Source organism: Rhodococcus tukisamuensis NBRC 100609 (genome assembly GCF_001894985.1).
In the GTDB taxonomy this organism is placed as follows: Bacteria; Actinomycetota; Actinomycetes; order Mycobacteriales; family Mycobacteriaceae; genus Rhodococcus_G; species Rhodococcus_G tukisamuensis.
On sequence record NZ_BCXG01000002.1, the window covers coordinates 1 to 225,824 of the forward strand.

The window sequence follows — 225,824 nt, forward strand, 5'->3', positions numbered from 1 at the left end:
TGGTCGAGTGCCACCGCTCGGTCGCTCTGCAGCATCGCCACGATCGACGAACTCCAGTACGCCCGCGACCGTCCGGCGTCGTCGATCGCACCGGACTCGAGCGCCGCGGACAGCCACCGCCGCGCCTCCGAGAGGCTGCAACTTGCCAGCCAGTAGAAGTGCAGGGACGTCACGATCTCGATCGCCGGCGCGGTGAGCTCCCCGTCGCTCCTCCCGTACGCGAGCGCCGCCCGGATGTTCTCCCGCTCGGCGTGGACGGCGTCGTACACCGCCTGCTGGCGTGGGCCGAACCAGCCCTGCCGGAACTCGACGGCGAGCCGTCGGCTCCGCTGCACGAACCGTTCCACACATTCCGCCCCCAGGTCCGACTCGGCCAGCCGCTCGCGCCCGAAGTCACGCAGCGTCACCAGCATTCGGTAGCGGCGGGTTCCGGACACGGTGTCGGACAACAGCATCGACTTGTCGACCAGGGAGGCGAGGATCAGCCGCACGTCCAGTTCGTGGTACGCCGGACCCGCGCAGACCTCGGCGGCTGCCGCCGCGGTGAAATCGCCCGAGAACAGCGACACCATCGCCCACACGTCCCGTTCCGGCCCGGTGAGCAGGTCGTAGCTCCATTCGACCAGTGCACGCAGGGAACGGTGCCGCGGATCTGCCGCACGGTTGCCCGTGGCGAACAACCGAAACCGGTCGGCAAGCATCTGCAGCATCTCGTCCACGCCGTACGCGCGGATCCGGGCTGCCGCCAGTTCGATGGCCAGTGGCACGCCGTCCAACTCCCGGCACAGCCGGTCGACGGCGGCCCGGTTGGCGGCCGTGACGGCGAATTCCGGAGACACCGCGTGCGCCCGCGCGGCAAAGAGTTCGACCGCCTCGGAGTCGCTCTCCCCCGCGCCCTCGGCTGCGTCGTCGGCAGGAGCGGGCAGCGTCAGCGGCGGCACCGGGTAGACGTGTTCGCCGCCCACCCCGAGGACCCGTTGGCTGGTCACCAGCACCCGCAGGCCACCGACGGTGTGCAGGAGCTCCTCCACGAGCGGGCCGCACTCCTCGACCAGGTGCTCGCAGTTGTCCAGCACGATCAGTGCCTCGCGATCGCCCCACGAGTCGGCGAGGCGGTCGGCGAGGGCGCGTGCCGGGTCACGTGAGGGAACCGGCTCGTCCCCGAGACCCACCGCGTCCGCGATCGTGCCGACGAGTTGCTCCGGCGCGAGCACGGCGCCGAGCTCGATCAGCCACACGGCGTCGCGCCAAGCCGAGTCCGACGCCGCCGCCAACGCCAGACGGGTCTTGCCCACACCGCCCGGACCGGTCAGCGTCACCAGCCGCGCGGCGGCCAAGAGCTCGCCGATCTCGGCAAGCGCGGCGCCCCGCCCGACGAAACTGGTCAGCGGCAACGGCAGCCGACGGGGGCGGGTCTGGCGGGAGGCCAACCCGGTGCGGTCGGCGGTGGCGCCCCCGCGCACGCTCCAACCCGACGGTGAGCCGTCCCATGCGGTCGCTGCGGCTGCGTCCGACGCCACGTCCGGCCCGGACGCCGGGCCGACGGGTAGGGCCATCTCGTCGATCGCCAACCCGCACTGCAGCTCGGCCTCACGCAGGGCGTTGCCGAATTCGGCGGCCGTGCGGGGGCGGGCGGACGGGCGACGCGACATCGCCGCTTCGAGGAGGGCGCACACGACGTCCGGGACCCCCTGCGTGCGCAGGTCCGGTATCCGATTCGCGGCGATCCGCAGAAACTGGGCGAGCGGCTCTTCGCCCGGCCTGCGTTCGAAGGCGGCGTGCCCCGTCACGAGGCAGAACAGCGTTGCACCGAGCGCGTAGACGTCCGACGCCACAGACGGGGCACCGCCCTCGAGTACCTCGGGCGCGGTGAAGGCCAACGTCCCGGTGACCGCACCCGCCGTGGTCTCGTACCCGCCGGCGATGCGGGCAACACCGAAGTCGGCGAGTTGCGGCTCGCCGTAGTCGGTGAGCAGGACGTTCGCGGGTTTCACATCGCGGTGCAGGATTCCCGCGCCGTGTGCGGTCTCGAGGGCGCCCGCCAACTTCACGCCGACCCGCAGCGCCGCACCCCAGTCCAGCGGCCCTTCCCGACGGGTCCTCGCCTCGAGCGAGCCGGCCGCGCAGAAGGGCATCACGATGAACGGTCGGCCGCTCGCTGTGACCTCGACCTGGTAGACCGCGACGATGTTCGGGTGGCCCGAGAGCCTCCCCATCGCGTACTCCTCGCGCAGGAAGCGTTCCCGATTCTCACGGTCGAGCGACGCCGAGAGCACCTTGACCGCGACCGTCCGTCCGAGGGCACTCTGTCGGCAGCGGTAGACGACGCCGAAGCCGCCGCGCCCGACCTCCTCGGAACCCTCGAATCCGGACGCGCTCAGCTCCGCGGCGATGTCCCCGGCCGAATCGAAACCGGGAAGGTCGTCCTGCGTCGCCGGTGGATCCGCGTCGGCCACGGCACGCTCTTTTCCTCGAACACCCGTGTCGCTGTCTGCTCAGCGTCTCCAGATTACCCGCGGCGGGCGCCCCGGAGACGTGAGCGAACGCTGCTGCCCCAGCGGCAGGTCGGGTCAGCGCCTGCTGGGGTCGTACCGGCCGAGTTGCACCGCCCGCACCAGCCGGCGCGGCACCCTGTGCACCACTGCGCCGACGGTCACCTCGACCAGGTCGGGGACCGTGGCCTTCCACTGGGACCGCCTGCTGCGGGTGTTCGAGCGGGACATCCTGCGCTTGGGGACTGCCATTGGTCGTTCTCCTTCACTTCTCTGGGCAGGGCTTTTCTCAGGTCAGGGCTTTTCTCAGGTCAGGGCCGACGTCGCCCGTAGCGGCGCTCGAACTTCTCCACGCGACCAGCGGTGTCCATCACCCGCGCCGCGCCGGTCCAGAAGGGATGCGACTCGCTGGTCACGTCGACCACGACGAGGGGGTAGCTGTTGCCGTCCTCCCACTCGGTGGTGCGGTCGCTGGTCACGGTGGACCGGGTGAGGAACCTCGTCCCGGTGCCCGCGTCCTGGAAGACCACCGGGTGGTAGTCGGGGTGGATGCCGTTCTTCATGATCGGGCCTCTCTGTCGGTGTCGTTGGTGTTGCTGTACTCGGCGTCCCGCGGCGCCCCGTCGACTGTCTCGCAGGGGTCCTCGTGCCACTGCCCGAACGGGTCGGGCCAGCGCGCCCAGTCGGCCTCGCGACGCAGTTCGTCGTCGGTGACCAGCGCGCCCCGCAGGGCGCGCTCGACTTCGGCGGGCTCGGCGGCGTGCACCAGCACCACCACCGACGTGTCCCGGTCGCCGAAGCGCTCGTCCCAGCGCAGCGCGGCCATCGCCCGCCGCGCAGTCGGCATCCGCTCCTGCTCCTGGGGCGTCATCGCGGCGAGCCAGCGGCCGGCGGACGCCACCCGCAGTCCGCCACCCGCGGACTCCAGCCACATCACGTGGTCCGGCTGCGTGGCCAGCCACAGCCGCCCGCGCGCGGTCACGACGCCGTCGAGCAGCAGGTCCACCGCGTCGTGCAGTCGCCCGGGGTGGAAGGGCCGGTCCGCGGCGAACTCGACGAGCGCGAGGCCGCAGTCCGCGGCCAGCGGAGGCTGCCCGCGCAGCAGCGGCGAGTGCGCGTCGCGTCCCTCCCCCCGCCGGGCGTGCGGCGGGACTCGGCGCAACAGCTGCTCGGCTTCGACCTCGCCGGCGTCGTCGACCCAGTCGATCGGCGCCGACGGGGCGAGGCGCACCAGGGCGGCGTGCAGCTTCGCCTGCTGCCAGCCGTCGGCGCCGCGGGCGGACACCACGACCGCGTCGGCGTAGTCCACCTGGCCGACCACCACCTGCGCGACGGTCCGCTCGTCGTCCGGGCTCGCGTTCAGTCCGCGGTCCGCGAGGTCGTCATCGCCGGTGGCGTCGTCGAACCAGCTCTCGGCGTCGACGCAGGTGAGCACCGCCTCGACCCGAACGTCCCGCGAGGCCGGGCCGTCGATCTGGCCCACCACCCCGACCACCGGCACGTGCTCGACGGCCCAGCACACCGCCTCCGGCTCGAGCGTCCGGTCCAGGTGCAGCACGATCCGCCGCACCGAACTGCGGGCGTGCAGCCGGCGCAGCATCGGCAGCAGGTCCTCCCGGAGGGTGCAGGACACGCAGGCGTGGGCCAGCTCCAGGATCTGAGTGTCGGTGACGCCGTCGGCGCCGGTCACCGCCCGGCGCACCACGCCCTCCCGCACCTGGCTCAGGTCGTGGTGCACCACCACCGTGCCCTCACCGGCCAGGGACCCGACCGCGGCCTGCACCGCCTCCGACCATCCCGCCACCACCACGAGCGGTGTCCGCTGGTCGCCCACCACATCACCTCTTTCGACAACGATTGTCATTACGTAGAGGGGACGTTACAGTGCCATCCTGTCGTTGTCGAAAATGATTGTCATCTCAATGTGAGGTGACGAAGGAGGTCACCATGTCGGCGCACTGCCAGGTCACCGGACGCAGGCCAGGGTTCGGCAAGTCCGTCTCGCATTCGCACACCCGGACCAACCGGCGCTGGGACCCGAACATCCAGAAGAAGACCTACTACCTGGCGAGCGCGGGCCGGCGGATCACCCTCACCGTCTCCGCCAAGGGCATCAAGACCATCGACCGGGACGGCATCGAGACCGTCGTCGCCCGGCTGCGCGCCCGCGGGGTCAAGCTCTGATGGCGCGAAACGAGATCCGGCCGATCGTCAAACTCAGGTCCACCGCGGGCACCGGGTTCACCTACGTCACCCGCAAGAACCGCCGCAACAACCCCGACCGCATGGTGATCCGCAAGTACGACCCCGTCGTGCGCAGGCACGTCGACTTCCGCGAGGAACGCTGATGGCCAAGAAGTCGAAGATCGCCAGGAACGAGCAACGACGGGTGGTCGTCGCCCGGTTCGCCGAACGCCGGGCCGAACTGAAGGACATCGTCCGGCGGCCGTCGAGCACCCCCGAGGAGCGGGCGGAAGCCCAGTCCGCACTGCAGCGTCAGCCGCGCGACGCCAGTCCGGTACGATTGCGAAATCGTGACGCTGCGGACGGACGTCCGCGAGGTCACCTGCGAAAGTTCGGGCTCTCCCGCGTGCGCGTACGCGAGTTGGCCCATCGCGGGGAACTGCCAGGCGTCCGCAAGTCCAGCTGGTAACACTCGATCGGTAAGGGAAGCAATGGCAGTCAAGAGAGCCCCGTCCAAGAAGCCCCGCGGCGCTGACGCGGGTCGCAAGCCCAAGAAGAACCCGCTCTTCGCGGCGAAGATCGAGCACGTCGACTACAAGGACGTGAACCTGCTCCGCACGTTCATCTCCGACCGCGGCAAGATCCGCAGCCGTCGCGTCACGGGCCTGACCCCGCAGCAGCAGCGTCAGGTTGCCGTCGCGGTGAAGAACGCCCGCGAGATGGCTCTGCTGCCCTTCACCAGCCGGTAGTCAGCCAAGTTTCCAGGCCAAGGCCGCGCAGTCCTCACGGACCGCGCGGCCTTTGTCGTTTCCCCGGCACCGAAATCCTTCGCCCGGCTACCGACTAGACTCGGCACGGTTTCGTTCTAGGAGGTCCCGCGGTGTCCGGTGTGTTCGCGGGCTTTCTGGTCATCTTCGTCATCATCGCCATCGGCTACGTCCTCGGCCGGACCCGGGTGCTCGGCGAGCACGGCGAGTTCGTGCTCAGCCGGCTGGTGTTCTTCGTCGCAACCCCCGCGCTGCTCTTCGACACCCTCGCCCGGGCAGACCTGTCGGTGGTGTTCTCCCCCACCCTGGCCGTCGCCGCCGCGACCGCATTCGCCGTCGGCGGCATCTACCTGGCGCTCGCGCTCGGCGTCATGCGCAAGGCCGTGCCGGAGGCGACCATCGGCGCACTGGCGGCCTCGTACGTCAACTCGGCGAACCTCGGCATCCCGATCTCCGTCTTCGTGCTCGGCGACGCGTCGTTCGTGGCGCCGCTGCTGCTCTTCCAGATCCTGGTGTACTCGCCGATCGCGTTGACCGCGCTGGACCTGACGACCGCCCGCAGCGGCGCCTCCCTGCGGGAGACGCTGACCACGCCCTTCAAGAACCCGATCGTCGTCGCCGGCGTCGCCGGACTGGCGGTCGCGCTGTCCGGATGGACACCCCCCGAGGCGCTCATCCAGCCGTTCCAATTGATCGGGGGCGCCTCGGTGCCGGGCGCGCTGCTGACCTTCGGACTCTCGCTGTACGGGGTGCGGGTGCTCCAGCGCGGCGTCAGTCCGCGCCGCGAGATCGCGCTCGCGTCCGTGCTCAAGATCCTGGTCCAGCCCGCACTGGCGTACCTGATGGGACGGTTCCTGCTCGGCCTGGACGGCCACGAACTGTTCGCGGTGGTCGTGGTGTCGACGCTGCCGACCGCACAGAACGTGTTCGTCTACGCCAGCCGGTACCAGCGCGGCACGGTACTGGCACGCGACGCCGCGCTGGTCACCACGCTGGCGTCGATCCCCGCCATCGGGTTCGTCGCCTGGGCGCTGGCCTGACGCCGCAACCCACGAAGCCGTAACCTACGTAGCCGTAGGTTACGGTACCGTAGGTCCGGCAGATCGACGGCACGAAATGGGGACGACATGCTCAGGCCCGACGTTTCACTCGACGACCAGCAGGGCGTCTACGACTTCTACCTGGACCATCAGCAGAATCCGCTGCTCGCAAGGCTGGCCTACGCGGCACTGAGCGCCCGGTACCGCCCGCGGGTCAGCTTCGCCCCCGGGGCGGAGGAGTCGATCCGGGCACTGCTCTCCGACGGCACCAGCCTGATCATCGCGGCCAACCATCTCACCGACAGCGACCAGTACATCCTGGCGGCGACCGCCTGGCAGACCCCGCTGCGGTCCGCGATCGGCCGGACCCGGGTGCTGGCGAAGGACGAACTGTTCCGGGAGCCGAAGCTGCGCAAGCGCATCGACATGATGGGCGGCATCCCCGTCTTCCGGAGCAAGAACCACGGGCTGCGCGCGGTCTCCGACGCGGGCCGACGCATGATGGAGATCTCCGCCGAACGGGTCCGCCGCGGTGACAGCCTGGCGATCTTCCCGGAGGGCACCTGCAACACGGAGGATCCCGCCCGCGTCCAGCACGTCAACAGCGGGATCGGACACATCGCCTCGCGGGCGGGGAAACTCGGCGCGACGCCGGCGCTCCTGCATCTGGGCATCAGCTACGGTCCCGCCACCGCAACCGTGAAGTCCGCGAGCGTCCACGTCGGGCACCCGGTGACCGAGATCCCGGCCAAGCCGATGGAGATCGCCCGGACCGTCCAGCAGCACCTGCAGGAAACGGTGGACGAGGCCCGGCGGCGGTACTGACTTCCCTACCTGCGCCGCAGTCGCATGTAGTCGCTGACGACCGCCGCACCGAGACCGTCCAGGTCCGGCGCGACCACCCGGCCGCCGACGCGGTGCGCCATCCGGTCCACCACCCGGGCCAGGCCGGGGTCGTCACCGAGCCGGAAGATCGTCACCTGGGCGCCGAGCCGGGCCACGTTGTCGAGTTCCCGGACGGTCAGGCCCAGCGTCTTGGGGTGCGGCGGGTAGTCGAAGAAGGCGTGGCCGTCCGGCTCGAGGTGCGCGGTCGGCTCCCCGTCGGTGACGATCAGCACCACCGGCTGGGCGTTCGGGTTGCGACGCAGGTGCCGGCCGGCAAGCAGCAGCGCGTGATGAAGGTTGGTGCCCTGGTCCCACGCCCCGTCCAGGCCGGCCAACTCGGACGGGGTGAGCTGGCGGGCCAGCCGCCCGAACCCGATCAGCTGCAGGTCGTCGCCGCGGAACCGGGTGGTGATCAGGTGGTTGAGGGCCAGGGCGGTGCGCTTCATCGGCACCCACCGGCCGTCCATCACCATCGAGAAGGACGTGTCCACGAGCAGCGCGACCGCCGCGTGCACCCGCTGCTCGGTCTCGGCGACCTCCACGTCGGACACCTGCAGGCGGACGGGCAGCCGGGGCCGCCCCGACGCCGACTCGCGCAGCACGGCATTGGTGACGGTCCTGGTGACGTCCCACGGCTCGGTGTCCCCGAACTCCCACTCCCGGCTCGCCCCCGTCGGTTCCCCCGTCGCGCCGGCCCGTTGGGTGTCGCGCTCGCCGCGGCGGCCCGAGAGGCGCCCGGCGACGTCACGCAACGCCGACTGCCCCAGCTGCCGCATCGCCTTCGGGGACAGCCGCCACTGGCCGTCGGCGCCGCGGTCGAGGAAGCCCTGCTGCTGCAGGGCCCGCTCTAGGTCGGCGAGGGTCCGGGTGTCGGCGGCGGCCTCCTCGCCGAGCTGACGCAGCAACGCCTCTGGGTCGATGTCGTCGAGCTGGGCACCCGCATATTCCTGCGAGAGTTGTTGTGCCAGTTGCTCGAGTTCGGCGATGTCCGCCAGTGCGCCGGTACCCTCACCGAGACCCATGCCGTCGTCCCCGCGGAAGCGTTGCCCGCCGCCCCAGTCCTCGCCGGGCCGCGCCGCCCGCAGGTTCGCGTCCAGCCGGTCCAGCTGACCGATCAGGCTCGGGCTGCCGAAGGCCTGCTGCGCCAACACATCCAACTCGGCGCGCTGCTCGTCGGTCAGCGAGTTCCGCAGTCGCTGCGCGGCCGCCGCCCGCCGGGCCAGCGAGTCCAGGAGTTCCTCGGTGTTGCGGGGGTTCTCGGGAAAGAAGTCGCCGTGCCGCTTCATGAACTCGTCGAAGTCCTGCTGACTGTCCTCTCCGCGAGAGTGCTTGTCCAGCAGGTCGTTCAGGTCCGAGAGCATCTCGTCGACGCGCCTGCGGTCCTCGTCGGTGGCGTTCTCGAGAGCCTCTTTCATGCCGGCGAAACGCTGGTCGAGCAGCTCCCGGCCCAGCAGGTCCCGGATCTTCTCGTAGTCCGCCTCGGCCTCGGGGCTGCGCCAGGTGTACTCCGACAGCTCGCGGACTGCCTGCGCGATGGACGGCGACAACTCGTCGAGCTGCAGCTCGGAGAACCTGGCGTCGTCGTCGAGCGCGCGAGCCAGTTCCTTGCGTTCGGCCAGGACCGCGCGGTCGAGCAGCTCGCGCACCTCCGCCAGGGTGCCGCCGAGATTGTTGCGTTCCAACAGCTCCCGCCGACGCCGATGCGCCTGCGCGGCGAGCTCGTCGAGGCCACGCATGTTCTTGCTGCCGCGGCGCAGCAGTTCGCGCAGCGCCCGGCGCGGGGACGACCCCTCCAGCACGTCGTTGCCGATCGCGTCCAGCGCCTCGCGCAGGTCCACCGGCGGCGCCAGCGGATCCGGGCCGCCGTGGTACGGGCCGTAACGCTGGTTCATCAGCTGTACACCAGCTGCCCGTCGTCGTCCGGGTCCTTGGCGATCCGCCGCGCCAGGTACAGGCCCTCGAGCGCCAGTTCCACGGCGGCCGCCCGGGCACCGGCGGTCTGCGCGCCGAGCCGGGTGGCCAGCTGGTCGAACACCTCGAGCTCGGGCAGCTCGCCGAGCAGGTCCTTGGCGGTGACCCGGGCGCCGGTGACCACCGGGCCGCCCGACTCCACCGCCGCCACCAACGGGCCCAGGTCCAGGCCGCCGAGCCGCTCGCGCACCGTGTCCGCGGTGGCCCGGCGCAACAGGTGCTCGAGCACCTCGAGCTCGCGGCCCTCCTCCCCCGACTCGAACTCGATCTTGCCGCGCAGCACCTCGATCAGGGTGCCCAGGTCCACCGGTCGCGCGGTCGGGTCGGCCTCGCCGAGCACCGCCCCCCGGTGCACCGCCGCCGCGCTGACGGTCTCCGCCGCGGCCACCGCGAACCGCGCCGACACCCCGGACCGCTGGTCCACCGACGGCGACTCCCGCAGCAGCCGGGTGAAGCGCGCAAGTATCTCGAGCAGGTGCCCGGGGACCTCCGCCCGCAACTGGGCCTCCTGCCCGACGACCGCGATCTCGTCGTCGAGTGCGTTCGGGTAGTGGGTGCGGATCTCGGCGCCGAAGCGGTCCTTGAGCGGGGTGATGATCCGCCCGCGGTTCGTGTAGTCCTCGGGATTCGCACTCGCCACCAGCAGCACGTCCAGCGGCAGCCGCAGCGTGTATCCGCGGACCTGGATGTCGCGTTCCTCCATCACGTTCAGCAGTGACACCTGGATCCGCTCGGCCAGGTCGGGCAGCTCGTTGACCGCGACGATGCCGCGGTGCGCGCGCGGCACCAGTCCGAAGTGGATGGTCTCGGGGTCGCCGAGGCTGCGGCCCTCCGCGACCTTCACCGGGTCGACGTCGCCGACCAGGTCCGCCACCGACGTGTCCGGGGTGGCGAGCTTCTCCGAGTACCGCTCGTCGCGATGCCGCCACACGACCGGCAGCTCGTCGCCCATCTCGGCAGCTCGCCGGATCGACGCGGGGGTGATCGGCTCGTACGGGTGCTCGCCGAGCTCGGAGCCGGCGATCACCGGCGTCCACTCGTCGAGCAGCAGCGGCAGCGTCCGCAGCAGCCGGGTCTTGCCCTGCCCGCGTTCGCCGAGCAGCACGACGTCGTGGCCGGCGATCAGCGCCCGTTCCAGCTGCGGCAGCACCGTGTCACCGAAGCCGACGATCCCCGGCCAGGGGTCGCGGCCGTCGCGCAAAGCCGCCAGCAGGTTCTCCCGGATCTCGTCCTTGACCGGGCGGGTGACGTGCCCCGACGCGCGCAGCTCACCCAGGGTGCACGGGGCGGGCGGCGACGTGGGCGCGTCGGCGTTCGTGGTGCGAGAAGCGGGGCTCGAGGCAGTCACCCCACACACGCTACGAGCGTTCGCCGGATTCGGCACTGACAATCCCCGGACCGGGACGAGACGACGCGTTTCGGCGCGTCCTGCGCGACACTTCCGTGACCGTCGTTGCCCGATGCGGTCCCGCGATCCGGAGTAACTTCCCGCATGTGCGGGCCATGCCACGCCCGCGTGAAGAGTGGGGAGAACGCCGTGACCGACGAACCCGACGACAACACCGCACCCCCGGCCGACAAGGCGCTGCTGGCAGTGGCCGCCGTCCTGCTCGCGCTGCCCCTCGTCGCGATCCTGTGGGTGCCGTTCTACGCCCGCAAGGATCCCGAACTGGGCGGGGTGCCGTTCTTCTTCTGGTACCAGTTCGCCTGGGTGTTCCTCTGCGCGGCCGCGACCTGGGCCGCGTACCGGCTGGTGCTCAAGGCCCGGCCGCACCGGCCGATGCGCGGGTCCGCCGACGACGGCGACGCCCGGTGAGCACGCTGACCGTGCTCGCCGACGCGGACAACAAGACCGGCGTCGACACGGTGGCCCTGGCCGTGCTGATCGCACTGTTCGCCCTGGTGACGGTCCTGGGGTTCCTGGCGTCGCGGTGGCGCCGGGCGTCGAACCTGCAGAGCCTCGACGAGTGGGGCCTGGGCGGGCGCAGCTTCGGCACCTGGGTGACGTGGTTCCTGATCGGCGGCGACATCTACACCGCCTACACGTTCATCGCGGTGCCGGCCGCCATGTTCGCGCTCGGTTCGGTCAGTGGCTTCTTCGCGATCCCGTACACGATCATCCTGTACCCGATCATCTTCGTGTTCATGTCCCGCCTGTGGTCGGTGAGCCACCGGCACGGCTACGTCACCACGGCGGACTTCATCGGCGGCCGGTACGGCTCCAAGGGGCTCTCGCTGGCGATCGCGCTCACCGGCATCCTCGCGACCATGCCGTACATCGCCCTGCAACTCGTCGGCATCCAGGCGGTGCTGGAGGTGATCGGCATCGGCGGCTCGGACAACGTGATCGCCCGCGACCTGCCGCTGCTGATCGCCTTCGCCGTGCTGGCCGCGTACACCTACTCGTCGGGGCTTCGGGCGCCCGCGATCATCGCCTTCGTCAAGGACACCCTGATCTACCTGGTGATCATCGTCGCGGTGATCTACCTGCCGTCCCGGTACGGCGGGTGGGCGCACATCTTCGACGCCGCCGAGACCAAGATGTCGACCCCGAACCCCACGACGGGCAAGCCGACCGGGTCGTTCATCCCGAACAGCCAGCAGTACTGGGCGTACGCCACCCTCGCGCTCGGGTCCGCGCTGGCGCTGTTCATGTACCCGCACTCGGTCACCGCGACCCTGTCGTCGAAGTCGCGCAACACGATCCGGCGCAATGCCACCATCCTGCCCGCCTACAGCTTCCTGCTCGGCCTGCTCGCGCTGCTCGGCTGGGTCGCCATCGCCGCCGGCACCAAACCGGTCGGCCTGGACGGGAAACCCAACGCCCAGTTGGTGATCCCGCAGCTGTTCGAGGACTCCTTCCCGTCCTGGTTCGCGGGCGTCGCGTTCTCGGCGATCGCGATCGGCGCCCTGGTCCCGGCGGCGATCATGTCGATCGCGGCGGCAAACCTGTTCACCCGCAACGTGTACCGCGAGTGGTTCCGGCCGTCGGCGACGCCGGCGCAGGAGGCGAAGGTCAGCAAGGTCGTCTCGCTGTTCGTGAAGTTCGTGGCGCTGATCTTCGTGCTGACCATGGACAAGCAGAACGCCATCAACTTCCAGCTGCTCGGCGGAATCTGGATCCTGCAGACCTTCCCCGCCATCGTGTTCGGGCTCTACACCCGCTGGTTCCACCGGTGGGCGCTGCTGGCCGGCTGGGCGGTCGGGATGGTCTACGGCTCGGTGGCCGCCTACAACGTGTCCTCGCCCACCGCCGCGCACTTCGCCGGCTCGGTGGCCTCGATCCCCGGCATCGCGCAGATGGGCTACATCGCGCTCACCGCATTCGTGGTGAACATCGTCGTCGCTGCGGCGGGGACCCTGGCACTGCGGGCGGCCAAGGCGCCGTACGGGGTGGACACCACCATCAAGGGCGACTACTTCGCCGACACCGGCGACCCGAAGGTCCGGCCGTTGCCCGCCACGCCGGCCGAGGCCTCGCCGAGTCCCTGACCGACGCCGCACCGGCCCCTACACTCTGCCCATGGAGACCTGGCTGCTGCCCACGGTGCTCGGACTCGGCCTGGCGGCGGCCACCGGTCTGCGCACCTTCCTGCCGCTGCTGATGCTCAGTGCGGCAGTGCACTTCGGGCTGTTCGGCATCACACTCGGCGAGTCGTTCGCCTGGGTCGGGTCGACGGGCGCACTGGTCGCGCTGACCGTCGCGACCGCCGTCGAACTGGTCGCCGACCTGATCCCGGTGGTGGACAACGCCCTCGGCGTGTTCGGCACCTTCACCCGGCCGATCGCCGCGGCCATCGCCGCGGGCGCGGTGTTCACCGACCTCGGCCCCACCGGCGCGGTGATCGCCGGCATCATCGTCGGTGCGCCGACCGCCCTGGCGTTCAGCGCCGCCCAGACCGGCACCCGGGCGGCGAGCACGGCCGGCACCGCGGGGCTGGCGAACCCGGTGATCTCGGTGGTCGAGGACGTCCTGTCCTTCGTCCTGGTCCTGGTCGCCTTCCTGCTGCCCCTGCTGATCCCGGTGCTGCTGGCGTTCCTGCTGTGGTTCGCGTGGAAGGGCGTGCGCCGGGTGCAGGCGCTGCGGCGCGCGTAGGTCGCGCCGCCGTCGCCCCTGCGCCTGTCAGCCCGGGATCTGCCGGGCCAGGCCGTTGCGGCGGAAGTCGGAGAACTGGCTGCTGTCCGAGCAGAAACCGCAGTTCTGGCCGAAGAACTCGGCGCGCGCGTTCTGGTCGTCCATCAGCCAGTACCGCAGCCACGCCGTCGACGGGGCCCGCATGTCGCCGCCGGAGATCCCGGTGCCGAAGTGGGTGGCGCCGCGCAGTTCCGCGTACTCGGCGGGAACGTGGTCGGCGTCGTTGTACATGCCCTTCACCAGGATCGGCCACACGATCGCGTCGAACTGGCCGGCCAGGTACAGGACCGGTTCGTCGATCAGGTCGACGTCGTTGAGCGGTCCCGGCTGGATCGCGACCGCCGTGTCCACCCGGGGGTCGACGGCAGCGTTGACGGCCGCGGAACCGCCCTGCGAATGACCGGCGGATCCGATCCGGTCCAGGTCGACCTTGCCGAAGAAGACGCTGGACGGGTCGGCGTTGAGCTGCTCGGCGAGGTCGATGCCGCCGCGCATGGTGATCGCGAAGTTGGTCATGGGCGTGTTGGCGGCGACCACGATGAAGCCGTGGCTGGCGTAGTGGCGCAGCAGCACGGTGTAGGCACCCGGCACCACGCCGGTGCCGTTGCCCCAGATGACCACGGGGTGCTTCTCGCCGTGCGATCCCATGTTCTGCGGGTAGTACAGGGTGTGGACCAGGCCGACGCTCACCTCCGGGGTGTACGGCCCGGCAGCGCCCCAGTTCCGGCCGACGCTCGGGATGCCGTCCGCCTGAGCCGGGGTGGCGACGGCCGTCATGGCCAGCGCCGCAACCGTGGTCGCCATCGCGGCGGCGAGGATCCTGCGGACGAGGGCGGTGCGGGTGTCGTATCTGCGCATGCGCGAACATCTTCCCTTCGGCGGTCGCCTTCGACAGGCGAGGGTGGCAACCGGGTCAGCCGGCTTCGGTGGCGCTGACGCGGACCTGCCTGTCCGGCAGGTGAGGTGAAAGGTATTCCCCGCACCGCCGCCGCACAGCGGAAGACCGAACTGGGACGAACCTTGTGCCCGAGCACAATCCGGCGGTGCCGACACTGGCCCGCATGCCCAGGATCGGCGCTACCGGCGGGCGGCCTCGACGGCCAGCGCCAGCTCCACCATCTGCCGAGGATCGCCGATGGAGCGGCCGGTGAGTTCCTCGATCCGACGCAGACGGTTGAGGACGGTGTTGCGGTGACAGAACAGTGCGCCCGCCGCGACCTGCGCCGAGCCTCCCGCGTCGAACCAGGCGGTGAGGGTTGCGAGCAGCAGCTCCCGTTCGGCCCGTGGCAACCGGAGCACCGGGCCCAGGACGACCGTCCGCAGCCGCTCGGCGAGGTCCGACTGGGCTGCCACCAGCGCGGCGGGCAGCCGCTGGTCGAGCACCACCACCTCGTCGCCCGCGGCCACACAGGTCTGCAACGCGATCTCCGCCAGCCAACGCGCCCTGAACAATTCGGCGGGCGAGCCGACCACCGGGCTCACGCCGGCCCGCACCCCGGGCACCCCGAGCGCCCGGACCGCGTCGCCGAGATCGCCCGAGCCGAGCGTGATCAGGCCGACCTCGTGGTCGGCGCGGATCCGCCACATCACCTGGAAGCCGTCCGACCGCGGGCCTGCGTGTGCGGATCCCACCCCGCGTCCGTCCGACCGCACGACGGCCACCGCGTAGCGGCCGCGTTCGGCCAGGCCGAGGAAAGCCGACGCCTCCGCGACCAGGCCCGCGCCGCCGCCGGCCGGCAGGTCGGCACCCGGACCGCCGAGGAGGACGTCGAACAACGCGTTGCGGCGCTCGATGTCGCGGGCCAGTCGCTCCGACTCCGTCTTCTGGTAGGCGTCCGCGACCGCCCCGGTCATCAGGTCCACGATGTCCCAGAGGTCACCGACGCACGGCAGCAACTCGGGCAGCGAGGCCGGGTCCTCCTGCCGCACCGTCTCGACCATGGCCTGCCACAGCAACCGGCAACCGCGGCGATAGGCGTGCTGCAGCGAGGCGAGCGGCAGCCCCTGCTCGGCGCGGACCCGTCCGGTCCGGGCGGCGTCGGAGAGGTCCACCGGCCGGTCCGCCGACCGCGCGCGCATCGAGGCCGTCGCGTGTCGCAGGTTGTGCAGGATCGTCTCCCGCAGTTCCGCGGGTTCGATCAGTGCCGCGTAGGCCGCGTCCTCGGCCAAGATCTCCTCGGCCAGAACGCCTGCGATCGCGGGCAGCCGACGGGCGAGGGACTTGTCCACGGCGGTGAGGATGTGCGCTGCCGTGTCCCGGACGACCACCACCACGCCGCCTCTCCTCGCCCGACCGTGCCCGCACCACGGGGAAAGGGCGGGAGCAGCAGAATAGCCCGGCGGACAGTCCGTGCGGGTCGTTCCGCGGCCGAGCGGCCCTGACAGACTGGTCACCATGGCCGACACCGAGATCACCTTCACCAGCGGCGACGTCACCCTGCACGGCAGCTTCCTCCTGCCCGACGCGGTGACGGGACCGGTCCCCGCGGCGCTGCTGCTTGCCGGCAGCGGCCCGACCGACCGCAACGGCGACAGCGCGCTGCTGCCCGGCGACATCGGTACCCTGCGCTTCCTCTCCGAGACGCTGGCCGGGGCCGGCATCGCGAGCCTGCGCTACGACAAGCTCGGCAGCGGCGAGACCGGGCTCGGCCCGTACGAGGTCGAGGACGTCGCCGGGCTCGGCTTCTCAACCTTCGTCGACGCGGCCGCGAACGGCCTCGATTACCTTGCGGCGCAACCGAACATCGACGCCGACCGCCTGCTGGTGATCGGGCACAGCGAGGGCGCGCTGGTCGCCCTCGCGCTGGCCGTGGCCGACGACGCCCCCGCCGTCGCCGGCCTCGGTCTGCTCGAACCGCTCGCGGTCCGGCTGCTCGACCTGCTGACCCGGCAGATCAACGACCAGGTGGACGCCGCCGCCGGCGCGGGCGCCCTCCCTCTGGAACTCGCCGACGAACTGCGCACCGCGCTGACCGAGGCGGTGGAGTCGCTGCGCACCGACGGCACCCTGCCCGACGACCTGCCCGAGCCGCTGCGGATGGCCGGCTTCGTCCCGGTCAACGCCAAGGCCCTCGCCGAGGAGGACGCCCTCGACCCCCGCGAGCTGGCGGCCGCGCTGCCCGCCGGGCTGCCGGTGCTGACCAGTTGCTCGGCACGCGACACCCAGGTCTCGGACGCCGACGTGGACGCGCTGGACGCGGCACTGGCCGGGACGGCCCTGACGTCGGTGCGGATGACGACGGCGAACCACGTGCTCAAGGAGATCGGCGAGCGCGACTCCACCGGCGCCGACTACATCGAGGACCTGCCGTTCTCGGCCGAGTTCGCGGCCGGGTTCAAGGACTGGATCGCCCGCTTCTAGTTCCGCGCCGCCGTCCGCCGAGTGTGCACTTCTGTCCGTGCGCACTCGGCCGACGCACCCGCAAGTGCACTCTCGGCGGGCTGTGGACAAACGCCGACGTTGTCCACAATTGCGGAACCTGTCCGCCGACCGGGTGAGCCGTCCGCCAGTCTCGAGGGATGGGGGAATTCGATGAACCGTTTCCGGGAGGTGTCGCCGTCGCGACGGGCGCACTGACCGATCGCCAGTTGCGCCACGACACACCCGGCTGCATCGAGATGTCTACATCACCAAGGGAATTGGCCTCGGCGCCCTGATCCGGGCGCGGGCCGCCGAGACGCTCGACGCGCTCTGCAACGCCACCGGCACGACGCCCTCCCCGATCGCGGCCGTGCCCGAGAAGCACCGTGACACAAGGGGAATCGTGCAGCTCCGCCAGGTCCTCGAACTGGTCGACGACGGACTGCCGCGGCCGCAGACACAGGTCGAGATCCGGGACCGGCCCGGACGGATCTTCGCCCGCTCGGACGTGGGCTGGGCACGCGGAAGGTGCTCGTCGAGTACGACGGTGCCCGTACCTGCACACTCGGGCCGACGCGCCGCGGAACGATACCGAAGTGCGGATGTCGCTACCGTGCTGTAGCGTTCTCGCCTAACCACCGATGCCTAGAGGAAAGGGACGGCCCACAGTGAAGCAGTTTGCGCATTCTTGCGTTGCACATTTCTACGTTGCACGCAGCGGCGCCGTACCCATGTGGCTCTGCCACTCCCAGGCAATGCGTGGACCCCGAGAACACTCCTGACGTAACGGAACTGTTCTCGGCACCCGGGCAATCGCCCCGGGTGCCGTTCTTCTAGCTACCCCAAACTTCTCGAGATCGTCGCTACCGAAAGCACTCTCGAAACTGCACAACAAGGAGATCCACATGAAGCTTCGTATCCACACCCTGGCCGCGGTCCCGCCGCTGGCCGACCTGCCCGCCGACCTCTCCGGCCAGGTCATCACCCTCGACCTGTCGCACACCGACACCCACCAGCGGGCCGCGGCCACCGACCTGGCCCGCGAACTGCTCGACCGCGGCGCCGCCCGCATCGTGATCTCCGGGTCGGCCGCCTGACCTCAGTCCGCGCGAGTGTGCACCTTCCGGGGCGTCGGACCAGGAGAAACGCCGAGAGGCGCACACTCGACGGAATCGAGCGCGCACCTCTCGGCGAACGATTTGGACTGACGGTCAGGTCAGTGGGCGAAGTGCCGGGCCCCGGTCAGGTACATCGTGACGCCGGCCTCGCGGGCGGCCTCGATGACCTCGTTGTCACGAACCGAACCACCCGGCTGCACGACCGCCTTGACGCCCGCGGTCGCGAGCACCTGGAAGCCGTCCGGGAAGGGGAAGAACGCGTCCGAGGCGCCCACCGAACCGGCGACCCGGTCCCCCGCGCGCTGCACGGCCAGGTGCGCCGAGTCGACACGGTTGACCTGGCCCATGCCGACGCCCACCGAGGCGCCGTCGTGGGCGAGCAGGATCGCGTTGGACTTCACGGCACGGCATGCGCGCCAAGCGAATTCGAGATCCCTCAGGGTTGCGGCGTCGGCCGCGTCACCGGTGACGAGGGTCCAGTTGGCCGAGTCGTCGCCCTCGGCGTCGAGCACGTCCCGCTCCTGCAGCAGCGCGCCACCGGAGATCGGGCGCAGCTCCACGCCGGTCGCGTTCGGAACCGCGGCCTCGAGCACCCGCACGTTCTTCTTGCGGGCCAGCACCTCGACGGCGCCGGGGGCGTAGGACGGCGCGATGACAACCTCGGTGAAGATGTCGGCGACCTGCTCGGCCATCTCCACGGTCACCTCGCGGTTCGCCGCGATGACGCCACCGAACGCACTGACCGGATCGCAGGCGTGCGCCTTGCGGTGCGCCTCGGCGATGTCGGCGCCGACGGCGATGCCACAGGGGTTGGCGTGCTTGATGATCGCGACCGCGGGCTCGGCGTGGTCGAAGGCGGCGCGCCAGGCGGCGTCACCGTCGGTGTAGTTGTTGTACGACATCTCCTTGCCGTGCAACTGCTTCGCCTGCGCGAGTCCCGCGGCGGCCGCCGGGTCCTCGTACAGCGCGGCGGCCTGGTGCGGGTTCTCGCCGTAACGCAGGACCGCGGTGCGGTTCCAGCTCGCACCGGCCCACTCCGGGAACTGGGTGTCGGAGTCGGACGCGACGAGGGTCGAGGTCATCCAGCTGGCGACCGCGACGTCGTAGGACGCCGTGTGCTGGAACGCCTGCGCCGCAAGGGCGGTGCGCTCCTGCAGGGTGAATCCGCCGGCCGCGACCGCGGCGAGGACGTCCTCGTAGCGGGCCGGGTCGACGACGACGCCCACCGAGGGGTGGTTCTTCGCGGCGGCGCGCACCATCGACGGTCCGCCGATGTCGATCTGCTCGACGCACTCGTCGGGCGTCGCACCGGACGCGACGGTCGCGGTGAACGGGTAGAGGTTCACCACCACCAGCTGGAAGGCCTCGATGCCGAGGTCCGCGAGCTGCGCGAGGTGGTCTTCCTTGCGGGTGTCGGCGAGGATGCCGGCGTGCACGCGCGGGTGCAGGGTCTTGACCCGCCCCTCGAGGCACTCGGGGAACCCGGTGAGCGACTCGACCGGCGTGACGGGGATGCCCGCGTCGGCGATCTTCGCCGCGGTGGAGCCGGTCGAGACCAGTTCGACCCCGGCCTGGTGCAGCCCGGTGGCCAGTTCAACGAGGCCCGTCTTGTCGTAGACGCTGACAAGTGCGCGGCGCACAGCCTTACGTTCGGTCACTTCGGGATCACGGCCTTTCGTCCATCGGAAATAACACCTCGGGTGGCGACCGCGGCGAGCACCTCGACCAGCAGCCGGCGTTCCACAGTCTTGATTCGCTCGTGCAGCGAGGCCTCGTCGTCGTCGTCGAGGACCGGCACCGCTTCCTGCGCCAGCACGGGTCCGGTGTCGACGCCGGCGTCGACCAGGTGCACGGTCGACCCGGTGACCTTCACCCCGTACGCCAGGGCGTCGGGCACCGCGTGCGCGCCGGGAAACGACGGCAGCAGCGCGGGGTGGGTGTTGACGATCCGGCCACCGAAGCGAGCGAGGAACTCGGGCCCGAGGATCTTCATGAACCCGGCGGAGACGATCAGGTCCGGGGCGTGGGCATCTACGGCCTCGGTGAGCGCGTGGTCCCAGGCGGCACGGTCGGCGTGCTCGCGCAGCGCGACGCGGAAGTCGGCGATGCCGGCGGCGCGCGCGTGGAGCGCGGCGTCACAGTCCCGGTCGACGCCGACGGCCACGATGCGGGCTGGGTAGTCGTCGACCGCGGCCGCGACCAGCGACTGCAGCAGGCTTCCGGTACCGGAAGCGAGGACCACGACCCGGGCCGGCGTGGAAGCGCCGGGCCGGAAGTACTCACGCGAGGCTGTCAGCGCTCTACTCCTGTGTGCGGACCATCGGCCGGAAGTGACCGGCCGCAGTGAATGCTAGTCGCTGCCCGGCCGGGCACCTCCGGGCAGGTCCTGCTCGCCCTCGGGCGCCGTGACCTGCGCCACCTCGACGACCTCGCCCTCGAGCACCTCGCCGTCGAACAGCCCGGCCTCGACCACCTCCGCCTCGACCACGGCCGCGGCGGGGACGGACTTCGCCGCGGGCTCGGTCGCCACCGGCTCGCCGACCACCTCGGCCTCGATCACGGTGCCGGACGCCACCGGCGTCTCGGCCACCGACAGCGCGATCGGCTCGGGGGCCGGCCGTGCAGGCGCGCTTCTCGGCTGCGTCGCGGCCGGTTCCGGCCTGCGCCCGCGCAGCCGCGACAGCGCCGCGACCGCCCCGCCCAGCAGTCCGAGCCAGGCGAACACGAGGCCGACGAAGGCCGGCAGGTCCACCCCGACCGTCCCGAAGGAACCGAGGTCGCCGCCCCCGGCGAAGGCGAGCAGTCCCAGCCCGGTCGCCACCGCCACGGCAGCGACCGTCGCCCGTTGCGCCGCCTCGAGCGAGGAGGACACGCCACGCGCGCAGTCGCGGCCGAGCATCACCCCGATCGCCGCGGGGACCGTCAGCAGCGCGAGCGCCGCGCCCCCGCCACCCCCGGCCGGCAGCGCGCCCAGCAATGGCAACGCCGGCACCGGTCCCCCGCTCACCTCCAGCAGGCTGACGGCGGCGGTACCCACGTGTGCGGTCGCACCGACGAGCACCGCGACCGCGCCCAGCACGACATTCGGCAGGTACAGGATCGAGAGCACGGTCAGGCCGAGTCCTCCGACGAAGCCGTTGCCCGCCGCAACCAGCGCCCCGACGGTGTCCCAGGACGAGACCAGCGCGACGGCGGTGAGCGCGGCGCCGGAGGCGAGCAACGCCATCGCGGCCCGCAGCGCGGGCTGCGCGGCCGCGAACACCCACGCCGGCACCGGCAGCTGTGCGGTCAGCGGGCGCCACAACCGGCTGCCCATCCCGATCCCGGCGGCGGTCAGGTGCACCGCCAGCACCCAGCCGAACGCGGCCAGGACATTCGGCGAGGCCAGCGGGATCACCTCGGATGCGTCCTGCACCACGGCCAACGCGATCGCGGTGACCAGCAGGGGCCCGGACAGTGCCGCACCGAGCACCCACCAGCGTTCGTACGACGGACTGTCCTCGGTGACCGTCCGCACGCAGGCCTTGGCGCAGGCCCAGACCATCAGCAGGGTCGGCAGCAGCGGCAGCACCCCGAGGGAGACGCCGCTGACGGTCAGCTGGACCTGGTGCACGGCCAGCCAGCTCGCCGCGATCGCACCGCTGGTCCCGTTCAGCTCACTGTTCGACGCGACCAGCGTGACCAGCACGCAGGTCGCGATGATCACGAGCGCCAGCACGGTCGGCCGGAATGCGACCCCGAGCAGGGCCCGGACCTGTTCCGGGGTGGGGGTCGGCCGGGGTGCGGCCACCCTCCCCCGGGTCGGATTCCGGGCGGTGTCGCGGCTCAGCAAGGAACTCATCTCCTCGAGGGTGGCATCTGGGTCGGCGGCCGTCGGCCAGGCGCGCCGACGCTCCGGCGCCCGACACGACGGCGCCCCCCAGGTTCACCCGGGGGGCGCCCGACGTCGGGGTCAGTCGTCGGTGGGCTTGGTGGCGGCGCCGAACACCTGCGTCGGCGCCCCCGGTGCGCCGCCTGCCGGCTGGTCGGTGCCGGGAGTCTCGGCGGGCTTGTCGGCACCGGACTGCTCGGCGGGTGGGGCCTGCTGCGGCTGTCCGCCGGGCTGCTGCTGGCCGGCGGCCGGCGGGGAGGCCGGGGTGGGCGCGTAGGGGTTGGCCTGCTGGCCGTAGCCCGCACCGTAGGCCTGCGGCGCCTGGGCCTGCGGCTGTCCGTAACCCTGCGGCTGGCCGTAACCCTGCGGCGCCTGCGGCTGGCCGTAACCCTGGGGGGCGTAGCCGCCGGGGTACTGCTGCTGCGGGTATCCGGGCGGCTGCTGGCCGTACGCCTGCGGCTGGCCGTAGCCGGCCGGGTACTGCTGCTCGCCGTAACCCTGCGGCTGCCCGTAGCCCTGCGGGGCGTAGCCGACCGGTCGCGGCGCGGGCGCCTTGAGGAGGCCGAGCGCGAACAGCACCACCGTGACCGCCAGCACGAGCTGCACGAAGCCGAGGACCAGGATGACGATGCCGCCCCAGGCCAGCGACACACCTTCGGACAGCGAGAACAGGAAGCACAGCGAGACCGCGAAGCCCACCAGCGACGTGGCCGCGGCGAGCGCCTCGTAGGAGTGCTCGGGCAGCAGCGACAGGCCCGCGAGCAGCCCGCCGAGCAGCAGCATCGCGAGCCCGACCACCGGGTATCCGCCCTCGAAGGACGTCTGCGACAGGGTGGCGTCCGCGAAGGTGCTGACCTTCGCGAACGGGGCGAATCCGATCAGGAAGATCACGACTCCGAGCACCAGCACGCCGAGGGTCAGCAGGTGCGGCATTCCCTTCGAGCCCAGGCCGCCGGACGGCTGAGCGGGCGGGCCGTAACCCGGCCCGGGTGGGTTGAAACTCATGTCGGCTCCTTGGGGTGGGCGCACGCGGAATCGATTCCCCTTGAACGCTAGCGCATCCGGGCGCGACGCCTCGGTCACCGAGCACGCCGAAGGGCACCCGAATTCGCGAAACGCGAGTTCGGGTGCCCTTCGGTGGTGTTCAAGCCGCAGGCAGAGCCGGCGGCGGGCAGAGCAGCCTAGGCGGACAGGCTCTGCAGGATCTCGCGCGCGAGGGCGGCGGTGGCGGACGGCGTCTTGCCGACCTTCACGCCGGCGGCCTCGAGGGCCTCCTGCTTGGCCTGCGCGGTGCCCGAGGAGCCGGAGACGATGGCGCCGGCGTGGCCCATGGTCTTGCCCTCGGGAGCCGTGAAGCCCGCGACGTAGCCGACGACCGGCTTGGTCACGTTGGCCTTGATGTAGTCGGCCGCCCGCTCCTCGGCGTCGCCACCGATCTCACCGATCATCACGATGACCTTGGTGTCGGGGTCGTTCTCGAACGCCTCGATGGCGTCGATGTGCGTGGTGCCGATGACCGGGTCGCCGCCGATGCCGATGGCGGTGGAGAAGCCGAAGTCACGCAGCTCGTACATCATCTGGTAGGTCAGGGTGCCCGACTTGGAGACCAGGCCGATGGGGCCGGTGCCCGCGATGTTGGCGGGCGTGATGCCGACCAGGGCCTCGCCCGGCGTGATGATGCCGGGGCAGTTCGGGCCGATGATGCGGGTCTTCTTGCCCTTGGACTCGTTGTACGCCCATGCGTATGCGGAGTCCTGGACCGGGATGCCCTCGGTGATGACCACGAGGAGCGGGATCTCCGCGTCGATGGCCTCGACGATGGCGTCCTTCGAGAAGGCCGGGGGGACGAACGCGATGGAAACGTCCGCGCCGGTCTCCTTCATTGCCTCTTCGACGGTGGCGAAGACGGGCAGCTCGACGGCGTTGCCGTCCTTGTCCGTGTGCGAGACCGTGGTGCCGGCCTTGCGGGCGTTGACGCCGCCTACGACCTGGGTGCCGGCCTTGAGCATCAGTGCGGTGTGCTTGGTGCCCTCGCCGCCGGTGATGCCCTGGACGATGACCTTGGAGTCCTTGGTGAGGAAGATTGCCATTGTTCTGTGAGTCCCTTACTTCGCTGCGTGAGCGAGCTCGGCGGCCTTGTCGGCGGCCTCGTCCATGGTTGCGACGACCGTCACCAGCGGGTGGTTGGCCTCGGCGAGGATGCGGCGACCCTCTTCGACGTTGTTTCCGTCCAGGCGCACGACGAGCGGCTTGTTGGCCTCGTCACCCAGGGTCTGCAGGGCGCCGACGATGCCGTTGGCGACCGCGTCACAGGCGGTGATGCCGCCGAAGACGTTCACGAACACGCTCTTGACCTGCGCATCGTTCAGGATGACGTCCAGGCCGGCGGCCATGACCGCTGCCGAGGCGCCGCCGCCGATGTCGAGGAAGTTGGCGGGCTTGACGCCGCCGTGGTTCTCACCGGCGTACGCGACGACGTCGAGGGTCGACATGACCAGACCCGCGCCGTTGCCGATGATGCCGACCTCGCCGTCGAGCTTGACGTAGTTGAGGTCGTTCTCCTTGGCCTTGAGCTCGAGGGGATCGGTGGCGTCCCGGTCCTCGAAGGCCTCGTGGCCGGGCTGACGGAACGCGGCGTTCTCGTCCAGGGTGACCTTGCCGTCGAGGGCCAGGATCTGGTCGTCGGGCGTGCGGACGAGGGGGTTGACCTCGACGAGGAGGGCGTCTTCGTTGATGAAGACCTCCCACAGCTTCTGGATGGTGATCGCGGCGGCGTCGAGCACCTCGGCGGGCAGCTTGCCGGCCTCGGCGATCTGACGCGCGAACGCCAGGTCGACACCCTTGACGGCGTCGACGGCGATCTTGGCGAGGGCGTCGGGGTTCTCCTCGGCGGTGACCTCGATCTCGACGCCACCCTCCACCGAGCACATGGCCAGGTAGGTGCGGTTGGTGCGGTCGAGCAGGAAGGAGATGTAGTACTCCTCGGCGATGTCACTGGCCTCGGCGACCAGCAGCTTCTTGACGACGTGACCCTTGATGTCCAGGCCCAGGATTGCCTCGGCGTTGGCCACTGCGGCATCAACGTCGGGCGAGTACTTCACGCCGCCGGCCTTGCCGCGGCCGCCGACCTTGACCTGCGCCTTGACCATCACCGGCTTGCCGATTTCCTCGGCAATCTCGCGCGCCCCGGCGACCGTGTCGGTAACACGCCCGGCCGAAGTCGGTACACCGTGCTTGGCGAAGAGTTCCTTCGCCTGGTATTCGAAGAGATCCATCTGCTCACCGTCTCGTCTGCTTGACGCCCGCTCGAGGGGTAAGAGCGGGTCCGTTCGGACTTTATCTAGTTGAATCATTGGTCCAACCGCCGCGTCGGTGGTATGTGGCATATCTCACCAGATCAGCCCCGTGCGCGGCAGCTCACTACCGCCGGGGTCGAACCGCCACGACAGCGGCCGCGCCCAGCAGCACCACACCAAGGATCGCACCCACCGCCCCGAGACCTGCGACCGGCTCGGCTACCCGGGCACTGGTCAGTGGCCAACCGATCAGGTATATGCCCATACCCACTGCCGACCCGACCAGCAGCGACGCCGCCCGCGCCGGCCGCGACCGGGCCGCCACCCACACCGCGGTCGCGACCACCACGGCGAGCAGCGCCCGTCCCCACAGGTCCCACCCCCACGGCCACTGGGCGACGGAGGCGGGGCCGAAGTCGGTGCCGCGGTAGAGCGGCAGTGCCAACCCGGCGACGGACGCCAGCGCCGCGGGCACGCCGATCGCCAGCACCGCCGTCCGCGGCTCGGGGGGCGCGGAGGTGTCGATGCCATCGCGCTCCACCGAACCGGCAATCGCGACCGCGATCCCCGCCACCGTCGCGGCCACGGCGGACAGCCCGAGCACTACTGCGCCGAGCCCCGGGCCGGCGCCGGGCAGGTCCGACGCGACGACCACGGCCTGCAGCGCGGCGGCCACCGCCATCACCTGCGCCGCCCAGAGCACACCGACGGCGGGCCGCACCAGCGCTGCGAACTCCGAGAGCAGCAACCACGCGCCCGCCACCACCAAGGTGGCACCGGCGACCAGGGCGAGCCTGGTGACCAGCAGACGGGGCTCGGGCACGCCGGCAGGCAACGCGAGCAGCGGCAGCAGCGCGCCGACCACGGCGAGCACCCCGGCCGCCACGGTGGCGACGCCTGCGACCGCGTGCCGCCGGTCGAGCCGGGCCCGGGCGGCGCTCTCCGCGGCCTTCCGGCCGAGGACCGGATCGCCGGATCGCCGCGCCGGTCCCGAGAGCAGCCGGTCCAGGCCGCGCCGGGCGCGCGCGGGGGCGACCACGGGCACCGCCGCCGCGACGGCGACGAGCGCCAGGGCTGCGAGCGTCCCGGCCACCGGCCCCGGCCCGGCCGACACCCCGTCGGCCACCAGGCCCGCCACCAACCTCGACCCGACCAGCCCCAGCGCGGCGGTGGCGGCGCCGAGCAGCGCGCCCGACGCGACCGCGGGCGAGACGGACACCAGCGCTGCCGCGACCACCACCAGCACCGCGACCGCCACCAGCGCGGTGCCGATCGCGGTGGCGGCGGGCGAACCCAGCAGCGGGCGCATCAGCAGCACCGGGTCGGCGGAGTGCAGGGGCGCGGCGCAGAGCGCGGCCGCCAGGATCAGCGCGGCAGTCGCCGCGGCCGCAGAAAGCGGGGCCCCGATGCGACGGCCGACCGCGGCGCCGTCGTGATCCGGGAAGTCGCTGCGGCCGTAGCCGTCCGCCTCGGCGGCCCGCGCGACCGTCACCATGCCGAGCACGCCCGCGAGGACCGCGAGCCCGTGTCCCAGCAGCACCGCGACGGCGCCCGGGCCCGCATCGAGACGAGCGGCGGTGAGTGGGCGGAAGAGTTCGAGCCGGTTCGCGTCGATCGGCGACTCCCACAACTGCAGGTCCATGACGGCGAGCCCGAGGGCCACCGCTCCGGCACCGGCCAGCAGCGCGCCCGCGGCGGCGGGGCGTCGGCGGAGCAGCGCCAGCAGCGCCAGTACGGGCGCGGCGGCGGCGCATACCGCGGCCACGATCGCGGCGGCCGTCACCGCCTCCCCGGCGGACGGACCCGCCACCACGAGCACTGGGGCGACAGCGAGGAAGACGGCGCCGATCAGCCCGACGGCGACTGCAGCGGACGCCGTGGACCGCCGGGGAGCGACCGGGACGGAAGGCCTGGCCTGAAGTGAGGACGACACGGGGTCCGACGGTAGTGCCGGAGGGCGCCGAATCACGCCGATAGGCCACCGTGACCATTCTGTGACAGATGTCACATATGGGCCGGGAGGGGGCCGAAGAGTTGCGACCACTGCGACCGTTTCGTTACCGTCGCTTCGGTCAAAGTCACAGGCAGGTCACGAACGAGGAAGGTCGCAGGTTTTGTCTAAACACCGCACTTCCTCCACGAATCGGTTTGTCGCCCAGCCGGAGCCGGAAGACCTACCCGCTTACCCGTATTCGCAGAATTCGGCACAGCGTTACACCGGGCTCTCGAATGTCGAGATCGCCGCCGCGACGAGTCACCTCCCCACCCCGCCCGACCAGTTCGACGCCTTCTCCTCGGATCTCGCAGCTCCCGCTCGAAGCGGTGGAGCGCACCGGATCCCCACTCCCCCCTCCGCCCTCAAGGGCCGCGCCGCGGTGCTCGCAGTCGCCGCCGGCGCCGTCGCGGTCGCCGGCCAGTCCGCTCTCACCGACGCCCCGGGCCAGAACGCCCAGGTCGCGCTCGCCGCGGACAGCGAGTCGAACATCGGCGCCACCGCCGAGCCGCAGGCCGCCCAGTTCGGCGGCACCGCCGCCGCCGGCATCACCGACGCCGCCGCCCCGTCGCAGGCACCGCAGGTGCTCAACGTCGCCGACCCGGCAGACCTCGGCCAGTTCTCGAACCTGCTCGCCAAGGGCCAGCGGTTCACCGAGGAACGCGCCGCCCGCGAGGCAGCCGCCCGTCGCCCGCTCTTCGCCCTGCCCGCCGTCGGCTCCTTCACCTCGAACTTCGGTGCCCGCTGGGGCACGCTGCACGCCGGCGTCGACATCGCGAACGCCATCGGCACCCCGATCTACGCGGTCGCCGACGGCGAGGTCATCGACTCCGGCCCCGCACAGGGCTTCGGCATGTGGGTGCGCCTGCTGCACGCCGACGGAACCATCACCGTCTACGGCCACATCGACTCGTCCAACGTGTCGATCGGCCAGCACGTCATGGCCGGCGACCAGATCGCCCGGATGGGCAACCGCGGCTTCTCCACCGGCCCGCACCTGCACTTCGAGGTGCACCTGGCCGGCGAGAACAAGATCGACCCGCTGCCCTGGCTGGCCGCTCGCGGCATCAGCCTCGGCGTCGAGCGCGACTGACCGGGACTAGCGCAGCCCCGCGAACCAGCCGTCGGGTCTCAGTTCCTGACCAAGTCGTGGCAGGTACTCGGTGTGTACCAGGTGGGCGACCAGACTCCTGCGGCTGTGCACACCGGTCTTGGCGAAGATGCTCTTCAGGTGGTCCGCGGCGGTGTACGGACTGATGAACAGTCGTCGCCCGATCTCGTCGCGGGTACGTCCGGCGAGGACCTGCTCGAGAACCTCGGCCTCGCGCGGGGTCAGGCCGTACGCGGCAACGACGAGGGACACGATCTCGGGGAGCCGGGCCTGTTCGAGCGTCAGCACGATCCGGCCCTGTCCGATCCGGCCCGCCCGCAGCAGGACCCATTCTCCGGCGCCGGTGTGGGCCCGCAGGACCACCGACCCGCCGTCGGCGGTGCGGGCCCGCAGCGCCGCGGCCCGCACCGGCACCGGCACCCCCTGATCCGGTCGCCCCCAGCCGAGTCTCTCCACGTAGTCCGCGGCCGCGGGCGTCATCGTTTCCACCTCGTTGTCCGCCCCGATGACGACGACGGCCGGTCCGTCCGGGGTCTCGGGCGCCACTCGTGATGCCCCCCTCAGGAGGGACGTGCGGAGGCCGTCGCCGATCGTGCGGAGCACGCGGGCAAGCGATTCGACCTCCGCGTCGTCGAATCCCGGTGCCCCGGACCGGGCCAGGTCGCAGATGCCCCAGCACACACCGTCGCGGGCACGCAGAACCATCCGGACGTGATCGCGCATCCCGAGAGGCGCGAGCAGTTCGCGATAGGGCCGGCTCTCGCGGATCTTCCCGCCTGTCGCCTCACCGATCGTCCGGATTCCCCTGGTCCGCCTCAGCAGCGATGCGAAGCTGTTGACGGCGGGGACCTCCCCGTATTCGAGCGCCGTCGCGAGTTCGGCGCCACGCACTACCTCTACGTCGTCATAGCCGGCCGCGGCCACCGCAGTGGGCACCAGGACGGCCGGGTCCACCGAGCACAGGATGGCACCGTCGGAGGGGACACGGTCGCAGATCGCGTCCAGGACTACCTCGCGGAACTCGGAGTCGGACTCGGCGGCGGACGCCGCGTCGCGCACGACCGTCGAGAGCCGGGCCCCGGTCTGCACCGGGGTCATGAGTCGAGTATCCCCCTCGTTCGTGGGATTGAGAATCCGCGCGGCCGGACCCACGCTCGAAGTGCGAGGTTCGAGAAGTGAGGTGGCGACATGACGACCACGCAATCCACCGAGATGATGTCCGACACCGACATCGAGATCATGGGCATCCTGCACGACGCGTTCCGCCGGGACGCGGCCCGCCTCGCCCGCGCGGCGCAGCGCTACGGCAGCGAGGATCCGGCCGCGCACGCGGCCCTCCTGGTCGGCTGGCACGGGTTCAGCCACGAACTGCAACACCACCACACCGTCGAGGACACCTACGTCTGGCCGCTCATGCGCAGCAAGCTCGCCGGTCACCCGGACGCGGTCGCAGTGCTCGACGCGATGGAGGCGGAACACGCGCTGATCGACCCGGCGCTGGCGGAGGTCGAATCGGCGTTCGACGACCCGGACCACGGGCACGAGCGGCTGGCCGACCGCGTCGACGACCTGGTCGGGATCCTGCACGCACATCTGGCGCACGAGGAACGCGAGGCCGTGCCGATGATCCGGGCCACGATCACGGCACGGGAATGGCGCGGGGTGTCGAAGAATGCGCTGCATGACATGACGTACCGGGAGAAGGCCGACGGGGTGCCCTACCTGCTCGAGGAGGCGCCGGAGGCGCGGGTTCGCATCATGCTCGACGTGCTGCCCCCGCCGCTGCGGTTCATGTACCGGCACCGCTGGAACCCCCGGTACCGCCGGGTGCGGCGCTGGGAGTGACTACAGCTTGACCATCGGGACGCCACCGATGAGCATCAGCCGCACCTTGCCCGCGGACCCGAAGTCCACGGTCACCGTCGCGGTCGGCCCGGCGCCCTTGACCTCGAGCACCGTGCCCAGGCCGTACTTGTCGTGGCTGACCCGGTCCCCGACCGCCAGCACCAGGTGGTTGTTGCGCCCGCGGGGGGCACCGAAGCTGGGGGTGGCGTTCTCCGAGCGGCTGCCGCCGTACCCGGACCCGGACCCGTACCCGCCGCTTCCGTAGCTGCCGCCGTAGCCCTGGCCGCCACGCGGACGTCCGCCGCCGATGGCCCCGCCCCCGGGTCCCGGATCCTCGCGACGCCAGTGCAGCAGGTCCGTCGGGATCTCCTGCAGGAACCGTGACTCCGGGTTGGTGATCGGCTGGCCCCACGCCGACCGCATCACCGCGCGGGTCAGGTACAGCCGCTGGCGCGCCCGGGTGATGCCGACGTACGCCAGTCGGCGCTCCTCCGACAGCTCGGCGGGGTCGCCGAGGGCCCGCATGTGCGGGAACTGGCCGTCCTCCCAGCCGGTCACGAACACCACCGGGAACTCGAGGCCCTTGGCGGTGTGCAGGGTCATCAGGGTGACCACGCCGTCGCCGTTGTCCGGCAACTGGTCCGAGTCCGCGACCAGCGACACCCGCTCGAGGAACGCGGCCAGCGACCCCGGATCGGGTTCGCCCTCGCCGGGGTTGAGGTCGTCGACCTCGGCGGCCGCCGCGGCGCCCTCGAGCGACTCGTCGACCTCCGGCTCCGGCTCCAGCCCGGCAGCGTTGCGCGCGTCGGAACTGAATTCCCTTGCCACGCTGACCAGTTCGTTGAGGTTGTCTAGACGGGCACCGTCCTGAGGGTCGCTGCTGGCCTCGAGTTCGGCGCGGTAGCCGGTGCGGTCGAGCACCGCCTCGACCACCTCGCCGATGTCGATCAGGCCGTTCTCGTCCAGCGTCATGGACTCGCGGATGCCGTCCATCATCTCGGCGAACGCGGCAATGGCCTTCTGCGATCGGGTGTTCAGCAGCGGGACGGTGCCGTCGACCGCGTCCTGCAGGGCCCGGGCGAAACCGATGCCGCGCTGCTCCGAGTGCACCGCGACACAGGCCTCGGCGCGGTCGCCGATCCCGCGGCGCGGGGTGTTGAGGATGCGGCGCAGGCTGACGGTGTCGTCCGGGTTCGCCAGCACCCGCAGGTACGCGACGATGTCGCGGACCTCCTTGCGCTCGTAGAAGCGCACGCCGCCGACCACCTTGTACGGCAGCCCGAGCCGGATGAAGATCTCCTCCAAAGCCCGGGACGAGTTGTTGGTGCGGTAGAATACCGCGACGTCGCCGAACTTCGCCTCGCCGGCGTCGACCAGCCTGTCGATCTCCGACGCCACGAACGACGCCTCGTCGTGCTCGTTGTCGGCGACGTACCCGGTGATCAGCTCGCCCTCGCCGGAGTCGGTCCACAGCCGCTTGTCCCGGCGGCCGGTGTTGCGCGAGATCACCGCGTTGGCCGCGGACAGGATGTTCTGCGTCGACCGGTAGTTCTGCTCGAGCAGGATGGTCCGGGCGTCGGGGTAGTCCCGCTCGAACTCCTCGATGTTGCGGATGGTGGCGCCCCGGAAGGCGTAGATCGACTGGTCCGCGTCGCCCACCACGCACAGCTCGGCCGGCTCCACCGTCGGGTCCGCCGACTCCCCGGCCGCCCCGACCAGTTCGCGCACCAGCACGTACTGGGCGTGGTTGGTGTCCTGGTACTCGTCCACCAGCACGTGCCGGAACCGGCGCCGGTAGTACTCGGCGACCTGCGGGTAGTTCTGCAGCAGCGCGACCGCCTCGCCGATCAGGTCGTCGAAGTCCATGGCGTTGGCCGAGCGCAGCCGGGCCTGGTAGTGGCCGTACACCGTGGCGACCAGACGGACCAGCTCGTTGGGGTCCTTGTCCGCGTCGGCGGCCGCACGCTCCGGGCCGATCAGCTCGTTCTTGAGGTTCGAGATGTGGGTGGCCAGCAGCCGCGCCGAGTACCGCTTGGTGTCGATCTCCAGGTCCTTGGAGATCATCGTCAGCAGCCGGCGCGAGTCGTCCGCGTCGTAGATGGTGAAGTTCGAGTTGAGCCCGGGCAGCAACGCCGCCTGCATCCGCAGGATCCGCACGCAGCTGGAGTGGAAGGTGGAGACCCACATGTTCCGGGCCCGCGGCCCGACCAGCTGCGCCACCCGCTCACGCATCTCCGCGGCCGCCTTGTTGGTGAACGTGATCGCCAGCACCTGCCCGGGCGAGACGTCCCGTTCGGCCAGCAGGTAGGCGATCCGCCTGGTCAGCACCGCGGTCTTCCCCGAGCCGGCGCCGGCCACGATGAGCAGCGGGGAACCCGCGTGCACCACGGCCTCACGCTGCTGCGCGTTGAGCCCCTCGAGGAGCGCCGTCGTGGAGGTGCGGGTGTCCGCCTGACCTGCTGCAGAGAAAGTGTTCATCGCCTCTCAACGCTACCGGCGTGGACCGACAAGGAGGTGCCCGGATGGGGGCCGGTCGTGGCCACCGGCATCTCCGCGTGAGAAAATGTGGCCGACACGAGGAGAACATCACATGGGCACCCCAGTTTCCGCCGACGCGTCCGACGCCGACCTGCCCACCAGCGAGGCGGAGATCGACGAACTGCGCAAGGAGATCGACCGGCTCGACGCCGAGATCCTCGCGGCCATCAAGCGGCGCAGCGAGGTCTCCCAGATCATCGGTCGCACCCGGATGGCGTCCGGCGGCCCGCGGCTGGTGCACAGCCGCGAGATGAAGGTGCTCGAGCGGTTCAACGAACTCGGTCAGGAGGGTCACACCCTCGCGATGCTGCTGCTGCGCCTCGGTCGCGGGCGCCTCGGCCACTAGCCACAACGCCGCCGCGGGCCGTCCGGGCCCGCGGCGCGCTACTGCAGCGCGATGTACTTGGTCTCCAGGTACTCGTCGATCCCCTCGATGCCGCCCTCCCGGCCGAAGCCGGAGGACTTGACCCCGCCGAACGGCGCGGCGGCGTCGGAGATCACGCCCCGGTTCACCCCGACCATCCCGGCCTCGAGCGCCGACGCCACCCGCAGGGCCCGGTCCAGGTCCCGGGTGTAGATGTACGCGGCCAGGCCGTACTCGGTGTCGTTGGCAGCGGCGATGCCGTCGGCCTCGGTCTCGAAGCCGTGGATCGCGGCGACCGGGCCGAACACCTCCTCGCGCAGGATCCGGGCGTCGGCCGGCACCTCGGTGAGCACCGTCGCCGGGTAGAAGTAGCCGGGACCGGCGGGTTCGACCCCGCCGAGGCGCAGCACCGCGCCCCGGTCGACGGCGTCGCCGACCAGCTCGCGCACCGTCGCCACCTGGTCGGGGTTGATCAGCGGGCCGAGCTTGGCGTCCGGGTCGGTGCCCGGCCCGAGCGTCATCGCCCGCATCCGCTCGGTGAGCCGGGCACCGAACTCCTCACGCACCGAGTTCTGCACGTGGAAGCGGTTGGCCGCGGTGCAGGCCTCGCCCCCGTTGCGCAGCTTCGCGAGCATGGCGCCGTCCACCGCCGCGTCCAGGTCGGCGTCGTCGAACACCACGAACGGGGCGTTGCCGCCGAGTTCCATCGAGGTCCGCAGAAGCCCGGTCGCGGACTGCCCGAGCAGCGCCTTTCCGACGCCGGTCGACCCGGTGAAGGTGAGCTTGCGCAGCCTCGGGTCCGCGAGCAGCGGCGCGGTCAGCGCGCCCGCCCGGGAGGTCGGCAGCACCGCGAGCACGCCGTCGGGAACGCCGGCGTCGGCGCACAGCTGACCGAGCAGCAGCATCGTCAGCGGGGTCTCGGCGGCGGGCTTGACGATCATCGTGCAGCCGGCGGCCAGCGCCGGACCGATCTTGCGGGTGCCCATGGCCAGCGGGAAGTTCCACGGGGTGATCGCCAGGCACGGCCCGACCGGCATCTTGTCGACCAGGATCCGGCCGGTGCCGGCGGGTGCGGGCGTGTACCGGCCGCCGATGCGCACCGCCTCCTCGCTGAACCACCGGAAGAACTCGGCGCCGTACGCCACCTCGCCGCGGCTCTCGGCGAGCACCTTGCCCATCTCCAGGGTCATCAGGAGGGCGAGGTCGTCGGCGCGGGAGGTGACGGCCTCGAACAGCGCGCGCAGCACCTCGGCCCGCTGCCGCGCGGGGGTGGCGGCCCACGCCGCCTGGGCCTCGACCGCGGCGTCGAGCGCCCGCATCCCGTCGGCCGGGGAGGCGTCCGCGACGGTGGCCAGCGGCTCGCCGGTCGCGGGGTTGCGCACGGTGAACGTGGCACCGTCCTCCGCGTCGACCTGCTTGCCGCCGATCCAGAGCTTGGTGGGGACCGAATCGATCAGTGCTCGCTCGTCCATGGCCTCCATACTGCCCGCCCCGGGGCCGCCGCGTCAGGCCGTACGGCCCGCCGAGTGTGCACCTCCCGTCGCGGCTCCCGGACCGACGCCTCGGCAACTGCACACTCGGCGAAACCGAAGCGGCACTACGTCACACGATCGATCAAGGGGTCTCGACAGTCGGAAGTAGGTCGGCGTACCCTGCCCCGCCCCACTAGGCTCGCTGCATGAGCCTCGACATCACCGGTACGGCCGCCTGGCAGGAGTTGCGCGCGCACCACGACCTGGTCGCGTCCACCCACCTGCGCGAGTTCTTCGCCGAGGACCCGGTGCGCGGTCGCGAGCTCACCCTGACCGCGGGAGACCTCTACATCGACTACAGCAAGCACCGGGTCAACCGGGAGACGCTGCGGCTGTTGGTCGAACTGGCCCGCGCGGCCGGGGTCGAGGAACGCCGGGACGCGATGCTGCGCGGCGACCACGTCAACTCCTCCGAGGACCGGGCGGTGCTGCACACCGCCCTGCGACTGCCCGCGGACGCGACGCTGACGGTCGACGGCCAGGACGTGGTCGCCGACGTGCACGCGGTGCTCGTCCGGATGGGCGAGTTCACCGACCGGCTCCGGTCCGGCGAGTGGCGCGGCGCCACCGGCGAGCGGATCACCACCGTGGTCAACATCGGCATCGGCGGCTCCGACCTCGGCCCGGTGATGGCGTACCGCGCGCTGCGCCACTACGCGAACGCCGGCATCGCCGCCCGCTTCGTCTCCAACATCGACCCCGCCGACCTGGTCAGCAAGCTGGCCGGCCTCGACCCGGCGACGACGCTGTTCATCGTCGCCTCGAAGACCTTCTCCACCCTCGAGACGCTCACCAACGCGACCGCGGCCCGCCGCTGGCTGACCGCCGCCCTCGGCGACGACGCCGTCGCCAAGCACTTCGTCGCGGTGTCCACCCACGAGCAGCGGGTGGCCGACTTCGGCATCGACACCGCCAACATGTTCGGCTTCTGGGACTGGGTCGGCGGGCGGTACTCGGTGGACTCGGCGATCGGGCTCTCGCTGATGGCCGTCGTCGGCAAGGAGGCGTTCGGCGAGTTCCTCTCCGGCTTCCACACCATCGACCGGCACTTCGCCGAGACGCCGCTGGAGCGGAACGCACCGGCCCTGCTCGGCCTGATCGGCGTCTGGTACTCGAGCTTCTTCGACGCGGATTCCCGTGCGGTGCTGCCCTATTCGAACGACCTCGGCCGGTTCGCGGCGTACCTGCAGCAGCTCACCATGGAGTCGAACGGCAAGTCGGTCCGCTGCGACGGGTCCCCGGTGAGCACCCCGACGGGCGAGATCTTCTGGGGCGAGCCGGGCACCAACGGCCAGCACGCCTTCTACCAACTGCTGCACCAGGGCACCCGGCTCTCGCCCGCGGACTTCATCGGGTTCGCCGAGCCCACCGACGACCTGCCGACGCTCGACGGCACCGGCAGCATGCACGACATCCTGATGAGCAACCTCTTCGCGCAGACCAAGGTGCTGGCGTTCGGCAAGACCGCCGAGGAGATCGCGGCCGAGGGCACCGCACCGGAACTGGTGCCGCACAAGGTGATGCCCGGAAACCGGCCGTCGACCACCATTCTCGCGCCGAAGGTGACGCCGTCGGTGCTCGGTCAGCTGATCGCCCTCTACGAGCACCAGGTGTTCGTAGAGGGCGTCGTGTTCGGCATCGACTCCTTCGACCAGTGGGGCGTCGAGCTCGGCAAGACCCAGGCGCTCGAACTCGAGCCACTGCTCACCGACGCCGAAGCGCCTACCTCACAGGGCGATTCGTCGACCGACACGTTGATCAGCTGGTACCGGGGCCGGCGCGGCCGACTCGTCTGACGCCGCTCGGTCAGGCGACGTGGCCGTGCGGGGACAGGTGCGTCCAGGCCTCGGTGGTGCGCACGCTCCCCCGCCGGTACGCCACCCGGCCCGCGAGGTCGTTCTCGGCCAGCCACCTCAGTGCCGCCACGCCCCGGCCCAGCGCGGCCGCCGCGGCGGCGTAGGCCCACAGCCCGTCCTCCGCGATCACCGTGACCGTCTCGAGGCCGGCGTCCGCGACGTCCGGCCCCGGCACCGCCGCACGGGCGCGGGCCAGCGCGGTTCCGGTGAGTACCTCGACGCAGGTTCCGGCGGTGGTGAAATTCCCCGGCGCTGTGCTCGCCCCGATATCGACCTGCCAGCCCCCGATCGGACAGTGCCCGGCCGTGGCGACGACGTCGCCGACCCGGACCAGCACCCCGCACTCGAGCGAGGCGGCCGCCACCCGGGCGGCCTCGTGTGCCGTCCCGGCCTTGGCGGTGCCGGTGATGTCCAGGCAGACCCCGAACGGGGCGAAGACGGTGTCCCCGGTGACCCGGACGTCGGCGAAGGTCGGCTCCAGGTGAATGGACGGCACCCGAGCCGGGTCCACCGGCTCGCGCGAGAGTGGCGAGACCGCGCCGCCGGTCATCCTCGCAGCCCACAGCGCCGAGCGAATCAGTGCGAGCAGGCGCCTGCTGGCCTGGACCGGCACGCCCTGCGCCATGTTGACCGCGTGGATCTCGGCGTCGCCTCGCGTGAGGTCACAGGCCGCACGGACGTCCGCCAAGGCGGCGGACACGATGTCCGCGGCGCATCCGAGGGCCGCCCCCTCGGTGACGCGCACCTCGATCTCACTTCCCCAGGTACTCCACTGCGTGCTCGGAACCATGGCGTGCTCCACACGGAAAATTGGCGCTGCCCCGCGAGACAGCGGTACTGAACTTCCAGTATGCGCCAGTATCCTGAGATTCGACTGTGCAACTCCACGAGCGGGCGTAACGTCGGGACATGAGTGCGCTCAGTGAGCCTGCCGGAGTGCGCGTCGAGCGCCGCGGCGCCGTCACCACCGTCGTCCTGAACCGTCCCGCGGCCCGCAACGCAGTCGACGGCCCCACCGCCGCCGCACTGGTGGACGCCTTCACCGCCTTCGACACCGACACCGACACGTCGGTGGGGGTGCTGCACGGCGACGGCGGAACCTTCTGTGCCGGAGCCGACCTCAAGGCCCTCGGCACGCCGGACTCCAACCGGCTGGACCGGGAGGGCGACGGCCCGATGGGTCCGACCCGGATGCGACTGGGCAAGCCGGTGATCGCGGCGATCGCCGGGCACGCGGTGGCCGGCGGGCTCGAACTGGCGCTGTGGTGCGACCTGCGCATCGCCGAGGAGGACGCGGTCCTCGGGGTGTTCTGCCGGCGATGGGGCATCCCGTTGATCGACGGCGGCACCGTGCGCCTGCCGCGGTTGATCGGCGCCGGCCGGGCCATGGACCTGGTACTCACCGGCCGTCCGGTCGACGCGCAGGAGGCCCTGTCGATGGGCCTGGTGAACCGGGTGGTCCCGGTCGGCCAGGCCCGGGCCGAGGCGGAGAAACTGGCCGCCGAACTGGCCGCGTTCCCGCAGACCTGCCTGCGCCAGGACCGGTTGTCGCTGCTCGAGCAGGAGGGACTCGACGAGGACGCGGCCCTGCGCTCTGAGTTCGAGCGGGGGCTGGTCTCGCTGCAGGCCGACGCGCTCTCCGGCGCGGCCCGCTTCGCCTCCGGCGCGGGCCGGCACGGGAGCTTCGGCTGAGCCCACCCGCCGCTACATGAACCGCCCGGTCAGCCGGGCTGGCAGCACCCGCAGCAGTAGCTCGATCGGCCGCCACGGCCAACCGGGCACCACCGCGCGACGCGGTTCCCGCTCGATCGCGGCCACCATCGACCGCACCCCCGCGACGGTGTCCGCCATCAGCGGCGTCTTGGCGACCTTCTCGTTGATCGGCGTGCGGATGTAACCGGGCAGGATCGTGGTGACCACGATGTCGCTGCCCGCCAGTTCGGTCGCCAGGCCCTCGCCCATCGCGGCGACCGCCGCCTTGCTCGCCGAGTACGCGGTCTGCGCCTTGGGCATCCCGCGCACCGCGCTCATCGACGACACCAGCACCAGGTGCCCGGCGCCGCGGGCCCGCAGCAGTTCCATCGCCGACTCCGTCTGCGCCAGCGCGCCGAGGAAATTGGTCTGCGCGGTCTCGAGATTCGCCTCCGGCCGGCCCGAGCCGATCACCGCGCCCTTGCCGAGACCCGCGTTGACCACGAACCTGTCGATCCCGCCGAGCTCGTCGTCCAGTTCGCCGAAGACCCGGCGGACCGCGGCGTGGTCGTTGACGTCCAGGGCGCGGACCGCGACGGTGACCGACGGGTGCGCGGCCAGCAACTGCGCCCGCAGCGCCTCGAGCGCGTCCACCCGCCGGGCACAAAGCGCCAGGTCGCGGCCCTGCGCGGCGAACTGCCGGGCCATCTCGGCGCCGAGCCCCGAGCTCGCGCCACTGATCAGGATGCGGGTGCGGGTCTGCCGCGTTGCGCTCACGGGTGCCCACCCTGCCATTACGGTGGAACCCATGACCACCACGACAGACGAATACGACGTCATCGTGATCGGCGGGGGGCCCGCCGGGGAGAACGCGGCCGCCTACGCCATCGCCGGATCATCTCGCACCGCGGCAATCGTCGAGCACGAACTGGTCGGCGGCGAGTGCTCGTACTGGGCGTGCATGCCCAGCAAGGCACTGCTCCGGCCCGCGGAGGTGCTCGGCTCCGCCCGCGCCATGCCGGGGGTCCGCGGCCTGGTCGGCATCGGCCGGCTCGACGTGCCCGCGGTGCTGCGCAGGCGCGACGCCGTCACCAACAATCACGACGACTCCGGCCAGGTGTCCTGGGCTGAGTCCGCGGGAATCGACGTGATCCGCGGGGCGGGCTCGCTCACCGGCGAGCGGACCGTGCTCGTCTCGCGGCCGGACCGGCCTACCCGCACGTTGCGGGCCCGCTCCGCGGTGGTGCTGGCCACCGGGACCACGGCCGCGGTGCCGCCGGTCCCCGGCCTCGCGGAGGCGCTACCGTGGACCTCCCGCGACGCCACCAACCTGCGGGAGGTGCCCGCCCGGGTCGCGATCATCGGCGGCGGCGTGGTGGCCACCGAGTGCGCGAACTGGATGCTCGCCCTCGGGGTGCGCGAACTGACGCTCCTCGTCCGCGGCGACACGCTGCTCGCATCCGCGGAACCCTTTGCCGGCGAACTGGTCACGCGGTCGTTGCGAGAGGCCGGGGCCAGCGTGCGGTTCGGGGCACGGCTGCAGTCAGTCGAGCGCGAGGACCCGGAGGACACCGGCATCGGACGCATCCATGGCGGCCCGGTCACCCTGGTCGCCAACGGCGAGCCGCTGGTCGTGGACGAGGTGATCGTCGCGGCCGGCCGTGTTCCCGCGACCGCGTCGTTGGGGCTCTCCGAGGCGGGTGTGGTGGCCACCGGCGCCGGACATGTCACCACCGACGAGCATCTGACCGTGGAAGGCGCTGCGGGAGCGTGGCTCTACGCGGTCGGCGACGTCAACGGCCGGGCGCCGCTCACCCACATGGGCAAGTATCAGGCCCGCGTGTGCGGGGACGTGATCGCGGCCCGCGCGGACGGCCGCAGCCTGGACGGCCCGCGCTTCACCGCGCACGCCGACCACGACCAGGTTCCGCAGGTGGTCTTCACCGACCCCGAGGTGGCCTCCGTCGGACGCACCGAACGCCGTGCCCGCGCCGACGGACTCGACGTGGAGACCGTCGAGGTGCCGATCGCGGTGGCCGGATCATCTTTGGCCCGAGACGATTTCACGGGTCGCGCCAAGTTGGTCATCGACCGGGCCACCGACACCCTGGTGGGCGCCACCTTCGCCGGCACCGAGGTCGCGGAGTTGGTGCACGCGGCGACCGTGGCCGTGGTGGGCGCCGTGCCGATGGACACGCTCTGGCATGCCGTCCCGTCCTACCCGACCGTCAGCGAGGTGTGGCTCCGGCTGCTCGAGGCCAGGCGTGACTGACCCGCTGCTGGTCCGGACGGACGCCGGCGACGTCCTCGGACGCGAGCAGGGCGGGCTCCGCTCCTGGCGCGCGATCCCCTACGCCGCGCCGCCGGTCGGCGCGCTGCGACTGCGGGCACCGCAACCGGTGACACCCTGGCCGGAGGCACTGGAGGCGTTCGAGTTCGGTTCCGCCGCACCGCAGTCGGGTCGGTTCGGCCGTCACGACGGTGGCACCGACGAGGACTGCCTGACCCTGAACGTGCTGGCGCCGTCCGCCCGCAGCATCAACCCCAGGCCGGTGATGGTGTTCATCCACGGCGGCGCGTACAGCGGCGGGTCGGCCTCCTCCCGGCTGTACCGCGGCGAGCGCCTGGTCCGCAACGGGCACGTCGTGTACGTGTCCCTGAACTACCGGCTCGGCGCGCTGGGCTACCTCGACTTCGGCGAGTACTCCACGCCGGAGCGCACTTTCGACTCGAACCTGGGCCTGCGCGACCAGGTGGCCGCGCTGGAGTGGGTGCAGCGCAACATCGCCGCGTTCGGCGGCGACCCCGACGCCGTCACCGTGTTCGGGGAGTCGTCCGGCGCCAACGCCGTCACCACCCTGATGTGCACGCCCGCCGCCCGCGGACTGTTCGCCCGGGCGATCGCGCAGAGCCCGCCCGCCGCGTCCGCGTACGGCCCCGACCGATCGAGACTCTGGGCGGCGGAGTTCCTGGAGCTGCTCGGCGGTTCCGACGACCCGGTCACCGCGCTGACCACCGCGAGCGCCGAGACCCTGACCCGGGCGGGCGACGCCCTGGCCGCCCGCGGTGCGGACGAGGCGCCCGGCACCCGCGCGTTCGCCCCGCTGGTCGACGGCGAGTTCCTGCCGCGGCACCCGCTCGACGCCTTCGCCGACGGACACCAGCATCGGGTGCCGCTGATCATCGGCACCAATGCCCGTGAGGGCACGATGTTTCCGCGGTTCCTCGACATCATCCCGACCGACCCGGTTCGGATCGAGAAGATGTTCGCCGAGACCGACCCGGTGCTGAAGGCCCGGATCCTGGCCGCCTATCCCGGCTACCCGGACCGCGCGGCCGCCGTGCAGCTCGGCGGCGACGTCACCTTCTGGGAGCCGTCCGTGCTGGTGGCCCAGGCCCACGCAGAGGTGGCGCCCACCTACGACTACCGCTACGACTTCGCGCCACGCCTGCTGCGGGCCACCGGGTTCGGCGCCACCCACGGCACCGAACTGCTCGCGGTGTTCGACGCCGCCGACCTGCCGCTCGGACGCGGGGCGACCGTCCTCGGCGGCCGGAAGGGGTTGCGCGCGGTCGCCTCGATCATGCAGTCGCACTGGCTGAACTTCGCCCGGCACGGCGAGCCCCGGCCGACGTGGCCGCGCTACACCGCCGAGCGACGCGAAACGCTGGTCGTCGACACCGTCGCCCGCGTGGAGTACGACCCGGACGCGGAGCGGCGTCGGGCCTGGATCGGCTACCGGCACCGGCGTTGAGCGGTCAGCGGCGCGCAATCACTTGAGCAGTCTGGACATCCGCCGGTCCGCCAGCACCTTGCCGCCGGTCTGACAGGTCGGGCAGTACTGGAACGAACGCTCCGCGTACGACACCTCGCGCACCGTGTCCCCGCACACCGGGCAGGGCAGGCCGGTCCGGGCGTGCACCCGCATGCCGGAGCGTTTCTCCCCCTTGAGCCGCGCCGCGTCCTGGCCCACCGAGCGCGTGACCGCGTCGGTCAGCACCGACCGCATCGCGGTGTGCAGCGCGGCGACCTGCTCGTCGGTGAGCTTGCTGGCCGTGGCGAACGGCGACAGCTGCGCCACGTGCAGGATCTCGTCGGAGTAGGCGTTGCCGATCCCGGCGAGCACGCTCTGGTCGGTGAGCGCGGACTTGATCCGCTGGCCGGTCTTCGACAGCAGCTGCGCGAACGCCGGTTCGGTGACGTCGAGGGCGTCGGGTCCCAGCTTGGCGATGGTCGGCACCTCGGCCGGCGTCCGGACCAGCCACACCGCGAGCCGCTTCTTGGTGCCCGCCTCGGTGAGGTCGAACGCCGGGGTCCCGCCGTCGGGGGCGAAGAAGTGCATCCGCAGTGCCAGCGGCCCCTTGCCGGGCTTCGGCGGCGTCTCGCTGGGGTGATCGGTCCAGCGCAGCCAGCCGGCGCGGGACAGGTGCGTGATCAGCCACAGCCCGTCCTCCTCGCCACACCGGATGCCGAGGTGCTTGCCGAACCGGGCGGCGCCGCTCACGTCGCGGCCCGGCAGCGTGGAGATCGGCGGGTCGAAGGTCTTGAGCACGCTCAGGGCCGCGACGTCCACCCTCCCGATCACCGCACCCACCGCATGGGTGCGGAGGAACTGTGCCAGGGCCTCTACCTCGGGCAGTTCGGGCATGCGATCAAGCGTAAGGCGTCAGCGCCGGATCAGATAGGTGTCCATGATCCAGCCCTTGCGCTCCCGCAGCTCCGCGCGCACGCGGACGATCTCGTCCTCCACCTGCCGCAGGTTCCCGGAGATCAGCACCTCGTCCTCGGTCCCGAGGTAGGCCCCCCACCAGATCTCGGCGTCCTCGCCCGGGACCTGGGTGAAGGTGCAGTCGGCGTCGAGCATCACCACGGCGTCGTCCACGCCGTCGGGCAGGCCCTCGCGCAGCCGGCGCCCGGTGGTGATGTGGACGGGACGGCCGATCCGGTTGAGCACGATCCGGTGCTGCGCGGCCAGCGACTGCACGCTGGTGACGCCGGGGATCACCGAGTAGTCGAAGTCGACCACACCGCGCGCGAGCACCCGCTCGACGATCCGCAGGGTGCTGTCGTAGAGCGAGGGGTCGCCCCAGACCAGGATCGCGCCGACCCCGTCGACGGCGGCGAACTCGGCCTCGAACACCGCGGCCCGGCGGTCGTGCCAGTCGTCGACGACGCCCTGGTAGTCCGACGGCGTGCGGTCCCGCGGCGGGTCGGTGATGTCCACCACCCGGTAGGTCCCGCGCATGTGCTCGTCGAGGATGCCCATCCGCAGGTCCACCAGGTCCTGCTTCTCGTCACCCTTGCCGATGACAAAGAAGACGTCGGCCCTGTTCATGGCCTTGACGGCCTGGATCGTCACCTGGTCGGGGTCGCCGGCGCCGATGCCGATCACGAGGAGCTCACGCATAGGGCGAGGCTATCGCCCGTGCGCCCTTCCGGTGGTACCAGCTACCGGAAGGGCGCACGGGCGGCGCAGCCGCCATGTGCGGCGATTAGGCTTGCGCGCGTGACTGCCCAGCCCGCCCCCGTTGCCACCCCGTACGAGGACCTGCTGCGGCTGGTCATGGAAACCGGCACGCCGAAAGCCGACCGCACCGGGACCGGCACCCGCAGCCTGTTCGGCCACCAGATGCGCTTCGACCTGCGCGACGGCTTCCCGCTGATCACCACCAAGAAGGTGCACCTCAAGTCCATCGTCTACGAGCTGCTGTGGTTCCTGCGCGGCGAGTCCAACGTCGAGTGGCTGCGCGAGCACGGCGTCACCATCTGGGACGAGTGGGCCTCTCCCGAGGGCGAGCTGGGTCCGGTCTACGGCGTGCAGTGGCGGTCCTGGCCGACGCCGGACGGCGAGCACATCGACCAGATCAGCAAGGTGCTCGAGACGCTGCGGACCAACCCGGACTCGAGGCGCATCATCGTCTCGGCCTGGAACGTCGCCGACCTCGATGCGATGGCTCTGCAGCCCTGCCACGCCTTCTTCCAGTTCTACGTCGCCGACGGCAAGCTCTCCTGCCAGCTCTACCAGCGCAGCGCCGACCTGTTCCTCGGGGTGCCGTTCAACATCGCCAGCTACGCGCTGCTCACCCACATGGTGGCCCAGCAGGCCGGGCTCGAGGTGGGCGAGTTCATCTGGACCGGCGGCGACTGCCACATCTACGACAACCACACCGAGCAGGTCGCCGAGCAGCTCAGCCGCGAGCCCTACGAGTACCCGACGCTGAAGCTGCGCAAGCGGGACTCGATCTTCGACTACGAGTTCGAGGACGTCGAGATCGTCGGCTACCGGCACCACCCGGCCATCAAGGCCCCGGTGGCCGTCTAGTGCTGGGTCTGATCTGGGCGCAGGACCGGGCCGGGGTGATCGGCCGCGACGGCGCGATCCCGTGGCGCATCCCCGAGGACATGGCCTACTTCAAGGACGTCACCACCGGCCACCCGGTGGTGATGGGCCGCAAGACCTGGGACTCGATCCCGCCCCGGTTCCGGCCGTTCAGCGACCGGCGCAACATCGTGGTCACCCGCGACCCGCGGTGGGCGGCCGACGGCGCCGAGGCCGCACACTCGGTGCCCGACGCGCTGGCCCTGGCCGGCAACGGCGAGACCTGGGTCATCGGCGGCGGCCAGATCTACTCCGCCGCACTGCCACTCGCCGACCGACTGGCGGTGACGGAGGTCGACCTGGACGTCGAGGGCGACGCCTACGCCCCGCCGATCGGCCCGGAGTGGGCGCCCGATCACACCGGGGACTGGCAGACCTCCAGCCGGGACGGCGTCCGCTTCCGGTTCCGCACGTACGTCCGACGCTGAGTCGTTACCCTCCTGTGGCCCCCTTTTGCGTGACGTGGGTCATACTGCTGGTGCAGGTGACAGACCCACCCTCGAGAGGCACGAGATGGACAAGAAGTCGCTGACCGCCGTTGCGCGGCAACAGCTCAAGCTCGCCGCCGCCGCCTCGAGCGGCCGCAGTTCGCAGACGCTCGTCGGGGGCCATTCACGCGCACTCCGGCAGACCGTGGTCGCGCTGCGCGCCGGCGAGGGCCTGGCCGAGCACGACAACGCCGGAGACGCCACACTGCTGGTCCTGAGCGGGACGCTGTCCCTCGTCGTCGGCGAGAACTCCTGGAAGGGTTCGGCGGGCGACCTCCTGGTCATCCCGCAGGCCCGGCACAGCGTCGAGGCGCTCGAGGACGTCGCGTTCCTGCTCACCGTCGCCAAGTAGCACGCAGCCGTCATCGCGGTGACGGCGTAGGTTTGGGCGCCATGAGCGAGTTGTTCGAGCGCGACGGCGTACACGGTCACCTGCACCGCCCGGACGGCGAGCCGGTGGCCGCGCTGCTGCTGGCGCACGGCGCCGGCGGCAACTGCGAGGCTCCCCTGCTCCGACGCGCAGGCGACGAGTTCGCGGCGCGGGGCCTGCTGGTGCTGCGGTACGACCTGCCGTTCCGGCAACGACGGCCGAAGGGTCCCCCGCACCCGTCCGGGGCCGAGGCGGACCGGGCCGGGATCGCGGCGGCCGCCGACGCGGTCTGCGAACTGGCGCCGGGACCTTTGCTGCTCGGCGGGCACTCCTACGGCGGCCGGCAGTCGTCGATGCTCGCGGCGGAACGCCCGCAGGCCTGCGACGGCCTGCTGCTGTTCTCCTACCCGCTGCACCCGCCTGGAAAGCCCGAGAAGGCAAGGACCGCACATCTTCCCGACCTGTGCTGCCCCTGCGTGTTCGTGCACGGCACCCGCGACTCCTTCGGCACGCCGGACGAGCTGCGCGCCGCCCTCGAACTGGTCACCGCACCGACGACGCTGGTCCTGGTCGACGGCAAGGGGCACGACCTGGCCCCGGATCGCAGCGACGCGGTCCCGCGCGCGGTGGCCGCCGCCGCGGAGGCCTTCGCCCTGCCCACGACAGACCCGGAGGACCCGCGATGACCACTGCCCCGCAGCCCGTGATCGAGGCCACCGTCGCCGCGGCGCCCGACCTCGTCTGGCAGGCCCTGCGCGACCCGGCCCTGATCAGGCGCTGGCACGGCTGGGAGTACGACGGCGAGGACGGCCTGGACGAGGAGATCACGCAGATCTACTTCGACGGCGTGAGCGAGGACGCGCCGGCGCGGACCCTGACCCTCCAGGGCGGTGACCGGTTCACCCTCTCCCCGTGCGACGGCACCACCACGGTGCGGATCACCCGGGCACCCAAGGGCGGAAACCCGGAGTGGGACGACTGGTACGAGGACATCACCGAGGGCTGGGCCACCTTCCTGCAACAGCTGCGCTTCGGCCTCGAGCGGCACGGCCTCGCCGAGCGCCGCACCCTGCACCTGGACGGGCCGACCGGCGGGGTCACCGCCGCGCACCTGCTCGGAGTGGACACCGTCGTGGGCGACCCCGGTTCCGGGTTCTCGGCGCCGGTCGCGACCGGCGACACCCTGAGCGGCACGGTGTGGTTCCGCTCCCCCACCCAACTCGGACTGACCGTGGACGCGTGGGGACCGGGACTGCTCATGCTCGGCGTCCTGCCCGGCAACCCACAGCGCCCCGGCGGAGGCGCTCAGGTCATCGTGAGCACCTACGGCCAGGGCGCCGAGGAGTTCGCGGCCCTCGCGGACCGCTGGGGCAGCTGGTGGGACACCCGCGAGAGCGCGGGCAGCTGCGACTGCGGCTAGCCGTGCCCGGTCAGGCCGTCACGATGCCCATGCTCGGCCACCAGATGGTGCTCGTGACGACGTCCTCGGCCTTCGGCCCCACCTTGTGCTTGAGGTTGCCGTAGACGGCGCCGACAACCATGCCGCTGCCCACGTTCAGCGGGGCGGAGGAGATGACGGTCGGGACCACCTTGTTGTTCTGGTCCAGCCTGGTGATGCCGCTGGTCCCGTTGGCCAGGCTGTACCAGACCACGTTCAGCTCGGCGCCGGTCTGGTCGTCGGCGATGGTGCCGGGCCCACCGAAGAACCCGAACCGGAACTCCTTGTTCATGTTGGTGGCTACCCCGGACCCGTACAGCTGGCCGAGGACCTCGCCGCCCTGCCCGGTGTCGGAGTAGGCGGGGACCGGGAAGATCTGGCCCGGCAGCGTGAAGACCGGCGTCACCGCGCCCTTCACGTCCTTGGGTGCGGCGACGAGCCGCTCGACGGCGGCCGCGGCCGCCGGGTCGCCTGCCGCCGCGGACCGCAGGCCCGCCTCGGCCGCCGCGAGGTCGGCGGTGGGCTGCGGGGTCGGCGCCGCGACCGCGGTGCCGGCGAGCAGGGCCGTCGCCGCTGCCGCGGTGGTCAGGACGGTGGCCAGTCGACGCCCGAACGTGAAACGCTGCTTCATGGAGCCTCCTTCGACGATGGGTCAGCTACTCAAAACATCGTTTCCGGTCTGGTTCCGTTACTGCGCAGCCCGATTCGGCCCGGCCCCTGCCGTCCGATCAGCCCTGCCCCGGCCGCCCGATCAGTCCCGTGCCGGCGGCCGCACGATCAGGACGGGGCAGTCGGCGGTGTTCATCAGCGCGTTGCTCGTCGAGCCGAGCACCATCCCCTTGAACCCGCCGCGGCCGTGGCTGCCGACCACCAGCAGCTGGGCCTGCTCGGAGTACTCGCTCAGCACCCGGACCGGGCGGTCGCGGCTCACCACACGCTGCACGTTCACGTCCGGGTACCGCTCGAGCCAGCCGGCCAGCCGCTCCGAGAGCACCGCCTCCTCCGCGGCCTGGATCCCGCTCCAGTGCGGGTCCGAGGCGGTGGCCCCGAGCGAGGGCTGGACGGACACGTCGCTCCAGACGTTCACCGCCACCAGCGAGGCGCCCCGGGCGGACGCCTCCGCGAACGCCACGGCCACCGCGGCCTCGCTCACCTCGGACCCGTCGACACCGACCACGACCGGGCCCTGGGCGGGCGGGCGGCCGTCGAGGGTGCGGCCGCGCACCACCGCGACCGGGGCGGTCGAGTGCGAGGCCACCGCGCGGGTCACCGAGCCGAGCAGCGCCCCGGTGAACTCGCCGAGCCCCCGGCTGCCGAGCACGATCATGGTGGCGTCGGCCGAGTACTGCAGCAGGATGTCTGCGATCCGGCCCTCGTGCAGCTTGGTCTCCACCTCGAGCGGGCCGAGGTCCTCGGCGACCGAGCGGGCCAGCACCTCGGCGCTGTCGAGGTGCGCGCGGCCCTCGTTCTTCAGGTCGTCGCTGTAGCCGCGGGCCAGGTAGGGCTCGGAGTAGTAGTACGGGGGCACGTGGACCACCGAGACGAGCACCAGCGGAACCTTGCGGCCGGCCGCCGTCCGCGCGGCCCACACCACCGCGGTCGACGCCGATTCAGATCCGTCCACTCCGACTACGACGGGCTTGCCTGCGCTCATGCCTTGTCCTCCAGCTGTCCGGTTTTCACCGATTGTGCCCTCCAGACCCGTCGCGCGGGGCGCACCCCGCCGCCCGGGCACCCGAAGTCCGAGGCGGGCCGAGACGCGGTGTGAGAAACGGCACCACAACCGATCCCGGTCCCGGTCTCCGACTGCGCCGCGCGGCGGACTCCGCGTTACGCCTTCAGACCGATGCCGCGGCCGCCGTCCGGCGCTAGGTTGAAGCCATGCATGCCCGGGTGCCGAGGCCCTTCGACGTCGCACTCGCGACGGCGGTCGGCGTCGTCTCCTGCGTCGGTTCGGTGGCCGCGGCCCGGCACCAACCGGGCACGCAACCGCTCGACGCGGCGGCCTTCGTCCTGCTCGTGGTGGGTCCGGTCGCACTGCTGTGGCGGCGGACCGCGCCCGTCGCGGTGCTCGCGGTGACCGTGGCGGCGGCACTGGCCTACCTGCTGCTCGGGTACGGGGAGGGTCCCGTCTTCCTGTCCATGGTCGTCGCGTTCCTCACCGCCGCCCCGACGACCCGGCGCTGGCCGATGTACGCGGTACCCGCGGTCGGCTACGTGGTGTTCGTGTGGGGCGTCCCGTGGGTCACCGGCCGCGCCATCCCGCCGGCCGCCGCAATGGTGGGGCTGGCCGCCTGGCTGCTCACCCTGCTGGCGGTGGCCGAGCTGATCCGGCAGCGACGCGACGCGGCCCGGGCACGCCGCCAACGGGCCCGGGCGGCCGCCCGCAGCGCCGAGGAGGAGCGCCTGCGTCGCGCCACCGAGGAGCGGCTCGACATCGCGCGCGAGCTGCACGACGTACTGGCGCACAGCCTTTCGATGATCAACGTCCAGTCCGGCGTGGCCCTCGAGCTGCTCGAGAGCCGGCCCGAACAGGCGGGCATCGCACTGGCCTCCATCAAGACCGCCAGCCGCGACGCCCTGCTCGAGGTGCACTCCATGCTGCGGACGCTGCGCCGCGGCGGCGCCGAACTGGCACCGCTCGCGCCGGCCCCCACGGTCGCGGACCTCGACGCCCTGGTGGAACGGGCCCGCGCCGCCGGGATCCGGGTGCAGACCACCACAACCGGTGCGGCGCAGCCCCTTCCGGCGGCGGTGGACCTGGCGGCGGCCCGGATCGTGCAGGAGGCGCTGACCAACGTCGCGCGGCACTCCGGCCAGACCGCGGCGCGGGTGTCGGTGCGTTACCTGCCCGGCCTGCTGGAACTGGAGGTGGACGACGACGGCGTGGGCGACGGCCGTCGTGCGGCCCCGCACGGCGCCGGCATCGCGGGGATGACCGAACGCGCCCACGCCCTCGGCGGCACCCTCAGCGCCGGTCCCCGGTCCCCGCACGGCTTCCGGGTACACGCGCGACTGCCCCTGCCCGGCAACGACATCGGCGGCGGTGAGCCAACGTGACGCCGCCCGCGATCCGGGTCCTGGTCGCCGATGACCAGGCGCTGGTGCGGGCCGGGTTCGCCGCCCTGCTCGACGCCCAGGACGACATCGAGGTGGTCGGCCAGGCCCAGGACGGCGCGGAGGCACTGCGGCTGGCTACGGAGCTGGTGCCCGACGTCGTGTTGATGGACATCCGGATGCCGGTGCTCGACGGGCTCGAGGCCACCCGCCGGATCGCGGCCAGGCCGGCACTGTCCGGGGTCCGGGTGGTGGTGCTGACCACCTTCGAGCTGGACGAGTACGTCTTCGAGGCGATCCGCGCCGGTGCCGCCGGGTTCCTGGTCAAGCACACCGAACCGGCCGACCTGGTGCGCGCGGTGCGGGTGGTCGCGGACGGCGAGGCGCTGCTCTCCCCCGGCGTCACCCGGCGGCTGCTCGCCGAGTTCGCGGCCCGCGCCAAGCCCGCCCCCGACGCCGCCCAGCTGACCGAGCTCACCGACCGCGAACGCGAGGTGATGACCCTGGTGGCGGAGGGCCTGACCAACGCCGAGATCGGGGAACGGCTGTTCCTCAGCCCCGCCACCGCGCGCACCCACGTCAGCCGGATCCTGTTCAAGCTGGGTGCGCGGGACCGCACCCAACTGGTGGTGCTCGCCTACGAGTCCGGCCTGGTCCGGCCCGGCTGGCGGGACTGAGGTACGTCCCGACGCGTACCCGAGATGCCGCGCGGCGGCCGATGCGCCGGAGCACCGCGAGCGGCCAGGCTCGGGACATGAACACTCTCAGCGCACAGACGTCCCTGATCCTGGCCGACCACTTCGACGGCCGCTACGGACCCGGCTGGGGGCCGGGCCCGTGGTTCGTCCTCGTCCCCATCGCCTTCTGGGTGACCGTGATCGTGCTGGTCGTCCTCGCCCGTCGCCGCTGGCGCGGGCACCACGGCGAGTCCACGCTGCGCGACGTCTTCGCCCGCGGCGAGATCACCGAGGCCGAGTACCGCGCCCGGTTGGCGGTGCTGCGGGAGACCCGGCGATGAGGGTCGCGGTGGTGGAGGCCCCCGCCCGGTCCGGCGCCGACTGGATCCGGCGGGTCCGGCATCTCGAGGAGCAGGGGTTCGACTCACTGCTGGTGCCGGACACCCTGTGGACCACCTCGCCCTTCCCCGCGTTGGCGGCCGCGGCGGCGGTGACGACCACGCTCAGGCTGCGGACCTGGGTGACCGCGGCGCCGCTGCGCACCCCGGCCGCGCTGACGCGGGAATGCGCCGCCCTGCAAGAACTCTCGGACGGACGGTTCGATCTGGGCATCGGGCCGGGACGCCCGGATGCAGAGGAGGAGGCACGCCGGCTCGGGGCGTCCTGGCCCGCCGCGCCGGACCGGATCGCCGCGGTGGAGGAATCGGTGGCCGCGGTGCGGGCGGGCGTAGACCCGGCGCCGGAGGTGATCGTCTCGGCGGCGGGGCCCAAGATGACGGCCGCGGCGGGGCGGGTGGCGGATCGCATCGCGCTCGCCCTCGGCCCCACCGCAACCGAGGCAGATCTGGAGACAACCGTCGAGGCCGCGCGCGAAAAATGCGGCCCGGCAATGGTGTTCACCCAGTCGACGGTGGGCGTCGGCGAGGCGTTGCCGTCGTGGTTCGCCCGGACCGGCGGACCCACCCTCGACGAACTCCGGCGGCTGGGGTCGGCGGGCCTGCTGCCCGCGGACCCCGGCCTGGCCTTCGACCTCCTACGCCAGCGCGAGGAGCGTCTGGGCATCACGGAGGTGACGGTGCCGGGCGAGCTGGCCGAGGCGTTCGCCCCGATGCTGGCCCGGCTCCGCCGATCCCCCGCGCTCTAGTCGACGATCTTGCGCAGCTGCTCGATCAGCTTGACCCGGCCCGCCGAGTCCGCGGCCAGCGGCGCGACGTTCAGCGTGGTGACCCCGGCCTCCGCGAACGCGGCGACCCGCTCCTTGACGTAGCCGGCGGGACCGATCAGCGAGATCGCCCGCACCAGCTCGTCCGGCACGGCGGCCGCGGCCTCTTCCTTCTTGCCGGAGAGGTAGAGCTCCTGGATGGTCGCGGCCTCGACCTCGTAGCCGTAGCGGCAGGCCAGGTCGTTGTAGAAGTTCTTGCCCTTGGCGCCCATGCCGCCGATGTAGAGGGCCAGATTGGGCTTGATCCACTCGAGCATGTGGTCGACGTCCTCGCCGATCGCGAGGGCCGGCCCGGCGTAGACCTCCAGCTCGCCGAGGCTCGGGTCGCGCTTGGCCTTGCCCTTGGCGAGCGACTCGCCCCACACGTCGTCGGCGCGCTCGGGGTGGAAGAAGATCGGCTCCCAGCCCTCGGCGATCTCGGCGGTCAGCGCGACGTTCTTCGGCCCCAGCGAGGCGATCACGATCGGGATGCGCTCGCGCACAGGATGGTTGATCAGCTTGAGGGGCTTGCCCAGGCCGGTGCCCTTCTCGGCGGGCAGCGGGACCTGGTAGTACTTGCCCTGGTAGTTGACCTTCTCGCGGCGCCACACCTGACGGCAGATGTCGACGATCTCGCGGGTGCGTCCGAGCGGTGCGTCGTACGGCACGCCGTGGAAGCCCTCGATGACCTGCGGGCCGGAGGCGCCGATGCCGAGCACGAAGCGCCCGTCCGAGACGAAGTCCAGACCCGCCGCGGTCATCGCCATCAACGACGGGGTGCGGGTGTAGATCTGGAAGATGCCGGACGCGAGCTTGACCGTCTTCGTCTTCGCGGCGAGGAAGCCGAGCTGGCTCACCGCGTCGAAGGAGTACGCCTCGGCGACGAAAGCGATGTCGAGACCCGCGCGTTCGAGGTCCCCGACCTCCGCGACCGTCTCGGCGAAACCGCCGCTGTAGGTGATCTGCATTCCGATCTGCACCGGGCACCTCGAATCTGTTCGTTGGACGTTGCCTCGCACCCTACGCAGCGCGGCGCGGTAAACGTATGACAGAAGTGACCGTCTTCCGTGACCGAGTGACCCTACGATCGCGCCGTGAGACGAAAGAGACGGATCGACTGGCCGCACGCGCACGTGCTGGTGACCGGCGGCTCCCAGGGCATCGGCGCCGCGGTGGCCCGCGCCGCCGCGGCCCGGGGTGCGACGGTCTCGATCCTCGCCCGCGGCGAGGAACTGCTGCGCGCGACGGCCGAGCCGATGGGCGCGAACTGGGCGGTCGCCGACGTCACCGACCCGGCGGGACTGTCGCGGGCGGTCGAGCAACTCGAGGCCCGGTCCGGTCCCTGCGACGTGCTGGTCGCGTGCGTGGGCACCGCCCTGCCGGGGCGGTTCCTCGAGGTGCCGGTCGAGGAGTTCGAGTCGCAGATGCGGCTGAACTACCTGGGCGCGGTGCATGCGGCGCGGGCGGTGCTGCCGGGGATGGTCGCCCGAGGCCGCGGCACCGTGGTGCTGACCAGTTCGACCGCCGGACTGATCGGGGTGGTCGGCTACAGCGGGTACGCACCCACCAAGGCCGCCGTGCACGAACTCGCGCACTGCCTGCGCTACGAGGTGCAGCCGGCCGGGGTCACGGTCGCGGTGCTGTACCCGCCGGACACCGACACCCCCGGCTTGGCCGTCGAGAACACCCGCAAGCCGCCGGAGACCGTGGCTGTGTCCGGCGCAGTCGCGCCGGTCTCCGCCGACAAGGTCGCGGCCGCGGTGCTGAAGGGGATCGAACAGGGCCGCCACCACATCTCGGTGGACCCGCTGACCCGCGTCCTGGTCCGCGCCGGCGGGATCGCCGAACCGCTGCTGCGCCCGTTCCTGGCGCGCACCATCCGCCGGTCCCTGGGCACACCGGGTTAGGGCAGCGTCCACACCACCGTGGTGGCGAGCCAGAAGACGACGGCAGCCGCGGTCAGGAATCCCACCGAGGTCACCAGCCCCAGCGTGTCGGTGCGCCGGCCCGGGCGCCGGCCCGGCTCCAGCCAGAAGCCCAGCATGCGGGTGACCAATGGCATGACGACCCAGGTCAGGAGGCTGACCGAGGCGATGTTGCCGACCAGCAGGGTCGCCCACAGCTCCGCGCCCGGCCAGATCTCGGTGAGCGCGACGGTGAGGATCACGACGGTCGGGTACAGGCCGACCAGCACCGAGAGCGCCGTCTTCCACGACGCGGTGGCGCCGGCCCCGGGCCCGGGCGCCGGGAACCACGACCCGTAGGGGTTCGCGATCTGGTGCACCTCGTACTCCTTGAAGTCGCGCCCCTCCGCAAGCAGCGCGGCACGTTCGGGCGAGCCCAGCCACGCGTCGAGGTGTTCCGCGGTGTCGAAGCTGAAGACGATCGCCCAGCTGTCCTGGATCCCGGGCACCGGCCGGTGCAGCCGAGAGCCCCGGAATCCCGGAAACCCCTTCTCCGCCTCGATGACCCGCTGCTGCCAGGCCACGAACTCGTCCTCCCGGCCGGGCACGTGCGGGTGCGAGACCACCACCGTCACGACGTCGTCGTCGGCCTCGTCGACGAGCACGTGCTGGATCGGGGGCGCCTCGAAGAGGTCGGCGCCGCGGACCGTCAGCTCGCGCCGGGTGTCGCTGTCGAGCCACCGTTTCAGGTTCGCGGTGCCGTCGAACCGGTAGACCACCGACCACTGAGACCCGGCGCCGGTGGGCCCGGTGACCTCGGCGCCGAGGAACCCGGCGAACGCCGCGGCGGCGCGGTCCACCTCGTCCTGCCAGCGCCGGAAGTCGGCGCGCCGGCCCGGGCGGACGCGTTGCGTCACGACCACCGTCGCCGGCGAGTGTCGCGGTGCGGCGGTGCCGGACTCCGACGACGACGGACTCATGGTGGGGGCCTCCCGACGGGACTCCCGATCAGCGTAGTCGCCACCCACGACGAATGTGACCCACACCACTTCCGTTGCCGCACTGTGGCCAAGTCGACAATTCTGCAGACCTGCGCAAGATTGCAGAACTCTGCAACAAAGGTACCTTCGAGGAGGTGACCAGCAAATCCTGTCTGCGCGACCGCAAGAAGGCCGCCACCCGCACGGCCCTGAGCGACGCCGCGGTCTCACTTGCCCGCGCCGTCGGCGTAGACGCCGTGACTGCTGACGCCATCGCCGCCGAAGCCGGCGTGTCCACCCGCACCTTCCACAACTACTTCTCGTCCAAGGAAGAAGCGATCCTGTACCGCTTCGAGACCGAGGCGACGGTGTGGATGCACCTGCTGCGGGCCCGGCCCGCCGACGAACCGATCTGGGACTCCCTGGAACGGCTGTCCGTCGACCTGGTCACCGACCCGGCCAGACGCCTCGACGAGACCGTTGCCGTGATGGCACTGGTCGAGGACTCTCCCGCGCTGATGGCACGGAAGGTGGAGATGCGCGGACGCGTCACCCGGATCCTCGGCGAGGCCATCGCCGAGCGCACCGGCACCGACATCGACACCGACCTCTACCCCAACCTGCTGCAGATGGCCGCCGGCGCCGCCTGCAAGGCCGCGATCGAACTGTGGCTGCGCGACACCTCCACCGCCGCGGACCCGGGAGAGCTTGTCTCCCAGGCATTTCGGCAGATCCGTGCCGGTCTGCCGCAGCCGAACCCCGCCACACCCCAGTCCTGACAGTTCTCGACACCGAAGGGTCCTCCATTGGCCACCTATCTGTACCGGATCGGCAAGTTCGCCTATCGGCGAAAAGGCATGGTCCTGGCGCTCTGGCTCGCGATCCTCGTTCTCATGGGGGTGGGCGCCGCCACCCTCTCCGGGCCGACCAACGACTCGGTCACGATCCCCGGGACACCGGCGCAGCAGGCCCAGGACCTGATGGCCGAACGCTTCCCGGCAGCGGGCAAGGACCCGTTCAACGCGCTGAGCGCACGATTCGTCTTCGCCGCGCCGACGGGCCAGACGCTGGACACCCCGGTGAACGAAGCGGCGATGGACGCCGTGCTGGCCAAGGTCCGCGGCATCGATTTGGTCGAGCCGGCCGCAAAGGCCGACCCGGGCACCCCCGTCGCTGAGGGAACCCACAGTGCCGCTCTGGTGAATCCCGTTGTCGCCCATACGGGGTTACTCGACCAGGTCACGGCGAACGCCGAGGAGCAGGGCAAGCCGGTCGACCAGGCCCTTGCCAACGCGCAGGCCCTGTCCGCCCTGAGCCCCGACCGGACCGTCGGCTACGTCGACGTCCCGTTCAGCGGCGGCCACGAGGACGTCACCAAGGCCCTCACCGACCAGATCGACGCGGCCGCGCAGGCCGGGCGTGACGCCGGGCTGACCGTGCAGGTCAGTGGCAGCGCCGCCCAGACCGTCGACATGCCGGGCGGCTCCACCGAACTGATCGGCATGGGAGTCGCCGCGGTGGTCCTGATGATCACCTTCGGGTCCCTGGTGGCCGCAGGGCTGCCGCTCATCTCGGCGATCATCGGCGTGGCCATCGGCAGCCTGGGCATCACCATCGCCACGGGATTCACCACGCTCGGATCGATGACCCCCACCCTGGCGATCATGATCGGCCTGGCGGTGGCCATCGACTACTCGCTGTTCATCGTCTCCCGGTTCCGCCACGAGATCTCGGTGACCGACGACCGGGAGGAAGCCGCCGGACGGGCCGTCGGCACCGCCGGGTCCGCGGTGGTGTTCGCGGGCCTGACCGTCATCATCGCGCTGGTCGCGCTGCGGGTCGTCGGAATCAAGTTCCTCACCGACATGGGCTCGGCCGCCGCGTTCGCGGTGTTCGTCGCGGTACTCATCGCGCTGACCTTCCTGCCGGCGATGCTCGGCCTGTTCGGCCGGAAGGCGTTCGCCGGCAAGATCCCGTTCCTCACGTCCAAGGACCCCGAGTCCGACGAGGGGAAGCCGGGGATCGGCACCCGATACGCCCACGCGATCACGCGCGTTCCCCTCGTCCCGTTGATCGGCGGCGTGCTGCTGCTTGCGGTGCTCGCCCTGCCCGCGACCGGCCTGCGACTGGCCCTGCCCAGCCAGGCCACCGCCGACCCCGCGACCAGCGCGCGGCAGGCATACGACCTGATCGACAAGGGCTTCGGCCCGGGCCGCAACGGGCCGCTGGTGGTGGTCGTCGACGCGCAGGACGCAACGGTGTCGGCAGACCAGGCCTTCGGCGACGTCGTCGCGCACATCGAGGCCCAGCCGGACGTCACCAACGCCCAGGTCGTCGGGGTCAACCCGGAGGGTGACACCGCGCAGATCCTGGTGACCCCGGCGAGCGGGCCTAGCGACCCGCGGACCGTCGAGCTGATGAAGTCCCTCCGAGACGGCGAGGCCGGTCTGCACGAGCAGATCGGTGTCAACTACGGAGTCACCGGAATGACCGCGCTCGAGACGGACGTCTCGGACCGGCTGCAGTCCGCCCTGATCCCGTACCTCGCGGTGGTCGTCGGGCTGGCGTTCCTGCTGCTGATGCTGGTGTTCCGCTCGATCCTGGTGCCGCTGACCGCGACCCTGGGCTTCCTGCTCTCCGTCATGGCGACCTTCGGTGCGACCGTGGCGATCTTCCAGAACGGCTGGGGCGGGTTGATCGCGAACCCGCAGCCGCTGGTCAGCTTCATGCCGATCTTCCTGATCGGTGTGGTCTTCGGGCTGGCGATGGACTACCAGGTGTTCCTGGTGACCCGGATGCGTGAGGAGTACGTGCACGGCGCGTCCGCCAAGGACGCCGTGATCGCCGGGTTCAGCCACGGCGGCCGGGTAGTCACCGCGGCGGCGCTGATCATGATCTCGGTCTTCGCCGCCTTCATCGCCGAGCCGGACTCGTTCATCAAGTCGGTCGGCTTCGCTCTCGCCGCGGCCGTGTTCTTCGACGCCTTCGTCGTCCGCATGGTGATCATCCCCGCGGTGATGGCCCTGCTCGGCGACAAGGCCTGGTGGCTGCCGAAGTGGCTGGAACGGGTCCTGCCGAACGTGGACATCGAGGGCGCGAAGCTCGAGCGCGACCTCGAGACACCCGCGCCGTCCGAGCCGGAGGCGGTTGCCGCGCGCTAGCCGCTCCCGGACAATCACCGCAGATCTGGCACCGTGTCCGCACCTCCTGGTGCGGGTGCGGTGCCAGAATCGTTTCGGGCACCAGTCTCGAGTCCCTCGGCGGAAGGCGACGACCAGTGGCATCGACCGAATCCGTACTGCGCACGGCCCGGTTCTGGTTGGCGCCGCTGGTGGTGGTCAGTGCCCTGATGTCGCTGCTCGCCGGGCTCTACCTGGGCGGCGTCCTCGACGCGCAGGAGGAACTGCACGACTTCCCGATCGCGCTCGTCAACCAGGACGAGGGCGACACCCCCTCCACGCCGGGCGCGGAGCCGGTGAACTTCGGCAACCAGATCACCGACGGACTGGTCGCGAAAGTCCCCGCCGACAAGATCGAACTGCAGCGGATCGGCATCGCACAGGCGCAGCAGCGGCTCGCCGACGGCGACGTCTACGGCGCAATCGTGATCCCCAGCGACTTCAGCAAGCGCCTGCTCATCCTGGCCGAGGCCAGCGTGGTGCCCGGCGACGTCGAGAAGCCGATCATCACCGTCTACACCAACCCCCGCGCCGGGACGTACAGCGCGGGACTCGTCACCGGCGTCACGCAGCGCGCTCTCGACGAGGTGAACGCGACGGTCGGGCAGCAGCTCACCGAGCAGGTCAACGCCCAGCTGGCGGGCATGGCGGGCGCCCCGCAGGTCGCCGGCGCCGCCCGGCTGACCCTGGCCACCCCGATCAACGTGGTCACCACGCCGTTCCACCCGCTGCCCGCGGGCACCGGCAGCGGGCTGTCCGCCTTCTACTACGCGCTGCTGCTCCTGCTGGCCGGCTTCACCGGCGGCATGATCGTGCACTCCCTGGTCGACGCCGCGCTGGGCTTCGCGCCGACCGAGTTCGGCCCCCGGTACGTGCACAACCCCGCCGTCGAGATCTCCCGGCTGCACACCCTGCTGGTCAAGTGGGGGGTGATGCTGGTGCTGGCCCCGCTGGTGTCCGGGCTCTACGTCGGGATCGGCCGGGCACTGGGCATGCCGGTCCCGCACGGCCTCGGGCTGTGGCTGTACGGCGCGTTCGCCATCACCGCGGTGGGCGTCACCGCGCTGTCGGTGCTGGCCGCCTTCGGCACCGCGGGGCTGCTGGTCAACCTCATCCTGTTCGTGATCCTCGGCCTGCCCTCCTCCGGCGCCACCATCCCGATCGAGGCGACACCGCCGCTGTTCGGCTGGCTGGCGAACTTCGAGCCCATGCACCAGGTGTTCCTCGGCGCCCGGGCGCTGCTCTACTTCGACGGCGGCGCGGACCTCACCCACGCGGTCGGAATGACCGGAGTGGGGCTGCTGGTCGGGCTCCTGCTCGGCCTGGTGGTGACCCGGCTCTACGACGTGAAGGGTTTCCACCGCGGGACGGCGGCACCCGGCCAGGAGCAGGCGCCGACGACGCCGTGACGGGGAGTCGGATAGACTCCGCTGCGGTGTGTACACACACAACGCCTTCGTAGCTCAGGGGATAGAGCAACCCTCTCCTAAAGGGTAGGTCGCAGGTTCGAATCCTGCCGAGGGCACCACATCTGCCGGTAGGGCGAGCGCCTGCCGGGCAGGCCGCGCCGTACCGAGCGCCATTCCTCCACTTTCACCCCCTCGGGATGAGGCCCGGGAGGCAGGTTCGCCGGGATGCTGGGGGCTCCACTGGTCTGAACTCAGGAGCGGCGAGGCATGGGCAATGCAAAGGATCTGACTGCGGATTTGAACAGGATCGGCGTTCCGGACCGGGTGGAGACCCCGCTCGGCACGTTCGAGTTCTTCGACGGCGTACCGCAGCCCGACTCGACCCGCGCGCTGTACGACGGCCTGGACTTCGTGCGAGGCATCGACGCCTTCCTCAACGCCGTGCCTGGAGCGTCTCTGGTGGCGATGCGGCGCGGCTTTCGCGGTGTCGGTGTCGACGGGCTCAATGTCCTCGCCGTCACCGATCCCCGGGCCAATTCGGGAAGCTACTTCCTGACCCCGAACACCGAGACCGCCTACGGGACGATGTTCATCGACCTGCGCGACGGGCCCGTGGTCATCGAGCCGCCGACGAACTCCCTGTGCGTCGTCGACGACTTCTGGTTCCGGTACGTCACGGACATGGGCATCGCCGGACCGGACAAGGGACAGGGCGGAAAGTACCTGTTCCTCCCGCCCGACTACACCGGCGACGAGCCCGCCGGCTACTTCGTCTGTCGCACACCCACTTTCACCAACTGGGTGGTCTTTCGGGCCCTGGACGGGATCGAGGCGGTCAAAAAGACCCGCGTCTACCGGCTCGCCGAGGCCGGCGCTCCGCCCGAGATGACGTTCGTCAACGTGGCGGAGGAGACGTTCAACACCGTCCACGCCAACGACGTCTCCTTCTTCGGCGAGATCGACGAACTGATCCAGGAGGAACCGCCCGGCTCGCTCGACGCCGAACGGGCGGGCCAGCTCGCCGCAATCGGCATCGAGCACGGGCGCCCCTTCTCGCCGGACGAGCGTCTGACCGCAATCCTCGACTCGGCGGCGAAAACGGCCGCAGGCATGAGCCGCGCACTCGTGTACTTCCCCCGCGATGCGGAGGCCTTCGTGTTCGACGGCGCGTCCTGGAAGGAGGGGTTCGTCGGGGGCAGCTACGAATTCCTGCGTGGGCAGGCCCGGCTGCTCGACGCCCGAACCCAGTTCCACTACTTCGCCACAGTGATCACGCCCGCCATGGCCCACGCGCAGGTGGGAGCCGGCTCTGCATACGCCTACACGGCGGAGGACTCGCGGGGGCACCTGCTCGACGGCGCCAAGACCTACCGGCTCACCCTCCCCCCGAACCCGCCGGCAAAGAACTTCTGGTCGGTCGACGTCTACGACACCCAGACCCGGTCGCTGCTGCAGACGGACAACCCGTATCCGAGCCTGATGAGCCTCAGCGGCACCGTCCAGGAGGAACGGGACGGGTCGATCGTGCTGTGGTTCGGACCGACCGCGCCGGCGGGGAAGGAATCGAACTGGATCCAGACCGTCCCGGGCAAGAGCTGGTTCCCGATGCTCCGCCTGTACGGCCCGCTCCAGCCGTGGTTCGACAAGTGCTGGCAACCCGGCGAGATCGAAGAATCCAGCTAGCCAACGGATCTCCACACGGCGACGACGGGCAACAGCGGGGCGGCGCGACCGCCGACCCGCTGTTGCCCCGGACACACCGCCCATGCACTATGTCCGGGTGCGCCGAATCGGACATCGCCCCGTCATGCTCACCCTCCTCGCGGTTTCCGCGCTTGCACTGAGCGGATGTTCGACCGCCACCACCAGTGCGGACATCGATGCCGGCGTCACCTCGGACGAACACCCGATCGCCTTCACCAAGATTCCGTCGACCGCCGCGGTCACCACCTGCGGACCGAGCAGCGCGGCCACCGTCAAGAAGGGCACGCTCACCATCGCGACGGACTCGCCGGCCTACGAGCCGTGGTTCGTCGGCGACAACCCCGCCAACGGCACGGGATTCGAGGGCGCGGTCGCGAAGGCGGTCGCCGAGAAACTCGGCTACCAGGCCGGGCAGGTGGAATTCGTCCGGGTGCCGTGGGACGAGGCAATGGCGCCCGGCCCCAAGGACTTCGACTTCGACATCAACCAGTTCACCATCGTCGGCGAGCGCCGCGACGCCGTCGACTTCTCGTCGCCGTACTACGCGGTGGCGCAGTCGATCGTCGCGATGAGCGGTACCCCTGCCGCCGCCGCCCGCAACCTGAACGACCTCGCCCCCTACCGGCTCGGCGCTCAGCGCGGCTCCACCAGCCTGGCCGCGATCACCGGGACCATCCGCCCCGGGCAGCCGCCCGTCGAGTTCGACACCACCGACGCCGCGAAGGCCGCGCTCACCGCCGGGACCATCGACGCTCTCGTGGTGGACATCCCCACCGGATTTCAGATCACCAAGTGGGAACTGCCGAACAGCGCTCTGGTAGGCCAGTTCCCACGACCGAACTCCGTCACCGAGTTCTTTGGCCTGGTGTTGGAGAAGAACAGCCCGATGACCCCGTGCGCGTCGGCCGCGGTGGACTCGCTCTACGCGGACGGGACCCTGGACCGGCTCGCGCAGACCTGGCTCATCGACACCGGCGACGCCCCCGTTCTCGAGTAACCCTGTCCTCGAACGGCTTACGAATACAGCGAGACGAAGGTGCGCAGCGAAGCCTCGATGTCGCCCTTGAGCGCCCGCGCCACGCCGGATCCGATAGGGCCGAACAGCGGGGCGCCGCCGAGGTCGATGTCGAGTTCCACCTCCGAGCCGGCCCCCTTGGACCGCACCGACAGGGTCATCTTGATCTTGACGCCGCCCTTGCCGTCACCCGCGAGCACCAGGTTGCGCGGCGGTGTGTAGCCGGTCAGGACCCACTTGACCCGGTTGCGGAGCCCCTTGACCGAGACCACCGACTCCGCGGTGGTGCCCGTCGCGAGGTGCTCGGGAATCTGGCTGCGCCAGCCGTCGTGGATCTTCAGCCACCGATCGAATTCGGTCAGGGCACTTGCCTTTTCCCACGCCACCTCGGGCGCGAGGGGAACGTCGACCGAGACCTTCAGCTTTGCCATTGACGCATGGTAGCCAACGGGGAAACGAAGCACCCCGCACCTGGGTACAGGGGGTACCAGGTGCGGGGCACGTTTCGCGTCCGCAGGGACGATCCGGTCGCGTCAGTGCGCGACCGCCTTCTCCACGCCGACGCCGGTCAGGGAGCGCACCTCCATCTCGGCCTGCTTGCCCGCGTCCTCGAGCTTCCCACGGCCCACGTAGGTGCCGACGATGCCCAGCACGAAGGCCAGCGGGATGGACACGATGCCGGGGTTCGCCAGCGGGAACCAGGCGAAGTCGGCGTCGGGGAACATCGAGGTCGGAGTGCCGGAGACGGCCGGCGAGAAGACGATCAACGTCAGGCAGCTGAGCAGGCCACCGTAGATGCTGAACAGCGCGCCGGTGGTGTTGAAACCCTTCCAGAACAGGGAGTACAGCAGGGTCGGCAGGTTCGCCGACGCCGCGACCGCGAAGGCCAGCGCCACCAGGAAGGCGATGTTCTGCCCCATCGCCAGGATGCCGAGCACGATCGACACCAGGCCGATGACCACCACGGTGATCCGCGAGACCCGGACCTGCTCCTCCTCGGATGCGTTGCCGCGCTTGATGACACTGGCGTAGATGTCGTGGGCGAAGGACGCCGACGCGGTGATCGCCAGGCCCGCGACCACGGCCAGGATGGTGGCGAACGCGACCGCGGAGATGATCGCCAGGAAGACCGTGCCGCCGAGCTCGAAGGCCAGCAGTGGCGCCGCCGAGTTCTCCTTGCCGGGCGCGGCCAGGATGGCGTCGGGTCCGACCAGCTTCGCGGCGCCGTAGCCGAGCACCAGGGTGAACAGGTAGAAGGCGCCGATGAGGCCGATGGCCCAGGTGACCGAGCGACGGGCCTCCTTCGCGGTGGGCACGGTGTAGAAGCGCATCAGCACGTGCGGCAGGCCGGCGGTGCCGAGGACCAGCGCGAGGCCGAGGGAGATGAAGTCGAGTCGCGTCATCGAGCTGAGGCCGTACTTGGCGCCCGGCGCCAGCACGTCCCGGCCCGCGACCGCCTCGTTGGTGGAGCTGTTGACCATGGCCTGCGCGTCGGCGAGCAGCTGCGAGAAGTTGCCCTTCACCGCGAACAGGACCAGCACGAACATGATGCCCGCGCCGAGGATCAGCAGCACGGCCTTGACCATCTGCACGTAGGTGGTGCCCTTCATGCCGCCGATCAGCACGTAGACGATCATGAGCAGGCCGACCACGGTCACCACGATCGCCTGGCCGACCTTGTCGTGGATGTCGAGCAGGAGCGCGACGAGTCCGCCGGCGCCTGCCATCTGGGCGAGCAGGTAGAACAGCGAGACCACCAGGGTGGACAGCGCCGCGGCCATCCGCACCGGCCGCTGCTTGAGCCGGAAGCTCAGCACGTCCGCCATGGTGAACCGGCCCGTGTTGCGCAACAACTCCGCCACCAGCAGCAGGGCCACCAGCCAGGCGACCAGGAATCCGATCGAGTAGAGGAAGCCGTCGTAGCCGTAGACCGCGATGGCGCCGGCGATGCCGAGGAAGGACGCCGCCGAAAGGTAGTCGCCCGCGATCGCGAACCCGTTCTGCGGGCCGGAGAACTGGGCGCCGCCGGTGTAGAAGTCCGATGCCTTGGTGGTGGTGCGGCTGGCGCGGATCACGATGGTCATGGTGATGACGACGAAGGCCACGAAGATGGCGATGTTGAGCATCGGGTTGCCGACATCGGCCGACGATGCCGCGAGGATGGTGTTCACAGCTGCGGGCCTTCCAGTTCTTCGCGGATCGCCGAGGACCGCGGATCGAGTTCACGGTTCGCGAACCGCACGTAGAGGCCGGTGATCACGAACGTCGTCACGAACTGACCGAGCCCGAGGATCAGGCCGAGGTTGACGTTCCCGATGACCTTGGTGGCCATGAAGTCGCTGGCGTACGTCGCCAGCAGCACGTAGACGGCGTACCAGAGCAGGAAGAAGGCCGTCATCGGGAACACGAAGTTCCGCAGCCGGCGTCGGAGGTCCTGGAACTCCGGGCTCGCCTGCATGTCGATGAAGGCCTGCTCGTCCGGTGCCGCCCGTTCGGGCGAGCCTTCCGGAATCACATCGGCTGTGGTCACTGCGAACTCCTCGAGCGGGGTACGTGGATGGAGCGGTTGACCGATGACGCTAGTGAGATACGGGTCACAGCCGCAGCCTGTGGCGGCGGTCACACGTCGAGGGGTCGAGGTGCGCGCCAGGCGGTCTGCCGAGCGCGACGAACGGCTTAGCGGGACCGCAGCTCCGTCGCCCGGTCCGAGCCCACGTCGAGCCGCTCCGGCGCGTGCATCCGGGTGAAGATCAGCCCCACTCCGGCTGGCACCCGGCCGCGCGTCGCCCGGCTGACGAGCACCATCACCGCGAACGCCAGCGGCACGCTCACCGCGGCCGGGTAGCCGACCAGCGCGGCGGGCCAGCCGCCCCACAGTCCGCCGTCGACGCCGCCCGCGACCGTCACCGCCGCGGCCAACCCCGACACCAGGCCGCCGACCACCATCCCGGCCGCCGCCCCGGCTGCGGTCAGCCCGCGCCACCAGATGCCCAGCACCAGCAGCGGGCACAGCGTCGACGCCGCCACCGCGAACACCAGACCGACGGTGCGCGAGAGGTCCAGCGAGACCACCCCGACCGCCAGCGCCAGCGGGATCGCCCCGGCCAGTACCGCCGCCAGCCGGAAGTCGCGCACCCGCCCGCGCAGCACGTCGGTGCTCAGCACGCCCGCGACGCTGACCAGCAGGCCCGAGGAGGTGGACAGGAACGCCGCGAGCGCGCCCGCCGCGACCAGCGCCGCCAGCAACTGGCCGCCGAGACCGGAGAACACCGATCCCGGCAGCAGCAGCACCGCGGCGTCGGAGGCCCCGGTGATGAGCAGTTGCGGCACCCACAGCCGGGCAAAGGCGCCCAGCAGCGTCGGGAACAGGTAGAACACCCCGAGCAGGCCGATCACCGCGAGCGAGGTGGCGCGGGCCGTCCGGCCGTCCGGGTTGGTGTAGAAGCGGACCAGCACGTGCGGTAATCCCATGGTGCCCAGGAAGATCCCGATCATCAGGGAGTAGACCTGGTAGATCGGGTGGGACCCGCCGAACCCCCAGCCGGGCTCGAGCCACTGCGCCTCGGTGGCGGGGGCGCCCGCCACCACCGGCACCGGCGCGCCCGCGTCGAGCACCAGCACCGTGCCGGCGCCGAGTTCGTGTTCGCCCGGGCCGAGCGAGACCGGGCCCTCGACCGGCGCGTCGTCGACGCTCCCGCTCACCTGCGCGTGCAGCGCCTCCGAGACCTGCACGACGACGTCGGTGGTGATGTCGACGGTGGTGCGCGCGCCGACGGTCGGCGGCGCGGGTGACCCCAGATCGTAGGCGCCGCCGAAGAAGTGCACCGACAGCACCACGGCCGGCACCGCGACCGCGGTGAGCTTGAGCCAGTACTGGAAGGCCTGCACGAAGGTGACCGACCGCATCCCGCCGCCGACCACGTTCCCGATCACGATCAGCCCGACCACCAGCGCGCCCACCCACGCCGGGATCCCGAGCAGGATGCCCAGCGTCAGCCCGGCGCCCTGGAACTGCGGCACCATGTAGAGGATGCAGATCACCACCACCACCAGCATGGCCAGCCGGCGCACCCGCACCGAGCCGAGCCGGAACTCGGCGAAGTCCGGCACGGTGTAGGCCCCCGAACGGCGCAGCGGCGCCGACACGAACAGCAGCAGCCCGAGGTAGCCGGCGGTGAACCCGACCGGATACCACAGCGCGTCCGCGCCGTACTTGGCGATCAGCCCAGCGACGCCCAGGAACGACGCGGCCGACAGGTACTCGCCGGAGATGGCGGCGGCGTTCAGGCGTGGGCCGACGCTGCGCGAGGCCACCAGGAAGTCGGAGGTGGTGCGCGCCAACCGGACTCCGTACAACCCGATGACGACGGTCGCGACGGCGGCGACCACCAGGACCAGAAGTGTGACGACAGGGAGCGGCTGACCGGACATGGCGACCCGCTCAGTCGTCGGCCAGGTCGACGAATTCCTGCTCGGTGCGTTCGGCCAGCCGGCAGTAGAGGCGGGCGACGCCGTAGAGCATCGGGTACACCGCCACCCCGAGCACCAGCCACGGCAGCCGGATCCCGAAGACCGCGACGCCGCTCAGCGCCGGGAACGCGAGCACCAGCAGCGGGATCAGGCCCAGCAGCGCCGCGGCGAGCACCGCGATCCGCAGTGCCAGTCCGAGTTGCGCGCGCACCAACGCCCGGACCATCACCTCGCCGACCTCGGTCTGTTCCTGGACCTCCACCCGGGTCCGCACCACGCGGGCCCCGTGCCGGTCCGCGAGGACCACCCGCTGCCGGGCCCGCGGCGGGCCGTCGGCGCCGCTCACCGGGGAGACCAACTCTGCCGGGGCGCCCGCACCAGCCGGTCCTTGAGTTCGCGGGTGTGGCGACGGCTCACCGGCAGTTCCACCGTCGGGCCGTCGGCGGTGGCGCGCAGGCACACCACGATGCCGGTGCCCGCGGTGCGGATTCCGGTGACCAGCGGCAGCGCCACGAGGTAGGAGCGGTGCACCCGCAGGAAGCCGGCCGGCTGCCACCGGGACTCCAACGCGGAGATGGGGATTCGCACCAGGTGCGAGCCGGACGCGGTGTGCAGCCGCGTGTAGTCGCCGTCCGCCTCCACCCATGCCACCGCCGAGCGGCGCACCAGGGTGGTGACACCACCCAGCTCCACGGGGATGACCTCGTCGGCGTCGGGCTCGGCGCCGGCCGCCTCGACCTGCGGTCCGCGCTGCTGACGCTGCGCGAGGATCCGGCGCACCGACTCCGCCAGCCGCTCCTCGCGCAGCGGCTTGAGCAGGTAGTCCACGGCGCCGAGGTCGAAGGCGTCGACCGCGCGGTCGTCGTGGGCGGTCACGAACACCACCACCGGCGGGCGCACGAACGCGGCGAGCACCCCGGCCAGCTCGAGGCCGTCCAGACCGGGCATGTTGATGTCGAGGAACACCGCGTCGATGGGGGCGGCGTGCCCGAGCCGGTCCTTGATCACCCGCAGCGCCGTCGTCGCCTCGCCCGCGGTGAGGATCTCCCCCACGCCGTCCTGCGCGCGCAGCAGGTAGGCCAGCTCGTCGAGAGCGGGTCGCTCGTCGTCCACGGCCAGCACCGTCAGTGGGGCCTCTCGGGTCCCCTCGGCATTCTGCGTCACAACGAATCCATCGTGCCATGCCCGCCGGTCATGCCCGGATTCCGGCGCGGAACTTGGGCACCCGCATGCTGACCTTGGTGCCCGCCCCCGGCGCGGTCTCCACCACCAGGCCGTAGTCGTTGCCGAACGCCGCCCGCAACCGGTCGTCGACGTTGGCCAGGCCGACGTGTGCAGACTCCTTCGCGCTGGGCCGGCCGGGACCGGACTCGACGGCGTCCAGAGATCCCGAGCGCAGCACGTCCGGATCCATCCCGACGCCGTCGTCCTCCACGCTGATCACGCAGTCGGCGCCCTCGTCCGCCGCGACGATGGTGACCGTGCCGCCGTGCTGCTGGCCGGAGAGACCGTGCCGGACAGCGTTTTCCACCAGCGGCTGCAATGCCAGGAACGGCAGCACCACGTTGAGCACCTCGGGTGCCACCTGCAGCCGCACCTCGAGCGCGCTGCCGAACCGGGCACGTTCGAGGGTGAGGTAGCGGTCGATGTTGCGCAGCTCGTCGGCGAGGAGCGTGTACTCCCCCGCGGACCGGAACGAGTACCGGGTGAAGTCGGCGAACTCGAGGATCAGCTCCCGGGCGCGGGCCGGGTCGGTCCGCACGAACGACGCCACCGTGTTGAGCGCGTTGTAGATGAAGTGGGGGCTGATCTGCGCCCGCAGCGCCCGGACCTCCGCCCGGTCCAGCCTGGCGCGCGAGGCGTCGAGTTCGGCCAGCTCGATCTGGCTGCTCGCGTACCGGGCCACCTCGGTGACGGCGCCGAGCACCCCCGGCCCCGGATCCGTGGTGGCGACCACGCCGAGCACCCCGATCACCCCGGCGTCCTCGACCAGGAGCGGCTGCGCGATCAACGCCCGGGCCGCGGCGGCGCCGAGTTCGGCCTGCTCGACCAGGACCTGCCGTTCTCCCTCGACCGCTCGGGCCGCCGCCACCCCGAACGCCTCGGCGAGCTGTTGGTGCGGTCCGTGCCAGACCAGCAGCCGACCCTCGGCGTCAGCGATCGCCAGGGCCGCGCCACCGGTGAGCTGGCGCAGGTACGGGGCGGCCTCGGCCGCCGAGGTCGCGTCCAGTCCGCGGCGAAGCGGTCGGGCGGCCAGGGACGCGGTGTGCAGGGTGTCGTGGACCGCGCGCTCCGCGGGGGTGGTGAGCGCCTGCCGGGTGCGCAGCCACACCACCACGACGCCGACCACGAGGGCCACCGCGACCACCCCCAGCAGGGCGAGAACCGTTGTGCTCACGGGGTGTCCGCGTCGAGCCTGGCCGTCAGGGTGCGCGGCGCCACTGTGCGGTACGCGTCCTCGACGATGTCCGCCACCTCGTCCCAGTCCACGCTCACGTCGAGGTACACCCCAACCCATCCGCGGGTCCCCACGTAGCGCGGACGGAAGTACCGCTGGGGATCGCGTTCGACCCAGTCCTGCTGCGCCCCGGCCGGTGCCGCGGCCCAGAAGGCGAGGCGGTCGTCGTGATGGTGGTCGGCGAGGCTCGCGAACTGCGGTGCCCGGCGGACGAACCAGGCGGGTTCGCCGTGGCTGACCCGTTCCGTCGCCTCCGGCAGGGCCAGGCACAGCGCCCGCAGGCGATCGAGCGGAGTGGTCGCGGTCATGACTACGACGCTACGACAGCGGCGGCCCGCCCACCGCGACCACGCGCCGTCACCAGCGCTGTCGCTGCACCCGGGACTCCGCCACCGCCTCCTCCATGTCGAGTGTCTCCAGCACCCGGCGGAGCACCTCGTCGTCGAGGTCACCGGAGTCCCGGGCCGCGATCAGGGCCCGGCGCTGGTCCTTGAGCACCCGACTGCGCAGCCGGTTGAACAGCGCGCCCGCCTGCATCGCCTTGACCTCGTGCTCGCCGACGTCCTCCACCAGGTCCGCCGCCATCCGGGCCTCGGCCGCGAGCCGGAGCCGCTCCACGACCTCCAGCATCTCCTTGCTCGCGATGCCCGTCGGCGGATCGTGGAGCACGTCCCGCAGCGACTGCTCGGCGGCCTCGAGGGCGACCTTGCGCGCGTAGGCGACCTGCTTCTCGGTGCGACGCTCCTCGTCCGGGTCGGCGACGTCGAGCTTGCGGATCAGCAGCGGCAGCGTCGACCCCTGGATCAGCAGGGTCCCGACGGCGACGGTGAACGCGACCGCCTGGATGACCCCGCGGCCGGGGAACGGGTCGCCGGCCACCGTCACCAGCGGCACACCGGACGCCGCGGCGAGGGTGACCACGCCGCGCATCCCGGCCCACGACACCACCAGGTTCTGCCGCCAGTTCAACGGGTCGCCCGGCCGGTCGCCGCCGCGCCGGCGGACGATCGAGCGGGCCGCCTGGCGCCGACCCCAGTTCAGGAAGATCCAGGCCGGGCGGACCAACATGACCAGCGCCAGCACCACCAGCCCGTACCCGAACACGTGCAGCACCGGCAGCCCGTCGGCGCGCACGTCCTCGACCACCGACTTCAGTTGCAGGCCCATGTACGCGAAGACGAACGTCTCGAGGACCAGGTCGACGGTCGGCCACACCGACCGTTCCTGGACCCGCGTCGACACCGACTCGTCGCCGGCGCTGCGCCCCATCACGAACCCGGCGGTGACGACGGCGAGCACCCCGGAGGCGTGGATCTCCTCGGCCGCGAAGTACGCGGTGAACGGCAGGACCACCCCCAGCACGGTCTCCATCGGCGAGTCCTCGATCCGGGACCGCACCAACCGGACCGCCACCGCGAAGGCCAGCCCGACCAGCACCCCGCCCGCGGTCTCGTAGAGGAAGAACACGACCGGCGAGTCGATGGCGATCTCCCGGCCCGTCACCGCGGCCGTGGTCAGCGCGAACAGGGTCAGCGCCGTGGCGTCGTTGACCAGGCTCTCGCCCTTGAGGATGGCCATGATCCGGGTCGGCAGGCCGAGCCGCCGGCCGACCGCGACCGCGGCGACCGCGTCGGGCGGGGCCACCACCGCGCCGAGCACCAGCGCGGCGCCGAGGGTGAACTCCGGCACCAGCCAGTCGGCGAAGAACCCCACCGCCAGGGTGGTCACCAGCACCATGCCGATGCCGAGCCGCAGGATCGACCCGAGGTTGCGGCGGAAGGTGTTGAAGGAGAAGTCGAGGGCCGCCGAGTACAGCAGCGGGGGCAGCACCACCCCGAGCATCAGTTCGGGCGCGATCTCCAGTGACGGAACGCCGGGCACGAAGGACGCCGCCGCGCCGATCGTGACGAGCACCAGGGGAACCTGGAAGTCGAGGCGCTTGGCGAACCCGGCGACGACGATGGCCGCGATGACCACGAAGAACAGGCTGGTGATGTCCATCCGTCAGCCGACCGCGCAGCTGCCGCCCCTGCCGGGCAGTCGGTGCCGGTTGGCGGCGACCATCCGGTAGGCCAGGTCCTGTACCTGCCGGATCCCGGGAATTCGATAGATGTACAAAGGCATTCGGCTGCCGATCACCCCGGACAGCGCCGCGTTGACAGCGCCGGCGCCCGCGTACCGGTCGCCGCGGGAGTCCACCGCCCAGGCCCGCTCGAGCGCCTCGTCCTTGCTCACGCCGAAACGCTCCGTCGCGCCGGGCTGCTGCAGCGCCGTCGCCGTGACCCGGCCGCGGCGGTCCAGTCGCCGCAGCCACCCGGCGCAGTACACACAGAAGCCGCAGTCCCGGTCGAAGAGCAGCTCCACGGTGTATCCGGCGGAGGGCAGTCTGACGGGCATTGCGGCTCCTGAGTGTGGCCGGCTTCTCGCGGACTACTGCTTCGGCGGGATGACCTTCTTGGCTGCGTCCTGCGCCTTGTCGACGTGCTGGGCGTACTTGCCGCCGGTCTTCTGGTCGACGATGTCGCCGGCCTTGTCGATCGCGCCCTCGATCTTGTCCGAGTGCTCAGAGGCGAGCTGCTGTCCCTTGCCGAAGAGGCCCTTCAGCGTATCCATGAAGCCCATCGTGGTTCCTCCTCCGACGCCCGGACCGGGCGCCTGTCGTCGAGGGGCGGTCCCCCCGCTCAGCCCCAGTCTCACAGCTTTGCCGGACGCACGCCACAGGTGGAGCGTGCTGGTCAGCCCGCCGGAGACTCAGGAAGCGAGAACACACGGCGCTTGTCGCCGGACAGCAGACCGGACACCCACCAGCCCAGCTCCACCAACACGATCCCCACGCCGCCGCAGACGATCGCGGTGGTGGTGGCGGCGATGTTGGACGGGTCCAGCTTGAAGAACTCGCGGGTGAACGGGAGCGCGAAGAGCACCAGGTAGCCGCCCACCGACCCCGCGATCAGCACGATCTTCCACCACACGTACGGCCGAGCGACGATGGCCAGCACCCACAGCGCGATCATGATCAGGGTGATCAGCGCCGTGGTGCTGGCCTGGACCTGCTGGGTCGGCGTGGACTCGGGACCGGCGTAGACCAGCACGTAGGACACGAACGACGCCACCCCGATCACCACGCCCGACGGCACCGCGAACCGCATCACCCGCGAGACGAAGCCGGTGCGAGCGCGCTCGTTGTTCGGCGCCAGCGACAGGATGAACGCCGGGATGCCGATGGTGAACCAGGCCGCGATGGTGACGTGCCGAGGCAGGAACGGGTACGGCAGCGGGTCGAAGTGCAGCACCTGGGACAGGAGGCCGGACAGCCCGATCAACAGGGCCAGTAGCACCGAGTAGACGGTCTTGGTGAGGAACAGATTGGAGACGCGCTCGATGTTGCCGATCACCCGGCGGCCCTCGCCCACCACGTAGGGCAGGGTGGCGAACTTGTTGTCCAGCAGCACGATCTGCGCCACCGCGCGGGTGGCCGCGCTGCCCGAGCCCATCGCCACCCCGATGTCCGCGTCCTTGAGCGCGAGCACGTCGTTGACGCCGTCGCCGGTCATCGCGACGGTGTGGCCGCGCGACTGCAGCGCACCGACCATCTCCCGCTTCTGGTCCGGCCGGACCCGGCCGAAGGTGGTCGCCTCGTCGAGCGCGTCCGCGAGTTCCTCTCGCCCGGATGGCAACTCGCGGGCATCGACGGGACGGTCGCCGCCGGGCAGGCCCAGCGAGCTGGCGACGGCACCGACCGAGACCGCGTTGTCGCCGGAGATGACCTTGACGGACACGTGCTGCTCGGCGAAGTACTCCAGGGTCTCGGCGGCGTCGGGCCGCACCCGCTGCTCGAGGATCACCAGCGCCCGCGGAGTCACCCGGCCGGGCGCGGCGGCGGCGTCCACCGGCAGGTCGCTGCTGCCCAGCAGCAGCACCCGCAGCCCCCGCGCGCCGGCCTCCTCCGCCTGACGGGCGGGGTCGCTGGCCGGGTCGAGCAGCACGTCGGGCGCGCCGAGCACCCAGTTCCCGTTGTCGCCGTAAGAGATTCCGCTCCACTTCTTGGCGGACGTGAAGGGGGCGATCCCGGTCGAGGTCCAGCCCGGGTCGTGGTCGATCGACTCGGCGATCGCCAGCATGCTGGCGTTGGGACGCGGGTCGTCCCCGGCGAGGGCGGCCAGCGCGTCACGCACCACCGCCTCTCCCCCGTCGCCGAGGACCCGCAGCTCCGACAGTCGCATCCCGTTCTCGGTGAGGGTGCCGGTCTTGTCTGCGCACACCACGTCGACCCGGGCCAGGCCCTCGATCGCGGGCAGTTCCTGCACCAGACACTGCCGCCGGCCGAGGCGGACGACGCCGACCGCGAACGCGAGGGAGGTCATCAGCACCAGGCCCTCGGGCACCATCGGGACCAGCGCGGCCACCATGCCGTTGAGCGCGTCGGGCAGTGCCTGCTTGCTGACGAAGAGCTGGTTGTAGACGATCATCAGGCCCGCCGGAATCATCAGGTAGGTGATGAACCGGAGGATCTTGTCGACGCCGCTGCGCAGTTCCGAGTGCACCAGCGTGAACTTGCTGGCCTCCTCCGCCAGCCGCGCCGCGTAGGCGTCCTTGCCGACCTTGGTGGCCTGGTAGGCGCCGCTGCCGGACACCACGAAGCTGCCCGAGAGGATCTGCGCCCCGGGCGTCTTGTGCACCGGGTCGGCCTCGCCGGTGAGCAGCGACTCGTCGACCTCGAGCGCCTCGCCCTCGACCAGTGCCCCGTCGACGACGATCTGGTCGCCCGCGCCGAGTTCGATGATCTCGTCGAGCACCACCTCGTTCGGTGCCACCGTGACCGGCTGTCCGTCGCGGCGGACCTGCGGCCTGGCCTGGCCGACGATCGCGAGTTTGTCCAGGGTCTGTTTGGCCCGGACCTCCTGGATGATGCCGATGGCGCTGTTCGCGACGATCAGCAGTCCGAACATGCCGTCGATGACGGACCCGGTGGCGAGCACGATGATCAACAGCACCCCGAGGATGGCGTTGATCCGGGTGAAGACGTTGGCACGGACGATGTCCCGCACCGAGCGGCTCGCCCGACCGGGCACGTCGTTGGTCCGCCCGTCGGCCCGGCGGCGGGCCACCTGGTCCGCGGTCAGCCCCACCGACGGGTCGACGTCGGCGTGCAGGGGCGCGGTCACGACGGATGCACCTGGGAGGTCCTCGTTGGCCATGAACGCCAGGTTATGCCAGCCGGAGCCACCAGTGCCGCTGCACGCCAGGCCGCAGCACGTCGATCCGCTGACCGGGCATCGGCACGCTGACCCGGGTGCCGGACTCGCGGGCCGCCGTCAGCAGTCGCGTAACCGGCTCGGCCCAGGGGTGGAAGGCCAGGTTGAAGGTGGCCCAGTGCACCGGGACCAGCACGCCGGCCGCGTCGTCGCCCGCGTTGAGGTCGGCATGCATCCGGACCGCCTCCTCCGGGTTCATGTGGATGTCGGGCCAGTGCTCGTCGTAGGCACCGACCGGCAGCAGCGTCAGGTCGAAGGGTCCGTGCCGCTGCCCGATCTCGACGAACCGCGGGGTGTACCCGGTGTCACCGCCGAAGAACGCGCGGTGCCGCGGCCCGCGGATCACCCACGACGACCACAGCGTCGTGTTGCGGGCCAGTCCGCGGCCGGAGAAGTGCCGGGCCTCGGTGCAGGTGACGGTGAGCTCGCCGAGCACGACCTCCTCGTCCCAGTCCAGTTCGACGATCCGGTCCTCGGGGACCCGCCAGCTGCGCAGGTGCGCGCCGATCCCGGTCGGCACCACGAACGGTGCGGTCTGGGTGCGCAGCAGTGCCTCGACGGTCGACTTGTCCAGGTGGTCGTAGTGGTCGTGGGAGACGACGACGGCGTCCACTCGCGGCAGGTCCTCGATCCCGACCGGCGTCGGGTGCAGGCGCAGCGGCCCGACCAGCCGGGACGGCGAGACCCGGTCGCTCCACACCGGGTCGGTGAGCACCCGGTACCCGTCGACCTCGATGAGCGCGCTGGCGTGCCCGTACCAGGTGACGGCCAGGTCGGCGGCGGCCGCGGGGGCCAGCGGCGTGGCCAGCGGGATGGCCTGGCGGGGCCGGCCCAGCCGGCCACGGGTCAGCAGCGCCGAGACGATGCTCGAGTCGGAGCCACCGACCACCTGGCGGCTGGGTTCGGTGTTGTGGAAGCGCCGGTCGCGGTACCGCGCCGAGCCCATCGCGTGCGGGGCGATCGCCGAGGTCGACGCGCCGATCTGGGACCGCACACCCCAGCCCGCCCGGACCAACGCCGCTACGCCGGCCAGCGCGACACCCGCCGCGAACGCGCTCTTCGTTCCCATTCCGCCGCCCTGTCCCGCTACTTGCCCTGGAACATCGGCCGGCGCTTCTCCAAGCGGGCCATCCGCGCCTCGTCCATGTCCTCGCTGCTCCAGGCCGCGACCAGCGCCTCGCGCTGGTCCTCGGTGGCGTCCGCGCGGGTGCCGTCGTCGTTGAGCACGAGCTTGAGGTGGCGCAGAGACAGCGGCGCCAGGGCGGCGATCTGCTGCGCCCATTCCTGCGCGGCGGCCAGGTCGCCGATCTTGTTGGCCAGCCCGGCGGTGAGGGCGGCGTCCGCGGTCAGCCGCTCGGCGCCGAGCAGCACCGTGCGGGCCGGGCCGCCACCGGCCAGGGCCACCAGTCGCTTGACGGTCCAGTTGTCCACCGAGATACCGAGTTTGGCTGCGGGAACTGCGAAGTAGGCGTCGGGCGCCACCACGCGCAGGTCCGAGGCGAGGGTCAGCTGGGTGCCCGCGCCGATCGCCGGACCGTTGACCGCCGCGATCACCGGCACCGGCGCCGAGTCGATGGTGCGCAGCATCTCGAGCAGGGTGTCGAGGAAGCCGTCGGCGTACACGTCGCCGGACAGGTCCGCGCCCGCGCAGAACGCGGAGCCCGAACCGGTCAGCACGATCACCCGGGCGCCCTGGCCCACGGCCTCGTCGATCGCGTCGCGCAACAGCACGCAGAGTTCGGTGTTGAGCGCGTTGCGCCGGTCCTCGCGCTGCAGTTCGATTGTCACCACGTCGCCGTCCCGGCTGGTCCCGATCATGGTTGTGACCGTACCGTTTGTCCCGGGGAGGTCGCCAACATGGATTCTCACGTCGACGTCGCGGTGATCGGCGCCGGTCAGGCCGGGCTGTCCGCCGGGTACTACCTGCAACGCCTCGGGGCGGACGCGGGACTGCGGTTCGTCGTGCTCGACCACGCACCCGGACCGGGTGGCGCCTGGCAGTTCCGCTGGCCGTCGCTGACCCTGAGCACCGTCAACCGGGTCCACGACCTGCCCGGCATGGCGTTCACCGACGTCCTCGGCGCCGAGGCGCCGGACCAGGTGCTGGCAGCGGACGCGGTGCCGCGCTACTTCGCCGAGTACGAACGCCGATTCGCGCTGCCGGTGCGCCGACCTGTGCACACCCGGGTGGTGTGCGACCACGACGCCGGCGGCCTGCTGACCCTCGAGACCAGCACGGGCGCGCTCACCGCCCGCGGGATCGTCAACGCCACCGGCACCTGGGAGCGCCCCTTCGTCCCGCGGTACCGGGGCGCCGAACTGTTCGCCGGCCGCCAGCTGCACACCCGCGACTACCGGACGGCGGACGAGTTCGCCGGCCGGCACGTAGTGGTGGTCGGCGGCGGCATCTCGGCGGTGCAACTGCTCGACGAGATCTCCCGCGTCACCACCACCACCTGGGTCACCCGCCGCGAACCGCAGTTCCGCGACGAACCGTTCACCGGGGAGGAAGGACGGGCCGCGGTGGCGGTCGTCGAGGACCGGGTGCGACGCGGGCTGCCGCCGGGCTCGGTGGTATCGGTGACAGGACTGCCGCTCACTCGCGCGCTACGGGCGGCCCGCGAACGCGGTGTGCTGCAGCGCCTTCCGATGTTCGACGAAATCACCGCCGACGGCGTCCGCTGGGCCGACGGCACCGCCCAGCGGGCGGACGTGATCCTGTGGTGCACCGGGTTCCGCAGTGCCCTCGACCATCTGGCGCCGCTGCGACTGCGCGGACCGGGCGGCGGCATCACCATGGATGGTCGGCTGGCGACGCGGGTGGCCGCGGACCCGCGGATCCACCTGCTCGGGTACGGACCGTCGGCCAGCACCATCGGCGCGAACCGCGGCGGCCGGGCGGCGGCGTCGGAGCTGATCGCGCACCTGAGATCTCACGCGGGGTCGACCCCGTAGATCCCCCGGTACTCCCGGGCGAACGCCCGCCGACCGAGCAGCCGCCAGGCGAGACGTCCGGGCAACGGCACCTCCGACAGGATCGCGCGGCGCTGCTGATCGGTCGCGCCGTGCAGCATGAAACCGAGGAACACCAGTCGGCGCTCTTCCGGGATCGACGCCCGGCCCCGGTCCCCCAGCTCGGCCCACTCCGCGGCCGACATCACCTGCTCGACCAGCGGCAGGATCCGTGCCTCCTCCTCGGCGAGGTGCTCGTCCAGCGCACCGGTCAGCGCGGTCAACGTCTCGGCCAGGTGCACACCGGACTCCGGCGACGCGACCGCGGCGAATCCCCTTGCCTGCGATTCGACCCGTGTGACCAGTTCCCCGATCCGCTCGTGCTGCTCCTCCATCCGCAGCACCAGCGCACGATCGGTGGGCGTCCGGTCCAGCAGCCGGGGCCACATCAACTCGTCCTCGCCGCTGTGGTGGTGGTGCAGGGCCGTGGTCATCTCGTCGACGAAGGCGACGACGCGGGCCGCCCGCTCGGTGTCACCGTCCGGCACCGAGCGCACCGCCGTCGGCAGCGCGGCGAAATTGCGGCGGAACACGTTGTGGATGACCACCATGTCCTGGGTGTCCGGGCGGGTTGCGAGGGCAGTGCTCATGTCGTGCTCCTGGATGTCTGCGGGCGGTTTCCACGCAGAATGCCGGGCGGTCCTTGGGGAAATCTTGCAGCGCGCATGGACCGGCGAGAGCCCGCGGCAGTTCAGGGCTTGGGCACCACCGCACCGACCGGCCCGACCCCGACGCACAGCGACAGCTCCGGGTCCAGCGTGCGCACCCGCACGTCCGGCCCGCCGCCGTCGAGGTTGACGTAGACGGTGTTCAACCCGGCCCGCACCGGCACGGTCACCGGCTCGCCTTCCGCGAGACCCACCTCGATCTCGCCGTCGCGGCTGGCCAGGTAGTTCAGCTGAACCGCCCACTCCCAACCGGCCAGCGGACCGCTAAGCGGCAGCGCCGTCGGGGCGTCGGTGACGTGGTAGCCGCAGCCCGGAACCGGGCCCTCCCCGATCGCGCGTACCCAGGTCACCTCGGCGTCGACGATGTCCCCGGAGTCGTCCATCTTGCGCAGCACCGGCGTCGACGACGCGAACTCCGGCCGATCGGGCAGCGCGGCGAAGACGGAGCTTGCCATGTTGTACGGGTAGGCCACCGGCAGCAGCACCCAGATCGACACCGGCTGGTCGAGCATCGGCGCATCGGCGTTCGCGACGAGCGAGGCCTTCGCCCGGGCCAGGTAGTCCACGGTCGGGTTGTCCTCCCACCGCGCGACGAAGGTCGCCGTGGACCACAGGCTGCTCGCGACGAACGCCACCACCAGCACCGACACCACCAGTACCGAGCGCGGACCTGACCGGCGGCCCGACCAGCGGTCCCGGGTGGGGGCGCGCAGCACCAGGGCCAGCGCGATCGCGACGACCACCGCGCTGTCCGTCAGGTAGCGCAGCGTCTGACCGAGCTCGTAGGTGGTGTCGGGCGAGGACCGGGCGATCACCATCGCCGTCTCGGAGGCGAGGACGTACGCGGCGGTCGCGATCCACACCCAGCCGACGCGGCGCTTCCAGGCGAGTGTTCCCGCCACACAGGCGAGGACGGCCAGGGCAGCCACCACGACGAGGGCCTCCGGCGGCACCGCCCAGGGCGGGCTCGGCGGCCAGCGGTCCCACCGCCACGGCCCGCCGAGCAGCGTCGGGAACAGCCCCCGGTAGTTCGAGTGACGCACCAGCTCGACGGTCATCTCCGGGGTGCGCTCGCCGGGACTCGGGGTGACGACGAGGGCGTACACCACCGCCCATCCCGCGATCACGACGGCGGACCAGGCCCACAGCCGCCGACCCCGGGCCAACGCGGCACGCAACGGTTTCCGGTGTCCGTCCACCCGGTACATCAGCGCGACGACGGCAAAGGCCACCAACGGCACCAGCACGGCCTTCTCGAAGAACAGCAGCGACGCGACGAATACCGCGAGCGAAGACCAGGCGTAGCGGGCCCGGCCGGTGCGGCACAGCAGCACCGCGTCGGCCGCCACCGCGGCCAGGCCGATCTGCATGGGCAGCGCGTTCAGTCCCGCCGCCCACCAGGCGAACGCGGGCAGCGTCAACGGCGAGAACAGGTAGAGCGCAAACGGAATCAGCAGGGTCGGCCGACGGCCGAGCAGCACAACGAGCAGGCGCAGGACCGCCAGCGACGCGAGGGCCTGCAGGATCACCAGGATCAGCGCGGGCAGCGCCCACTGGTACGGGGCGAGGGTGTTCGCGATCCCGGCGACCAGGAACGCCGCCGGCATGAAGTGCCCGTCGTGGTCGTAGAGCAGGAACTCCGGCGACAGCAGCGACATCGCGCCGGCGCGCCCGGTGAGGATCAGGTCGTCCCAGTAGTAGTAGCCACGGGCCGCCACCACCCCGCGGACCAGCAGTTGCAGCGCCACCAGCGCGGCGGCGACCTGCAGGACCCGGGTGCCGGTCGGGCGCCACCAGGGAGCGGCGCCGCCGTCGGCCGGGGCCGTCGACGGCGATGCGGACTCGGTGGTGGGGACTGGAGCACTCATCGGTCGCCAACCCTAGCCGGATCCGGCCGGGGGTCGGGGTGCTGGAACTTTCGACATGAACCAGCGCGGGAACCAGGTCAGGAGAGGTGCCTGCGCACCACCTGGGCGACAACCGTCGTCAGATCGTGCGGCGCTCCTACCAACTCCAGGCTGCGATTCGCGGTGAGGACCGCAATTCCGTGGAGGTTGGTCCACACCCCGATCGCGCTCGCCTTCGGGTCCTCGCACGCAGGGGAAGCCTCCGCCACCAGTCGCACGAGCGAGTCGAACAGCGGCAAGGTCGTCTCGCGAAGGTTTGCGCCGGCACCGTCGAGAAGGTCATGTCGAAACATCAACTCGAACATGGCCGGGCGACGCTCGGCAAACTGCACGTACTCGAGCCCGAGTCGAATCAGCCGCTCCTCGGCCTGCACATCGACCGCACCGAGAACCGGTCGGATCCCGGCGGCCAGATCGGACAGGCCTGAGGCTGCAATCGCGGCAAGCAGTGCATTGTGCGTGGCGAAGTACCTGCGCGGGGCCCCGTGCGAAACACCCGTCCGGCGGGTGATCGCACGCAGAGTGAGCCCACCCAGCCCCTCCTCTTCGAGCAGGTCGACACCCGCACTGACCAATCGCAATTGAAGCGGCTCGTCACCAGTCACGTAGACATTGTCTACCATCGACCGAGTAGACACTGTCTACTCAACTTCGAAGCACGACCGAGGGGGCCACCATGTGGTACTGGATTTTCAAATACCTGCTGATCGGACCGCTGCTGTGGCTGTTCGGACGCCCCGACGTCACGGGCACCGAAAACCTTCCTCGGACCGGTCCGGTGATCCTCGCAAGCAACCACCTGACCGTCGCCGACTCGTTCTTTCTCGTGCTCGTGGTTCGACGACGAATCACCTTCGTAGCCAAGAACGAGTACTTCACCGGTTCCGGGGTGAAAGGCCGGCTGACGCGGTGGTTCTACTCCGCATCGGGCCAGGTGCCGATCGACCGCGCCGGAGCCGATGCGGCGCGCGGCGCTCTCGCCGCTGCACGAGGGATCCTCGACCGCGGCGGCGTCTGGGGCATCTACCCGGAAGGCACCCGCTCGCCCGACGGGCGCCTGTACAAGGGCAAGACCGGGGTCATGCGGGTAGCTCTCGATTCAGGAGCGCCGGTCGTCCCCGTCGTGATGCGCGGTACCGACACGGTCAATCCGCCGGGCAGTCGCCGGTGGCGGTTCGGCAAGGTACACATCACCATTGCCGAACCGCTGAACCTCTCGCGCTATCACGATCTGCGGGACAGCCGACCGATCGTCCGCGCCGCCACCGACGAACTGATGAGCGTGCTTCACGGCCACTCCGACCAGGAGTACGTCGACCGCTACGCCGCCGACGTCAAGCGCAGCGCCACCCGCTAGGCGAGCGGCTACCTACCCCATGTCGAACTCGTCGGGGTCCGGCCCCAGCCGGTTCCCGACGTCGAGTCCGGCGATGGCCGCCAGGTCGTCGGCGTCGAGTTCGAAGTCGAACACCTCGAAGTTCTGCCTGATCCGGTACGGCGTCACGGACTTCGGAATCACCACGTTGCCCACCTGCAGGTGCCAGCGCAGCGTCACCTGCGCGGCCGACCGGCCGTGCTTGTTCGCGATGCGGGAGAGGACCGGGTCGTCGAGCAGTCCGCGTCCCTGCCCCAGCGGCGACCACGCCTCGGTGACGATGCCGTGCTCGGCGTGGAAGGCCCGCAGCTCCGGCTGCGCGAAGTCCGGGTGCACCTCCACCTGGTTGATCACGGGCACCACCCCGGTCTCGTCGATGAGCCGCTGCAACTGGGCGGGCTGGAAGTTCGACACGCCCACCGACTTGGCCCTGCCGCTCTCCTTGATCTCCGCGAAGGCCCGCCAGATGGCGACGTAGTCCTCGCGCATCGCGCGCGGCCAGTGGATCAGGTACAGGTCCAGGTAGTCGAGCCCGAGCCGGTCGAGCGAGGCGTCGAACTCGCGCAGCACGTTGTCCCGCGTCCACGTCTCCGCGGCGCCGTTCCACAGCTTGGTGGTGACGAACAGGTCCTCCCGCGCAATGCCGGAGTGCTTGATCGCGCGACCGGTGCCGACCTCGTTGCCGTAGATGGCGGCGGTGTCGATGCTCCGGTATCCGACGGTCAACGCGCTGGTCACCGCGGTGTAGCTCTCGTCGTCGGGCACCTGCCACACGCCGAATCCGAGCTGCGGGACGGTGTTGCCGTCGGTGAGGGACACGTTCGGTACTGAGCTCAGAGAGGTCATGGAACAGAACAACCGCTCGCGCCGGGAGGATGTTCCCCCGCTACTGAGACAATCGACTCATGAGCGCCACCCTGCACGCCGACGACCTCTCCGCGTCCCGCGGCGACCGCACCCTGTTCTCCGGTCTCGACCTCGTCGTCACCCCCGGCGACGTGATCGGCCTGGTGGGCGCGAACGGGGCGGGCAAGTCCACCCTGCTCTCCATCCTCTCCGGCCACACCACCGCCGACGTCGAGGGCACCGTCACGTTGAGTCCGCCGCACGCGACGGTCGGCTACCTCGCCCAGGAACCCGAACGCCTGCCCGGCGAGACCGTCGAGGGATTCCTCGGCCGCCGCACCGGTGTCACGGAGTCCGAGGCAGAGATGAACGCGGCCGCCGAGGCCCTCGGCGAGCCGGGCGGCGACGACCGTTACTCGCACGCCCTCGAGCGCTGGCTCGGCCTCGGCGGCGCCGACCTCCCCGAGCGGGCCGAGAAGGTGCTCGACGACCTCGGGCTCGACGTCGGGTTGCAGGCCGAGATGACCGCCCTCTCCGGCGGGCAGGCCGCCCGGGCCGGACTGGCCTCGCTGCTGCTCTCGCGTTACGACCTGCTGCTGCTCGACGAGCCCACCAACGACCTCGACCTCGACGGCCTGGACCGGCTCGAGCGCTTCGTCGACGAGGCCCGCACCGGCATCGTGGTGGTCAGCCACGACCGGGAGTTCCTGGCGCGCACCGTCACCGGGATCGTCGAACTCGACCTCGCGCAGCAGCAGATCGCGGTGTACGACGGCGGGTACGAGTCGTACCTCGCCGAGCGGGAGATCGCCCGCCAGCACGCCCGCGAACGCTACGAGGAGTACGCGGACACCAAGAGCGGCCTCGAGGATCGTGCTCAGATGCAACGCAACTGGCTCGAGCACGGCGTCCGGAACGCCCGCCGCAAGGCCAAGGGCGCGGACGGGGACAAGATGGGCCGCAAGGCTCGCGCGGAGTCCACCGAGAAGCAGGCCGCGAAGGCCCGGCAGACGCAGCGCCGCATCGAACGGCTCGAGGTGGTGGAGGAGCCCCGCAAGGAGTGGGAGCTGCGGATGGAGATCGCCAGCGCCCCGCGCAGCGGCACCGTCGTGGCCACCCTCAGCGGCGCGGTTGTTCGACGTGAAACATTCGCCCTCGGCCCGATCACCGCCCAGATCGAGTGGGGCGACCGGGTTCTCGTCACCGGGCCGAACGGTTCCGGCAAGACCACCCTGCTGCGACTGCTGCTCGGCACGCTCACCCCGGACGAGGGCAGCGCCACCCTCGGCAGCGGCGTCGCGATCGGCGAGGTGGACCAGGCGCGCGGGCTCTTCGTCGGCGACGAACTGCTCACCGAGGCGTTCGGCGCGGCGGTCCCCGACTGGCCGGACGCGGACGTGCGGACGCTGCTCGCCAAGTTCGGCCTGCGCGGCGCGCACGTGCTGCGGCCGGCGAGCTCCCTGTCCCCCGGCGAACGCACCCGGGCCGCGCTGGCCCTGCTGCAGGCGCGCGGGGTGAACCTGCTGGTGCTCGACGAGCCCACCAACCACCTGGACCTGCCCGCCATCGAGCAGCTCGAGCGGGCGATGGACGAGTACGAGGGCACCCTGCTGCTCGTCACCCACGACCGCCGGATGCTGGACACGATGCGCAGCACCCGGCGGTGGCGGATGGACGGCGGCCGGCTCACCGAATCCTGATCACCCGCCCAGCAGCTGCTCCCCCAGGTACCCGCCCGGCGCGCAGCCGGGGGGTATCGCGAACACCGCCGAGCCGATCGGCGTCGACCAGGTGTTGAACAGGTCCGCGTCCGAGAGTCGTTGCTGCACCGGCACGAACTGGGCCTGCGGATCCGCCTGGTAGGTGACGAAGATCAGGCCGGAGTCGGACACCGCCTCCCCGGCGGGGGCCTCGTCGTAGTTGTAGGCCCGCCGGTGGAACCGCTGCCCGGGATCGGCGGAGCGGGCCAGTGCGATGTGCGAGTTCGGCGCGATCACGGTGATCCCGCCCGCGTCCACCGCATCGAAGTCCGGCTCGTCGTGCTCGGCGTCGCCGGTCAGCGGCGCCCCGTCGGACATCCGCCGGCCCATCACCACCTCACGGCCGGGACGGTCCAGTTCGTCCCAGCCGTCGAGGTCGAGGCGGATCCGCCGAATCACCACCGAGGTGCCGTCCGCCAGCCACGGCTGCTGCGCGCCGTCGCTGAAGACCAGCGTGTCGAAGTCCCCGGTGCCCGCGCGCGGGTTGACCGTGCCGTCCACCTGCCCCATCAGGTTGCGCATGGTGGTGCCCTCCGGCTCGGTGCCCTGGGCCCGACGGAACCCGCGTTGCGTCCAGCGGACGGTCGCGACGGTTCGGGCGCCCTTGAGCAGCACCCGCAACGTGTGCGCCACGGTGACCTGGTCGTCGGAGCCGACCTGCAGCAGCAGGTCGCCGTCGTTCCAGCGCTCCTCGAGTCGGTCGATCGCGAAGGGCGGCAACGGCTTCAGCCAGGACGGCCGTCGTTCCTCCAAGCCGGCCGCGCGGAACACGCCGGGGCCGAAGCCCACCGTGACGGTGAGCCTCGCCGGCCGGGTGGCCAGGTCCGGTTCGGTGTCGGCCAGTGCGCCGCGGCCGGCGGTGAGCCGTTCCGCGTCGGACGTCCACACCTTCAGCAGCCGCACCAGTCCGGCCCGGTCCACCCCCGGTCGCAGGTCCAGCCCGACGAACGTGGTGTGCGCCTGCGGCGCGGTCGCGACGCCGGCCTGGCGCGCGCCACGGAACGGCACCACGGACGGGGCCGCCTCCGCCTCCCGGTTCCCGGTGACCGCCCCGGCGCCCCAGCCGAGTGCGGCGCCGCCGACGGCGACCGCACCCGCGCCGAACAGACGCCGCCGGCTCAGCTCAGCCACCGTGCGCCCCTTCGTCGTAGGACTCCCGCGCGCCCGCGAAATCTCGCACCTGCGCGGTGAACTCGACGTCGCCGGCGTCGGCGAACCGGAAGGTGAACGGCACCTCGGTGCCCGCCTGGATCGGCGCGGGCAGGTCGAAGAGCATCACGTGGTCGGCGCCGGGTTCGAGGGCGTACGAACCGTGCGGGGGCACCACGATGCCGCCCTGCTTGCGGCGCATCACCATCGCACCGCCGCTGTCGGCCATCTCGTGGAGTTCGACGCGCGGCGCGGCCGGGCTGCTCACCTCAGTGAGCAGCAGCTCGGAATCCGAGTTGTTCACCAGGGTGCCGAACAGTGCGGTCATCCCCGAGTCCGCGGCCTTCACCCACTGCTCGTCGAACGTGACCGACGTCGCGGCCGAGTCCGCCTGCGGCGCCGAACCCGGGTCGCCCGAGCAGCCGGCGACGGCGAGTCCGATGGTCGCGATGCCGGCGATCGCAAGACGGGAACGAGTGAACGTGATCATGACTGGATCTCCTTGTTTGCGAGCGTCTTTGACTGAGCAGGTGTCTTCGAGCGTGTGGATGCGACGAGCCCGAGGAGCACGTCGACGACCAGGAAGGCCGCGAGGGACAGGCCGAGCAGGGGAACGAACAGGCCGACGGCCACCGCGACGACGGCCACTACCGCGACCACCGGCAGGCGCTGACGGCGCAGCGCTCCGCGGCGCGGCGGGGCACCGAATTCGATGCCGGCCGCCCGGGTGGGCCGGCGCTGCCACCACATCAGGTAGCCGCGCACGACGAGGGTGATCAGCGCGACCGCGAGGGCCGCGAGCACCACCTGGTTGGCGAGGCCGAAGAGGGTGCCCATGTGCAGTGCGATGCCCCAGGAGGTGAGCTTGGCCGCGATCGGGCCGTCGGCGAAGTCCACCCGGTCGACGACCCGCAGCGTGTACCCGTCGACGGCGATCGAGTCGCCGCCGGACTTCGCCGTTTCCTTCACCGTCCACGCGGTGGAGACGTCGGCGGGGATCCCGACCGACAGTTGGCCGGTCAGCCCCTGGGCGCGGGCCACGTGCAACACCCCGTCGACCGCGGTGACGTCCACCGGATCGGCCCCGGACGCCGCGTGACCGGCGTGCTCGCCGCCCGCTGCCGGGGCGCCGTGCCCGTCGTGCTCTCCCCCGCCGGCCGCCTGGGCGCCGTCGAGCGAGGTGTTCAATGCCGGGGCATTCCAGCTCATCTCGCTGCGGACGGTCTTGATGTTCGCGCCGGCGTAGTCGGACCAGGACAGGCCGGTGGCCGAGAGGAACAGCAGGCCGAGCGCCGCCCAGGCACCGACCGCACCGTGCCAGTTGAGCGTCCGGCGGCGGCCCGTGACCGAGCGGTCGACGGTCAGCAGTCGGGCCTCCTTCCCTCGGGCCCGGTCCGCGCGCGCCCTGTTCCACCACAGGTACAGGCCGCCGAGGACGATGACGAACAGCCACGACGCCGCCAGTTCGGTGTAGAGGTTGCCGACGTCGCCGAGGTGCAGGTTCTTGTGCAGCGCGGACAACCAGGCCCGCAACGGCAGGTCACCGGAATCGGTCTCCAGCGCGCCGAGCACCGTCCCGGTGCCCGGGTCGACGAACACGCTCGTCTGCCCGGATCCGACGTCGGGGTCGGCGAAGAGGACGCGGGTGGTGCCGCCCGGGTCGGCGGTCTGCACCGACTGCAGCGCGGACGCCTCGCGACCGTCCAGTGCGGCCTGCACCGCGGCGGACTCGGCGACGGGTTGCTCGGCGACGGGTGCCCGCAGGTAGCTCCCGTACACCCAGCTCTCGAGGGTCGGGGCGAACGCGTAGACGAAGCCCGTCAGCGCGGCGATCAGCAGGAAGGGTCCGACGAAGACGCCGGCGTAGAAGTGCAGCCGCAGCACCAGTGCGCGCAGCGGTCGGGAGTTTCGGGGTGGCGGCGAGTGTTCGCGCACGCCAGTGCTCTCGATGACAGTCATGAAGTCGCTCTCGTCGATCAGACAGGGCGAGGGTCCGCACGGCGTACAGGCACGGCGGCACCCTCGTAGGCGCGGACCCGACCGGTGTGGGATCCGCGAAAGCCGCGCACCGGCCTGCTCGGCCGAGGGTGCGCGGGGGTGAGGTGTGATCAGACGAGAACGGGTGGCCCACGCCGGGGCGTGGCAGCGCGGCACAGCGCGGAGACGATCGGGTGGACGTCCACGACGGGACGCCAGGTACGGGCCTGTTCGGCGACGGGGATCGCGGCGAAGAGCGCGGCGACGACGGCACGCAGGGCCGCCTCCGTGCGCGGACCGATCCGCTCGGCCGCGGCGATCGCGGCCGCACAGACCCCGATCGCGAGCACGTGGGCGACGATCATGCCGGGGCTGGGCACTGCCGAGGCAGACGCGCCCGAATGGTGGCCGCCCACGCCGAGAGTCAGGTGCGCCCCGACCTGTCCGGCCGCGAGAACCGCGACGAGCGCGGGCCTGCCGGAGCGGAGCGCGGGGATCGCGGCGCTCACGCCGACCACAACCGCGGCGAATCCGGCGAGCAGCACCAATGTGGAGCCGGACGGGAGTCCGCCGCCGGCGATCCCGTGCGCGGCGACCGCCATGGCGACGGTGACACCGCCGACGGCGGTGTCACGCACTCGGCGAGAGAGCTTCTCACCTGGGCCGACACGCATGACCGAACCGTACTACACCTCGTCGTACCCCTCGGCCGCAGCCGCCCCGGCCCCGGAGCCGAATGCCGACAAACTTGACAGACCGTTGGGTTTTCCCAACACTTTGATGCATGAGTCCGGTACGGCGCGGGGAGGCCCGCCCCATCCACAACCGCATCGGCGTGCTGCGCGCCGAACGGTCGCTCAGCCGGGCCCGACTGGCCGAGCTGATCGAGGTCAACCCCCAGACGGTGGGCGCGCTCGAGCGCGGCGACCACTACCCGAGCCTCGACCTGGCGATGCGGATCTGCGAGGTGTTCGGCCTGCCCGTCGAGGCCGTGTTCTCCCGGACCGAGTTCACGCCGCTCTCGGACGTGGTCTACCGGCGGCCGGACCGCACCGACACCCACGCACACGACCACCAGGAAGGCGACGCCGCCGATGTCTGAACCGAATCTCGTCGAGCGCTACCAGGCGTACCGGGTGCGCCGGTTCCTGGCGAACTCCGAGAAGTGGCGCGACATGCTTCCCGGTTGGCGCACCCAGCGACGGCGACGGGCACTGGTGACGGGCCTGGCGGTCACGTTCGCGCTGATGCTCGCGGTGGCGGTGGCGTGCCACTTCTCCGAGTGGGCACCGCTGCTGTGGCTGCCGGTGTGCGTGCTGTTCCTGCCCATCTGGACCTCGCTCGCCGTCGTCTCGGGCCGCCAGGGCGACGCACCGACCGAGGCCCTCGACGAGTGGGAGGTCCAGCAGCAGAACAGCGCCCGCTCGATCGCCCTGAGCATCACCCAGTGGCTGATGATGATCCCGGTGGCGTACCTGATCATCGGCAGCGTCAACACCGGCGGCTCCCACACCACCATGGCCTACACCGGCGGACTGCTCACCCTCACCATGCTGATGGTCGGCGGCTGCCTGCCCACGATGATCCTGGCCTGGAGCCAGCCCGACCCCGACCCCGACCCCGTTGCGGACCACCCAGAGGAGGCGGCATGCACGCCGGCAACACCCTGACCATCGACCGGATCTCCAAACGCTACGGCGACGTCGTGGCGCTCGACGACCTCAGCTTCGAGGTGCGCCCCGGCGAGATCTTCGGCTTCGTCGGCAGCAACGGCGCGGGCAAGACGACCACCATGCGGATCACCCTCGGCGTGCTGTCCGCCGACTCGGGCGAGGTCCGCCTCGGCGGGCGGCCAGTCGACCTCGACGTGCGCCGCACCATCGGCTACATGCCGGAGGAACGCGGTCTGTACCCGAAGATGAAGGTCGGCGCACAGCTCGCGTATCTCGCTGAGCTGCACGGCCTCTCGCGCCGCGATGCCCGCAGCGCGGTGGCCCGCTGGACCGAACGCCTCGGCATCGACACCCGCGTCGACGACACCGTCGACGCGCTCAGCCTCGGCAACCAGCAGCGGGTGCAGTTGGCGGCCGCACTGGTGCACGACCCCGCGGTGCTGGTGCTCGACGAGCCGTTCTCCGGACTCGACCCGGTCGCGGTGGACGTGATGAGCGAGGTGCTGGTCGAGAAGGCGGACGCCGGTGTGCCGGTGATCTTCTCGAGTCACCAGCTCGACCTGGTACAGCGCCTGTGCCACCGGGTCGGCATCATCGCCGCGGGCCGGATGCGCGCCGTCGGCACGGTCGAGGAGTTGCGCGGCGCCGGCCAGACCCAACTGGTGGTGCACGCCCCGTCCGCCCATGACGGCTGGGCCGACCCGATCGACGGCGTGCGGACACTGAGCCACCAGGACGGTCGCACCGTGCTCGCCCTCGACCCGGGTGCCGACGACCAGACCGTCCTCGCCGCCGCCCTGAGAACCGGCCCGGTACACGAGTTCTCGTTGCAACGTCCCTCCCTGACCGAACTGTTCCGAGAGGTTGTCGCCGCATGAGCGCCCCGACGTCACCCGCGCTGAGCCCGGCCCGCGCCGTCGGCCTGGTCGCCCGCCGCGAGTTCCTCACCCAGGTCCGCAAGAAGAGCTTCCTGATCAGCAACCTGATCATCCTGATCGCGATCGTCGGCGGCATCGCCGCGTATGCGCTGTTCTCCGGCACCAGCGAGCCCAGCCGCACCACCGTCGGGCTGGTCGGTGACCAGTCGTTGACCGCAGTACTCGTGTCCGTCGGCGACGCCGCGGGGACGCCGGTCGAGGTCCGCGAGTTCGGCGACGAAGCACAGGCCCGCGACGGCGTCGAGGCCGGCGACATCGAGGTGGCCGTGATCCCCGCCGCGGACGGATCCGTCACAGCTGTAACGGAATCAGACATCGACGCCGGCCTTCGCATGGTCCTGGACGTGGCGGTCGCCGAGCAGGCCCGCGCGACCGAGCTGAGCGCACAGGGCGTCGACACCGACGCGCTGACCGCGGCGACCGGCCGCGCGGTGGTCACCGTCGACACCCTGGACGCACCGGATCCCGAACGGGGCCAACGCCTCACCCTGTCGATCGCCGCGGTGGCCCTGCTGTACATGCAGATCCTGATGTTCGGCATGTACGTCGCGATGGGCGTCGTCGAGGAGAAGTCGAGCCGGGTGGTCGAGTTGCTGCTCTCGACGCTGCGGCCGCTGCAGTTGTTGTGGGGCAAGGTCATCGGCATCGGCGCGGTGGGGTTGGCGCAGCTGGCCGCGTACGGCGTGGCCGGCCTCGGCGCGGGCCTGGCGACGGGTGTCCTCACCGTCACCGGCACCGCCCTCGGCGTGTTCGCGGGCACCCTCGGCTGGTTCGTGCTCGGTTTCACCTTCTTCGCGGTGCTCTACGCGGCGGCCGGGTCGATGGTCTCGCGCCAGGAGGACGTCAACTCCACCGCGATGCCGCTGACGGTACTGATCATGGCGATGTTCTTCACCGCGTTCTCGGTGGTGAGCGACCCGGACGGCACGCTGAGCAACGTGCTGAGCTGGATCCCGCCGTTCTCCGCGATCCTGATGCCGCTGCGGATCGCGGCCGGGGTGGCGAGCACAACGCAGGTGGTCGGCACCGTCGCGATCATGCTCGCGGTCACCGCGGCGCTGTCGGTGGGCGCGGCAAAGATCTACCAGCGTTCGGTGCTGCGGGTGGGCAAGACCGTGTCCTGGCGGGAGGCGTTCGGCCGCTGAGCGGGGTTATGGTCTGGCCATGAGTCAGCGCCTGTCCGCCCACGAGATCCTCGACCTGGTGCTCGACGCCGGCAGCTTCGTGTCCTGGGACACCGCCCCGATCGCGGTCGACACCGACGAGTCCTACCGCGCCGACCTCGACGCGGCGGCCGCGAAGACCGGCCTGGACGAGTCCGTGATCACCGGCGAGGGCACCGTCCACGGCCGGCGGGTGGCCGTGATCGCCTGCGAGTTCGGCTTCCTCGCCGGGTCGATCGGCGTCGCGGCGGCCGAGCGGATCGTCGCCGCCGTCGAACGCGCGACCGCGCAGTCGCTGCCGCTGCTGGCCTCGCCGACCTCCGGCGGCACCCGCATGCAGGAGGGCACCCTCGCGTTCGTGCAGATGGTGAAGATCGCCGCGGCCATCACCGTGCACAAGGCCGCGCACCTGCCCTACCTGGTGTACCTGCGCAACCCCACCACCGGCGGGGTGTTCGCGTCGTGGGGTTCGCTCGGGCACGTGACCGTCGCGGAGCCGGGCGCGCTGGTCGGATTCCTCGGGCCGCGGGTGTACCAGGCGCTGTACGGCGAGAAGTTCCCCGAGGGCGTGCAGACCGCCGAGAACCTCTACCGCAACGGCGTGATCGACGGTGTGGTGCCGCCGAAATGGCTGCGGCACCTCGTGATCCGTGCGCTCCGGGTGCTGACCGGCGAGTCCGACGCGGTAATGGACCCGCTGCCCGAGCCCGCACACATCCCGGACGTGCCGGCCTGGCAGTCGGTGATGCTCTCGCGGCGGGCCGACCGGCCCGGCATCCGGGCGCTGCTGCGGTACGCCGCCACCGAGCAGGTGCCGCTCAGCGGCACCGGGCAGGGTGAGGCCGACAAGACGGTGCTGGTCTCGCTGGCCCGGTTCCGCGGCGCCCCCTGCGTGCTGTTCGGACAGGACCGCAGCGGCCAGTCCGCGCAGCACACCATGGGCCCCGGTGCCCTCCGCGAGGCGCGTCGGGCGATGAAGCTGGCCGAGGAGCTGCGGATCCCGTTGGTGCTCGTCATCGACACCCTCGGTGCGTCGCTGTCGAAGGAGGCGGAGGAACGCGGACTCGCCCCGGAGATCGCGCGCTGCCTCGCCGACCTGGTCACCCTCGACACCCCGACGGTCTCGGTGCTGCTCGGCCAGGGCACCGGCGGCGGCGCGCTGGCCCTGCTACCCGCGGACCGGGTGCTCACCGCGCAGAACGGGTGGCTGGCCCCGCTGCCCCCGGAAGGCGCCAGCGCCATCGTGCACCGCGACACCACGCACGCCCCCCGGATGGCGGCCGCCCAGGGCATCCGGTCGCTGGACCTGCTCCGCGACGGCATCGTCGACGCGATCATCCCCGAACTGCCGGACGCCGCCGACGAACCGGTCGAGTTCTCCAAACGGGTGGGCGCGGCGATCGCCCGGGAACTGGTCACGCTCGCCGCCGAACCCGCCGCGGACCGTCACACCTCCCGCATCGCGCGCTACCGCAGCCTCGGGCTGCCCCGATGAGTCCCGCCGCGAGCGAGCACGACTACGACCACGCCGCGCTGGCCCGGTTCGAGCTGTTCCTGTTCGCGGCGGTGGCCACCGTGCTGATCACCCGCGCGTACCTCGCGGCCACCGGCTACCCGCAGATCGGCGGCGGCGCCCTGCACATCGCGCACGTGCTGTGGGGCGGGCTGTTGATGGCCGGGGCGCTCGTCGGGGTGCAGATCAGCCAGGGCAGCCGGGCCCGGGTCCGCGCCGCCCTGGTCGGCGGCATCGGTTTCGGCCTGTTCATCGACGAGATCGGCAAGTTCGTCACCGCCGACGTCGACTACTTCTTCCAGCCCGCCATCGCCATCATGTACGTCGTCTTCGTGCTGTTCTACCTGGTGGTGCGGGAACTGCTGCTGCGGCGGCCGCTGACCGACCGCAAACGCCTGGCGGTCGGCTTCGGCGCCCTCTCCGATCTCGCGCTCGGCCAGCTCGACGAGGTCCGGTACCGGTCCGCGCTGCGCGTCGTCGACGGGGTGCGGGACCCGAAGTTCACGGACCTCGCGGGCCTCGTCCACGCCGGGCTGACCTCGCAGACTCCGCCGACGCGGGGGCTCGAATCGAGGATCACTCACGCACGCGACGCGCTCACCCGACGTTCGACGGCGGTGCTGTCGCACTGGCTGGTTCGCCGAACGGTCCTGGCGCTGTTCGTGTTACAGGCGGCGGCGTCCGTCGTCGGGGTGGTCGTCTCGCTGGTCGTCGACAGCACCTACGAGACCGACGACGTGGCCGACCTGATGGTGCAGTTGTCGAGCGCGGTGACCGTCGTCCTGATCGTGGCCGGCGTGTGGTTCCTGTTCCGTGGCCCCTACCTGCGGTCCCTGCGGCTGCTGCGGGCGTCCATCGTGGTCAACCTGCTGGTGACGCAGGTGTTCCTGTTCGCCGAGAACCAGCTCGGCGCGCTGACCGGGTTCGCCCTCTCGCTGTTCCTGCTCGCCGTCCTGCGCACTGCCATCCGAACCGAGGAGGGCGCCGTGTCCGCCGTAGCGCCGGAGTCCTCGGCGAGCACCGCGGACACCCCGGCCTAGGACGTACCGCCCGCCGCGATCGACGGCACGATGACCGCGACCATAACCGCCGCATTGACGGCCTCGACCGCCTTGCGTACCGCGGCGCCCGCCCACTCCCCTTCGGCGATCTCCTTGGCGCGCTTGTTGACAGCGCGCCGGTCGCCGTCCGGAAACACCTTCGGCGTCGCGTCCACCGCGGCGAGCAGCGAGACCAGCGCGGAGGTCCGGGGCGACGGGTCGGCGCCGCCGATCACCGCGTCGCGCAGCTCGGCGCGGAGCCGACTTTCGTGGGTGTCGTCGACGGCGGGCCACACCGTGGTCGGGAAGATGCCGAGCAGCTTCGCCTTGGCCTCGCGCACCCAGCCCTTCGCCACGATCCGTTCGAGCACCGCCTCGCGCAGGCCCTTGTCGAGCTTCTCGATGGCCCGCTCCGGCCTCATCGGCTTGGACTCCCGCAACCGGGCGACCGCCCGCGCGAGGATCTCGTCGTCCGGAGTGGACTCGTGGCGCAGCACCAAACGCCCCCTGCGCACTTCCTCGCCCTCCCCGGCCGGCTCGACCACGCCGTCGAGGGCCAGTTCGAGCAGCACGGCACCGGCCAGCACGCGCGGCAGCTTGGCGCCGTCCACGACGGGCTTTCCGGTCTCGTCGTCCAGGAGCAGCAGCAACAGGTCTTCGGCGAGCAGCGTCATGACCCCACCGTACGGCGGACCGACCAGTGGAGCTGTTCGACGGTGTTCAGCGGTCGTTGCCCGGCGTCGGCTCCGACGCCGCGGACTCTGCTCGCCGCCGGCGCACGGCCCGCACCGCCACCAGCGCGAACAGCACCAGCACGACCGCCAGCAGGATCCCAGCATCGGAAACCCGCTGTGCCCAGTCACTCACTGTCACCTGGAGCGAGAACTGGTCGTCCACCCCCATCACGCCGCCGAGGTTCGCGGTCCCGTCGGTGGCGAGAAAGAGGGCTCCGAGCGCCACGAACAGCAGACCCGACACCAGCGACGTCGTGTGCGTGCGCACCGGCCCGAGCGCGATCGTCCTGCCCCGCAACCACGGCCGCCGTCCCAGATCGAATCGGTCCCAGAGCAACGCCAGCACGAAGAGCGGGACGGTCATCCCCAACGCGTAGACGGCCATCAGCAGTCCGCCGTAGCCGGCACCGCCGCCGGCCACCGCGATCGTGAGGACGCTGCCGAGCAGAGGCCCCGAACAGAACCCGGCGAACCCGTACACGCCTCCGAGCGCGAACACCGACACGGTGCCGGAGATACGGACCGACCCGGCCGCGCGTTGTGCGGGGGCGAACGCGAATCCCCGGCCGAACACCGTCATGACACCGAGTCCGATCAGCACCAGACCACTGACCGTCGTCACCGTCTCACGATGCTGGGTCAGCAGCGATCCCATCGCACCGAGACCGGCGCCGAGCGGCACGAGCACCACCGCGAGGCCGAGGTAGAACACCGCGGTCCGGGCGGCGAGACGCCCGACACCGTCGAAGGCGTATGCGAAGAAGGACGGCAGCAGCAATGCCGAACAGGGACTGACCAGTGAGAGCAGACCACCCAACAGCGCACCGAGCAGTCCGACGTCGGTCACGGCAGTCGCCCACCGGTCTTCTCGATCAACTGCTCGAAGGCCGACAGCGGCTGGGCGCCGAGCACGGGATAGCCGTCGATCACGAACGACGGCGTGCTCGCCACTCCGATCATATTGGCCTCCAGTGCATCTGCGGCGATGTCCGAGTCCACCGAGGTGTCTGCGGCGTCACGAGCGAAGCGATCCAGGTCCGGCACGCCGGCCTGTTGCGCGAATCCCCGCAGCGCGACCTGGTCGAAGGTCGGGTGTCCGCGATCCGGCGCCGCGGCGTACAGAGCCGAGTTGAACTCCCAGAACCTGCCCTGTGCGGCCGCCGCCCGACCGGCTCGCGCGGCGACCATCGACTCTTCCCCGAAGATCGGCAGGTCCCGCCACTCGATCCGCAGCTTCCCCGCCTCGACGTACTTGTCTACGAGCTGGGGCTCGGTGTCGCGACTGAACTTCGCGCAGAACGGGCAGCGGTAGTCCGAGTACACGACCACGACCACGGGTGCGTCGACCGGTCCCCGCGCCAGGGGGTCGCCCTCCGTCCGGCGGGCCATGTCCCCGACCGGCCCGATGCCGGGATCCAGGTCTGCGGTGGCCGTCGCCGACACCGACGCCTCGTCCGCGGCGCCCACCCGGTCCACCACGAGAAGCCCCGCCAGCACAAGAGCGACGACGCCGAGCGCTCCGAGCAGCCACACGTCCCGCCCGATCCCGAGCAGCTTGCTCCGCGACGCCATCCGTCCTCCGTTCGATCCAGCACACCGACCCACAACTACTATCGGAGATAGTACCTGGACCTACTATCCTCCTTAGTAGTTCTTCAGGCTTGCGCCGACGAAGGACTCCACTCACTGTGACCGAAAACACCGGCAGTGGAATGTATTTGGTGCGCGCACTCGCGGCGGGTCTCGTGACCGTGATCGCGGTGGGCGTTCCGACGGACATCATCGACACCCGGTTCTTCGGACGCGAGGTGCCCGCGCGCGGGTGGGAGCACCCGGTCCACGTGGCCACCGCGACCCTGACGGCCCTGTGGTTCGGCATCCGCCCCGGCGCCCAGGAACGCCGACCGACCGGCGCGATGGCCGGGGTGGTGCTCGCGGTCATCTCGCTCGCGATGCTGACCATCGCCGTCGTGCTGCGCCGTCGTCAGAGCCTGTGCGGTCCCGACTGCGCCGGCCCCGCCGAGCGCACCGCCGCGGCTCAGGAGCCGAGCATCGCGCAGTAGGCCGCGAGCGCCGTGACCACGACAGAGACCGTCGCCAGCACCGGCAGGGCCGACAGGGTGAGCGCGAGCGGATAGTGCAGGACCTGCGCCCCACGGCGCGACGCGCACTGCCCCGACAGCCACACCACGCGATCCTCGACGAAGCCCGCGGCCGACATCGCCGCCGGCCGGGAGTCCCGCGGTTCGTCGTGCCATCGCTCCAGCGCCGCGCACACCGCTGAAGGACCACACGACGCGGCGGCCTGACGGTCCGCGGACAACTCCACCAGCACCCGAACCCACGTCGCGCCCACCCGCGCCAGCGGGACCACCGGGACGGCGGCGCTCAATGCGTCGGCCCACGCCACCAACAGGTGATGGCGGCCTCTCAGGTGGGCGCGTTCGTGGGCCAGGATCGCCTCCCTGGCCGGCGGCTCGAGATCCATCACACCCGTTCCCAGCACGATCGCCGGGGAGCGGCCGCCGATGCTGTACGCCGCGACCCCCGGCCCGACGACGTGGAAGACGTCGCCGTCGGTCGAGTTCCGCCGTCCCACCAGGCGCAGCACCGACGCGTGCTCCTCGGTGACCCGGCGATGGCGGAGCAGACCCCGCGAGACGACCAGCGCGATCCTTCCGACCAACAGCAAGCCGACAGCCCATAGCGTCGCCTCGACTGCGAGAAACCAAGGAACAGTGCCGTTCTGGCGCAGGGAGCTGACACACGAGAGCGTCGACGAGGGCAGGAGGTGCCAGCGATCTCCCGGCCGCACCCACAGGACGAGTGGCACGGCCGCCACCGCACCGACGAACAGTGCCTGCGACGTCAGCCAGGCCGCGAGGGCCACCCGCGGGTGCCGGTGCGGCGCCGCGAGCAGGCCGAGCCAGTGCGGCGCCGCGAACCCGAGAACCACCGTGGCGGCGAGCAGGCCGATCGCGGCGATCACCCGAGACCGCCGCGTCGGCGCGTCTGCGTACGACGTGCGGCCCGACGCAGGATCCTCGACTCGTCCTCCGAGGCCGAGTTCGCGAAGTGCAGCATGACCTGTTCGGCGTCCCCGCTCGAGCGGAGCACCTGACGAAGCAGATCGGCCGCGGTCTCCTCCCGGCTGCGTGTGGCTCGGTACCGATAGGCCCGTCCGACGCGTTGCCGGGACACCATGCCCTTGGTGTGCAGATTGTCGAGGACCGTCATCACGGTCGTGTACGCAAGCGGCCGCGGGGGTTGCAGTCGATCCATCACGTCTCGCACGCGGACCGGTTCGTCCACGCTCCACAGCACGTCCATCACCGCGGTCTCGAGGTCACCGAGTCCGATCACGCGGCCACCCCGGCGGGTCCCGGGAAGCCGAGCTTCTCGTCAGCGCGGGTTCCGCTCGCTCGTGCCATGCCGCAAGTACAAAACGCTACCAATCGAGAGTCAAGTTTCGAGGTGCCCTGTTCGAGTGCGCGGCCCGAGGACGACCCCGTCGGCGGCCACCCCGGGCGGCGGTGACGACCGTTCGCCGACAGTTCGGCGCCAACCACCGACGGACTGGTGTTGCCGACCTCGTATTCGCGCTGTGTGCACGCCGGTGTCCCCTAGTGTTCAGTGCACGTCACAAGCACACAAGTACTGGGAGAGGACAGCCGATGAGTGCAGTCGAGCGGGCCACGGGCTCATACGCCGAGGCCTTCCGTCAGAGCGTCGAGCAGCCGGAACAGTTCTGGCTCGAGGCCGCGGAAGCCGTCGACTGGGACGTCGCCCCGACTCGTGCGCTGGACTCGTCATCCGCCCCGATGTACCGCTGGTACCCGGACGCGACGATGAACACCTGCCGCAACGCGCTCGACCGGCACGTGGCGGCGGGCCGGGGTGAACAGGCCGCGCTGATCTACGACTCCGCCATGCTCGGCACCACCCGCACCTACAGCTACGCGCAGCTGCTCGACGAGGTGTCCCGGTTCGCCGGAGTGCTGACCGCGCAGGGCATCTCGGCCGGCGACCGCGTCATCGTGTACATGCCGATGATCCCGGAGGCGGCCGTCGCAATGCTCGCCTGCGCGCGCATCGGCGCGGTGCACTCGGTGGTGTTCGGCGGGTTCGCCGCCGCCGAGCTGGCCGCCCGTATCGACGACGCGGAGCCGAAGGCGCTGGTGACCGCGTCCGGCGGACTCGAGCCGGGCCGCACCATCGAGTACCTGCCGATGGTCGAGCGGGCGCTCGGGCTGACCGACAAGGCGCCCGCCGTCGTGATCGTCAAGGACCGTCCGAGCATCCCCGGCACCGCTGCCGACGTCGCGGGCTGGCTGGACTGGGACGCCGAGGTCGCCGCGGCCGCCCCCGCGGACTGCGTGTCCGTGGCCGCGACCGATCCGCTCTACATCCTGTACACCTCGGGCACCACCGGGAAGCCGAAGGGTGTGGTCCGCGACAACGGCGGGCACGCGGTGGCGTTGACCTGGTCGATGCGCAACCTCTACGACATCGGCGCCGGACAGGTGATGTGGACGGCCTCCGACGTCGGCTGGGTGGTCGGGCACTCGTACATCGTGTACGGCCCACTGCTCGCCGGCGCCACCACCGTGATGTACGAGGGCAAGCCGGTGGGCACGCCCGACGCCGGCGCATTCTGGCGGGTGGTTCAGGACCACCAGGTGCGGGCGCTGTTCACCGCACCGACCGCGATCCGCGCGATCCGCAAAGAGGATCCGGATGCGAAAGAACTTGCCAACTACGACATCTCGTCGCTGACGACACTCTTCGCCGCGGGCGAGCGGCTCGACCCCGACACCTACGAGTGGGCGGGCAGGGTGCTCGGCGTGCCGGTCGTCGACCACTGGTGGCAGACCGAGACCGGTTGGGCGATCTGCGCGAACCTGCGGGGCCTCGAGCCGATGCCGATCAAGGCCGGATCCCCCACCGTCCCGGTGCCGGGCTACCGCGTCGAGATCCTGGACGGCGAGGGTGCGCCGGTCGAGGCGGGCACCGAGGGCAACATCGTCATCGCCCTGCCGATGCCGCCCGGCACGCTCGCCGGGCTCTGGCGCGACGAGGACCGGTACGTCAGGTCGTACCTGTCCACCTTCGACGGCTACTACCTGACCGGCGACTCCGGGTACATCGACGAGGACGGGTACGTGTTCGTGCTCGGCCGCAGCGACGACGTGATCAACGTTGCCGGGCACCGGCTCTCGACCGGCAGCATGGAGGCCGTGGTGGCCGAGCACCCCGAGGTCGCCGAGTGCGCGGTGATCGGGATCCGGGACGAGCTCAAGGGCCAGCGGCCCAGCGGCTACGTGGTGCTCAAGTCCGGTTCCGAGATCGATCCCGAGCAGCTGCGCAAGGACCTGGTCGCGATGGTCCGCGACCAGATCGGTGCCGTCGCGACCTTCCGTGACGTGACCGTGGTGCAGGCCCTGCCGAAGACCCGGTCCGGCAAGATTCTGCGCAAGACGATGCGTCAGATCGCCGACCACGACGAGTACACGGTGCCGTCCACGATCGAGGATCCGGCGGTGCTCGACGCATTGGCCAAGCTGCTCGGTCCCGGCGCCTGACCGCCGCGACCACAGTTCGGTGAGGCCGCGGCCCTCCCGGTCGCGGCCGTCACCGACGAGTCGGACACTCAAAACGACGGCGGTTCCTCGGGATTCGCCGATCTGTGGTGGCCGCGACTGCCGACGATCCGCGGGCCGGGTACCGCCAGCGAGTCGCTGCCCTGCGCACCCGCCGGCAGCGTCACCTCGCTCGTACCGAGACTCGAAGTCCACAACAGGGCGTGACCGCGCAGCGCGACCACGTTCCACAGCCGCAACGTCTTGAGCTGATGATGAAAGGCACACAGGCACTCCAGGTTGGAGACAATCGTCCACCCACCCGCGGCGGGGTCCCATATTCGGAACTCGACGATGTGGTCGACCTGGCATGCGTCGGCAGGACGGGCGCAGCCCGGGAACCGGCAGTGCCCGTCCCGGGCACGGACCATCGCCACCGTTGCCGCGTCCGGGCGGTAGGTCAGCGCACCGTCCGGCGGCGCCGGCAATCCCCCGTGCCCGTTCGGGTACTGCCCCAGCGCGAGAGTCGGATCGGCCCGCACCGCGGCAAGGATCGCATCGGCGACCGTGCCGAGACTGAGCGGTACCGGTCGCATCGGGGGCTCACCCCGGGTCCGCTTGCCTGCTCGGGCACCCGACCTCGCAGACCGCACCGAGGCTGCCGAGCACGGTTTGCCGGGTGGTCGCGGTCCGTAGTCGGGCACGTATCCGGCCCTGCGGCGACCACCGCGGGCAAGGAACGAACGCACTCGGTACCGCGACCGTAGCGCCGGCGGCGCCTCGGGATCCGAGCCTGCGGGTGGATCGTTCGATGACGCGCAGGCTGCCTCAGCCACGAGTGCCTGCCCACCCACCGAAGCGGTGCCCCGCGCAACGGGTTGCGTCTCGAGATCGGCTACGCCGGCCGTAGATGGAGCGTCGGTGGTTGCAGCAGCATCGGTCGCGGCACCGTCGACTGCAGCAGCATCGGCTCCGACATCGGCGGTCACCGCCTCGGCAACATCGCCTACATCGGTGACCAAGCCTTGCTTCTCCGCAATGTCCAGTGCCTCCGCCAACAGCACCTGCCAGGTCCCGTCCGCAGCTAACCGCCTCGCCAGCTCCGGATCGATGAAGCCGTGCCCGTGCAGGTATGCCGGCTGCGACAACAACCCGACCAGGGTCGCGACGTCGACCGTGATCTGCGTCAACGGCGCCCGCCGGCCCGGCAGCGACGCCCTCCCCGACGCAGTACAGTCCTCCCGCTCGCACAGGCACGCCAGGTGCGGCTCACCGTGCATGATCGCCATCACCGCATCGGCCATCCGCTGCTGGGCACCCCGCAGGTCGTGCCGACACACCGTCGACGCCATCTCCGCGACCAGTTGCATGAACTGCGCGCCCTCCTCGGGCGACACCGTCACCTCGATCACCGACGAACTCCCCCTCGACCGCCGCACCACCCGCCGACCGCGCCGCTCGAACTCCCGCTGCTCGGCCGCCTCCTGCGGCGAGTACTCGCAGATCAAGCGAAAGATCTCCCCCGCCAACGGTCCCGGCGTCAACTGCCGTGCGGCAGCAACGATCTCCGTTTCCAGCGACGCCACCGTCTCGGGCCGCAATCCGGCCGTGTCCCGCGCAATCACCCGCACCCGTGCGAAGTCGAGATCGCCCGCCTCGAAGGCCGCCCGCACCCTGGGCAACCGCAGCCGCAGATCCATCCCCAACTCCGCGTGACCCTGCGCGACCGTCCGGGAACATCCCCAGTGCACTGCCAACTCCGCGATCGCATTGTTGCCGCAGTCGGTGATGTCCCCCGACCCCAGCCGCACGTCCCGCTCGATCCACGATTCCCAGAACCGGCCCGCCGCGAGCACCTTGAGTGCCGCGCACGTGTTCTCACCGCGCGCCGTCTCGGTCGCCTCGGTCAGGTCGATCGCTTCGGCCAGCGCCGCCGAGGTCTCCGCCTCGACCCTCGAGTTCGCTCCACCACCCCTGGTTTCGAACATGGATGCGACGCTACGCCGGGGGTCCGACAACCGACCAAATCCACCGATCACCGCCGGTCAGGGGTAAATACCGGCCGTCCGCGACCGGCCCTCAGCGAACGGCGTCGGCTGCGGCCTGGACGCGTCGGTAGTGCGCGAAACGACGGTCGGCGTCTGTGTAGGGCAGGTTGTCGTTACCCTTCGTCATTCCCGCGACGCCGTCGATCAGCTCCCGACCGATGTCGGCGTGCCCGGCGTGGCGTGCCGTCTCGATGTTCATGTGCAGCAGGATCTGGTGCAGGGTGACATTCTCGTCGGGCCACCCCGGCGCGCATCCGGGAGAGTCGAGATCGAGGGCGCCGAACGTCTCACCCGCGTGCTCCCACGAACGTCGGTAGAGACCGTCCACAATGAACTCCGTCGACTCCTCCGGGGTCGCCCACAGGTCGACGTTCTCGGCGGCGCCGGGCCGGTCCCAGGGCAACTCCATGGGGGCGGGCCGTCCGAAGACATCTCCGAAGTAGCCGAATTCGCACGCGGCCAGGTGTTTGACGAGACCGAGAAGGTTGGTACCGGTCGGCGTCAAAGGACGGCGGAGGTCGTACTCCGAGAGACCCTCCAGCTTCCACAGGACCGATTCACGCAGCACCTGCAGTCGCCCGATCAGGTCTGACTTGTTCGCGGCTTGCGAGGTCATCCAGGCAGCCTAGGCGGACAATCGAAGACACCGGTAGACCAATCCGCCCGGCGCGCGGCGCCGAATCACCACTGACACGAACACCAGGCAGCGGAGGTTGATTGTGAGAAACGCCGTCGGAGCACTGCTCGCCGCGGGATCCGCCCTTCTCCTTGCGGTCCCTGCCCAGGCCCAGCCTGCACCGTTGGCGCCGGTGGCCGCCGTCGACATCGGGCGGTACACCGGGACCTGGCTGCAGCTCGCCGCGGTGCCACAACCGTTCAGCCTCGACTGCGCGCGCGACACCCGTGCGACGTACTCGCTGGTAGACGCCCGGAACGTCCGGGTCCAGAACAGCTGCGAGACCTGGTCCGGGAGCCGCAACGAGATCGTCGGCAATGCACGAGTCAACGACCCGGTCACGAACGCGCAGTTGCACGTGAGCTTCCCCGGCGTGCGGTCCCAGGACTCGCCGGACGGACCGACCAACTACGTCGTGACCTACCTCGCCGAGGACTACTCGTGGGCGTTGGTCGGGGACCCGGCCCGTTTCTCCGGCTTCGTGCTGTCGCGGGTCCCGGCCGTCACCGCCGAGCAGTGGCGGCAGATCCGTGCGGTGGTCGAGTCACGCGGGTACAACTCGTGCCTGCTTCTCACCACGCCTACCTCCGGCGGACGCGACGACATCCGTCCGCTCTGCACGCTCTGACGGCTTCAGGATGCGCTCTGATGCCGACGGGCAGCGGTTCCGGTGATGTTGTTGACCATGCCCTTGAAGATGACCCCGTGGAACGGCAGGAGCGCGTACCAGTAGGCGCGGCCGGCGATTCCGCGTGGGAAGAAGATTGCCCGCTGGTCGAGGCGAGAACCGCGCGCCGCGGCGCGGACCCGCCACTCGAGCCAGGCGCCACCCGGCGCGCGCATCTCCGCCCGCAGTCGCAGTAGGGCGCCGCGTTCGATCTTCTCCACCCGCCAGAAGTCGAGCGCGTCCCCGGTCTGGAGCCGTCGCGCATCACGACGGCCGCGACTGAGGCCCACCCCGCCGACCAGCCGGTCCAGCCAGCCGCGGACCGCCCACGCCAGCGGGAAGGAGTACCAGCCGTTCTCGCCGCCGATGCTCTCGACCACCTGCCACAGCGTCTGCGCGTCCGCCTCACAGGTCTTGCTGCGTTCGTCGGTGAACACCACCTCGCCGGCCCAGACCGGGTCAGACGGGAGCGGGTCCGAGGGCGCTCCAACCGGTGCGGCGTTCGCCCACGTCGTCTCCACCTCGCCCCGCTCGATGCGGCCCAGGGCCAACCGCACCGCCTCCCGGTACGGGGTGAGTCCGCCCGCAGGCGGCGCAATGACGTCGTCGATGCCGTGTTCGGTCATCACCGCGTCGTTCTGCAACGACTCGATCAGCGCCCGCCCCAGACGAGACGGGATCGGGGTCACCAGCCCGATCCACAGGCCGGCCAGCCGCGGCGTCAGCACCGGGAGGACCAGGATGCGACGGTTGGCCAGACCCGCGACCTGCGCGTAGGTCCTCATCATGTCGCCGTAGCCCATCACGTCCGGTCCACCGATGTCGTAGGTACGACTGCGCGGCAACGGGGCCTCCGCCGCGGCAACCAGGTAGTGCAGGACGTCCCGGACCGCGATCGGTTGGATCCGGTTGTTCACCCACCGCGGCGTCGTCATCACCGGCAGCCGATTGGTCAGGTGCCGGATCATCTCGAACGATGCCGAACCGGATCCGATGACCACCCCTGCCTGCAACGCCATGGTCGGGATTCCCGAGTCGATCAGGATCCGCCCGACCTGGGTGCGGGAACGCAGGTGCGCAGACAGTTCCACCCCCGCCGGGTGCAGCCCACCCAGGTAGACGATGCGCGACACGCCCGCGGACCGCGCCGCGGCCACCACGTGCTGTGCGCCACGGCGCTCGGCGTCGGTGAACGCCTCGCCGCCGCCCATGGAGTGGACGAGGTAGTAGACGACGTCGATGTCCCCGAACGCCGCTGTCAGCGAGTCGGTGTCGTCCAGGTCGCCGCGGAAGATCTCGACGTCATGCGCCCACGGCACGTCCCGGAGCTTGTCCGGGGAACGCACCAGTACCCGAACCGAGTACGCGGCTGCGAGCAGTCGTGGTGTCACCCGGCCACCGATGTAGCCAGTCGCACCCGTGACCAGCACGCGCAGGTCGCCCATCACTCGACGATAGCCCTGCCTCAGCGCCCGAGTTCGCCGAGACGCGCCAACGACTCTCGACGCTCGATGGCGTGGTCGACGACGGGGTCCGGGTATCCGGACGGGCGGCCGGCCTTCAGCGCGTGCACGGCGCCGCCCGGGACCCCGCGCAACTCCGGTACCCAGCGGCGCACGTAGTCGCCGTCCGGGTCGAACTTCTCGCCCTGAGTCGTCGGGTTGAACACCCGAAAGTACGGCGCCGCATCGGTTCCGCAGCCCGCGGTCCACTGCCAGCCGTGCTGGTTCGAGGCCAGGTCGCCGTCGAGCAGGTGGGACATGAAGTACCTGGCCCCACGCCACCAGGGCAGGTGCAGGTCCTTCACCAGGAAGGACGCGACGATCATCCTGACCCGGTTGTGCATCCAGCCCTCGGCGAGCAGCTGACGCATCCCGGCGTCGACAATCGGGAACCCCGTTCGCCCTTCGCACCATGCGGCCCAGGACAACTCGGCGTCCGGGCCGGTGTCGTACCGGATCGCGTCGAACCGGCTGTCGTAGTTGTGCCGGGCACTGTCCGGGCGGTGGTAGAGCACGTCGGCGTAGAACTCACGCCACGCCAGCTGGCGCAGGAAGGCCTCCGGCCCAGCACCGCGCAGACCGGCGAGATCCGCGAGCACGGTGCGCGGGTGGACGGACCCGTACTTGAGATCCACCGACAGTCGGCTGGTCCCGTCGAGGTCGGGCCGATCCCGAATCCTGTGGTAGTCGGCGAGGTCGCCGTCACGGAACCGCGCCCACCGCTCGAGCCCGGCGCGCTCCCCCGCCGCGGGCCCGTCCGATGTTGCGGGTCGCGGGACCGGCACCCGCGCAGGAAGTTCCGGATCGAGCCAGTCCACCGCGACACCCGAGCCGGCTGCGGGTGCGCGCCAGCCGTGGTCGAGCCACCGTCGGAAGTACGGCGTGAACACCCGGTAGGGACCGCCGTCGGCCTTCGTCACCCGCCCAGGCGCGACGGCATAGGGCGAGCCCGTCCGCACCAGCTGCACCCGCTCGGCGACCGCCTCGTCGCGCCGACGCCCGTACGGCCCGTAGTCCGCGCTGACGTGGACCTCGCTCGCGCCGACCGCCGCCGCGACCGCGGGGACGACCGACACAGGATCGCCCCGCACGACGCACAGGCGGCCGCCCAGCTGCTCGTCGAGTGCGGACAGGCTGCGGAACAGGTGGTCCCGCCGGACCGCACCGGACGGCCCGAGAATCGACTCGTCCAGGACGAAGAGCCCGAGCACCCCCGCGGCGCCGGCCTCGGCCGCCGCGGACAGCGCCGGCAGGTCCCCGGTGCGCAGGTCCCGGCGAAACCACATGACAGAGGCGGGCATGCCCGTCTTTCTACACCCGCCCGGCGGGTGCGGGCACAATGCAGGGGTGACCGAACCCGCCGCCGCCACGGTCCTGGTCGTCGACGACGACCAGGACGTCCTGCTCTCCCTGCGCCGCGGCCTGCAGCTGTCCGGATTCACCATCCTCACCGCGGCCAACGGCGCGGAGGCCCTGAGGGTGGTCGCGGACCGGAACCCCGACGCAATCGTCCTGGACATGAACATGCCCGTCCTCGACGGCGCCAGCGTGGTGACCGCGCTGCGCGCGATGGGCAACGACATCCCGATCTGCGTGCTGAGTGCCCGTTCCTCGGTGGATGACCGGGTGGCGGGACTCGAGGCGGGCGCGGACGACTACCTCGTCAAACCGTTCGTCCTGGCCGAGCTCGTCGCTCGCATCCGCGCCATGCTGCGCCGGCGCGCGACACCGCCGCCGGCGCCCGCACCGCAGGGCGCGCTGACCGTCGGCGCGCTGACCGTCGACCTGCTCGGTCGGCGCGCTGTCGTCGGCGGCCACGAGATCGAGCTCACCAAAAGGGAATTCGAGCTGCTCGCCGTCCTGACGCGCAACAGCGGCGTGGTCCTGAGCCGTGAACGGCTGCTCGAACTCGTCTGGGGGTACGACTTCGTCGCCGACACCAACGTCGTCGACGTGTTCGTCGGCTACCTGCGCCGCAAGCTCGAGGCAGACGGCCGCCCCCGCATCCTGCAGACCGTGCGCGGGGTGGGGTTCGTGCTGCGGGACGCGCAGTGAGCCCTCGCCGCTCCTATTCGCTACGCGCCCGCGTCGCCGCAGCCACCGCGCTCGGCGCCACCGTCATCGTCGCCCTGCTGGGAGTCTTTGTCGCGTTCGCGATCTCACGCAACAACATGAACCAACTGGACCGGCGGTTGGAGACGGCGACGCGGGTCCTGATCGCGAACGCCGCGACCGCCGCGTCGTTCCTGCCCACCTTCGGCGACGGTGGCGCGTTCGCCGTGACCATCCGGGCGGGAACCGACGTCATCGTGAGCACCCCCACCCGGCTTCCCGAACTCGACCCCGGCGCCGCGACCGTGCACGTGGACGGCACCGCCTACCGGGTGAACACCAGCCGAATCGCCGACAGCGACAGCCTGATCTCGCTTGCCGTACCCGCGGCGGAGGCCCGTGACGTCACCGCAGAACAGCAACGCTGGGTGGCGGTCTCCGGTGTGCTCGCGATCGCCGCCGCCGGCGGTCTCGGCTGGATCTTCGGGGGCCGGGCGGTCCGGCCGATCACCGCGTTGACGCGGCACATCGGTGCCGGCACGCCGCAGCCCGGCCCGCCGCCGAAGGTCTCCGGCGTCCGGGAGGCCGAGGAGCTGGCGGACGAGCTGGAACTGATGCTCGCGCGGATCGCCGAGGCGCAGGCGCAGTCCGCGGCGTCTCTGGACACCGCCCGCGACTTCGCCGCCGCGTCGGCGCACGAACTGCGGACCCCGCTGACCGCGATGCGCACCGACATCGAGGTCCTCAGCACCCTCCAACTCGACGACGCCCAACGCGCCGAGATCCTCGGAGACCTGGCACGCACCCAGGGCCGCGTCGAGGCCACCCTGTCCGCGCTCGAACGGCTCGCGTCGGGCGAGCTGTCCAGCGAACGCGACCACGTGCCCACCGACCTGGCCGAGCTGTGTGACATCGCCGCCCAGGAGGCCATGCGCCAACTGCCCGGCCTCGCGGTGCGGGTGGAGTCCGACCCCTCACTGGTCATCAACGGCCTGCCCGCCGGCCTGCGACTCGCGCTGGACAACGCGATCGCCAACGCGGTCCGGCACGGCGGGGGGTCGACGGTGGTGCTGACGGCCCGGCGCAGCGGGCCGGAGGCGGTGACGGTCACCGTCGACGACAACGGCACCGGCGTGCCGGTGACCGAGCGTGAAGCGGTGTTCGAGCGCTTCGTCCGAGGCTCCGGTGCCGCGCGTGGCGGGTCGGGACTGGGCCTGGCGCTGGTGGCACAGCAGGCCCAGTTGCACGGCGGCCGGGCCTACTTCGAGGACAGCGAACTGGGCGGCGCCCGCCTGGTGCTCGAGTTCGCGGCGCCGCGAAACCAGCCGCGAGGCTAGGTGCCGGTGGTGTCGCCCTCCGACCCCACCCAGACCGACCTTCGGACCCGGATCGGAAACAGGGCCCCGCATCGGTGTCGATGCGGGGCCCTGTCTGCGATGCGTCTTGGCTGTGTGACTACCTCGTGCCGAGCAGGTCGATCACGAAGACCAGCGTCTTGCCGGAGAGCTGGTGCCCACCACCGGCCGGACCGTAGGCCAGCTCCGGCGGAACCGTGAGCTTGCGGCGGCCGCCGACCTTCATGCCGGGGATACCCTTCTGCCAGCCCGGAATCAGCTGGGCGAGAGGGAACTTCACGGAATCGCCACGCAGGAACGAGGAGTCGAACACCTCGTTGGTGTCGAACTCGACGCCGTGGTAGTGGACGTCGACGACGGCGCCGGGCTGCGCCTCCGCGCCGTCACCGACCTCGATGTCCTCGATCACGAGCTCTGCGGGTGCCGGGCCGGTGGCCGGCTCGATCACCGGCGCCGCCGGCGGAACCACGACGTCGAGCAGGTCGATCACGAAGACCAGCGTCTTGCCGGAGAGCTGGTGCCCACCGCCGGCCGGGCCGTAGGCCAGCTCCGGCGGGATGGTCAGCTGACGGCGTCCCCCGACCTTCATGCCGGGGATGCCCTCCTGCCAGCCGGCGATCAGGCCCGCGAGCGGGAACTTGATGGACTCGCCGCGGCTCCAGGAGGAGTCGAACTCCTCGCCGGACTCGAACTCGACTCCGAGGTAGTGGACCTCGACCTTGGCGCCGGGAGTGGCCTCGGCGCCGTCACCGACGGTGATGTCCTTGATCACGAGCTCGGTGGGCGGGGGGCCCTCCTGAAACTCGATTACCGGCTCGTTGCTCATGCGGGTCACCTGCTTTCCAGGTCGGTGTAGTTGCGTTCGGTGTAGCCGGTGTAGATCTGACGCGGGCGGCCGATCTTGGTGGCCGGGTCCTCGTGCATCTCGCGCCAGTGCGCGATCCAGCCGGGCAGCCGGCCCATCGCGAACAGCACGGTGAACATCCGCGTCGGGAAGCCCATCGCGCGGTAGATGAGACCGGTGTAGAAGTCGACGTTCGGGTACAGCTTGCGCTCGATGAAGTACTCGTCGGTGAGCGCGGCCTCCTCGAGCGCCTTCGCGATCTGGAGCAGCTCGTCGTCGCCGCCGAGCTTGGCCAGGATGGTGTCCGCGGCCTTCTTGGCGATCGCCGCGCGCGGGTCGTAGTTGCGGTAGACGCGGTGCCCGAAGCCCATGAGCTTCACGCCGTCTTCCTTGTTCTTGACCTTGCGGACGAACTCCTTGACGTCGCCGCCGCTGGCCTTGATCTCGTCGAGCATCTCGAGCACGGCCTGGTTGGCGCCGCCGTGCAGCGGGCCCCACAGTGCATTGATGCCGGCCGAGACCGAGGTGAACAGGTTGGCGTCGGAGGAACCGACCATCCGCACCGTCGACGTCGAGCAGTTCTGCTCGTGGTCGGCGTGCAGGATCAGCAGCATGTCGAGCGCCTTGGCGACCTCGGGATCGACCGCGTACGGCTCGGCCGGGAAACCGAACGTCATCCGGAGGAAGTTCTCGACCAGGGAGAGCGAGTTGTCCGGGTACAGGAACGGCTGCCCGACGGACTTCTTGTACGCGTAGGCCGCGATGGTCGGCATCTTCGCCAGCAGGCGGGTGGTCGACAGCTCGACCTGCTCCGGGTCGTCGGGGTCCAGCGAGTCCTGGTAGTACGCGGACAGCGCGTTCACCGCGGAGGAGAGCACCGGCATCGGGTGCGCGTTGCGCGGGAAGCCGTCGAAGAACCGCTTGAGGTCCTCGTGCAGCATCGTGTGGCGCTGGATGCGGGTGGCGAAGGCCGCCAGCTCGTCGGCCGAGGGCAGCTCGCCGTAGATCAGCAGGTAGCTGACCTCGAGGAAGCTCGAACGCTCCGCCAGCTCCTCGATCGGGTACCCGCGGTAGCGGAGGATGCCCGCGTCGCCGTCGATGTAGGTGATCGCAGACTTGGTGGATGCGGTGTTGACGAAGCCCGGATCGAGGGTGGTGTACCCCGTCGCGGACAGGAGCTTGCCGAGCTCGATCCCGTCATTACCCTCGGTGGCCCTCGCGATTGTCATCGCATGTTCGCCACCGGGGTAGCTGAGCGTGGGCTTGGTTTCTTCGGCAGCGGGCACGGATGACCCCTCTCAAACTCGAACCTTGCGAGTAGCAATATCAGTCGAGTAGAACCTAGTCGCAGTCAGCTTCGGCTGCCCAGCGAGGGTCGCTGTGGCGCTCTGTGCGCCACAGTCAAAGTGCCGTGAGCTGTGGTTATCCGATCAGCATATGCCCAGCCCCCAGCTTCCGCTCCAAGTTTGCCCGGGCGCGAGAACAAGTTGGTCGATGCCCGAGTTGAAGGCGTCCGGCGGGCAGGTCATCGGCTCGACGGCCAGCGCCCGGCCGCGGCCCGGGTAGCCCTTCCCGGTCTCGGGATCCGCGGTGAACACCTGGATCCAGCCGAACCGGCGGTCCGTCCACAACACCGTGCCGGCGCCGTCCGGTGCGCGCAGCACGTGCCGGGCCCGGCCGTCGGGGTCCGGCACGATCGAGCTGAACGGGGTGTCCAACCGCACGCCCGCGAGGTCGCGTGGCGAGGTGAAGTCGAACTCGGTGCCGTAGACGGACTGCGAGTTGCCCTCGGGCAGCATCCGGTCCGGGTCGAGAGGCAGCCGGGTGCCCGCGGTCAGCTGCAGCGTGCAGTCGTCGAGCGGGGTGTCCCCGACGCGGACGTAGGTGTGCACGCCGAGCCCGAACGGGGCCGGCATCGCGCCGATGTTGGTGGCGGTGTGGGTGACGGTGAGACCGTCCGGGCCCAGCTCGTGACGCACCCCGACCTGCAGCGGGTACGGCCAGCCCTTGTGCAGGCCCACCCGGATCGTCTGCTCGACACTGCTCTCGGTACGTTCGACGAGCTGCCACTCGTCCCGTCGCACGAGGCCGTGGATGGCGTTGTGCCGGTCCGGTTCGGTGATCGACAACTGATGCTCGACGCCGTCGAAAACGAAGTGCCCGTCCCGGAGCCGGTTGGGCCACGGCGCCAGCACCAGTCCCGCCGACAGCGGCGGCCGCTCCTGTGCGGACCACGTCTCGGTGAGGGCCCGGCCGTCGCACTCGAGCAGTCGCAACGCGGCGCCGCGGGAGACCACCTCGGCGCGGTAACCACCGAAGCTGAGCGGGTAGGCGCGCACGCCGGCGGACTCGATCACGCGGGACACGGACTCAGGCATGGATCCCAGTGTCCACGAATCGCCTCACCTTGCCACCGAATCCGACGCTCGGCCCTCCCCGACGCGGTATCGGAGGAACATCGGGAACGCCAGGCAGGCGAGGGCCACCCCGACCACCACCAGGATGCCGCCGCCGGCCGCGGCGACCGCGGTGCCGACCGATGCGGCGGCCGCCCCGTGCAGCACGTCGCCCATCCGGGGGCCGCCCGCGACCACCACGATGAACACGCCCTGCAGTCGGCCGCGCATCTCGTCGGTCGCCACCTGCTGGAGCATGGTGCTGCGGAACGCCGCGGAGACCATGTCGACCGCGCCGCCGAACGCCAGGAACCCCAGCGCCACCCAGAGGAAGATCGCGCTGTCACCGGGGCTGGCCAGCCCGACCGTGACGCCGAAGCCCACCATCGCCAGCCCCCAGAGCACGATGCACGCCACCACCGCACGGCCTTGGTACCGCACCCCCGGCAACCAGCCGGAGAAGACGCCGCCGAGCACCGCGCCCGCGGACATCGCCGCGAACAGCAGGCCCAGCGCGACGCCGCCGGTCACCGGGTCCCCGAACGTCTCGTTGGCGATCTGCGGGAACAGCGCCCGCGGCATGCCGAACACCATCGCGACGATGTCCACCACGAACGAGGCCAGCAGCACCTTCTGCGTCGACAGGTACCGGAACCCGTCCAGCACGGCACGCAGCCCGGCCTTCGTGGTGTGCCCGGTCGGCGGCAGCGCGGGCAGAGCCAGCACCGCCCACAGCGTCGCCATCAGCAGCACCGTGTCGATCAGGTACAGGCTGGCCAGCCCGATCGTCGGGATCAGCACGCCGGCCAGCAGCGGCCCGGCGATCGCGCCGAACTGCACGACCGTCATGTTCAGGGAGTTGGCCGCCGGCAACTGGTCGCCGGGGATCAGCCTCGGGATGATCGCGGCGCGGGTCGGCTGGTTGACCGCGAAGAACGCCTGCTGCACCGAGAACAACCCGAGTACCACCCAGACGTTGGCCATGCCGGCCGCGGCCTGCGCCCAGAACAGCAGCGAGGTCACCGACAGCCCGATCGTGGTGATCGTCATCAGCCGCCGCCGGTCCATCACGTCGGCGAGCGCGCCGCCCCACAGGCCGAAAAGCACCAGCGGGACCAGCGCGAACACCCCCGTCAGCCCGACGTAGGCCGAACTCTGGGTGATCTCGTAGACCTGCTGCGGCACCGCGACCACGCTGAGCTGCGCACCGATGACGGTGACGACGCCCGACACCCACAACCGCCGGTAGTGCGGCTCGCGCAGCGGGGTGGTGTCGGCCAGCAGCCGCCGACGGGGTTTCCCGGTCACGGTTGCAGTCGCGTCGCGGTCCAGCCGCCCTCGGCTCGGGTGACGAGCACCCGGTTGTGCATGCGGTTGGCGCGGCCCTGCCAGAACTCGACGGTCTCCGGCCGGAGCAGGAGTCCGCCCCAGTCCGGCAGCACCGGAACCTGTTCCGTGTCTGCGAACCGCGCGGTGACCTCCGCGAGCCTCGCGTCGAGGGCGCTCCGGGACTCGATCGGCTGCGACTGCTGCGAGGCCCAGGCGCCGAGCTGCGAACCCCGCGGGCGGGTGTGCCAGTAGGCGGCGGTGACCTCGGGGGCCACCCGTTCGACCGGGCCGCGGACCGTGACCTGGTGTGCGAACGCGGTCCAGGCGAAGGTCGCCGAGGCGTACGGGACGGCCGCGAGTTGCCTGGCCTTGGTGGAGCCGTAGTTGGTGTAGAAAACCAGCCCTTCCTCGGACAACCCCTTGCACAGGACCGTGCGCGAGGCCGGCCGACCCGCCTCGTCGACGGTCGCCAGCACCATCGCATTCGGCTCGACCACGCCGGCGGAACGGGCCTGGTCGAGCCACCGGCGCAGCAGCGGCAACCAGCCGTCTTCGAGGGCCGCGACATCCAGGTTCGATTCCGGGGCAGGCGAATTCATCGCCTGAGCCGCGTATCCCACGCGCATCGCGGCCAGGTCGGCGGGTACCGCGGGCAGGTTGTCGGAATCGGGTGACACGGGTGAACACGTTACTACCGGGTACGCACTCCCCGACCGGCGCGTGTTAGGGGATAGAGTTTCGAGACAACCGGACCCGCCGAATGGGGATTCGCACCCGCGATTCGCACCCGGCAGGGTCAGCAGTTTGCGCGGCGGCTCGTGCCTGTGAACCATGCATGCGCCCGCAAGACGGTCGAAGCTTAAGTCAGTGGTGCAGCCCGGACCGGCGGCACTGAAGATGAGGAGAGTCCACGAGCATGGCAGCGAGCGCGGTAGTACCCGAGGATTTTGTGAGTGGACTCGAGGGCGTCGTCGCCTTCACCACCGACATTGCCGAGCCTGACAAGGACGGTGGCGCGCTCCGCTACCGCGGCGTCGACATCGAGGACCTGGTCGGTCGCGGTGTCACCTTCGGCGATGTGTGGGCCCTGCTCGTGGACGGCCAGTTCGGCCAGGGCCTGCCGCCCGCCGAGCCGTTCCCGCTCCCGATCCACACCGGCGACGTCCGCGTCGACGTACAGGCCGGCCTGGCCATGCTGGCACCGATCTGGGGCTACCAGCCGCTGCTCGACATCGACGACGAGACGGCCCGCGACCAGCTGGCCCGCGCCTCCGTCATGGCGCTGTCCTACGTCGCCCAGTCGGCCCGCGGCATCTACCAGCCCGCCGTGCCGCAGAAGGTCATCGACGAGTGCTCCACCGTCACTGCACGTTTCATGACCCGCTGGAAGGGTGACCCGGACCCGCGGCACACCGAGGCCATCGACGCCTACTGGGTGTCCGCCGCCGAGCACGGCATGAACGCGTCCACCTTCACCGCCCGCGTCATCGCCTCCACCGGCGCCGACGTCGCGGCCTCGCTGTCCGGCGCCATCGGCGCGATGTCCGGCCCGCTGCACGGCGGCGCCCCGGCCCGCGTGCTGCCGATGATCGAGGAGACCGAGCGGACGGGCGACGCCCGCGCGCTGGTCAAGGGCATCCTCGACCGCAAGGAGAAGCTGATGGGCTTCGGGCACCGCGTGTACCGCGCGGAGGACCCCCGGGCCCGCGTGCTCCGCGCCACCGCCAAGCGCCTGGCCGCGCCGCGCTTCGAGGCGGCCGCCGCGCTGGAGCAGGCCGCGCTCGCCGAGCTGCGCGAGCGTCGCCCGGACCGCGCCATCGAGACCAACGTCGAGTTCTGGGCCGCGGTCATCCTGGACTTCGCCGAGGTGCCCGCGCACATGATGCCCGCGATGTTCACCTGCGGCCGTACCGCCGGCTGGTGTGCGCACATCATGGAGCAGAAGCGCCTGGGCAAGCTGGTCCGCCCGGCCGCCATCTACACCGGCCCCGAGCCCCGCACCCCGGACACCGTCGCCGGCTGGGACCTGGTCGGCAAGGTCTAGTTCACAGGCTCCGCTGCTACACCGCACCACAGCGAACGGCCGGGCGAGCTCACACCGAGCCGCCCGGCCGTTCCACGTGGGCGTCTAAACTACCCGTACACAGGGCCCATCAACGCTTAGGACACATTGACCAATGGCTGACGCAACTACACCGATCATCCCCGCCGACCTCAAGCCCGTTGACGGCCGTTTCGGTTGCGGGCCCTCGAAGGTCCGCCCCGAACAGCTCCAGTCGCTGGTGGACGTCGGGGCGTCGGTGTTCGGCACCAGCCACCGCCAGAAGCCGGTCAAGAACGTCGTGGCCCGCGTCCGGTCCGGCCTGGCCGACCTGTTCTCGCTGCCCGAGGGCTACGAGGTCGTCCTCGGCAACGGCGGCACCACCGCGTTCTGGGACGCGGCCGCATTCGGCCTGATCCGCGAGAAGTCGCTGCACCTGACCAACGGCGAGTTCAGCTCCAAGTTCGCCTCGGTGGCGAAGGGCAACCCGTTCATCGGCGACCCGATCGTCGTCTCGTCCGAGCCGGGCAGCGCGCCGGTGCCGGTCTCCGATCCGTCCGTCGACCTCATCGGCTGGGCCCACAACGAGACCTCGACCGGTGTCGCGATCCCCGTCTCCCGCCCCGCGGGTTCGGAGAACGCCCTCATCGCCATCGACGCCACCTCCGGCGCCGGCGGCCTGCCCGTGAACATGGCCGACGCGGACGTCTACTACTTCGCGCCGCAGAAGTGCTTCGCGGCCGACGGCGGCCTCTGGGTGGCGCTGATGAGCCCGGCCGCGCTCGAGCGCGTCGCCGAGATCAAGGCGTCCGGCCGCTGGACCCCCGAGTTCCTGTCGCTGCCCATCGCGGTGGACAACAGCTCCAAGGACCAGACCTACAACACCCCGGCCCTGGCCACCCTGCTGATGTTCGCCGACCAGATCGAGTGGATGAACGGCAACGGCGGCCTGGACTGGACCACCAAGCGCACCGCCGACTCCTCCTCGCGCCTGTACAACTGGGCCGAGGCCAGCGAGTACGCGACACCGTTCGTCGCGGATCCGGCGCACCGGTCGCAGGTGGTCGGCACCATCGACTTCGACGACAAGGTGGACGCCGCCGAGGTCGCAAAGATCCTGCGCGCCAACGGGATCGTCGACACCGAGCCGTACCGCAAGCTGGGCCGCAACCAGCTGCGCGTCGGCATGTTCCCGGCCATCGACCCCGAGGACATCACGCAGCTGACCAAGAGCATCGACTGGGTTGTCGGCCAGCTCTGACCACTGCACACGAGAGCAGCCCCCGACCTCGAGGTCGGGGGCTGCTCTCGTCTCGGCCGGGTGTCAGCTGCCGAAGGTGCTCAGCACGCCGTTGATCAGGCCCGCGATAGCGCCCAGCGGGTCTTCTGCGGAGCCGCCGGCGGGGGCCGTGCCCTTACCGCCGGTCACGGTGACCTTGGACACGGGGATCGGGTCCTGGTAGTCGGTGTCGCCGTCTTCCTTGCACTTGGTGCGGACCTGGTACTCGCCGTCCTCGAAGGTCGCCGAGGTGCCGGTGCCCGACGCGTCGACCAGGATCTGGCCGGCAACCATCTTCTCGCCCTCGATGAGGAAGCTCTCGCCGACCTTCGTGGTCTTGTCGAGGACGGTGGCGTCGGGCTGGTAGACGGTGCCCTCGCACTTGACGAACGCCTTGGTGGTGTTCAGGCCGGTCATCGCGATGGAGATGGTGCCCTTGCCCTCGTCGGCGGTGACGGTCGCGGCGCTGGTGACGGCGGCGGAGCCGATGGCCGGGTTGGCGACGAGGCCGAGCACGGAGAGGCCGGCAACGGCGCCGACGGCGGCCAGGTGCCGCTTCATGGAGGTAGCCACGAGAGTTGTCCCTTCGGTCTGCGTCCGATCCCGGAGGACGAACCGCACATATGTTTAGCCTGCCCTACGTTAGGGCAGGCTAAAGTTAATGAGATTCCACACTCGAAGTCAACTCATGTGATGGCCGGCACAACGCGGGGCGACTCAGACAGGTCAGCCCCCGGCACGTGATGCCGGGGGCTGACTCGCTGCCGAGGCGGTGCTACTCGACGATCAGGGCGTCGGCCTCGATCTCGACCAGCAGCGCGGGGTCGATGAGCGCGCTGACCTCGAGGATCGTCGTCGCGGGACGGATGTCGCCGAAGACCTCACCGTGCGCGAGCCCGGCCTCCTCCCACCGGCTCATGTCGGTGAGGTAGATCCGGGTGCGGATCACGTCCTCGGGCTTCGCGCCCGCCTCCGCGAGGGCCGCGACGACCCGGCTGACGGCCTCACGGGTCTGCTCGGCGAGGCTGTCGCCGCCGACCGGGCCGTCGGGGCCCGACGCGGTGGTTCCGGACACCGACACCTGCTGGCCGATGCGGACGGCCCGCGAGTAACCGATCTTCGACTCCCAGTCGGAGCCGGACGAGATGTTGTTTCGATTCGACATGGGGAGATTCTGTCAGGGCTCCCCCACCGCCTCCGCAGGCAACGTCTGGTTCTCCGCCACGAACCGATGGAAGGGCGCGAGCGCCTCGTCCCCGAGATGCGGCCCGCTGACCACCGTCCCCTGGTTCGCCGACGCGATCACCTCCGCGCAGCCCAGCGTGAACCGCGGTCCGCCGCTGAGGATTCCGCCGAACTGTGCGGCCGCGGCACCGAACACCACCCGGCGCACCCCCGCCCACACCATGGCCGCCGCACACATCGGACAGGGCTCTCCGCTCGCGTAGACCGTGGCCCCGACGAGTTGGCCGGCATTGCCCTCGCCGCATGCGGTGGTGACGGCGTCGAGTTCGGCGTGCTCGGTGACGTCACCCGACGTGGTCACGGAATTGGCGCCCTCGGCCACGACCGTGCCGTCCGCTCCCACGACCACCGCGCCGAAGGGGCGGTTCCCGGCATCGCCCGTCTCGACCGCCAGCTCGATCGCCCGCCTCAGGTGTGCCCGGTCGACCCTGTCAATGCTGCCTCGATCCGACATCTCGACGATCCTCCTCAGTTCGCCTCGACCACTGTCGCCTCGCCCGAAATGCCCGTCGGATCCATTCTCGCGGACCGGGTGCGAGTTGGGAACCAGAGAGAGTAGCGCGCCGCAAATCAAAGACCACAGCCGGATGTGGCGTGTCATCCCGTCCCACCGATCACGGGTCGGTTACAGTCCCTCCGCGGAGTATCGCGAGTGGTGCGATGAGGAGGTCATGGTGCGAGAGCTTCGAGTGATCGGACTCGAGCCCGGGGGCACGCATGTCGTGTGCGCCGACACCGAGAGCGGCGAACGCTTCCGCCTCCCCGCCGACGACAAGCTGCGTGCGGCCGCGCGCGGCGACATCGCGCGGTTCGGACAGATAGAGATCGAGACCGAGAGCCAGCTGCGCCCCAAGGACATCCAGGCCCGGATCCGCGCTGGCGCGACCATCGAGCAGGTGGCCGCCGAGGCCGGCGTCTCCATGAAGAAGGTCGAGCGCTTCGCTCACCCCGTCCTCCTCGAACGTGCACTGGCCGCCCAGAAGGCACAGGGCGGTCACCCCGTCCGCGAGAACGGCCCGGCCCTGCAGACGCTCGAGGAAATCGTCTCGCTGGCCTTCCGGGCCCGCGGCCACAACCTCGAGGACGCGGACTGGGACGCCTGGCGAGGCGAGGACGGACACTGGGTCGCCCAGCTGCAGTGGCAGGCCGGACGCACCACCAATGCCGCGCACTGGCACTTCCAGTACGACGCGCACGGCGGCACGGTCGTCGCCCTGGACGCGGCCGCGACCGACCTGCTCGACCCCGACTTCGGGCGGCCGCTGCGCGGACTGGCGCCGGTGACCGAGATCGCCCGCGACGACGAGTTCGACTCGTTCGACGCATTCGACGACCCGGACGACTTCGACGAGGCCGAAGCCGGCGCCGACCTCGGCCCCACGGCCGAACCGACCGACGACCAGCCCCTCGGCGACGAACCGAGCTCACCCGCCGCCGAGACCTCGGCGCCGGAACCGCTGCCCAAGGTGGCGCCGCAGCACCAGAGCGGACGGGACAAGAAGGGCCGACCGGCGCTGCCGTCCTGGGACGACGTACTGCTCGGAATCAGGAGCAGCGGCCGCGGCTGACAGGCCCGGGTCCACACCCCGCTTCTTACGGTAACCTCCCGTAACAGTTACTTTCGTGGCTGTCGTCCGGAGCACCGAACTGCAGGGAGAACGAGCGTGCTGGATCTCGACTGGCGTCCGCGGCTGAACACCGTCACCCGCAACGCCTGGGGGCTGACCTTCGGCGACGGCGTCCAGGCCGCCGAGCCCACGCCGTCGGAGCAGCTGCACGCCGGCCACCACCGCGACCTGCACCGGTACGGCCCGTCGCCGGCCCCCGACACTCGGCCCGTACTGCTGGTGCCGCCGCTCGCCGTGCCCGCCAACTGCTACGACCTCCGCCCCGGACAGTCGCTTGCCGCGCACCTGCTCGGCCGCGGACACACCCCGTACCTGGTGGACTACGGCGCCATGACGGCCGCCGACCGTGGCCTGGGCTTCGAGGCCTGGGTCGACGACATCGTCCCGGGCGCGATCCGCCGGGTGTCGGAGGAGCACGACGGCGCCGACGTCGACGTCGTCGGATGGAGCCTCGGCGGCACCCTCTCCCTGCTGACGGCGGCCGCCCACCCCGACCTTCCGATCCGGTCCGTGACCGCCGTCGGCACCCCCGTCGACTACACGTCGATCCCCGCCATCGCGCCGCTGCGCGCGGTCGGGCGGATCACCACCGAACGTCCGCTGACCGCTGCCACCTGGGCCCTCGGCGGACTGCCCGCCGCCGTGGTGCAGGCCAGCTACCGGGTGACCGCCCCGCGCCGGGAACTGCTCAGGCCCTGGTTCATCGCGCGGAACCTGCACGACACCGAGGCCATGGCCCGGATGCAGACCGTCGACCGGTTCATGTCCGCCATGCCCGGCTACCCTGCCCGGTTCTTCCATCAGGTCTGTTCGCAGCTGATCCTCGGAAATGCCTTGGCCACAGGGGAATTGCGGATCGGTGGGCGCGCCGTCGGGCTGTCGGGGGTGTCCGTCCCGGTGCTCGCGGTCGGCAGCACCACCGACGTCATCGCACCGGCCGCCTCGGCACGGGCGATCACCACCGCGGCGACCGGCGCGCCGAGCGTCCGCTTCGAGACCACCACCGGAAGTCACCTCGGGCTGATCGCAGGACCCGACGCAGCCGCCACCACCTGGGCATACCTCGACGATTTTCTCGCGGAACCGGCTCTCGTCGGCTGACCGGCCGGGAAGATGCTGCGCGCCCCGGTGCGCCACCGCGCTTATCCGCACCGAGGTCGTACCCTGCTAGGAAAGGGACTGAGAGGCAGGTACCTGACGTGGGGGCGAAAGCATCAACCATCTGGTATGTCGACGCCCCAGACCCGGCAAACGTGCTACGCGAGAACCCGGAGCCCGACGCGGAGGCGGCCCGCGCCCTGGTCGGCGAGCTGTTTCCCGAGATGAACGTCTTCCCGCTCGGATCCGGCACGCTGGCCGACTCGACCGGCGTGGCACCGGGCGAGGTGTACGTGGGCAGCTATCCCGGCCTGACCGTGGTGTGCGGCACCAACCTCAACCTCCGCAAACCTTCCACGATCGACGAATCCTGGACTCGGCCACTGGCTTCCGAGCAGACCTACCTGGTGTGCACCGACCCCGGCGCCGCGTGGGGCTCGTTCGCCTACTGGGAACGCGGGGAGCTGCGGCGCTCGTTCAGCGCCACCCCGGTCGAGATCCACGAGAACCTCGGCCTGCCGCTGCTCTGGGAGCGGCCGTTCTGGGCGGGCGAGCACCCGCTGCCGTTCCCACCGGGGGTGTTCCCCGACCCGCAGTCACTCCCGTTCCACCCCAGCGAGTTCGCAGAGGCGGCCAACGCGGAGTGGCTCGGCTACCGGTACACCCCGCCGGTCCGCGACGGCGAACTCGATCCGGCCACCGTCGGGCTGTGCGGGTTCGCCGTCTACCGGGACGGCGAGGAACCGCCCGTAGTGCTGGCCAGCACCCGCGCCGCCGGGCCCGGGCCACTGTCCCGAGGACTGCGGCGCTGGTTCGGCCGCCGCGACTCAGCGGGCGCCGAGCGCTAACGCCAACCAGCCGGCCGCCACGCCGGCCACCGTGCCGTACACCAGCCAACGCCACACCGGTGTGGCGCGCCACTGCCACAGAGTCGGCGCCACCCCCGCGGCGACCACCAGGTTGACCACCACTGCCAGCAGCGGGTGCACCTCGATCATCGCCGCGCCGCACGCGATCACCGCGACCACGGCGACCAGGGCCGCGAAGCCCGCGACCACCAGGCCCGTCCCCCACGGCGTCCCGGATCCCACGGGGTCGGTCACCCCTGGGTCCTCACCCGTTCGTAGAACGCCATCGCGGCCGCCGTCGCCACGTTCAGCGAATCGGTTCCGGGCGCCATCGGGATGCGGGCCCGGACGTCGGTGTTGCGCATCGCGTACTCGGACAGGCCCGGCCCCTCGGCGCCGAGCAGCAGCGCCACCCGCTCGCCGGTCATGGCCTCCGCCAGCGTCACGGCCGCCGGATTCGGGGTAAGTGAAATGATCTGAAAACCCTTGTCCCGCAGCCTCTGAAGGCCCCTCGGCCATTCCGGGACCCGGGCAAACGGCACCCGCAGCACGTGGCCCATCGACACCCGCACCGAGCGCCGGTACAGCGGGTCTGCGCAGCGATCCCCGAACAGCACCGCGTCCACGCCGAGGCCGGCGGCGTTGCGGAACATCGACCCGATGTTCTCGTGGTCGTTGACGCCCTCGAGAACCGCGACGGTGCGGGCACCGGCCAGCACCTCGTCGAGGTCGAGTTCGGGCGGACGATGCGCGGCGGCGAGCACGCCGCGGTTGAGGTGGAAGCCGACCACCTCCGCCATCACCTCTGCCGAGGTCCGGTAGAAGGGCACGTCCACACGCTCGAGGTCCGCGGACAGCTCGTCGAGTCGCCGGTCCACCCCCAGCAGACTGATCGGGGGGAAGCGCGACGAGAGCAACCGCTGCGCGACGAGGACCCCCTCGGCGATCACCAGGCCCTTGCCCTCCGGCAGGTCCGGACGCCGGTCCGAGGAGTTGAGGTCGCGGAAGTCGTCCAGCCTGGGATCGGCCGGGTCGTCGATGTCGATAACGTGAACCACTCGGACCATCTTGCCGCACGCCGGCCGAGCGCTACTCCGTGGTGTTGACCATGCCGCCGATGATGTCGACGGACCGCCGGAGCAGGTCCCGCTGTTCCGGGTCCAGCGCCGCCAGTCGATCCGTCATCCACTTCTCCCGGGCGCTGGTCTCGTCGGCGAGCAGCGCGCGGCCCGCGTCGGTGAGCGAGACGATGATCTGGCGGCCGTCGGTCGGGTGCGGCGCCCGCACGACCAGTCCGGCGTCGGCAAGCGAGGCGATCACCCGCGTCATCGACGGCGGCTGCACCCGTTCCCGCGCCGCCAGTCCACCGGGTGTCATCGGGCCGTGCTCGTACAGGCTCGACATCGCGGAGAGCTGAGTCAACGAAACCTGGGAGTCAGAGCGCCGACCGCGCAGATGGCGGGCGAGTCGTACGACCGCCAGGGACAAGTCACCGGCGAGGGCCCGAGTATCCATGGTCACCTTCGGAGGATACGGCACCTTGTGACACAGGTTCAGGTAATTGCCTCAGTGATGGGGCCCACCGCAAAATAGGCCACGAACAGGGCCGCAACCATCCACAACAACGGGTGAATCTGCTTGGCCCGACCGCTCGAAGCGCCGATCACGACCCACGCGATGAAGCCGACACCGATGCCGTTCGCGATCGAGTACGTGAAGGGCATCACGACGATCGTGAGGAACGCCGGCAGGGCCACCTGGAACTTGCTGAAGTCGATGTCGCGGACCTGACCGATCATCATCGCGCCGACCACCACCAGCGCGGGCGCGGCGGCCTCGATCGGCACCACCTCGTACAGCGGGGTCAGGAACATCGCGGCGAGGAACAGCAGTCCGGTGACCACGTTGGCCAGGCCGGTGCGGGCGCCCTCGGCGATCCCCGACGCCGACTCCACGAACACCGTGTTGGACGACGCGGACGCGCCGCCGCCCACGATCGCGCCCGCGCCCTCCACGACGAAGGCCTTGCCGATACCCGGCAGGTTGCCGTGCTCGTCGGCGAGCCCGGCCTCCTTGCCGAGGCCGGTCATCGTGCCCATGGCGTCGAAGAAGTTGGCCAGCACCAGGGTGAACACCAGGAGGCTGGCGGCCAGGACACCGATCCGGGTGAAGGCGCCGAACAGGTTGACGTCGCCGACCAGGCTGAGGTCCGGAAGCTGCGCGAGCACGTCGGGCATGGCGGGCACGCTGAGGTTCCATCCGCTGGGGTTCACGCCCTTGGAGGGGCCGACATGCCAGATCGCCTCGATGATCGCGGCCAGCACCGTGGTGACCACGATGCCGATGAGCAGGCCGCCACGAACCTTGCGCGCCACCAGGATTCCCATCAGCAGCACACCGAAGGCGAAGATGACCGTCGGCCACGAGGAGATGGAGCCGCCGATGCCCAGGCCCACCGGAACCGAGGTGCCCGCCTCGTCGGGGATCCGGCGCACGAAGCCGGCGTCGACGAAGCCGATGAACGCGATGAACATGCCGATGCCCGCGACGATCGCGGACTTGAGCTCGTCGGGCACCGCGTTGAACACGGCGGTCCGGAAGCCCGAGATCGCCAGCACCACAATGATGATGCCGTCGATCACCACCAGGCCCATGGCCTCCGGCCAGGTGACCTGGGGGGCGATCGTCACGGCCAGCAGGGCGTTGATGCCCAGGCCCGCCGCGATGCCGAACGGATAGTTCGCGATGATGCCGAACGCGATGCTCATCACGCCGGCCACCAGGGCGGTGACCGCCGCGACCTGCGAGATCGGCAGGATGTTCCCGAGCACGTCCGTCTTGGCTGCCGCGTCGTCGGCGGAGAAGCTGCCGAGGATCAGCGGATTGAGGACCACGATGTAGGCCATTGCCACGAAGGTGACGAGGCCGCCACGGACCTCGTTGCTGACCGTGGAACCGCGTTCCGTGATCTTGAAGTAGTTGTCGAGGAGCCTCGAGGTCCCAGCCATGTCGTCCCTGTCTAAATCGCCGAAGATGCGCGTCGCACCTGGGAGGTTAAGGCACCACCAGGCAGGTAGCGTTATTTCGGTGACCGCCAAACGCAACGATCCGCTCGTCCCGACCCGGCTCACCGACCCCCGGCCGGTGGTCGCGATCGGCGTCCTCGCGTGGTTCGTCGCAACTGCGACAGTGTTACTCGCCGGCGAACCGTGGCGCGAGGCCCTGCCGATCTGCTACGCGGGCCTCGCCGTCGGTGTGCTCGGTTTCACGTTGTTCCTGGCCCAGCGCGCGGCCGCGCGGCGCGGCAGCAAAGTCGCGCAGCGCGGCCTGGGCTAGGTGTAGTTCCCGGTCCGGCCGGTCCCGATCAGCGCACCGGGACCGGGTGCAGCACCTCGGTGTCGCCGTCCCGCCCGTCCGTGTCACCGATGTAGACGTCGTCGGGATTCTCGTCGCCGTGGTTCTCGTCGGCAGGGGTGACCTCGGCCGCCCGCTGACGGCGGCGCCACCAGATGGTCACCGCGACGGAGACGACCACGATTCCGGCCAGTACCGCGATCGCCAGCCAGAACCGCGGGCCGTCGTACCCGACCAGGACCATCCGCAGGGCGTTGCGTGCGTAGGTCAGCGGCATCAGGTCGTGCAGCAGGCGGATCGGGGCGGGCATCTGCTCGATCGGGTACACGCCGCCGAACGCGAAGATCTGGATCATCAGGGCGCCCAGCGCGATGAACGTGCCGTTGACCGCCCCGAACACCACGGTGAACACCCGGCCCAGCGCCACCCCGGCCGCACCGATCAGGATCATCACGGCGACCATCGCCAGCACGCTCGGCGGGTCCGCCTTCGCGACCGTCAACGTGACCACCGAGAGCACCAGGGCCGCGACGAGGGTGATCGCGGCGGGCGCGCGGTACCGGCGCAGTCCGCCCCGCACCACGCCCTCGTCCGGGTCCTCGTCGTCCCGTCGACCGCCTCGCGGCCGCAGCACGAACCACGTCAGGATCCCGCAGAGGAACAGCAGCACCGACATCACCACGGGCACGGCGCCGGGACCGAAGCCCGCCGCCACGTTCAGGTTGCGCTCGCTGACCGCCACCGGCGACGAGAGCAGGCCGGCCGTGGACTCCCGCTCCGCCTCCGTGAAGTGCGGGACCTGCTTGGCGCCGTCTGCCAGACCGGTCGCCAGTTCGTTGCTGCCGGCGTCGAGCTGGCCGACGCCGTCCTTGAGCTGACCGAGACCGGCGCTGAGCTCGGTACCGCCCGCGTCGAGCTGGCCGAGACCGGTGTTGAGTTCGTTGGCGCCGGCGTCGAGCTCGTGCGCGCCCGCCGCCAGTTCACCGAGGCCCGAGTTCAGTTCCGCCGCGCCGGAGGCCGCCGAGGCGATGCCGCCGCGGTACTCGGCGGTCGGGTCGGACAGCTCGTGGGCCAGCTGCCGGGCGCCGTCGCGCAGCTGCTGCAGCTGACCGGCGATGTCCTCCGCGCCGGTGGGCAGCCCCGCGGCGACCGCGGCCTCGAGCAGCGGCGTGACCACCGTGTCGATGACCTCGCTGATCTGCGTCGCCCCGGCGCCGAGCTGGTCGGTACCGTCCTGCAGCTGAGACAGGCCGGCGGCGAGTTCGCCGGACCCCGCCTTGGCCTCGTCTGCGCCGGCGGCCAACTGGCCGGTGCCGGAGGCCAGCTCGCCGCTGCCCGCGTAGGCCTCGTGCAGGCCCGCGGAGAGCTCGACGCTGCCGTCGGAGAGCTGGGTGACGCCGTCCAGGGCCTCGCCCGTGCCGTCCGAGAGCTGACGCGCACCGGCGGCCGCCTCGTCGAGACCCTTGCCCACGTCGCCGAGTCCGACGAGAACCTGGTCGACGGACTGCTCGCCGATACTCTCCGAGACCGCCGAGCGCACCTGCGCCATGACGCTCTCCCCGACCGGGCCGGCCACCAGGCTGTTGTGGTCGTTGTAGACCACGTCGAGCGTCGCCTTGCTGCCGTTACCGCTGGCCGCGCTGGCGATGTTCTTGCTGAAGTCCTCCGGGATCACCACGGAGAAGTAGTAGCGGCCGTCCTCGACACCCGCCTTGGCCTCGTCGAGGGTGACCTCCTGCCAGTTCACGTCGCCGCCGTCGAGCAGCGCCGTCGCCACCTCGGTGCCCGCGTCCAGGCGGGTGCCGTCCAGGTCCGCTCCCGCGTCGCTGTTCACGATGGCGACCGGCATCTGGGAAACGGTGTCGCCCGGATCCCACAGCGCCCACATGTAGAAGCCCATCAGCGCCAACGGCGCGATGACCAATACGGCCAGGGCCGTCCGGATCAGATGCGTCCGACGTGGCGACACACCAGACTCGACGGCTGTGGATCCTGGCTCCATGTGGGGGCCCTTTCCCTCAATCCTGCTGGACACGCGTCCAAGTTGGTCAGGATAGAGAAGTCTGGCCCACCTGTTGCCGTTTTCGCTCGAACCAGACAACGCCCCAGATCCACAACGCCGCCCAGGCCGCCCCGAAGAGCCAGCCGGCGAGGACGTCGGTGAGCCAGTGGGCGCCCAGATACACGCGTGAGAGCCCGATCAGCAGTGTCCAGCACGCGAGCAGCGCGAACACCCACGGCGCGCGCCACCGGGGCGCGGCCAGCCGCACGATCACCGCGGCGACCACACAGACCAGGATCGCGGACATCATCGCGTGCCCGGACGGGAACGAATGCGTCGCCTCGTCGACCAGCCGCTCCGGGAACGGCGGCCTGTCCCGCCGGAACACCAGCTTGAGCCCGGACATCACGAACAGCCCGGTGAACATCGCGCCGGCCACCATGACCGCCTCGACCCGGTGCCTGCGCACCACCAGCGCGATTGTGATCGCGGCGGCGATGGCCCAGGAGGCGGCGGTGCCGCCGAGATTGGTGATCACCGTGACGACGTCGGTGAGCCAGGGCGTCCGAACCTCCAGCATCCAGTCGAGCACGTTCCGGTCGATGTTCATGTCACGATCATCGTCGCCGCCACGAACACCGACCGAACCGGGCGTCAGCTGCCCGAGCTGCCCGAACTCCCCGAACTGCCGGCACTGCCAGAGCCGCCCGGCTCCTCCGGCGACGGCGTCGCGACGAGGTCGCCCGGCGCGTACATGTAGGCGGTCGCCTGCACCGCCAGCGAGGTGCCCGTGGTCGCCGGCGTCTTGGCACGCCAGTTCACGATCGGGTTGAGCGCACCGAACGGCCCGCACCCGGTGGCGCCGGGCAGCGCGAAGTCCTTCGCCGCCGTGTGCACGTTGGTGACCTGCAGGGTGCCCTCCGGGTAGTCCGGCCCGCCGACCACGCCGTACACAGGGTCGAGGTCCCCGCCTCGCACGCCACGGAGCTCGAACACCACCGGGCTCTCGGCGGATCCGAGGTAGCAGTTGTCTCCGAGGAATGCGTTGTCGAGCTTCATCCGGACCGGCATGTCGATGTTGAAGTCGAAGATCTCGTCGTGCATGACCGGCACCTCGACCGCCTGGACCTCCGCGGTCACCGCGGCGAGGCCGAAGAGGTTGTCGAACGGCAGGTCCACGCCCAGCACGCCGCCCGGCACCGTCATGGGCTTGGCGTAGACGCCGAAGTTCTCGGTGTCGGTGCTCGTGAAGCCGGAGCCGTCGGCCGGGAAGCCGACGCTGAGCACCATGTCGCCCGCCTTGACGGGCAACTGGAAGCCGTTGTTGTCAAAGGTCCCACCGTTGATGGCGACGCCGACGCAGGCGCCCTGCGGGTCGCCCTCGGTGTCGCAGTGCTCGGCGCCGGGGATGTTGTCGAGCGTCGTGGCCGCCGCGGTCGGCGCGGTCATCACCGCGGTCGCGCCCAGCGCGAGGCCGACAACCGCGCGTCGGGACCAACGATGTCGACGACTGGTGGTTCGGTTGGCCATGGGTCCTCCTGAATGGTCCGACCCGGCCCCAGGAACGGCCGAGCCGATCAGAGTGCTTGTGCCCGCATCACATTGGGTGATAACTGTGAATAAATATCATGGATACAGCCATCGAAACGGACATTCGAGAAAACTAGTTTGAATAGGCAACGGTCCCCCCGGGGCCCGCGGGAGCTGTGCCACACTTCGCGCCATGACGCTTTGGCGAACGATCTCCGTGTCCGCAGCCGTGGTTGCGTGCTGCGCCCTCACGGCGTGCGGCGGGGAGTCGACCGGCAACGGTGACGGCGGCAGCAGCGCAGTGGCGCCCAGCACCAGCAGTCAGGTCGGCTCGGCAACGGAGGCGCCAGCGGTCGAGCCGACGCCGGTCGCCGCGCCCGTTCCGACCAGCGCCGAGTCTCCCCCGATGCCGCCGGCGGGGATCCAGGCCTCCGAGCCAGCCACACCGGAACCCGTTGCGGCCGTATCGGATCCAGTCGACGCCCGGTCACCGGAGCAGGTGGTCGCCGAGTCCGGCGACAAGGGGCAGCGCTACCTCCGCGCCCTGCGCGGCGCCGGGATCCCGCCGGCAGGCATGGACGCGCAGGAGATCCTCTACGCCCAGGGGCTGTGCCGGGCGCGCGCCGAGGGCACCTCCCGCGCCGAGCTGCTGCGCGAGTTCGACGCCGTCGGCCAGGCGTACTCGAAGTTCACCCCGCTCTCCCCAGGGCAGGTCGCCGAGGCGTACGTCGTCACCGCGGAGCAGCACTACTGCTGATCCGACCTGGTCGGCAGCTGCCGGGACTCGGCCCGAAGGGCAACCGCCGCCGCTACTGCCTGCTGTCCCAGTGCGCGGTGCCCTGCTCGTCGACCCACCGGGGCACCGCGACGTCGGCCTCGACCGCGCCGCTGAGCCGGACGGTCAGACCCTCGTGCACCACCACCGTGCCCTCGGGCAGCTCCCGACCGGAGGCCACGTGTGCCAGCACAGCGCCGGGCTCCCGATCCCAGGTGCTGACGCGGCCCGTGCCGAGCACCTCGGCGTGCACCGCCTCGGAGGCGAGCGGTAGGTCCAGCAGTTCGGCCAGCGCGGCGGCGCCGGCGAGGTCGCCGACCACCAGCCGGTCGGCGGGGATCGCGGCCGCGAACCAGGGCCGGTCCAGCACCACCGCCGCGGCCGGATCGACGGCTGCGCCGGACATTGCCCGGACCCGCTCGGGCGGCGAGAGTTCGTCCAGGTCCAGAGTCCCGGCTGCGGTCGCCGCGGCAAGCAGCCGGTGCGCCCGCACCACCACGGCCGGGCCGGGCGCCCGTCCCGGGTCGGCCAGCCGGTCGATAAGCAGTTCGGCCGTCGCCACCGAGTCCACCCGGTCGGCGGCCAGCGCACCGGTGAGCGCGGCGACGTCCGGGTGGTCGAGCACGTCCAGCAGGCCCTCGTAGGTGCGGTCGTCGGGCGCGCGCAGCGAGCCGAGCCGCACTCCCCCGACCCGGGCGTGACGGCGCAGCCACCAGGCCGTGTACCCGTCCCGGTCCGCCAGCAGCACCCGGGTGTCCGGCTCCGCGGCCAGCAGGCTCAGCGCGGCGGGCCACGCCGCCTCGTCCACCAGGTCCAGGTCGCGCACCGCGACCAGTTCCTCCGGGTCCTCGGGGAGCGTGGCCCACCACGACCCCTCGTCGTCGAGGTCCTGTTCGGGTCCGGTCGGCAACTCCGTGCGCAGCACCGAGAATCCCCAGCCGACACCGACCGCCCGCAGCGCGTCCGCGCCGTGGCGCTCCACCAGGTCCGCGGCGACCACCCCGAACGGTGCATCCCCGGCGAGCACGGCGGCCAGCGGGGCGCCGGGCAGCAGCATCTCGTCCGCACCTCGCAGGTCGCCGTCCGAGTCCGGCAGCAGCAACTGCCCGAGCCACCCAGGCAGCTCGCCACGGCCGGCCGCGGCCGCCGCCAGCGACAGCACCGTGTCCGCGAGTTCCGTTGCCGCCGGCACGTCGTCGAAGTCCGTGTCCTGGATCTCCGCACGCAGCGCCGGATCGGCCAGGATCTCGAACACGCCCGCCGAGCCTGCCCCCAGCCGGGCCAGCAGCGGATCGGCGGCCGCCGGGTGCACCAGCCGGATCCAGTCGACGCCGCCCAGGTCGGACCCGAGGTCGTGGCCGAGGACGACCGTCCGCGGGCCCGTCACCGTGCGCCCGTCGGCGAGCGGCACGGGGATCGCCGCCAGCTCCTCGACGGCGACGGTGTCCACGACGAGGGGATCGAGCGCCGCGTACAGCCTTCCCCACCACCCGGGTTCGCGGTGCAGCCCGGAGAGCAGCTCGGCCAGCCGAGCCAGCCCGATCCGGTGCGCGCCCACCGCGGACAGCGCCGGCGCGCCGGCGGCAGCGGACAGTTCCGGGACGACCAGTCCGGGGACGGCGTCGCCGAGCAACTCGGCCAGCTCCGCGCTCAGCCCGGGCAGCACCGTCGCGGACGTCGGCGTCAGCTGGTCCCCCGCGACGCCGGGCAGCCACGGCCGGGTGGTCAGCTCGCGCAGCACCGACTCGCGCAGCATCGCGTCCACCTCGCCACGCGCGAAACCGGGCACCGGGACCATCGCCAACCGTTGCGAAACAGGAAGCGCCGCAACGAAATCCGCATAACCGTCGGCCAGGTGCGCGAGCGCGACGCCGGGCATCAGCCGGCGCCGGTCCGGCTGCAGCGCCGTCTGGGCGATCAGGATCGCGGGCAGTGACAGCTCCTCGTCGGATCGGGTCGGGGCGCGCAGCACGTCCTCGCCGACCGGGCGGACGCGACCGCCGGTGACCGGCACCAGCCAGCGCGCGGCCGCGGTTTCGAACTGCCACCAGCAGCGCTCGCCGACGGTCACCTCGACCAGCCCGCCGTCGAGGACGCGCTCGGCGCGCGCGAACTCGCGTCCGTCGACCTGAATCGACTGCAGCGCAGGCAGTTCCAGCAGAAGATCGGCGGCTTCGCCGGCCAGCCGCTGCACCAGCGCGGCACCGTCGACGCCAGGGCGCAGCGCCAGCACCACCTCGGTGTCGTAGCCGTCTGCCGGCTCGGCCGCGGTCGGCCACGGCAGGCGCAGCACCGGCACGCCGGCGGCCGGCGCTTCGAGACCCGCCACGGCCAGTTCGGCGCGGGTACGGGCGGCGGAGAACAGCACCGACCCGGTGGTCGAGCGCAGCTCGATCTCCTCGCTCACGGCGAGGACCGCGGTGAAGCCGACGCCGAACCGGCCGACGCCGACGGCCGGGTCGGTCTTGCCCGACACACGCAACGCCGAGAGCGCCTGCAGGCCCGTCGGATCCAGTGCGGTGCCGACATTCGCGACCCGCAGCATCATGCCGTCGAGCTTGACCCGCAGCCGACCGGGCACCCCGGCCCGGGCCGCGGCGTCGGCGGCGTTCTGCGCGAGTTCGGTCAGCAGCCGGTCGCGGTACCCCGCGTGGACCAGGTCGGCCTCGGTGGTCGCGTCCTCGCGGAGCCTGGTCGGCGAGGAGGTCCACGCCAACAGCGTGGACTCCCTCAGCGCGTTCGCGCCGAGGGGGTCGGCCACCGTCAGTTCGTCGATGCCGCGTCTTCTTCTTCGGTGTTCGCGGTCTTCTCGGAGGCTTCGGCGTTCTCGGAGCCCTCGGCGTTCTCGGAGGCTTCGGCGTTCTCGGAGCCCTCGGCGGCGTCCACCGGTGCGGGCACGGGGTTCGCGACGATCTCCACGGCACCGTCGTCGTAGGCGTCGAACTGCGGGCTGCCGGCGCCGGTGGGCAACTCGGTGTCAGAGTGCGCGCCGCAGCCGTACTCGGCGTAGACCACCCGACCGTCGGCCGCCATCTCGTTGCCGCACACCCCGAACGCCACCCGCAGCGACCCGGCCAGCGGGAGGTAGAAGCCGCACAGCTCACAGGTGGACGGCGCGGCCTTGGCCATCTCGGTGTCCGGCCCGTACTCGCCTTCGCGCCAGCGCTCGGCCGCGTCGAGCCGACCCTCCAGGCTCATCACCTGCTTGCGGCCGAGGCCGACCTCGAAGGCCAGGTCGTCGACGACCGGGTCGCCCGTCGCCACGTAACCCGGCACCAGCCGGGGGTCTCCCGCCCGAGGCGGCAGCAGCCCGCCGGGCGTGAGATCGCCTGCGCGGACGCGCTCGTCCCACGGCAGCCAGTCCGGAGCGGTCAGCGCGTCCGGGCCGGGGAGCAGGACCAACTCGCTCACGGTGACGTGGTCGGAGTCCGGTGCGGCGGCCAGGACCACCGCCCACTGCCAGCCTCGATACCCCGGCAGCTGGGCCGTGAACCGGTGGGTGGCGGCGCTCTCGTCCTCGAACGTGACGCCGAGATGTTCCCCGACCTCACCCTCGCCGAGGTCTACCAACGCCTGACGCGCCAGGTCGACCGCATCGGCCAGAACGGGGCGCACGGGGGCAAGCTCGGAGGCAGGCTGGGGACTCACGCGGTCCATTTTGCCGTATCGCAGCAAATCCGTGGCAGGACGGGCTGTCATGCTGTCGTAATGACCTGGCGCCCACTCCTCACGACTGCCGTCGCGGCGGCCGCACTGGCCCTCTCCGGCTGTGCGCCAGATGCCTCGTCGGACAGGTCCCCGGCCGTCGAACGGCTCCGCGTCGAGGTGCTCGACACCCGACCGCACGACCCCACCGCCTTCACCCAGGGACTCGAGATCTCCGACGGCGAACTGCTCGAGGGCACCGGGCTCAGCGGCCGGTCGTACCTGAGCGCGCGGGACCTCGGCACCGGCAAGGAGCGGGTCCGGGTGCCGCTGGCGGACCCGCTGTTCGGCGAGGGCGTCACGGTCGCGGGCGACACCGTATGGCAACTCACCTGGCGCGACGGCGTGGCAGTCGCGTACGACCGGGACACGCTCACCGAGCTCCGTCGGGTGAACTACGAGGGCGAGGGCTGGGGGGTGTGCGCGCAGGACGGTCGCCTGGTGACGAGCGACGGCTCCGACACGCTCACGTTCCGCGACCCGGCCACCTTCGACCGGCTCGGCACGGTGGTGGTCACCCTCGACGGCAAGCCGCAGTCCCAGCTGAACGAACTCGAATGCGCAAGCGACGGAAGCGTCTACGCCAACGTCTGGCAGTCCGACGTCATCCTCCGGATCGATCCGGGCACCGGCGACGTCACCGCGGTGGTCGACGCGTCGGGCCTGCTCACCCATGACGAACGACGGTCCGTGGACGTCCTCAACGGGATCGCGCAGGTACCCGGGACCGACCGATTCCTGATCACCGGCAAGTACTACCCACACCTGTTCGAGGTGCGGTTCGTGCCGTGACGCGCGGAGCCCTAGGGTGCGTGGCCCACTGTCGGCGATCTAGGACAGAATTGGGGAGTGACCGGACCCCGCGAGCCCCACGACCCCGACCGGGGTCGGTCGACCGGCGACCACCCACGGCACGAGAACCACCCCGGATTCGCGAACTATCCGCCGACCACGCGGCGGGTGGGCGGTCGTCGGCAGCCCCTGCCGCCGTTGCACCCCGTCGACAGCGGACCCACCGAGGAGATCCGGCAGCCCGGCCCCGGCGCACCGAAGCCGCCGCCGATCCCCCGCAAGCTCACCGTCACCCGGGTCGCCGCGATGCGCAGTCGCGAGCTGACCAACAAGGGCATCGCCACCTTCCACCGGGCCGCCAAGGCCGACGGCGCCGACAAGTCCGGCCTCACCGCACTCACCTATGCGGTGATGGCGAACTTCGCCACCGACGCCGCGATCGCCGTCGCCCTGGCCAACACGCTGTTCTTCTCCGCGGCGACGGGCGAGGACAAGACCAAGGTCGCGCTGTACCTGCTGATCACCATCGCGCCGTTCGCGGTGATCGCGCCGCTGATCGGTCCGATGCTGGACCGGTTGCAGCACGGCCGCCGGCTCGCACTGGCGTCGTCGTTCGCCCTGCGGACGGTGCTGGCGGTGCTGCTGGTCTTCAACTTCGACAGCTGGGCGCTGTACCCGGCCGCACTGGGCATGATGGTGCTGAGCAAGTCGTTCTCGGTGCTCAAGAGCGCGGTGACGCCGCGGGTGCTGCCACCCGAGATCGACCTGGTGCGGGTCAACTCGCGACTGACCGTGTTCGGCCTGATCGGCGGCACCATCGGTGCAGGCGCGGTGGCCGGCATCATCGCCTTCGCGACCGGCTCCACCGGGGTGCTCTGGTTCGCCGCGCTCCTCACCACCCTGGGTGCCTACCTGAGCATGCGGATCCCGGCGTGGGTGGAGGTCACCGAGGGCGAGGTGCCCGCGACCCTGACCTACCACGGCAACGACGCCCACACCGAGGTGATCGGGGCGGACCGCAAGGAGACGGTCAAGGCCAGCAAGCGGCGACAACCGCTGGGCCGCACAGTCATCACGGGGCTCTGGGGCAACAGCACCATCCGCGTGATGACCGGCTTCCTCACCCTCTACATCGCGTTCGTCGCCAAGTCCCGGACCGGGCACGAACCCCTGGAGCAGGCCGCGATGCTCGGCCTGGTCGGTGCCGCCGCCGGCATCGGAAACTTCGCGGGCAACGCGGCGGGCGCCCGGATCAAGCTCGGCAGACCCACCGTGGTGGTGCTCCGGTGCACCGCCGCCGTGACGGCGGTCGCGATCCTCGTCGCCCTCACCGACAGCCTCCTCACCGCGGCACTGGCTGCCCTCGTCGCGTCCGGCGCGAGCGCCCTGGCGAAGGTCTCGCTGGACGCCTCGCTGCAGGACGACCTGCCCGAGGAATCCATCGCGTCCGGCTTCGGCCGCTCCGAGACGGTGCTGCAGCTGAGCTGGGTGATCGGCGGCGCGCTCGGAGTGCTGCTGCCGACGCAGTACTGGATCGGGTTCTCGGTGGTGTCGGTGCTGCTCACCTTCGGTCTCGTGCAGACCGTCCTCAGCTACCGGGGGTCGTCACTGCTCCCCGGGCTCGGCGGCAAACGCCCCGATGTGGCAAACCAGGAGATCACCAAGCCGATCTCGACCGCCGACTGACGCCCAACTAGAAACGGAACCCAATGACTCTGCAAGCCCGGACGAAGAAGACCATTGCGGCCCTCTCGGTGGTCGCGCTGGTGGCCGCCGGCGGCCTCGCCGCCGTGGTCACCGTGCTCGTCCAGAACGCCCCGGAGACCCTGCCGACGGTCACCGCGTACGCGCACTACAAGACCGTCGACGCACACGCCGGTGTGTGCGACGCCGACCTCGCGTGCGCGGGGCTCGAGGTCGCGAACCTGAGCGTTCCGGCGGGTCAGCCGCTGCAGTTGTCGCTGCCCAAGGACGTATCGAGCTCCGACTGGCGGCTGAACGTGCAGATCGGCAACCCCAAGACCGGCGAGGTGTTCAACGGGTACCGCGACTACACACCGGGCGAGGCGTCCGCCGTGACGGTGCCGTCCGGCGAGAACGAGCAGCTCCTCGGCGTGATCATCCAGCTGCCCGCCAATGGCGGCCTCGCACCGGTGTGGGCGATCCAGACCTACTAGGACGTGTCTCCTAATCCCACTCGGATGCACCCGGCGAAACAATCGTCGTCCGGCAAGGCGGAGGAGTCGCTCCGCGGGCTCCGCTCTTGTGCGGAGGAGAAGCCGATACCGGGGTTGTATCGGAGCCGACGACAACGCCGCGGGGCGGCGATTGAGCGCCGGTGGCGCCGAAACGGGGATTGGGAGACATGTCCTAGCTGTCGAGCTCCCGGGCGACGGCGCGCACGACCTCGGAGATCCGCTGCGCGGTCTTGCGGTCGGGGTACTTGCCCCGGCGCAGGTCCGGCTGCACCTTGGCCTCGAGCAGGGTGATCATGTCCTCGACCATCCCGTGCAGCTCGTCGGGGGTGTGCTTACGGGCGGCGTCGTCCTTGCGGGCGCCGCCGCCCTGCCGGATGGTCGGGGTCGGTTCGAGCACGGTCACGCTCAGGGCCTGCGGGCCACGACGGCCGGCGGCCATCCCGAACTCCACACGCTGGCCCGGCTTCAGTGCCTCGACACCCGCGGGCAGCGCGGCGGACCGGACGTAGACGTCCTCGCCCGACTCCTGGGAAAGGAAGCCGAAGCCCTTTTCCGCGTCGTACCACTTCACCTTGCCGGTAGGCACTGCGTTCACCTGCTCATCCACATATAAAGGAACGCGCCCCACGGATGCGGGACGCGACGCCCGCAGTCTACCCCCGCGCGCCGCCGGACCGGCCCACGGTTTGAGGCGATACCGTTGGACGGTGGCAAGTCAACAGTCCCCCCGCGGCACCGCGCTCTTGCGTGTCGCGCTCGTCTGCTTCTCCGTCGGCGTGCTCGCGATCATCGCGGCCTTCGTGGTCTTCGCGCTCGGGCATGAACCCCCGCTCGCCCTGTACCTGCTGGCAGGCGCCTGCCCCGTCGGCTTCCTGCTGGCAATCGTCTTCGCACTGAGGTCCGGGCGCCGCGTCCGGGGAGGGACACAACAATGAGAATCGTCCTGAACATCATCTGGCTGATCTTCGGCGGCCTCTGGCTGGCGCTCGGCTACTTCCTGGCCGGCGTGGTCATGTGCATCCTCATCATCACCATCCCGTTCGGCATCGCGGCGTTCCGGATCGGCGTGTACGCGCTGTGGCCGTTCGGCAAGACGGTCGTCAACAAGCCCACCTCCGGGCTGGGCTCACTGATCGGCAACGTGATCTGGCTGGTGCTGGCCGGCATCTGGCTGGCCATCGGACACGTGGTCAGCGCGATCGCGATGGCCATCACGATCATCGGCATCCCGCTCGCTGTCGCGAACCTGAAGATGGTGCCGATCTCGTTGATGCCGCTGGGCAAGGACATCGTCGACGTCGACGCGGTACCCGCCTACCCAGGGGGCGCCCAGGGATGAGCCTGCTGCCCCCTCCCGTCCGTGCTCCCGGCCCCGCGCCGGACACCTGTCCAGTCACGGCGGAGGGGCGCTCGCTGCCGTCCTCCCCCTTCTTCACCGGCGCGCTGGCCACCCTCGCCGTGGCGGTGGTCGTCGCGCACGACCGGGCGGTCCCGCTCGGTCACCCGCTGTGGGGCCTGTTCAGCAACGGCCTCGACCTGCTGGTGTACCGCAGCGGCGGTGCCACCGTCCTCAGCTCCGCGGGCCTCTACGACCACGCCCTGTACGGCGGCATGTGGTTCACCTATCCGCCGTTCTCGGCGGTGCTGTTCGCGCCGCTGAACCTGGTCGGCGCCGACATGGCCGGCCTGCTCGGCTACCTCGCCAACTTCGTCACCCTCTACCTGGTGGTGCTGCTGTGCTGGCGACAGCTCGGCTATCGGGCCGGCCGGCACCTCTACATCGTCAGCGCCCTGCTCACGGTGATCTTCAGCGCGCTCGAGCCGGTCCGCACCACCGTGTGGCTCGGGCAGGTCAACCTGGTGCTGATGCTGCTGGTGATCTGGGACCTCGGGCGGCCGGAAGGCAGCCGCCTGCGCGGGTTCGGCGTCGGTGTCGCCACCGGGATCAAGCTGACGCCGGGGCTGTTCCTCGTGCAACTGCTGATCACCCGGCAGTGGCGCGCGGCCGTCGTCGCGGCCACCACACTGCTGGCGACCGTGGCCGTCGGATTCGTGGTGATCTTCTCCGACTCCAAGGATTACTGGACCGGCGTGATCGTGCACTCCACGCGGATCGGCGAGACGGCCTGGCCGGCCAACCAGTCGGCCTCCGGGGTGCTGGCCCGGTGGCTGGACGTCGCGGAGCCGCCGCGGCTGCTGTGGCTGGCGGTCGCCGGCGCCCTCACTGCACTGGGCATGGGCGCGTCCTACCTGGCCCACCGCCACGGGCACGCGCTGCTGTCGGTGACCGTGTGCGGCCTGACAACGGGCGCCGTCTCCCCCTTCTCCTGGGGGCACCACTGGGTGTGGTTCGTGCCGATGCTGGTCCTCGCGGCGGACTGGGCGCTGCGCAACGGTCGCGCAACCGCCTGGCTGGTGCCGGCGGCGCTCGCCCTGCCACTGCTGATCTGGAGCCACCGGTTCCCCGACGGGGTGTACGCGATCGGGCTGTTCATGATCCCGACCACGACCTACCTGGCCCCCATCTTCGCCGCGGTCTACCCGTTGACGTTCGTCGCGATCGCCACCACGGTCGTGGTCGCACTGCGCCGCTCCCCCGCCACCGAACCCCCTGGTCAGCTCCGAGAACTTCTGTGATCTGCCTCACATAACGGTGAGATAACAGGGCGGTCTCGGAACCGACTGGGCGCTTCTACCTGCGGAAACTTGCGCACTTCCAGGCGAAACGCCGAATATTCCACAATTTGGGTAACAGATGACGCACAGTCCCGATCCACGTACGGTCATCAGCGGCCGGAAGTTCGGCCAGATCCGGTCCGCCGCGCCAAACCTTGTCCCGCGGACCAGATTCCAACGGATTACCCAGGGACAAGGACGGGGGACCCAATGTCCCCAGTGGACACCGGAGGATGCGAAAGCGACCTCCTTGGGGTGAAGCCAGACCCGCACCAATCCAGGAGCGGCGAGGCCGGGCGACCTCTCAGCCCGAACCCGACAGCTGACCTCGCAGGCGCGTGTGGAGAGGAATGCTTCAATGAGTGCTGGACGCCATCGCAAACCGACTACCACCCGCCGCACTGCCGCCAAGGTCGTCGTGACCGGCGCAGTCCTCGGAGCGGCGAGCGCGGCCTTCGCGGCCCCCGCCGGTGCAGCGCCCGATTCCGACTGGGACCGTCTCGCGCAGTGCGAGGCCGGCGGTAACTGGGGAATCAACACCGGCAACGGCTACCAGGGCGGACTCCAGTTCTCGCCCAGCACCTGGACCGCACACGGCGGCGGCGAGTACGCCGCGACCGCGAACCAGGCCACCCGTGAAGAGCAGATCGCGGTCGCCGAGAAGGTGCTCGCAAACCAGGGCTGGGGCGCATGGCCGTCTTGCTCCTCGAGCCTCGGCCTGACCAGCGGCTCCACCCCGCGCAGCACGCCGGCCCCCGCGCAGGCGGCCCCCGCGGCGGAGGTCCTGCCGTCCGTCACCAGCGTCCCGACCACCGAGGGCACCGCCGACGTCTTCGAGTCGCTCGACAGCATCCTCAGCGCGGTCAAGGCCAGCGGCGTCGTCCTCGACCCGCAGGTCGAGTCCATCTTCCAGGACGCGAAGGCCAAGGGCCTCGGCGTCGACCCGCAGATCGCCCAGCTCCTCGAGTCCGGCGCGGCAATGCTGGCGAAGTAACACCCCGCACTTACGAAGAAGGGCCCCACACCTCACGGTGTGGGGCCCTTCTTCGTTCGGCGCGGTCGTCAGCGGTTCACGACGGTGTGCGGATGGGTGTACGGCAGCTCCGAGACGGGGAGCGGGAACTCGATCTCCTCCCCGAAGGGGGAAAGCCCCCCGGAACGCGTCGACGAAAGCTCCGTCACGGCGTAGTCGCCGTCCTGGATCTCCGCCGACGGCCAGCCTGGATCAACGTATCGCTTGCTCGATTTGTTAGCCACGGGGTCATTTTGGCAGGAGGTCGCGTCGCCGTACAGCCCAGGTATCTAATCTGATACGCGATGACCGACACCGAAGGCGTTGACCCGGCCGCCGAAACCGAGAGCCTGGCCGCCTGGCTGACCGCGAGAACCGACGCCGAGCTGGCCGAGTTGCTGCGTCTGCGTCCCGACCTCGCAGTCCCGCCGCCGGCCCACCTCGCGGTGCTCGCCGCCCGCGCCGAGCAGCGGGCGTCGGTGCTGCGCGCCGCCGACGAGCTGACCGTGCTCGAGCTCACGGTGATCGGGATCCTCTCGCAGGAGGGGGGTCGTGAGCGCGGCGTGCCCCGGGCGGCGCTCACCGCGGCAGTCGCGGGCCGGGCGCCGGTGCGCTCCGTCGACAAGGCACTGAAGGCGCTCCGCGATCGAGCCCTGGTGTGGGGGGCGAAGGTGCTGCGGGTGACTCCCGCCGCGCAGGACGCCGTCACCTGGCGGGTCGACGCCCCGCGGGACGCGCTGACGGCCGCGGAGATCGAGTCCGCCCTCGCCGAACTCAGCGACACCGAACGCCGGCTGCTGACCACGCTGGCCACCAGTTCGCCGATCGGCCGCACCCGCGACGCCGCGCCCGGCACCGACCCGGAGCGGCCCGTGCAGCGGCTGCTGGCCCGGCGCCTGCTGAACTGGATCGACGAGCAGACCGTGGAGCTGCCGTACCAGGTGGGCCAGGCCCTGCGCGGGGAAACGGTCAGCGACCCCGCCGCACTGACCCCGCCGCCGATCCGGGCGACCAAGTTGAAGGTCGCCGACGTCAACGCCGCCGCGGGCGGTGAGGTGCTCGAACTGGTCCGGCACTGCGAGGACCTGATTGCCGCCCTCGGCGCACAGCCGGCCGCGACCCTCAAGGCGGGCGGGCTGGGGGTCCGGGAGACCAAGCGGCTGGCGAAGGCCGTCGGCGTCGACGAGGCCCGGCTGGGCCTGCTCGCCGAGGTCCTCGCCGCGGCCGACCTGATCGGCCGCGGGACACCGGACCCGCTGCCCGCCGCCGACACCGGCGACGACTACTGGGCGCCGACGGTGGCGGTGGACTCGTGGCAGACCACCACGCCCGCACAGCGCTGGCACGTACTCGCGCAGGCCTGGCTCGACCTGCCGCGGCGGCCGTGGGTGGTCGGCATGCGCGACGAGCACGGCAAGCCGATCGCGGCTCTGTCGGAGGAGGTGCGCGCCACCGGCGCCCCCCGGGACCGCCGGTTCGTGCTGGGGCTGCTCGCCGAGCTGGGCACCGGGCAGGGCGCGACCGCGTCCGAGGTGGCCGCCACGGTGGCCTGGCGCCGGCCCCGGTGGTCGGCCCGCTTCGGCGCCGACGCGGTCCGGCACACCCTGGCCGAGGCCGCGACCCTCGGACTGGTCGGCCGCGGCGCCCTCAGCTCCCCCGGCCGCAGCCTGCTGCACGACGCCCCCGCCGAGTCCGCCGTCGCCGAGATGGCCGCGAGCCTGCCCGCGCCGATCGACTACGTCCTGCTGCAGGCGGACCTCACGGTTGTCGCACCCGGGCCACTGACCCCGGAACTGCAGGAACAGATCGCGCTCGTGGCGGACCTCGAGTCCGCCGGGGCCGCCACCACCTACCGGATCGGCGAGTCCAGCGTGCGCCGCGCCCTCGACGCCGGCCTGAGCGCGTCCGAACTGCACACGCTCTTCGCCACCCGCTCCCGGACACCGGTCCCGCAGTCACTGACCTACCTGATCGACGACGTGGCCCGGCGCCACGGCCGGCTCCGGGCGGGCGTGGCCGCGTCGTTCGTCCGATGCGAGGACCCTGCGCTGCTCGCGGAGGTACTCGCGTCACCGGTGGCCGAACCACTGGCCCTGCGGGCTCTCGCCCCCACCGTCGCGATCTCCCAGGCACCGCTGGCCGAGGTGCTCGACCAACTGCGCACCGCCGGTTTCGTGCCCGCGGGCGAGGACTCGTCCGGCGCCATCGTGGACCTCCGCCCGCGCGGGTCCCGGGTGATGCGGCGCCGGGCCCGGCCGGCGCCGCGGATGCCGGCCGTCCCCACCGCCGAGCAGCTCGAGACGCTGGTCCGCCAGCTCCGGGCCGGCCAGCGGGCCGCATCGGCGACTCGCGGCGACGGCGTCCGCTCGGATGGCAGCCGGGCCAGCGGCGCCGCCACCGTCGCGCTGCTGCAGCTGGCCGCCCGGGTGCACCGCAGCGTGTCGATCGGGTACGTGGACGCGCAGGGCGTGGCCACGGAGCGGATCGTGGACCCGGTCAGCGTCGGCGGCGGTCAGCTCGACGCCTTCGACCCGGCGGCGGGCGCAGTGCGCCGGTTCACATTGCACCGGATCACCTCGGTGAACCTGGTCGACTGACCGGAATTCGCGGGCCCCGAAAAGCTCCTGATCAGCGCGACTGGCTTTTCCTGCGGAATGACGTATGGTCTCGGTCAAGTGATTGCCACTTCGTATTCAGGAGAGACAATGGCCGATCGAAACTCTGGTAAAACCCTGAAAAAGCCCGCCCAGTCCATCAAGGAAAAGCGGGCGGAAAAACGGGAGAAGTCAGTCGAGTCCACGGAGTTCATCCGGAAGCGGAAACGCAGCTGACTCCATGCCCCCGTATGCCGGCGCCCTCGATGCACTGTACGAACAGTTCTCGAACAGCGGCAACGCCACCGCCAGGATCTTCGTACTGGACGAGCAGGCCAAACAGTCCGGCCTCCCGGTGCTACACCCGACAGGACACGGAAGGACCGTCACTGTGAAACGGACACTGCTCGCACTGGACCAGATCAAGGAAAGGCTGGAGAACGAACTGGACGCCGCCACCGGAAACGGTGAACGCCAGTCCGGGTATCGCTCCGGAATTTCCGAGGCACTGGTCCAGGTGATGGACACGAGAAATTCACTCACCGCGCAACGCTAGAAATTCGCGCGGCGAAAAACGGTTACAAAGGAAGGGATTCGGCGTTTCCGCCGAACCCTTCCTTTTCTCGCGTGCGGCCTCGGCGGCGGCCGCCCACCCGGACAACGTGGACAATGGTGGGGCTACGACCGTCAAAAGGAGGACGCGTGACCGACGGACCCTTGATCGTCCAGTCCGACAAGACCCTGCTCCTGGAGGTCGACCACGAGCTGGCCGGCCAGGCCAGGCAGGCCATCGCCCCGTTCGCCGAACTCGAACGCGCCCCCGAGCACGTGCACACCTACCGGGTCACCCCGCTGGCGCTGTGGAACGCGCGCGCGGCCGGGCACGACGCCGAGCAGGTGGTCGACGCCCTCGTGACCTACTCGCGATTCGCGGTCCCGCAACCGCTGCTGGTCGACGTCGTCGACACCATGGCCCGCTACGGCCGGCTGCAGCTGGTGAAGAACCCCGCGCACGGGCTGACCCTGGTCAGCCTGGACCGCGCCGTGCTCACCGAGGTGATGCGGCACAAGAAGATCGCCCCGATGCTCGGCGCCATGGTCGACGAGGACACCGTCGTGGTGCACCCGTCCGAGCGCGGGCACCTCAAGCAGATGCTGCTCAAGATCGGCTGGCCGGCCGAGGACCTGGCCGGGTACGTGGACGGCGAGGCGCACCCGATCGACCTGGCCTTCGAGGAGGGCCACTGGCAGCTTCGCGACTACCAGGAGATGGCGGCCGAGTCGTTCTGGGCCGGCGGGTCCGGCGTGGTGGTGCTCCCCTGCGGCGCCGGCAAGACCATGGTCGGTGCGGCCGCGATGGCCAAGGCCAAGGCCACCACCCTGATCCTGGTGACCAACACCGTCGCCGGCCGGCAGTGGAAGCGGGAACTGATCGCCCGGACCTCCCTGACCGAGGACGAGATCGGCGAGTACTCGGGCGAGCGCAAGGAGATCCGGCCCGTCACCATCGCCACCTACCAGGTGATCACCCGCCGCACCAAGGGCGAGTACAAGCACCTGGAGCTGTTCGACTCCCGCGACTGGGGCCTGGTGATCTACGACGAGGTGCACCTGCTGCCCGCGCCGGTGTTCCGGATGACCGCGGACCTGCAGTCGAGACGTCGGCTCGGCCTGACCGCGACGCTGGTCCGTGAGGACGGCCGTGAGGGCGACGTGTTCTCCCTGATCGGTCCGAAGCGCTACGACGCGCCATGGAAGGACATCGAGGCCCAGGGCTGGATCGCGCCGGCGGACTGCGTCGAGGTCCGGGTGACGATGACCGACGCGGAGCGGATGGCGTACGCGACTGCCGAGCCGGAGGAGCGCTACAAGCTCTGCTCGACGGCGCACACCAAGATCGCGGTGGTGAAGTCGATCCTGGCCAAGCACCCGGACTCCCCCACCCTGGTCATCGGCGCTTACATCGACCAACTCGACGAGCTGGGCGAGGCGTTGGATGCGCCGGTCATCAAGGGCTCGACCAAGACCAAGGAACGCGAGATCCTCTTCGACCGGTTCCGCAACGGCGAGATCCAGACGCTGGTGGTGAGCAAGGTCGCCAACTTCTCGATCGACCTGCCGGAGGCGTCGGTCGCGGTGCAGGTCTCGGGCACCTTCGGGTCGAGGCAGGAGGAGGCCCAGCGGCTCGGGCGCCTGCTGCGGCCCAAACACGACGGCGGCCAGGCGCACTTCTACTCGGTGGTGTCTCGGGACACACTCGACGCGGAGTACGCCGCGCACCGGCAGCGATTCCTCGCCGAGCAGGGCTACGCGTACCGGATCACCGACGCGGACGACCTGCTCGGACCGGCGATCGGGTAGGAATAGGTCCGTGCGCCGCTTCGAGTTCCCCGTCGACAATGCCCATGCCCGGTCCGTGAACGAGACGGTCGGCGACGTCCGCCGACTGAGGGTCTCGTCGATCATCACCGCCGTCCTGTTCGTCGCGCTCGCGGTGTGGTTGTTCACCCTCGCGCACCCGTGGTCGTACATCCTCGGTGTGGTGCTGGCCCTGGTCGGGGCGACCTCGTTGTGGGTCGCATTCTGGGCCCCGCGCAAGGTCGGGTCCATCGAGGACCTGTACGCCAAGGGCGCGCTGGTGCCGGCGGTGGTGGCCGAGACCCGGCCGCGCGGCGCCACCCTGCTCGCGCTGATCGACGTCGCCAAGCCAACCGCGGACGGCCCGCACTACGTGCTCGTCACCCGCAACGTGCAGTCCCTGCCCGGCCACACGCTCAACCACGTGGGCGAGCGGGTGCCGTCGATCTCGGTGCTCTCGGACCGCAACACCCGGGCCAAGGGCGACACCTGGCAGATGGTCAGCCCGATGCCGATCGCGTGGGGCACCCGGGACGCGCGCGTGCTGCGACGCGCGGCGGATGCGATCGGCGGCGAGGAGTGGAAGCTGCTCGCCAAGAGCATCCCGCTCGCCGAGCAGGTGCGCCGGGCGGACAACCAGCAGCTGCCCGTCGCGACCGCGGACCTGCCCGACTACCTGCGTTAGGCGAGCGCGGGGATGACCTCGCGTTCGAACAGTTCGATCCCGGACGTGTCGTACGCCGCCTCCGGGAAGTAGCAGATGGCGTAGTCGAGCCCCTGCGCCCGCAGCGCGGTGAGGTTCTCGACGATCTGCTCGGGTGTCCCGACCGCGGGCATGCCGGTGAACGCGGCCATCGACGCCTCCGCCAGGTCCTCGCCCACGTAGCGGGCCATCCGGTCCTTCGTCTGCGCGAGCCGGTCGTCGACGTCGGCCTGCGTCGCACCGATCGCGACGTTGTAGTTGGCGGAACGCACGATCGCGCCGAAGTCGGTGCCGACGGCCGCGCAGTGCTCGCGCAGCACCGCGGACTTGTGCGCGAAGCCCTCCGGGGTGCCGTCGAAGTTGGTGTACTGCGCGTACTTCGCCGCGATCTTCAGCGTGACCTTCTCCCCGCCTCCGGCGATCCACAGCGGCGGTCCGCCGTCCTGCAGCGGCAGCGGCCGGCAGATCGCGCCGTCCACCTGGTAGTGCCTGCCGTCGAACGTCGCCGACCCCGTGCGCCACGCCTGCTGCAGGATCTGCACACCCTCGTCGAGGCGGGCCAGCCGCTCGCCGGCCCGCGGGAAGCCGTAGCCGTAGGCGCGCCACTCGTGCTCGTACCAGCCGGCGCCGATGCCCATCTCGATGCGGCCGCCGGAGATGAGGTCCGCGGTCGCGGCGACCTTCGCGAGGTAGGCCGGGTTGCGGTAGCTCATCGCCGTGCACATCTGCCCGAGGCGGATCTGCGAGGTCACCGCGGCCAGCGCCGACATCAGCGACCACGCCTCGTGGGTGGCCTCCTCGGTGGGTGCGGGCACCGTGTGGAAGTGGTCGTACACCCACGCCGACTCCCACGGTCCCGCCTCCGCGCGCAGGGTCAGCCCCTTCATCACCTGCCAGTGGTCGGCGGGCTCGATGCCCGCCAGGTCCAGCCGCCAGCCCTGAGGTACGAACATCCCGAATCGCATCGGTCGAGCCTACGACGGTCGGCGCCGGGTCCGGCAGACAAACTCACCCGGAGGCCCGCGGCGTGATGGAAGATGCACGGCAAGAGGACGACCCGGCCCAGCGGAAGAGGACCCCCGTCATGCAGAGCACGCTGATCGACACCGCACTCGAACGTGCGACCCGCGCCGCCGTCGTGGCCGCCGGCGCCCTCCCCCGCCCCGTGCAGCGCCTGCTCGCCGGCCGGCCGGTCCGAGTCGACGGCAACGAACTCAACCTCGAGATCCAGCTGCTGCTGCGCATGCTGACGCTGCTGCCGGACTCCGACTACGCGGCACAACCGGTCGCGACGTCGCGGGCGCAGATCGACTTGGAGGCGCGGTTGGTGGCCGGCGCCCCGATCCCGATGGAAGCGGTCCGGGACCTCACCGTGCCGGGCCCGGCCGGCTTGATCCCGGTTCGGCTCTACCGGCCGAAGGGCCTGCCGGCGCAGGCCCCGGCGGTGGTCTACTTCCACGGCGGCGGGTTCGCCCTGGGCAGCCTGGACAGTCACGACAGCGTCTGCCGCTTCCTCGCCGCACATGCCGAGGTGGCGGTGCTGGCCGTCGACTACCGGCTGGCCCCCGAGCACCCGTACCCCGCGGCCGTCGAGGACGGGCTGGCCGCCTTCCGCCATGTCGCCCTGAACGCGGACGAGCTGGGCATCGACCCCCGCCGCATCGCCGTCGCCGGGGACAGTGCCGGCGGCAACCTCGCCGCGGTGCTCGCCCAGGTGACCGCGGCCGCCGGCGGACCACGGCCGGCGTTCCAGCTGCTCTTCTTCCCCTGGGTCGACATGTCGACCAGACACCGGTCGTACCAGCTGTTCACGGACGGGTACTTCCTCACCGAGGCCCAGATGGACTGGTACACCGAGCAGTACCTGCCCGACCGCGGCGCCCGCACCGACCCGCAGGCGTCACCGTTGCTGGCCGACGACCTGGCCGGGCTGCCGCCGGCGTACATCGCGGTCGCCGGCTTCGACGTGCTGCGCGACGAGGGGCAGGCGTACGCGACGCGGCTGCGCGAGGCCGGCGTCACCACGACGCTGCGCACCCACCACGACCTGGTGCATGCCTTCGTCAACATGACCGGCTACGGCCGCGCCGGCAGCGACGCGCTGCGTGAGGCCGTCGGCGCGCTGCGGGTCGGGCTCTCGCTGGACACGGCACCGGACGCGTAGACCCGGGTCTCGTAGGCACCGGCCTCGTAGACTCGACCGCATGGCCGTTACCGCGCTGGCCGAGACATTCGAATCGCACCGCCAGCACCTGCTCGCCGTGGGCTACCGGATGACCGGCAGCGTCGCCGACGCCGAGGACGCCGTCCAGGAGGCCTGGCTGCGGCTGAGTGAACGCGACGCCGACGACATCCGCGACCTGCGGGCGTGGCTGACTACGGTGGTCGGGCGAATCTGCCTGGACCACCTGCGCAGCGCGGCAGTCCGGCGGGAAAGCTATGTGGGGCAATGGCTTCCGGAGCCGATCGTGAGCCCGCTCGGGGGACACAGCCCACCGGACCCGTTGGACGCGGTGGTCCGGGACGAGGACACCCGGCTCGCGGCGATGATCGTGCTCGACACCCTCGGCCCGGACCAGCGGACCGCCTTCGTGCTGCACGACGGGTTCGGCGTGCCGTTCGACGAGATCGCCGCACTGCTCGACACCTCCGCCCCGGCGGCGCGTCAGCTCGCGTCCCGGGCGCGGCGGGCGGTCGCGGGCGTGGACTCTCCGACGCCGGATCCCGAACACGCCGAGGCGGTGGGCGCGCTGCTCGCGGCGATGGCCAGCGGCGACCTCCAGCAGGTGCTCGACGCCCTGCACCCGGACGCCCTGGTGATCGGGGACGCGGGCGGCACCACCCGCACCGCCGTCAACGTGCTGCACGGCGCCGACCACTTCGCCCGGTTCTGCCTCGGCCTGGCGAAGCGCTACGGCCCGCGGGCCCTCCTGGCCATCGAACCGGCCCTGGTCAACGGCCAGCTCGGCTTCCTCTCGCACGGCTCACCCGGCGACGAGACACACCCGGCCTTCCCCGGCCGCGTCGGCGGGTTCACCGTGCGCGACGGCAAGGTCTGCGCGGCCTACGACATCGCGAACCCGGCCAAGCTCACGTGCGTCCGGATTCCCGGCTGGCACCGGCCTGATCCGCCGCCGCCCACGGAACCCGGCACGCGTCGCCGGAACTGAACCCCTGGTCCACGATCCCGAGCGCCGAGTACATCCGCGAGCGCTGGTTCTCCAGTGCGATCTGGTAGGTCAGCTCCACCACACCGTCGCGGCCGAACCGGCGTTCGAGGTCCGCGACCTGCTCGTCGGTGACGGCGGTGGGCGTGGCGGTCATGGCGTCCGCATAGGCGATCGCGGCCCGCTCGTCGTCGCTGTACCGCGACGAGTTCTCGTAGTCGCCGATCTGCTGGAGCCGCTCGACGTCCAGGCCGTCCAGACGGGTGAGCATGGTGCCGAAGTCCACGCACCAGGAGCAGCCGACCGTCCAGGCCACCCGGTAGACCGCGATTTCGCGGACGTTTGCCGGCAGCACGGTCGACGCCTTCTCCACGGCCATCTCGTGCCCGGCCGAGGCCAGGAACAGCTTGCGGTGGTGTGCGAGCACGGCGAAGGGCTCCGGCACCGCGCCGAACCGGCGTCCGGCGATCCGGTATGCGAGCTTGACCAGCGGGCCTGCCTCCTGCGGCGGAACCGGGGGAATTCGAGTCATGACACTCTCCTGTTCGCGGTATCGACGGCCCGTGTGCGGCCGTCTACTCCCTGGACGAGACGGCCCAGCCAAACGTGACAGTAGGCGTTTCCCGGCCCGATGCACCCCCGCCTAAGCTGTGACAATGCCCGCAGCACGCCATTCGCAGACGGTCGCTCGCCTGCGGCCCTTCGCCTCGACGATCTTCGCGGAGATGACGGCGCTCGCCACCGCGACGGGCGCGATCAACCTCGGTCAGGGGTTCCCGGACACCGACGGTCCGCGCGCCATGCTGGACGTCGCCCGCGCCGCGATCGCCGACGGGTTGAACCAGTACCCGCCCGGCCCGGGCATGCCGGTGCTGCGCGAGGCCATCGCCGCGGACCAGGCCGCCAGGTACGGGATCTCCTACGACCCGGACACCGAGGTGCTGGTGACCGTCGGCGCCACCGAGGCGATCAGCGCCACCCTGCTCGGGCTGGTCGAACCGGGCCAGGAGGTGGTGCTGATCGAGCCGTACTACGACTCCTACGCCGCCGCCGTCGCGCTGGCCGGCGGGGTGCGCCGGACGGTGCCGCTGGTGCCGGACGGCGCGGGCTTCGCGCTGGACCTCGACGCGTTGCGTGCGGCGGTCGGGCCGAACACCGCGATGCTGGTGGTCAACACCCCGCACAACCCGACCGGCACCGTGCTCGGCGCCGCGGACCTGGCCGGGATCGCCGCGCTCGCCGTCGAGCGGGACCTGCTGGTGCTCAGCGACGAGGTCTACGAACACCTGGTGTTCGACGGCGCCGCCCACACCCCGCTGGCCTCGCTGCCGGGGATGGCCGAGCGCACCGTCACCGTGTCGAGCGCCGCGAAGACCTTCGCGGTGACGGGCTGGAAGACGGGCTGGGTGTGCGGGCCCGCGGAACTGGTGGACGCGGTCCGCACCGCCAAGCAGTTCCTCACCTTCGTCGCTGGTGGCCCGTTCCAGCCGGCCGTCGCGTACGCGTTGCGGCACGAGCAGGGGTGGGTCGCCGAGCAGCGAGATGCCTTGCAGCGCAAGCGGGACACCCTCAGCGACGCGTTGCGCACGGCGGGGTTCGGGGTGCACGCCAGCGGCGGCACCTACTTCGTGTGTGCGGACATCACCCCGTTCGGCACCACCGACGGTGCGGCCTTCTGCCGGGCGCTGCCCGAGCGGATCGGGGTGGCCGCGGTCCCGGTGAGCGCGTTCGCCGACGACAAGGCGGCGTGGGATCACGTGGTGCGCTTCGCGTTCTGCAAACGCGACGAGGTGCTGACGGAGGCCGCCGAGCGGCTCGCCTCGCTGGCGGGGCGGTGGTGACCGCACGATGAGCGCCCCCCGCACGGTGCCCGCCGACTTCGTTCGCCGGGCAGCCGAGATCGCGGCCGGCGGCGGCTTCGACCTGGGCTTCCCGCTGGACGCGGCAGGGGTGTCCGCGGCGGTGCTGCGCGACGCCACCGCCCGCATCACCCCGGACCAGTTGTCGCGGTTCACCCAGGCGGCGTGGCAGCTCACCGACGACGAACTGTTCGGCCTGGGCGCGGCGCCCGTGCCGCGGGGCACCTTCAAGCTGGTCAGTCTGGCCCTGATCCACACCCCCGACCTCGGCAGCGCCCTCGAGCGGATCACCGACGTGACCCGCGCCCTGCCCGGCATGCCGCCGATGCGGCTGGAGACCGGCGCGGCCACCACCCGACTGCTGGTGCAGGTCCCCGAGCGCGCGCGGGCACTGCCGCCGGCCTCCGCGCTCGCCGCCGACCGACTGCTCATCGACTTCGTGATGATGGTGCTGCACCGGTTCGCGGCCTGGTTGGTGGGCAGGAGAATGAAGCTCGTCTCGATGGAATTGCCTTATCCCACACCGGATCCAGCACTCGCAAAGAACTACGACGCCATTTTCGGGGTGCCCGTCGTCTTCGGCGCGGACATCGCCGCGCTGGAGTTCGACAGCGCGCTGCTACGGGCCCCCATCGTCCAGACGGAGGAGACGCTGCTCGCCTACCTCCGCGAGTCCCCGAACCTGATCTTCTCCGAGCGCGACTACGACAGCTCCGCGGCGACGCAGGTGCGCAAGGTTCTCGAAGCCGGGGTCCGGGGACGCACCTCGACCGCCGACGACATCGCGGAGATGCTCTCGATCAGCGTCCCGCACCTGCGACGACTGCTCCGGCAGGAGGGCACGTCGCTCAACCAGCTGCGCGAGGAGGTGCTGCGCGACGCCGCGATCTCCGGCCTCGGCCGCGGCGAGTCCGTCGACGAGCTGTCCGCCCGGCTCGGGTTCTCCGAGCCCAGCGCCTTCCGCCGGGCGTTCAAGCGCTGGACCGGCGAGACCCCCGGCGCCTACCGGTAGGGCCCGGGCTCAGCACAGGCAGAACTCGTTGCCCTCCGGGTCCGCCATGGTGATCCACCGGTACGGCCCCTGCTGCCCGCGGTGCAACTCCGTCGCCCCGGCCGCGACGAGCCGGTCCGCGACGGCCTGCCTGTCGTCGCCGACCCGCAGGTCCAGGTGCATCCGGTTCTTCACCGTCTTCGGTTCCGGCACCGTCTGGAACAGCACCCGTGGCCGGTCCGGGTGCTCGGGGTCCGAGATCGCGGCCCCGGCCTTCCAGACCAACACCCCCTCGAACAGCGTGGTGTCCTGCTCGCTGGCCTGGCCGGCGGCGACCAGCCCGCGGATGAAGTCCTCGTCGCTCGGCTCCACCTCCCAGCCGAGTGCCGCGGCCCACCACTTGGCCAGCGTGTGCGGATCGTTCGAATCGACAGTCACCTGAAATTCGTATCCCATGTCCGGACGGTACAACCGGCCACCGACAGGTTCGGACAGCTCAGCCGCGCAAGCAGATCCGTCGAACGCCAGACGGATCTCGACCCGAACGGCATCCTGGACCAACGTTCAAATGAGAGGCCGCGTCTTGCGCAAGCTCCTTCTACTGATCCCGTTGCTCGCACTGGCCCTGCAGGTCGCGCCGACCGCGACCGCGGCACCGACCGCCGAACCGGCGGCGACAACGGACGGATGGACGCTGCCGCGGCTCACGGTCGACGATCGCGCGATCACGGACGTGACGGGCCGGACGGTGCTGCTGCGCGGCGCAAACATCAACCAGCTCAACGACTACGCGCAGAACGACCCCGCGATCCCGGCCACGGCGCCCCTCGACCGCACCGACTTCACCCGGATGGCAACGCTCGGCTTCAACGTCGTGCGGCTCACCGTCGCGTGGTCCGCCCTCGAGCCCACCCCGGGCGCCTTCGACCAGGCCTACGTGGCCCGGATCCGCGAGGCCGTCCAGGACGCGAAGGACCACGGCATCTACACCGTGCTGGACATGCATCAGGACGCCTGGGGCAAGGCCGTCGGCACCCCCGCCGGCGAGACCTGCCCCGCGCCGATGCGCGCGGGTGTCGGCTGGGACGGCGCCCCCGCCTGGGCCACCCTCACGAACGGCTGGACCACCTGCAACATCGCCGGCGTCCGGGAGACCGCACCGGCGGTCGCCGCCGCGTTCCAGAACTTCTACGACGACGTCCAGGGCATCCAGGGACACCTCGTCGACACCTGGGCGCGACTGGCCGCCGAGTTCAAGGACGAACCCGCGGTCGCCGGCTACGACCTGCTCAACGAGCCCAACCCGGGCCTGCGCGACCCGGTCACCGCCGCCGATCAGATCGGCCGCTTCTACCAGCGGACCGTCAACGCGATCCGCGGCGCCGAGCAGGGCGGCTTCCCGCATCTGGTGTTCTTCGAGCCGAGCGCGGTGTGGTCGGCCTTCGGCGTCGACGCCCTGCCGCCGCGCCACTACCTGGCCGACCCACTGGTGGTGTTCTCGCCGCACCTCTACGCCGGGTCGATCACCGTCAGCAGCGACCTCCCGTCCCTCGAGGAGGGCTTCGACCTGGCGAAGCGCGCGGCCGCGGTCTACGACGCGCCGCTGTGGACCGGCGAATGGGCCTGGTTCGGCGAACCCGAGGACGACGCCGACCAGGTCGAGCGGTTCATGGACGCGATGGACGCCCACAGGATGGGCGGCGCCTGGTGGTCGTGGTCCCAGGCGTGCGGCGATCCGCACGCCGTCCGGGACGGCCACACCGACGAGCCGATGGGCAACCTCAACCGCATCGACTGCCCGTCCGGCGAACAGTTGGGCCTGGTCGAGGGCTTTGCGAAGCCGCTCTCCCGGGCCTACCCGCGCGCTGCCCCGGGAGCGCTGACCGAGATCACCGCGGCCGGCTTCACGGGCATGGGATCCGGACGTCTGGAGGCGTGGTACCCCGGCGCCGACCGGCCGGCCCTGGACACCGCCAACGTCTCGGGCCCGGTCCTGACGCAGGTGGACGGCGGCTGGCGTCTGACCGCGGTCACCGACGGCGCCTACTCGGTGACCGCCCGCTGACCCGACCCATGGGAACATCTGTTCGCATGGGGGTAGGCTCACCCTCGTGGACATCGCGGTGCAGGCGTCGCTGTTCGACGACCCGACCGGGGGCGCGCGGCTCGGGCCGCTCGACGGCTCGGTGCGCAGGCGCACGTTGACGGCCGGCGCCTGGGTGGACGTGCGCCCCGGCTGGATGTCCGGGTCGGATCGGCTGTTCGCCGACCTGGCGGAGCGCACGGTGGCGTGGCGGGCCGAGAGCCGGCGGATGTACGACCGCGTCGTGGCGGTCCCCCGCCTGGTCGCCTTCTACGACGTCGGCGCCGCGCTGCCGGACCCGCTGCTCGCCGACGCAATGGCGGCGCTGAGCGGGTACTACCTGCCGGAGCTGGGCGAACCGTTCGTCTCCGCCGGGCTCTGCTACTACCGGGACGGCACCGACAGCGTCGCCTGGCACGGCGACACCATCGGCCGCAGCGCCACCGAGGACACCATGGTGGCGATCCTCTCGCTCGGCGCCGCCCGGACCCTCGCGCTGCGGCCGCGCGGTGGCGGCGACTCCGTGCGGTTCTCGCTCGGCCACGGCGACCTGCTGGTGATGGGCGGGTCCTGCCAGCGCTCCTGGGAGCACGCCGTCCCCAAGAGCTCCCGCCCCACCGGCCCCCGGGTCAGCGTGCAGTTCCGGACCCGCGGCGTGCGGTGAGCACCGCGCCGGCGAGCCGGTCGAGCTGCTCGGCGGTGGTGTCCCAGTCCAGGCACGCGTCGGTGATGGACTGCCCGTAGGTGAGCTCGTCCGCCTTGCCGAGGGTCAGGTCCTGACGGCCGGCCTCGATGAAGCTCTCCAGCATGATGCCGACGACGCCCTTCTCACCGCCCGCGATCCGGGCCGCGATGTCGGTCGCCACGTCGACCTGACGCTCGTGGTTCTTCTGGCTGTTGCCGTGGCTGGCGTCGATGACGACCCGCTCCGGCAGACCCGACTTCGCAAGGCGTGCAAGGGCGTCCGCGACCGACTCCCGGTCGTAGTTCGGACCGGCGGCGCTGCCGCGCAGGATGACGTGGCAGTCCGGGTTGCCCGCGGTCCGGATCAGCGCGGACCGGCCGCTGAGGTCGGTTCCGGGGAAGACGTGGCTGGCGCCGGCGGCGCGGGTGCCGTCGACCGCGACCTGCACGTCGCCCTCGGTGGAGTTCTTGATGCCGACCGGCATGGACAGCGCGCTGCACAGCTGGCGGTGCACCTGGCTGGCCGCCGTGCGGGCGCCGATCGAGCCGTAGCTCACCAGGTCCGCGATGTACTGCGGGGTGATCGGGTCCAGGAACTCGCAGCCCACCGGCAGGCCCAGCGCGGAGATGTCGAGCAGCAGTTTGCGTCCCACCCGCAGGCCGGTGTTGACGTCGAAGCTGCCGTCCAGGTGCGGGTCGTTGACCAGACCCTTCCAGCCCAGCGTGGTGCGCGGCTTCTCGAAGTAGACGCGCATGACCACGTGCAGCGCGTCGCGGTGCTGCTCCGCCTTCTGCGCCAGCCGGCGGGCGTAGTCCAGCGCGGCCTCGGTGTCGTGCACCGAGCACGGGCCGACGACGACGAGCAGGCGGTCGTCGCTGCCGTCGAGGATGCCGACAGTCGCGGCGCGGCCGTCGCGCACGGTCTCCGACACCGCGGCGTCGACCGGGTGCTCGGCACGCACCTCTGACGGCGGCGCCAGGGGGCTGATGGAGATCGTCCGCTGGTCGTCGAGATCGCGGACGTCGGATTCGATGGTGATCGTCATGTGAGTGTCCTGTTCGGTGAGGACCGACCCACTGAGGATGCGTGCACACTCGCGAGCCGGTGAGGTCCGGCTCGGGGTGGAAGAAGTCAGCGCAGGTCTACGCTGACCGGCCCACCCGGGGCCGGCCTGCTAAACCAGAAATATGCGCGCTGCATGGCCGCCACTGTAGCAGCGCCCCCGGACCGCACTGTGAACGGTCACCGTAGTTGGCCATTCGTAGCGAGTCGCCCGGTCCCATTCCGCCGATAGTCCGCTTCCTAGATAACCTGTATCATCTGGCAAAATCCTAGCGGTCCCCGACCGCCCAGAGGCGGCCCGTGGGATTCGGGAGAAACTGCGCGATCAGCGCACCGAGCGCAGCGTCCGGAGCGACCTGATCCGGGTCGGTTCGAAGCCCTTCTTGTTCCCATGCCGGAGTCCGCGTCCTTCCCATCCGGTCACGCCGCCTCGGCTTTTGCGTTCGCCTATACGGTGGGCCGACACTACCCGGCGTTGGCAGTGCCGATCCGGTTGCTCGCCAGTGGGGTGGCCTATTCGAGAGTGCACACCGTTGTGCACTACCCCGGTGACGTGGTGCTCGGCTCCGTCCTCGGAGCCGGAACGTCGGCCATGGTGGCGGGCGCACGCGACCGTAGGAATCGGCCGCCAGGGCGGGAGGAAGGCGTCGTATCCGGCCGACTACTCGGGCTCCTCCTGGCGGACGACCGGTGAAGCGCTCCTCGGTGACCTTGGAGGTCGGAGGCGGGCGGAGGGCGAGGCGCCAGGATGTCGGGACGAGATGCGCACGCGAAGGACTACCGGGCGAATGGCGAACCTGAGCGGTGGACTCAGCACCACTGATTCACCGTCGATACCCGCGTGCACGGGCGCGGGGGCGAAGACCTCAAAGTCCGTTGCGCTCCAGGCGCGCCCTGGAGGATGCCGCCCACTGTCCGGTGCGTCGAGAATGACGATGCCCAGAAGGCCGTCACCAAGCGAGCGGCGACTGCCGAGGGCAAGAGGGTCCAACGCGTAGGGGTTGTTCGATACCAGCACAACGGCGAGTTGAGCGTGCTGGCGCCCTACGTCGTCGACGAGGCGCAGCGCCGGAGTCCTTGCACCGGGGCCGACGACCCGATCGGCAGTCTCCACGAGGATGCGCACCTTGGCGTCGCGATAGGCCGGATGGCGGACCGCCTCACCGTAGATCCCGAGAGAGACGTTGTTCACAAATGCGCGGCCGTTCACTTCTGCCAGGTCGATCCGCCGCTCTACCCCATCGGTGAACGCGTCGAGCGCGCCCGCCACGTCCTGCCGGTCCACTCCGAGGTCGAGCGCGAAGTGGTTTCGTGTCCCGGCCGGGACGCAGATGAACGGCACCCCCTGCGCGGCTGCGGCGGCTGCCACGACCGCCAGGGACCCGTCGCCACCAGCCATCCCCAGCGCATCCGCGCCCTGCTTCACCGCCTCGTCGACGCACTCCATGAGGCTCTGGCCCGGATCGAGGACGACCACCTCGATCCCGCGATCCCGTGCCCGTTCAGCAACCCTTGCCCTGCCCGCCGCACCATCTCCCGATCTTGGGTTGACAAACAACACCGGCCGTAGCGGCGGGTCGGCTGCACACCAGCCACAGCGGGTCAATCTCTGCTGGGACGGACCACTACCCGGCCGGGGAACCGGGGGCATGATCATGATGCCGTTCCCCGAGAGCCACCAGCTACCGATGCCAGCCCCATGTCGCCCTCGTGGAGCCCGCCGCCGGTCGGATCCCGCGAAGGACCGTTGACCGCTCGTCGGCATCGGACTGGCACGTCGAGCCCCCTAGGCGGTTTGCTGACCGTGACCTACCTATCTACCTACCTACCTTACGTCTCGATTCCACGGTGATCGATGCCGCCGAAAACCGAGGCTCGTGCAACAGCCCGACTGCAGGGTCACGGTCGGGGCCGACCTCTGCCAGCAGTCCGGCGGTGCGAAGGCCGCGTACGCGTCCCATTGGATGTGTCTCGAAACCAGTTCACGTCGAAGAGTTTTGGGACACCCGAGCTCGTGAGCGCATTACTGGGCTCCAATGGGGGTTCGTACGCTGACGAGGGCGTCGTTCCCACATGGAGCCGTTCAGGGCGACTGAGCGCATGAAGGGCCAGCTGGACCAGATCGATGCACCAGCAAAGTTGCATGGCCAATCTTCTCCGGCACTCGGGCGACATGATTTGGCCAACGAACGGTTGCGAACAATTGCCAACTTCGATGACGACGATCGCGCGCTGCCGTCGTCACGCTAGTTGTCACACCGCAGGTCAGAGCGCCGGGAAATGCCAACTACGGTGACGATTCACAGCTGCCATGCCGGTGTCCCACAGCAGCTGGATCCGCTGGCCGGATCTGATGCGAGACGCCGGGTCCGACTCGCTCGGACCTGCTACCTGGCGTTCTCCACCACCATGGACACTATCGGGGTACCCGCAGGATCGAACAAGTTCAGACCGCATGAGTCGCACTCGCCGTCAACAGGCTTCGCTTCCGTCTTGGGTAGCTGCCACACGTTCATGCCACCACACGGACAGACAATGGTGTAAAGCACCTCAGGAGAAGGCCGATCCAGACCCCACGCCCGACTCGACGCCCTCGTGCGACGCATGACGCCAACACGGTACGTGTCGTCTCCAGAACGCAGTTCGCCAAGCGCCAATCCCATACCCGCCAGGGCATCATCCACTGCGCGCAGGATCGCTGGCACGTGCTCACCGCGCTCCAAGTCAGCCCCGGCTGCTTCCCTGGCTGCGGACTCGACCGCAGCGACAACCGCGCGGTCCGCCTTCCCAAAGGCCGCCACCCGACCCGCCACGAACTGCGCTACCTGTCCGGGCTGGTCCTCACCAGACCAGTCGACCGGCAAGAGAACCCCCTCCCGGATCAAGGAATCCACCAAATCGTCCACGTCGAACACGAACCCCCGCTCAGCCGCCGCAAGGAAAAACGCCATATCGTTCATGACGCCAGCATACGAACGATCCTCCGACGACTACGCACCAAAACGTGGTTCACCCGAATGCCGTAATCGCTGGTCATTCGGTGAGGTTGCCCGGGTCGAGGTGGCCGGTAGATGGTCTTGCGGGAGACGTTGGATGTCACCAGGAAGCTTCGAACATGACCTCATCCGTGAACGCACCTCCGCCGGCCTGGCCGCCGCGCGCGCCCGCGGCCGGCCGCGAACACCGCCATCCATCGCCGCGAGTCACACATCACTGGGCTCCCCGGAGGGTTCGGTATGCCGACAGTCGATCCCGCACGGAGCCGTTACGACCAGGAGCCCCACGGATGCCCTCTGGAACGGGCTCTCACAACGGGGAGGCCGCGACGAGAACCGCCAAAGGCGACAACATGGTTTGACCAACGAACAGCAGCGAACAATTGCCAACTTGGATGACGAAGATCGCGCCGTGTCGTCGTCAACCTAGTTGTCACACCGCAGGTCAGAGTGCCGGGATATGACAACTACGATGACGATTCACACCGGCGGACGGGCCGCACTCCGTCCAGCGCTCCCACCACACCTGGACCGAGCCCGATTTCCCACGGGCGGTAGCGGGCCGAAAGTCCCTACGGCTGACGCCCAACCCGCAACAATCACAGAGACCGGGCCCCAGGAACTGGAAGTCCGCGCTGCGATCATCACTGTCATCCGGAGCCGCACAAGGAAGACAGCGAGCCTTGAAAGGCGCTGGCCAGATGGTGCGCTCGTTCTCTATACGGCGGACCTGCGTGACGTGTGCCTGGTCGGCGCGGACCTGCGCGGCGCGGACCTGTCCGGCGCGAACCTGGTCGAGGTTTCTGGGGGTCGCTTGCGCGCGGCGCCCGCGGTTGTCCGGCTTGATCGACAACCAGGGTGGCCGATGGGGTGCCGGTGTGGTCCACGCGCACATTGGTGACTTGGCCGTCGCGGCTGCGGACGGCCGCGGTGACTGTGTGGGTGCCGATGTCGAGCGCAAGGACGGTGCAGGGCATGGGGGGCGATCGTGGCCCGAGTGTCTCTACCGGACGCCTGCACGGTGCGATGCCATGCACGCCCGGTTGCGCTGCACTGGCACTAGTGCCTGCGAAGTGCTAAACCGAGAGGAGCACAGCCGAGCCGATATCCCACCACGGTGGCGGGGTGCGGCCCACCAACCTGTAGGAGGTGGTTGCTGTGCCACTTCGATTCGATCCATTCCGCGATTTCGACCGGCTCAGCGAGCAGATGCTCGGGGCGGCAGCCGGATCCGCCCGGGCCCCACGGTTCATGCCGATGGACCTCTACCGGTCCGGCGATCACTACGTCCTGCACGCCGACCTTCCCGGCGTGGATCCCGGTTCCGTCGAGGTCAGTGTCGATGGCGGCATCCTCACCGTGAAGGCCCAGCGCAGCGAGCGCACCGAACACGATGTGCAGTGGTTGGCCTCAGAACGCTTCACAGGGGGTTACATGCGCCAGCTGTCTCTCGGCGACGGAATTGACTCCGAGCACATCGCCGCGACCTATCAGAACGGGGTGCTCACCGTCACCCTCCCTGTGGTGGAGAAGGCCAAGCCCAGGCGCATCGAGATCACTCCAGGCGCCAGCGACGAAACGAAGATCATCGCGCCCGCCGACGCACCCGGGCAGGCCACCACGACCTGACTTCGTCCCCAGACGGGGTCAACCTTGCCCAGGCGATCGACGCGGGTCGGCGGCGGGTAAGTCTGCGCCTCGGCAACGGCACCTCGGTACCTTCTGAGAGGTCAGGTGTCAGCGCTTCGGCAGGGCCGTATCACCGGGTGATGGAGGAACGACAGCGCTGACATGAGGTGCCGGCGCAGGAGGTGGAGCGACGAGGGGTGCAATCTGCACCTGCGGTGCCGATGTGGGAAACCAACCGTTCGCGCAGTTCGGCGAACCGGCCGCCGGTGGCCGCAACGGCGGCTGCAGGTCGACACCGCAAGCGGTCGTATGCCACGTCCGCGGTGTAGCCGAGTTCTGCGAGGCGCGGCGCCGTCGAGAAGCAGTCCGGCCCAAGACCTCGCCAGTCGACCAGGGTGGCCACGGCTCCCCCGGCGCCAGCGCGACGACGCTACGGCGCCATCCGGACCCAGTCCTCGGTCTGCCTCAGGACATCGTCGTCGCTGCGCCCGACCATCGCGAAGATCGAGTCGGCTCGCGACGTCGGATCCACACTGCTCGGTGTCCCCATGCCCCGTTCCCTCGCAACGGGTCTGCTGCACGACCGGTCAACCTGTCCAATCCGCATGCAGCCAGACGAACGCCATTGGTGAACACCCATGGGACCGTGTCGGTGATCGCAATCGAGACTCCCCAGCCACCGGACTCGCCCGGATCGCGGGTGTTCGGGAGCTGACACACAGCCGCGCGAACCGGGCCCGAGGGCGCCCGCTCGCCGTGCACAATGGCGCGAGTGACGTTGGAAGAAACTCAGGGACCGGGGCGCGGCGAGGATTTCGCCACCCTCGCCGCGCATGTGAAGGACTTCCGCGCCGGCGGCTACGACGTCGACACCGTCACCGAGTCGGTGTGCGCGAAATGCGGCGGACGAGCCTTCGAGATAGGCGTGGACGACGAGGCGGGGTGCGCCGAACGGCTATGTGTGGGCTGCGGCGACGCCGTCCTGATCGCCGACAGCGTGGACCACTGGCCTGAGGCCGAACCGGTCCAGTGCGAATGCCCTTGCGGCGGCGAGGAGTTCGCCATCGCCGTCGGCTTCGCCCCGGTCGGCGACGGGAGCGACGACGTGCGCTGGGTGAGCATCGGGCTGCGGTGTCTGCGAGACGGGATGCTCGGCGTGTACACGGACTGGAAGATCGACTACAGCCCTTCGGGCCATCTGCGAGGCATGGCGTAGGCGGGACGTACCCCGAAGATCATCGACGAACCGGGCATCACGCCCGGCCGCAGGACGTCTCGCCCATCACGGCGGCTATGTCGGGGGTCTCGAACGCCGACCAGACCCCCAACCTCACAGGAAGCTCTCTTCGCTACGGGTTGCCGAGATCGAATTTTGGAGTGCCCCCCGTGGCCGGCACCCGGCTCTCCAACCCTCGCGCAGTTCGCTCCTCGAACCACCCCGCGAAATGCGACCTCCCGCCACGAGCGGCGCCGGGGGCATCCATACCCAGCCTCTTTCCCGGCGTAGCCAGCTGTTCTTCCGTGGACCATCGGCAACGGAAGTGGCGCAAAGACCGGGCGGGACCGATCGAATCGGGCCGGGTGTCACATTTCCGTCACGGTCGGTGTCTCTACGTGTGTGTGATCGAGGTCGGCGAGAGGGCGGGGAGGTTGTGGCGATGACGCATGGCCACAGCAGGACTTGCATCCGCTCACACGAATGGCAGGACACGACATGGATACGACATCGGCAGGAGAATCATCGTGAAGGCACTGATCGTGTGCACATCCGTCTCGCACGGCAACACCAGAAAGATCGCCGAAGTCATGGGCGGAGTGCTGTCGGCGCCGGTCGTGGCTCCCGAGCAGGTCGATCCAGCCGCGTTGGCAGGCTACGACCTGGTGGGATTCGGGTCCGGGATCTTCCAGATGTCGTTCCACCCACAGCTCCGAGACTTCGTCAGGGCCCTCCCGCCGCAGCCTGCAACCGCGGCGTTCCTGTTCTCCACCAGCGGCCTTCCCGAACCTCCGCTGCGGCGCTACAACCGTTCTCTCGAACGACTACTCGAGCAGAAGGGGCTCGAGGTGGTCGACACGTTCTCCTGCCGGGCGTTCGACACCTACCTGCCGTTCAAGCTCGTCGGCGGCATCAGAAAGGGACGGCCAGACACCAACGATCTGCGGGCAGCGCGTACATTCGCCGAGCACCTGCGCTCGCGGACAATCCCCGCGTCCTGAGCGGTCCGATGCCAGATCACGATCACGCCATCCAACGCACCGCCGGGGTGAGTCCCCTGGAGTGATGTGAATCTGGAGCGGCCCGGCGCCGGGGAATCCGTGAGGGAGATCAACTCCTCGACCCGTTTGTCGGAATTGGGAAGACCTGCTCTGGTGAGGAACGACGCCGTCACTTCTCGGGCTATGGCGTGGACTTCGAACTGCGTCGTCAGCTTTCCTCGAAGCAGCGGTTCGTCATCGAGTTCGAGACCGGCCACGATCGAGCTGCAGAGTCGCCGCCCGAGTTGTCACATCGCAAGTCAGAGCTTCGGGCAATGACAACTTCGCGATTCACAACGGCCGGTAACCGGCCGCGTGGTTGGCAATTTGCCAGGTGAAACTCGAGACCGGCGCAGTCGCCGCAAATGCCGTGTGCCGGTGCCGGCAGTCAGCGCACCGATGTCACTGGCGCGCCAGCCACTCCGACAGTCGCGTCTGCGCCAGCTCTGCATCACGGCCGGGCAGCAGGCTCTCGGGCCCGAGCACCGCCCCGAAGTACCGCGCCCGGGGATCGGTGACCACCGTGCGCGGATCGGAACGCGCGGCCAGTACTGTGCCGATCCACTGGTCCATGCCGAACACTTCCGGACCCGCTGCCTCGACGGTGCCGTTCAGCGGAGTGCCCACCGCCGTGCGGCCCACGACCGATGACACCTCGTCCGCGGCAATGGGTTGCACACCTGCGCCCGGGAGCCGAACCTCGCCGTCGACAGTCGCGGAATCGGCTATGCCCCCGGCAAATTCGAAAAACTGCGTCGCGTGCACCAGCGAGTAGGGCAGGCCCGATCCCTCAATCAGTTCCTCCTGCGCCGCCTTCGCCCGCAGGTACCCGGACTCCGGCAACCGATCCGCACCGACCACCGACAAGGCGACGTAGTGTCCGACGCCGGCCGCGGCGGCGGCCGCGAGCAGGTTCGTGGTGGAGGTCCGGAAGAAGTTCATGACGTCGTCGTCGGCGAACGACGGCGAATTGGAGACATCGACCACCACGTTCGCATCCTGGAGCACCTCCCCCACTCCCTCACCGGTGAGCGTGTTCACGCCCGTGCTGGGTGCGGCCGGAACCGCTTGGTGGCCAGCCTCACTCAGACGAGCGACGAGCGTCGAGCCGATCAGCCCGGTGCCGCCGATGACGACGATCTTCATGCTCAATTCCTTCCGTCGGCGCATTGCTTCGGGACCGGCGAGGGCCCTGCGAACACGATGGGGCAACCGGCCATTTCGTGACGGCGCCGCTGTTCGGATGCGCGTAACCCACGTGAGAGGGATTGCTCTCGACCGCACCCGCTCCCGCCGCGTGACTGGCGCAATTGGCGCAACTGCACGGAATCTCGCCATCCTACCTCCGCCCAAACAGCCAGGGGTACCGTCGCGCTCGGGCCTGGTGCATCCGGTGCAGGTCAAGGCGGTGGCTGGGCTTCCTCCTCGGACTGTCCCCCAGCTGCCGAGCACTCCCTCGGGAGCTGACTCGAGGGCGCCCGCGGGCCTGCCGACGCACCTGCTCCCGCGCGGCGCTCCGATGATCACCCGCGTCAGGTGAAGCGCACGGCCACCCGGTTGCCGAGGGTTGTATTCGGGGGTTCGGGGGTACACGCGAGGAGAGATGCAATGGCCAAACCATTCCGGGGTGTCGCCAACGTGGACATCCGTGACTCCGTTCCCGACTGGTCCCCGTTCGAACCACCCAGGGCCCCCGCCGGGGCGCCCAACGTCGTCTACGTCGTCCTCGACGACGTCGGATTCTCCGCAATGGGCTGCTACGGCGGACCGATCGAAACACCGAACATCGATCGGATCGCCGCCAAGGGCGTCCGGTACACCCAGTGGCACACGACGGCACTGTGCTCGCCCACGCGTTCCTGTCTGCTGACAGGACGCAACCACACGCGCAACAGCATGGCTTGCATCACCGAGGCGGCGAGCGGATTCCCGAACGCGAGCGGAACCATTCCGCCGGAGAACGGGATGCTCTCGGAAATCCTCGGCGAACAGGGTTGGAACACCTACATGGTGGGCAAGTGGCACCTGTGCCCGACCGATGAGATGAACCTGGCCGCCACCCGCCGAAACTGGCCGAGCGGGCGAGGTTTCGAGCGGTGGTACGGGTTCCTCGGCGCGGAGACCAACCAGTGGTACCCGGACCTGGTCTACGACAACCACCCGGTCGACCAACCTCGTTCCCCGGAGGAGGGATACCACCTCACCGAGGACATCACCGACAAGGCAATCGAGTTCATCAAGGATGCCAAGGCGATCGCGCCGGACAAGCCGTTCTTCCTCTACTACGCACCCGGTGCATGTCACGCCCCACACCACGCTCCGAAGGAGTGGATCGACAAGTTCAAGGGCAAGTTCGACATGGGCTACGACACGCTCCGAGAACAGACCCTCGCCCGGCAGAAGGAACTGGGCATCGTCTCGGCGGACACCGAACTTCCGCCGGTCAACCCGATCGGCACCCCCGAGACCCGATCCGGCCCGGAGGGCCAACCGTTCCCGGAACTCGACTACACCCGGCCCTGGGACTCTCTGGGCGACGACGAAAAACGCCTCTTCGCGCGCATGGCCGAGGTCTACGCCGGCTTCCTGGCCCACGCCGACCATCACATCGGGCGGTTGCTCGATCATCTGGAGCAGACCGATCAGATGGAAAACACCGTGGTGGTCGTCGTCTCGGACAACGGCGCGAGCGGTGAGGGCGGCCCGAACGGCTCCGTCAACGAGATGAAGTTCGCCAACGGCGTCCCGGACGACCTCGCGGAGAACCTCGCGCAGCTCGACGATCTCGGAAGCCCCAAGACGTACAACCACTACGCCAACGGCTGGGCGATGGCGTTCAACACCCCGTTCAAGATGTGGAAGCGCTACGAGTTCAATGGCGGAACCGCCGACCCGTGCATCATCTCGTGGCCGGCGGGCACCAAGGCCCGAAACGAGATCCGCGATCAGTACCACCACGCGATCGACCTCGTGCCGACGATCCTGGACATCCTCGGTGTCGACGCCCCCGAGACGATCAAGGGTCATGTCCAGAGCCCGTTCGACGGCGTCAGCATGCGGAGCAGCATCGACGACAAGTCCGCACCGTCGACCCGGAAGACCCAGTTCTACGCGATGCTCGGCTCGCGTTCGATCTGGCACGAGGGATGGAAGGCCGTCACGACCCATCCGACCCTCGCGGGCTGGGGGCACTTCAACGACGACGAATGGGAGCTCTACCACACCGACGTCGATCGCGCGGAGGTCAACAACCTGGCTGCGGAGCACCCCGAGAAGCTCCGGGAGTTGGTCAACGTCTGGTTCGCGGAAGCCGGCGCGAACGGGGCCTTCCCGCTGGACGATCGATCAGCAGTCGAGATCCTGAACACGGCCCGACCCCAGCTCTCCGCGGTGCGCGATCGGTACGTGTACTACCCGGACGTCGCCGCGGTCTCGGAGTGGCAGGCGGTCAGCACCCGCGGCAGGTCGTTCGTGATCGGCGCGCTCGTCGACATCCCGGCACCGGGAGCCGAGGGCGTGCTCTTCGCGATCGGCTCCCGCTTCGGCGGCCACGCGCTGTACGTGAAGGACGGCCGGCTGCACTACGTCAACAACTTCGTGGGCAGCGAAGAACAGGTTGTCGTCGGCTCCGAGGACATCCCCACCGGCACGGACCTGATTCTGTCTGCCTCGTTCGAAAAGGACGGGCAGGAGCCCACTTTCACCACGGGAATCCTGTCCCTCTTCCACGCCGGCCGGAAGGTCGGCGAAGGCCGCATCAAGACCCAGTTGGGGGCGTTCGCGATCGCCGGCGCCGGGCTCTACGTCGGCCGGCACCCCGGCGAGGCGATCACCGAGGACTACCCGGGCGCATCACCCCACCACTTCACCGGCGGCACGATCGATCGGGTCGCCGTCGACGTGAGCGGTGAGCCGTACCTCGATCTCGAGCGGGAAGCCACCCTGATGATCATGCGGGAGTGATGCCGCACAGTCGTGAGGCTCGTCGGGTCGTCCCGCGGACTCCGACCCAAGCGCCGAGCGCCGCCAAGCAGTAGCGGCGGCGCTCGGCGCTTGGGTCGTCAACGGGACTGCCTGGGTCGCGCGGATCCCACCGCGGCCCCGCGGGGTGGGCGAGTGTGCGGCCGCACACATAGGTTGTGCACAACTGAAACGTGCACTACCGTTCTTGTCGTGACCGACGATCTCGCCCTCGACCGGCAGGTGTGCTTCGCCCTCTACTCGGCGTCCCGAGCGGCCACCGCGGCGTACCGGCCGCTGCTCGACGAGCTGGGCGTCACCTACCCCCAGTACCTGGTGCTCCTGGTCCTCTGGGAGCGCGACGGCCGCGGGGTGCGCGAGATCTGCGACGAGCTGGGCCTCGACACCGGCACCCTCTCGCCGCTGCTGAAACGACTCGAGGGCCTCGGCCTGGTCGAGCGTCGGCGCCTGATCAGCGACGAGCGACGCGTCGAGATCCACCTCACCGACGCCGGCACCGCCCTGCGCGAGCGCGCCGCAGACATTCCCCGCAAGCTCGCGGCGGCCACCGGGATGTCGGAGGAGGAGCTGTTGGCGCTCCGGCAGGCACTGCTCCGGGTCGTCGCGGCCCTGCACGGCTCCACCTCCTGATCGCCGGCCGGCACAGATCCCCTACCGACACCGATTCCCCTACCAAGGAGACACACCATGAAGGCTCTCTACACCGCGGAGGCGCTCGCCACCGGCGACGGCCGCAACGGGCACGCCCGCTCGTCCGACGGCCGGCTCGACTTCGACCTCGCGATCCCGGTCGCGATGGGCGGCACCGGCGAAGGCACCAACCCCGAGCAGTTGTTCGCGGCCGGCTACGCGGCCTGCTTCCACTCCGCGCTGCAGGTGGTCGCCCGCCAGGCCAAGGCGAACGTCGCCGACTCCGCGGTCGGCGCCCGGGTGGGCATCGGCTCGCTCGAGGGCGGCGGATTCGGCCTCGAGGTCACCCTCGAGGTGTCCCTGCCGCACCTCGCTCGCGCCGAGGCCGAGGAGCTGACGGCGAAGGCCCACCAGGTCTGCCCGTACTCGAACGCCACCCGCGGCAACATCGACGTCGCCCTCGTGATCGCCGAGGCCGGCGAATGAGCGTCACCGGCAAGGAGATCCAGCTCGCCTCCCGGCCCGACGGCTGGCCGACGCCGGAGAACTTCCGGCTCGCGGAGGTGCCCGTCCCCGAGCTCGAGGACGGCCAGCTCCTGGTCCGCAACATCGTGATGTCCGTCGACCCGTACATGCGCGGGCGGATGAACGACGTCAAGTCCTACCTGCCGCCCTTCGCGCTCGACGCCCCGCTCGACGGCGGCGCGGTCGGCGAGGTGATCGCCTCCCGCACGCCGTCGCACCCGGTCGGCAGCACCGTCGTCCACGGTCTGGGCTGGCGGGAGCTGGCGGTGGTCCCCGCCGCGTCCGCACGTCCGGTGGACGTCACCGTGGCGCCCGCCTCCGCCTACCTCGGCGCGCTCGGCATGACCGGCCTGACCGCGTACGCCGGACTGACCTCGATCGCTCAGTTCCGCGAGGGCGACACCGTCTTCGTCTCCGGCGCCGCCGGCGCGGTCGGCTCCCTCGTCGGCCAGATGGCCAAGCTCCTCGGCGCCGACCGCGTGGTCGGCAGCGCCGGCTCCCCCGCCAAGGTGGCGCGGCTGCTCGACCTGGGCTTCGACGCCGCCTTCGACTACCACGACGGCCCGGTCTCCGACCAGCTCTCGGCGGCGGCACCGGACGGAATCGACGTCTACTTCGACAACGTCGGCGGCGAGCACCTCGAGGCGGCCATCGGCGCGATGAACCACGGCGGACGCATCGCCCTGTGCGGCGCGATCGCCCAGTACAACAGCACCGAACCGCCGGCGGCGCCGCGCAACCTCGCCGCGGTGATCGGACAGGCGATCACCCTGCGCGGCTTCCTGGTCGGCTCCCAGCAGCACCTCGCCCCGGAGTTCCGCGACCACATGACGCGGTGGCTGGCCGACGGCCGGATCCAGTTCGACGAGACCGCCGTGCACGGCCTCGAGAACGCGCCGACCGCGTTCATCGGACTCATGCGCGGAGAGAACACCGGGAAGATGGTCGTCACCCTCTGACCTGACCGGCCGCAGGATGCCCCGCCCACTGTTGACAACGTGCGTTGTCACTCCTAGCGTCGACCCCATCGAGGGTGGGCTGAACATGGGAGTGTCGATGGCGCACGAGGTCGCGGTACCGCTGGACGAAACATCGCTGACCTGGAAGTACTTCGGCGACTGGCGGGGCATCCTGCTCGGACTGTGGGCCGGGTCGATGCAGAACATGCACCCTCAACTGGGGGCGGGCGTCGAGGAGCACTCGCTCTTCTTCGACGAGCGCTGGGAGCGGCTCTACCGCTCGCTCTACCCGATCTACGGCGTCGTCTACGACGGTGAACGGGCCGAGCAGACGGCCGTGGAGATCCGCGGCTACCACCGCACCATCAAGGGCATCGACAAGAAGGGCCGACCGTACAGCGCCCTCAACCCCGAGACGTTCTACTGGGCGCACGCCACCTTCGCGATGGGCCCGATCGCGGTCAACAAGTACTTCGGCGACCGGCTCACCGAGTCGGACAAGGAACGGCTCTACGCCGAGAGCATCCAGTGGTACCGGCTGTACGGAATGACCATGCGCAACGTCCCGCCGGACTGGAAGTCGTTCCAGGAGTACTGGAACGACATGTGCGTCAACGTACTCGAGGACAACAAGGCCACCCGCGACGTGCTCGACATCGGCCGGCTGGAGCGGCCGCCGTTCATGTCCTGGCTGCCCGCGCCGTTGTGGCGTCTGGCCCGCATCCCGGTTGCCCGCGGATACGTGTGGCTCACCGTCGGGATGTACCCGGACCCGGTGCGTAAACGGCTGGGGTACAAGTGGTCCCGCGCGGACGAACTTGCCCTGGTGGCGCTCGGGCGGGCGGTGGCGTGGTCCTGGAAGCTGCTGCCCTTCGACCGGCGCTTCCACCCGCGGGCCCGGTCCGCCTGGCAGCGCTCCCGCGGCGAGCTACCGGCCACCGCCCCGCTGGTGCAGACGCCGGCGCGCAACCTGCCACCGGCCGAGCGCCGGGACCTGCCGCAGCACTACTCGCCGACGCCGAGCTGACCAGCCGCGCGCTAGCGACCGGCGAACAGCCGCGCCCACACCGCATGGTCGGTGCGCGGCCCGCTCGGGGTGTCCGCGCCGTACCGGGCGATCTCGGCCACGATGTCGAGCGGGCGGGTCGGCGGCATCCCGGGCACCAACTCCTCCTCGATGCGGGCGTCCGGCACCAGCCAGCAGACCTCGAAGTCGATGCCGTCGGGGTCCTTCGCGTACAGCGCCTTGGTGGATCCGTGGTTGCTCGCACCCACCAGGGCCCCTGCCGCGGAGAGCCTTTCGCGCATCTCGGCGAGGTCGGTCAGGGTGTCCACCTCCCACGCCAGGTGGTAGAGGCCGACGTCGCCCTGACGCGCCCGACTCGGCCCGCTCGGACTCTGGAACAGGCCGAGGTCGTGGTCGTTGGCCGAGTTCGCGGCCTGCAGGAAGGCCGCGCCCGGGAATCCGCCCGGCAGCGGACGGAAGCTGAGCACGTCGACGTAGAACGCGAGGCTGCGCTCGAGGTCGGAGACAAACAGGACGGCATGGTTCAGTCTGCGAATCGCCATGTGTACGAACTCAACTCCCGAACGAGTAGTGGACGCCGGTGAGGCGCTCGGACTGCGCCCACAGGCCTCTGGCAATCGACTCGTCGCGCGACTTGCGGTTGGACACCACCACCTTCGGGTAGCCGCGCTGCTCGAACGGGCCGTCGGGCCCGATGAAGGTGCCACCGGAGACGTCGGGCGCCGTGGCCGCGTACAACTCGGGCAGCGCACCCATCTCGGCGCTCTGCGCGAACAGGTCACCGATGCCCATCAGGCGGTCCCACACCGACTCGGTGTGCGACTGCAGGTTCGTCGACGCGTAGCCGGGATGCGCGGCAACGGATTTCACCTTGGATCCGGCGGCGGTAAGCCGCCGCTGCAACTCGTAGGTGAACAGCAGATTGGCGAGCTTGGACTGCCCGTACGCCGACCATCGGCGGTACCGACGGCGCTCCCAGTTCAGGTCGGCCAGGTCGACCGTGCCGAGCTTGTGCGCCAGGCTGGACATGGTGACCACCCGGTCGGTGACCCGGTCGAGCAGCAGGCCGGTGAGCGCGAAGTGCCCCAGGTGGTTGGTGCCGATCTGCATCTCGAAACCGTCTGCGGTGCTGCGCCGGGGAACCGCCATGACGCCGGCGTTGTTCACCAGGACGTCGACCTTCTCGATCCCGGAGGCGAAATCCCGGACCGAGGCCAGGTCCGCGAGGTCCAGCCTGCGAACCTCGGCGTTGTCGCCGATTTCGGCCGCGACCCGCTGGCCCTTCGCGACGTCTCGGCAGGCCAGCACGACATGCGCGCCGGACGCGGCGAGCGCCCGCGCGGTCACCTCCCCCAGCCCGCTGTTCGCACCGGTCACCACGAAGGTGCGTCCGCGCTGGTCGACGATGTCCTCAGTGGTCCACTTCGTCATCCGTCCAGCATACGAGTGCGGGCGCCGATCCAATCGATCAGCGCCCGCACCCGTCCGTATGCCGGCTACTGCTGGCCGCTCCGGATCCCGCCCGAGAGGGACCTGATCAGGTCTTCGAGGTCGTCGAAGTCGAAGTTGCTGGAACCGTTGTCGGCGGCATGGGGCCGCGTGATCGGCGTGGCTTGGGTGGATGAACCGAGCGGGGAGGAGTCGCAGGCCAGTCCCCCCTCGGTGTGGCTCTGACCCGGCGGGCAGATCACCTGCCCGGGGGCGGCGTGTGCGGCTGCGGGCGCCAGCAGGATTCCTGCGGTTGCGAACATGAGGCTCGCAACGATACGTCGCTTCAATCTGACTCCAAATCACTCGTATCCGGCGCCTCCTGCGGCCCCGGCTCTCGATGCGACCGGACGCTACATGAGCGTCGAATGACGCATGACAACTTTGCGAATACCATTACGCCGCAGCAATTTTAAGTGTCGTACACTACGGAGTGCGCTGCGGTCCACCTGCACGAAAAGGCCGGTCGAAGAACCTCCCGTCGGTCGCGCCCGACAACTACTCAATTCAGTCAGGAAGAGACATGACGGACAAATCGCTGGGGCTGGCCGTGATCGGCACCGGGTTCGGTTGCATCACACACGTGCCCGCGTTCCGCGACGCGGGCTTCGAGGTGCGCGCGCTGATCGGACGCGACCGCGCGCGTACCGCCGAACGGGCCCGGCGGATGGACATCGAGCACGCGGTCACCTCCCTCGACGAAGCGCTCGGGGCCGCCGACATCGACGCCGTCACCATCGCCACTCCCCCACACACGCACGCCGCGCTGGCCATCGAGGCGGCCGAGCGCGGCCTGCATGTGGTGTGCGAGAAGCCGTTCGCGGCGAACCTCGCCGAGGCCAGCGCAATGCTCGAGGCCGTGGAGAGGGCCGGCGTCGTGCACCAGATCGGCACCGAGTTCCGGTACGCGACGGAGCAGGCGCTGCTGCGCCGCCAGGTGGCCGCAGGCGCCATCGGCACACCCCGACTGGCGACGTTCCTGATGCACCTGCCGATGTTCGCGGACCCGTCCAGCCAAGCCCCGGACTGGTGGACCGACGCTGCCAGCGGCGGTGGCTGGCTCGGCGCGCAGGGCACCCACATGATCGACCAGATCCGAAGCACCCTGGGTGAATTCGAGATGGTCAGCGCCGGGCTGCCGGTGGTGGCCGACCGGGGAGCGGACGCGGAGGGACGCGGCGCCGAGGACAGCTTCACGGTGCACTTCCGGACCGTTTCCGGGGTGGACGGGGTACTGCAGAGCACCGTCGGCGCCTGGGGGCCGATGCTGATGACGACCAGGGTCTCCGGCACGACGGGCACGCTCTGGATCGACGGCCGCACGCTTCGGCAGGCCGACGCCGACGGCGACCGGGAGGTTCCGGTGCCGGCGGACCTGGTGAACCCGGCGCCGGTGCCGCCGCCGCACGACCTGTTCGAGACGACGTACGACTGGATGCACGCCACCGGCCTCGACCGTGCCCCGTACACCAGGCTGGCCGACGCCTTCCGGCGGCAGATCCTCGGTGAGACGATCGGCGCGGACGAACCCCGACCCGCCACCTTCGCAGACGGCGTCGCCGGCCAGGCCGTACTCGACGCGATCCGACTCTCGGCGACGCAGGGCCGGTCGGTCCGGCTGAGCGACCTGACCTGAGGCGAAACGACGTCGGCGCGGCCCCACCGGGGGACCGCGCCGACGTCGTTCGGTACGGCTACCGCTCAGCCGTCACGAGCGGTCAGTTCTGGCCGCTGGTGATGCCGCCCGAGGTTGAGCTGCCCGTCGGGAGTGCGTCGAACAGACCACCGAGCGAACCGAACAGGTCGTCGGTCGACCCCGCGCCGACACCCGGAGTACCCGGATCCGTCTGCTTCTGTGACGCGAACCAGGTCTGGTAGGTGGGCTGGCCGTTGCGCTGGCTGTAGGTGAAGGTGAGCGTCTTGAGCGGCACCGTCGGCTCGAACCAGGCTGCGGCACCATCGGTGTCGCCGGCCGCCGCATTGCCGGTCAGAGTGCCGTTGCCGTCCCAACTGGGCAGGTCGGCGTTGGCGACGCACGGCGACGGGGTTCCACCGCAGTAGTTGAACGTCGACTTGAAGCCGAGCGCCGACGCCGGCACCGCCGCTCCCGCGGCATTGGTCGCCGAGACGACGACCTTGTCGGCGTCGATGTCGCCGAGCACGAACGTCCAGCCGCTGGCCGGGGTCGGCGAGCTGAAGGTGTAGGTCGTGATCGACGGCGTGTTCGCATCGACCTTGGGACGCAGGTTGAGGTACTGACGGTCCTTGCTCGTGCCGTACTTCGCACCCACAGGCGTCGCCGCGTTGAGGAAGGTGCTGGCACCGGTCTGGACGCCGGCCGCGGCCCTGGAGTCGCTTGCGATGGTGGCCGTCGGGAAGCCGTCGCCGAGCGTCAGGGTGCCCGTGTATGCCTGCGAACCACCGGTGAAGGTCATCGTCCCCCAGGTACTGACGACATCCGCCGATGCCCCGGCGGGCAGCGTCAGTGCAGCTACCGAGGCCAGAAGGACGGCGGTACCCAGTCGTCGTTTCATTCGAACTCCTGCCAATCGAGTGAATGCGCCACACACTGTCCGGCGCAGCTGTCGCCCCGGACAGCGACGTCAACATAGCCGGGGCACAGCGCGAATTCCCGGGTTCTGCGGATTATGTGCAGCCACGATCGGAATTGGTCGCGGCCCACGACGGGACGTCACAGCTCAGGCATACCGTTACGGTGTGCCCGCCATCCCGCTCCCCGTCCGCAACGGACTAAACCCCACCCGGCTGAGGCTGCCCGGCGACGGCGGGTGGCCGACCGTCCTCGAGTACCTGCTCGCCCGGTTCCCCGACGACACCGCACGCCTGCTCGAGAAGGTGTCCGCCGCCGAGGTGGTGGACGGTGAGGGGCGCCCGGTCACCGCCACCACCGCCTACCGGCCACACACCTTCGTCTTCCTGTACCGCGACCCGCCCACCGAGGCCCGGGTCCCGTTCGAGGTGGAACTGCTGCACCGCGACGAGAACCTCCTGGTGGTGGACAAACCGCACTTTCTCGCGAGCACACCGCGCGGCCGGTACGTCGCGGAGTCGGCACTGGTACGACTGCGCCGCGACCTGGACCTGCCGGAACTGACCCCGGCGCATCGACTGGACCGGGTCACCGCGGGCGTGCTGGTCTTCACCGTCCGACCACAGGCGCGGGGGGCCTACCAGTCCCTGTTCGACCAGCGCAGGGTACGCAAGGAGTACGAGGCAATCGCCGGATACGACCCGTCAATCACCCTGCCACTGACGATCAGCAGCCGAATCATCAAGCAGCGCGGGACAATCCAGGCCGAGGAAGTGCCCGGCGAACCGAACGCCGAGACCCGGGTCGAACTGCTCGAGGTACGCGGCGAGCGGGCGCGGTACCGACTGCTCCCCCACACCGGGAAGATGCACCAGCTGCGCGTGCACCTGAGCTCGCTCGGCATCCCGATCGTCGGCGACGACTTCTACCCGCGGCTGCTCGACGTCGCACCGGACGACTACTCGAACCCGCTGCAACTGCTGGCCAGGTCCCTGACCTTCGAGGACCCGTACAGCGGGGAGTCGCGAACATTCACCAGCCGGCGCCGCCTGACCGGCTGGCACTGACCCCGCCACCTGCGCCTCCCGGACCGGCACCCCACAACTACTACAGGCGGTAGTGGACTGCGTCACATTAACTAGACTCTCAGATGCCAATTAAATACGTTCTGGTCATGAGCCTCTCCGCAGCGTCCACCGAAGTCATCCGCGCGACCCTTCCGGCCGTCGGCGCGGCCATCGAAGAGATCACCACGCTCTTCTACTCGAAGATGTTCGCGGCCCACCCCGAACTTGAACGCGACCTGTTCAACCGCGGCAACCAGAAGCAGGGCGAGCAGCAGAAGGCCCTCGCCGGCGCCATTGCCGCGTTCGCCGCACTGCAGGTCAGCCCCGACGCCGACCGCACCGACGTGATCATGTCGCGGATCGCCCACAAGCACGCCTCGCTCGGCATCACCGCCGACCAGTACGAGATCGTCCACAAGTACCTCTTCGAGGCCATCGTCGAGGTGCTCGGCGCGGCGGTCACGCCCGAGGTCGCCGCGGCCTGGGACGAGGTCTACTGGCTGATGGCCAACACCCTGATCAGGATCGAGGCCGACCTCTACGCAGAGGCAGGGGTCCCCGCCGGCCAGGTCTGGCGGACCGTCACCGTCGGCAGGCGAGTCCTGCAGTCCGCGGACACAGTCTCCTTCGTCCTCACCTCCACCGACGGCACACCGTTGCCGAACTACCTTCCCGGGCAGTACATCTCGGTGAGTGTGCCGCTCCCCGACGGCGCGCACCAGATCCGCCAGTACAGCCTGGTCGGGGCGCCGTCGGCGACCGAGTGGCAGATCAGCGTCAAGGCCGTCCCCGGCGGTGTCGCGCCGGACGGTACCGAGAAGCCGGCCGGCGAGGTGTCGAACTTCCTGTACCACAACGTCTTCGAGGGTGACAGCCTGTCGGTTTCGCACCCGTTCGGCGACCTGGTACTCGAGCAGGACGACGCGCCCCTGTTGCTGGTGTCTGCCGGGATCGGCTGCACCCCGATGATCGGCATGCTCAACCATCTCGCCGACACCGACGACCGGCGCACGGTGTCCGTCCTGCACGCGGACCGTTCACCGGCCCACCATGCCCATCGGGCCGAGCTGACCGAACTGGTGCAGCGCGTCCCGTTTGCGACGATGCACCGCTGGTACGAGGACCTCGGCGCCCGACTGCCGGGCGGCACCACGCACAGCGGTCGGGCGGACCTGTCCACGATCGAGATCGAGGCGGGCACCAAGGTGTACCTGTGCGGGCCCCTGCCGTTCATGCTCGCGGTTCGCGACTCGCTGCTCGCGCGTGACGTGCCCGCAGACGCGATCCACTACGAGGTGTTCGGGCCGGACAGTTGGTCCGCCAACGCCTGACCACCCGCCACCGGGCCCCGGCTCACCCGAGTCGGGGCCCCGCGCGGCGACCGTCACGAACTCCAGGTCCACGGAGCCAGCTTGGCGGGGTCGAAAACGACGTTGTACCAGGCATTTGCCTCGGGGTCGTAGGTACACGGCACGAGTATCGTCATGCGCCAGCCCGGCTCGAGGGCGCTGGCCTTGCCGCAGAGGTACTGCCCCGCCTCGCCCGAGTACTCGGCCCGGAAGAACGGGCCGACCTGCCAACTCGATGCGCTGGCGGTACCCGCGCCCAGCAAGATCGGCGCGGCCAACAGGCCGAGAACTGCCGCGCTCCGGTGGATCGCTCGCTCCGCCATGGCCGCTCCTCGCGTTGCGTCACCCTCGCATGCCTTGTCGGCCCGGGCGGACACGCCGTTACGTGGGGCAGTCGTTCGGCACATCGGCCGACGAACCGGTTCGCGCACAGGGCACCCCCACGGAAGCCGGGGCAGTCGAAACTCCGGACGGGAGCACCTCTCAGTCGTTGCCGTGACATGACAGTGACAGTCGACACATGTTCGGCATCGGGGGCCCTTTCGGGGTCGCGAACGGCCTTCGACGCCATCTGCGCGAGCCGCGCTGGGAGCACCCAAGGGGGGCCTGTGAGGTACGCCATACCGGCCGATCCGGGCGCGAAACCTTCCCCGGACACAAAAAAACCCGAGATTCAGTTTCCTGAACCTCGGGCCTGTTCTCGATCTTGGTGGCCAGGGCCGGGATCGAACCGGCGACCTTCCGCTTTTCAGGCGGACGCTCGTACCAACTGAGCTACCTGGCCGGACGGCACCCGAACCGAATGCCTATCGCACTAAAATTCTGTCGCACTGCATTGTTCTCAGCCAATTGACTGAGAACAATGCTTTGCGACCCTGACGGGACTCGAACCCGCGACCTCCGCCGTGACAGGGCGGCGCGCTAACCAACTGCGCCACAGGGCCTTGCTGGAGTGCTTGTGTCAGAAGCACTCGGTGTAACCGGTAGAGAATGTATCAGGTGGAGCGTCTAACTTGTTAATCCGTACCCCCTACGGGATTCGAACCCGCGCTACCGCCTTGAAAGGGCGGCGTCCTAGGCCGCTAGACGAAGGGGGCGCCGCCGGATCTCTCCGGCAAGTACCCTCAACGGCGTTCCGTTGGGAGCTGGGATAGCTTAGGACACATCAGCGGAGAAACTCAAATCGGCTGGTCAGGGTCGGTTTTTGGGCCATTTTCGCTGGCCGGGCGCCCCGCTGCCTCGCGCAGGTCCAGCCAACCGTCCCGCCGCCACTGCTCGAGCCAACTCGGCGACGCCATGGCCGCCAGCACCACCTCCAGAGCCTCCTCGAACCGTTCGCCGAGTTCGGTGGTGTCGGTGGTGAGGTCGAGCATGTAGCGCTGGCCGGCGAGAGCCGCGCCGAGCACCCGGGTGAACGACTCGGGGTTGGCGCCCTCACGCAACAACCCCTCGGCCTCCGCCCGCAGCACCAGTTCGTGCGCCGTGTGCCCCCAGACCTGACTGCCGCCCGAGCGCACCTCCTCGTAGAACTCCGGCTCCACGATCAGACGGAACTCCGCCTGGACGATGACATCGGAGGCGAATCGTTCGGCGAGTTCGACGATGATGCCGTGCAGCACCTGGAACGGGTCGGCGTCGACCCGCTTCCAGCGGTCCGTCGAGTCGGTGTACCGGTCGAGTGCGACCGCCAGCACGGCCCGCGCCAGCTCTTCCTTGGACTCGAAGTGGAAGTACATCGCTCCCTTGGTGGCGTGCGAACCCTCGAGAATCGCGTTCACCGACGCTGCCGCGTAACCACGACGGGCGAACTCCACCGCCGCTGCCTCGACAATCGCGGCTCGGGTCCGACGCGCGCGTTCCTGTTGACGTGCCATGTGAGCTTGTCCGCCTCCGAAACGTGCTGCCCCCGTACTCGCCCCCGCCGGGCCCACCAGGACCCCGTGGTCACCCTAGCCCGGACGCACCACAATTGCGTCAACCAACTGCGCCGACCCTACTCAGAAGTAAGAAAGCTTTCCGCAAGAACACACCAGGTGGTATGCTTTGAATTGGCTCGGGTGCGCCGCAGGGGGTGCGCACCCGAGCCGTTCACGTCTCGTGGACGCCCGGTCGAACCATGCCTCCCGCGCGCCCACTAGACTCCTGCTGCGCCGGCCCCTTTAGCTCAGTTGGTAGAGCTACGGACTTTTAATCCGCAGGTCCTCGGTTCGAGCCCGAGAGGGGGCACCACCGTCCCGCCAGGCCCCGCCTGGCGGGACGGAGTGCATCAAGCGCCCGAGGTAACCCGTCGCCGCCCCCGCCCATGTGCGAATGGTCACATTCCGGACACGATTCAACCGGCGCCGCCCGACCCGGTACGAATCCCCATCGAAATCCGTAAACCGTTGCAGCAAAGCGAAATTGGCCGCAATTACGCCACGGCAGAGCACCCTTCACCCCCGGTCGCACGGGACGAAAACCCGACCAACCTGCCCGCAACGGGACGTCGCGCCCGAGCGGCACAGTTCCCTGCGGGCCGCTGCTCTGATACCACTTAGAGGCAGAACACGGCATGGAACGGCCATTTCGATTATCGGTCAACATGATTCGAAAATAGGAACTGGACGAACGCCCAATTAGGAACCGGAAAGGCGGTGCGTGGCCATGAGCCCCTCCGACGTCAGGCTCCACCCCACCCTCACCCCCAGGCGCGCGGCATCATTCCAGCAAGACTGCCCGGGACCCCGAGTCGCCGACTCGGCCAGGACCCGCGCCACCGACACCGAACTGGGTCACATCACCCTCCGCACGCTCGAGGGTCTCGACGCATCCCCCCTGGACGACGACGACGCGGCCGGCCTGGGACGACTCGTCCGGAAGATCGTGAACAGCCATGCCGGGCTGCCCGACGGGTTCGACAGTGTCGAGGACCTCTCCCGCGCGTACCTCGACGCGGTCCGCAGCCGTCCCGGCGCCCGGCGTTCACGAGACGCCGCGGCGCGCACCTTGACTCGGCTTCGCAACACCGCCCAGCGTTAGCCGAGAGGCCGCCCGCGCGCACGGGTCGACACCGGACCCGAACTGGGATCAGAATGGGGTCACAGTGGATCCGGCGCGAGGGAGGCCGTCATGTTGGATTCGGAACACGCCCGCGAGGTCAGACGAGACATCCTGGTAGTGGTCACCGGTGTGGCCCTCATCCTGCTCAGCCTGTGGCTACCAGTGCAGGGCGACGAGCAGATCACAGGTTCGATCCTCATTCTCGGGATGCTCGCGTACTCCGCCGGCCTGTGGGCGATGACCACCGAGTCGCGTTCGAGCCACTGGGGCCTGGTGGCACTCGGACTCTTCCTGCTCGCCGCCCCGCTGGCGATGAACTACCCGCCCGGCACCACCACCGCGGCGGCCGTCTCCGTGGCGGCCGGCGCGATCATCGCCGGCGTGGGCGCGCTCGGCCTGATGCGGGTGAACCGGCACGAGCCGACCTCCGCCGACAAGTTGCAGCACCAGCCCGCCTGATCCGCCCCACACTCGCCGCGGGCGGGCCCGCCCGCGGCGTGAATCCTGCGGTAGCTGCACTACTTTCGCCCGACAACACGCCAGCCAGGTCGAACCATGTCGGGACTGCCGTCCGCTAATGTCAGCGAACCGGGCGTTCGGGGATGGACGCCCACTACAAGGCGGGGCATACATGGCTTCCATTGACGACCTTCTGTCTCAGATCCCGATCGGTCAGATCGCCGCGAAGCTCGGCGTCGACGAGGCCACCGCGGAGACCGCGGTCCGCTCGGCGATCCCGACGCTCGTCGGCGGACTCGAGGCCAACTCACAGGACCCCGCGGGCGCGGCCTCGCTGGAGAGCGCATTGCAGAAGCATGCCGACGACGGCCTGCTCGAAGGCGGCATCGACATCGACCAGGTCGACGCGGCGGACGGCGAGAAGATCGTCAGCAACGTCTTCGGCGACAACACCAACCAGGTTGTCAGTGCCCTCGGCGGGGTCGGCGGCGCGGGTGACAGCTCGCTGGTGAGCAAGCTGCTCCCGATCCTCGCGCCGATCGTCCTGGCGTACGTCGCCAAGCAGTTCGGCGGCGGCGGTGCGACGGCTCCCGCGCAGGCACAGTCGGGTGGTGGACTCGGCGACCTGCTCGGCGGACTGCTCGGCGGCGGCCAGTCGGCGGGCGGACTCGGCAACGTACTGGGCGGACTGCTCGGCGGCAGCGGCGGCGCGGCCGGCGGAATCGGCGGCGCGGCCGGCGGAATCGGCGACCTGCTGGGCGGACTGCTCGGTGGTGGCCGCAAGTAGGCCAGCAACTTCTGCGCGAACGGCGGCACCCATCTTCGGGGCCGCCGTTCGCGCGTTCCGGCCCTCCCGACCACGACTCATATCGGTAACGATTTGAGCGCCGCCCGCGATGCCACAACGGGAACAGTCCAGCTCCTGGCGGTAACGGCCCAGGCTGTGGGCACTGCAAACCACAACACCGCAAGGTTACGGTGCCGTAGGCTGGCGCTCCGAGCCGATTTCCACGGATACATGGAGGCAAGTTAAATGGCCAGAGATTTGACCCAGCTCGAGCTGCTCACGGAGCTGCAGCCCGAAGCCGAAGCCAATCTCAACCGACACCTGTCCATGGCGAAGGACTGGCACCCCCACGACTATGTCCCGTGGGACGAGGGCCGGAACTTCGCCTTCCTGGGTGGTGACGACTGGGATCCGGAGCAGTCCCGCCTGGACGAGGTCGCCAAGGCCGCGATGATCACCAACCTCCTCACCGAGGACAACCTGCCCTCGTACCACCGCGAGATCGCCGAGAACTTCTCCCGGGACGGCGCCTGGGGCACCTGGGTGGGCCGCTGGACCGCCGAGGAGAACCGCCACGGAATCGTGATGCGTGACTACCTCGTCGTGACGCGCAGCGTGGACCCGGTCGCCCTCGAAGAGGCCCGGATGATCCACATGACCAACGGCTACTCCTCCCCCGGCGACACCGAGGGCCTGCTGCACTCGGTCGCGTACGTGACCTTCCAGGAGCTGGCCACCCGCGTCTCGCACCGCAACACCGGCCGGGCCTGCAACGACGACATCGCCGACAAGATGCTCGCCCGCATCGCCGCCGACGAGAACCTGCACATGATCTTCTACCGCAACATCTGCGGCGCAGCCCTCGACGTCTCCCCCGACCAGGCGATGGCCGCCATCACCGACGTCGTCACGCACTTCGAGATGCCCGGCGCAGGCATGCCCAACTTCCGCCGCAACGGCGTCCTGATGGCGAAGCACGGCATCTACGACCTCCGCCAGCACCTCGACGAGGTGGTCATGCCGGTCCTGCGCAAGTGGCAGATCTTCGAGCGCAACGACTTCTCCGACGCCGGTGAGCGCGCCCGCGACACGCTGGCCGCGTTCCTCGAGACGCTCGGATCGAACGCCACCAAGTTCGAGGAGCAGCGCGACCGGATGCTCGCCCGCGAGGCCGCCAAGCGCGAACAGCAGGCCTCCTGACCGACCCAGCTATCCTGTGCCCGGTACCGAACTCGGTGCCGGGCACAGTCATTTTCCTACCGAGGTACACATGTCTTCACTCAAGATCGGCTCGCTGGAGCTGCGCAGCCCCGTCGTGCTCGCCCCCATGGCAGGCATCACGAACGTCGCATTCCGCACCCTCTGCCGGGAGCTGGAGACCGCCCGCGCCGGCAGCACCTCCGGCCTGTACGTGTGCGAGATGGTGACCGCGCGGGCCCTGGTCGAACGGCAGCCGGCCACCCTGCACATGACCACCTTCGGCCCCACCGAGTCGCCGCGGTCCCTGCAGCTGTACACGGTGGACCCGGACACCACGTACGCCGCCGCGAAGATGATCGTCGACGAGAACATGGCCGACCACATCGACATGAACTTCGGCTGCCCGGTCCCGAAGGTCACCAGCAAGGGCGGCGGTGCCGCACTGCCCTACAAGCGGACCCTGTTCGGCAGGATCGTCGCGGCCGCGGTCAAGGCCACCGAGGGAACCGACATCCCGGTCACGGTGAAGTTCCGCGTCGGCATCGACGACGAGCACCACACCCACCTCGACGCCGGCCGGATCGCCGCCGGGGAGGGCGCCGCGGCCGTGGCGCTGCACGCCCGGACCGCCGCCCAGCGGTACTCCGGCACGGCAGACTGGGGCGAGATCGCCCGCCTCAAGGAGCACGTCACCGACGTCCCCGTGCTCGGCAACGGCGACATCTTCGCCGCCGAGGACGCCGTGCGGATGATGGCCGAGACCGGCTGCGACGGCGTCGTCGTCGGCCGCGGCTGCCTCGGCAGGCCCTGGCTGTTCGCCGAGCTCAGTGCGGCCCTGAACGGCACCCCCGAGCCCACACCACCGACCCTCGGCGAGGTGGCCACCATCATCCGCAGGCACGCCGAACTGCTCGCGGACCACCACGGTGAGGGCAAGGGCCTGCGCGAACTGCGCAAGCATGTCGCCTGGTACCTGCGTGGCTTCCCGGCCGGCTCGGACATGCGGGTGGCCATGGCCATGGTGTCGACGCTCGACGAACTCGACGGGCTCCTCGTCCAGCTCCCCACGGATGTCCCGTTCCCCAAGGACGCCGAGGGCCCGCGCGGACGACAGGGTTCGCCCGGCAAGGTCTCCCTGCCTGAGGGCTGGCTCGACGATCCCGAGGACTGCCTCGTCCCGGCCGGCGCCGATCTCATGCATTCGGGCGGCTGACCAGTCGTCTTCCAACCGGGGTGGAACCCTCGGGCTGGATAAGTATCATGTTGGAACCCATCACGGGTCGACGTCGAAGTTCGTGCGAGAGGCAAGGATCCATAGGTGGGTGACGAGCAGAGTCCGGGCCACATGCCCGAGGGTCGTGCCCCCTGGGAGAGACCGATCTCCCACGTCAGCGATCCGCAGCTCAGTCCTCGCCACACCCCTCTCCCCGTCCCGCCGGCCGACGCCGACCGCACCCCGTCGGGCCGGATCCGCGGGCGCAGCGGCGACCCGAGCGAGCGGCTGTCCGTCTCGGAGCTGATGGACAGGGTCGGCCAGGACGACGACCCCGCCGTGGCGCAGACCCCGGAGACCCCGGAGGCGGCCACCGGTTGGCCGGGCCGCGCCGAGCCCACGCCGATCGTCCCGGAGGGACCCGCCGCGGAGGCCGTCGCCGCCGGCACCCGGCTGGCGGCAAGCAAGCGGCGTAAGCAGAAGCGCATCCGGGTGCTCGGCCGCAGCGCCGTTGCACTCGTCGCGGTGGCCTCGCTCACGGTGACCGGCGTCGCGTGGGGCTACCTGCGTGCCACCGACAACGGCTTCCTCCAGGTCGCCGCGCTGGACCCGGACAGCACCGACGTCGTCGACCCCGGCGGCCAGTACGGCGACGAGACCTACCTGATCGTCGGCACCGACACCCGCGCGGGCGCCAACGGCGAGATCGGCGCGGGCTCGGTCGCCGACGCCGAGGGCACCCGCGCGGACACCGTCATCCTGGTGAACATCCCGGCCGACCGCAGCCGGGTGGTCGCGGTCTCCTTCCCCCGGGACCTCGACATCGTGCGCCCCAGCTGCCAGGCCTGGGACAACGACAAGGGCCAGTACACCAACGAGATCAACCCAGGCGCCGACAACGACAAGCTGAACTCCGCGTACGCGTACGGCGGGCCGAAATGCCTGGTCAAGGTCGTCCAGAAGATGTCGGGCCTGAAGATCGGCCACTTCATCGGGATGGACTTCTCCGGATTCGAGTCGATGGTCAACCAGATCGGTGGGGTGGAGGTGTGCACGTCCACCCCCCTGATCGACGACGAACTCGGTGCCGTGCTGCCGAACGCGGGCCGCCAGACCGTGGACGGCGCCACCGCACTGAACTACGTGCGGGCCCGCAAGGTGGAGGCCGAGGGCAACGGCGACTACGGCAGGATCAAGCGTCAGCAGATCTTCCTGTCCTCGCTGTTGCGGTCGGCACTGTCGAACAAGGTCCTCTTCGACCCGGGCAAGCTCAACGGATTCATCACCGCGTTCACCCGGGAGACGTTCGTGCAGAACGTCGACACCAAGTCGCTGGTGACGCTGGGCCGGTCGCTGCAGAAGGTGGACGCCGGCGCGGTCACCTTCCTGACCGTCCCGACCGCGGGCACCAACGAGCTGGGCAACGAGATCCCGCGACTGGACGACATCAAGGCGATCTTCCAGGCGATCATCGACGACGAACCGCTGCCCGGCGAGGAGCGCAAGGCACCCGAGCCCGACAAGTCGGCCGCCGCCGCACCCGCGACCGCCACCACGCCGGCCCCGGAGCCGCAACTGCTCTCGGTGGACCCGAGCGAGGTGTCCCTCCAGGTGTCGAACGCGTCAGGCGTGACCGGTATCGCCGCCGGCGCCGCCGAGAAGCTCGGCGCGGAGGGCTTCCAGATCTACAGCGTCGGCAATTACAGCGGCACCAGCACGAACACCCTGATCCGCTACGCCCCCGGCCAGGCCGAGGAGGCCGCCACCGTGGCCGCCTCCATCCCCGGCGCCCTGCTCCAGGAGACCTCCACGGCGGACCTCGGCGGCCTGATCGACGTGGTGCTCGGCTCGAACTTCACCGGCGCAGTCAACCCCGCGAAGCCGGCGGACACCGCGCTGCAGCCGCAGATGGCGCCGAAGAGCACCGTCATCTCCGGCACCACGATCGAGGAGTTGCCCGCGGACCTGTCGTTCACCAACGCGGCGGACGACACCTGCGCGTGAGGCGTCCGACCTCCCCACTGACCTGGTCGCCCGTACCGCGCTGACGTGCACTGCCGGTTCACGCAACGTTCACCCGCTGCTCGTGACTTGGTCCCTACCAGGCCGTAGGCTGTGGCATCATGCGCGTGGCTTACAACGAACAGATGACCGGGCTCGCCGACATGCTCGGCGAGATGGCCGGCCTCGCCGGGACGGCGATGGAGGTGGCGACCCAGTCGCTGCTGCAGGCAGACCTCTCGCTCGCCGAGCAGGTCATCAGCGATCACGACAAGATCACCGAGCTGAGCGTCGCCTGCGAGGAGCGTGCCTTCGCCCTGCTCGCGCTGCAGGCGCCGGTCGCCGGTGACCTCCGCTCGGTGGTCAGCGGAATCCAGATCGTCGCCGACATCGACCGGATGGGCGCGCTGGCGCTGCACGTGGCGAAGATCGCCCGCCGCCGGCACCCGAACCACGTCCTCCCCGAGGAGGTCAACGGCTACTTCGCCGAGATGGGCCGGCTCGCCGTCACCCTCGGTGCCGGCGCCAAGGAGGTCCTCGAGACCCGCGATCCCGAGCGTGCCGCGCAATTGCGCGAAGAAGACGACGCGATGGACGACCTGCACCGGCACCTGTTCAGCGTGCTGATGGACCGGGAGTGGAAGCACGGCGTGGCCGCGGCCGTCGACGTCACGCTGCTCGGACGGTTCTACGAGCGTTTCGCCGACCACGCCGTCGAGGTCGCCCGCCGGGTGATCTTCCTGGTCACCGGCAAGATGCCGGTCGACCCCGACGAGACCACGGAAATCGAGTCCTGACCTACGCGCACCGAAACCTGACACGCCCCGGCCGGATTCCACCGGTCGGGGCGTAGTCGTCTCGCCGACTCTCCGTCGTCAGAAGGTCGCGTCCAGCGCGGCCCGGAGGTCGCCGATGATGTCCTCGGTCTCCTCGAGCCCCACCGAGAAACGCAGATGCCCCCAGGTCCGGAACGCCTCGGGATAGGCCGCCACCCGCGGGCCCGTGCTCGACACGTGCACGATCAGGGATTCGTCGTGCCCCAGGGACACCGCGGAGGTGATCACGCGCAGGTTCGAGACGAAGCGGTTGTGGGTGTCGGGATCGCCCTCCAGCGCGAACGCCATCATGCCGCCGAAACCGCCGTGCATCTGCCGCGCCGCCAACTCGTGCTGGGGATGTGAGGGCAACCCCGGGTAGGCCACGAAGGCCACCCGCGGATCGGATTCGAGGAACTCCGCCACGGCCTGCGCGCTGGCGTTGTGCTGGCGCATCCGCAGCGGCAGGGTGATCGCCCCGCGGTTGATCAGCCAGGCGTTGAACGGGCTCATCACGCCGCCGACGTCCACCATCGCCTCGGTCTTGATCCGGTCGACCAGCGCCCGCGAACCGGCGACCGACCCGCCCATCGCGTCGCCGTGGCCGTTGACGTACTTGGTGAGGGAATGCACCGACAGGTCGGCTCCGAGTTCCAGCGGCCGCAGCAGCAGCGGCGTCGCGAAGGTGGCGTCGACCGACAGCAGCGCGCCGACGCCGTGCGCCAACTCGGCGACGGCGGTCACGTCGGCGATCCGGGTGGTGGGGTTGGCGGGTGTCTCGATGTGCACCAGCGCGGTCTCCGGTCGCAGCGCGGCGCGCACGGCGTCCAGGTCGCTGGTGTCGACGAAGGTCACGTCGATGCCGTACTTGGTGGGCAGCAGTTCCGTGAACATCCGGAACACGGCCTCGTACGTGACGTCGGCGACGACGACGTGGTCGCCCGTCTTGAGGAAGGTGAAGAACACCGCGTGCAGTGCCGCCACCCCGCTGGCCAGGACGACCGCGTCCTCGGCCCGTTCGAGCGCCGCCAGTTTGCGCTGCAGCGCGACCTGGTTGACCCCGCCGTTGCGCGTGTAGAAGAGCACGTCGGTGGCCGACCAGTTCATCTGCGACGGGTCCTCGGGCAGCGCATACGAGTTCGCCAGCACCAGCGGGGTCCGGACCGCGCCGGTACCCGGGTCGATCTGGTTCCCGGCGTGCACACTCTGGGTCATCGCACCGAGGGTCTCGGGGCTGTGCTTGTCGGGTCGGGGCCGGTCGGCGTTCGTCATCGATCCAACCTATCCCCCACCGCGCGCGGCCCTGCTCGGGTGCGGATGACGACGAACGGGCGGTTACCGGAGCATCGCCCGAGAGGGTGCCCCGACAACCGCCCGTTCGACTGAACAGTTGGCAGTGCCTACCCGAAGCGGCCCGAGATGTAGTCCTCGGTGGCCTTCTGCGTCGGGTTGGAGAAGATCTTCTCGGTGTCGTCGATCTCCACCAGCCGGCCGGGCTTGCCGGTGGCCTCGAGGTTGAAGAACGCGGTCTGGTCGCTGACCCGGGCGGCCTGCTGCATGTTGTGCGTGACGATCACGATGGTGAACTCCTGCTTGAGTTCGGTGATCAGGTCCTCGATCGCCAGTGTCGAGATCGGGTCCAGGGCGGAGCAGGGCTCGTCCATCAGGAGCACGTCCGGCGAGACCGCGATGGCCCGGGCGATGCACAGACGCTGCTGCTGACCGCCGGAGAGCCCGCCGCCGGGCTTGTCGAGTCGGTCCTTGACCTCGTTCCACAGGTTGGCGCCGCGCAGCGACTGCTCGGCGATCTCGTCGAGCTCGGTCTTGTTGCGCACCCCCTGCAGCTTCAGGCCGGCCACCACGTTGTCGCGAATGGACATGGTGGGGAACGGGTTGGGTCGCTGGAAGACCATGCCGATGGTGCGTCGCACGCCCACCGGGTCCACCTGGGAGCCGTAGATGTCCTCGCCGTCGAGCATGATGGCGCCCTCGACGCGGGCACCCGGGGTGACCTCGTGCATGCGGTTGAGCGAGCGCAGCACCGTGGACTTGCCACAGCCGGACGGGCCGATGAACGCGGTCACGTTGCGCGGGGGAACGGACAGGCCGACGTCCGCGACGGCGTGGAACTTGCCGTAGAAGATGTTGACGTCCTTGAGGTCAAGACGCTTGGCCATGGTGGCTCCCTCGGTATTCGGTGATCGAGAAGGTCATTGGGTCACTTGCTCCGCACGCGGGACAGGTGCCCGATCGCCTTGGCCGCGATGTTGAGCACCGCGATGAGCAGGATGAGAGTCAGCGCGGCGCCCCAGATCCGGTTGGCGCCCGCGGCCGTCGGGTTGTTCATCTCGGCGACCATCACGCCGGGCAGCGAACCCATCTCGCCGTTGAACATGTCGAAGTTGATGAACGGCGCGTAGCCGACCAGGATCAGCAGCGGCGCGGTCTCGCCGAGCACCCGGGCCAGCGCCAGCATGACGCCGGTGATGATGCCGGGCAGCGCGGTCGGGATCACGATCCGCATGATCGTCTTCCACTTCGGCACACCCAACGCGTACGACGCCTCACGCAGGTCCTGCGGGACGATCCGGAGCATCTCCTCGGTGCTGCGGATGACGACCGGCACCATCAGCAGCACCAGCGCCAGCGACACCGCGAACGCGGACTTCGGGAACCCGAACGTCGCGATCCACAGCGCGTAGATGAACAGCGCCGCCACGATCGACGGGACACCGCTGAGGATGTCGACCATGAAGGTGGTCAGCCGGCCCAGCCGCGAACCGTTCGCGTACTCCACCAGGTACACCGCGACGAACAGGCCCACCGGGATCGAGAGCGCGGCGCACACCAGTCCCTGGAGGATGGTGCCGATCAGCGCGTGGTAGATGCCGCCGCCCTCGGCCGACGCCGACAACCCGTTGAGGGAGTTGGTGAACCAGGTGGCACTCATGAGCGCCGGCAGGCCCTTGGCGATCACCGTCACCAGCACCCACACCAGGGGCACCAACGCCAGCAGCACCGAGCCGGTGACCAGCACGCGGGCCATCACGTCGGTGAAGCGTCGCCGACCGCTGACCCCCTGGAAGGTGGGCTTCTTGACCGGACGGTCCAGAGTCGCCGTCATGTCAGTCCTTCTTTCCGGCGATGGCGGCGCGGGCCGCGGCGTTGACCAGGAAGGTCAGCACGAACAGCACCAGACCCGCCGCGATGTAGGCGCCGGCCTGGATGTTGTTGTTGAACTCCGCGTAGCCGAGGGCGATCTTCGAGGCGAGGGTGGAGCCGGTGTCGAACAGCGACCAGCCGAACTCCTTCGTGGTGGTGCGCAGGATCATGTACAGCGCCATCGTCTCTCCGAGCGCGCGGCCCAGTCCGAGCATCGACCCGCTGACGTAGCCGGACTTGCCGAACGGGATCACCGTGGTCTTGACGACCTCCCACTTGGTCGCGCCCAGCGCCAGTGCCGCCTCGATGTGCGCGGTCGGGGTCTGGGTGAACACCTCGCGGGTGACCGCGGTGATGATCGGCAGGATCATCACCGCCAGCACGATGCCCGCGGTGAAGATGGTGCCACCGCCGCGCACCGAGCCGGAGCCCGTCGCGAACAGCGGGATCCAGGAGAGGTTCTCGTTGAGCCACACCGCCAGCGGCCGGATCGCGGGCGCGAAGATCAACATGCCCCACAGGCCGTAGACGATGGACGGCACCGCCGCCAGCAGGTCGATCACGTAGGCCAGCGGCCGGGCCAGCCGCTTGGGCGAGTACTGCGTCAGGAAGATCGCGATGCCCAGCGCCACCGGCATCGCCAGCACCAACGCGAACAGCGACACCAGCACGGTGACCTGGAGCAGGTCCAGGATGCCGAACGCCATGTTGGTGATGTCGTCGGTGTTCCAGACGCTGCTGGTGAGGAAGTTCGCCTCGTTGCGCGAGAGCGCCGGCACCGCTCGCCAGACCAGGAACGCCCCGATCGCGCCGATCAGCACCGTGATGAACACCGCCGACCCCGACGCAAGCGTGGTGAAGATCCGGTCGCCCGGACGGGTCACCGTCTTTGCGGGGGCCTTGGGTGACGAAGTGATCGGAGCCTCCGGTGTTCCTGGTGGACCACCCACCCCCGCCCCGGTGTCATCGGGGCCGGAGGTGAGGGGTGCCGATTGGGCTGGCGCGTCGCTCATCTGCGCTCGCAATCTTCCTGGTGTGAATATAGAGCGGAGTCCGGTTCGGGAAAACTCAGCCGATGGCGGCGATGGACGCGGTCAGCTTGTCCTGCACCGTGGCGGGCAGCGGAACGTAGCCCTGCGCGGCGAGGTCGGCCTGCCCCTCGCTGGCGGCACTGGTCAGGAACGACTTCACGGCCGCCGAGGTGTCGGCGTCGTAGCCCTTCGAGCAGACGATCTCGTAGGTCGCCAGCACCAGCGGGTACGCGCCCGGCTCGGAGGTGCCGAAGATCGAGTTCAGGTCCAGCGACAGGTCGCCGGTGCCCTCGTTCTTGAACTTGGCGCTGCTGATCGCCTTGCCCGCGGTCTCCTCGGTCAGCTCGACCGGGCCCGTGCCGGTGTCGATCCGCGCCATCGCCAGCTTGTTCTGGTCCGCGAAGGACTTCTCGACGTAGGTGATCGACCCGGGCGCACCGGCCACGGCCTGCGACACACCGGCGGAGCCCTTGGCGCCCTCGCCGACGCCGCCGACGAAGTCGGAACCGGCACCCTTGGTCCACGCGCCGTTGGAGGCGGTGGTCAGGTACTGCTGGAAGTTGTCGGTGGTGCCCGAGGAGTCCGAGCGGACGATCGGGACGATCGCCTCGTCGGGCAGGCTCACGCCGCTGTTGAGTGCGGCGATCGCGGGGTCGTTCCACTTGGTGATCGCGCCGCTGAAGATCTTGGCGAGCGTCTCGCCGTTGAGCGTGAGGTCCTCGATGCCGTCGAGGTTGTAGGCGATCGCGACGGGGCCGAACACCAGCGGGAGGTTCCAGGCGTCGTTGCCGGCGCAACGCTCCTTGGCCGCCGCGGCCTGGTCGCCCTTGATGGCGGAGTCCGAACCGGCGAAGTCGACCTGCTTGGCGATGAACTGGGTGCGCCCGTCGCCGGAACCGCTGGGGTTGTACGCGACCTTGACGTCCTTGCTCTTGTCCGCGCACACCGCGATGTAGGTGGAGGCGAAGGCATCCATCGCGTTCTTCTGCGCCGAGGAACCCGCGGCGGAGAGCGTGCTCTTGCCCTCACAGGTGGCGTTCGAGGCCGCGCTGTTCACCGTGGTGGTGTTGGCGGCGGAGTTGTTGTCGCTGCCGCAGGCGGTCAGGGCCATGGCCCCGACGGCCATTGCACCGAGCACTGCACCACTGCGCTTGAAGTTCACGCTAATTCCTCCGGGAGGCTCAACCATTTCGCCCGAGTCGGGCGACATTGCGAGGCGCAGTTCGGGGTCCGATGCACCGGGCAGCGCATCGCCGCCCACCAAGAAAGCTAAGGGCAGGTGGTGGACAGACGGTCCCGGAACGGTGAACGGAAGGTGAACTCATTCACAGCAGTGTCGAGGATCACGCCGCCGTCGGGCGCGCCGCCTCGAGATCCTGGGGCCGCGGGTTCTTCAGGGTGGACGCGTAGACGTCGACGTACTCCTGGCCCGACATCTGCATGAGCGCGTACATCACCTCGTCGGTGATGGCCCGCTCCACCCAGCGATTGCCGCTCATGCCGTCGAAGCGGGAGAAGTCGATCGGTGCGCCGAACTTCACCTGCACCCGGCGACGACGCCAGCGGAACGGACCGGGCGGGCACACCTCGCCGGTACCGATGACCGCGACCGGGATCACCGGGATACCGGTGGCCAGCGCCACCCGCGCCATCCCGGTCTTGCCCTTGTACAGCCGGCCGTCCGGCGAGCGGGTGCCCTCGGGGAACAGACCCACCAGCTTGCCCTCGTCGAGCAGGCGGGTGGCGGTCGCGAGCGCCGACTGCGCGGCGTCCGCTCCGCTGCGGTCGATCGGCACCTGGCCGGCGCCGCTGTAGAACCAGCGCTGCAGCGTGCCCTTGAACCCGGGCGTGGTGAAGTACTCGCTCTTGGCCAGGTACGTGATCCGGCGCGGCGACGCCAGGGGCGCGAACAGCCAGTCCGCGACGGACAGGTGGTTGCCGGCCAGGATCGCGGGACCGTGGGTCGGGATGTTCTCCACCCCTTCAACTTTCGGACGGTTGATCAGAGCGATCAACGGTCCGACGAACGCGTACTTCAACAGCCAGTAGAACATCTACGCCCCTTCGACCCCGGTGTATGCGACGTCCACGTGGAAGCGACCGAATCCGAGCCGGTCGTAGGTGTGCAGCGCCGCGGTGTTGTCCGCTTCGGTGTACAGCAGCACCGAACCGAGTCCCCGGTCGCGAAGGTACCGGAGGCCGGCAACGGTCAGGAGTCGGCCCAGTCCACGGCCCTGCGCGGCCGGGTCGATCGCGACCACGTACACCTCCCCGATCGCGGGTCCGTCCGCGGTGGCCGGGTGCACCTTGGTCCAGTGGAAGCCCAGCACCGCACCGGTCGCGACGTCGGCCGCGACGAACAGTCCGGCCGGGTCGAACCAGGGCTCCGCCACCCGCTCGTCGATCTCGTGCTGGGTCCAGGAGCCCTGCTCGGGGTGCCAGTCGAACGCGGCGGCATTCACCCGCAGCAGCTCGGCGTCGTCCGCGGCCCCCGCGTAGGTGCGCAGGGTGACGTCGGCCGGCACCGGGACCTCGGGCAGCTCCGGGGTGTCCAGCCGACGTCGCAGCTGCAGCAGTTCGCGGGCCGGCCGCAGCCCCAGGTGCGCGGCGACGGCACGGGCGGCCGGCAGGTCGCCGTGCGCCCAGACCCGGGTGCCGGCTCCGCCCGCGGCCAGTGCATCGGCGACCAGCGCGCGGCCGATCCCCCGGCCGCGCCGGTCGGGATCGACGGCGACCTCCGCCATGGCCGGGTGCTCGCCGTGCGCGGGTTCGACCCCGGCGTAGCCGACGACCACGCCGTCGTAGGTGGCCAGCAGGTGTCCGGCATCGGCGGCCAGGTTGTGCACGGCCTGCTCAGAAACCGGCGCGGTGCCGTCCACCGTGGTGGCCCGGTCCAGCACGGCGCGTACCTGCGCCTGCTGCCCGGCGTCGAGCCGCGTCGGCCGGCTCAGGTCGAACTCGTCCATCTACTACACCGTCTCCATCTACTGCGCGGTCCCGTTGGTCGTGGTCAGAGTCGCGTCGGCCGCCTCGCCGGTGTCGTCGTCGGCGACGATCTCCGCGTCCGCCTGCCCGCCCACGGACTTGCGGCTGGGCCGGACGGCCTTGTAGCCGACGTTGCGGACGGTCCCGATCAGGGACTCGTGCTCGGGGCCGAGCTTGGCCCGCAGCCGTCGCACGTGAACGTCGACCGTGCGGGTGCCGCCGAAGAAGTCGTAGCCCCAGACCTCCTGCAGCAGCTGGGCCCGGGTGAAGACCCGGCCGGAGTGCTGCGCGAGGTACTTGAGCAGCTCGAACTCCTTGTAGGTGAGGTCGAGGGGGCGCCCGCGCAACCGCGCGGTGTAGGTGCCCTCGTCGATCGTCAGCTCACCGAGGGTGATCTTGCCGGACGCCTCCGGACTGGCCAGCCCGCCGCTGCGCCCGACCAGCAGCCGCAGCCGCGCGTCGAGTTCGGCGGGGCCGGTGCCGGGCAGCAGGATGTCGTCGAGACCCCATTCGGAGTTCACCGCGACCAGTCCGCCCTCGGTCACGACCGCGACCACGGGAACCGCCGAACCGGTGCTGCCGAGCAGCCGGCACAGTCCGCGCGCGGCCGCGAGGTCGGTGCGGGCGTCGACCAGTGCCACGTCCGCGGACCCGGCCTCGAGCAGCGACGACACTTCCGTGGGCGCCGGCCTGAGGGTGTGCGCCAACAGCGCGAGTGAAGGCAACACTGCCTCCGGGTGCGGGTCCGAGGTCAGCAGGAGCAGCTCCACGCGGGCCTTCCCCTCTCGTCGTCCATGTCGAGCACGGTGGTGTGCCTGAACACGGTGATGTGCCTGAACACGCGGCGACGGTGACGCGATACCTCGAAACAGACTAGCTTGCCGCCTTCGACAGCCGGACCGACCAGTCCCGGCGCGTTCGGTCACAATGGTGCGGTGCGCAAACTGATACTCGCCCTGGTGTGCCTGCTGGCGCTTGTCGTCGTCGTCGACTTCGGTGCGGCCGCCTACTCCGAGTACCGGGTCTCACGAGGCCTGCGCGCCGGCGGTGAGCTCACCGCCGACCCCGACGTGACCATCACCGGCTTCCCCTTCCTCACTCAGGCCGCCGCCGGGAAGTACTCGAACGTCGAGATCCGCGCCCAGGGCGTGAACAGCAACGTCGTGGGCGAGGTGACCGTGGAGGCGAACCTGCACGGCGTCAGCATCCCGGCGTCCGACCTGGTCAACGGCACGGTGAAGACGGTCCCCGTCGACCACATCGACGGCCGCGTGCTGATCGACGCCACCGAGCTCGGCACCTTCCTCGGCATCCCCGACCTGCAGGTTTCCGCGCCGCCGGCCGACAAGTCCGACGGGACCGGCGGCTCCGGCGGCTCCGGGACGGCCACCTCGGGCGGCGTCGTGCTCACCGGCACCGTCCCGGTCGGGCCGCTGCGGGCGAGTGTCAGTGTGCAGGCCGACCTGGTCCTCGACGGCGAGAACGTCAAGGTCATCGCCACCGACCTCTACTTCGGGCCCGAGGGCCGTGCCGACTTCACCGTCCCGGAGATCCTGAAGCCGACCGTGCTCGGGCTGTTCACCAGGACCATCGACGCGCAGCAGTTGCCGTTCGGCGTGGTCCCCAGCAAGGTCTACGCGGAGGGATCCCAGCTGGTGATCGAGGGCGCGGGCGACAACGTGGTGATCAACCTCGACGATCTCCAGACGCCGTGACCGCGCTCGTCGTCCTCGCCGTCGTGCTGGTGGCCGCTCTCGCGGCCGGGGCGTTGCTGCGCGCGCGCTCAGGCACGGTCCGGGCCACCGAGTCCGGGCCCGTGGTCGACGAAGCCCTGCGCGAGCTGCTCACCGAGGCCGGGGTGAACACCGCGGGGCCCACTGTCCTGCACTTCTCCGCGGACTGGTGCGGGCCCTGCGCTGCGGTGCGACGGGTGATCCACCAGGTCCTCGGGAACCTCGACACCAGGCTCGGCCCCGACGCGGCCCGCACCGTCGAGGTAGAGCTGGACATCGACGAAAACCCCGACCTGGCAAAAGAACTGGGCGTACTGTCGCTGCCCACCACCTTCATCTTCGACGCCGCGCTGGTGCAGCGGCACCGGATTTCCGGGGTCCCCGCCGCCGCGGACCTCGAAGCCGCGCTGCTCCCACTGTGCGGACCCGGCAACTCTGTTCCGGGAAAAAACGGGTAAGCTCGCCGACGTGCACCCCAGCCAAGAGCTCATGCTCACCCGTCGCCGCACAGTTGACCTGTGCCGCCTCGGTGGTTGTTGCTGTCTCTGCTGCTGATCGCACGGCTGACCGCTTTCAGGCTCATTTCCGGCATTCCCGCCTGAGCCCCGCGCCGTGCCGATCGGAACACGCGCCCTCTTCACGTAACCACGGTCTTCACGTACTCACGAGGCACTCGTTCGAGCGCAGGAGCACATCCCGATGCCTACCTTCACGCCCCAATCCGTAACCAGTTCGACGCCGGCACAGGTCGACGTCCGCGGACCACGCTTCGCTGCCTGGATCACCACCGCGGTCCTCGTCGCCGTCCTCGCGTTGTCCACCGTCTCCGCGGTCGCGGCCGGCCTGCTGCTTGCCGTGCAGGCCGTGGTGTTCGCGATCGGCGCCGCCCTCGGCCCGCGTCGCAGCCCGTACGGGCAGGTCTTCGCCCTGTTCGTGGCGCCGCGACTGGCACCGACCAGCGAACGCGAACCGGCCGCGCCGCTGAAGTTCGCGCAGCTCGTCGGCCTGGCGTTCGCCGTCGTCGGCGTCGCCGGGTTCCTCACCGGCCTGGCCGTGCTCGGCGCGGTCGCCACCGGCTTCGCCCTCTTCGCCGCCCTGCTCAATGCGGCGTTCGGCATCTGCCTCGGATGTCAGATCTACCCACTCGTGGCCCGCTTCCGCGGTCCGACGCGGCTTGCGACGTAGTCCGCGCCTCCCACCCAGACCCAAGCAGTAAGAACGAAAGGAAACCCATGGCTCGCTCCGACGTCCTGGTCTCAGCCGACTGGGCAGAGCAGAATCTCTCCGCCCCGAAGACGGTCTTCGTCGAGGTCGACGAAGATGCCTCGGCATACGACGGCGGCCACATCGAGGGCGCAGTCAAGCTCGACTGGCGAAAGGACCTGCAGGACGCCGTCCGCCGGGACTTCCTCAACCGGGAGCAGTTCTCCGAGCTGCTGTCCGCCAAGGGCATCTCCAACGACGACACCGTCGTGCTCTACGGCGGCAACAACAACTGGTTCGCGGCGTACGCGTACTGGTACTTCAAGCTGTACGGCCACCAGGACATCAAGCTGATCGACGGTGGCCGCAAGAAGTGGGAGCTCGACGGCCGCCCGCTGTCGGCAGCCGAGGTCACCCGCCCGGTCACCGACTACAAGGCCGCCGAGCCGGACACCTCCATCCGCGCGTTCCGCGACGAGGTCATCAACGCCATCGGAAGCAAGAACCTCGTCGACGTGCGCTCGCCCGACGAGTTCTCCGGCAAGATCCTCGCGCCGGCGCACCTCCCGCAGGAGCAGGCGCAGCAGCGGGGCCACGTCCCCGGCGCCATCAACATCCCGTGGAGCACCACCGCCAACGAGGACGGCACCTTCAAGTCGGACGACGACCTGGAGAAGCTGTACGCCGCGAAGGGCTTCGACGACAGCCGCGAGACCATCGCGTACTGCCGTATCGGCGAGCGGTCGAGCCACACCTGGTTCGTGCTGCAGGAGATCCTGGGCAAGAGCAATGTCAAGAACTACGACGGCAGCTGGGTCGAGTACGGCTCTCTCGTCGGCGCACCGATCGAATTGGGAGCATAAATCATGTGCGGAGCACCTGTTCAGGGTCAGACCCTGCCGTCCGGCGTCAACGTCGAGAAGGAAACCGTCATCACCGGTCGCGTGCTGAGCGCTGACGGCCAGCCCGTCGGCGGCGCGTTCGTCCGCCTGCTCGACGGCACCGGCGAGTTCACCGCCGAGGTCGTCGCGTCCGGCACCGGCGACTTCCGCTTCTTCGCCGCCCCGGGCACCTGGACCGTGCGTGCACTGTCCAGCACCGGCAACGGCGACACCACCCTCTCACCCGAGGGCAGCGGCATCCACAACGTGGACATCACCGTCAGCAAGTAGGACGCGTCGCGTCACGGCCCCGCTCCCGGTTCGCCCGGGACGGGGCCGTCGTGCGTCCGGACCCAGGTCCGGACGCCACCCCACGCACCTGCGCCACCCGAGGCGGCCGGATCCGGCGGCCCGGTCTAGAATGACGCCGTGGTCATTTTCTTCGAGGTGCTGCTGGTTCTCGCAGCCATTCTGATTACCTGGTTCTCGCTCTACGTCGTGTACCGCTTGGTCACCGACCAGCCGTGAGTCCGACCGGGGTCCCCGAGGACGATCAGTCCCCCGACCAGCCGGCCGTGCAACGCGGCTCCGGCGACAAGGCCGTGGCCGACGCGATCGAGCGGTCCAAAGACACTGCCGGGCGCAACATCCCGGTGCTGTCCGGACTTCCGCTGCCCGAGGAGACCGCGAACCTGCGCCTCGGCCCCGACCTGCATCCCGGCCTGCTCGCGCTGCTGCCGCTCGTCGGCGTCTGGCGCGGCGAGGGCGAGGGACACGACCTCGAGGGCGAGTACCGGTTCGGCCAGCAGGTGGTCGTCAGCCACGACGGCGGCAACTTCCTGTCCTGGGAGTCACGGTCCTGGCGCCTGGACGTCGACGGTCAGTACACCGGACCGGACCTGCGCGAGAGCGGGTTCTGGCGGGTCAGCGGCGACGGCATCCCCGGCAGCGTCGACGAGGAGACCGTCGAACTGCTGCTCACGCACGCCTCCGGCGTCGTCGAGCTGTACTACGGCCAGGCGCTCACCCAGTCCAGCTGGGAACTGGCGACCGACGTCGTCATCCGCAGCAAGCACGGGGCGTTGGTCGGCGGCGCCAAGCGCCTCTACGGCATCGTCGAGGGCGGTGACCTCGCCTACGTCGAGGAGCGCATCCTCGCCGACGGTCCGCTGAAGCCGCACCTGTCCGCGAGGCTGTCCCGCTACATCGGGTAGCACTCCCGTCTGATCGCTGCCCCTCCGTCTGATCGCTGTCCGTCGACGCCGAACGGCCCCCGAGCCGTACCGCCGACGGACGCTTGTCGTCGCACAGTCCCGGTCGGGACTGACCGGGGGCTCGGGGGCCGGGTGACTGTCGGGGATTCGCCAGCCGCACACGCGGTCAGTGAATTCCGCTGGCGCGGCTAGCTGACAGCCACCTCACGCGTCCTGTAGTTCTTCAACTTCAGACCACCTCCTTCCTCGTGTACGGACGAAGGTACGCCCGGCCACGAGGGTGTGCAACGGATTATTTTCCGGTCCGTGCGCAGGTCAGCAGGTGGACGGCGCGGCGTCCCCGCGGAACCTGTCCTCCATCCAGTCGAGCGCCCGCGGCAGACCCAGGACCGCGGCGGAGAGATGGTCCGGGGTGGGCGTCAGGAGCGACTCCACCGGAGTGCCCGCCCCGCAGTAACGCCGCAGGGTGTTGTCGATGGAGTCGACCGGGATCAATCCGTCGGTGGGGCTGTGCCATTCGAAGATCGGGAAGTCCGGGACGCCCGGGTACAGCTCGAGGCTGTTCTCGTCCATCACCTCCCAGGCGGCCGGATAGTTCATGAAGTCCTTGTTGTCCGTCACCTGCGCCGCGCTGCGCCCGATGCCCCAGAACATGATCTCGTTGGTACAGCCGTTCTTGATCATGTCCTGGAGCCAGCGGCCCTGGTCGTTGAGCTGGCCCGACACGTTGATCCGGTCCGGGTACTCGCGTTCGAGCCCCAGCGCGGCCGCCATCGCGAGGCCGAAGGCCGGATGCGGGTTCGCGCCGAGCGCCTGGGCCATCTTCCCCAGGTTCATCGGGACGCCGCCCTGGGCCGCGCCGACGATGTTCAGTTCGGGCGCGTAGGTGGGTGCCATCGCGGCGGCCCATCCGGTCGCCATCCCGCCCCCGGAGTAGCCGGCCAGACCGATCGGGCTGTTCGCCGCCTGGAACTCGGGAATCTTCCGCACGGCCTTGAGCCCGTCGAGGGTGATCTGCCCGCCGAGTTTCGCGGCGCCGTACGCCATCCTCGGCCCGAGATGGTCGGGAAGTGTCACCGCCCACCCCCGCGCGAGCGCGATGTTCAGGCCGGGCGCCTCCCGGATCTGGGTGAACGGGTCGGTCGTGTAGAGCTCGGTCGCGATCTTGCACTTGTTCCCGAGCGCGTTGATGATGTGCTGGTACGACACCAGCGGACCGTCCGGGACGCGGTTCGGCGGCAGCAGGAAGGTGGTGTTCGCCGCCATCGGATGCCCCTGGGAGTCCTTCGTGCTGAAGAGCACCTCCCACACCTGGCTCCCGGGAAAGTAGAGGTTGGGCGGCATCTGCCGGAGCTTGAGCACCTCGCCGGGAGCATGCGCGGCCAGGTCCGGCGGCGCGCTGAAGAAGGGATCCGGGTCGGCCACCGGGTAGACCGGAAGCGCGGCCGCACTGCCGGCCCCCGCCGTCGCCGCTACCAGGACCGACGCCAACCCGACCACGACGCCGCCTACCAGACTTCGAATCAACGCTCCCATGGACCACTCCCCAGTCGTCAGGACGTTCGATCGAGCATTCCGTCGGTGACTATGCCAGGGGTCTCGGACGGCCCATCGGGTTTCGTGTCACTGCTTGGTCTCGACAGCGGGCCGTTCGGTCACGATTCGATCACTCCGACCGCTCGCCTCATTACAGTCGGCTCCCACCTCGAGCACCCGATCCACGGCACTGCCGCTCGGCAGTTGATGCGTCACCACGACCACCGTTCGGCCCGGGTCCACCAGGTTGCCGGAGCGGTCGAGGAGCGCGCGAAGCAGCGCCGCGCCCTCCTCGGCGTCGAGGTGTTCCGTCGGCTCGTCGAGCAGCAGCACCTGCGCGGGCGAGACCAGCGCCCTGGCGAGCAGGAGCCGGCGACGCTGACCCCCGGACAGCGACCGGCCTCCCGACGCGAGAGAGGTGTGCACGCCGTCCGGCAGTCCGGCGAGCCACTCGCCCAGACCCACCGATTCCAACGTCGCCGACGCCTCGGCCTGGTCGAGGTCGCCGCGGGCCACCCGCAGGTTCTCCAGCAGTGACGTCTCGAACAGGTGCGCATCCTCGGCGAAGAACCCGACCTCGCGACGCACCTGGGCCGGGTCCAGGTCCCCGACCGCCGCCCCGTTCACGGTGACGTCGCCGGCAGCCGGGCCGAGCAGACCCGCGAGGGTCATCAGCAGCGCCGTCTTGCCGGCGCCGCTCGGTCCCACCACCGCGGTCCGCGAACCGGGCGGCAGGTCCAGGTCCATCGGGTCGGTTTCGGTGCCGCCGGGCCAGCCGCACCGCAACTGTCGGGCCCGCACGTGCACCGGTTCCGTCACCGGAGCCGTGCTCGGCGCGGGCGCCTCCCCCGCCCGGTCCAGCAGTTCCATGATGCGGGCGGACGCGATCCGGGCCCGGGTCAGCGCGACCGCGGCGGCCGGCAGCACGGCCGTCGCCTCGAACGAGGCGAGCGGGAGCAGCACCAGGATCGCCAGCGACATCGGGGTCATCGCGCCGGGTGTGCCCCCGTCGACGCCGTACGCCGCGATGCCGATCAGCAGGGCACCGAACACGCTCGCACCGACGGCGAGCGGGGTCGCGGCCGCGGCGAACCCGGCGGGTACCGCCGCCCGATCCGTCGCCCGGATCTCCTGACGCTCCCAGGCCTGCGCCCGGCGGCGCATCTCGTCCAGGCGGCCGGCCACCCGCAGTTCCGCGGCATGGTCGAGGGCCAGGACCGCGGACTCGCTGAACCGCGCCGCCGCGAGCGCACCGTCCGCCTCTGCCATTCGAGCAGCCCGCGCCGAGAGCATCGGCGCCGCGATCCCCGAAACCGCCAGTGCGACGGCCAGTACCAGCGCACCGGCGGGCGAGATCAACGCCAGACCACCGACCGCGACGAGGGCGAGAACCACCGCGACCGCGATCGGGACCAGCGCCCGTACCACCACGTCGCCGAGCGCGTCGACGTCCGCCCCGGTGCGGGCCAGCAGGTCACCGCGCCGCAGGCCGGCGGGCGCGGCCGGATCGCCCTCCGACAGCCGCCGGTAGATCCGCTCCCGCGCCGACACCGTGCCCCGCAGGGCGGCGTCGTGGGTGGCCAACCGCTCGAGGTAGCGGAAGATGCCGCGGGAGATGCCCAGCGCCCGCACCGCCACCACGGCGACTGTCAGGTCGAGCACCGGCGGCATCTGCCAGGCCCGGGTGATCAGCCACGCGGACAGCGCGGCCAGCGCCAGCGCGCTGCCGAGCGTCGCCACCCCGGCGACCACCGCGTAGGCCACCCGTCGCGGGCTCAAGTCGAGCAGGCGCAGTGCGCGGAGCAACGGATCGCTCATGCCGCCGCCTCCCCGGTTCCGGAGGGCACTGCCTCGGACTGCGCGGTCACCACGGTGTCGCCGGCGGCCAGCACCGACGGACGATGTCCCACCAGCAGCACGGTCCGACCGGCCGCGGCCAGTCGGCGCAGCGAGGCGAGCACCGTCGCCTCCGTGTCGGCGTCCAGGTGCGCGGTCGGCTCGTCGAGCAACAGGACCGGCGCGGGCGAGAGCAGCACCCGGGTCAGTGCGAGGCGTTGGCGCTGCCCCACCGAGAGCCCCAGACCACCGACGCCGACCGTGGTGTCCCAGCGATCCGGCAGTTCGGCGAGCACCGTATCGAAGCCGGTTGCCGCACAAGCTTTCTCGATGTCCAAATCGTCGGCGTCCACCGGACCGGTGAGCTCGAGGTTCTCGCGCAGCGTGCCCGGGACCAGCACCGGATGCTGCGGCAGCCAGGCCACCTCGTGCCACCACCGAGTGGTGTCCAGCCGGTGCACCGGCGTCCCGCCGGCCAGCACCTCCCCCTCGTCCGGGTTCGCGAGACCCAGGATCAGTTGCAGCGCAGTGGACTTGCCGGAGCCGTTGGCGCCGGCGAGAACGGTGACCCGTCCCGGCTCCGCGGTCACGTCCAGGCGCCGCGGCGCCCAGCCCCCGCGCGAACGCACACCCACCCCGCGCAACGTCACCGTGGCCGAGTCCGCCACCTCGCCGCCCCCGAGCGGGCCGGTCCCGCGACCGTCGAGAATGTCGAAGGCCTTGTCCGCGGCGGCCTTTCCGTCCTCTGCGGCATGGAACTGGGCCCCGACCATCCGCAGCGGCAGGTACACCTCCGGAGCCAGGATCAGCGCGACCACCCCGTCCCGAAGACCCATGTTTCCGAACACCAGGCGGAGCCCGATGCTCACCGCGATCAGGGCGACGCTGAGCGTGGCCAGCAACTCGAGCACCATCGAGGACAGGAACGCCACCCGAAGCGAGGCCATGGTGGTGCGCCGGTGCGCATCACCGAGCTCGCGAACCCGGTCCGCCGGTCCGCGCTCGCGGCCGAGTGCCCGCAGTGTCGGCAGGCCCGCCAGCAGGTCCAGAAGCTGCCCGGACAGGCTGGTCATGGTGGCCAGCGAGGCCTCGGCCTTGCCCCGGGTGAGCAGCCCGATCAGGATCATGAACACCGGGATCAGGGGCAGCGTCACCACCACGATCACGGCTGACGTGACGTCGGTGAGCGCGATGACCAGCAGCGCCAGCGGGGTGACGGTGACCGCGAGCAGCAGGGCGGGCAGGTACCCGGTGAGATACGCACGCAGGCCCTCGATCCCGCGGGTGAGGACCGTCGCCACCTCGTCGCGGCGGGGGTCGAGCTCGCGCGGCGACAGCTCGGTGGCCGCGGTGAGCAACTCGCCCCGCAGCTCACCGATCACCCGCGACGCCGACCGGTGCGCGAAACGCGCGTGCGCCCAGGTGGACACGGTGCGCACCAGGATCGCGCCGGCCAGGACGGCCAGTTCGGTGCGCCAGGCGCCGACGCTGCGGGTCGCGGGGTCGGTGATCACCCCGGCCAGCACGGTTCCGATCATCACCGCGGAGACGATGACCGTCACCGCGGTGACCAGCGCGAGCGCCACCGTCAGGAGCAGGTAGCCGCGGGCGGACCGCGAGTAGCGCCACAGGCGCGGGTCCACCGGGCCGCGCCCGCGGGTGGGTGACACGGGCGCGGCCTCGGTCTCGGTCGGCATCTAACGCGACTTCGCGGGAAGACCGATCGACGGCGGGATCTGTGCGGTCGAGATCCGCTGGCGGAACACCCAGTACGTCCAGGCCTGGTATCCGATGACCACCGGCGTCACGAACACGGCCGCCCAAGTCATCACCTTGAGCGTGTACGGGCTCGACGAGGCGTTGTAGATCGTCAGGTTGTACGCCTCGTCGATGGTGGACGGCATCAGGTTCGGGTAGAGCGAGCCGAACAACAGGACCACCGTGGCGATCACCGCGACCGTGGTGAGCACGAACGCCCAGCCCTCCCGCGCGACGGCCGTCAGCGCGACCACCCCGACCAGGGCGGCAGCCGCCACCGCGACCAGGATCCACGTCCAGCCCTTGCCGTAGGCCAGCTGTGTCCACAGCACAAACGCCCCGGCCACCACGACCGTCGGGATCGACAGTCGTGCAGCGAGTTTCACCGAATCCTCGCGGACCTCACCGGAGGTCTTGAGGGCGAGGAACACCGCGCCGTGCAGCGCGAACACGATGGCCGTCGTCGCGCCGCCGAGCAGCGCGTACGGGTTGAGCAACTCGAAGAACCCGGAGACGACCTTCTTGTTCTCGTCGATTGCCACGCCCCGCACGATGTTCGCGAAGGCGACGCCCCAGAGGACCGCGGGCACCCAGGAGCCGATCATGATGCCGACGTCACAACGCGCCCGCCAGGTCGGGTCGTCGATCTTGCCGCGCCACTCGATCGCGCAGATACGCAGGATGAGCGCGACGAGGATCAACAGCAGCGGCAGGTAGAACCCCGAGAACAGGGTCGCGTACCAGTCCGGGAAGGCCGCGAACATCGCGCCGCCCGCGGTGATCAGCCAGACCTCGTTGCCGTCCCACACCGGACCGATGGTGTTGAGCATCACCCGACGCCGGGTGTCGGTACGACCGAGCACCGGGAACAGCATGCCGACACCGAAGTCGAAGCCCTCGAGCACGAAGTACCCGACGAAGAGAACCGCGACGAGAATGAACCAGAATTCTTGAAGTCCCATGATCTTCTCCCGCCTCAGTACGCGAACGACAGTTGTTTGGGTTCACCCGAGTCGTCCGGCGGCACTTCGTCGCCCGGCGGACGCATGTCGTGGTCCGAGGGACCTGCAATCGCGTACCGGCGGATCAGCATGAACCAGACGACACCGAGCGCGGCGTAGACCAGCGTGAAGGTGATCAGCGAGGCGAACACGAGAGCGGTCGGATGATCGGAGACACCCTGATCGACCAGCAGCCGGATCTGGTCCACCCCGGTCGGATTCGGATGCACCACCCAGGGCTGGCGGCCCATCTCGGTGAACACCCAGCCGGCGCTGTTGCCGAGGAACGGCGTGGGGATGGCGAGGAGGGACAGCCAGCCGAACCACTTCTGGTCCGGCACCCGGCCGCCGCGGGTCATCCACAGCCCGACCACGGCGAGGATGGCCGAGCCGGCCGCCCACCCGATCATCGCGCGGAACGTCCAATAGGTGACGAACAGGTTGGGCTTGTAGTTGCCCGGCCCGAACTGCTCCTCGTACTGGGCCTGCAGCTCGGTGACGCCCATCAGGGTGGAGTTGGGGTCGCCGTTCGCCAGGAACGAGGTGAGCCCCGGGATGCTGATGAGCTGGGTGATGTTCTCGCAGTTGTTCTGCGTGCCGACCGTCAGGATCGAGAAATCTGCGCCGGTCTCGGTGTGGCACAACGATTCCGCGGAGGCCATCTTCATCGGCTGCTGCTCGAACATCAGCTTGGCCTGGATGTCACCGGTGATCGCGAGGCCGACGCCCGAGGCCACCATCACCCACATGGCGAAGATCGTGACCGGGCGGAACATGGTCCTGGCGGTGTTCTCGTTGGCGGCCGCGACCACGGGGTCCGTGGCCGCCTTGGCCCTGCGCATGTTGCGCACCATCCACCAGCCGCCGATACCGGCGATGAAGGTGCCCGCGGTGAGGAACGCACCCGCCACCACGTGCGGGAAAGCCGCCAGCGCAGTGTTGTTCGTCAGCAGCTCCCAGATACTGGTGAGCTCGGCCCGACCGCGTTCCTCGTTGTACACCGCACCGACCGGGTGCTGCATGAACGAGTTTGCGGCGATGATGAAGAACGCGGACGCGTTGACGCCGATCGCGACCAGCCAAATCGTGGCCAGGTGAACGAGTTTCGGCAGCCGGCCCCAGCCGAAGATCCACAGTCCGAGGAACGTCGACTCGAGGAAGAAGGCCACCAGTCCCTCGAGCGCCAGGGGTGCGCCGAACACGTCGCCGACGAAGCGGCTGTACTCGCTCCAGTTCATGCCGAACTGGAACTCCTGCACGATGCCGGTGGCGACGCCGAGCGCAAAGTTGATGAGGAAGAACTTGCCGAAGAACTTGGTGAGCCGGTACCAGTGATCCTTCTTGGTGATCACCCACATTGTCTGCATCACGGCGATCAGCGGGGCGAGCCCGATCGTCAGGGGGACGAGAATGAAGTGGTAGACGGTTGTGATTCCGAACTGCCAGCGCGAAACATCCAGTGCGTCCATTGACAACTCCCAGACAGGGCCCGTTGGACAGGCATGCCGGAACCGAGGTCGTGGGCTGACGCCTCAGTCCCGCATCAAAAGGTATCTCCCGCGGCGGTATGCCGCAGGTCTTTATCTACTACTAGTCGTAGTACCAATGTCAAGGCGACCTGTCCGGGCATCAGGCCGCGTCGAGCTCGACCCCTACCGTCTCCGCGGCCAGGCCCACCAGCGACGACACCTCGTCCGCGATCTCCGGGGCCGGCAGGCTCAGCCCGTCCAGGGTGTGCACCCGTGCGGCGAGAGTCACACTCGACAGCAGCCAGAGTCCGTCCGCCAGAATGAGATCCGCGGGCCTCAAAGCATCGACCTCGCACCGGAACCGGTGCGCTCCGGCCACCTCGAACAAGGCCTGCTGGGTGGTCCCGGGCAGGATCCCGTGCTCGATCGGCGGGGTGATCAGCGTCCGTCCGCGCGAGATCAGCACCGTCGACCTCGGTCCCTCCAGCACCATGCCCTCGCTGCTCGTGAAGATCACGTCGTCGGCGCCGCGCGCGTGCGCGTGCCGCAGCGCCGCCATGTTGGTCGCATACGACAGGGTCTTGGCCCCCAGCAGCTGCCACGGCGCCGTCGCGGCCATGTCGACCGAGTACCCGCGGGCGAGCGTGAGCACCGACACCCCGTCCCGGCGGGCGGCCTCGACCCGGTCCGCGACCGGGCCGACCGTGAGGTACCCGGTGGGCCCGCCGCCGGACTCACGCCCGCGGCTGAGCACCAGGCGCATGATGCCCTCGCGGTCGGCGCCCCACTCGTCGAGCGCCAGCCCGACCGCGATCCGCCAGTCGTCGAGGTCCGGCTCCGGCAGGTCCAACGCCGCCGCGGACCTCCGCAGCCGCGCCAGGTGCAGCTCGATGGTGCACGGCGCCCCGTCGCGCACCAGCACCGTCTCGAAGACGCCGTCGCCGCGCACCGCACCCAGGTCGTCCGCATGCAGCAGGGGGGCGTCGGGATCGTGCACGACGCCGTCCAGGGTCACCAGCACCTGATCAGCCATGCCCCAAGCCTATCGGCGCGCCCTTCGGCGCGGCACCGCTGTGCACCGCGCTCCTAGTATGGAGGTGTGTCCGAGTCACCGAGCATCACCACGAGTCCCCTGCTCACCCTCCCCGGCGCCGTGCCGGCCCCCGACGATTCCCTCGACGCGGGTGTCGCCTGGCACTACGGGGATCCGTTGCGCGAGCAGCGATCGGCCGAGACCACCGCCGCGATCGTCGACCGATCGAACCGGTACGTCCTCTCCATTGCCGGCGCCGAACGTCTCAGCTGGCTGCACACGATCTCCAGCCAGCACGTCGCGAACCTGCCCGACGGCGCGTCGGCGGAGAACCTCAGCCTCGACCTCAACGGTCGCATCGAACACCACTTCGTGCTCACCGATCTCGACGAGGTGACGTGGATCGACACCGAACCGAAGTACGGCCCCGACCTGCTCGGGTTCCTGCAGAAGATGGTGTTCTGGGCGAAGGCCGAGCCCAAGCCGGCACCCGACATGGCGGTGCTCACCCTGCTCGGCCCCGACATCCGACGGCCCCGGATCCTCGAGGCGCTCGGCGTCGGCGAGCTGCCCGGTGTCTACGGCGCCGTCGCCGTGGCCGGCGGCGGCTTCCTCCGCACCATGCCGTGGCCCGGCGAGCACGCCTGGGACCTCGTGGTCCCCCGCGACCGGCTCGGCCACTGGTGGGCGGCCCTGACCGGGGCCGGCGCCGCTCCCGCGGGCAGCTGGGCGTTCGAGGCGCTGCGGGTGGCCGCACTGCGCCCCCGGATCGGCCTCGACACCGACGAACGCACGATCCCGCACGAGGTCCGTTGGATCGGCGGAGTCACCGAGCACGGCGCGGTCCACCTCGACAAGGGCTGCTACCGCGGCCAGGAGACAGTGGCTCGGGTGCACAACCTGGGCAAGCCGCCGCGGCACCTGGTGCTGCTACACCTCGACGGCTCGGCGGACACCCTGCCGCAGCCGGGTGACGCCGTCACCGCGGACGGTCGCGCCGTGGGCACGGTCGGCACCGTCGTGGACCACCACGAGCTCGGCCCCATCGCGCTGGCCCTGGTCAAGCGGACCGTGCCGGCCGAGACCCCGCTCGTCGTCGGCGGCACCGCCGCGGCCATCGACGCGGACTCCGTCCCCAGCTACGACGCCGTCCAGGCGGGCCGTGCCGCCGTCGACCGGCTCCGCGGACGGTGACCGGGCTCGCACCGGCGGCGGGCCGCGTCGAAGCGGTCTGCGTGCTGTTCGCCGAGCGCGACAGCGGCACCCGGCGGGTGCCGCGCACCGCGATCGACAAGCGCCCTGTGGCCGGCCCGGTGGGCGTCCATGCGGCCGGGCTCGACGGCGACCGGGTGTGCGACACCGAGCACCACGGCGGCGCCTTCAAGGCGGTCTACGCCTACCAGGAGGACGAGGCCAGGCGGTGGGCGGCGGAACTGGGCCGCGACCTGCCCGCCGGCTGGTTCGGGGAGAACCTGCGCGTGAGCGGGCTCCCCACCAGCGACGCGGTCATCGGCGAGCGCTGGCGGCTCGGCGACCGCGACGACGCGCCGGAACTCGAGGTGACGGGCCCACGAACCCCGTGCGGCACCTTCGGCGTCTGGGCAGCGGAGCCCGGCTGGGTCAAACGGTTCGCCGAGCGCGCCGACACCGGCGCCTACCTTCGGGTGGTCCGCGGCGGACGGGTCGTGGCCGGCGACGCGATCGAACGCGTGCACGTCCCGGCGCACGGCGTCACGGTCCGCGACCTGTTCACCGGCCGCGACCCGGAACGGCTGGCGCTGTTGCTCGCGCAACAACCCGACCTGTCGCCTAGTGTCGAGGACAAGGCACGCCGACGGATCACCGGGCTGAAGGTGCAGGTGGAGTATTGAGCGTCGAACTTGTCGAGGTGGTCCGGTCCGGTCTCCGCGAGTGCGTGCACCGGGGTTCCGCAGTGCTGCTGGACCCGCACGGCGAGGTCCTGCTCGCCATCGGTGAGGTGCACACCCCGACCTACCCCCGTTCGTCCAGCAAGCCCATGCAGGCGGTCGGAATGCTGCGCAGCGGGTTCGTCCCCGCCGACAGCCGCGAACTGGCCCTGGCCACCGCCTCGCACCACGGTGAACCGGAGCACGTCGCGGTGGTCCACGGGCTGCTGCAGCGCACCGAAGTCGACGAGAACCGCTTGCAGTGCCCGCCGGACCTGCCGTCCGACGAGGTGGCCCGGGCCCGGGTGCTCGCCTCAGGTGGTCTGCGTCGACGAATCTTCATGAACTGCTCCGGCAAGCATGCGGCGATGCTCGCGGTGTGCGTGGCCCGCGGCTGGCCCCTCGACAGCTACCTCGACCCGGCCCATCCGCTGCAGCAGGCCGTGCTCGACACCGTCTCCGACCTGGCCGGCGAGATCGAGTCCGACCACGGCATCGACGGCTGTGGGCTGCCGACCATTCCGTTGGCGTTGACGGCCCTCGCCCACGCCTTCTCCCGCCTCGTCACCGCGCCGCCGGGGAGCCCGGAACGGGCGGTCGCGGACGCGATCCGCGACCATCCCTGGCTGATCTCGGGCACCGGCGCGGACGATGCGCAGCTGATGGCCGCGGTGCCGGGCCTGGTCTGCAAGGCCGGGGCCGACGGTGTGCACGCGGGCGCGCTGCCCGACGGCACCGCCTTCGCCCTCAAGATCGACGACGGCCACGAGCGGGCCCGGCTGCCCCTCGCCGCGGCGCTGCTGCACCGCCTCGGCGTCGAGTGGACCGAGGACCTCGCGGGGCTGGCGTCGCCGCCAGTCCTCGGCGGAGGCGTGCGAGTCGGCACCATTCGGGCTGTTCCGGGCGCGTTGAGATAATTCAGACACCCCGGACTGCCAGGGGAAGGAGCGGCAAATCCTTTCTCAGGCTAGAGTGTGGGTCAGGAAGAAACACACACTCAAACGGGGCCGCCAAATTCCCCAGGCCGCCCCGCGAAAGCGCGAGGGGGTTAGCCATGGGCCGCGGCCGGGCTAAGGCAAAGCAGACCAAGGTTGCGCGTGAGCTCAAGTACAGCTCGCCGTCCACGGACTTCTCTAGCCTTCAGCAAGAACTGTCGGGAAGCTCGTCCAGCTCGCATCGGACCGGGGTCGGCACCGACCAGCGGTCCGACTCGGATGGTCGTTCGCGCTGGGACGACGACGACTCCGACGACTGGCGCCGCTGACCAACGCAGCTGACAAGTGAGGGGAGCCCACAGGCTCCCCTCATTTCCGCATCTGCGGCAGCGCGCGCTCAGCGGCGCCCAATTTATCCCCGGATACGACAACGGTCCGGACACCCCGATGGGAATACGGGGTGTCCGGACCGTTTGTCGTTGCCTAGAAGCGCGGGTGGTCGCCCACCAGGTGCGCCTGGCCGGAGCCGTCCTGCTTGTCCGACGCCTTCGAGACGGTACCCATGGTCCAGCAGTCGATGTGCCGGGCGGTGAGCACGGCCAGCGCGCGGTCCACGTCCTCCGGCGCCACGATCGCGACCATGCCGACGCCCATGTTGAACGTCTGCTCCATCTCGGCGCGCTCGACGCGGCCGCGCTGGGCGATCATCGCGAACACCGGTGCCGGGCTCCAGCTGCCGCGGTCCAGCTCCGCGACCAGGCCCTTGGGCATGACCCGGGCCAGGTTGTTCGCCAGTCCGCCGCCGGTGACGTGGCAGAACGTGCGCACGTCGGTCTCGGCGGCCAGAGCCAGGCAGTCCTTGGCGTAGATCTTGGTCGGCTCGAGCAGTTCCTCGCCGAGCGTGCGGCCGAACTCCTCGACGTGGCCGGTCAGCGGCATCCGGTCGATCTCGAGCAGCACCTTGCGGGCCAGCGAGTAGCCGTTGGAGTGCAGGCCCGAGGAGCCCATGCCGATCACCACGTCGCCCGGACGGACCCGGTCGGGGCCGAGCACGGAATCCGCCTCGACGACACCGACGCCGGTGGCCGAGAGGTCGTAGTCACCGTCGGCCATCAGGCCGGGGTGCTCCGCGGTCTCGCCGCCGAGCAGCGCGCAGCCGGCGATGATGCAGCCGTCGGCGATGCCCTTGACCAGTTCCGCGACCCGCTCGGGCACGACCCGGCCGACCGCGATGTAGTCCTGCAGGAACAGCGGCTCGGCGCCGCACACCACGAGGTCGTCGACGACCATCGCCACCAGGTCCAGGCCCAGCGTGTCGTGCTTGTCCATCGCCTGCGCGACCGCGATCTTGGTCCCGACCCCGTCGGTGGAGGCCGCCAACAGCGGCTCCCGGTAACCGCCCTTGAGGGCGAACAGACCGGCGAAGCCGCCGAGGCCGCCGAGCACCTCCGGGCGACTGGCCTTCTTCGCGAGCGGCGCAAAAAGCTCGACGGCCCGGTCGCCGGCGGCGATGTCGACACCCGCCGCCGCGTAGGAGGCGCCGGTGGGGCGGGGGTTCTGGTCCTCGGTCATCGCGTTCTGACTCCAGCTGTGTTCTCGACAGTGCCGTCAGAGCACTGTGGTTGGTCCCAGGACGTGGACGACCCGGGTGGTGTGCGTGCCGGTACGACTCGCATTATGCGGTCTCGGCGCGGGGCTAGGGCCGACTCAGCGCACTCGCGTTGTCGTTGTCCGGCTTCGTCGGGGCGCCCGCGGTGACGTCGAGCATCCCCTCGAGCACGTTCTTGCCCATCGAGGTCTCCTTGGGCAACGCGATCGGGTAGTGACCGTCGAAGCACGCGGAGCACAGCCGGGAGGCCGGCTGTTCCGTCGCGGCGATCATGCCCTCGATCGAGACGTACCCGAGGGTGTCGGCGCCGATCGACCGGCGCACACCTTCGAGCATCTCGTCCATGCTGGTGGCGCTGCCGTCGGCCTCGCTCACGCCCGCACCGTTGGCGATCAGCTCCGCCGGGGAGGCGAAGTCGATGCCGTAGAAGCACGGCCACTTCACCGGCGGCGACGCGATCCGCACGTGGATCTCCAGCGCACCGGCCTCGCGGAGCATCCGGATCAGTGCCCGCTGGGTGTTGCCGCGGACGATGGAGTCGTCCACCACGATCAGCCGCTTGCCGCGGATGACCTCCTTGAGCGGGTTCAGCTTGAGCCGGATGCCGAGCTGACGAATCGTCTGCGACGGCTGGATGAAGGTACGGCCCACGTAGGCGTTCTTCATCAGACCCTGGCCGTACGGAATTCCCGAGCCCTGCGCGTAGCCGACCGCGGCGGGCGTACCCGACTCGGGGACCGGGATGACCAGGTCGCCGTCGATCGGGTGTTCCTTGGCCAGCCGACGGCCGATCTCGACTCGGGTCGAGTGCACCGATCGTCCGCCGATGACGCTGTCCGGACGGGCGAGGTAGACGTACTCGAAGACACAGCCCTTGGGCGTGGGGTTCGCGAAACGCGAGGAGCGGACGCCGTCGGCGTCGATCGCGAGCAGCTCGCCGGGCTCGATGTCGCGCACGAAGGACGCGCCGACGATGTCGAGGGCGGCGGTCTCGCTGGCGACCACCCAGCCACGGTCGAGCCGACCGAGGCAGAGCGGGCGGACACCGTGCGGGTCACGCGCCGCGTACAGGGTGTGCTCGTCCATGAAGGTCAGGCAGAACGCGCCACGCAGGGTGGGCAGCAGTTCCATCGCGGCCTGCTCGACGGTCCGGTCCGCGGCCGCGTGCGCGAGCAGCGCGCCGACGATGTCGGAGTCCGAGGTGGCGCCGCCGGGACGCTTGTCGTTGACCAGTCCGGCCTCGCGGGCCCGGGCAGCGAGCTCGGCCGTGTTGACCAGGTTGCCGTTGTGACCGAGAGCGATGCCAGTGCCCGCCGCGGTGGTCCGGAAGATCGGCTGCGCGTTCTCCCACGTGGTCGAGCCGGTGGTGGAGTACCGACAGTGCCCGACGGCGACATGGCCCGACATCGCACCGAGCGTCTGCTCGTCGAACACCTGACTGACCAGGCCGAGGTCCTTGAACACCAGCACCTGCGCGCCGTCGGCGACGGCGATGCCGGCCGCCTCCTGGCCGCGGTGCTGCAGTGCATACAGCCCGTAGTAAGTGAGCTTCGCCACATCCTCGCCGGGAGCCCAGACGCCGAAGACGCCACACTCCTCGCGGGGTGGTTGCTCGTCCTGATCGGACATGCCCGGTGGGGGCACGGCGGCGAGGAGATTCGGACTGTTGACCGACAATTCGGCTGGAGTCACCGGGGTTGCTCCCTAGGGGATGGGTGTGGGGGGCAAGTTCAGTCTACGGCCCTCGCAGGGGTGCTCCTACCACCGGTATCTCTACAGTGCCGGGCTGTAGCGTCGGTCACAGGCGAGCGTCGGTCACAGGCGCAGCAGTGGGAGCCAGTGTGCGATCTCCCCCGCTCGGGTGCCCGACGCGGTGAGCGCGCCCGCGGCCGCGGCCGCCTCGAAGGTCAGCCCCCCGGTGACCAGCTTCAGCCAGGTGCGCGGGTCGGTCTCCACGACATTGGGCGGCGTGCCGCGGGTGTGCCGCGGGCCCGCGATGCACTGGACCGCGACGAACGGCGGGACGCGGACCTCCACCGACGAACCCGGCGCGACGTTCTCCAGGGTCCGGGCGCTGAGGCGAACCGCGGCGGCCAGCTCGGCGCGGGCGGGGGCGGCAGCCGCTGAGGCGTCGTCCGTGTCGGGGGCGCCGACCCAGTCCCGGACGGTCAGCAGTGCGTCCCGCAGCTGCGCGGGGTCGATCTTGCGGCGTGCGGTCACCGCGCCAACCTACCGGCAGCCCAACGGGCGGCCAGCGCGCCGCCGACGTTCACCGACAGGTGCAGCAACATGGGCGCCAGTACGCCGCCGTCGCGTCGGAGCCGGTCGAAGAGCAGGCCGGACGCGGCGGTGACGGCGACGGTCGCGGCAACCGGATCACCCGCCACCCGTGCCGGCCGCACGTGCCAGAGCCCGAACGCGAGCGCTCCGACCGCTCCCCCGGCGCGCGGCCAGGCCCGCCGCACCTGCGCGTGCAGCACGGAACGGAACAGCAGTTCCTCGGCGAGCACCGTGCCGAACGGGATCTGCACGCCCACCCAGCGGGCGAACTCGGCCCGCCCGCGGATCGGGGGCTCACCGATGCGCGGCGCCAGCAGCGGTGCCGTCAACGACGGGACGGCCAGCGCCGCCGCGTACGCCAGGGCAGGCACCGCGGCGACCGCGGCGGCGCGCGGCAACCCGCGCCGCAGCTCGAGCCCGAGCTCGGCCACGCTCGCTCCGGATCCCAGCGCCAGGCCGGTGAACCCGACCGCCAGGGCCGTGTTCGCGGCCGCGCGACCGTCCGGCCCCAGACGCAGCGCGGGCAGCAGCCAGTTGCTCCAACCGACCAGGGCGAGCGCGCACCCGGCCGCGCGGGCGGGCACGTTCACCGAGTCCGGCCTGTCACTCGTCGGGACCGGTCACTTCTCCGGGCCCTGGGTGCCCACGACGGATTCCAGCACGCCCCGCACCCGGTCGGTGTCGGCCTGCGTCCAGCCGTCGGGCGCGGCGATCGCCAGCCAGCCGTCGAGCACGGTCGTGCCGTAGTTGTGCCCGTGCCCGTCCGGAACCCCCGCGGCATTGGCCAGGTCCGCCGACACCTGCCAGAACGTCACCACCGGGAACCACCGCATCTGCGGGAGCCGGTCGTATCCGGGCGGCTCCGAGAGCCAGTCCGGTCGCTGGAACAGCAGGTCCGGCGACCACCACACCACGGGGTCGGACGGGTGCTGGATGTAGAGCACCCGCGGGTGGAGCCACGGCGACGGTGGCTGCGAGATGTCGGCGGCGCTGTCGGCGAACCGGACCACCAGGCCGTCGGCGTACACCGGGGCCACCTCCGGGGTGCCGGGGTCTCGGCGGGTGACCAGCTGGTGCCACAGCACGTTGGCATTGGGCGGACCGACCCACAACACCCCGTCGACGGTTTCGCGGATGGCCCCGAGGCTGTCGAACGCACCCTCGCCGGACTGCGTGCCGAGGCTCTCGCCGTACACGTACAGCTTGGGCCGGGTCTCCGGCGGCTTGGTCAGCCAGCGTTCGTGCACCTTGTCCACCAACGCCTTCCCCGCGTCGGCGGCCTTCTGCCGGTCCGCGATGAAGGAGATCCAGCTGGGCAGGTACGAGTACTGGGCCGCGACCAGGGCGGTGTCCCCGTTGTGCACCAGCTCGATGGCCTCGGCGGCGGTCGGGTTCACCCAGCCGGTGCCGGTGGTGGGAATGACCACCAGGACGTTGCGGTCGAAGGCTCCGGTCCGTTCCAGCTCGTCGACCACCACGTCCATCCGCGCCTCGGTGGTCGCGGCGGTCTCGAGGCCGGCGTAGACCCGGATCGGCTCCATGGCCGGGGCGCCGTTGGCGGCGGACAGCTGCGCGGCGTCCAACCCGCGGGAGACGAAGTTGCGCCCCTCGAAGCCGAGGGTGTCCCAGGGCGCCAACGACTCCGGGCTGCCCGACCGCTCCGGGTTGAGGGGCTCGGTGACGCCGTCGCGGGTGCTGTTGTTCTGCAGGCTGAACGCGGAGTTGGCGATGGAGTACAGCCCGTTCAGCAGCACGCCGGTGACCAGGGTGTAGGCCAGGAACGCCACCAGCACGACGCCGAGCGGGAACGCGGCCTGCCGCGGCACCTTCAGCCAGCGGTTGAGATAGCGGGCCACCAGCCGGACCAGGTCGCGCAGCACCCGCCACAGCGAGATCGCCGCGGCGGCCACGAGCAGGCTCAGCCCGCCGGTGCGGATGTAACCGGAGGTCGTGGTGCCCTCGGCGTCCATCAGTGCCGCCAGCTCCCGTTGCCAGCCCGCGGAGTACACCAGCATCACCACGGCCGCGACGATCGAGCCGGCGACGACCACGATCTCGAGCACCTGCACGACCCGGGGCGGCAGCGGCCACCAGGACCGCCCCGCCAGCAGATAGCGGTACACCGCCCAGCCGACGGCGGCGCCCACCCCGTAGCCGATCGCGGCGTTGATTCCACCGATCAGACCCTGGAAGAGCCAGTCGCGTGGCAGCAGCGACGGGGTCAGCGACCAGCAGAAGAACAGTGCCGCGAACGCGATGCCGGTGAAGTCGAGGCGGAGCAGTCCCCATGCCCAGACCACGAACGGGTGGCGGGCGACGAGCTCGTCGGTACGTGACCAGACCCCGGGCTGCGCAGCGTCAGGCTGCGCGGTCCCGGGGTCCTGGGTCTCGTCGACGTCGGTCAATAGCTACCCGAACAGCGCCGGCAGGGTGCCCTCGTGCGCCGCGCGCAGCTCCTCGAGGGTGACGGAGAACTGGCCCTGCACCTCGACGGAGTCGGAGCCCTCGTCGACGACGCCGATCCGCACCCACGGCAGGCCGCGGGCGGTGCACATGCCGGTGAAGCGGGTCTCCTCGGTGCGCGGCACCGCGACCAGCACCCGGCCGGCGGACTCGGAGAACAGCGTCACGAACGGGTCCGCACCCTCGGGCAGCAGGATCCGGCAGCCGGTCTCGCCGGCCAGCGCCGCCTCGACGACGGCCTGCGCGAGGCCACCCTCGGACAGGTCGTGCGCGGCGGAGACGAGTCCGTCGCGGGAGCTGGCCAGCAGGATGTCCGCGAGCAGCTGCTCACGGGCCAGGTCGACCTTCGGCGGCACGCCGCCGAGATGGTCGTGTTCGACCTGGGCCCAGATCGAGCCGTCCAGCTCGTCGTGGGTCTCGCCGAGCAGGATCAGCGTCTCGCCGGGCTCGAGGCCCAGACCGGTCGGGATGCGACGCTGCACGTCGTCGATGACGCCGAGCACAGCCACCACCGGGGTCGGCAGGATCGCCGTGGAACCGGTCTGGTTGTAGAAGCTGACGTTGCCGCCGGTGACCGGGATGCCGAGGGTGGCGCAGCCGTCCGCCAGGCCGCGCACGGCCTGCTGGAACTGCCACATCACGCCCGGATCCTCCGGGGAACCGAAGTTGAGGCAGTTGCTCACGGCCTGCGGGGTGGCACCGGTGACCGCGACGTTGCGGAACGCCTCGGCCAGGGCCAGCTGGGCGCCGGCGTACGGGTCCAGCGCCGTGTAACGGCCGGAGGCGTCGGTGGCCAGGGCGATGCCACGGCCGGTCTTCTCGTCGACCCGGATCACGCCGGCGTCGGCCTGCTCGGCGAGCACCGTGTTGCCGCGGACGTACCGGTCGTACTGCTCGGTGATCCACTTGCGGCTGCACAGCTGCGGCGAGGAGATCATCTTGAGCAGGGTGGCCTGCAGCTCGGCCGCGGTCTCCGGGCGCTCGAGCCCGGCAGTGGTGTTCGCGATCAACGCGTCCTGCGCCTCGGGGCGCTGCACGGGGCGCTCGTAGACCGGGCCCTCGTGCGCGACGGTGCGCGGCGGCACGTCGACGACGGTCTCGCCGTGCCAGTCGATGACCAGCCGGTCGCCGTCGGTGACCTCACCGATGACGGTGGCGAGCACGTCCCACTTGCGGCAGACCTCCATGAACGCGTCCACGTTCTCGGGGGTCACCACGGCGCACATGCGCTCCTGCGACTCGCTGGAGAGCACCTCCGCCGCGGTCATGCCGGTGGCGCGCATCGGCACCGCGTCCAGGTTGATGTGCATGCCGCCGTCGCCGGCCGCGGCCAGCTCCGAGGTCGCGCAGGACAGCCCGGCGCCGCCGAGGTCCTGGATGCCGACCACGAGTCCGGCGGCGTACAGGTCGAGGCAGCACTCGATGAGCACCTTCTCGGTGAACGGGTCGCCGACCTGCACGGCGGGCAGCTTCTTGGGACGGCCGCCCGACGACTCGTCGAAGGTCTCCGATGCCAGCACCGAGACGCCGCCGATGCCGTCGAGGCCGGTGCGGGCGCCGAACAGGATGATCTTGTTGCCGGCGCCGGACGCGAATGCCAGGTGCAGGTCCTCGACCCGCATCACGCCGGCGCACAGCGCGTTGACCAGCGGGTTGCCCGCGTAGGACGCGTCGAAGACCGTCTCGCCGCCGACGTTGGGCAGGCCGAGGGAGTTGCCGTAGCCGCCGACGCCGCGGACGACGCCGTCGACGACGCGCCTGGTGTCGGGAGCGTCCGCCGCGCCGAAGCGCAGCTGGTCCATGACCGCGATCGGGCGGGCGCCCATGGCCATGATGTCGCGGACGATGCCGCCGACGCCGGTGGCCGCACCCTGGTAGGGCTCGATGTAGGACGGGTGGTTGTGCGACTCGACCTTGAAGGTGACCGCCCAGCCGTCGCCGATGTCGACGACGCCGGCGTTCTCGCCGATGCCTGCCAGCATGGAGGAGCGCATCTCGTCGGTGGTGGTCTCACCGAAGTACTTCAGGTGCACCTTGGAGGACTTGTAGGAGCAGTGCTCGCTCCACATCACCGAGTACATCGCGAGCTCGGCGTCCGTGGGGCGACGACCGAGGATTTCCCGAATGCGGGTGTACTCGTCGTCCTTGAGGCCCAGTTCCCGGTGGGGCTGGGCGACATCCGGGGTCGCTGCGGCGTTGGTGACGGTATCGACCTGCGAAGACACTGGAAGTGGGGTCCCTTCCCTGAAGGAGTCAGATCGGCAGACCGGCGGGGCGCTGCCTGGGCAAAGTCTAGCCGGGCGCACCGACGTCCGACGCACTGGCAGAGCCGACCACGACCCGCCCCTCGGCCGGGGGCGGGCCGCGCGCGTCAGCTCGGCCGGTCCGTCACTTGTCCGCGGGTGTTTCCGCGGGGGTCTCCTCGGGCACACCCGCGGGGTACTCCGTCCCGATCCGCTGCGCCTCACCGGTGGTCGCCGGGTCCGGCCGGTCGACCTGGTCGGTGGCGGCCATCTGCAGGCCCTGGAGGTCGGTGCGCATGTAGATGACGTTGTACCGGTCCCAGGTGGTGACCACGGACTCGAGGTACCGCCCGCTGGCCCACGGGTGCATGAATCCGCCGTACACCGAGGGCAACAGCAAGCCGCTGATGATGGTCTGGGTGCCGCTCCAGGGGCCCTGCGGGTTGTCGGCCTGCCGGATGACCAGACCGTCCAGGTCGGTGTACATGGCGACGTACTTGCCCAGGTAGTCGTTCCACTGCACCGACAGCTCGCTGACCGGCGCGGGCATCACGGCCTTGGCCGCCTCGGCGTCGGCCGTCCAGCCGGTGCCGTCCCAGTACTCGTAGGCGGTCAGGTTGCGAAGCTGGTCGCCGTGCACCCGGGCCAGCAGGGCATCGCCGAATCGGCCCGACGGCGTCCCGTACTCGTAGATGTAGCCGTCGCCGCGGCCCGTCAGGAACGCGCTCTGCTGCCAGTTCTTGTTGCCCGGCGCGATGGCCGGGATGTCCTCGATGCCGATCCCCTCGGTGTTGGCCCGCACGGTGGCCGGGTCCAGCGACCAGTTCTCACCGTTGTCGGTGGAGTAGGCGATCGCCGAGTAGTTGGTGGTCCAGTTGCCCGGGGTGTCCCAGGACCGCACCGACATGAAGCGGATGTACTGGACTCCGTTGTAGGCCACCGCACCGGTCGGAATGGTCGTGAACTCGCCGGGAATCGCGAAGCCGGGGATGATCTCCTTCGAGTGGTTCGGTGCGTCCAGGGGCGAGCTGTCGATCCGCATGCCGTCGGCCAGGTTCGTGTCGGCGCTGCGGAAGAGCACGTTGCTGCGCCAGTCGTCGCCCTCGGAGCCGCACTTGCCGACCGTGTCGCCGAACGCGACCAGCGTGTCGTGGTCCGCGCCGGCCAGGCCGTTGTCCCACATGATGCCGAGATCCGTGCCGGAGACGTTGAACCTGTTGATGGTGTCGTTGGGGCTGCCGGGGCCGGTCACCATCTCGATCGCCTTGGTACGGCCGGTCAGCTGCGGCAGCGCGCCGTCCGGCGAACCGGTGATCCACGGCAGTGCCTTGCCCAGCGAACCCGTGGCACTGCCGGAGCTGCTCCCACCCTGCCCGCAGGGCCCACCATTGGCCGCGGCGGCCGGCGGGGCCATCACCACCGACAGCGACACGGTGACCGCCGCGGCGGACATCGCCGCAGGCCATGTACGTCTCTTCGAGTGCACTGGCAATCCCCTTCAGCCGAGCGGACGGCGGGGCCCGGCCGCGTCGACCGGATCCCGCCGCTTCGTCTGCGACAGCACACCACGGGCTAATCGCGGGCGCGCGGCAACCAAGGCCCCGGCGACCGGACCGTTGCGAACTGTTTGGGAAATCGTTATGCGGCGCTTGAATTCTGCACAGTCGTCGTTTCAGCCGACAGCGTCGACCGTGCCGGGCCGGGTACGCATGTCACTCGACCGGCGTCAGGAAGGCCGCGAGCGCGTCCGCGTAGTACGCGACGTCGGCGGCGCCCATCAGCTCCCGAGCCGAGTGCATCGCCAGTTGCGGGGCACCGACATCCACGGTGGACAGGCCCGTACGCGAGGCCGTGATGGGCCCGATCGTCGAGCCGCACGGCAGGTCCGCACGGTGCACGTACCGCTGCAACGGCACCCCCGCCTGGTCGCAGGCCAGCGCGAACGCACCCGCGCCGGCAGCGTCGGTGGCGTACCGCAGGTTCTGGTTCACCTTGAGCACCGGTCCCCCGTTGACCTCGATGCGGTGCGCCGGCTCGTGCCGGTCCGGGTAGTTCGGGTGGGTGGCGTGGGCCATGTCGCCGGACGCGCACACCGAGCCGGCCAGCGCCCGCAGGAAGTCTTCCCGGCCGCCGCCGCGGGCCAGCACGATCCGCTCGAGGACCGAGTTCAGCAGGTCTGAGAAGGCGCCACGATCGGACATGCTGCCGACCTCCTCGTGGTCGAACAGCGCCAGCACGGGGATGGCCTCGCCCGGCTCCTCGACCGCCGCAAGCAATGCCCTGGTTCCCGCGTAGCAGGTGCCCTGGTTGTCCAGTCGCGGCGCGCTGACCAACTCGTCGTGCAGCCCGACCACCGCGCTCGGCGCGAGGTCGTGGGTCATCAGCTCCCAGCCGAGCACCGCGTCCTCGGCGACCCCCGCCTGCCCGGCCAGGTAGCCGAGGAACGAGGTCGGCGAGTTGCCGACACCCCAGATCGCGTTGACATGCCGCTGCGGGTCGAGCTGAACGCCCTTACGTTCCTCGGACAGGTGGATCGCCAGCTGCGGCACCCGCAGGATCGGCCGGTCCACCCGGATCAGCTTCTGCTGCAGCGTGTTTCCCACCCGCACACTGATCCGACCGGAGATCCCGAGGTCGCGGTCGAGCCACGAGTTCAGCCAGGCGCCGCCGTACGGTTCCAGGCCCACCAACTGCCATCCGGCGGACCGCAGGTCGGGGTGCTGCTTGACCCGCAGGTTCGGGCTGTCGGTGTGGCCGCCGACGATCCGGAACGGCGACTCGCCGTGGCCGGACTCCTCGGTGCTCCACGCCACCAACGAGCCGCCCCGCACCAGGTAGTACCGGCCGGGCGCGGTCGGCCAGCCGTCCGTTTCGCGCAACTCGACGAAGCCGGCCTCCGTCAGCTCGGCCGCGACCGTCTCGCACACGTGGAACGGGGACGGGGAGGCGTCGACGAAGGCACAGAGTCCGGAGGCGGTGGCGTCGGTCATCGTGGGCATGCCCACGATCCTAGGACCGCCGACACCGCCCCGGGCCCGGCGATCGGTGTTCGCTCAGTGCTCGCCGCCGGCGACACAGAAGCGGTTGCCGTCCGGATCGGTCAGCGTCACCCAGCGGAAGCCGTCCATGTCGTGCCGCTCGTACTCGGTGGCGCCGGCCGCGGTCAGCCGCGCGACCTCCGCGTCCAGGTCCGGCGCGGACAGGTCCAGGTGCACCCGGTTCTTGCCGGGCGTCGGGTCCTCCACCTTCTGGAAGGCCAGCTTGTACGGCGCGCCCGGCACCCCGACCAGGAAGAACCAGCCCTCGTTCTCCTGCTCGATCCGGCCGCCGACCTGCTCCGCCCACCAGGTGGCGAGCGGTCCGGGGTCGGCGCTGTCGACTGTGATCATGCCCAGGGTCAATGTCATGTCGGCACGCTACCGCCGGGCACCGACATCCCGCGGCCGAGGCGGCGTCGGTGGCCCCAACTAGGGTGAACCGGACATCGGCGGACAACCGCCGATGTCGATGTACCGCCCCATGATTGGAGTTTCGAGAAGATGCCCGAGTCCCAGACGGTGGCGACGCCGCTGACCCCCGCGGCACTGTTCCTGGTCGTGACGATCGACGTGGGCGGCGAGGCCACCGCCCGCGGGTTGCTCGCCGCCACCGCGGGCCTGCGCCGCGCGACCGGGCTGCGGATGCCCGGCTCGGGCCTGGAACTGGTCACCGGCGTCGGTTCGTCGGCGTGGGACCGGCTGTTCGGCGGACCTCGGCCCGCCGACCTGCACGAGTTCACCGAGCTGCGGGGCGAGACCCACCGCGCGCCGTCCACCCCGGGCGACCTGCTCTTCCACATTCGCGCGATGAGCACGGACGCGTGCTTCGAACTGGCCCACCAGATCACCAAGCGGCTGGCGGGCGCGGCCACCGTCGTCGAGGAGGTGCACGGTTTCCAGTACTTCGAGAACCGGGACCTGATCGGGTTCGTCGACGGCACCGAGAACCCGGTGGGCGCCCAGGCCGTCGCCGCCGTCACGGTCGGCGACGAGGACCCCGGGTTCGCGGGCGGGTCCTACGTGCACGTGCAGCGGTACGTGCACGACATGACGTCATGGGAGGCGCTGGAAGTCCCCGAGCAGGAGCGGGTCATCGGGCGCAGCAAGCCCGACGACGTCGAGATGACAGCCGACGTCAAGCCCGCCAACTCGCACGTCGCGCTGAACGCGATCAAGGACGAGGAAGGCCGGTCACTCGAGATCCTGCGCGCCAACATGCCGTACGGCCAGGCCGGCGGCGAGATGGGCACCTACTTCATCGGGTACTGCCGCACGCCCGCGATCACCGAGCGGATGCTCGAGAACATGTTCCTCGGCAGCCCGCGCGGCAACCACGACCGGCTGCTGGACTTCTCGACCGCCGTCACCGGTTCGCTGTTCTTCGCACCGAGCGCGGACTTCCTCGACGCGCTGCCCGCCGCCCCGGCCGCCGTCTGACGCGCGGCGGGGCGGCCCTCAGTTCTCGGGAGTACGCAGCTCAGTTCCCGGGGAGTACGCAGACGGTGTCGAGGCCGAGGACGTGGTTGAGCCTGCCGAAGGCCAGCCAGGCGCCGATGCTCATGCTCAGTTCCACGATCTCGGTCTGGCTGTAGTGCGCGCCCATCCGCTCCCAGAACTCGTCGTCGAGGCCGTGGTGGTCGAGGGCGTAACGGTCGGCGTACTCGGCGGCCAGCCGGGTGCGGTCGTCGAAGACATCGGTGGTGCGCCACTGCTCGACGGCCTCGTCGAAGCCGGCCTCGACCTTCTGGCCGTCACGTTCGGTCCGCCAGTCCTGGCAGAAGATGCACCCGTTGATCTGTGCGATCCGCAGCCGCGCCGCCTCGAAGGCACGCAGGTCGATGGTCGAGTGCTCGTAGACCGACAGGGAGAACTTCGAGGCCGCGATCCCGATGCCGGGGACCATCTCGCCCCACACGTAGCCGATCGGATCCTTGCCCTCTGGAATGTCGATGTTCATGCGCGTCCTTTCGAGTTCACTGTCTTGACGAGTTTGCCGACGGCAGGGCGCAACGGGACGTCGAGCGCGTCGTAGAGTCCGGGTTCGGCGTCCACCAGCCAGTCGATGGCGCTCACCAGTCGACCGACCGCCGTGGCGTTTCCGCCGGCGGACCGGCTGCCGTCCTCGTCGGTGCACTCGACGGACACCTCGATGCGCGGGCGGCCCTCGATGATCACCCGGTGGGCGCCGTCGCCGTCCGGCGGCATCGGCCAGTCGGTGGCACAGGTCGGATGGATGCGGGTGACGTGCTCGACGACGATCCGGGGCTCGCCGTCGACGATGCCCTGTACCTCGAACCGCACCGCGCCCTGGGTGCCGGCCTCGAAGTCGCCCATCGTGGTGGTGGTGACGGTCTCGTCGAGCGCGCGCCGGTCCAGGGTCTCGCGGATCTCGTCGAGTTCGACACCCAGCGCCCGCGCCATCATCCGGATCTGTCCGCCCCACACCATCGTCGGGATCGTCGGCGCGATCATCGGCGGCAGGTAGTCCATCGGCTGGCCCATGCCGACCAGGTAGCGCACCGAGTCCGGCTGGTCGTAGGTGGAGTAGTCGAAGATCTCCTGGCAGCGGATCACGTCGACGGTGCTGCCGAGCCCGCTGAGCAGCAGCGGCAGCACGTCGTTGCCCCAGCCGGGGTCGACGCCGGACGCGAACAGCGAGCCGCCGCCCTCCGCGATCGCGGCGAGCACCGGATCCCGCAGCTCGGGCGGGGCGTTGGTCGGGTCGTAGAGCGGGTACAGCGCGGGACTGACGACGACGGCGCCGGCGCGGATCGCGCGGCAGATGTCGGCCAGCGCGTCGTCGGGCCGGATGTCGCCGGACGCCGCGTACACCACGGCCGCGGGGCCGGCGGCCAGCACCGCGTCGATGTCGTCGGTCGCGGCGACCCCCAGGTTGCAGCCGAGCCCGGACAGGTCGCCGGCGTCGCGGCCGACCTTGTCGGGGTTGTTCACGAGCACGTTCGTGAGCTCGAGCAGCGGGTGCGCCTCGACGGCGCGGATGGCCGCGCGTCCGACATTTCCGGTACCCCAGACAACCGTTGAGATCATGGGCGGGAGGCTACCGAGTTGGAATACGTTCTCGTGGCCGTTCCGGCCACGAAGACCCCTGCGAGGCAAAGAAAAAGGACGGACCGGGGGTGACCGGTCCGTCCTTCTTGTCTTGCGCTGCTGGACTCAGGCGGTGAGCACCGCGTCCAGAGCCGAGTAGAACAGGCCGAGGCCGTCGTCACTGGGACCGGTGAGGGCCTCGGTGGCGTGCTCGGGGTGCGGCATCAGTCCGACCACGCGACCGTTCTCGGAGGCGATGCCGGCGATGCCACGCTTGGAGCCGTTCGGGTTGTCGCCCGCGTAGCGGAAGACCACGCGGCCCTCACCCTCGAGCTCGTCGAGGACCCGCTCGGACGCCTGGTAGCGGCCCTCACCGGACTTGAGCGGCACCAGGATCTCGGCGCCGGACTCGTACCGCGAGGACCAGGCTGTCGAGGTGGACTCCACCTTGAGCCACTGGTCGCGGCAGATGAAGTGCAGTCCCTCGTTGCGGGTGAGCGCGCCGGGGAGCAGGCCCGCCTCGCACAGCACCTGGAAGCCGTTGCAGATGCCCAGGACGGGCATGCCGCCCTGCGCGGCCTTGACGACCTCGCCCATCACCGGGGCGAACCGGGCGATGGCGCCGCAGCGCAGGTAGTCGCCGTAGGAGAAGCCGCCGGGCACGATCACCGCGTCGACACCCTTGAGGTCGGCGTCGCCGTGCCAGAGGTTGACGGCCTCGCCACCGGCGAGGTTGACCGCGCGCACCGCGTCGACGTCGTCGAGGGTGCCGGGGAAGGTGATGACTCCGATGCGGGTGCTCACTGGACTCGGGTGACCTTCCAGTCCTCGATCACCGTGTTCGCCAGCAGCGACTCGGCGATCTCCGAAAGCTCGGCGTCGGTGACGCTGTCGTCGACCTCGAGTTCGAAACGCTTGCCCTGTCGCACGTCGGCGACGCCGGCGTGCCCGAGGCGGCCGAGAGCGCCGACAATGGCCTGGCCTTGCGGATCGAGAATCTCGGTCTTGGGCATGACATCGACAACGACACGGGCCACGTGCTGCTCCTCGCTAGGTGCTCCGGTACCGCCCGGCACAGACCACCGGGCAACAGGCAGTTTACCGGTCCGCCCCGCCGCTCTCTGCACCGACTGAGCTGTCCGTTCGTTCGGTCGCGACAATCGGTGTGATGCGCGCACATTCGCCGCCGCGCATACTCGTCTGCATGCGACTGACCCACTTCGGACACTCCTGCGTGCTCGTCGAGCTGGGCGGCGCGACCGTCCTGTTCGACCCCGGCAGCTTCTCGCACGGCTTCGAGGGCATCACCGGCCTGGACGCCATCCTGATCACCCACCAGCACCCCGACCACGTCGACGTGAACCGGCTGCCCGCCCTGCTCGAGGCGAACCCCGGTGCGGCGCTGTACTCGGACCCGCAGACCGCGGCGCAGCTCGGCGGGTCCTGGACCGGCGTGCACGCGGGCGACACCTTCAACGTCCGCGACGTGCTGGTGACCGGGGCTGGCGGGCGGCACGCGGTGATCCACCCTGACCTCCCGGTGATCGACAACACCGCGTTCCTGCTGGGCAGCGCGGACCGGCCGGCCCAGCTGATGCACCCCGGCGACTCGCTGTTCGTGCCCGAGCAGCCGGTCGACGTGCTCGCCGTCCCGGCGGTCGCGCCGTGGATGAAGATCTCCGAGACCGTCGACTACCTGCGGGCCGTCGCGCCGCGGGTGGCCGTGCCGATCCACCAGGGCATCATCAACGACCCGGGGACCCGCATCTACTACGGTCGGCTCACCGAGATGGCACCCGACGGCACCGAGTTCCGGGTGCTCCCGGCGGAGGACGCCACCGAGGTCGCCTGAACTCAGGCCACCCGGATACCCGGCCCGCCCTCCCAGCGGTAGGCGGCCGGGCGGGCCTCGTGGTGCAGCGCGAGGTCGACGGCGTCGAGGACGGCCTGCCGTGGGCCGGGCGAGGCCAGTTGCCTCGCGGAGATCGCCAGCCGCACCAGGGCACCGCGTCGGGCGGTCCGGCCGGCCCCGAGCACCAGGGCCCGGCACCACCATGGCTCCGCCCGGAACCCCTCGCCGATGCCGAACACCCGACCGCGCTCCACCGTGCCGCGGCCGAGGTCGTGCACGGCTGTCAGGCCGGCCAGCAGGCGGAAACCGGTGGGCACCAACGCGGACACCGCGCCGGGCGAGGCGATCCACCGCGGCGGCGCGAACGCCCGGGTCCGCAGGCCGGTCTGTTCCATCACCCGGTCCGCTGCCGTCAGCCGTAGCGTCGCCTCGTGCTCACGCAGCGCGGCGAACTCGGCGCGGCGCTTCTTGGTGGCGGCCTGGTCGTAGCCGTGCAGCACGATGGCGTCGCCGTGCTCCTGCCGCTCCCGCAGCCACTGCTGGGTCGGCTCGTCCTTGGCCAGCCGGTACTTGTCCTTGAGCCGCGGCGCGACGAGCAGCGACAGCGACACCCCGCGACTGTCCATCTCCGACGCGAACCCGGCCACCAGTTCGGTGGTCTCGACGCGGATTCCGGATACCGACACGATCAGTTGCCCGGTCATGCCCTCAGCATGAACCCCGAAGGTTAACGGACGCTGAAACCCGCCGAAACGATCGAACGGGAGTTCCGGGTCGGATCCGACCTCGAACCCGACCCTGAACTCCCGTTCGGCCTGTGGCCAGCGACTAGCGCGGCAGGACGGCCTCGATGGCCGCGACGACCTCCGGCGCGTCCGGCTCGGTGCGCGGACGGAACCGGTTCACCACGGTGCCGTCGGGCGCGATCAGGAACTTCTCGAAGTTCCACTGGATGTCGCCTGCCGCGCCGTCCGCGTCGGCCGCCGTGGTCAGCTCCGCGTACAGCGGGTGCCGACCCTCCCCGTTGACCTCGATCTTCTCCAGCAGCGGGAAGGTGACGCCGTAGGTGGCCGAGCAGAACTCGGCGATCTCGTCGGCGGTGCCCGGCTCCTGGCCCATGAACTGGTTGCACGGCACGCCGACGACGGTGAGGCCGCGGTCCGCGTACTCGGTGGCCAGCTTCTCCAGCGCTGTGTACTGCGGGGTCAGGCCGCACTTGGAGGCGACGTTCACCACGAGGACCGCGCGGCCGTCGTAGTCGCCGAGCGAGGTGGGTACGCCGCCGAGCGTGTTGATACCGATGTTCTGTACGGGAGTTGTCATGGGCACCAACGTAGCCACGGCGATCCCCCGGCGCAGCACCGAGCCGGAGTCAGCTGTGGACGAGCGGTCGCGCGGGCTCGGCGACCCGTGCCGGCGCCTGATCCCGGTCCCGATCCCGGCCCTGATCCTCGGACCGGTCCTCGTCGAGCATGGTGGCCTCGTCGAAGGGCAGCTCGCCGGCCAGCACCGCGTTGACCCGGTCCCGGTCGACGGTCTTGGTCCAGGCGCCGATCAGCAGCGTCGCGACGGCATTGCCGGAGAAGTTCGTGACCGCGCGGGCCTCGGACATGAACCGGTCGATGCCGACGATCACGCCGACGCCGTCGAGCAGATCGGGGCGGTGGCTCTGCAGGCCGCCCGCCAGGGTGGCCAGCCCGGCTCCGGTGAC

The 225,824-nt window shown here is 70.5% G+C and carries 222 protein-coding genes, 5 tRNA genes, 1 pseudogene and 1 riboswitch (1 of these 229 running past the window's edge); of the genes and pseudogenes, 105 read left to right on the plus strand and 123 right to left on the minus strand.

The window, feature by feature from the left end; genetic code table 11:
* The 4 genes from RT2_RS02000 to mrf all read right to left on the minus strand — a co-directional run.
* On the minus strand, window positions 1-2,456 hold a 2,456-nt coding region (locus RT2_RS02000; RefSeq protein WP_072842862.1), incomplete at its 3' end, for a protein kinase domain-containing protein.
* Between the two features lie 114 nt (window positions 2,457-2,570).
* Entirely contained in the window at window positions 2,571-2,744 is a 174-nt protein-coding gene (rpmF, locus tag RT2_RS02005; protein ID WP_072842863.1) for a 50S ribosomal protein L32, read from the minus strand.
* Between the two features lie 59 nt (window positions 2,745-2,803).
* Entirely contained in the window at window positions 2,804-3,055 is a 252-nt protein-coding gene (locus RT2_RS02010) for a type B 50S ribosomal protein L31 (RefSeq protein WP_072842864.1), read from the minus strand.
* Window positions 3,052-4,356, minus strand: coding sequence for a ribosome hibernation factor-recruiting GTPase MRF (mrf, locus tag RT2_RS02015; protein WP_083577015.1), 1,305 nt, complete (start codon window positions 4,354-4,356; stop codon window positions 3,052-3,054). Before mrf ends, RT2_RS02010 begins: the two co-directional genes overlap by 4 nt.
* Window positions 4,357-4,439: 83 nt before the next feature.
* Here mrf and rpmB point away from each other — a divergent pair, with 83 nt between their 5' ends.
* From rpmB to RT2_RS02045, 6 genes are all read left to right on the plus strand, one after another.
* On the plus strand, window positions 4,440-4,676 hold the full coding sequence (gene rpmB / locus RT2_RS02020) for a 50S ribosomal protein L28 (RefSeq protein WP_072843209.1): 237 nt from the start codon (window positions 4,440-4,442) through the stop codon (window positions 4,674-4,676).
* Window positions 4,676-4,840 (plus strand): 50S ribosomal protein L33, encoded by a 165-nt coding sequence (rpmG, locus tag RT2_RS02025; RefSeq protein ID WP_072842866.1) that lies wholly within the window; start codon window positions 4,676-4,678, stop codon window positions 4,838-4,840. Before rpmB ends, rpmG begins: the two co-directional genes overlap by 1 nt.
* A complete protein-coding gene (gene rpsN / locus RT2_RS02030; protein ID WP_072842867.1) occupies window positions 4,840-5,145 on the plus strand; it encodes a 30S ribosomal protein S14 in 306 nt (101 codons plus the stop codon). Before rpmG ends, rpsN begins: the two co-directional genes overlap by 1 nt.
* A 22-nt stretch (window positions 5,146-5,167) precedes the next feature.
* Entirely contained in the window at window positions 5,168-5,425 is a 258-nt protein-coding gene (rpsR, locus tag RT2_RS02035) for a 30S ribosomal protein S18 (RefSeq protein ID WP_072842868.1), read from the plus strand.
* A 131-nt stretch (window positions 5,426-5,556) separates the two neighbouring features.
* Entirely contained in the window at window positions 5,557-6,483 is a 927-nt protein-coding gene (locus RT2_RS02040; protein ID WP_072842869.1) for an AEC family transporter, read from the plus strand.
* 87 nt (window positions 6,484-6,570) lie between these two features.
* Window positions 6,571-7,308, plus strand: coding sequence for a lysophospholipid acyltransferase family protein (locus tag RT2_RS02045; protein ID WP_072842870.1), 738 nt, complete (start codon window positions 6,571-6,573; stop codon window positions 7,306-7,308).
* 5 nt (window positions 7,309-7,313) lie between these two features.
* On the opposite strand, the gene RT2_RS02050 is transcribed toward RT2_RS02045, so the two are convergent.
* Complete coding sequence (locus tag RT2_RS02050; protein WP_072842871.1) at window positions 7,314-9,260, minus strand: VWA domain-containing protein; 1,947 nt, start codon at window positions 9,258-9,260, stop codon at window positions 7,314-7,316.
* Window positions 9,260-10,615: an ATP-binding protein gene (locus tag RT2_RS02055; RefSeq protein WP_072843210.1), complete on the minus strand. Its 1,356-nt coding sequence runs from the start codon at window positions 10,613-10,615 to the stop codon at window positions 9,260-9,262. The genes RT2_RS02050 and RT2_RS02055 overlap by 1 nt, the downstream gene beginning before the upstream one ends.
* Before the next feature lie 261 nt (window positions 10,616-10,876).
* On the opposite strand from RT2_RS02055, the gene RT2_RS02060 reads away from it, so the two are divergent.
* From RT2_RS02060 to RT2_RS02070, 3 genes are read left to right on the plus strand one after another with little or no spacing between them, the layout of a single operon-like run.
* On the plus strand, window positions 10,877-11,155 hold the full coding sequence (locus tag RT2_RS02060; protein ID WP_072843212.1) for a DUF3311 domain-containing protein: 279 nt from the start codon (window positions 10,877-10,879) through the stop codon (window positions 11,153-11,155).
* Window positions 11,152-12,831, plus strand: coding sequence for a monocarboxylate uptake permease MctP (gene mctP, locus RT2_RS02065; RefSeq protein WP_083577018.1), 1,680 nt, complete (start codon window positions 11,152-11,154; stop codon window positions 12,829-12,831). Before RT2_RS02060 ends, mctP begins: the two co-directional genes overlap by 4 nt.
* Window positions 12,832-12,862: 31 nt before the next feature.
* Entirely contained in the window at window positions 12,863-13,435 is a 573-nt protein-coding gene (locus RT2_RS02070; RefSeq protein WP_072842872.1) for a DUF4126 domain-containing protein, read from the plus strand.
* 27 nt (window positions 13,436-13,462) lie between these two features.
* Here RT2_RS02070 and RT2_RS02075 read toward each other — a convergent pair whose 3' ends face one another.
* Complete coding sequence (locus RT2_RS02075) at window positions 13,463-14,332, minus strand: alpha/beta hydrolase family protein (RefSeq protein WP_245709125.1); 870 nt, start codon at window positions 14,330-14,332, stop codon at window positions 13,463-13,465.
* 219 nt (window positions 14,333-14,551) lie between these two features.
* The gene (locus RT2_RS02080; RefSeq protein WP_072842873.1) at window positions 14,552-15,748 is read right to left on the minus strand and encodes a PucR family transcriptional regulator; all 1,197 of its coding nucleotides are present in this window, start codon (window positions 15,746-15,748) and stop codon (window positions 14,552-14,554) included.
* A 121-nt stretch (window positions 15,749-15,869) separates the two neighbouring features.
* On the opposite strand from RT2_RS02080, the gene RT2_RS02085 reads away from it, so the two are divergent.
* Together RT2_RS02085 and RT2_RS02090 are read left to right on the plus strand one after the other, a co-directional pair.
* A complete protein-coding gene (locus RT2_RS02085; protein ID WP_072842874.1) occupies window positions 15,870-16,835 on the plus strand; it encodes an alpha/beta hydrolase family protein in 966 nt (321 codons plus the stop codon).
* Window positions 16,836-17,740: 905 nt separating this feature from the next.
* Entirely contained in the window at window positions 17,741-17,932 is a 192-nt protein-coding gene (locus tag RT2_RS02090; RefSeq protein WP_072842875.1) for a hypothetical protein, read from the plus strand.
* A gap of 119 nt (window positions 17,933-18,051) precedes the next feature.
* Here RT2_RS02090 and purH read toward each other — a convergent pair whose 3' ends face one another.
* From purH to RT2_RS02125, 7 genes are all read right to left on the minus strand, one after another.
* Window positions 18,052-19,611 (minus strand): bifunctional phosphoribosylaminoimidazolecarboxamide formyltransferase/IMP cyclohydrolase, encoded by a 1,560-nt coding sequence (gene purH / locus RT2_RS02095; protein ID WP_072842876.1) that lies wholly within the window; start codon window positions 19,609-19,611, stop codon window positions 18,052-18,054.
* Window positions 19,608-20,249: a phosphoribosylglycinamide formyltransferase gene (gene purN, locus RT2_RS02100; RefSeq protein WP_072842877.1), complete on the minus strand. Its 642-nt coding sequence runs from the start codon at window positions 20,247-20,249 to the stop codon at window positions 19,608-19,610. Before purN ends, purH begins: the two co-directional genes overlap by 4 nt.
* 54 nt (window positions 20,250-20,303) lie before the next feature.
* Window positions 20,304-21,794 (minus strand): cell division protein PerM, encoded by a 1,491-nt coding sequence (locus tag RT2_RS02105; RefSeq protein WP_072842878.1) that lies wholly within the window; start codon window positions 21,792-21,794, stop codon window positions 20,304-20,306.
* A 111-nt stretch (window positions 21,795-21,905) separates the two neighbouring features.
* A complete protein-coding gene (locus RT2_RS02110; RefSeq protein ID WP_139191124.1) occupies window positions 21,906-22,829 on the minus strand; it encodes a DUF5336 domain-containing protein in 924 nt (307 codons plus the stop codon).
* Between the two features lie 176 nt (window positions 22,830-23,005).
* On the minus strand, window positions 23,006-23,914 hold the full coding sequence (gene sucD, locus RT2_RS02115) for a succinate--CoA ligase subunit alpha (RefSeq protein WP_072842880.1): 909 nt from the start codon (window positions 23,912-23,914) through the stop codon (window positions 23,006-23,008).
* A gap of 15 nt (window positions 23,915-23,929) precedes the next feature.
* Window positions 23,930-25,099, minus strand: coding sequence for an ADP-forming succinate--CoA ligase subunit beta (sucC, locus tag RT2_RS02120; protein WP_072842881.1), 1,170 nt, complete (start codon window positions 25,097-25,099; stop codon window positions 23,930-23,932).
* 145 nt (window positions 25,100-25,244) lie between these two features.
* Window positions 25,245-27,053: a hypothetical protein gene (locus RT2_RS02125; RefSeq protein ID WP_072842882.1), complete on the minus strand. Its 1,809-nt coding sequence runs from the start codon at window positions 27,051-27,053 to the stop codon at window positions 25,245-25,247.
* 304 nt (window positions 27,054-27,357) lie between these two features.
* Between RT2_RS02125 and RT2_RS02130 the strand changes: the two genes are divergently transcribed.
* Window positions 27,358-28,206: a M23 family metallopeptidase gene (locus RT2_RS02130; RefSeq protein ID WP_072843214.1), complete on the plus strand. Its 849-nt coding sequence runs from the start codon at window positions 27,358-27,360 to the stop codon at window positions 28,204-28,206.
* A 6-nt stretch (window positions 28,207-28,212) separates the two neighbouring features.
* On the opposite strand, the gene RT2_RS02135 is transcribed toward RT2_RS02130, so the two are convergent.
* Window positions 28,213-29,322 (minus strand): response regulator transcription factor, encoded by a 1,110-nt coding sequence (locus RT2_RS02135; RefSeq protein ID WP_072842883.1) that lies wholly within the window; start codon window positions 29,320-29,322, stop codon window positions 28,213-28,215.
* Window positions 29,323-29,412: 90 nt separating this feature from the next.
* Between RT2_RS02135 and RT2_RS02140 the strand changes: the two genes are divergently transcribed.
* Complete coding sequence (locus RT2_RS02140; RefSeq protein WP_072842884.1) at window positions 29,413-30,069, plus strand: hemerythrin domain-containing protein; 657 nt, start codon at window positions 29,413-29,415, stop codon at window positions 30,067-30,069.
* Here RT2_RS02140 and RT2_RS02145 read toward each other — a convergent pair whose 3' ends face one another.
* Window positions 30,070-32,547, minus strand: coding sequence for a UvrD-helicase domain-containing protein (locus tag RT2_RS02145; protein ID WP_072842885.1), 2,478 nt, complete (start codon window positions 32,545-32,547; stop codon window positions 30,070-30,072).
* 112 nt (window positions 32,548-32,659) lie between these two features.
* Between RT2_RS02145 and RT2_RS02150 the strand changes: the two genes are divergently transcribed.
* Window positions 32,660-32,953, plus strand: coding sequence for a chorismate mutase (locus RT2_RS02150; protein WP_072842886.1), 294 nt, complete (start codon window positions 32,660-32,662; stop codon window positions 32,951-32,953).
* Window positions 32,954-32,991: 38 nt separating this feature from the next.
* Here RT2_RS02150 and RT2_RS02155 read toward each other — a convergent pair whose 3' ends face one another.
* On the minus strand, window positions 32,992-34,443 hold the full coding sequence (locus RT2_RS02155; RefSeq protein WP_072843215.1) for an NAD-dependent succinate-semialdehyde dehydrogenase: 1,452 nt from the start codon (window positions 34,441-34,443) through the stop codon (window positions 32,992-32,994).
* Window positions 34,444-34,649: 206 nt separating this feature from the next.
* On the opposite strand from RT2_RS02155, the gene pgi reads away from it, so the two are divergent.
* Entirely contained in the window at window positions 34,650-36,299 is a 1,650-nt protein-coding gene (gene pgi / locus RT2_RS02160) for a glucose-6-phosphate isomerase (protein ID WP_072842887.1), read from the plus strand.
* Window positions 36,300-36,309: 10 nt separating this feature from the next.
* On the opposite strand, the gene RT2_RS02165 is transcribed toward pgi, so the two are convergent.
* Window positions 36,310-37,149, minus strand: coding sequence for an FAD:protein FMN transferase (locus tag RT2_RS02165; protein ID WP_072843216.1), 840 nt, complete (start codon window positions 37,147-37,149; stop codon window positions 36,310-36,312).
* Window positions 37,150-37,268: 119 nt separating this feature from the next.
* Between RT2_RS02165 and RT2_RS02170 the strand changes: the two genes are divergently transcribed.
* Window positions 37,269-38,051 carry a crotonase/enoyl-CoA hydratase family protein gene (locus tag RT2_RS02170; RefSeq protein ID WP_072842888.1) on the plus strand — a complete coding sequence of 261 codons (783 nt, stop codon included), beginning with the start codon at window positions 37,269-37,271 and terminating at the stop codon, window positions 38,049-38,051.
* Window positions 38,052-38,063: 12 nt separating this feature from the next.
* On the opposite strand, the gene RT2_RS02175 is transcribed toward RT2_RS02170, so the two are convergent.
* Window positions 38,064-38,828 carry an SDR family oxidoreductase gene (locus RT2_RS02175; RefSeq protein ID WP_255312491.1) on the minus strand — a complete coding sequence of 255 codons (765 nt, stop codon included), beginning with the start codon at window positions 38,826-38,828 and terminating at the stop codon, window positions 38,064-38,066.
* Window positions 38,829-38,859: 31 nt separating this feature from the next.
* On the opposite strand from RT2_RS02175, the gene RT2_RS02180 reads away from it, so the two are divergent.
* Complete coding sequence (locus RT2_RS02180) at window positions 38,860-40,323, plus strand: dihydrolipoyl dehydrogenase family protein (protein ID WP_072842890.1); 1,464 nt, start codon at window positions 38,860-38,862, stop codon at window positions 40,321-40,323.
* On the plus strand, window positions 40,256-41,806 hold the full coding sequence (locus RT2_RS02185) for a carboxylesterase/lipase family protein (RefSeq protein WP_083577021.1): 1,551 nt from the start codon (window positions 40,256-40,258) through the stop codon (window positions 41,804-41,806). Before RT2_RS02180 ends, RT2_RS02185 begins: the two co-directional genes overlap by 68 nt.
* An 18-nt stretch (window positions 41,807-41,824) precedes the next feature.
* Here the strand turns inward: RT2_RS02185 and RT2_RS02190 are convergent, their stop codons facing one another.
* Together RT2_RS02190 and cobF are read right to left on the minus strand one after the other, a co-directional pair.
* On the minus strand, window positions 41,825-42,700 hold the full coding sequence (locus tag RT2_RS02190) for an Fpg/Nei family DNA glycosylase (protein WP_072842892.1): 876 nt from the start codon (window positions 42,698-42,700) through the stop codon (window positions 41,825-41,827).
* A gap of 18 nt (window positions 42,701-42,718) precedes the next feature.
* Window positions 42,719-43,459 (minus strand): precorrin-6A synthase (deacetylating), encoded by a 741-nt coding sequence (gene cobF, locus RT2_RS02195; protein ID WP_072842893.1) that lies wholly within the window; start codon window positions 43,457-43,459, stop codon window positions 42,719-42,721.
* 156 nt (window positions 43,460-43,615) lie between these two features.
* On the opposite strand from cobF, the gene RT2_RS02200 reads away from it, so the two are divergent.
* From RT2_RS02200 to RT2_RS02220, 5 genes are all read left to right on the plus strand, one after another.
* Window positions 43,616-44,374, plus strand: a complete 759-nt coding sequence (locus tag RT2_RS02200) for a thymidylate synthase (protein WP_245709144.1) — start codon at window positions 43,616-43,618, stop codon at window positions 44,372-44,374.
* Window positions 44,374-44,859, plus strand: a complete 486-nt coding sequence (locus RT2_RS02205) for a dihydrofolate reductase (protein WP_072842895.1) — start codon at window positions 44,374-44,376, stop codon at window positions 44,857-44,859. The genes RT2_RS02200 and RT2_RS02205 overlap by 1 nt, the downstream gene beginning before the upstream one ends.
* Before the next feature lie 85 nt (window positions 44,860-44,944).
* The gene (locus RT2_RS02210) at window positions 44,945-45,271 is read left to right on the plus strand and encodes a cupin domain-containing protein (RefSeq protein ID WP_072842896.1); all 327 of its coding nucleotides are present in this window, start codon (window positions 44,945-44,947) and stop codon (window positions 45,269-45,271) included.
* Window positions 45,272-45,312: 41 nt separating this feature from the next.
* Window positions 45,313-45,975, plus strand: coding sequence for an alpha/beta hydrolase family protein (locus RT2_RS02215; protein ID WP_072842897.1), 663 nt, complete (start codon window positions 45,313-45,315; stop codon window positions 45,973-45,975).
* Entirely contained in the window at window positions 45,972-46,709 is a 738-nt protein-coding gene (locus RT2_RS02220) for an SRPBCC family protein (RefSeq protein ID WP_072842898.1), read from the plus strand. Before RT2_RS02215 ends, RT2_RS02220 begins: the two co-directional genes overlap by 4 nt.
* A gap of 10 nt (window positions 46,710-46,719) precedes the next feature.
* Here RT2_RS02220 and RT2_RS02225 read toward each other — a convergent pair whose 3' ends face one another.
* Together RT2_RS02225 and RT2_RS02230 are read right to left on the minus strand one after the other, a co-directional pair.
* On the minus strand, window positions 46,720-47,358 hold the full coding sequence (locus RT2_RS02225; RefSeq protein ID WP_072842899.1) for a Tat pathway signal protein: 639 nt from the start codon (window positions 47,356-47,358) through the stop codon (window positions 46,720-46,722).
* A gap of 120 nt (window positions 47,359-47,478) precedes the next feature.
* Entirely contained in the window at window positions 47,479-48,381 is a 903-nt protein-coding gene (locus tag RT2_RS02230; protein ID WP_072842900.1) for a universal stress protein, read from the minus strand.
* Between the two features lie 227 nt (window positions 48,382-48,608).
* On the opposite strand from RT2_RS02230, the gene RT2_RS02235 reads away from it, so the two are divergent.
* From RT2_RS02235 to RT2_RS02250, 4 genes are all read left to right on the plus strand, one after another.
* Complete coding sequence (locus tag RT2_RS02235) at window positions 48,609-49,787, plus strand: sensor histidine kinase (protein WP_072842901.1); 1,179 nt, start codon at window positions 48,609-48,611, stop codon at window positions 49,785-49,787.
* Window positions 49,784-50,461 carry a response regulator gene (locus RT2_RS02240; RefSeq protein WP_072842902.1) on the plus strand — a complete coding sequence of 226 codons (678 nt, stop codon included), beginning with the start codon at window positions 49,784-49,786 and terminating at the stop codon, window positions 50,459-50,461. Before RT2_RS02235 ends, RT2_RS02240 begins: the two co-directional genes overlap by 4 nt.
* Before the next feature lie 77 nt (window positions 50,462-50,538).
* Window positions 50,539-50,802, plus strand: a complete 264-nt coding sequence (locus RT2_RS02245; RefSeq protein WP_083577022.1) for an SHOCT domain-containing protein — start codon at window positions 50,539-50,541, stop codon at window positions 50,800-50,802.
* Window positions 50,799-51,605 (plus strand): LLM class flavin-dependent oxidoreductase, encoded by an 807-nt coding sequence (locus RT2_RS02250; protein ID WP_072842904.1) that lies wholly within the window; start codon window positions 50,799-50,801, stop codon window positions 51,603-51,605. Before RT2_RS02245 ends, RT2_RS02250 begins: the two co-directional genes overlap by 4 nt.
* On the opposite strand, the gene RT2_RS02255 is transcribed toward RT2_RS02250, so the two are convergent.
* Window positions 51,602-52,642, minus strand: a complete 1,041-nt coding sequence (locus tag RT2_RS02255) for an LLM class F420-dependent oxidoreductase (protein WP_072842905.1) — start codon at window positions 52,640-52,642, stop codon at window positions 51,602-51,604. The two genes, RT2_RS02250 and RT2_RS02255, sit on opposite strands and share 4 nt — an antisense overlap.
* A gap of 114 nt (window positions 52,643-52,756) precedes the next feature.
* On the opposite strand from RT2_RS02255, the gene RT2_RS02260 reads away from it, so the two are divergent.
* Entirely contained in the window at window positions 52,757-53,569 is an 813-nt protein-coding gene (locus RT2_RS02260; protein ID WP_083577023.1) for an SDR family oxidoreductase, read from the plus strand.
* Here the strand turns inward: RT2_RS02260 and RT2_RS02265 are convergent.
* Window positions 53,566-54,546: an antibiotic biosynthesis monooxygenase gene (locus tag RT2_RS02265; protein WP_072843218.1), complete on the minus strand. Its 981-nt coding sequence runs from the start codon at window positions 54,544-54,546 to the stop codon at window positions 53,566-53,568. The genes RT2_RS02260 and RT2_RS02265 overlap by 4 nt on opposite strands.
* A 155-nt stretch (window positions 54,547-54,701) precedes the next feature.
* Here RT2_RS02265 and RT2_RS02270 point away from each other — a divergent pair, with 155 nt between their 5' ends.
* The 6 genes from RT2_RS02270 to RT2_RS02295 all read left to right on the plus strand — a co-directional run bounded on the left by RT2_RS02270 (window position 54,702) and on the right by RT2_RS02295 (window position 61,835).
* Window positions 54,702-55,325: a TetR/AcrR family transcriptional regulator gene (locus RT2_RS02270; RefSeq protein ID WP_072842906.1), complete on the plus strand. Its 624-nt coding sequence runs from the start codon at window positions 54,702-54,704 to the stop codon at window positions 55,323-55,325.
* 27 nt (window positions 55,326-55,352) lie between these two features.
* Entirely contained in the window at window positions 55,353-57,707 is a 2,355-nt protein-coding gene (locus RT2_RS02275; RefSeq protein WP_072842907.1) for an MMPL family transporter, read from the plus strand.
* A gap of 116 nt (window positions 57,708-57,823) precedes the next feature.
* Window positions 57,824-59,134 carry a YhgE/Pip domain-containing protein gene (locus tag RT2_RS02280; protein ID WP_072842908.1) on the plus strand — a complete coding sequence of 437 codons (1,311 nt, stop codon included), beginning with the start codon at window positions 57,824-57,826 and terminating at the stop codon, window positions 59,132-59,134.
* A gap of 43 nt (window positions 59,135-59,177) precedes the next feature.
* Window positions 59,178-59,253: transfer RNA gene (locus RT2_RS02285), tRNA-Arg, on the plus strand.
* Window positions 59,254-59,401: 148 nt separating this feature from the next.
* Window positions 59,402-60,817 (plus strand): DUF1254 domain-containing protein, encoded by a 1,416-nt coding sequence (locus RT2_RS02290; protein WP_174556654.1) that lies wholly within the window; start codon window positions 59,402-59,404, stop codon window positions 60,815-60,817.
* Window positions 60,818-60,941: 124 nt separating this feature from the next.
* Complete coding sequence (locus RT2_RS02295; RefSeq protein ID WP_072842909.1) at window positions 60,942-61,835, plus strand: ABC transporter substrate-binding protein; 894 nt, start codon at window positions 60,942-60,944, stop codon at window positions 61,833-61,835.
* Between the two features lie 17 nt (window positions 61,836-61,852).
* Here RT2_RS02295 and RT2_RS02300 read toward each other — a convergent pair whose 3' ends face one another.
* From RT2_RS02300 to RT2_RS02365, 14 genes are all read right to left on the minus strand, one after another.
* The gene (locus RT2_RS02300; protein ID WP_072842910.1) at window positions 61,853-62,284 is read right to left on the minus strand and encodes a type II toxin-antitoxin system Rv0910 family toxin; all 432 of its coding nucleotides are present in this window, start codon (window positions 62,282-62,284) and stop codon (window positions 61,853-61,855) included.
* Window positions 62,285-62,386: 102 nt separating this feature from the next.
* Window positions 62,387-64,024, minus strand: a complete 1,638-nt coding sequence (locus tag RT2_RS02305; RefSeq protein ID WP_072842911.1) for a monocarboxylic acid transporter — start codon at window positions 64,022-64,024, stop codon at window positions 62,387-62,389.
* Window positions 64,021-64,383 (minus strand): DUF485 domain-containing protein, encoded by a 363-nt coding sequence (locus RT2_RS02310; protein WP_072842912.1) that lies wholly within the window; start codon window positions 64,381-64,383, stop codon window positions 64,021-64,023. The genes RT2_RS02305 and RT2_RS02310 overlap by 4 nt, the downstream gene beginning before the upstream one ends.
* Window positions 64,384-64,529: 146 nt before the next feature.
* Entirely contained in the window at window positions 64,530-66,284 is a 1,755-nt protein-coding gene (locus RT2_RS02315; protein ID WP_072842913.1) for a sodium/solute symporter, read from the minus strand.
* A 10-nt stretch (window positions 66,285-66,294) separates the two neighbouring features.
* The gene (locus RT2_RS02320; RefSeq protein WP_072842914.1) at window positions 66,295-66,669 is read right to left on the minus strand and encodes a hypothetical protein; all 375 of its coding nucleotides are present in this window, start codon (window positions 66,667-66,669) and stop codon (window positions 66,295-66,297) included.
* Window positions 66,666-67,487, minus strand: coding sequence for a LytR/AlgR family response regulator transcription factor (locus RT2_RS02325; RefSeq protein ID WP_072842915.1), 822 nt, complete (start codon window positions 67,485-67,487; stop codon window positions 66,666-66,668). The genes RT2_RS02320 and RT2_RS02325 overlap by 4 nt, the downstream gene beginning before the upstream one ends.
* A 28-nt stretch (window positions 67,488-67,515) precedes the next feature.
* The gene (locus RT2_RS02330; protein WP_072842916.1) at window positions 67,516-68,721 is read right to left on the minus strand and encodes a sensor histidine kinase; all 1,206 of its coding nucleotides are present in this window, start codon (window positions 68,719-68,721) and stop codon (window positions 67,516-67,518) included.
* Window positions 68,718-69,089, minus strand: a complete 372-nt coding sequence (locus tag RT2_RS02335) for an MmcQ/YjbR family DNA-binding protein (RefSeq protein ID WP_072842917.1) — start codon at window positions 69,087-69,089, stop codon at window positions 68,718-68,720. The genes RT2_RS02330 and RT2_RS02335 overlap by 4 nt, the downstream gene beginning before the upstream one ends.
* Before the next feature lie 49 nt (window positions 69,090-69,138).
* The gene (locus RT2_RS02340; protein WP_072842918.1) at window positions 69,139-70,782 is read right to left on the minus strand and encodes a Na+/H+ antiporter; all 1,644 of its coding nucleotides are present in this window, start codon (window positions 70,780-70,782) and stop codon (window positions 69,139-69,141) included.
* A 3-nt stretch (window positions 70,783-70,785) separates the two neighbouring features.
* Window positions 70,786-71,178: a thiol-disulfide oxidoreductase DCC family protein gene (locus RT2_RS02345; RefSeq protein ID WP_072842919.1), complete on the minus strand. Its 393-nt coding sequence runs from the start codon at window positions 71,176-71,178 to the stop codon at window positions 70,786-70,788.
* Window positions 71,179-71,211: 33 nt separating this feature from the next.
* Window positions 71,212-71,403 carry an antitoxin gene (locus RT2_RS02350; protein WP_072842920.1) on the minus strand — a complete coding sequence of 64 codons (192 nt, stop codon included), beginning with the start codon at window positions 71,401-71,403 and terminating at the stop codon, window positions 71,212-71,214.
* A gap of 113 nt (window positions 71,404-71,516) precedes the next feature.
* Entirely contained in the window at window positions 71,517-73,979 is a 2,463-nt protein-coding gene (locus RT2_RS02355; protein ID WP_072842921.1) for an HAD-IC family P-type ATPase, read from the minus strand.
* A gap of 10 nt (window positions 73,980-73,989) precedes the next feature.
* Entirely contained in the window at window positions 73,990-75,105 is a 1,116-nt protein-coding gene (locus tag RT2_RS02360) for an MBL fold metallo-hydrolase (protein WP_072842922.1), read from the minus strand.
* 17 nt (window positions 75,106-75,122) lie between these two features.
* Window positions 75,123-75,854 (minus strand): enoyl-CoA hydratase, encoded by a 732-nt coding sequence (locus RT2_RS02365; protein WP_072842923.1) that lies wholly within the window; start codon window positions 75,852-75,854, stop codon window positions 75,123-75,125.
* Window positions 75,855-75,893: 39 nt separating this feature from the next.
* On the opposite strand from RT2_RS02365, the gene RT2_RS02370 reads away from it, so the two are divergent.
* The gene (locus tag RT2_RS02370) at window positions 75,894-76,991 is read left to right on the plus strand and encodes an NAD(P)-binding domain-containing protein (protein WP_072842924.1); all 1,098 of its coding nucleotides are present in this window, start codon (window positions 75,894-75,896) and stop codon (window positions 76,989-76,991) included.
* On the opposite strand, the gene RT2_RS02375 is transcribed toward RT2_RS02370, so the two are convergent.
* From RT2_RS02375 to RT2_RS02385, 3 genes are all read right to left on the minus strand, one after another.
* The gene (locus RT2_RS02375) at window positions 76,970-77,638 is read right to left on the minus strand and encodes a hemerythrin domain-containing protein (RefSeq protein ID WP_245709123.1); all 669 of its coding nucleotides are present in this window, start codon (window positions 77,636-77,638) and stop codon (window positions 76,970-76,972) included. The genes RT2_RS02370 and RT2_RS02375 overlap by 22 nt on opposite strands.
* 101 nt (window positions 77,639-77,739) lie before the next feature.
* Complete coding sequence (locus tag RT2_RS02380; RefSeq protein ID WP_245709122.1) at window positions 77,740-79,584, minus strand: hypothetical protein; 1,845 nt, start codon at window positions 79,582-79,584, stop codon at window positions 77,740-77,742.
* A 77-nt stretch (window positions 79,585-79,661) separates the two neighbouring features.
* Window positions 79,662-80,246 (minus strand): TetR/AcrR family transcriptional regulator, encoded by a 585-nt coding sequence (locus tag RT2_RS02385; RefSeq protein WP_072842925.1) that lies wholly within the window; start codon window positions 80,244-80,246, stop codon window positions 79,662-79,664.
* Window positions 80,247-80,299: 53 nt separating this feature from the next.
* Here RT2_RS02385 and RT2_RS02390 point away from each other — a divergent pair, with 53 nt between their 5' ends.
* Window positions 80,300-80,980 (plus strand): lysophospholipid acyltransferase family protein, encoded by a 681-nt coding sequence (locus RT2_RS02390; RefSeq protein WP_072842926.1) that lies wholly within the window; start codon window positions 80,300-80,302, stop codon window positions 80,978-80,980.
* A gap of 12 nt (window positions 80,981-80,992) precedes the next feature.
* Here RT2_RS02390 and RT2_RS02395 read toward each other — a convergent pair whose 3' ends face one another.
* Window positions 80,993-81,844, minus strand: coding sequence for an aldo/keto reductase (locus tag RT2_RS02395; protein ID WP_174556655.1), 852 nt, complete (start codon window positions 81,842-81,844; stop codon window positions 80,993-80,995).
* A gap of 59 nt (window positions 81,845-81,903) precedes the next feature.
* Here RT2_RS02395 and RT2_RS02400 point away from each other — a divergent pair, with 59 nt between their 5' ends.
* A complete protein-coding gene (locus tag RT2_RS02400) occupies window positions 81,904-83,544 on the plus strand; it encodes an ABC-F family ATP-binding cassette domain-containing protein (RefSeq protein WP_072842927.1) in 1,641 nt (546 codons plus the stop codon).
* Here the strand turns inward: RT2_RS02400 and RT2_RS02405 are convergent, their stop codons facing one another.
* The 4 genes from RT2_RS02405 to RT2_RS02420 all read right to left on the minus strand — a co-directional run bounded on the left by RT2_RS02405 (window position 83,545) and on the right by RT2_RS02420 (window position 87,404).
* Window positions 83,545-84,735, minus strand: a complete 1,191-nt coding sequence (locus RT2_RS02405; RefSeq protein ID WP_072842928.1) for a Dyp-type peroxidase — start codon at window positions 84,733-84,735, stop codon at window positions 83,545-83,547.
* Entirely contained in the window at window positions 84,728-85,243 is a 516-nt protein-coding gene (locus RT2_RS02410; protein ID WP_072842929.1) for a copper chaperone PCu(A)C, read from the minus strand. Before RT2_RS02410 ends, RT2_RS02405 begins: the two co-directional genes overlap by 8 nt.
* Window positions 85,240-86,712: a PepSY-associated TM helix domain-containing protein gene (locus tag RT2_RS02415; RefSeq protein ID WP_072842930.1), complete on the minus strand. Its 1,473-nt coding sequence runs from the start codon at window positions 86,710-86,712 to the stop codon at window positions 85,240-85,242. Before RT2_RS02415 ends, RT2_RS02410 begins: the two co-directional genes overlap by 4 nt.
* Window positions 86,713-86,861: 149 nt before the next feature.
* Window positions 86,862-87,404: a hypothetical protein gene (locus RT2_RS02420; RefSeq protein ID WP_072842931.1), complete on the minus strand. Its 543-nt coding sequence runs from the start codon at window positions 87,402-87,404 to the stop codon at window positions 86,862-86,864.
* Window positions 87,405-87,514: 110 nt separating this feature from the next.
* On the opposite strand from RT2_RS02420, the gene RT2_RS02425 reads away from it, so the two are divergent.
* Genes RT2_RS02425 through RT2_RS02450 form a run of 6 tightly spaced genes read left to right on the plus strand, consistent with a single transcriptional unit; the run spans window position 87,515 to window position 93,057 of the window.
* The gene (locus tag RT2_RS02425; RefSeq protein WP_072842932.1) at window positions 87,515-87,832 is read left to right on the plus strand and encodes a helix-turn-helix transcriptional regulator; all 318 of its coding nucleotides are present in this window, start codon (window positions 87,515-87,517) and stop codon (window positions 87,830-87,832) included.
* Window positions 87,825-88,400, plus strand: a complete 576-nt coding sequence (locus tag RT2_RS02430; protein WP_072842933.1) for a hypothetical protein — start codon at window positions 87,825-87,827, stop codon at window positions 88,398-88,400. The genes RT2_RS02425 and RT2_RS02430 overlap by 8 nt, the downstream gene beginning before the upstream one ends.
* Window positions 88,379-89,281 carry an ABC transporter ATP-binding protein gene (locus RT2_RS02435; RefSeq protein WP_072842934.1) on the plus strand — a complete coding sequence of 301 codons (903 nt, stop codon included), beginning with the start codon at window positions 88,379-88,381 and terminating at the stop codon, window positions 89,279-89,281. Before RT2_RS02430 ends, RT2_RS02435 begins: the two co-directional genes overlap by 22 nt.
* Window positions 89,278-90,486, plus strand: coding sequence for an ABC transporter permease (locus tag RT2_RS02440; protein WP_072842935.1), 1,209 nt, complete (start codon window positions 89,278-89,280; stop codon window positions 90,484-90,486). Before RT2_RS02435 ends, RT2_RS02440 begins: the two co-directional genes overlap by 4 nt.
* A 19-nt stretch (window positions 90,487-90,505) precedes the next feature.
* The gene (locus RT2_RS02445) at window positions 90,506-91,999 is read left to right on the plus strand and encodes an acetyl-coenzyme A carboxylase carboxyl transferase subunits beta/alpha (protein ID WP_072842936.1); all 1,494 of its coding nucleotides are present in this window, start codon (window positions 90,506-90,508) and stop codon (window positions 91,997-91,999) included.
* The gene (locus tag RT2_RS02450) at window positions 91,996-93,057 is read left to right on the plus strand and encodes a hypothetical protein (protein ID WP_072842937.1); all 1,062 of its coding nucleotides are present in this window, start codon (window positions 91,996-91,998) and stop codon (window positions 93,055-93,057) included. Before RT2_RS02445 ends, RT2_RS02450 begins: the two co-directional genes overlap by 4 nt.
* Here RT2_RS02450 and RT2_RS02455 read toward each other — a convergent pair.
* The 3 genes from RT2_RS02455 to RT2_RS02465 are packed head-to-tail and all read right to left on the minus strand — an operon-like array spanning window position 93,054 to window position 95,363.
* Window positions 93,054-93,731, minus strand: a complete 678-nt coding sequence (locus RT2_RS02455; RefSeq protein WP_072842938.1) for a GOLPH3/VPS74 family protein — start codon at window positions 93,729-93,731, stop codon at window positions 93,054-93,056. The genes RT2_RS02450 and RT2_RS02455 overlap by 4 nt on opposite strands.
* Window positions 93,732-93,777: 46 nt before the next feature.
* Window positions 93,778-94,638 carry a cytochrome c biogenesis CcdA family protein gene (locus RT2_RS02460; protein ID WP_072842939.1) on the minus strand — a complete coding sequence of 287 codons (861 nt, stop codon included), beginning with the start codon at window positions 94,636-94,638 and terminating at the stop codon, window positions 93,778-93,780.
* The gene (locus tag RT2_RS02465; protein WP_072842940.1) at window positions 94,635-95,363 is read right to left on the minus strand and encodes a DsbA family protein; all 729 of its coding nucleotides are present in this window, start codon (window positions 95,361-95,363) and stop codon (window positions 94,635-94,637) included. The genes RT2_RS02460 and RT2_RS02465 overlap by 4 nt, the downstream gene beginning before the upstream one ends.
* A 140-nt stretch (window positions 95,364-95,503) precedes the next feature.
* Here RT2_RS02465 and RT2_RS02470 point away from each other — a divergent pair, with 140 nt between their 5' ends.
* Window positions 95,504-95,854 carry a hypothetical protein gene (locus RT2_RS02470; RefSeq protein ID WP_072842941.1) on the plus strand — a complete coding sequence of 117 codons (351 nt, stop codon included), beginning with the start codon at window positions 95,504-95,506 and terminating at the stop codon, window positions 95,852-95,854.
* On the opposite strand, the gene RT2_RS02475 is transcribed toward RT2_RS02470, so the two are convergent.
* Both RT2_RS02475 and RT2_RS02480 read right to left on the minus strand, forming a co-directional pair.
* A complete protein-coding gene (locus RT2_RS02475) occupies window positions 95,830-96,780 on the minus strand; it encodes a M56 family metallopeptidase (RefSeq protein ID WP_072842942.1) in 951 nt (316 codons plus the stop codon). The two genes, RT2_RS02470 and RT2_RS02475, sit on opposite strands and share 25 nt — an antisense overlap.
* Complete coding sequence (locus RT2_RS02480) at window positions 96,777-97,151, minus strand: BlaI/MecI/CopY family transcriptional regulator (RefSeq protein WP_217635575.1); 375 nt, start codon at window positions 97,149-97,151, stop codon at window positions 96,777-96,779. The genes RT2_RS02475 and RT2_RS02480 overlap by 4 nt, the downstream gene beginning before the upstream one ends.
* A 314-nt stretch (window positions 97,152-97,465) precedes the next feature.
* Between RT2_RS02480 and RT2_RS02485 the strand changes: the two genes are divergently transcribed.
* Complete coding sequence (locus tag RT2_RS02485) at window positions 97,466-99,373, plus strand: propionyl-CoA synthetase (RefSeq protein WP_072842944.1); 1,908 nt, start codon at window positions 97,466-97,468, stop codon at window positions 99,371-99,373.
* Window positions 99,374-99,441: 68 nt separating this feature from the next.
* Here RT2_RS02485 and RT2_RS02490 read toward each other — a convergent pair whose 3' ends face one another.
* Both RT2_RS02490 and RT2_RS02495 read right to left on the minus strand, forming a co-directional pair.
* On the minus strand, window positions 99,442-101,358 hold the full coding sequence (locus RT2_RS02490; protein WP_072842945.1) for an HNH endonuclease signature motif containing protein: 1,917 nt from the start codon (window positions 101,356-101,358) through the stop codon (window positions 99,442-99,444).
* 91 nt (window positions 101,359-101,449) lie between these two features.
* Window positions 101,450-102,034, minus strand: coding sequence for a DinB family protein (locus RT2_RS02495; protein WP_072842946.1), 585 nt, complete (start codon window positions 102,032-102,034; stop codon window positions 101,450-101,452).
* Between the two features lie 97 nt (window positions 102,035-102,131).
* Here RT2_RS02495 and RT2_RS02500 point away from each other — a divergent pair, with 97 nt between their 5' ends.
* Window positions 102,132-102,722, plus strand: coding sequence for a lipocalin family protein (locus RT2_RS02500; protein ID WP_072842947.1), 591 nt, complete (start codon window positions 102,132-102,134; stop codon window positions 102,720-102,722).
* A 5-nt stretch (window positions 102,723-102,727) separates the two neighbouring features.
* Here RT2_RS02500 and RT2_RS02505 read toward each other — a convergent pair whose 3' ends face one another.
* Window positions 102,728-104,206 carry an SDR family oxidoreductase gene (locus RT2_RS02505; RefSeq protein ID WP_072842948.1) on the minus strand — a complete coding sequence of 493 codons (1,479 nt, stop codon included), beginning with the start codon at window positions 104,204-104,206 and terminating at the stop codon, window positions 102,728-102,730.
* A 20-nt stretch (window positions 104,207-104,226) separates the two neighbouring features.
* A complete protein-coding gene (locus RT2_RS02510) occupies window positions 104,227-105,564 on the minus strand; it encodes a cryptochrome/photolyase family protein (RefSeq protein WP_072842949.1) in 1,338 nt (445 codons plus the stop codon).
* Here RT2_RS02510 and RT2_RS02515 point away from each other — a divergent pair.
* Together RT2_RS02515 and RT2_RS02520 are read left to right on the plus strand one after the other, a co-directional pair.
* Window positions 105,563-106,318, plus strand: coding sequence for a response regulator transcription factor (locus tag RT2_RS02515; protein WP_072843223.1), 756 nt, complete (start codon window positions 105,563-105,565; stop codon window positions 106,316-106,318). The genes RT2_RS02510 and RT2_RS02515 overlap by 2 nt on opposite strands.
* The gene (locus RT2_RS02520; RefSeq protein ID WP_072842950.1) at window positions 106,315-107,652 is read left to right on the plus strand and encodes a sensor histidine kinase; all 1,338 of its coding nucleotides are present in this window, start codon (window positions 106,315-106,317) and stop codon (window positions 107,650-107,652) included. Before RT2_RS02515 ends, RT2_RS02520 begins: the two co-directional genes overlap by 4 nt.
* Window positions 107,653-107,770: 118 nt before the next feature.
* Here the strand turns inward: RT2_RS02520 and RT2_RS26260 are convergent, their stop codons facing one another.
* The 6 genes and pseudogenes from RT2_RS26260 to pdxH form a co-directional block, all read right to left on the minus strand.
* Window positions 107,771-108,139, minus strand: a complete 369-nt coding sequence (locus tag RT2_RS26260; protein ID WP_281244405.1) for an FKBP-type peptidyl-prolyl cis-trans isomerase — start codon at window positions 108,137-108,139, stop codon at window positions 107,771-107,773.
* A 6-nt stretch (window positions 108,140-108,145) separates the two neighbouring features.
* A pseudogene (locus RT2_RS26265) lies at window positions 108,146-108,496 on the minus strand (FKBP-type peptidyl-prolyl cis-trans isomerase); the annotation flags it as partial.
* 5 nt (window positions 108,497-108,501) lie between these two features.
* Window positions 108,502-109,800 (minus strand): citrate synthase, encoded by a 1,299-nt coding sequence (locus RT2_RS02530; protein ID WP_072842951.1) that lies wholly within the window; start codon window positions 109,798-109,800, stop codon window positions 108,502-108,504.
* A 144-nt stretch (window positions 109,801-109,944) separates the two neighbouring features.
* Window positions 109,945-110,892 (minus strand): aldose 1-epimerase family protein, encoded by a 948-nt coding sequence (locus RT2_RS02535; RefSeq protein WP_072842952.1) that lies wholly within the window; start codon window positions 110,890-110,892, stop codon window positions 109,945-109,947.
* 24 nt (window positions 110,893-110,916) lie between these two features.
* Window positions 110,917-112,218, minus strand: a complete 1,302-nt coding sequence (locus RT2_RS02540; RefSeq protein WP_072842953.1) for an MFS transporter — start codon at window positions 112,216-112,218, stop codon at window positions 110,917-110,919.
* Window positions 112,215-112,916, minus strand: coding sequence for a pyridoxamine 5'-phosphate oxidase (gene pdxH / locus RT2_RS02545; RefSeq protein WP_072842954.1), 702 nt, complete (start codon window positions 112,914-112,916; stop codon window positions 112,215-112,217). The genes RT2_RS02540 and pdxH overlap by 4 nt, the downstream gene beginning before the upstream one ends.
* 239 nt (window positions 112,917-113,155) lie before the next feature.
* Here pdxH and RT2_RS02550 point away from each other — a divergent pair, with 239 nt between their 5' ends.
* Together RT2_RS02550 and serC are read left to right on the plus strand one after the other, a co-directional pair.
* Complete coding sequence (locus RT2_RS02550) at window positions 113,156-114,283, plus strand: citrate synthase 2 (protein WP_072842955.1); 1,128 nt, start codon at window positions 113,156-113,158, stop codon at window positions 114,281-114,283.
* Window positions 114,284-114,416: 133 nt separating this feature from the next.
* Entirely contained in the window at window positions 114,417-115,541 is a 1,125-nt protein-coding gene (gene serC, locus RT2_RS02555) for a phosphoserine transaminase (RefSeq protein WP_072842956.1), read from the plus strand.
* A gap of 63 nt (window positions 115,542-115,604) precedes the next feature.
* Here the strand turns inward: serC and RT2_RS02560 are convergent, their stop codons facing one another.
* The 3 genes from RT2_RS02560 to RT2_RS02570 form a co-directional block, all read right to left on the minus strand.
* Entirely contained in the window at window positions 115,605-116,132 is a 528-nt protein-coding gene (locus RT2_RS02560; protein WP_139191122.1) for a hypothetical protein, read from the minus strand.
* Window positions 116,133-116,334: 202 nt separating this feature from the next.
* A complete protein-coding gene (locus RT2_RS02565; RefSeq protein ID WP_072842958.1) occupies window positions 116,335-116,724 on the minus strand; it encodes a RidA family protein in 390 nt (129 codons plus the stop codon).
* Window positions 116,725-116,736: 12 nt separating this feature from the next.
* Window positions 116,737-117,258, minus strand: a complete 522-nt coding sequence (locus tag RT2_RS02570) for a nucleoside deaminase (RefSeq protein WP_072842959.1) — start codon at window positions 117,256-117,258, stop codon at window positions 116,737-116,739.
* A 220-nt stretch (window positions 117,259-117,478) separates the two neighbouring features.
* Between RT2_RS02570 and sepH the strand changes: the two genes are divergently transcribed.
* The 3 genes from sepH to RT2_RS02585 all read left to right on the plus strand — a co-directional run bounded on the left by sepH (window position 117,479) and on the right by RT2_RS02585 (window position 120,378).
* Window positions 117,479-118,372 carry a septation protein SepH gene (gene sepH / locus RT2_RS02575; RefSeq protein WP_174556656.1) on the plus strand — a complete coding sequence of 298 codons (894 nt, stop codon included), beginning with the start codon at window positions 117,479-117,481 and terminating at the stop codon, window positions 118,370-118,372.
* A 96-nt stretch (window positions 118,373-118,468) separates the two neighbouring features.
* On the plus strand, window positions 118,469-119,533 hold the full coding sequence (locus RT2_RS02580; RefSeq protein ID WP_072842961.1) for a polyhydroxyalkanoate synthase family protein: 1,065 nt from the start codon (window positions 118,469-118,471) through the stop codon (window positions 119,531-119,533).
* A 98-nt stretch (window positions 119,534-119,631) separates the two neighbouring features.
* The gene (locus RT2_RS02585; protein WP_072842962.1) at window positions 119,632-120,378 is read left to right on the plus strand and encodes a DUF6928 family protein; all 747 of its coding nucleotides are present in this window, start codon (window positions 119,632-119,634) and stop codon (window positions 120,376-120,378) included.
* Here RT2_RS02585 and RT2_RS02590 read toward each other — a convergent pair.
* Genes RT2_RS02590 through RT2_RS02605 form a run of 4 tightly spaced genes read right to left on the minus strand, consistent with a single transcriptional unit; the run spans window position 120,358 to window position 123,386 of the window.
* Window positions 120,358-120,633 (minus strand): DUF2537 domain-containing protein, encoded by a 276-nt coding sequence (locus RT2_RS02590; RefSeq protein ID WP_083577027.1) that lies wholly within the window; start codon window positions 120,631-120,633, stop codon window positions 120,358-120,360. The two genes, RT2_RS02585 and RT2_RS02590, sit on opposite strands and share 21 nt — an antisense overlap.
* Entirely contained in the window at window positions 120,630-121,436 is an 807-nt protein-coding gene (locus tag RT2_RS02595) for a TrmH family RNA methyltransferase (protein ID WP_072843226.1), read from the minus strand. Before RT2_RS02595 ends, RT2_RS02590 begins: the two co-directional genes overlap by 4 nt.
* Window positions 121,437-121,467: 31 nt before the next feature.
* Window positions 121,468-121,899: a MarR family winged helix-turn-helix transcriptional regulator gene (locus RT2_RS02600; protein WP_072842963.1), complete on the minus strand. Its 432-nt coding sequence runs from the start codon at window positions 121,897-121,899 to the stop codon at window positions 121,468-121,470.
* Between the two features lie 32 nt (window positions 121,900-121,931).
* Window positions 121,932-123,386 carry an NCS2 family permease gene (locus RT2_RS02605; RefSeq protein WP_072842964.1) on the minus strand — a complete coding sequence of 485 codons (1,455 nt, stop codon included), beginning with the start codon at window positions 123,384-123,386 and terminating at the stop codon, window positions 121,932-121,934.
* Window positions 123,387-123,465: 79 nt separating this feature from the next.
* Here RT2_RS02605 and RT2_RS02610 point away from each other — a divergent pair, with 79 nt between their 5' ends.
* Entirely contained in the window at window positions 123,466-123,714 is a 249-nt protein-coding gene (locus tag RT2_RS02610) for a DUF2530 domain-containing protein (protein WP_072842965.1), read from the plus strand.
* A gap of 28 nt (window positions 123,715-123,742) precedes the next feature.
* Here RT2_RS02610 and RT2_RS02615 read toward each other — a convergent pair whose 3' ends face one another.
* The 3 genes from RT2_RS02615 to RT2_RS02625 form a co-directional block, all read right to left on the minus strand.
* Complete coding sequence (locus RT2_RS02615; protein ID WP_307718204.1) at window positions 123,743-125,701, minus strand: YhgE/Pip domain-containing protein; 1,959 nt, start codon at window positions 125,699-125,701, stop codon at window positions 123,743-123,745.
* 79 nt (window positions 125,702-125,780) lie between these two features.
* Complete coding sequence (locus RT2_RS02620) at window positions 125,781-126,344, minus strand: phosphatase PAP2 family protein (protein ID WP_072842966.1); 564 nt, start codon at window positions 126,342-126,344, stop codon at window positions 125,781-125,783.
* 44 nt (window positions 126,345-126,388) lie between these two features.
* A complete protein-coding gene (locus RT2_RS02625; RefSeq protein WP_072842967.1) occupies window positions 126,389-127,264 on the minus strand; it encodes a hypothetical protein in 876 nt (291 codons plus the stop codon).
* A 193-nt stretch (window positions 127,265-127,457) separates the two neighbouring features.
* Here RT2_RS02625 and RT2_RS25245 point away from each other — a divergent pair, with 193 nt between their 5' ends.
* Entirely contained in the window at window positions 127,458-128,021 is a 564-nt protein-coding gene (locus RT2_RS25245) for a DUF732 domain-containing protein (RefSeq protein WP_072842968.1), read from the plus strand.
* 52 nt (window positions 128,022-128,073) lie between these two features.
* Here RT2_RS25245 and RT2_RS02635 read toward each other — a convergent pair whose 3' ends face one another.
* Both RT2_RS02635 and RT2_RS02640 read right to left on the minus strand, forming a co-directional pair.
* A complete protein-coding gene (locus RT2_RS02635) occupies window positions 128,074-130,800 on the minus strand; it encodes a sacsin N-terminal ATP-binding-like domain-containing protein (protein WP_072842969.1) in 2,727 nt (908 codons plus the stop codon).
* A gap of 2 nt (window positions 130,801-130,802) precedes the next feature.
* Entirely contained in the window at window positions 130,803-131,696 is an 894-nt protein-coding gene (locus RT2_RS02640) for a DUF3027 domain-containing protein (RefSeq protein WP_245709118.1), read from the minus strand.
* Between the two features lie 51 nt (window positions 131,697-131,747).
* Here RT2_RS02640 and RT2_RS02645 point away from each other — a divergent pair, with 51 nt between their 5' ends.
* The 3 genes from RT2_RS02645 to RT2_RS02655 are packed head-to-tail and all read left to right on the plus strand — an operon-like array spanning window position 131,748 to window position 134,713.
* On the plus strand, window positions 131,748-132,536 hold the full coding sequence (locus RT2_RS02645) for a glutaminyl-peptide cyclotransferase (protein WP_072842971.1): 789 nt from the start codon (window positions 131,748-131,750) through the stop codon (window positions 132,534-132,536).
* A gap of 57 nt (window positions 132,537-132,593) precedes the next feature.
* Window positions 132,594-134,222 (plus strand): MFS transporter, encoded by a 1,629-nt coding sequence (locus RT2_RS02650; protein WP_072842972.1) that lies wholly within the window; start codon window positions 132,594-132,596, stop codon window positions 134,220-134,222.
* A 23-nt stretch (window positions 134,223-134,245) separates the two neighbouring features.
* A complete protein-coding gene (locus tag RT2_RS02655) occupies window positions 134,246-134,713 on the plus strand; it encodes a DUF2771 family protein (RefSeq protein ID WP_072842973.1) in 468 nt (155 codons plus the stop codon).
* 193 nt (window positions 134,714-134,906) lie between these two features.
* Here RT2_RS02655 and RT2_RS02660 read toward each other — a convergent pair whose 3' ends face one another.
* A complete protein-coding gene (locus tag RT2_RS02660) occupies window positions 134,907-135,320 on the minus strand; it encodes a cold-shock protein (RefSeq protein WP_072843227.1) in 414 nt (137 codons plus the stop codon).
* Window positions 135,321-135,441: 121 nt separating this feature from the next.
* Here RT2_RS02660 and RT2_RS02665 point away from each other — a divergent pair, with 121 nt between their 5' ends.
* The 4 genes from RT2_RS02665 to RT2_RS02680 all read left to right on the plus strand — a co-directional run bounded on the left by RT2_RS02665 (window position 135,442) and on the right by RT2_RS02680 (window position 138,404).
* Window positions 135,442-135,669, plus strand: a complete 228-nt coding sequence (locus tag RT2_RS02665; RefSeq protein WP_072842974.1) for a hypothetical protein — start codon at window positions 135,442-135,444, stop codon at window positions 135,667-135,669.
* Window positions 135,666-136,073, plus strand: coding sequence for a YccF domain-containing protein (locus RT2_RS02670; RefSeq protein WP_072842975.1), 408 nt, complete (start codon window positions 135,666-135,668; stop codon window positions 136,071-136,073). Before RT2_RS02665 ends, RT2_RS02670 begins: the two co-directional genes overlap by 4 nt.
* Window positions 136,070-137,371 carry a glycosyltransferase 87 family protein gene (locus tag RT2_RS02675; protein WP_083577030.1) on the plus strand — a complete coding sequence of 434 codons (1,302 nt, stop codon included), beginning with the start codon at window positions 136,070-136,072 and terminating at the stop codon, window positions 137,369-137,371. The genes RT2_RS02670 and RT2_RS02675 overlap by 4 nt, the downstream gene beginning before the upstream one ends.
* Window positions 137,372-137,579: 208 nt before the next feature.
* Window positions 137,580-137,763, plus strand: a riboswitch (cyclic di-AMP (ydaO/yuaA leader).
* A 5-nt stretch (window positions 137,764-137,768) separates the two neighbouring features.
* Window positions 137,769-138,404 (plus strand): transglycosylase family protein, encoded by a 636-nt coding sequence (locus tag RT2_RS02680; RefSeq protein ID WP_072842976.1) that lies wholly within the window; start codon window positions 137,769-137,771, stop codon window positions 138,402-138,404.
* Between the two features lie 68 nt (window positions 138,405-138,472).
* Here the strand turns inward: RT2_RS02680 and RT2_RS02685 are convergent, their stop codons facing one another.
* Window positions 138,473-138,667, minus strand: coding sequence for a hypothetical protein (locus tag RT2_RS02685; RefSeq protein ID WP_072842977.1), 195 nt, complete (start codon window positions 138,665-138,667; stop codon window positions 138,473-138,475).
* A 60-nt stretch (window positions 138,668-138,727) separates the two neighbouring features.
* Here RT2_RS02685 and RT2_RS02690 point away from each other — a divergent pair, with 60 nt between their 5' ends.
* The 4 genes from RT2_RS02690 to RT2_RS02705 all read left to right on the plus strand — a co-directional run bounded on the left by RT2_RS02690 (window position 138,728) and on the right by RT2_RS02705 (window position 144,059).
* On the plus strand, window positions 138,728-141,019 hold the full coding sequence (locus tag RT2_RS02690) for a helicase-associated domain-containing protein (protein WP_072842978.1): 2,292 nt from the start codon (window positions 138,728-138,730) through the stop codon (window positions 141,017-141,019).
* Window positions 141,020-141,257: 238 nt separating this feature from the next.
* Entirely contained in the window at window positions 141,258-141,572 is a 315-nt protein-coding gene (locus tag RT2_RS02695; protein WP_072842979.1) for a hypothetical protein, read from the plus strand.
* Window positions 141,573-141,718: 146 nt separating this feature from the next.
* Window positions 141,719-143,377 carry a DNA repair helicase XPB gene (locus RT2_RS02700; RefSeq protein ID WP_072842980.1) on the plus strand — a complete coding sequence of 553 codons (1,659 nt, stop codon included), beginning with the start codon at window positions 141,719-141,721 and terminating at the stop codon, window positions 143,375-143,377.
* Between the two features lie 10 nt (window positions 143,378-143,387).
* Window positions 143,388-144,059, plus strand: coding sequence for a DUF3239 domain-containing protein (locus RT2_RS02705; RefSeq protein ID WP_072842981.1), 672 nt, complete (start codon window positions 143,388-143,390; stop codon window positions 144,057-144,059).
* Here the strand turns inward: RT2_RS02705 and RT2_RS02710 are convergent.
* Complete coding sequence (locus RT2_RS02710; protein ID WP_072842982.1) at window positions 144,056-145,042, minus strand: LLM class F420-dependent oxidoreductase; 987 nt, start codon at window positions 145,040-145,042, stop codon at window positions 144,056-144,058. The genes RT2_RS02705 and RT2_RS02710 overlap by 4 nt on opposite strands.
* Before the next feature lie 119 nt (window positions 145,043-145,161).
* On the opposite strand from RT2_RS02710, the gene RT2_RS02715 reads away from it, so the two are divergent.
* Entirely contained in the window at window positions 145,162-146,241 is a 1,080-nt protein-coding gene (locus RT2_RS02715; RefSeq protein WP_083577031.1) for an alpha/beta hydrolase, read from the plus strand.
* Window positions 146,242-146,281: 40 nt separating this feature from the next.
* Window positions 146,282-147,247, plus strand: a complete 966-nt coding sequence (locus RT2_RS02720) for a sigma-70 family RNA polymerase sigma factor (protein ID WP_072842983.1) — start codon at window positions 146,282-146,284, stop codon at window positions 147,245-147,247.
* Here the strand turns inward: RT2_RS02720 and RT2_RS02725 are convergent.
* The gene (locus RT2_RS02725) at window positions 147,168-147,776 is read right to left on the minus strand and encodes a carboxymuconolactone decarboxylase family protein (protein WP_072842984.1); all 609 of its coding nucleotides are present in this window, start codon (window positions 147,774-147,776) and stop codon (window positions 147,168-147,170) included. The two genes, RT2_RS02720 and RT2_RS02725, sit on opposite strands and share 80 nt — an antisense overlap.
* Window positions 147,777-147,900: 124 nt before the next feature.
* Between RT2_RS02725 and RT2_RS02730 the strand changes: the two genes are divergently transcribed.
* Entirely contained in the window at window positions 147,901-149,085 is a 1,185-nt protein-coding gene (locus RT2_RS02730) for a pyridoxal phosphate-dependent aminotransferase (RefSeq protein WP_072842985.1), read from the plus strand.
* Between the two features lie 7 nt (window positions 149,086-149,092).
* Entirely contained in the window at window positions 149,093-150,115 is a 1,023-nt protein-coding gene (locus RT2_RS02735) for an AraC family transcriptional regulator (RefSeq protein ID WP_072842986.1), read from the plus strand.
* A gap of 9 nt (window positions 150,116-150,124) precedes the next feature.
* Here the strand turns inward: RT2_RS02735 and RT2_RS02740 are convergent, their stop codons facing one another.
* Entirely contained in the window at window positions 150,125-150,550 is a 426-nt protein-coding gene (locus RT2_RS02740; RefSeq protein ID WP_072842987.1) for a VOC family protein, read from the minus strand.
* Between the two features lie 112 nt (window positions 150,551-150,662).
* Here RT2_RS02740 and RT2_RS02745 point away from each other — a divergent pair, with 112 nt between their 5' ends.
* On the plus strand, window positions 150,663-152,159 hold the full coding sequence (locus tag RT2_RS02745; protein WP_072842988.1) for a glycoside hydrolase family 5 protein: 1,497 nt from the start codon (window positions 150,663-150,665) through the stop codon (window positions 152,157-152,159).
* 46 nt (window positions 152,160-152,205) lie between these two features.
* A complete protein-coding gene (locus RT2_RS02750; protein ID WP_072842989.1) occupies window positions 152,206-152,841 on the plus strand; it encodes an alpha-ketoglutarate-dependent dioxygenase AlkB in 636 nt (211 codons plus the stop codon).
* Here RT2_RS02750 and RT2_RS02755 read toward each other — a convergent pair.
* On the minus strand, window positions 152,807-153,907 hold the full coding sequence (locus tag RT2_RS02755; RefSeq protein WP_072842990.1) for a 3-deoxy-7-phosphoheptulonate synthase: 1,101 nt from the start codon (window positions 153,905-153,907) through the stop codon (window positions 152,807-152,809). The two genes, RT2_RS02750 and RT2_RS02755, sit on opposite strands and share 35 nt — an antisense overlap.
* Window positions 153,908-154,180: 273 nt before the next feature.
* On the opposite strand from RT2_RS02755, the gene RT2_RS02760 reads away from it, so the two are divergent.
* A complete protein-coding gene (locus RT2_RS02760; protein WP_304363106.1) occupies window positions 154,181-154,618 on the plus strand; it encodes a phosphatase PAP2 family protein in 438 nt (145 codons plus the stop codon).
* On the opposite strand, the gene RT2_RS02765 is transcribed toward RT2_RS02760, so the two are convergent.
* A complete protein-coding gene (locus RT2_RS02765) occupies window positions 154,586-155,485 on the minus strand; it encodes a diacylglycerol/lipid kinase family protein (protein WP_072842992.1) in 900 nt (299 codons plus the stop codon). The two genes, RT2_RS02760 and RT2_RS02765, sit on opposite strands and share 33 nt — an antisense overlap.
* 826 nt (window positions 155,486-156,311) lie before the next feature.
* The gene (locus RT2_RS02770; protein WP_072842993.1) at window positions 156,312-156,884 is read right to left on the minus strand and encodes a DUF6630 family protein; all 573 of its coding nucleotides are present in this window, start codon (window positions 156,882-156,884) and stop codon (window positions 156,312-156,314) included.
* A gap of 508 nt (window positions 156,885-157,392) precedes the next feature.
* Between RT2_RS02770 and RT2_RS26780 the strand changes: the two genes are divergently transcribed.
* From RT2_RS26780 to RT2_RS02790, 4 genes are all read left to right on the plus strand, one after another.
* The gene (locus RT2_RS26780; RefSeq protein WP_371851132.1) at window positions 157,393-157,821 is read left to right on the plus strand and encodes a pentapeptide repeat-containing protein; all 429 of its coding nucleotides are present in this window, start codon (window positions 157,393-157,395) and stop codon (window positions 157,819-157,821) included.
* Window positions 157,822-158,129: 308 nt separating this feature from the next.
* On the plus strand, window positions 158,130-158,549 hold the full coding sequence (locus RT2_RS02780; RefSeq protein WP_072842995.1) for an Hsp20/alpha crystallin family protein: 420 nt from the start codon (window positions 158,130-158,132) through the stop codon (window positions 158,547-158,549).
* Window positions 158,550-159,321: 772 nt separating this feature from the next.
* Window positions 159,322-159,765 carry a hypothetical protein gene (locus RT2_RS02785; RefSeq protein ID WP_139191121.1) on the plus strand — a complete coding sequence of 148 codons (444 nt, stop codon included), beginning with the start codon at window positions 159,322-159,324 and terminating at the stop codon, window positions 159,763-159,765.
* 449 nt (window positions 159,766-160,214) lie between these two features.
* Window positions 160,215-160,766, plus strand: coding sequence for a flavodoxin family protein (locus RT2_RS02790; protein WP_425439047.1), 552 nt, complete (start codon window positions 160,215-160,217; stop codon window positions 160,764-160,766).
* A gap of 441 nt (window positions 160,767-161,207) precedes the next feature.
* Here RT2_RS02790 and RT2_RS02795 read toward each other — a convergent pair whose 3' ends face one another.
* Window positions 161,208-161,951: an SDR family oxidoreductase gene (locus RT2_RS02795; RefSeq protein ID WP_072842998.1), complete on the minus strand. Its 744-nt coding sequence runs from the start codon at window positions 161,949-161,951 to the stop codon at window positions 161,208-161,210.
* 462 nt (window positions 161,952-162,413) lie between these two features.
* Between RT2_RS02795 and RT2_RS02800 the strand changes: the two genes are divergently transcribed.
* The 5 genes from RT2_RS02800 to RT2_RS02820 all read left to right on the plus strand — a co-directional run bounded on the left by RT2_RS02800 (window position 162,414) and on the right by RT2_RS02820 (window position 167,927).
* Complete coding sequence (locus tag RT2_RS02800; RefSeq protein WP_072842999.1) at window positions 162,414-164,768, plus strand: arylsulfatase; 2,355 nt, start codon at window positions 162,414-162,416, stop codon at window positions 164,766-164,768.
* A 210-nt stretch (window positions 164,769-164,978) separates the two neighbouring features.
* Window positions 164,979-165,416, plus strand: a complete 438-nt coding sequence (locus tag RT2_RS02805; RefSeq protein ID WP_072843000.1) for a MarR family winged helix-turn-helix transcriptional regulator — start codon at window positions 164,979-164,981, stop codon at window positions 165,414-165,416.
* Between the two features lie 57 nt (window positions 165,417-165,473).
* Window positions 165,474-165,902 (plus strand): organic hydroperoxide resistance protein, encoded by a 429-nt coding sequence (locus RT2_RS02810; protein WP_072843001.1) that lies wholly within the window; start codon window positions 165,474-165,476, stop codon window positions 165,900-165,902.
* A complete protein-coding gene (locus tag RT2_RS02815; RefSeq protein ID WP_072843002.1) occupies window positions 165,899-166,900 on the plus strand; it encodes an NADP-dependent oxidoreductase in 1,002 nt (333 codons plus the stop codon). Before RT2_RS02810 ends, RT2_RS02815 begins: the two co-directional genes overlap by 4 nt.
* A 97-nt stretch (window positions 166,901-166,997) precedes the next feature.
* A complete protein-coding gene (locus RT2_RS02820; RefSeq protein ID WP_072843230.1) occupies window positions 166,998-167,927 on the plus strand; it encodes an oxygenase MpaB family protein in 930 nt (309 codons plus the stop codon).
* 11 nt (window positions 167,928-167,938) lie between these two features.
* Here the strand turns inward: RT2_RS02820 and RT2_RS02825 are convergent, their stop codons facing one another.
* From RT2_RS02825 to RT2_RS02835, 3 genes are all read right to left on the minus strand, one after another.
* Window positions 167,939-168,469: a VOC family protein gene (locus RT2_RS02825; RefSeq protein WP_072843003.1), complete on the minus strand. Its 531-nt coding sequence runs from the start codon at window positions 168,467-168,469 to the stop codon at window positions 167,939-167,941.
* Window positions 168,470-168,479: 10 nt separating this feature from the next.
* Window positions 168,480-169,358 carry an oxidoreductase gene (locus tag RT2_RS02830; RefSeq protein ID WP_072843004.1) on the minus strand — a complete coding sequence of 293 codons (879 nt, stop codon included), beginning with the start codon at window positions 169,356-169,358 and terminating at the stop codon, window positions 168,480-168,482.
* 65 nt (window positions 169,359-169,423) lie between these two features.
* Window positions 169,424-169,678 carry a hypothetical protein gene (locus RT2_RS02835; RefSeq protein WP_072843005.1) on the minus strand — a complete coding sequence of 85 codons (255 nt, stop codon included), beginning with the start codon at window positions 169,676-169,678 and terminating at the stop codon, window positions 169,424-169,426.
* Between the two features lie 260 nt (window positions 169,679-169,938).
* Here RT2_RS02835 and RT2_RS02840 point away from each other — a divergent pair, with 260 nt between their 5' ends.
* A complete protein-coding gene (locus tag RT2_RS02840) occupies window positions 169,939-171,051 on the plus strand; it encodes a Gfo/Idh/MocA family protein (protein WP_072843006.1) in 1,113 nt (370 codons plus the stop codon).
* A gap of 82 nt (window positions 171,052-171,133) precedes the next feature.
* Here RT2_RS02840 and RT2_RS02845 read toward each other — a convergent pair whose 3' ends face one another.
* A complete protein-coding gene (locus RT2_RS02845; RefSeq protein ID WP_139191120.1) occupies window positions 171,134-171,949 on the minus strand; it encodes a hypothetical protein in 816 nt (271 codons plus the stop codon).
* 184 nt (window positions 171,950-172,133) lie between these two features.
* Here RT2_RS02845 and RT2_RS02850 point away from each other — a divergent pair, with 184 nt between their 5' ends.
* Both RT2_RS02850 and RT2_RS02855 read left to right on the plus strand, forming a co-directional pair.
* Complete coding sequence (locus RT2_RS02850; protein WP_072843008.1) at window positions 172,134-173,033, plus strand: pseudouridine synthase; 900 nt, start codon at window positions 172,134-172,136, stop codon at window positions 173,031-173,033.
* A gap of 107 nt (window positions 173,034-173,140) precedes the next feature.
* On the plus strand, window positions 173,141-174,364 hold the full coding sequence (locus RT2_RS02855; RefSeq protein WP_072843009.1) for a globin domain-containing protein: 1,224 nt from the start codon (window positions 173,141-173,143) through the stop codon (window positions 174,362-174,364).
* A 53-nt stretch (window positions 174,365-174,417) separates the two neighbouring features.
* On the opposite strand, the gene RT2_RS02860 is transcribed toward RT2_RS02855, so the two are convergent.
* From RT2_RS02860 to RT2_RS02880, 5 genes are all read right to left on the minus strand, one after another.
* Entirely contained in the window at window positions 174,418-174,705 is a 288-nt protein-coding gene (locus tag RT2_RS02860) for a hypothetical protein (RefSeq protein ID WP_072843231.1), read from the minus strand.
* A 384-nt stretch (window positions 174,706-175,089) separates the two neighbouring features.
* A tRNA-Phe gene (locus RT2_RS02865) sits at window positions 175,090-175,166 on the minus strand.
* Window positions 175,167-175,252: 86 nt separating this feature from the next.
* A tRNA-Asp gene (locus RT2_RS02870) sits at window positions 175,253-175,326 on the minus strand.
* An 80-nt stretch (window positions 175,327-175,406) separates the two neighbouring features.
* Window positions 175,407-175,479, minus strand: a tRNA-Glu gene (locus RT2_RS02875).
* 81 nt (window positions 175,480-175,560) lie between these two features.
* Entirely contained in the window at window positions 175,561-176,256 is a 696-nt protein-coding gene (locus RT2_RS02880; protein ID WP_072843010.1) for a ScbR family autoregulator-binding transcription factor, read from the minus strand.
* 279 nt (window positions 176,257-176,535) lie between these two features.
* On the opposite strand from RT2_RS02880, the gene RT2_RS02885 reads away from it, so the two are divergent.
* The 8 genes from RT2_RS02885 (at window position 176,536) to phoU (ending at window position 183,878) form a co-directional block, all read left to right on the plus strand.
* Window positions 176,536-176,611 (plus strand) — tRNA-Lys (locus RT2_RS02885).
* Between the two features lie 414 nt (window positions 176,612-177,025).
* Complete coding sequence (locus RT2_RS02890; protein ID WP_072843011.1) at window positions 177,026-177,400, plus strand: hypothetical protein; 375 nt, start codon at window positions 177,026-177,028, stop codon at window positions 177,398-177,400.
* A gap of 90 nt (window positions 177,401-177,490) precedes the next feature.
* A complete protein-coding gene (locus RT2_RS02895) occupies window positions 177,491-177,880 on the plus strand; it encodes an SPW repeat domain-containing protein (RefSeq protein ID WP_072843012.1) in 390 nt (129 codons plus the stop codon).
* 172 nt (window positions 177,881-178,052) lie between these two features.
* Entirely contained in the window at window positions 178,053-178,667 is a 615-nt protein-coding gene (locus RT2_RS02900; RefSeq protein ID WP_072843013.1) for a DUF937 domain-containing protein, read from the plus strand.
* Between the two features lie 246 nt (window positions 178,668-178,913).
* Window positions 178,914-179,867 carry an acyl-ACP desaturase gene (locus RT2_RS02905; protein ID WP_072843014.1) on the plus strand — a complete coding sequence of 318 codons (954 nt, stop codon included), beginning with the start codon at window positions 178,914-178,916 and terminating at the stop codon, window positions 179,865-179,867.
* Between the two features lie 70 nt (window positions 179,868-179,937).
* Window positions 179,938-181,080, plus strand: coding sequence for a tRNA dihydrouridine synthase DusB (gene dusB, locus RT2_RS02910; protein ID WP_072843015.1), 1,143 nt, complete (start codon window positions 179,938-179,940; stop codon window positions 181,078-181,080).
* A gap of 105 nt (window positions 181,081-181,185) precedes the next feature.
* A complete protein-coding gene (locus RT2_RS02915; protein ID WP_072843016.1) occupies window positions 181,186-183,084 on the plus strand; it encodes an LCP family protein in 1,899 nt (632 codons plus the stop codon).
* A gap of 119 nt (window positions 183,085-183,203) precedes the next feature.
* Window positions 183,204-183,878 carry a phosphate signaling complex protein PhoU gene (gene phoU / locus RT2_RS02920; RefSeq protein WP_072843017.1) on the plus strand — a complete coding sequence of 225 codons (675 nt, stop codon included), beginning with the start codon at window positions 183,204-183,206 and terminating at the stop codon, window positions 183,876-183,878.
* 78 nt (window positions 183,879-183,956) lie between these two features.
* Here phoU and RT2_RS02925 read toward each other — a convergent pair whose 3' ends face one another.
* From RT2_RS02925 to RT2_RS02960, 8 genes are all read right to left on the minus strand, one after another.
* Window positions 183,957-185,168 (minus strand): trans-sulfuration enzyme family protein, encoded by a 1,212-nt coding sequence (locus RT2_RS02925; protein ID WP_072843018.1) that lies wholly within the window; start codon window positions 185,166-185,168, stop codon window positions 183,957-183,959.
* Between the two features lie 128 nt (window positions 185,169-185,296).
* On the minus strand, window positions 185,297-186,073 hold the full coding sequence (pstB, locus tag RT2_RS02930) for a phosphate ABC transporter ATP-binding protein PstB (RefSeq protein ID WP_072843019.1): 777 nt from the start codon (window positions 186,071-186,073) through the stop codon (window positions 185,297-185,299).
* A 41-nt stretch (window positions 186,074-186,114) separates the two neighbouring features.
* Window positions 186,115-187,020, minus strand: a complete 906-nt coding sequence (pstA, locus tag RT2_RS02935; RefSeq protein ID WP_072843020.1) for a phosphate ABC transporter permease PstA — start codon at window positions 187,018-187,020, stop codon at window positions 186,115-186,117.
* Window position 187,021: 1 nt separating this feature from the next.
* Window positions 187,022-188,071: a phosphate ABC transporter permease subunit PstC gene (pstC, locus tag RT2_RS02940; protein ID WP_072843021.1), complete on the minus strand. Its 1,050-nt coding sequence runs from the start codon at window positions 188,069-188,071 to the stop codon at window positions 187,022-187,024.
* A 55-nt stretch (window positions 188,072-188,126) separates the two neighbouring features.
* Window positions 188,127-189,251, minus strand: coding sequence for a phosphate ABC transporter substrate-binding protein PstS (gene pstS / locus RT2_RS02945; RefSeq protein ID WP_072843022.1), 1,125 nt, complete (start codon window positions 189,249-189,251; stop codon window positions 188,127-188,129).
* 181 nt (window positions 189,252-189,432) lie between these two features.
* Entirely contained in the window at window positions 189,433-190,143 is a 711-nt protein-coding gene (locus RT2_RS02950; RefSeq protein WP_072843023.1) for a lysophospholipid acyltransferase family protein, read from the minus strand.
* Entirely contained in the window at window positions 190,144-191,055 is a 912-nt protein-coding gene (gene mshD, locus RT2_RS02955) for a mycothiol synthase (protein WP_072843024.1), read from the minus strand.
* Between the two features lie 18 nt (window positions 191,056-191,073).
* Window positions 191,074-191,844 carry a winged helix-turn-helix transcriptional regulator gene (locus RT2_RS02960; protein WP_072843025.1) on the minus strand — a complete coding sequence of 257 codons (771 nt, stop codon included), beginning with the start codon at window positions 191,842-191,844 and terminating at the stop codon, window positions 191,074-191,076.
* Between the two features lie 165 nt (window positions 191,845-192,009).
* On the opposite strand from RT2_RS02960, the gene RT2_RS02965 reads away from it, so the two are divergent.
* From RT2_RS02965 to RT2_RS02990, 6 genes are all read left to right on the plus strand, one after another.
* A complete protein-coding gene (locus RT2_RS02965; RefSeq protein WP_072843026.1) occupies window positions 192,010-192,789 on the plus strand; it encodes an LmeA family phospholipid-binding protein in 780 nt (259 codons plus the stop codon).
* Window positions 192,786-193,265, plus strand: a complete 480-nt coding sequence (locus RT2_RS02970) for a thioredoxin family protein (protein WP_072843027.1) — start codon at window positions 192,786-192,788, stop codon at window positions 193,263-193,265. The genes RT2_RS02965 and RT2_RS02970 overlap by 4 nt, the downstream gene beginning before the upstream one ends.
* Window positions 193,266-193,506: 241 nt before the next feature.
* Window positions 193,507-193,992, plus strand: coding sequence for a DUF4395 domain-containing protein (locus RT2_RS02975; RefSeq protein WP_072843028.1), 486 nt, complete (start codon window positions 193,507-193,509; stop codon window positions 193,990-193,992).
* Window positions 193,993-194,039: 47 nt separating this feature from the next.
* Window positions 194,040-194,873 carry a sulfurtransferase gene (locus RT2_RS02980; protein ID WP_072843029.1) on the plus strand — a complete coding sequence of 278 codons (834 nt, stop codon included), beginning with the start codon at window positions 194,040-194,042 and terminating at the stop codon, window positions 194,871-194,873.
* A 3-nt stretch (window positions 194,874-194,876) separates the two neighbouring features.
* Complete coding sequence (locus RT2_RS02985) at window positions 194,877-195,182, plus strand: DUF1416 domain-containing protein (protein WP_072843030.1); 306 nt, start codon at window positions 194,877-194,879, stop codon at window positions 195,180-195,182.
* Between the two features lie 284 nt (window positions 195,183-195,466).
* Window positions 195,467-196,105, plus strand: coding sequence for a heme-binding beta-barrel domain-containing protein (locus RT2_RS02990; protein WP_083577049.1), 639 nt, complete (start codon window positions 195,467-195,469; stop codon window positions 196,103-196,105).
* Between the two features lie 315 nt (window positions 196,106-196,420).
* Here RT2_RS02990 and RT2_RS02995 read toward each other — a convergent pair whose 3' ends face one another.
* The 6 genes from RT2_RS02995 to RT2_RS03020 form a co-directional block, all read right to left on the minus strand.
* Window positions 196,421-197,641, minus strand: a complete 1,221-nt coding sequence (locus tag RT2_RS02995) for a lipase family protein (RefSeq protein WP_072843032.1) — start codon at window positions 197,639-197,641, stop codon at window positions 196,421-196,423.
* An 87-nt stretch (window positions 197,642-197,728) separates the two neighbouring features.
* Entirely contained in the window at window positions 197,729-199,459 is a 1,731-nt protein-coding gene (cydC, locus tag RT2_RS03000) for a thiol reductant ABC exporter subunit CydC (protein WP_072843033.1), read from the minus strand.
* Complete coding sequence (cydD, locus tag RT2_RS03005) at window positions 199,456-201,174, minus strand: thiol reductant ABC exporter subunit CydD (RefSeq protein ID WP_072843034.1); 1,719 nt, start codon at window positions 201,172-201,174, stop codon at window positions 199,456-199,458. The genes cydC and cydD overlap by 4 nt, the downstream gene beginning before the upstream one ends.
* Window positions 201,175-202,197, minus strand: a complete 1,023-nt coding sequence (cydB, locus tag RT2_RS03010) for a cytochrome d ubiquinol oxidase subunit II (RefSeq protein WP_072843035.1) — start codon at window positions 202,195-202,197, stop codon at window positions 201,175-201,177.
* A gap of 14 nt (window positions 202,198-202,211) precedes the next feature.
* Complete coding sequence (locus RT2_RS03015; RefSeq protein ID WP_072843036.1) at window positions 202,212-203,705, minus strand: cytochrome ubiquinol oxidase subunit I; 1,494 nt, start codon at window positions 203,703-203,705, stop codon at window positions 202,212-202,214.
* A gap of 160 nt (window positions 203,706-203,865) precedes the next feature.
* Window positions 203,866-204,738, minus strand: coding sequence for an aminodeoxychorismate lyase (locus tag RT2_RS03020; protein ID WP_072843037.1), 873 nt, complete (start codon window positions 204,736-204,738; stop codon window positions 203,866-203,868).
* 66 nt (window positions 204,739-204,804) lie between these two features.
* Here RT2_RS03020 and ygfZ point away from each other — a divergent pair, with 66 nt between their 5' ends.
* The 4 genes from ygfZ (at window position 204,805) to RT2_RS03040 (ending at window position 207,909) form a co-directional block, all read left to right on the plus strand.
* Window positions 204,805-205,932: a CAF17-like 4Fe-4S cluster assembly/insertion protein YgfZ gene (ygfZ, locus tag RT2_RS03025; RefSeq protein ID WP_072843038.1), complete on the plus strand. Its 1,128-nt coding sequence runs from the start codon at window positions 204,805-204,807 to the stop codon at window positions 205,930-205,932.
* Window positions 205,929-206,609, plus strand: coding sequence for an MOSC domain-containing protein (locus tag RT2_RS03030; protein WP_072843039.1), 681 nt, complete (start codon window positions 205,929-205,931; stop codon window positions 206,607-206,609). Before ygfZ ends, RT2_RS03030 begins: the two co-directional genes overlap by 4 nt.
* On the plus strand, window positions 206,606-207,562 hold the full coding sequence (locus tag RT2_RS03035; RefSeq protein ID WP_072843040.1) for an asparaginase: 957 nt from the start codon (window positions 206,606-206,608) through the stop codon (window positions 207,560-207,562). Before RT2_RS03030 ends, RT2_RS03035 begins: the two co-directional genes overlap by 4 nt.
* Window positions 207,563-207,699: 137 nt before the next feature.
* Window positions 207,700-207,909, plus strand: coding sequence for a DUF3073 domain-containing protein (locus tag RT2_RS03040; RefSeq protein ID WP_072843041.1), 210 nt, complete (start codon window positions 207,700-207,702; stop codon window positions 207,907-207,909).
* A 154-nt stretch (window positions 207,910-208,063) separates the two neighbouring features.
* On the opposite strand, the gene purM is transcribed toward RT2_RS03040, so the two are convergent.
* The 9 genes from purM to RT2_RS03085 form a co-directional block, all read right to left on the minus strand.
* On the minus strand, window positions 208,064-209,152 hold the full coding sequence (gene purM / locus RT2_RS03045; protein ID WP_072843042.1) for a phosphoribosylformylglycinamidine cyclo-ligase: 1,089 nt from the start codon (window positions 209,150-209,152) through the stop codon (window positions 208,064-208,066).
* A 124-nt stretch (window positions 209,153-209,276) separates the two neighbouring features.
* Entirely contained in the window at window positions 209,277-210,881 is a 1,605-nt protein-coding gene (gene purF, locus RT2_RS03050) for an amidophosphoribosyltransferase (RefSeq protein ID WP_072843043.1), read from the minus strand.
* Between the two features lie 123 nt (window positions 210,882-211,004).
* The gene (locus RT2_RS03055; RefSeq protein ID WP_072843044.1) at window positions 211,005-211,409 is read right to left on the minus strand and encodes a sterol carrier family protein; all 405 of its coding nucleotides are present in this window, start codon (window positions 211,407-211,409) and stop codon (window positions 211,005-211,007) included.
* The gene (locus RT2_RS03060; RefSeq protein WP_072843045.1) at window positions 211,406-212,059 is read right to left on the minus strand and encodes a CPBP family intramembrane glutamic endopeptidase; all 654 of its coding nucleotides are present in this window, start codon (window positions 212,057-212,059) and stop codon (window positions 211,406-211,408) included. Before RT2_RS03060 ends, RT2_RS03055 begins: the two co-directional genes overlap by 4 nt.
* A 30-nt stretch (window positions 212,060-212,089) precedes the next feature.
* Window positions 212,090-213,874, minus strand: coding sequence for an alpha/beta hydrolase (locus tag RT2_RS03065; RefSeq protein WP_072843046.1), 1,785 nt, complete (start codon window positions 213,872-213,874; stop codon window positions 212,090-212,092).
* A 3-nt stretch (window positions 213,875-213,877) separates the two neighbouring features.
* On the minus strand, window positions 213,878-216,157 hold the full coding sequence (purL, locus tag RT2_RS03070; RefSeq protein WP_072843047.1) for a phosphoribosylformylglycinamidine synthase subunit PurL: 2,280 nt from the start codon (window positions 216,155-216,157) through the stop codon (window positions 213,878-213,880).
* 163 nt (window positions 216,158-216,320) lie between these two features.
* Window positions 216,321-217,628, minus strand: a complete 1,308-nt coding sequence (locus tag RT2_RS03075) for a glycoside hydrolase family 183 protein (protein ID WP_072843048.1) — start codon at window positions 217,626-217,628, stop codon at window positions 216,321-216,323.
* 259 nt (window positions 217,629-217,887) lie between these two features.
* Complete coding sequence (locus tag RT2_RS03080; protein WP_072843049.1) at window positions 217,888-219,174, minus strand: M18 family aminopeptidase; 1,287 nt, start codon at window positions 219,172-219,174, stop codon at window positions 217,888-217,890.
* 54 nt (window positions 219,175-219,228) lie between these two features.
* Window positions 219,229-219,582: a VOC family protein gene (locus tag RT2_RS03085; RefSeq protein ID WP_072843050.1), complete on the minus strand. Its 354-nt coding sequence runs from the start codon at window positions 219,580-219,582 to the stop codon at window positions 219,229-219,231.
* Between the two features lie 132 nt (window positions 219,583-219,714).
* Here RT2_RS03085 and RT2_RS03090 point away from each other — a divergent pair, with 132 nt between their 5' ends.
* Window positions 219,715-220,650, plus strand: coding sequence for a Dyp-type peroxidase (locus tag RT2_RS03090; RefSeq protein ID WP_072843051.1), 936 nt, complete (start codon window positions 219,715-219,717; stop codon window positions 220,648-220,650).
* A gap of 40 nt (window positions 220,651-220,690) precedes the next feature.
* On the opposite strand, the gene RT2_RS03095 is transcribed toward RT2_RS03090, so the two are convergent.
* The 4 genes from RT2_RS03095 to purS all read right to left on the minus strand — a co-directional run bounded on the left by RT2_RS03095 (window position 220,691) and on the right by purS (window position 223,298).
* Window positions 220,691-221,170 carry a carboxymuconolactone decarboxylase family protein gene (locus RT2_RS03095; protein ID WP_072843052.1) on the minus strand — a complete coding sequence of 160 codons (480 nt, stop codon included), beginning with the start codon at window positions 221,168-221,170 and terminating at the stop codon, window positions 220,691-220,693.
* Window positions 221,167-222,261 carry an NAD(P)H-dependent amine dehydrogenase family protein gene (locus RT2_RS03100; RefSeq protein ID WP_072843053.1) on the minus strand — a complete coding sequence of 365 codons (1,095 nt, stop codon included), beginning with the start codon at window positions 222,259-222,261 and terminating at the stop codon, window positions 221,167-221,169. Before RT2_RS03100 ends, RT2_RS03095 begins: the two co-directional genes overlap by 4 nt.
* Window positions 222,262-222,387: 126 nt before the next feature.
* Window positions 222,388-223,065: a phosphoribosylformylglycinamidine synthase subunit PurQ gene (purQ, locus tag RT2_RS03105; RefSeq protein ID WP_072843054.1), complete on the minus strand. Its 678-nt coding sequence runs from the start codon at window positions 223,063-223,065 to the stop codon at window positions 222,388-222,390.
* Window positions 223,062-223,298 (minus strand): phosphoribosylformylglycinamidine synthase subunit PurS, encoded by a 237-nt coding sequence (gene purS / locus RT2_RS03110; RefSeq protein ID WP_072843055.1) that lies wholly within the window; start codon window positions 223,296-223,298, stop codon window positions 223,062-223,064. The genes purQ and purS overlap by 4 nt, the downstream gene beginning before the upstream one ends.
* A 167-nt stretch (window positions 223,299-223,465) precedes the next feature.
* On the opposite strand from purS, the gene RT2_RS03115 reads away from it, so the two are divergent.
* The gene (locus RT2_RS03115; protein WP_072843056.1) at window positions 223,466-224,113 is read left to right on the plus strand and encodes an MBL fold metallo-hydrolase; all 648 of its coding nucleotides are present in this window, start codon (window positions 223,466-223,468) and stop codon (window positions 224,111-224,113) included.
* 2 nt (window positions 224,114-224,115) lie between these two features.
* On the opposite strand, the gene RT2_RS03120 is transcribed toward RT2_RS03115, so the two are convergent.
* The 3 genes from RT2_RS03120 to RT2_RS03130 all read right to left on the minus strand — a co-directional run.
* Window positions 224,116-224,817 carry a DUF2334 domain-containing protein gene (locus tag RT2_RS03120; protein WP_072843057.1) on the minus strand — a complete coding sequence of 234 codons (702 nt, stop codon included), beginning with the start codon at window positions 224,815-224,817 and terminating at the stop codon, window positions 224,116-224,118.
* Between the two features lie 124 nt (window positions 224,818-224,941).
* Complete coding sequence (locus RT2_RS03125; protein ID WP_072843058.1) at window positions 224,942-225,436, minus strand: glutathione peroxidase; 495 nt, start codon at window positions 225,434-225,436, stop codon at window positions 224,942-224,944.
* A 49-nt stretch (window positions 225,437-225,485) separates the two neighbouring features.
* Window positions 225,486-225,824, minus strand: the end of a protein-coding gene (locus RT2_RS03130; protein WP_072843059.1) for a cation:dicarboxylate symporter family transporter. 1,077 nt of this gene lie beyond the right edge of the window; the window shows 339 of its 1,416 coding nt (coding positions 1,078-1,416); its start codon lies beyond the right edge, outside the window — the gene reads right to left on this strand; it ends in the stop codon at window positions 225,486-225,488.

What these genes read in the sequence shown, in the direction of transcription:
- RT2_RS02145 (WP_072842885.1), bottom strand. Translation starts at nt 32,547, where the DNA reads ATGAACACTTTCTCTGCAGCAGGTCAGGCGGACACCCGCACCTCCACG.
- RT2_RS25245 (WP_072842968.1), top strand. Translation starts at nt 127,458, where the DNA reads ATGACGCTTTGGCGAACGATCTCCGTGTCCGCAGCCGTGGTTGCGTGC.
- RT2_RS02295 (WP_072842909.1), top strand. Translation starts at nt 60,942, where the DNA reads ATGCTCACCCTCCTCGCGGTTTCCGCGCTTGCACTGAGCGGATGTTCG.
- RT2_RS02435 (WP_072842934.1), top strand. Translation starts at nt 88,379, where the DNA reads ATGCACGCCGGCAACACCCTGACCATCGACCGGATCTCCAAACGCTAC.
- RT2_RS03120 (WP_072843057.1), bottom strand. Translation starts at nt 224,817, where the DNA reads ATGACCGGGCAACTGATCGTGTCGGTATCCGGAATCCGCGTCGAGACC.
- RT2_RS02495 (WP_072842946.1), bottom strand. Translation starts at nt 102,034, where the DNA reads ATGACCTCGCAAGCCGCGAACAAGTCAGACCTGATCGGGCGACTGCAG.
- serC (WP_072842956.1), top strand. Translation starts at nt 114,417, where the DNA reads ATGGCTGACGCAACTACACCGATCATCCCCGCCGACCTCAAGCCCGTT.
- sucC (WP_072842881.1), bottom strand. Translation starts at nt 25,099, where the DNA reads ATGGATCTCTTCGAATACCAGGCGAAGGAACTCTTCGCCAAGCACGGT.
- RT2_RS26780 (WP_371851132.1), top strand. Translation starts at nt 157,393, where the DNA reads ATGACGATTCACACCGGCGGACGGGCCGCACTCCGTCCAGCGCTCCCA.
- RT2_RS02620 (WP_072842966.1), bottom strand. Translation starts at nt 126,344, where the DNA reads ATGAACATCGACCGGAACGTGCTCGACTGGATGCTGGAGGTTCGGACG.
- rpsR (WP_072842868.1), top strand. Translation starts at nt 5,168, where the DNA reads ATGGCAGTCAAGAGAGCCCCGTCCAAGAAGCCCCGCGGCGCTGACGCG.
- RT2_RS02670 (WP_072842975.1), top strand. Translation starts at nt 135,666, where the DNA reads ATGAGAATCGTCCTGAACATCATCTGGCTGATCTTCGGCGGCCTCTGG.
- RT2_RS02370 (WP_072842924.1), top strand. Translation starts at nt 75,894, where the DNA reads ATGGATTCTCACGTCGACGTCGCGGTGATCGGCGCCGGTCAGGCCGGG.
- RT2_RS03020 (WP_072843037.1), bottom strand. Translation starts at nt 204,738, where the DNA reads ATGGCTGATCAGGTGCTGGTGACCCTGGACGGCGTCGTGCACGATCCC.
- RT2_RS02690 (WP_072842978.1), top strand. Translation starts at nt 138,728, where the DNA reads ATGACCGACACCGAAGGCGTTGACCCGGCCGCCGAAACCGAGAGCCTG.
- RT2_RS02335 (WP_072842917.1), bottom strand. Translation starts at nt 69,089, where the DNA reads ATGACCGCGACCACTCCGCTCGATCGCCTGCGGGCGCTGTGCCTGGCC.
- RT2_RS02770 (WP_072842993.1), bottom strand. Translation starts at nt 156,884, where the DNA reads ATGAACGATATGGCGTTTTTCCTTGCGGCGGCTGAGCGGGGGTTCGTG.
- RT2_RS02090 (WP_072842875.1), top strand. Translation starts at nt 17,741, where the DNA reads ATGAAGCTTCGTATCCACACCCTGGCCGCGGTCCCGCCGCTGGCCGAC.
- RT2_RS02230 (WP_072842900.1), bottom strand. Translation starts at nt 48,381, where the DNA reads ATGAGCGCAGGCAAGCCCGTCGTAGTCGGAGTGGACGGATCTGAATCG.
- RT2_RS02730 (WP_072842985.1), top strand. Translation starts at nt 147,901, where the DNA reads ATGCCCGCAGCACGCCATTCGCAGACGGTCGCTCGCCTGCGGCCCTTC.
- RT2_RS02425 (WP_072842932.1), top strand. Translation starts at nt 87,515, where the DNA reads ATGAGTCCGGTACGGCGCGGGGAGGCCCGCCCCATCCACAACCGCATC.
- cydD (WP_072843034.1), bottom strand. Translation starts at nt 201,174, where the DNA reads ATGCCGACCGAGACCGAGGCCGCGCCCGTGTCACCCACCCGCGGGCGC.
- RT2_RS02645 (WP_072842971.1), top strand. Translation starts at nt 131,748, where the DNA reads ATGACCTGGCGCCCACTCCTCACGACTGCCGTCGCGGCGGCCGCACTG.
- RT2_RS02380 (WP_245709122.1), bottom strand. Translation starts at nt 79,584, where the DNA reads ATGAGTGCTCCAGTCCCCACCACCGAGTCCGCATCGCCGTCGACGGCC.
- phoU (WP_072843017.1), top strand. Translation starts at nt 183,204, where the DNA reads ATGCGCGTGGCTTACAACGAACAGATGACCGGGCTCGCCGACATGCTC.
- RT2_RS02345 (WP_072842919.1), bottom strand. Translation starts at nt 71,178, where the DNA reads ATGCCCGTCAGACTGCCCTCCGCCGGATACACCGTGGAGCTGCTCTTC.
- RT2_RS02225 (WP_072842899.1), bottom strand. Translation starts at nt 47,358, where the DNA reads ATGAAGCAGCGTTTCACGTTCGGGCGTCGACTGGCCACCGTCCTGACC.
- cydC (WP_072843033.1), bottom strand. Translation starts at nt 199,459, where the DNA reads ATGAGCGATCCGTTGCTCCGCGCACTGCGCCTGCTCGACTTGAGCCCG.
- RT2_RS03095 (WP_072843052.1), bottom strand. Translation starts at nt 221,170, where the DNA reads ATGAACATCGACATTCCAGAGGGCAAGGATCCGATCGGCTACGTGTGG.
- RT2_RS02605 (WP_072842964.1), bottom strand. Translation starts at nt 123,386, where the DNA reads ATGGCTGGGACCTCGAGGCTCCTCGACAACTACTTCAAGATCACGGAA.
- RT2_RS02210 (WP_072842896.1), top strand. Translation starts at nt 44,945, where the DNA reads ATGGACAAGAAGTCGCTGACCGCCGTTGCGCGGCAACAGCTCAAGCTC.
- RT2_RS02350 (WP_072842920.1), bottom strand. Translation starts at nt 71,403, where the DNA reads ATGGGCTTCATGGATACGCTGAAGGGCCTCTTCGGCAAGGGACAGCAG.
- RT2_RS02835 (WP_072843005.1), bottom strand. Translation starts at nt 169,678, where the DNA reads ATGTTCGCAACCGCAGGAATCCTGCTGGCGCCCGCAGCCGCACACGCC.
- RT2_RS02200 (WP_245709144.1), top strand. Translation starts at nt 43,616, where the DNA reads ATGGAAACCGGCACGCCGAAAGCCGACCGCACCGGGACCGGCACCCGC.
- pstA (WP_072843020.1), bottom strand. Translation starts at nt 187,020, where the DNA reads ATGACGGCGACTCTGGACCGTCCGGTCAAGAAGCCCACCTTCCAGGGG.
- RT2_RS03125 (WP_072843058.1), bottom strand. Translation starts at nt 225,436, where the DNA reads ATGACAACTCCCGTACAGAACATCGGTATCAACACGCTCGGCGGCGTA.
- RT2_RS02570 (WP_072842959.1), bottom strand. Translation starts at nt 117,258, where the DNA reads ATGTCGGATCGAGGCAGCATTGACAGGGTCGACCGGGCACACCTGAGG.
- RT2_RS03075 (WP_072843048.1), bottom strand. Translation starts at nt 217,628, where the DNA reads ATGTCCGCCGCGGCGGTCACCGTGTCGCTGTCGGTGGTGATGGCCCCG.
- RT2_RS02250 (WP_072842904.1), top strand. Translation starts at nt 50,799, where the DNA reads ATGAGGGTCGCGGTGGTGGAGGCCCCCGCCCGGTCCGGCGCCGACTGG.
- RT2_RS02355 (WP_072842921.1), bottom strand. Translation starts at nt 73,979, where the DNA reads ATGGCCAACGAGGACCTCCCAGGTGCATCCGTCGTGACCGCGCCCCTG.
- RT2_RS02190 (WP_072842892.1), bottom strand. Translation starts at nt 42,700, where the DNA reads ATGCCCGAACTGCCCGAGGTAGAGGCCCTGGCACAGTTCCTCCGCACC.
- RT2_RS02415 (WP_072842930.1), bottom strand. Translation starts at nt 86,712, where the DNA reads ATGACTGTCATCGAGAGCACTGGCGTGCGCGAACACTCGCCGCCACCC.
- RT2_RS02220 (WP_072842898.1), top strand. Translation starts at nt 45,972, where the DNA reads ATGACCACTGCCCCGCAGCCCGTGATCGAGGCCACCGTCGCCGCGGCG.
- RT2_RS02780 (WP_072842995.1), top strand. Translation starts at nt 158,130, where the DNA reads ATGCTCGGGGCGGCAGCCGGATCCGCCCGGGCCCCACGGTTCATGCCG.
- RT2_RS02045 (WP_072842870.1), top strand. Translation starts at nt 6,571, where the DNA reads ATGCTCAGGCCCGACGTTTCACTCGACGACCAGCAGGGCGTCTACGAC.
- RT2_RS02395 (WP_174556655.1), bottom strand. Translation starts at nt 81,844, where the DNA reads ATGACCTCTCTGAGCTCAGTACCGAACGTGTCCCTCACCGACGGCAAC.
- RT2_RS02625 (WP_072842967.1), bottom strand. Translation starts at nt 127,264, where the DNA reads ATGGCCAACCGAACCACCAGTCGTCGACATCGTTGGTCCCGACGCGCG.
- RT2_RS02905 (WP_072843014.1), top strand. Translation starts at nt 178,914, where the DNA reads ATGGCCAGAGATTTGACCCAGCTCGAGCTGCTCACGGAGCTGCAGCCC.
- RT2_RS02445 (WP_072842936.1), top strand. Translation starts at nt 90,506, where the DNA reads ATGAGTCAGCGCCTGTCCGCCCACGAGATCCTCGACCTGGTGCTCGAC.
- RT2_RS03080 (WP_072843049.1), bottom strand. Translation starts at nt 219,174, where the DNA reads ATGCCCACGATGACCGACGCCACCGCCTCCGGACTCTGTGCCTTCGTC.
- RT2_RS02880 (WP_072843010.1), bottom strand. Translation starts at nt 176,256, where the DNA reads ATGGCACGTCAACAGGAACGCGCGCGTCGGACCCGAGCCGCGATTGTC.
- RT2_RS02565 (WP_072842958.1), bottom strand. Translation starts at nt 116,724, where the DNA reads ATGTCGAATCGAAACAACATCTCGTCCGGCTCCGACTGGGAGTCGAAG.
- sucD (WP_072842880.1), bottom strand. Translation starts at nt 23,914, where the DNA reads ATGGCAATCTTCCTCACCAAGGACTCCAAGGTCATCGTCCAGGGCATC.
- RT2_RS02300 (WP_072842910.1), bottom strand. Translation starts at nt 62,284, where the DNA reads ATGGCAAAGCTGAAGGTCTCGGTCGACGTTCCCCTCGCGCCCGAGGTG.
- RT2_RS02735 (WP_072842986.1), top strand. Translation starts at nt 149,093, where the DNA reads ATGAGCGCCCCCCGCACGGTGCCCGCCGACTTCGTTCGCCGGGCAGCC.
- RT2_RS02900 (WP_072843013.1), top strand. Translation starts at nt 178,053, where the DNA reads ATGGCTTCCATTGACGACCTTCTGTCTCAGATCCCGATCGGTCAGATC.
- RT2_RS02995 (WP_072843032.1), bottom strand. Translation starts at nt 197,641, where the DNA reads ATGGGAGCGTTGATTCGAAGTCTGGTAGGCGGCGTCGTGGTCGGGTTG.
- RT2_RS02180 (WP_072842890.1), top strand. Translation starts at nt 38,860, where the DNA reads ATGACCACCACGACAGACGAATACGACGTCATCGTGATCGGCGGGGGG.
- RT2_RS02755 (WP_072842990.1), bottom strand. Translation starts at nt 153,907, where the DNA reads ATGACGATCACCATCGAATCCGACGTCCGCGATCTCGACGACCAGCGG.
- RT2_RS02105 (WP_072842878.1), bottom strand. Translation starts at nt 21,794, where the DNA reads ATGAGTTCCTTGCTGAGCCGCGACACCGCCCGGAATCCGACCCGGGGG.
- RT2_RS02640 (WP_245709118.1), bottom strand. Translation starts at nt 131,696, where the DNA reads ATGGACCGCGTGAGTCCCCAGCCTGCCTCCGAGCTTGCCCCCGTGCGC.
- RT2_RS02830 (WP_072843004.1), bottom strand. Translation starts at nt 169,358, where the DNA reads ATGACGAAGTGGACCACTGAGGACATCGTCGACCAGCGCGGACGCACC.
- mshD (WP_072843024.1), bottom strand. Translation starts at nt 191,055, where the DNA reads ATGGACGAGTTCGACCTGAGCCGGCCGACGCGGCTCGACGCCGGGCAG.
- mrf (WP_083577015.1), bottom strand. Translation starts at nt 4,356, where the DNA reads ATGACAATCGTTGTCGAAAGAGGTGATGTGGTGGGCGACCAGCGGACA.
- RT2_RS02975 (WP_072843028.1), top strand. Translation starts at nt 193,507, where the DNA reads ATGCCTACCTTCACGCCCCAATCCGTAACCAGTTCGACGCCGGCACAG.
- RT2_RS02795 (WP_072842998.1), bottom strand. Translation starts at nt 161,951, where the DNA reads ATGAAGATCGTCGTCATCGGCGGCACCGGGCTGATCGGCTCGACGCTC.
- rpmG (WP_072842866.1), top strand. Translation starts at nt 4,676, where the DNA reads ATGGCGCGAAACGAGATCCGGCCGATCGTCAAACTCAGGTCCACCGCG.
- RT2_RS02170 (WP_072842888.1), top strand. Translation starts at nt 37,269, where the DNA reads ATGAGTGCGCTCAGTGAGCCTGCCGGAGTGCGCGTCGAGCGCCGCGGC.
- RT2_RS02720 (WP_072842983.1), top strand. Translation starts at nt 146,282, where the DNA reads ATGGCCGTTACCGCGCTGGCCGAGACATTCGAATCGCACCGCCAGCAC.
- RT2_RS02745 (WP_072842988.1), top strand. Translation starts at nt 150,663, where the DNA reads ATGAGAGGCCGCGTCTTGCGCAAGCTCCTTCTACTGATCCCGTTGCTC.
- RT2_RS02150 (WP_072842886.1), top strand. Translation starts at nt 32,660, where the DNA reads ATGGGCACCCCAGTTTCCGCCGACGCGTCCGACGCCGACCTGCCCACC.
- RT2_RS02725 (WP_072842984.1), bottom strand. Translation starts at nt 147,776, where the DNA reads ATGACTCGAATTCCCCCGGTTCCGCCGCAGGAGGCAGGCCCGCTGGTC.
- RT2_RS02815 (WP_072843002.1), top strand. Translation starts at nt 165,899, where the DNA reads ATGAGCGTCACCGGCAAGGAGATCCAGCTCGCCTCCCGGCCCGACGGC.
- RT2_RS02515 (WP_072843223.1), top strand. Translation starts at nt 105,563, where the DNA reads ATGCCCGTCTTTCTACACCCGCCCGGCGGGTGCGGGCACAATGCAGGG.
- RT2_RS02655 (WP_072842973.1), top strand. Translation starts at nt 134,246, where the DNA reads ATGACTCTGCAAGCCCGGACGAAGAAGACCATTGCGGCCCTCTCGGTG.
- RT2_RS02450 (WP_072842937.1), top strand. Translation starts at nt 91,996, where the DNA reads ATGAGTCCCGCCGCGAGCGAGCACGACTACGACCACGCCGCGCTGGCC.
- RT2_RS02535 (WP_072842952.1), bottom strand. Translation starts at nt 110,892, where the DNA reads ATGCCTGAGTCCGTGTCCCGCGTGATCGAGTCCGCCGGCGTGCGCGCC.
- RT2_RS02085 (WP_072842874.1), top strand. Translation starts at nt 15,870, where the DNA reads ATGGCCGACACCGAGATCACCTTCACCAGCGGCGACGTCACCCTGCAC.
- RT2_RS02135 (WP_072842883.1), bottom strand. Translation starts at nt 29,322, where the DNA reads ATGACCCCGGTGCAGACCGGGGCCCGGCTCTCGACGGTCGTGCGCGAC.
- RT2_RS02800 (WP_072842999.1), top strand. Translation starts at nt 162,414, where the DNA reads ATGGCCAAACCATTCCGGGGTGTCGCCAACGTGGACATCCGTGACTCC.
- RT2_RS02710 (WP_072842982.1), bottom strand. Translation starts at nt 145,042, where the DNA reads ATGCGATTCGGGATGTTCGTACCTCAGGGCTGGCGGCTGGACCTGGCG.
- RT2_RS02985 (WP_072843030.1), top strand. Translation starts at nt 194,877, where the DNA reads ATGTGCGGAGCACCTGTTCAGGGTCAGACCCTGCCGTCCGGCGTCAAC.
- RT2_RS02840 (WP_072843006.1), top strand. Translation starts at nt 169,939, where the DNA reads ATGACGGACAAATCGCTGGGGCTGGCCGTGATCGGCACCGGGTTCGGT.
- RT2_RS02235 (WP_072842901.1), top strand. Translation starts at nt 48,609, where the DNA reads ATGCATGCCCGGGTGCCGAGGCCCTTCGACGTCGCACTCGCGACGGCG.
- RT2_RS02465 (WP_072842940.1), bottom strand. Translation starts at nt 95,363, where the DNA reads ATGGCGTCGCGGAGCAAGCTGCTCGGGATCGGGCGGGACGTGTGGCTG.
- RT2_RS02715 (WP_083577031.1), top strand. Translation starts at nt 145,162, where the DNA reads ATGCAGAGCACGCTGATCGACACCGCACTCGAACGTGCGACCCGCGCC.
- RT2_RS02010 (WP_072842864.1), bottom strand. Translation starts at nt 3,055, where the DNA reads ATGAAGAACGGCATCCACCCCGACTACCACCCGGTGGTCTTCCAGGAC.
- RT2_RS02385 (WP_072842925.1), bottom strand. Translation starts at nt 80,246, where the DNA reads ATGGTAGACAATGTCTACGTGACTGGTGACGAGCCGCTTCAATTGCGA.
- RT2_RS02740 (WP_072842987.1), bottom strand. Translation starts at nt 150,550, where the DNA reads ATGGGATACGAATTTCAGGTGACTGTCGATTCGAACGATCCGCACACG.
- RT2_RS02140 (WP_072842884.1), top strand. Translation starts at nt 29,413, where the DNA reads ATGACGACCACGCAATCCACCGAGATGATGTCCGACACCGACATCGAG.
- RT2_RS02375 (WP_245709123.1), bottom strand. Translation starts at nt 77,638, where the DNA reads ATGAGCACTGCCCTCGCAACCCGCCCGGACACCCAGGACATGGTGGTC.
- RT2_RS03090 (WP_072843051.1), top strand. Translation starts at nt 219,715, where the DNA reads ATGCCCGAGTCCCAGACGGTGGCGACGCCGCTGACCCCCGCGGCACTG.
- RT2_RS02165 (WP_072843216.1), bottom strand. Translation starts at nt 37,149, where the DNA reads ATGGTTCCGAGCACGCAGTGGAGTACCTGGGGAAGTGAGATCGAGGTG.
- dusB (WP_072843015.1), top strand. Translation starts at nt 179,938, where the DNA reads ATGTCTTCACTCAAGATCGGCTCGCTGGAGCTGCGCAGCCCCGTCGTG.
- RT2_RS02290 (WP_174556654.1), top strand. Translation starts at nt 59,402, where the DNA reads ATGGGCAATGCAAAGGATCTGACTGCGGATTTGAACAGGATCGGCGTT.
- RT2_RS02070 (WP_072842872.1), top strand. Translation starts at nt 12,863, where the DNA reads ATGGAGACCTGGCTGCTGCCCACGGTGCTCGGACTCGGCCTGGCGGCG.
- RT2_RS02420 (WP_072842931.1), bottom strand. Translation starts at nt 87,404, where the DNA reads ATGCGTGTCGGCCCAGGTGAGAAGCTCTCTCGCCGAGTGCGTGACACC.
- RT2_RS02215 (WP_072842897.1), top strand. Translation starts at nt 45,313, where the DNA reads ATGAGCGAGTTGTTCGAGCGCGACGGCGTACACGGTCACCTGCACCGC.
- RT2_RS02410 (WP_072842929.1), bottom strand. Translation starts at nt 85,243, where the DNA reads ATGATCACGTTCACTCGTTCCCGTCTTGCGATCGCCGGCATCGCGACC.
- pstC (WP_072843021.1), bottom strand. Translation starts at nt 188,071, where the DNA reads ATGAGCGACGCGCCAGCCCAATCGGCACCCCTCACCTCCGGCCCCGAT.
- RT2_RS02855 (WP_072843009.1), top strand. Translation starts at nt 173,141, where the DNA reads ATGAGCCTCTCCGCAGCGTCCACCGAAGTCATCCGCGCGACCCTTCCG.
- RT2_RS03115 (WP_072843056.1), top strand. Translation starts at nt 223,466, where the DNA reads ATGCGACTGACCCACTTCGGACACTCCTGCGTGCTCGTCGAGCTGGGC.
- RT2_RS02860 (WP_072843231.1), bottom strand. Translation starts at nt 174,705, where the DNA reads ATGGCGGAGCGAGCGATCCACCGGAGCGCGGCAGTTCTCGGCCTGTTG.
- RT2_RS02265 (WP_072843218.1), bottom strand. Translation starts at nt 54,546, where the DNA reads ATGAGTCCGTCGTCGTCGGAGTCCGGCACCGCCGCACCGCGACACTCG.
- RT2_RS02810 (WP_072843001.1), top strand. Translation starts at nt 165,474, where the DNA reads ATGAAGGCTCTCTACACCGCGGAGGCGCTCGCCACCGGCGACGGCCGC.
- RT2_RS02950 (WP_072843023.1), bottom strand. Translation starts at nt 190,143, where the DNA reads ATGTTCTACTGGCTGTTGAAGTACGCGTTCGTCGGACCGTTGATCGCT.
- RT2_RS02340 (WP_072842918.1), bottom strand. Translation starts at nt 70,782, where the DNA reads ATGGACATCACCAGCCTGTTCTTCGTGGTCATCGCGGCCATCGTCGTC.
- RT2_RS03085 (WP_072843050.1), bottom strand. Translation starts at nt 219,582, where the DNA reads ATGACATTGACCCTGGGCATGATCACAGTCGACAGCGCCGACCCCGGA.
- RT2_RS02110 (WP_139191124.1), bottom strand. Translation starts at nt 22,829, where the DNA reads ATGAGTTTCAACCCACCCGGGCCGGGTTACGGCCCGCCCGCTCAGCCG.
- RT2_RS02185 (WP_083577021.1), top strand. Translation starts at nt 40,256, where the DNA reads ATGCCGTCCCGTCCTACCCGACCGTCAGCGAGGTGTGGCTCCGGCTGC.
- RT2_RS02455 (WP_072842938.1), bottom strand. Translation starts at nt 93,731, where the DNA reads ATGACGCTGCTCGCCGAAGACCTGTTGCTGCTGCTCCTGGACGACGAG.
- RT2_RS02430 (WP_072842933.1), top strand. Translation starts at nt 87,825, where the DNA reads ATGTCTGAACCGAATCTCGTCGAGCGCTACCAGGCGTACCGGGTGCGC.
- RT2_RS02245 (WP_083577022.1), top strand. Translation starts at nt 50,539, where the DNA reads ATGAACACTCTCAGCGCACAGACGTCCCTGATCCTGGCCGACCACTTC.
- RT2_RS02845 (WP_139191120.1), bottom strand. Translation starts at nt 171,949, where the DNA reads ATGAAACGACGACTGGGTACCGCCGTCCTTCTGGCCTCGGTAGCTGCA.
- RT2_RS02890 (WP_072843011.1), top strand. Translation starts at nt 177,026, where the DNA reads ATGAGCCCCTCCGACGTCAGGCTCCACCCCACCCTCACCCCCAGGCGC.
- pstB (WP_072843019.1), bottom strand. Translation starts at nt 186,073, where the DNA reads ATGGCCAAGCGTCTTGACCTCAAGGACGTCAACATCTTCTACGGCAAG.
- RT2_RS02675 (WP_083577030.1), top strand. Translation starts at nt 136,070, where the DNA reads ATGAGCCTGCTGCCCCCTCCCGTCCGTGCTCCCGGCCCCGCGCCGGAC.
- RT2_RS02470 (WP_072842941.1), top strand. Translation starts at nt 95,504, where the DNA reads ATGTATTTGGTGCGCGCACTCGCGGCGGGTCTCGTGACCGTGATCGCG.
- RT2_RS02980 (WP_072843029.1), top strand. Translation starts at nt 194,040, where the DNA reads ATGGCTCGCTCCGACGTCCTGGTCTCAGCCGACTGGGCAGAGCAGAAT.
- RT2_RS02400 (WP_072842927.1), top strand. Translation starts at nt 81,904, where the DNA reads ATGAGCGCCACCCTGCACGCCGACGACCTCTCCGCGTCCCGCGGCGAC.
- RT2_RS03040 (WP_072843041.1), top strand. Translation starts at nt 207,700, where the DNA reads ATGGGCCGCGGCCGGGCTAAGGCAAAGCAGACCAAGGTTGCGCGTGAG.
- RT2_RS02050 (WP_072842871.1), bottom strand. Translation starts at nt 9,260, where the DNA reads ATGAACCAGCGTTACGGCCCGTACCACGGCGGCCCGGATCCGCTGGCG.
- RT2_RS02440 (WP_072842935.1), top strand. Translation starts at nt 89,278, where the DNA reads ATGAGCGCCCCGACGTCACCCGCGCTGAGCCCGGCCCGCGCCGTCGGC.
- RT2_RS02680 (WP_072842976.1), top strand. Translation starts at nt 137,769, where the DNA reads ATGAGTGCTGGACGCCATCGCAAACCGACTACCACCCGCCGCACTGCC.
- RT2_RS03100 (WP_072843053.1), bottom strand. Translation starts at nt 222,261, where the DNA reads ATGATCTCAACGGTTGTCTGGGGTACCGGAAATGTCGGACGCGCGGCC.
- RT2_RS02315 (WP_072842913.1), bottom strand. Translation starts at nt 66,284, where the DNA reads ATGTCCGGTCAGCCGCTCCCTGTCGTCACACTTCTGGTCCTGGTGGTC.
- rpsN (WP_072842867.1), top strand. Translation starts at nt 4,840, where the DNA reads ATGGCCAAGAAGTCGAAGATCGCCAGGAACGAGCAACGACGGGTGGTC.
- RT2_RS02155 (WP_072843215.1), bottom strand. Translation starts at nt 34,443, where the DNA reads ATGGACGAGCGAGCACTGATCGATTCGGTCCCCACCAAGCTCTGGATC.
- pgi (WP_072842887.1), top strand. Translation starts at nt 34,650, where the DNA reads ATGAGCCTCGACATCACCGGTACGGCCGCCTGGCAGGAGTTGCGCGCG.
- cydB (WP_072843035.1), bottom strand. Translation starts at nt 202,197, where the DNA reads ATGGGACTTCAAGAATTCTGGTTCATTCTCGTCGCGGTTCTCTTCGTC.
- rpmB (WP_072843209.1), top strand. Translation starts at nt 4,440, where the DNA reads ATGTCGGCGCACTGCCAGGTCACCGGACGCAGGCCAGGGTTCGGCAAG.
- RT2_RS02075 (WP_245709125.1), bottom strand. Translation starts at nt 14,332, where the DNA reads ATGCGCAGATACGACACCCGCACCGCCCTCGTCCGCAGGATCCTCGCC.
- RT2_RS02895 (WP_072843012.1), top strand. Translation starts at nt 177,491, where the DNA reads ATGTTGGATTCGGAACACGCCCGCGAGGTCAGACGAGACATCCTGGTA.
- RT2_RS02360 (WP_072842922.1), bottom strand. Translation starts at nt 75,105, where the DNA reads ATGGGAACGAAGAGCGCGTTCGCGGCGGGTGTCGCGCTGGCCGGCGTA.
- purM (WP_072843042.1), bottom strand. Translation starts at nt 209,152, where the DNA reads ATGACCGAGGACCAGAACCCCCGCCCCACCGGCGCCTCCTACGCGGCG.
- RT2_RS02790 (WP_425439047.1), top strand. Translation starts at nt 160,215, where the DNA reads ATGGCCACAGCAGGACTTGCATCCGCTCACACGAATGGCAGGACACGA.
- RT2_RS02510 (WP_072842949.1), bottom strand. Translation starts at nt 105,564, where the DNA reads ATGCCCGCCTCTGTCATGTGGTTTCGCCGGGACCTGCGCACCGGGGAC.
- RT2_RS02490 (WP_072842945.1), bottom strand. Translation starts at nt 101,358, where the DNA reads ATGTTCGAAACCAGGGGTGGTGGAGCGAACTCGAGGGTCGAGGCGGAG.
- RT2_RS02365 (WP_072842923.1), bottom strand. Translation starts at nt 75,854, where the DNA reads ATGATCGGGACCAGCCGGGACGGCGACGTGGTGACAATCGAACTGCAG.
- RT2_RS02695 (WP_072842979.1), top strand. Translation starts at nt 141,258, where the DNA reads ATGCCCCCGTATGCCGGCGCCCTCGATGCACTGTACGAACAGTTCTCG.
- RT2_RS02825 (WP_072843003.1), bottom strand. Translation starts at nt 168,469, where the DNA reads ATGGCGATTCGCAGACTGAACCATGCCGTCCTGTTTGTCTCCGACCTC.
- RT2_RS02550 (WP_072842955.1), top strand. Translation starts at nt 113,156, where the DNA reads ATGGCAGCGAGCGCGGTAGTACCCGAGGATTTTGTGAGTGGACTCGAG.
- rpmF (WP_072842863.1), bottom strand. Translation starts at nt 2,744, where the DNA reads ATGGCAGTCCCCAAGCGCAGGATGTCCCGCTCGAACACCCGCAGCAGG.
- RT2_RS02485 (WP_072842944.1), top strand. Translation starts at nt 97,466, where the DNA reads ATGAGTGCAGTCGAGCGGGCCACGGGCTCATACGCCGAGGCCTTCCGT.
- RT2_RS03015 (WP_072843036.1), bottom strand. Translation starts at nt 203,705, where the DNA reads ATGGACGCACTGGATGTTTCGCGCTGGCAGTTCGGAATCACAACCGTC.
- RT2_RS02390 (WP_072842926.1), top strand. Translation starts at nt 80,300, where the DNA reads ATGTGGTACTGGATTTTCAAATACCTGCTGATCGGACCGCTGCTGTGG.
- RT2_RS02820 (WP_072843230.1), top strand. Translation starts at nt 166,998, where the DNA reads ATGGCGCACGAGGTCGCGGTACCGCTGGACGAAACATCGCTGACCTGG.
- RT2_RS02925 (WP_072843018.1), bottom strand. Translation starts at nt 185,168, where the DNA reads ATGACGAACGCCGACCGGCCCCGACCCGACAAGCACAGCCCCGAGACC.
- cobF (WP_072842893.1), bottom strand. Translation starts at nt 43,459, where the DNA reads ATGCGTGAGCTCCTCGTGATCGGCATCGGCGCCGGCGACCCCGACCAG.
- RT2_RS02505 (WP_072842948.1), bottom strand. Translation starts at nt 104,206, where the DNA reads ATGGGCGACCTGCGCGTGCTGGTCACGGGTGCGACTGGCTACATCGGT.